Source organism: Blautia argi, from assembly GCF_003287895.1.
GTDB lineage: Bacteria > Bacillota > Clostridia > Lachnospirales > Lachnospiraceae > Blautia > Blautia argi.
This window is the reverse complement of sequence record NZ_CP030280.1, coordinates 1,204,215-1,434,900: the sequence shown is the minus strand read 5'-3', so window position 1 is coordinate 1,434,900 and position 230,686 is coordinate 1,204,215. Positions and strand designations below refer to the sequence as shown.

At 42.2% G+C, this 230,686-nt stretch carries 207 protein-coding genes, 1 other RNA gene, 16 pseudogenes and 1 other annotated feature (1 of these 225 running past the window's edge); of the genes and pseudogenes, 37 read left to right on the top strand and 187 right to left on the bottom strand.

Going from position 1 to position 230,686, the window contains the following annotated elements; genetic code table 11:
• Positions 1 to 316: 316 nt before the first annotated feature.
• Positions 317 to 1,426 carry a restriction endonuclease, SacI family gene (locus DQQ01_RS07000; protein ID WP_111919453.1) on the top strand — a complete coding sequence of 370 codons (1,110 nt, stop codon included), beginning with the start codon at positions 317 to 319 and terminating at the stop codon, positions 1,424 to 1,426.
• Positions 1,427 to 1,525: 99 nt separating this feature from the next.
• On the opposite strand, the gene DQQ01_RS16030 is transcribed toward DQQ01_RS07000, so the two are convergent.
• The 9 genes and pseudogenes from DQQ01_RS16030 to DQQ01_RS06955 all read right to left on the bottom strand — a co-directional run.
• Positions 1,526 to 2,080 (bottom strand): DNA cytosine methyltransferase, encoded by a 555-nt coding sequence (locus tag DQQ01_RS16030; RefSeq protein ID WP_199797984.1) that lies wholly within the window; start codon positions 2,078 to 2,080, stop codon positions 1,526 to 1,528.
• A complete protein-coding gene (locus DQQ01_RS16025; RefSeq protein ID WP_199797983.1) occupies positions 2,022 to 2,543 on the bottom strand; it encodes a DNA cytosine methyltransferase in 522 nt (173 codons plus the stop codon). Before DQQ01_RS16025 ends, DQQ01_RS16030 begins: the two co-directional genes overlap by 59 nt.
• A complete protein-coding gene (locus tag DQQ01_RS06990) occupies positions 2,543 to 2,725 on the bottom strand; it encodes a sucrose-6-phosphate hydrolase (protein ID WP_072449519.1) in 183 nt (60 codons plus the stop codon). Before DQQ01_RS06990 ends, DQQ01_RS16025 begins: the two co-directional genes overlap by 1 nt.
• 271 nt (positions 2,726 to 2,996) lie before the next feature.
• Positions 2,997 to 3,893 carry a hypothetical protein gene (locus DQQ01_RS06985; RefSeq protein ID WP_111919452.1) on the bottom strand — a complete coding sequence of 299 codons (897 nt, stop codon included), beginning with the start codon at positions 3,891 to 3,893 and terminating at the stop codon, positions 2,997 to 2,999.
• 552 nt (positions 3,894 to 4,445) lie between these two features.
• Positions 4,446 to 5,636, bottom strand: coding sequence for a site-specific integrase (locus tag DQQ01_RS06980; RefSeq protein WP_111919451.1), 1,191 nt, complete (start codon positions 5,634 to 5,636; stop codon positions 4,446 to 4,448).
• A 77-nt stretch (positions 5,637 to 5,713) separates the two neighbouring features.
• A complete protein-coding gene (locus DQQ01_RS06975) occupies positions 5,714 to 5,917 on the bottom strand; it encodes an excisionase (RefSeq protein ID WP_004613735.1) in 204 nt (67 codons plus the stop codon).
• 295 nt (positions 5,918 to 6,212) lie between these two features.
• A pseudogene (locus DQQ01_RS06965) lies at positions 6,213 to 6,917 on the bottom strand (CD3337/EF1877 family mobilome membrane protein); the annotation flags it as partial.
• Positions 6,918 to 6,920: 3 nt separating this feature from the next.
• Positions 6,921 to 9,966 (bottom strand): annotated as a pseudogene (locus tag DQQ01_RS06960) (SrtB-anchored collagen-binding adhesin).
• Between the two features lie 242 nt (positions 9,967 to 10,208).
• Positions 10,209 to 10,466 (bottom strand): annotated as a pseudogene (locus DQQ01_RS06955) (recombinase family protein); the annotation flags it as partial.
• A 41-nt stretch (positions 10,467 to 10,507) separates the two neighbouring features.
• Here DQQ01_RS06955 and DQQ01_RS18510 point away from each other — a divergent pair.
• Positions 10,508 to 10,939: pseudogene (locus DQQ01_RS18510) on the top strand (IS481 family transposase); the annotation flags it as partial.
• Between the two features lie 144 nt (positions 10,940 to 11,083).
• On the opposite strand, the gene gtfA reads toward DQQ01_RS18510, so the two are convergent.
• The 5 genes from gtfA to DQQ01_RS06925 are packed head-to-tail and all read right to left on the bottom strand — an operon-like array spanning position 11,084 to position 18,393.
• Complete coding sequence (gtfA, locus tag DQQ01_RS06945; protein ID WP_111919450.1) at positions 11,084 to 12,562, bottom strand: sucrose phosphorylase; 1,479 nt, start codon at positions 12,560 to 12,562, stop codon at positions 11,084 to 11,086.
• Positions 12,552 to 15,359: an alpha-galactosidase gene (locus DQQ01_RS06940; RefSeq protein ID WP_111919449.1), complete on the bottom strand. Its 2,808-nt coding sequence runs from the start codon at positions 15,357 to 15,359 to the stop codon at positions 12,552 to 12,554. Before DQQ01_RS06940 ends, gtfA begins: the two co-directional genes overlap by 11 nt.
• 21 nt (positions 15,360 to 15,380) lie before the next feature.
• Complete coding sequence (locus tag DQQ01_RS06935; protein ID WP_111919448.1) at positions 15,381 to 16,223, bottom strand: carbohydrate ABC transporter permease; 843 nt, start codon at positions 16,221 to 16,223, stop codon at positions 15,381 to 15,383.
• Positions 16,220 to 17,095 carry a carbohydrate ABC transporter permease gene (locus tag DQQ01_RS06930; protein WP_009247171.1) on the bottom strand — a complete coding sequence of 292 codons (876 nt, stop codon included), beginning with the start codon at positions 17,093 to 17,095 and terminating at the stop codon, positions 16,220 to 16,222. The genes DQQ01_RS06935 and DQQ01_RS06930 overlap by 4 nt, the downstream gene beginning before the upstream one ends.
• On the bottom strand, positions 17,092 to 18,393 hold the full coding sequence (locus DQQ01_RS06925) for an ABC transporter substrate-binding protein (RefSeq protein ID WP_111919447.1): 1,302 nt from the start codon (positions 18,391 to 18,393) through the stop codon (positions 17,092 to 17,094). Before DQQ01_RS06925 ends, DQQ01_RS06930 begins: the two co-directional genes overlap by 4 nt.
• Positions 18,394 to 18,562: 169 nt before the next feature.
• Between DQQ01_RS06925 and DQQ01_RS06920 the strand changes: the two genes are divergently transcribed.
• Positions 18,563 to 19,405 carry an AraC family transcriptional regulator gene (locus tag DQQ01_RS06920; RefSeq protein WP_111919446.1) on the top strand — a complete coding sequence of 281 codons (843 nt, stop codon included), beginning with the start codon at positions 18,563 to 18,565 and terminating at the stop codon, positions 19,403 to 19,405.
• Positions 19,406 to 19,644: 239 nt separating this feature from the next.
• Here DQQ01_RS06920 and DQQ01_RS06915 read toward each other — a convergent pair.
• Positions 19,645 to 19,947, bottom strand: a pseudogene (locus tag DQQ01_RS06915) (DUF6075 family protein); the annotation flags it as partial.
• Positions 19,948 to 20,223: 276 nt separating this feature from the next.
• Positions 20,224 to 21,909 (bottom strand): recombinase family protein, encoded by a 1,686-nt coding sequence (locus DQQ01_RS06910; RefSeq protein WP_111919445.1) that lies wholly within the window; start codon positions 21,907 to 21,909, stop codon positions 20,224 to 20,226.
• Positions 21,910 to 22,246: 337 nt separating this feature from the next.
• Here DQQ01_RS06910 and DQQ01_RS16420 point away from each other — a divergent pair, with 337 nt between their 5' ends.
• The gene (locus DQQ01_RS16420; RefSeq protein WP_014080774.1) at positions 22,247 to 22,432 is read left to right on the top strand and encodes a hypothetical protein; all 186 of its coding nucleotides are present in this window, start codon (positions 22,247 to 22,249) and stop codon (positions 22,430 to 22,432) included.
• Positions 22,425 to 23,033: a hypothetical protein gene (locus tag DQQ01_RS06900; RefSeq protein WP_005348504.1), complete on the top strand. Its 609-nt coding sequence runs from the start codon at positions 22,425 to 22,427 to the stop codon at positions 23,031 to 23,033. The genes DQQ01_RS16420 and DQQ01_RS06900 overlap by 8 nt, the downstream gene beginning before the upstream one ends.
• Before the next feature lie 47 nt (positions 23,034 to 23,080).
• Here the strand turns inward: DQQ01_RS06900 and DQQ01_RS16890 are convergent, their stop codons facing one another.
• Positions 23,081 to 23,215 carry a hypothetical protein gene (locus DQQ01_RS16890; RefSeq protein WP_014080775.1) on the bottom strand — a complete coding sequence of 45 codons (135 nt, stop codon included), beginning with the start codon at positions 23,213 to 23,215 and terminating at the stop codon, positions 23,081 to 23,083.
• 250 nt (positions 23,216 to 23,465) lie between these two features.
• On the opposite strand from DQQ01_RS16890, the gene DQQ01_RS06895 reads away from it, so the two are divergent.
• A complete protein-coding gene (locus DQQ01_RS06895; RefSeq protein WP_111919444.1) occupies positions 23,466 to 25,712 on the top strand; it encodes a tetratricopeptide repeat protein in 2,247 nt (748 codons plus the stop codon).
• Positions 25,713 to 25,749: 37 nt separating this feature from the next.
• Here the strand turns inward: DQQ01_RS06895 and DQQ01_RS06890 are convergent, their stop codons facing one another.
• The 5 genes from DQQ01_RS06890 to DQQ01_RS06870 form a co-directional block, all read right to left on the bottom strand.
• Positions 25,750 to 26,622, bottom strand: a complete 873-nt coding sequence (locus DQQ01_RS06890; protein WP_111919443.1) for an ATP-binding cassette domain-containing protein — start codon at positions 26,620 to 26,622, stop codon at positions 25,750 to 25,752.
• A gap of 3 nt (positions 26,623 to 26,625) precedes the next feature.
• Positions 26,626 to 27,282, bottom strand: coding sequence for a transporter (locus DQQ01_RS06885; RefSeq protein ID WP_242980659.1), 657 nt, complete (start codon positions 27,280 to 27,282; stop codon positions 26,626 to 26,628).
• Positions 27,279 to 28,349 carry an ABC transporter permease subunit gene (locus DQQ01_RS06880; protein WP_111919442.1) on the bottom strand — a complete coding sequence of 357 codons (1,071 nt, stop codon included), beginning with the start codon at positions 28,347 to 28,349 and terminating at the stop codon, positions 27,279 to 27,281. Before DQQ01_RS06880 ends, DQQ01_RS06885 begins: the two co-directional genes overlap by 4 nt.
• A gap of 116 nt (positions 28,350 to 28,465) precedes the next feature.
• Complete coding sequence (locus DQQ01_RS06875) at positions 28,466 to 29,644, bottom strand: HAMP domain-containing sensor histidine kinase (RefSeq protein ID WP_111919441.1); 1,179 nt, start codon at positions 29,642 to 29,644, stop codon at positions 28,466 to 28,468.
• The gene (locus DQQ01_RS06870) at positions 29,632 to 30,306 is read right to left on the bottom strand and encodes a response regulator transcription factor (protein WP_014080778.1); all 675 of its coding nucleotides are present in this window, start codon (positions 30,304 to 30,306) and stop codon (positions 29,632 to 29,634) included. The genes DQQ01_RS06875 and DQQ01_RS06870 overlap by 13 nt, the downstream gene beginning before the upstream one ends.
• A gap of 220 nt (positions 30,307 to 30,526) precedes the next feature.
• Here DQQ01_RS06870 and DQQ01_RS06865 point away from each other — a divergent pair, with 220 nt between their 5' ends.
• Both DQQ01_RS06865 and DQQ01_RS06860 read left to right on the top strand, forming a co-directional pair.
• Positions 30,527 to 31,444, top strand: coding sequence for a ParM/StbA family protein (locus tag DQQ01_RS06865; protein WP_015560112.1), 918 nt, complete (start codon positions 30,527 to 30,529; stop codon positions 31,442 to 31,444).
• A 3-nt stretch (positions 31,445 to 31,447) separates the two neighbouring features.
• Positions 31,448 to 31,789, top strand: coding sequence for an adenylate cyclase (locus DQQ01_RS06860; RefSeq protein WP_111919440.1), 342 nt, complete (start codon positions 31,448 to 31,450; stop codon positions 31,787 to 31,789).
• 112 nt (positions 31,790 to 31,901) lie between these two features.
• Here the strand turns inward: DQQ01_RS06860 and DQQ01_RS06855 are convergent, their stop codons facing one another.
• Together DQQ01_RS06855 and DQQ01_RS06850 are read right to left on the bottom strand one after the other, a co-directional pair.
• Complete coding sequence (locus DQQ01_RS06855) at positions 31,902 to 33,200, bottom strand: IS4 family transposase (protein ID WP_111919439.1); 1,299 nt, start codon at positions 33,198 to 33,200, stop codon at positions 31,902 to 31,904.
• Positions 33,201 to 33,327: 127 nt separating this feature from the next.
• Complete coding sequence (locus tag DQQ01_RS06850) at positions 33,328 to 34,413, bottom strand: transposase (protein ID WP_111917880.1); 1,086 nt, start codon at positions 34,411 to 34,413, stop codon at positions 33,328 to 33,330.
• A 332-nt stretch (positions 34,414 to 34,745) separates the two neighbouring features.
• On the opposite strand from DQQ01_RS06850, the gene DQQ01_RS06840 reads away from it, so the two are divergent.
• The 4 genes and pseudogenes from DQQ01_RS06840 (at position 34,746) to mobQ (ending at position 38,567) form a co-directional block, all read left to right on the top strand.
• Positions 34,746 to 35,462, top strand: coding sequence for a replication initiator protein A (locus DQQ01_RS06840; RefSeq protein WP_014080781.1), 717 nt, complete (start codon positions 34,746 to 34,748; stop codon positions 35,460 to 35,462).
• Positions 35,459 to 36,341: pseudogene (locus DQQ01_RS06835) on the top strand (ATP-binding protein). The gene DQQ01_RS06840 and the pseudogene DQQ01_RS06835 overlap by 4 nt, the downstream one beginning before the upstream one ends.
• 147 nt (positions 36,342 to 36,488) lie before the next feature.
• Complete coding sequence (locus DQQ01_RS06830) at positions 36,489 to 36,710, top strand: DUF3847 domain-containing protein (protein ID WP_005362330.1); 222 nt, start codon at positions 36,489 to 36,491, stop codon at positions 36,708 to 36,710.
• Between the two features lie 146 nt (positions 36,711 to 36,856).
• Positions 36,857 to 38,567, top strand: a pseudogene (mobQ, locus tag DQQ01_RS06825) (MobQ family relaxase).
• A gap of 201 nt (positions 38,568 to 38,768) precedes the next feature.
• Here the strand turns inward: mobQ and DQQ01_RS06820 are convergent.
• The 7 genes from DQQ01_RS06820 to DQQ01_RS06800 all read right to left on the bottom strand — a co-directional run bounded on the left by DQQ01_RS06820 (position 38,769) and on the right by DQQ01_RS06800 (position 47,301).
• Positions 38,769 to 42,716 carry a P-loop NTPase gene (locus DQQ01_RS06820; protein ID WP_111919438.1) on the bottom strand — a complete coding sequence of 1,316 codons (3,948 nt, stop codon included), beginning with the start codon at positions 42,714 to 42,716 and terminating at the stop codon, positions 38,769 to 38,771.
• 261 nt (positions 42,717 to 42,977) lie between these two features.
• Positions 42,978 to 43,349 carry a TnpV protein gene (locus DQQ01_RS06815; protein ID WP_014080786.1) on the bottom strand — a complete coding sequence of 124 codons (372 nt, stop codon included), beginning with the start codon at positions 43,347 to 43,349 and terminating at the stop codon, positions 42,978 to 42,980.
• 31 nt (positions 43,350 to 43,380) lie between these two features.
• On the bottom strand, positions 43,381 to 43,875 hold the full coding sequence (locus DQQ01_RS17405; protein ID WP_330407700.1) for a hypothetical protein: 495 nt from the start codon (positions 43,873 to 43,875) through the stop codon (positions 43,381 to 43,383).
• Positions 43,787 to 44,695 (bottom strand): 23S rRNA (uracil(1939)-C(5))-methyltransferase RlmD, encoded by a 909-nt coding sequence (rlmD, locus tag DQQ01_RS06810; protein ID WP_330407699.1) that lies wholly within the window; start codon positions 44,693 to 44,695, stop codon positions 43,787 to 43,789. Before rlmD ends, DQQ01_RS17405 begins: the two co-directional genes overlap by 89 nt.
• Before the next feature lie 30 nt (positions 44,696 to 44,725).
• A complete protein-coding gene (locus DQQ01_RS16410) occupies positions 44,726 to 44,887 on the bottom strand; it encodes a hypothetical protein (protein WP_242980743.1) in 162 nt (53 codons plus the stop codon).
• A 27-nt stretch (positions 44,888 to 44,914) separates the two neighbouring features.
• The gene (locus DQQ01_RS06805) at positions 44,915 to 45,961 is read right to left on the bottom strand and encodes an NAD(P)-dependent alcohol dehydrogenase (protein WP_111919437.1); all 1,047 of its coding nucleotides are present in this window, start codon (positions 45,959 to 45,961) and stop codon (positions 44,915 to 44,917) included.
• Positions 45,962 to 46,173: 212 nt separating this feature from the next.
• Positions 46,174 to 47,301, bottom strand: a complete 1,128-nt coding sequence (locus DQQ01_RS06800) for an ROK family transcriptional regulator (protein WP_111920862.1) — start codon at positions 47,299 to 47,301, stop codon at positions 46,174 to 46,176.
• A 219-nt stretch (positions 47,302 to 47,520) separates the two neighbouring features.
• On the opposite strand from DQQ01_RS06800, the pseudogene DQQ01_RS18110 reads away from it, so the two are divergent.
• Positions 47,521 to 48,038: pseudogene (locus tag DQQ01_RS18110) on the top strand (IS110 family transposase); the annotation flags it as partial.
• Here DQQ01_RS18110 and DQQ01_RS16885 read toward each other — a convergent pair.
• The 8 genes from DQQ01_RS16885 to DQQ01_RS06760 all read right to left on the bottom strand — a co-directional run bounded on the left by DQQ01_RS16885 (position 48,007) and on the right by DQQ01_RS06760 (position 57,890).
• Positions 48,007 to 48,135, bottom strand: coding sequence for a hypothetical protein (locus tag DQQ01_RS16885; RefSeq protein ID WP_278278192.1), 129 nt, complete (start codon positions 48,133 to 48,135; stop codon positions 48,007 to 48,009). The pseudogene DQQ01_RS18110 and the gene DQQ01_RS16885 sit on opposite strands and share 32 nt — an antisense overlap.
• A gap of 122 nt (positions 48,136 to 48,257) precedes the next feature.
• On the bottom strand, positions 48,258 to 49,469 hold the full coding sequence (locus DQQ01_RS06790) for an aspartate kinase (RefSeq protein ID WP_111920861.1): 1,212 nt from the start codon (positions 49,467 to 49,469) through the stop codon (positions 48,258 to 48,260).
• Positions 49,470 to 49,541: 72 nt separating this feature from the next.
• Positions 49,542 to 52,082 (bottom strand): ABC transporter permease, encoded by a 2,541-nt coding sequence (locus tag DQQ01_RS06785; protein WP_242980652.1) that lies wholly within the window; start codon positions 52,080 to 52,082, stop codon positions 49,542 to 49,544.
• Between the two features lie 11 nt (positions 52,083 to 52,093).
• Entirely contained in the window at positions 52,094 to 52,765 is a 672-nt protein-coding gene (locus DQQ01_RS06780) for an ABC transporter ATP-binding protein (RefSeq protein WP_111919436.1), read from the bottom strand.
• Positions 52,766 to 52,881: 116 nt separating this feature from the next.
• Positions 52,882 to 55,440 carry an FtsX-like permease family protein gene (locus DQQ01_RS06775; protein ID WP_111919435.1) on the bottom strand — a complete coding sequence of 853 codons (2,559 nt, stop codon included), beginning with the start codon at positions 55,438 to 55,440 and terminating at the stop codon, positions 52,882 to 52,884.
• The gene (locus tag DQQ01_RS06770; protein WP_111919434.1) at positions 55,422 to 56,123 is read right to left on the bottom strand and encodes an ABC transporter ATP-binding protein; all 702 of its coding nucleotides are present in this window, start codon (positions 56,121 to 56,123) and stop codon (positions 55,422 to 55,424) included. The genes DQQ01_RS06775 and DQQ01_RS06770 overlap by 19 nt, the downstream gene beginning before the upstream one ends.
• Before the next feature lie 31 nt (positions 56,124 to 56,154).
• Entirely contained in the window at positions 56,155 to 57,174 is a 1,020-nt protein-coding gene (locus tag DQQ01_RS06765) for a sensor histidine kinase (protein WP_111920859.1), read from the bottom strand.
• 17 nt (positions 57,175 to 57,191) lie between these two features.
• Entirely contained in the window at positions 57,192 to 57,890 is a 699-nt protein-coding gene (locus DQQ01_RS06760) for a response regulator transcription factor (protein WP_111919433.1), read from the bottom strand.
• Between the two features lie 235 nt (positions 57,891 to 58,125).
• On the opposite strand from DQQ01_RS06760, the gene DQQ01_RS06755 reads away from it, so the two are divergent.
• Together DQQ01_RS06755 and DQQ01_RS06750 are read left to right on the top strand one after the other, a co-directional pair.
• On the top strand, positions 58,126 to 58,632 hold the full coding sequence (locus DQQ01_RS06755; RefSeq protein ID WP_111919432.1) for a nitroreductase family protein: 507 nt from the start codon (positions 58,126 to 58,128) through the stop codon (positions 58,630 to 58,632).
• Between the two features lie 16 nt (positions 58,633 to 58,648).
• On the top strand, positions 58,649 to 59,677 hold the full coding sequence (locus DQQ01_RS06750; protein WP_111919431.1) for an XdhC family protein: 1,029 nt from the start codon (positions 58,649 to 58,651) through the stop codon (positions 59,675 to 59,677).
• Between the two features lie 141 nt (positions 59,678 to 59,818).
• On the opposite strand, the gene hutG is transcribed toward DQQ01_RS06750, so the two are convergent.
• The 35 genes and pseudogenes from hutG to DQQ01_RS06575 form a co-directional block, all read right to left on the bottom strand.
• Positions 59,819 to 60,841, bottom strand: a complete 1,023-nt coding sequence (gene hutG / locus DQQ01_RS06745) for a formimidoylglutamase (protein ID WP_111920858.1) — start codon at positions 60,839 to 60,841, stop codon at positions 59,819 to 59,821.
• A gap of 17 nt (positions 60,842 to 60,858) precedes the next feature.
• Positions 60,859 to 61,515, bottom strand: a complete 657-nt coding sequence (locus DQQ01_RS06740) for an endonuclease III domain-containing protein (RefSeq protein ID WP_111919430.1) — start codon at positions 61,513 to 61,515, stop codon at positions 60,859 to 60,861.
• Between the two features lie 68 nt (positions 61,516 to 61,583).
• Positions 61,584 to 63,170 (bottom strand): DEAD/DEAH box helicase, encoded by a 1,587-nt coding sequence (locus DQQ01_RS06735; protein WP_111919429.1) that lies wholly within the window; start codon positions 63,168 to 63,170, stop codon positions 61,584 to 61,586.
• 135 nt (positions 63,171 to 63,305) lie between these two features.
• Positions 63,306 to 64,199, bottom strand: a complete 894-nt coding sequence (gene larC, locus DQQ01_RS06730; protein WP_111919428.1) for a nickel pincer cofactor biosynthesis protein LarC — start codon at positions 64,197 to 64,199, stop codon at positions 63,306 to 63,308.
• Entirely contained in the window at positions 64,196 to 64,957 is a 762-nt protein-coding gene (gene larB, locus DQQ01_RS06725; RefSeq protein WP_111920857.1) for a nickel pincer cofactor biosynthesis protein LarB, read from the bottom strand. Before larB ends, larC begins: the two co-directional genes overlap by 4 nt.
• Positions 64,958 to 65,135: 178 nt before the next feature.
• A complete protein-coding gene (locus tag DQQ01_RS06720; protein ID WP_111919427.1) occupies positions 65,136 to 66,086 on the bottom strand; it encodes a D-alanyl-D-alanine carboxypeptidase family protein in 951 nt (316 codons plus the stop codon).
• Positions 66,087 to 66,195: 109 nt separating this feature from the next.
• Positions 66,196 to 67,338, bottom strand: coding sequence for a sensor histidine kinase (locus DQQ01_RS06715; RefSeq protein ID WP_242980650.1), 1,143 nt, complete (start codon positions 67,336 to 67,338; stop codon positions 66,196 to 66,198).
• On the bottom strand, positions 67,328 to 68,026 hold the full coding sequence (gene vanR, locus DQQ01_RS06710; protein ID WP_111919425.1) for a VanR-ABDEGLN family response regulator transcription factor: 699 nt from the start codon (positions 68,024 to 68,026) through the stop codon (positions 67,328 to 67,330). The genes DQQ01_RS06715 and vanR overlap by 11 nt, the downstream gene beginning before the upstream one ends.
• Positions 68,019 to 68,864 carry a 2-amino-4-hydroxy-6-hydroxymethyldihydropteridine diphosphokinase gene (gene folK / locus DQQ01_RS06705; RefSeq protein ID WP_111919424.1) on the bottom strand — a complete coding sequence of 282 codons (846 nt, stop codon included), beginning with the start codon at positions 68,862 to 68,864 and terminating at the stop codon, positions 68,019 to 68,021. Before folK ends, vanR begins: the two co-directional genes overlap by 8 nt.
• 3 nt (positions 68,865 to 68,867) lie before the next feature.
• Positions 68,868 to 69,680 (bottom strand): dihydropteroate synthase, encoded by an 813-nt coding sequence (gene folP, locus DQQ01_RS06700; protein ID WP_199798000.1) that lies wholly within the window; start codon positions 69,678 to 69,680, stop codon positions 68,868 to 68,870.
• A 21-nt stretch (positions 69,681 to 69,701) separates the two neighbouring features.
• Entirely contained in the window at positions 69,702 to 70,184 is a 483-nt protein-coding gene (locus DQQ01_RS06695) for an HD domain-containing protein (protein WP_111919422.1), read from the bottom strand.
• Between the two features lie 2 nt (positions 70,185 to 70,186).
• The gene (gene folE / locus DQQ01_RS06690; protein ID WP_207657644.1) at positions 70,187 to 70,744 is read right to left on the bottom strand and encodes a GTP cyclohydrolase I FolE; all 558 of its coding nucleotides are present in this window, start codon (positions 70,742 to 70,744) and stop codon (positions 70,187 to 70,189) included.
• A 7-nt stretch (positions 70,745 to 70,751) separates the two neighbouring features.
• The gene (locus tag DQQ01_RS06685; protein WP_111919420.1) at positions 70,752 to 72,050 is read right to left on the bottom strand and encodes a bifunctional folylpolyglutamate synthase/dihydrofolate synthase; all 1,299 of its coding nucleotides are present in this window, start codon (positions 72,048 to 72,050) and stop codon (positions 70,752 to 70,754) included.
• 75 nt (positions 72,051 to 72,125) lie between these two features.
• Positions 72,126 to 73,490, bottom strand: a complete 1,365-nt coding sequence (locus DQQ01_RS06680; protein ID WP_111919419.1) for an MATE family efflux transporter — start codon at positions 73,488 to 73,490, stop codon at positions 72,126 to 72,128.
• Positions 73,480 to 73,929, bottom strand: a complete 450-nt coding sequence (locus DQQ01_RS06675; RefSeq protein WP_242980649.1) for a MarR family winged helix-turn-helix transcriptional regulator — start codon at positions 73,927 to 73,929, stop codon at positions 73,480 to 73,482. Before DQQ01_RS06675 ends, DQQ01_RS06680 begins: the two co-directional genes overlap by 11 nt.
• A 129-nt stretch (positions 73,930 to 74,058) precedes the next feature.
• Positions 74,059 to 76,272, bottom strand: coding sequence for an FtsX-like permease family protein (locus DQQ01_RS06670; protein WP_111919418.1), 2,214 nt, complete (start codon positions 76,270 to 76,272; stop codon positions 74,059 to 74,061).
• Positions 76,259 to 77,026 carry an ABC transporter ATP-binding protein gene (locus tag DQQ01_RS06665; protein ID WP_111920855.1) on the bottom strand — a complete coding sequence of 256 codons (768 nt, stop codon included), beginning with the start codon at positions 77,024 to 77,026 and terminating at the stop codon, positions 76,259 to 76,261. The genes DQQ01_RS06670 and DQQ01_RS06665 overlap by 14 nt, the downstream gene beginning before the upstream one ends.
• 69 nt (positions 77,027 to 77,095) lie before the next feature.
• Complete coding sequence (locus tag DQQ01_RS06660) at positions 77,096 to 78,133, bottom strand: sensor histidine kinase (protein WP_111919417.1); 1,038 nt, start codon at positions 78,131 to 78,133, stop codon at positions 77,096 to 77,098.
• Positions 78,130 to 78,798, bottom strand: coding sequence for a response regulator transcription factor (locus DQQ01_RS06655; protein ID WP_111919416.1), 669 nt, complete (start codon positions 78,796 to 78,798; stop codon positions 78,130 to 78,132). The genes DQQ01_RS06660 and DQQ01_RS06655 overlap by 4 nt, the downstream gene beginning before the upstream one ends.
• A gap of 160 nt (positions 78,799 to 78,958) precedes the next feature.
• Positions 78,959 to 79,990, bottom strand: coding sequence for a bile acid:sodium symporter family protein (locus DQQ01_RS06650; protein WP_111919415.1), 1,032 nt, complete (start codon positions 79,988 to 79,990; stop codon positions 78,959 to 78,961).
• Positions 79,991 to 80,064: 74 nt separating this feature from the next.
• Positions 80,065 to 80,295 (bottom strand) — a binding site (T-box leader).
• Positions 80,296 to 80,387: 92 nt separating this feature from the next.
• Positions 80,388 to 81,047, bottom strand: coding sequence for an ABC-2 transporter permease (locus DQQ01_RS06645; protein ID WP_111919414.1), 660 nt, complete (start codon positions 81,045 to 81,047; stop codon positions 80,388 to 80,390).
• Entirely contained in the window at positions 81,044 to 81,895 is an 852-nt protein-coding gene (locus tag DQQ01_RS06640) for an ABC transporter ATP-binding protein (protein WP_111919413.1), read from the bottom strand. Before DQQ01_RS06640 ends, DQQ01_RS06645 begins: the two co-directional genes overlap by 4 nt.
• A gap of 3 nt (positions 81,896 to 81,898) precedes the next feature.
• Entirely contained in the window at positions 81,899 to 82,270 is a 372-nt protein-coding gene (locus tag DQQ01_RS06635) for a GntR family transcriptional regulator (protein WP_111919412.1), read from the bottom strand.
• A gap of 166 nt (positions 82,271 to 82,436) precedes the next feature.
• Positions 82,437 to 84,899: an ABC transporter permease gene (locus DQQ01_RS06630; RefSeq protein WP_111919411.1), complete on the bottom strand. Its 2,463-nt coding sequence runs from the start codon at positions 84,897 to 84,899 to the stop codon at positions 82,437 to 82,439.
• Positions 84,896 to 85,571, bottom strand: a pseudogene (locus DQQ01_RS06625) (ABC transporter ATP-binding protein). Before DQQ01_RS06625 ends, DQQ01_RS06630 begins: the two are co-directional and overlap by 4 nt.
• Before the next feature lie 100 nt (positions 85,572 to 85,671).
• Positions 85,672 to 86,238 (bottom strand): flavodoxin family protein, encoded by a 567-nt coding sequence (locus tag DQQ01_RS06620; RefSeq protein WP_111919410.1) that lies wholly within the window; start codon positions 86,236 to 86,238, stop codon positions 85,672 to 85,674.
• A 68-nt stretch (positions 86,239 to 86,306) separates the two neighbouring features.
• Entirely contained in the window at positions 86,307 to 88,349 is a 2,043-nt protein-coding gene (locus DQQ01_RS06615) for a HelD family protein (RefSeq protein WP_111919409.1), read from the bottom strand.
• Positions 88,350 to 88,540: 191 nt separating this feature from the next.
• Complete coding sequence (locus DQQ01_RS06610; RefSeq protein ID WP_111919408.1) at positions 88,541 to 89,773, bottom strand: sensor histidine kinase; 1,233 nt, start codon at positions 89,771 to 89,773, stop codon at positions 88,541 to 88,543.
• Positions 89,746 to 90,006, bottom strand: coding sequence for a winged helix-turn-helix domain-containing protein (locus DQQ01_RS17395; protein ID WP_330407695.1), 261 nt, complete (start codon positions 90,004 to 90,006; stop codon positions 89,746 to 89,748). Before DQQ01_RS17395 ends, DQQ01_RS06610 begins: the two co-directional genes overlap by 28 nt.
• Positions 89,966 to 90,421, bottom strand: coding sequence for a response regulator (locus tag DQQ01_RS06605; RefSeq protein ID WP_330407694.1), 456 nt, complete (start codon positions 90,419 to 90,421; stop codon positions 89,966 to 89,968). The genes DQQ01_RS17395 and DQQ01_RS06605 overlap by 41 nt, the downstream gene beginning before the upstream one ends.
• Before the next feature lie 677 nt (positions 90,422 to 91,098).
• Entirely contained in the window at positions 91,099 to 92,490 is a 1,392-nt protein-coding gene (locus DQQ01_RS06595) for a TrpB-like pyridoxal phosphate-dependent enzyme (protein ID WP_111919406.1), read from the bottom strand.
• A gap of 14 nt (positions 92,491 to 92,504) precedes the next feature.
• Complete coding sequence (locus DQQ01_RS06590) at positions 92,505 to 93,401, bottom strand: aldose 1-epimerase family protein (protein WP_111919405.1); 897 nt, start codon at positions 93,399 to 93,401, stop codon at positions 92,505 to 92,507.
• A gap of 120 nt (positions 93,402 to 93,521) precedes the next feature.
• Positions 93,522 to 94,862 (bottom strand): sn-glycerol-1-phosphate dehydrogenase, encoded by a 1,341-nt coding sequence (locus DQQ01_RS06585; RefSeq protein WP_111919404.1) that lies wholly within the window; start codon positions 94,860 to 94,862, stop codon positions 93,522 to 93,524.
• A 148-nt stretch (positions 94,863 to 95,010) separates the two neighbouring features.
• On the bottom strand, positions 95,011 to 96,090 hold the full coding sequence (locus DQQ01_RS06580; RefSeq protein WP_111919403.1) for a LacI family DNA-binding transcriptional regulator: 1,080 nt from the start codon (positions 96,088 to 96,090) through the stop codon (positions 95,011 to 95,013).
• 79 nt (positions 96,091 to 96,169) lie between these two features.
• Positions 96,170 to 96,493, bottom strand: coding sequence for a LysM peptidoglycan-binding domain-containing protein (locus DQQ01_RS06575; protein WP_111919402.1), 324 nt, complete (start codon positions 96,491 to 96,493; stop codon positions 96,170 to 96,172).
• A 211-nt stretch (positions 96,494 to 96,704) separates the two neighbouring features.
• On the opposite strand from DQQ01_RS06575, the gene lexA reads away from it, so the two are divergent.
• Positions 96,705 to 97,331, top strand: a complete 627-nt coding sequence (lexA, locus tag DQQ01_RS06570) for a transcriptional repressor LexA (RefSeq protein WP_111919401.1) — start codon at positions 96,705 to 96,707, stop codon at positions 97,329 to 97,331.
• Between the two features lie 105 nt (positions 97,332 to 97,436).
• Here the strand turns inward: lexA and rsfS are convergent, their stop codons facing one another.
• The 13 genes and pseudogenes from rsfS to DQQ01_RS06505 form a co-directional block, all read right to left on the bottom strand.
• Positions 97,437 to 97,790, bottom strand: coding sequence for a ribosome silencing factor (gene rsfS / locus DQQ01_RS06565; protein ID WP_111919400.1), 354 nt, complete (start codon positions 97,788 to 97,790; stop codon positions 97,437 to 97,439).
• Entirely contained in the window at positions 97,780 to 98,388 is a 609-nt protein-coding gene (gene yqeK, locus DQQ01_RS06560; protein WP_111919399.1) for a bis(5'-nucleosyl)-tetraphosphatase (symmetrical) YqeK, read from the bottom strand. Before yqeK ends, rsfS begins: the two co-directional genes overlap by 11 nt.
• Complete coding sequence (gene nadD, locus DQQ01_RS06555; protein WP_111919398.1) at positions 98,378 to 99,016, bottom strand: nicotinate-nucleotide adenylyltransferase; 639 nt, start codon at positions 99,014 to 99,016, stop codon at positions 98,378 to 98,380. The genes yqeK and nadD overlap by 11 nt, the downstream gene beginning before the upstream one ends.
• A 33-nt stretch (positions 99,017 to 99,049) precedes the next feature.
• On the bottom strand, positions 99,050 to 99,340 hold the full coding sequence (gene yhbY, locus DQQ01_RS06550; protein WP_111919397.1) for a ribosome assembly RNA-binding protein YhbY: 291 nt from the start codon (positions 99,338 to 99,340) through the stop codon (positions 99,050 to 99,052).
• Between the two features lie 18 nt (positions 99,341 to 99,358).
• Entirely contained in the window at positions 99,359 to 100,651 is a 1,293-nt protein-coding gene (gene obgE / locus DQQ01_RS06545) for a GTPase ObgE (protein WP_111919396.1), read from the bottom strand.
• 74 nt (positions 100,652 to 100,725) lie between these two features.
• Positions 100,726 to 101,016 carry a 50S ribosomal protein L27 gene (rpmA, locus tag DQQ01_RS06540; protein WP_072449350.1) on the bottom strand — a complete coding sequence of 97 codons (291 nt, stop codon included), beginning with the start codon at positions 101,014 to 101,016 and terminating at the stop codon, positions 100,726 to 100,728.
• A gap of 4 nt (positions 101,017 to 101,020) precedes the next feature.
• Entirely contained in the window at positions 101,021 to 101,347 is a 327-nt protein-coding gene (locus DQQ01_RS06535; protein WP_111919395.1) for a ribosomal-processing cysteine protease Prp, read from the bottom strand.
• Between the two features lie 6 nt (positions 101,348 to 101,353).
• Positions 101,354 to 101,659 (bottom strand): 50S ribosomal protein L21, encoded by a 306-nt coding sequence (gene rplU / locus DQQ01_RS06530; protein ID WP_072449352.1) that lies wholly within the window; start codon positions 101,657 to 101,659, stop codon positions 101,354 to 101,356.
• 108 nt (positions 101,660 to 101,767) lie between these two features.
• Complete coding sequence (locus DQQ01_RS06525; RefSeq protein WP_111919394.1) at positions 101,768 to 102,721, bottom strand: CPBP family intramembrane glutamic endopeptidase; 954 nt, start codon at positions 102,719 to 102,721, stop codon at positions 101,768 to 101,770.
• Positions 102,702 to 103,196 (bottom strand): annotated as a pseudogene (locus DQQ01_RS06520) (NUDIX hydrolase); the annotation flags it as partial. The gene DQQ01_RS06525 and the pseudogene DQQ01_RS06520, both read right to left, overlap by 20 nt.
• On the bottom strand, positions 103,193 to 104,401 hold the full coding sequence (locus DQQ01_RS06515) for a ribonuclease E/G (protein WP_242980647.1): 1,209 nt from the start codon (positions 104,399 to 104,401) through the stop codon (positions 103,193 to 103,195). The gene DQQ01_RS06515 and the pseudogene DQQ01_RS06520, both read right to left, overlap by 4 nt.
• Entirely contained in the window at positions 104,394 to 105,101 is a 708-nt protein-coding gene (locus DQQ01_RS06510; protein ID WP_111919391.1) for a TIGR03936 family radical SAM-associated protein, read from the bottom strand. The genes DQQ01_RS06515 and DQQ01_RS06510 overlap by 8 nt, the downstream gene beginning before the upstream one ends.
• Positions 105,091 to 106,950: a TIGR03960 family B12-binding radical SAM protein gene (locus tag DQQ01_RS06505; protein WP_111919390.1), complete on the bottom strand. Its 1,860-nt coding sequence runs from the start codon at positions 106,948 to 106,950 to the stop codon at positions 105,091 to 105,093. The genes DQQ01_RS06510 and DQQ01_RS06505 overlap by 11 nt, the downstream gene beginning before the upstream one ends.
• Positions 106,951 to 107,534: 584 nt before the next feature.
• Here DQQ01_RS06505 and DQQ01_RS06500 point away from each other — a divergent pair.
• From DQQ01_RS06500 to DQQ01_RS17390, 5 genes are all read left to right on the top strand, one after another.
• Positions 107,535 to 109,283, top strand: coding sequence for an IS1634 family transposase (locus tag DQQ01_RS06500; protein ID WP_111919389.1), 1,749 nt, complete (start codon positions 107,535 to 107,537; stop codon positions 109,281 to 109,283).
• A gap of 204 nt (positions 109,284 to 109,487) precedes the next feature.
• The gene (locus tag DQQ01_RS06495; RefSeq protein ID WP_111919388.1) at positions 109,488 to 109,910 is read left to right on the top strand and encodes a plasmid mobilization protein; all 423 of its coding nucleotides are present in this window, start codon (positions 109,488 to 109,490) and stop codon (positions 109,908 to 109,910) included.
• Positions 109,897 to 111,528 carry a relaxase/mobilization nuclease domain-containing protein gene (locus DQQ01_RS06490; protein ID WP_111919386.1) on the top strand — a complete coding sequence of 544 codons (1,632 nt, stop codon included), beginning with the start codon at positions 109,897 to 109,899 and terminating at the stop codon, positions 111,526 to 111,528. Before DQQ01_RS06495 ends, DQQ01_RS06490 begins: the two co-directional genes overlap by 14 nt.
• A 90-nt stretch (positions 111,529 to 111,618) precedes the next feature.
• The gene (locus DQQ01_RS06485; protein ID WP_330407692.1) at positions 111,619 to 112,344 is read left to right on the top strand and encodes a hypothetical protein; all 726 of its coding nucleotides are present in this window, start codon (positions 111,619 to 111,621) and stop codon (positions 112,342 to 112,344) included.
• 49 nt (positions 112,345 to 112,393) lie between these two features.
• On the top strand, positions 112,394 to 112,564 hold the full coding sequence (locus DQQ01_RS17390; protein WP_330407691.1) for a hypothetical protein: 171 nt from the start codon (positions 112,394 to 112,396) through the stop codon (positions 112,562 to 112,564).
• Between the two features lie 69 nt (positions 112,565 to 112,633).
• Here the strand turns inward: DQQ01_RS17390 and DQQ01_RS06480 are convergent, their stop codons facing one another.
• From DQQ01_RS06480 to DQQ01_RS06455, 6 genes and pseudogenes are all read right to left on the bottom strand, one after another.
• The gene (locus tag DQQ01_RS06480; RefSeq protein ID WP_242980646.1) at positions 112,634 to 113,476 is read right to left on the bottom strand and encodes a YodL domain-containing protein; all 843 of its coding nucleotides are present in this window, start codon (positions 113,474 to 113,476) and stop codon (positions 112,634 to 112,636) included.
• Positions 113,476 to 113,883 carry a hypothetical protein gene (locus DQQ01_RS06475; protein WP_242980642.1) on the bottom strand — a complete coding sequence of 136 codons (408 nt, stop codon included), beginning with the start codon at positions 113,881 to 113,883 and terminating at the stop codon, positions 113,476 to 113,478. The genes DQQ01_RS06480 and DQQ01_RS06475 overlap by 1 nt, the downstream gene beginning before the upstream one ends.
• A gap of 274 nt (positions 113,884 to 114,157) precedes the next feature.
• The gene (gene tsf / locus DQQ01_RS06470; protein WP_111919384.1) at positions 114,158 to 115,096 is read right to left on the bottom strand and encodes a translation elongation factor Ts; all 939 of its coding nucleotides are present in this window, start codon (positions 115,094 to 115,096) and stop codon (positions 114,158 to 114,160) included.
• A gap of 29 nt (positions 115,097 to 115,125) precedes the next feature.
• Complete coding sequence (rpsB, locus tag DQQ01_RS06465) at positions 115,126 to 115,866, bottom strand: 30S ribosomal protein S2 (RefSeq protein WP_111919382.1); 741 nt, start codon at positions 115,864 to 115,866, stop codon at positions 115,126 to 115,128.
• Between the two features lie 162 nt (positions 115,867 to 116,028).
• Positions 116,029 to 116,853, bottom strand: a complete 825-nt coding sequence (locus DQQ01_RS18105; protein ID WP_111919380.1) for an alpha/beta hydrolase — start codon at positions 116,851 to 116,853, stop codon at positions 116,029 to 116,031.
• A pseudogene (locus tag DQQ01_RS06455) lies at positions 116,850 to 118,803 on the bottom strand (fructose-1,6-bisphosphatase). Before DQQ01_RS06455 ends, DQQ01_RS18105 begins: the two are co-directional and overlap by 4 nt.
• A gap of 155 nt (positions 118,804 to 118,958) precedes the next feature.
• Between DQQ01_RS06455 and DQQ01_RS06450 the strand changes: the two are divergent.
• From DQQ01_RS06450 to DQQ01_RS06430, 5 genes are all read left to right on the top strand, one after another.
• Positions 118,959 to 119,708, top strand: a complete 750-nt coding sequence (locus DQQ01_RS06450) for an ABC transporter ATP-binding protein (protein WP_111919378.1) — start codon at positions 118,959 to 118,961, stop codon at positions 119,706 to 119,708.
• Complete coding sequence (locus DQQ01_RS06445) at positions 119,701 to 120,441, top strand: ABC transporter permease (protein WP_242980635.1); 741 nt, start codon at positions 119,701 to 119,703, stop codon at positions 120,439 to 120,441. The genes DQQ01_RS06450 and DQQ01_RS06445 overlap by 8 nt, the downstream gene beginning before the upstream one ends.
• Positions 120,442 to 120,450: 9 nt before the next feature.
• Positions 120,451 to 121,188: an ABC transporter permease gene (locus DQQ01_RS06440; RefSeq protein WP_111919374.1), complete on the top strand. Its 738-nt coding sequence runs from the start codon at positions 120,451 to 120,453 to the stop codon at positions 121,186 to 121,188.
• Positions 121,189 to 121,272: 84 nt separating this feature from the next.
• Positions 121,273 to 121,947, top strand: a complete 675-nt coding sequence (locus DQQ01_RS06435) for a response regulator transcription factor (protein WP_111919372.1) — start codon at positions 121,273 to 121,275, stop codon at positions 121,945 to 121,947.
• The gene (locus DQQ01_RS06430) at positions 121,923 to 123,266 is read left to right on the top strand and encodes a sensor histidine kinase (protein WP_111919370.1); all 1,344 of its coding nucleotides are present in this window, start codon (positions 121,923 to 121,925) and stop codon (positions 123,264 to 123,266) included. Before DQQ01_RS06435 ends, DQQ01_RS06430 begins: the two co-directional genes overlap by 25 nt.
• A 122-nt stretch (positions 123,267 to 123,388) precedes the next feature.
• Here the strand turns inward: DQQ01_RS06430 and DQQ01_RS06425 are convergent, their stop codons facing one another.
• From DQQ01_RS06425 to glgB, 4 genes are all read right to left on the bottom strand, one after another.
• Complete coding sequence (locus DQQ01_RS06425; protein WP_111920854.1) at positions 123,389 to 123,805, bottom strand: zinc ribbon domain-containing protein; 417 nt, start codon at positions 123,803 to 123,805, stop codon at positions 123,389 to 123,391.
• The gene (gene bilS / locus DQQ01_RS06420; protein ID WP_242980634.1) at positions 123,798 to 124,337 is read right to left on the bottom strand and encodes a flavodoxin family protein BilS; all 540 of its coding nucleotides are present in this window, start codon (positions 124,335 to 124,337) and stop codon (positions 123,798 to 123,800) included. The genes DQQ01_RS06425 and bilS overlap by 8 nt, the downstream gene beginning before the upstream one ends.
• A 93-nt stretch (positions 124,338 to 124,430) precedes the next feature.
• Complete coding sequence (locus DQQ01_RS06415; RefSeq protein WP_111919368.1) at positions 124,431 to 125,321, bottom strand: mechanosensitive ion channel family protein; 891 nt, start codon at positions 125,319 to 125,321, stop codon at positions 124,431 to 124,433.
• A 105-nt stretch (positions 125,322 to 125,426) separates the two neighbouring features.
• Positions 125,427 to 128,084, bottom strand: a complete 2,658-nt coding sequence (gene glgB, locus DQQ01_RS06410) for a 1,4-alpha-glucan branching protein GlgB (RefSeq protein ID WP_111919366.1) — start codon at positions 128,082 to 128,084, stop codon at positions 125,427 to 125,429.
• Positions 128,085 to 128,268: 184 nt separating this feature from the next.
• Between glgB and DQQ01_RS06405 the strand changes: the two genes are divergently transcribed.
• The 3 genes and pseudogenes from DQQ01_RS06405 to DQQ01_RS06395 all read left to right on the top strand — a co-directional run bounded on the left by DQQ01_RS06405 (position 128,269) and on the right by DQQ01_RS06395 (position 132,321).
• Positions 128,269 to 128,748, top strand: coding sequence for a complex I 24 kDa subunit family protein (locus DQQ01_RS06405; RefSeq protein WP_111919364.1), 480 nt, complete (start codon positions 128,269 to 128,271; stop codon positions 128,746 to 128,748).
• Positions 128,745 to 130,621, top strand: a pseudogene (locus tag DQQ01_RS18100) (NADH-ubiquinone oxidoreductase-F iron-sulfur binding region domain-containing protein). The gene DQQ01_RS06405 and the pseudogene DQQ01_RS18100 overlap by 4 nt, the downstream one beginning before the upstream one ends.
• An 11-nt stretch (positions 130,622 to 130,632) precedes the next feature.
• Complete coding sequence (locus DQQ01_RS06395; RefSeq protein WP_111919362.1) at positions 130,633 to 132,321, top strand: [FeFe] hydrogenase, group A; 1,689 nt, start codon at positions 130,633 to 130,635, stop codon at positions 132,319 to 132,321.
• A gap of 117 nt (positions 132,322 to 132,438) precedes the next feature.
• On the opposite strand, the gene DQQ01_RS06390 is transcribed toward DQQ01_RS06395, so the two are convergent.
• The 15 genes from DQQ01_RS06390 to tgt all read right to left on the bottom strand — a co-directional run bounded on the left by DQQ01_RS06390 (position 132,439) and on the right by tgt (position 146,121).
• The gene (locus DQQ01_RS06390; protein WP_111920852.1) at positions 132,439 to 133,026 is read right to left on the bottom strand and encodes an ATP-binding cassette domain-containing protein; all 588 of its coding nucleotides are present in this window, start codon (positions 133,024 to 133,026) and stop codon (positions 132,439 to 132,441) included.
• A 5-nt stretch (positions 133,027 to 133,031) separates the two neighbouring features.
• Positions 133,032 to 133,490, bottom strand: coding sequence for an ABC transporter permease (locus DQQ01_RS17370; RefSeq protein WP_330407686.1), 459 nt, complete (start codon positions 133,488 to 133,490; stop codon positions 133,032 to 133,034).
• Positions 133,432 to 133,797: an ABC transporter permease family protein gene (locus DQQ01_RS17365; protein WP_330407685.1), complete on the bottom strand. Its 366-nt coding sequence runs from the start codon at positions 133,795 to 133,797 to the stop codon at positions 133,432 to 133,434. The genes DQQ01_RS17370 and DQQ01_RS17365 overlap by 59 nt, the downstream gene beginning before the upstream one ends.
• Complete coding sequence (locus tag DQQ01_RS06380; RefSeq protein ID WP_111919360.1) at positions 133,775 to 134,845, bottom strand: ABC transporter substrate-binding protein; 1,071 nt, start codon at positions 134,843 to 134,845, stop codon at positions 133,775 to 133,777. Before DQQ01_RS06380 ends, DQQ01_RS17365 begins: the two co-directional genes overlap by 23 nt.
• Positions 134,846 to 134,861: 16 nt before the next feature.
• Positions 134,862 to 135,002: a hypothetical protein gene (locus DQQ01_RS15835; protein WP_162624258.1), complete on the bottom strand. Its 141-nt coding sequence runs from the start codon at positions 135,000 to 135,002 to the stop codon at positions 134,862 to 134,864.
• Positions 135,003 to 135,015: 13 nt separating this feature from the next.
• Positions 135,016 to 136,179, bottom strand: coding sequence for a phosphoglycerate dehydrogenase (locus DQQ01_RS06375; protein ID WP_111919358.1), 1,164 nt, complete (start codon positions 136,177 to 136,179; stop codon positions 135,016 to 135,018).
• 1 nt (position 136,180) lies between these two features.
• The gene (gene serC, locus DQQ01_RS06370) at positions 136,181 to 137,263 is read right to left on the bottom strand and encodes a 3-phosphoserine/phosphohydroxythreonine transaminase (RefSeq protein ID WP_111919356.1); all 1,083 of its coding nucleotides are present in this window, start codon (positions 137,261 to 137,263) and stop codon (positions 136,181 to 136,183) included.
• A gap of 22 nt (positions 137,264 to 137,285) precedes the next feature.
• Entirely contained in the window at positions 137,286 to 138,971 is a 1,686-nt protein-coding gene (ilvB, locus tag DQQ01_RS06365) for a biosynthetic-type acetolactate synthase large subunit (RefSeq protein WP_111919354.1), read from the bottom strand.
• A gap of 18 nt (positions 138,972 to 138,989) precedes the next feature.
• A complete protein-coding gene (ilvD, locus tag DQQ01_RS06360; RefSeq protein ID WP_111919352.1) occupies positions 138,990 to 140,657 on the bottom strand; it encodes a dihydroxy-acid dehydratase in 1,668 nt (555 codons plus the stop codon).
• 38 nt (positions 140,658 to 140,695) lie between these two features.
• Entirely contained in the window at positions 140,696 to 141,781 is a 1,086-nt protein-coding gene (leuB, locus tag DQQ01_RS06355; protein ID WP_111919350.1) for a 3-isopropylmalate dehydrogenase, read from the bottom strand.
• Positions 141,782 to 141,995: 214 nt separating this feature from the next.
• Entirely contained in the window at positions 141,996 to 142,868 is an 873-nt protein-coding gene (locus DQQ01_RS06350; RefSeq protein ID WP_111919348.1) for a YitT family protein, read from the bottom strand.
• Positions 142,865 to 143,749 carry an L-serine ammonia-lyase, iron-sulfur-dependent, subunit alpha gene (gene sdaAA, locus DQQ01_RS06345; RefSeq protein ID WP_111919346.1) on the bottom strand — a complete coding sequence of 295 codons (885 nt, stop codon included), beginning with the start codon at positions 143,747 to 143,749 and terminating at the stop codon, positions 142,865 to 142,867. Before sdaAA ends, DQQ01_RS06350 begins: the two co-directional genes overlap by 4 nt.
• Before the next feature lie 24 nt (positions 143,750 to 143,773).
• A complete protein-coding gene (sdaAB, locus tag DQQ01_RS06340) occupies positions 143,774 to 144,445 on the bottom strand; it encodes an L-serine ammonia-lyase, iron-sulfur-dependent subunit beta (protein WP_111919344.1) in 672 nt (223 codons plus the stop codon).
• A 91-nt stretch (positions 144,446 to 144,536) separates the two neighbouring features.
• A complete protein-coding gene (gene yajC / locus DQQ01_RS06335) occupies positions 144,537 to 144,851 on the bottom strand; it encodes a preprotein translocase subunit YajC (RefSeq protein WP_111919342.1) in 315 nt (104 codons plus the stop codon).
• Between the two features lie 133 nt (positions 144,852 to 144,984).
• Positions 144,985 to 146,121 carry a tRNA guanosine(34) transglycosylase Tgt gene (gene tgt / locus DQQ01_RS06330; protein WP_111919340.1) on the bottom strand — a complete coding sequence of 379 codons (1,137 nt, stop codon included), beginning with the start codon at positions 146,119 to 146,121 and terminating at the stop codon, positions 144,985 to 144,987.
• A 282-nt stretch (positions 146,122 to 146,403) separates the two neighbouring features.
• Between tgt and DQQ01_RS06325 the strand changes: the two genes are divergently transcribed.
• Entirely contained in the window at positions 146,404 to 150,636 is a 4,233-nt protein-coding gene (locus DQQ01_RS06325) for a 2-hydroxyacyl-CoA dehydratase (protein ID WP_111919338.1), read from the top strand.
• A 197-nt stretch (positions 150,637 to 150,833) separates the two neighbouring features.
• Here the strand turns inward: DQQ01_RS06325 and DQQ01_RS16405 are convergent, their stop codons facing one another.
• From DQQ01_RS16405 to DQQ01_RS06220, 22 genes and pseudogenes are all read right to left on the bottom strand, one after another.
• The gene (locus tag DQQ01_RS16405; RefSeq protein WP_242980632.1) at positions 150,834 to 151,397 is read right to left on the bottom strand and encodes a lipid II flippase MurJ; all 564 of its coding nucleotides are present in this window, start codon (positions 151,395 to 151,397) and stop codon (positions 150,834 to 150,836) included.
• Positions 151,357 to 152,352, bottom strand: a complete 996-nt coding sequence (locus tag DQQ01_RS16400) for an oligosaccharide flippase family protein (protein ID WP_242980630.1) — start codon at positions 152,350 to 152,352, stop codon at positions 151,357 to 151,359. Before DQQ01_RS16400 ends, DQQ01_RS16405 begins: the two co-directional genes overlap by 41 nt.
• Complete coding sequence (locus DQQ01_RS06315) at positions 152,349 to 153,041, bottom strand: uracil-DNA glycosylase (protein ID WP_111920851.1); 693 nt, start codon at positions 153,039 to 153,041, stop codon at positions 152,349 to 152,351. The genes DQQ01_RS16400 and DQQ01_RS06315 overlap by 4 nt, the downstream gene beginning before the upstream one ends.
• A gap of 80 nt (positions 153,042 to 153,121) precedes the next feature.
• On the bottom strand, positions 153,122 to 154,609 hold the full coding sequence (locus tag DQQ01_RS06310) for a sensor histidine kinase (protein WP_111919336.1): 1,488 nt from the start codon (positions 154,607 to 154,609) through the stop codon (positions 153,122 to 153,124).
• Positions 154,606 to 155,286 carry a response regulator transcription factor gene (locus DQQ01_RS06305; RefSeq protein ID WP_111919334.1) on the bottom strand — a complete coding sequence of 227 codons (681 nt, stop codon included), beginning with the start codon at positions 155,284 to 155,286 and terminating at the stop codon, positions 154,606 to 154,608. The genes DQQ01_RS06310 and DQQ01_RS06305 overlap by 4 nt, the downstream gene beginning before the upstream one ends.
• 124 nt (positions 155,287 to 155,410) lie before the next feature.
• Positions 155,411 to 155,760, bottom strand: a transfer-messenger RNA (tmRNA) gene (gene ssrA, locus DQQ01_RS06300).
• Positions 155,761 to 155,995: 235 nt separating this feature from the next.
• Positions 155,996 to 156,949: an ABC transporter ATP-binding protein gene (locus DQQ01_RS06295; protein ID WP_111919332.1), complete on the bottom strand. Its 954-nt coding sequence runs from the start codon at positions 156,947 to 156,949 to the stop codon at positions 155,996 to 155,998.
• 4 nt (positions 156,950 to 156,953) lie between these two features.
• The gene (locus DQQ01_RS06290; RefSeq protein WP_111919330.1) at positions 156,954 to 157,949 is read right to left on the bottom strand and encodes an ABC transporter ATP-binding protein; all 996 of its coding nucleotides are present in this window, start codon (positions 157,947 to 157,949) and stop codon (positions 156,954 to 156,956) included.
• Positions 157,950 to 157,956: 7 nt separating this feature from the next.
• Positions 157,957 to 158,955 (bottom strand): ABC transporter permease, encoded by a 999-nt coding sequence (locus DQQ01_RS06285; RefSeq protein ID WP_111919328.1) that lies wholly within the window; start codon positions 158,953 to 158,955, stop codon positions 157,957 to 157,959.
• Between the two features lie 4 nt (positions 158,956 to 158,959).
• On the bottom strand, positions 158,960 to 159,820 hold the full coding sequence (locus DQQ01_RS06280) for an ABC transporter permease (protein WP_242980626.1): 861 nt from the start codon (positions 159,818 to 159,820) through the stop codon (positions 158,960 to 158,962).
• A 305-nt stretch (positions 159,821 to 160,125) separates the two neighbouring features.
• On the bottom strand, positions 160,126 to 161,814 hold the full coding sequence (locus DQQ01_RS06275; protein ID WP_111919324.1) for a peptide ABC transporter substrate-binding protein: 1,689 nt from the start codon (positions 161,812 to 161,814) through the stop codon (positions 160,126 to 160,128).
• Positions 161,815 to 161,993: 179 nt separating this feature from the next.
• Complete coding sequence (locus DQQ01_RS06270; protein WP_111920850.1) at positions 161,994 to 163,667, bottom strand: M3 family oligoendopeptidase; 1,674 nt, start codon at positions 163,665 to 163,667, stop codon at positions 161,994 to 161,996.
• A 29-nt stretch (positions 163,668 to 163,696) separates the two neighbouring features.
• The gene (gene smpB, locus DQQ01_RS06265) at positions 163,697 to 164,167 is read right to left on the bottom strand and encodes an SsrA-binding protein SmpB (protein WP_111919322.1); all 471 of its coding nucleotides are present in this window, start codon (positions 164,165 to 164,167) and stop codon (positions 163,697 to 163,699) included.
• Positions 164,168 to 164,171: 4 nt separating this feature from the next.
• Positions 164,172 to 166,344, bottom strand: a pseudogene (gene rnr / locus DQQ01_RS18095) (ribonuclease R).
• A gap of 118 nt (positions 166,345 to 166,462) precedes the next feature.
• Positions 166,463 to 166,699 (bottom strand): preprotein translocase subunit SecG, encoded by a 237-nt coding sequence (gene secG / locus DQQ01_RS06255; protein WP_111919320.1) that lies wholly within the window; start codon positions 166,697 to 166,699, stop codon positions 166,463 to 166,465.
• A 68-nt stretch (positions 166,700 to 166,767) separates the two neighbouring features.
• Positions 166,768 to 168,096, bottom strand: coding sequence for a phosphopyruvate hydratase (eno, locus tag DQQ01_RS06250; RefSeq protein WP_111920849.1), 1,329 nt, complete (start codon positions 168,094 to 168,096; stop codon positions 166,768 to 166,770).
• A 19-nt stretch (positions 168,097 to 168,115) separates the two neighbouring features.
• On the bottom strand, positions 168,116 to 172,369 hold the full coding sequence (locus DQQ01_RS06245) for a SpaA isopeptide-forming pilin-related protein (RefSeq protein WP_111919318.1): 4,254 nt from the start codon (positions 172,367 to 172,369) through the stop codon (positions 168,116 to 168,118).
• A 244-nt stretch (positions 172,370 to 172,613) separates the two neighbouring features.
• Positions 172,614 to 174,155: a 2,3-bisphosphoglycerate-independent phosphoglycerate mutase gene (gene gpmI, locus DQQ01_RS06240; protein WP_111919316.1), complete on the bottom strand. Its 1,542-nt coding sequence runs from the start codon at positions 174,153 to 174,155 to the stop codon at positions 172,614 to 172,616.
• 181 nt (positions 174,156 to 174,336) lie between these two features.
• The gene (locus DQQ01_RS06235) at positions 174,337 to 175,080 is read right to left on the bottom strand and encodes an amino acid ABC transporter ATP-binding protein (RefSeq protein ID WP_111919314.1); all 744 of its coding nucleotides are present in this window, start codon (positions 175,078 to 175,080) and stop codon (positions 174,337 to 174,339) included.
• A complete protein-coding gene (locus DQQ01_RS06230; protein WP_111919312.1) occupies positions 175,070 to 175,762 on the bottom strand; it encodes an amino acid ABC transporter permease in 693 nt (230 codons plus the stop codon). The genes DQQ01_RS06235 and DQQ01_RS06230 overlap by 11 nt, the downstream gene beginning before the upstream one ends.
• A gap of 14 nt (positions 175,763 to 175,776) precedes the next feature.
• Positions 175,777 to 176,568 (bottom strand): transporter substrate-binding domain-containing protein, encoded by a 792-nt coding sequence (locus tag DQQ01_RS06225; protein ID WP_111919310.1) that lies wholly within the window; start codon positions 176,566 to 176,568, stop codon positions 175,777 to 175,779.
• Between the two features lie 185 nt (positions 176,569 to 176,753).
• Positions 176,754 to 178,253: a L,D-transpeptidase family protein gene (locus DQQ01_RS06220; protein ID WP_111919308.1), complete on the bottom strand. Its 1,500-nt coding sequence runs from the start codon at positions 178,251 to 178,253 to the stop codon at positions 176,754 to 176,756.
• A gap of 176 nt (positions 178,254 to 178,429) precedes the next feature.
• Here DQQ01_RS06220 and DQQ01_RS06215 point away from each other — a divergent pair, with 176 nt between their 5' ends.
• From DQQ01_RS06215 to DQQ01_RS06205, 3 genes are all read left to right on the top strand, one after another.
• Positions 178,430 to 179,347, top strand: coding sequence for a radical SAM protein (locus DQQ01_RS06215; protein ID WP_111919306.1), 918 nt, complete (start codon positions 178,430 to 178,432; stop codon positions 179,345 to 179,347).
• A gap of 86 nt (positions 179,348 to 179,433) precedes the next feature.
• Positions 179,434 to 179,856, top strand: a complete 423-nt coding sequence (locus DQQ01_RS06210; protein ID WP_111919304.1) for a helix-turn-helix domain-containing protein — start codon at positions 179,434 to 179,436, stop codon at positions 179,854 to 179,856.
• Positions 179,844 to 181,247: a helix-turn-helix domain-containing protein gene (locus DQQ01_RS06205; protein WP_242980620.1), complete on the top strand. Its 1,404-nt coding sequence runs from the start codon at positions 179,844 to 179,846 to the stop codon at positions 181,245 to 181,247. Before DQQ01_RS06210 ends, DQQ01_RS06205 begins: the two co-directional genes overlap by 13 nt.
• 136 nt (positions 181,248 to 181,383) lie before the next feature.
• Here the strand turns inward: DQQ01_RS06205 and DQQ01_RS06200 are convergent, their stop codons facing one another.
• The 4 genes from DQQ01_RS06200 to gap form a co-directional block, all read right to left on the bottom strand.
• Positions 181,384 to 182,670 carry an MFS transporter gene (locus DQQ01_RS06200; RefSeq protein WP_111919302.1) on the bottom strand — a complete coding sequence of 429 codons (1,287 nt, stop codon included), beginning with the start codon at positions 182,668 to 182,670 and terminating at the stop codon, positions 181,384 to 181,386.
• A 242-nt stretch (positions 182,671 to 182,912) separates the two neighbouring features.
• Positions 182,913 to 183,659: a triose-phosphate isomerase gene (tpiA, locus tag DQQ01_RS06195; RefSeq protein WP_111919300.1), complete on the bottom strand. Its 747-nt coding sequence runs from the start codon at positions 183,657 to 183,659 to the stop codon at positions 182,913 to 182,915.
• Positions 183,660 to 183,831: 172 nt separating this feature from the next.
• Complete coding sequence (locus DQQ01_RS06190) at positions 183,832 to 185,025, bottom strand: phosphoglycerate kinase (RefSeq protein WP_111919298.1); 1,194 nt, start codon at positions 185,023 to 185,025, stop codon at positions 183,832 to 183,834.
• Between the two features lie 104 nt (positions 185,026 to 185,129).
• Complete coding sequence (gene gap, locus DQQ01_RS06185) at positions 185,130 to 186,149, bottom strand: type I glyceraldehyde-3-phosphate dehydrogenase (RefSeq protein WP_111919296.1); 1,020 nt, start codon at positions 186,147 to 186,149, stop codon at positions 185,130 to 185,132.
• A gap of 237 nt (positions 186,150 to 186,386) precedes the next feature.
• On the opposite strand from gap, the pseudogene DQQ01_RS18090 reads away from it, so the two are divergent.
• A pseudogene (locus DQQ01_RS18090) lies at positions 186,387 to 187,190 on the top strand (histidinol-phosphatase HisJ family protein).
• A 63-nt stretch (positions 187,191 to 187,253) separates the two neighbouring features.
• Here the strand turns inward: DQQ01_RS18090 and mnmA are convergent.
• From mnmA to DQQ01_RS06160, 4 genes are read right to left on the bottom strand one after another with little or no spacing between them, the layout of a single operon-like run.
• Positions 187,254 to 188,339 (bottom strand): tRNA 2-thiouridine(34) synthase MnmA, encoded by a 1,086-nt coding sequence (mnmA, locus tag DQQ01_RS06175; protein ID WP_111919294.1) that lies wholly within the window; start codon positions 188,337 to 188,339, stop codon positions 187,254 to 187,256.
• Complete coding sequence (gene nifU / locus DQQ01_RS06170; RefSeq protein WP_111919292.1) at positions 188,339 to 188,785, bottom strand: Fe-S cluster assembly scaffold protein NifU; 447 nt, start codon at positions 188,783 to 188,785, stop codon at positions 188,339 to 188,341. The genes mnmA and nifU overlap by 1 nt, the downstream gene beginning before the upstream one ends.
• A gap of 50 nt (positions 188,786 to 188,835) precedes the next feature.
• Positions 188,836 to 190,029 carry a cysteine desulfurase NifS gene (gene nifS / locus DQQ01_RS06165; RefSeq protein WP_111919290.1) on the bottom strand — a complete coding sequence of 398 codons (1,194 nt, stop codon included), beginning with the start codon at positions 190,027 to 190,029 and terminating at the stop codon, positions 188,836 to 188,838.
• 19 nt (positions 190,030 to 190,048) lie between these two features.
• Positions 190,049 to 190,501, bottom strand: coding sequence for an RrF2 family transcriptional regulator (locus DQQ01_RS06160; protein WP_111919287.1), 453 nt, complete (start codon positions 190,499 to 190,501; stop codon positions 190,049 to 190,051).
• A gap of 130 nt (positions 190,502 to 190,631) precedes the next feature.
• Here DQQ01_RS06160 and DQQ01_RS16395 point away from each other — a divergent pair, with 130 nt between their 5' ends.
• The 3 genes from DQQ01_RS16395 (at position 190,632) to DQQ01_RS06150 (ending at position 193,094) form a co-directional block, all read left to right on the top strand.
• The gene (locus DQQ01_RS16395) at positions 190,632 to 191,312 is read left to right on the top strand and encodes an oligosaccharide flippase family protein (protein ID WP_242980619.1); all 681 of its coding nucleotides are present in this window, start codon (positions 190,632 to 190,634) and stop codon (positions 191,310 to 191,312) included.
• Positions 191,281 to 191,952, top strand: a complete 672-nt coding sequence (locus tag DQQ01_RS16390; RefSeq protein WP_242980616.1) for an MATE family efflux transporter — start codon at positions 191,281 to 191,283, stop codon at positions 191,950 to 191,952. The genes DQQ01_RS16395 and DQQ01_RS16390 overlap by 32 nt, the downstream gene beginning before the upstream one ends.
• Positions 191,953 to 192,062: 110 nt before the next feature.
• Positions 192,063 to 193,094, top strand: coding sequence for a 3-deoxy-7-phosphoheptulonate synthase (locus tag DQQ01_RS06150; protein ID WP_111919285.1), 1,032 nt, complete (start codon positions 192,063 to 192,065; stop codon positions 193,092 to 193,094).
• 96 nt (positions 193,095 to 193,190) lie between these two features.
• Here the strand turns inward: DQQ01_RS06150 and xerD are convergent, their stop codons facing one another.
• From xerD to DQQ01_RS05925, 45 genes and pseudogenes are all read right to left on the bottom strand, one after another.
• Positions 193,191 to 194,075: a site-specific tyrosine recombinase XerD gene (gene xerD / locus DQQ01_RS06145; RefSeq protein WP_111919283.1), complete on the bottom strand. Its 885-nt coding sequence runs from the start codon at positions 194,073 to 194,075 to the stop codon at positions 193,191 to 193,193.
• Between the two features lie 183 nt (positions 194,076 to 194,258).
• On the bottom strand, positions 194,259 to 194,828 hold the full coding sequence (locus DQQ01_RS06140) for a stage II sporulation protein M (RefSeq protein ID WP_111919281.1): 570 nt from the start codon (positions 194,826 to 194,828) through the stop codon (positions 194,259 to 194,261).
• 95 nt (positions 194,829 to 194,923) lie between these two features.
• Complete coding sequence (gene rny, locus DQQ01_RS06135) at positions 194,924 to 196,426, bottom strand: ribonuclease Y (protein WP_408607857.1); 1,503 nt, start codon at positions 196,424 to 196,426, stop codon at positions 194,924 to 194,926.
• Between the two features lie 172 nt (positions 196,427 to 196,598).
• Entirely contained in the window at positions 196,599 to 197,201 is a 603-nt protein-coding gene (locus tag DQQ01_RS06130) for a regulatory protein RecX (RefSeq protein ID WP_111919277.1), read from the bottom strand.
• A gap of 14 nt (positions 197,202 to 197,215) precedes the next feature.
• Positions 197,216 to 198,304: a recombinase RecA gene (gene recA / locus DQQ01_RS06125; RefSeq protein WP_199797999.1), complete on the bottom strand. Its 1,089-nt coding sequence runs from the start codon at positions 198,302 to 198,304 to the stop codon at positions 197,216 to 197,218.
• A 317-nt stretch (positions 198,305 to 198,621) separates the two neighbouring features.
• A pseudogene (locus tag DQQ01_RS06120) lies at positions 198,622 to 199,052 on the bottom strand (DUF3788 domain-containing protein).
• Complete coding sequence (locus tag DQQ01_RS06115) at positions 199,049 to 199,513, bottom strand: GNAT family N-acetyltransferase (RefSeq protein WP_111919273.1); 465 nt, start codon at positions 199,511 to 199,513, stop codon at positions 199,049 to 199,051. The pseudogene DQQ01_RS06120 and the gene DQQ01_RS06115 overlap by 4 nt, the downstream one beginning before the upstream one ends.
• Before the next feature lie 205 nt (positions 199,514 to 199,718).
• Positions 199,719 to 200,054 (bottom strand): nucleoside triphosphate pyrophosphohydrolase family protein, encoded by a 336-nt coding sequence (locus DQQ01_RS06110; protein ID WP_111919271.1) that lies wholly within the window; start codon positions 200,052 to 200,054, stop codon positions 199,719 to 199,721.
• Positions 200,055 to 200,123: 69 nt separating this feature from the next.
• Positions 200,124 to 200,354 carry a GNAT family N-acetyltransferase gene (locus tag DQQ01_RS06105; protein WP_242980614.1) on the bottom strand — a complete coding sequence of 77 codons (231 nt, stop codon included), beginning with the start codon at positions 200,352 to 200,354 and terminating at the stop codon, positions 200,124 to 200,126.
• Between the two features lie 33 nt (positions 200,355 to 200,387).
• Positions 200,388 to 201,194 (bottom strand): tyrosine-protein phosphatase, encoded by an 807-nt coding sequence (locus DQQ01_RS06100; protein WP_111919269.1) that lies wholly within the window; start codon positions 201,192 to 201,194, stop codon positions 200,388 to 200,390.
• Between the two features lie 51 nt (positions 201,195 to 201,245).
• Entirely contained in the window at positions 201,246 to 201,728 is a 483-nt protein-coding gene (locus DQQ01_RS06095) for a hypothetical protein (RefSeq protein WP_111919267.1), read from the bottom strand.
• Positions 201,729 to 201,785: 57 nt separating this feature from the next.
• Complete coding sequence (locus DQQ01_RS06090) at positions 201,786 to 202,154, bottom strand: nuclear transport factor 2 family protein (RefSeq protein WP_111919265.1); 369 nt, start codon at positions 202,152 to 202,154, stop codon at positions 201,786 to 201,788.
• A 141-nt stretch (positions 202,155 to 202,295) separates the two neighbouring features.
• The gene (locus DQQ01_RS06085) at positions 202,296 to 202,643 is read right to left on the bottom strand and encodes a GNAT family N-acetyltransferase (protein WP_242980612.1); all 348 of its coding nucleotides are present in this window, start codon (positions 202,641 to 202,643) and stop codon (positions 202,296 to 202,298) included.
• Positions 202,644 to 202,929: 286 nt separating this feature from the next.
• A complete protein-coding gene (locus DQQ01_RS06080; protein WP_111919261.1) occupies positions 202,930 to 203,184 on the bottom strand; it encodes a spore coat protein in 255 nt (84 codons plus the stop codon).
• Between the two features lie 15 nt (positions 203,185 to 203,199).
• Positions 203,200 to 203,385 (bottom strand): hypothetical protein, encoded by a 186-nt coding sequence (locus DQQ01_RS06075; protein ID WP_111919259.1) that lies wholly within the window; start codon positions 203,383 to 203,385, stop codon positions 203,200 to 203,202.
• A 59-nt stretch (positions 203,386 to 203,444) separates the two neighbouring features.
• Positions 203,445 to 204,918, bottom strand: a pseudogene (glgA, locus tag DQQ01_RS18085) (glycogen synthase GlgA).
• Positions 204,919 to 205,018: 100 nt separating this feature from the next.
• Positions 205,019 to 205,813 carry a sporulation transcription factor Spo0A gene (gene spo0A, locus DQQ01_RS06065; protein WP_111919257.1) on the bottom strand — a complete coding sequence of 265 codons (795 nt, stop codon included), beginning with the start codon at positions 205,811 to 205,813 and terminating at the stop codon, positions 205,019 to 205,021.
• A gap of 205 nt (positions 205,814 to 206,018) precedes the next feature.
• Positions 206,019 to 207,212 carry a SpoIVB peptidase gene (spoIVB, locus tag DQQ01_RS06060; protein ID WP_111919255.1) on the bottom strand — a complete coding sequence of 398 codons (1,194 nt, stop codon included), beginning with the start codon at positions 207,210 to 207,212 and terminating at the stop codon, positions 206,019 to 206,021.
• Positions 207,213 to 207,340: 128 nt separating this feature from the next.
• Positions 207,341 to 209,026, bottom strand: coding sequence for a DNA repair protein RecN (gene recN / locus DQQ01_RS06055; protein WP_111919253.1), 1,686 nt, complete (start codon positions 209,024 to 209,026; stop codon positions 207,341 to 207,343).
• Positions 209,027 to 209,045: 19 nt separating this feature from the next.
• Positions 209,046 to 209,504, bottom strand: a complete 459-nt coding sequence (argR, locus tag DQQ01_RS06050; RefSeq protein WP_111919251.1) for an arginine repressor — start codon at positions 209,502 to 209,504, stop codon at positions 209,046 to 209,048.
• Between the two features lie 10 nt (positions 209,505 to 209,514).
• Complete coding sequence (locus DQQ01_RS06045; RefSeq protein ID WP_111919249.1) at positions 209,515 to 210,375, bottom strand: NAD(+)/NADH kinase; 861 nt, start codon at positions 210,373 to 210,375, stop codon at positions 209,515 to 209,517.
• 2 nt (positions 210,376 to 210,377) lie between these two features.
• The gene (locus tag DQQ01_RS06040) at positions 210,378 to 211,184 is read right to left on the bottom strand and encodes a TlyA family RNA methyltransferase (protein WP_111919247.1); all 807 of its coding nucleotides are present in this window, start codon (positions 211,182 to 211,184) and stop codon (positions 210,378 to 210,380) included.
• Positions 211,185 to 213,041 carry a 1-deoxy-D-xylulose-5-phosphate synthase gene (gene dxs / locus DQQ01_RS06035; protein ID WP_111920847.1) on the bottom strand — a complete coding sequence of 619 codons (1,857 nt, stop codon included), beginning with the start codon at positions 213,039 to 213,041 and terminating at the stop codon, positions 211,185 to 211,187. It lies immediately after the preceding gene.
• 14 nt (positions 213,042 to 213,055) lie between these two features.
• Positions 213,056 to 213,946 carry a polyprenyl synthetase family protein gene (locus tag DQQ01_RS06030; RefSeq protein ID WP_111919245.1) on the bottom strand — a complete coding sequence of 297 codons (891 nt, stop codon included), beginning with the start codon at positions 213,944 to 213,946 and terminating at the stop codon, positions 213,056 to 213,058.
• Positions 213,936 to 214,160, bottom strand: coding sequence for an exodeoxyribonuclease VII small subunit (xseB, locus tag DQQ01_RS06025; RefSeq protein WP_111919243.1), 225 nt, complete (start codon positions 214,158 to 214,160; stop codon positions 213,936 to 213,938). The genes DQQ01_RS06030 and xseB overlap by 11 nt, the downstream gene beginning before the upstream one ends.
• 1 nt (position 214,161) lies before the next feature.
• Complete coding sequence (gene xseA, locus DQQ01_RS06020; RefSeq protein ID WP_111919241.1) at positions 214,162 to 215,373, bottom strand: exodeoxyribonuclease VII large subunit; 1,212 nt, start codon at positions 215,371 to 215,373, stop codon at positions 214,162 to 214,164.
• Positions 215,370 to 215,777 carry a transcription antitermination factor NusB gene (gene nusB / locus DQQ01_RS06015; protein ID WP_111920846.1) on the bottom strand — a complete coding sequence of 136 codons (408 nt, stop codon included), beginning with the start codon at positions 215,775 to 215,777 and terminating at the stop codon, positions 215,370 to 215,372. The genes xseA and nusB overlap by 4 nt, the downstream gene beginning before the upstream one ends.
• A 98-nt stretch (positions 215,778 to 215,875) precedes the next feature.
• The gene (locus tag DQQ01_RS06010) at positions 215,876 to 216,256 is read right to left on the bottom strand and encodes an Asp23/Gls24 family envelope stress response protein (protein ID WP_111919239.1); all 381 of its coding nucleotides are present in this window, start codon (positions 216,254 to 216,256) and stop codon (positions 215,876 to 215,878) included.
• A 114-nt stretch (positions 216,257 to 216,370) separates the two neighbouring features.
• The gene (locus DQQ01_RS06005) at positions 216,371 to 217,963 is read right to left on the bottom strand and encodes a peptide chain release factor 3 (RefSeq protein WP_111919237.1); all 1,593 of its coding nucleotides are present in this window, start codon (positions 217,961 to 217,963) and stop codon (positions 216,371 to 216,373) included.
• A gap of 82 nt (positions 217,964 to 218,045) precedes the next feature.
• On the bottom strand, positions 218,046 to 218,765 hold the full coding sequence (locus DQQ01_RS06000) for a SpoIIIAH-like family protein (protein ID WP_111919235.1): 720 nt from the start codon (positions 218,763 to 218,765) through the stop codon (positions 218,046 to 218,048).
• Positions 218,766 to 218,777: 12 nt separating this feature from the next.
• Positions 218,778 to 219,251 (bottom strand): SpoIIIAG-related protein, encoded by a 474-nt coding sequence (locus tag DQQ01_RS05995; RefSeq protein ID WP_111919233.1) that lies wholly within the window; start codon positions 219,249 to 219,251, stop codon positions 218,778 to 218,780.
• Complete coding sequence (locus DQQ01_RS05990; RefSeq protein ID WP_111919231.1) at positions 219,248 to 219,547, bottom strand: stage III sporulation protein AF; 300 nt, start codon at positions 219,545 to 219,547, stop codon at positions 219,248 to 219,250. Before DQQ01_RS05990 ends, DQQ01_RS05995 begins: the two co-directional genes overlap by 4 nt.
• A gap of 32 nt (positions 219,548 to 219,579) precedes the next feature.
• Complete coding sequence (locus DQQ01_RS05985) at positions 219,580 to 220,740, bottom strand: stage III sporulation protein AE (RefSeq protein WP_242980610.1); 1,161 nt, start codon at positions 220,738 to 220,740, stop codon at positions 219,580 to 219,582.
• Between the two features lie 59 nt (positions 220,741 to 220,799).
• Positions 220,800 to 221,186 (bottom strand): SpoIIIAC/SpoIIIAD family protein, encoded by a 387-nt coding sequence (locus tag DQQ01_RS05980; RefSeq protein WP_111919227.1) that lies wholly within the window; start codon positions 221,184 to 221,186, stop codon positions 220,800 to 220,802.
• Positions 221,187 to 221,196: 10 nt separating this feature from the next.
• Complete coding sequence (gene spoIIIAC, locus DQQ01_RS05975) at positions 221,197 to 221,391, bottom strand: stage III sporulation protein AC (protein WP_111919225.1); 195 nt, start codon at positions 221,389 to 221,391, stop codon at positions 221,197 to 221,199.
• 22 nt (positions 221,392 to 221,413) lie between these two features.
• Entirely contained in the window at positions 221,414 to 221,932 is a 519-nt protein-coding gene (locus DQQ01_RS05970) for a stage III sporulation protein AB (RefSeq protein ID WP_111919223.1), read from the bottom strand.
• Positions 221,926 to 222,897 carry a stage III sporulation protein AA gene (spoIIIAA, locus tag DQQ01_RS05965; protein WP_111919221.1) on the bottom strand — a complete coding sequence of 324 codons (972 nt, stop codon included), beginning with the start codon at positions 222,895 to 222,897 and terminating at the stop codon, positions 221,926 to 221,928. The genes DQQ01_RS05970 and spoIIIAA overlap by 7 nt, the downstream gene beginning before the upstream one ends.
• An 80-nt stretch (positions 222,898 to 222,977) precedes the next feature.
• The gene (locus DQQ01_RS05960) at positions 222,978 to 223,628 is read right to left on the bottom strand and encodes a DUF2238 domain-containing protein (RefSeq protein ID WP_111920845.1); all 651 of its coding nucleotides are present in this window, start codon (positions 223,626 to 223,628) and stop codon (positions 222,978 to 222,980) included.
• A gap of 123 nt (positions 223,629 to 223,751) precedes the next feature.
• Complete coding sequence (locus DQQ01_RS05955) at positions 223,752 to 224,396, bottom strand: 4'-phosphopantetheinyl transferase family protein (RefSeq protein ID WP_162624257.1); 645 nt, start codon at positions 224,394 to 224,396, stop codon at positions 223,752 to 223,754.
• Positions 224,383 to 226,257, bottom strand: coding sequence for an ATP-dependent helicase (locus DQQ01_RS05950; protein ID WP_111919217.1), 1,875 nt, complete (start codon positions 226,255 to 226,257; stop codon positions 224,383 to 224,385). The genes DQQ01_RS05955 and DQQ01_RS05950 overlap by 14 nt, the downstream gene beginning before the upstream one ends.
• 1 nt (position 226,258) lies before the next feature.
• Positions 226,259 to 227,707 carry a glutamate--tRNA ligase gene (gene gltX, locus DQQ01_RS05945; RefSeq protein WP_111919215.1) on the bottom strand — a complete coding sequence of 483 codons (1,449 nt, stop codon included), beginning with the start codon at positions 227,705 to 227,707 and terminating at the stop codon, positions 226,259 to 226,261.
• A 140-nt stretch (positions 227,708 to 227,847) separates the two neighbouring features.
• The gene (locus DQQ01_RS05940) at positions 227,848 to 228,204 is read right to left on the bottom strand and encodes a VOC family protein (RefSeq protein ID WP_111919213.1); all 357 of its coding nucleotides are present in this window, start codon (positions 228,202 to 228,204) and stop codon (positions 227,848 to 227,850) included.
• Positions 228,205 to 228,278: 74 nt separating this feature from the next.
• The gene (locus DQQ01_RS05935; RefSeq protein WP_162624256.1) at positions 228,279 to 228,614 is read right to left on the bottom strand and encodes a helix-turn-helix domain-containing protein; all 336 of its coding nucleotides are present in this window, start codon (positions 228,612 to 228,614) and stop codon (positions 228,279 to 228,281) included.
• A 261-nt stretch (positions 228,615 to 228,875) separates the two neighbouring features.
• Positions 228,876 to 229,955 (bottom strand): NAD(P)H-dependent flavin oxidoreductase, encoded by a 1,080-nt coding sequence (locus DQQ01_RS05930; protein WP_111920844.1) that lies wholly within the window; start codon positions 229,953 to 229,955, stop codon positions 228,876 to 228,878.
• 10 nt (positions 229,956 to 229,965) lie between these two features.
• A protein-coding gene (locus tag DQQ01_RS05925; RefSeq protein ID WP_111919209.1) for an acetyl-CoA carboxylase carboxyltransferase subunit alpha crosses the window boundary here: on the bottom strand, positions 229,966 to 230,686 show its end. 1,022 nt of this gene lie beyond the right edge of the window; only the last 721 of its 1,743 coding nucleotides appear in the window; the start codon falls outside the window, past its right edge — the gene reads right to left on this strand; its stop codon occupies positions 229,966 to 229,968.

Below are 230,686 nucleotides of genomic sequence, written 5' to 3'. Positions count from 1 at the left end.
AATCGACTTTAGCGATGATATTCTGCGGATATTTTCACATCAACCGACCTTAGCGGGTATCCCCCCTGTTTAATTCTGCGAAAATTCGCACGAAGGGGGCCATCGGTCTTCAGTAAAAAAGGCTGTAGAGATTTGGATACCCCCAGCTATCCAAAATAATTTTATATTTTATCAACTACCGATTCACTCTATTAAATGTTTTTATTTTCTGATATAATAATATGTGATTTAAATAGATTTATATACTTTATTTCCGCATGTATACTCATGGCTTTATACAGCCAATGATCATTCAAATAACAGGAGGAAACTTATAATGGGATTAAAAGAGAACGCTTCAGCCAAACTTAATGCCGCATATGTCGATGCTCAACGGACTATCAATTCAACATGTGCCCACAAGGATTTTATTGATTTTGTAATTGATAATACCCATCTTACATATAAATATGTGTTATTTACAGCTATACTTGCAAAAGCAACAGATGAAAGTATTAATACTTTATGTTTACAAAAAAAATCCGAATTGCCAGGTGCATATGATGCAAGAACAATTTGCCATAAAGTAATTGTGCCTTTTGAAATGGAGGTACTCGACAAGGCATTAGGTGGCTCAAATGAACCATTTTTAAATAAACCTGCTCGTTTTCCAGAACTTTCAAAAACAAACGCTGTAAGGCGCGGCAATGATCAGACTATCCTTAATTCTCTTTGTGACAACCTTCCTCTTATTACTACATCAACAGATGCTTACGAATGTTTAATATATTTACTTTCGAAGCTAATAAATATAAAAAATTCAAAATCAACTATGACAACTTTCACTATAGAAAAAAATGCAAATCTCCCTGCGCATCTTATGGCATATATGGAAAAAGCCCTAGAGCACAGTTATGAAGGGGAAATCCTTACCCTTCTCGTTGCCGGAACATATCATCTCATGTACAACGAACCAAACGCTACCGTTGAGGTACACCCTGTTAATCAAAGCGGTGCATCAGGTCGTGAAATCAGTGATTTAGATATATATGTTGACGGTTCTTTAGTTGCATCTAATGAGTTAAAAGATAAGGACTATGCCGAAACAGATGTCCGTCACGCGGCAGATAAGGTTCTTTCTGCTGGCGGTACAAAAATGCTTTTTATAGAAGGGCCAAGAGCCAATGCTCAAGGGGATTTCATAAATAATATTGAACATGAATATCTTAATAAAAATTTTTTACTTCGAGTTATATCATATGAAAATCTTTTATCTTCAATGATTGGTTCAATTGATAAAATTGATAGCGAAGAATTTATGCATTTTATAATCGAAACTGCCCAAAATACTAAGTTCAAAGATGAAACCATAGCCTATCTTATGAAATTAGCAGATGAATTTTTCGATCTAAATCATTCCAAAAACAAAGATGACTCTACTAAGTAGTTCTACAACAGCGAGCAAATATCAATTTACTCGCTGTTGCGATTTTATACATACTTTTTTTGATATTCAATTACTGCCCTAGCCACAGCTTCTGCTAATTTACATGGTACGGCATTTCCTATTTGTGTGTAGACCTTGCCTTTTATTTCCACAGAAAATATAATTGTCTGGGAAAGTCTGTATCTTTGCTGCTTCCTTTATTGTAATTCTTCGTAATCGACTAGGTGCATCTTTAAATTCCGGCACTATTCTTCCATCAATTAACCCCTGATGGTAATCTACAACCCAATCACATTCTGCATTTCCATACAAATACTCTTCATCCACAAATGGTGTCTTATTTCCACCCATAGATGCTGGTAAAGTATTTGAATACCCATCTACATTAATTGGTCTTCCTTGTCCATTAAAATACATCCCCGCATATGGTGATTTTCTCATCACTGGATGTGCCGCAAATGTTATCTTTGCTGTACAAGTATTGGGATTAATATCTGTTCCAGCTTTTCCTAATGATTGTAACAAATCACGAATGACGGGAGCCTTGTTTTTCTGCTGCTCTATCATACCCATCATATGGTGTTCAAAAAAAGGATCAAGACCTGATTTGATTCCTATAAAAAAATACTCTTTCTCTTTTTTGCGATACCCCATACTCTGATGCATTTAAAATAAACGGCATACATTGATATCCCATTTTTGTAGCTCTTTCTAAATATTTCTTTCTAGTTGGTTCCCACTTTTCTAATACACCTAATGCTTTTACATTCTCCATTACAAATGCCTTGGGTTGAACTTTTTCAACTACATCTAAAAAGGTAAATATCAATTTACTTCGTTCATCGTTTGGATCCATTTTGCCAGCAACCGAAAAACCTTGACAAGGTGGTCCCCCAAAAACAAAGTCTGCACCTTCATATTTAGCCATATCATTAATTACATTGTTTATATCATCATTAATCATCACACAATTAGAATGGTTTGTTTTATATGTTTCGGCTGCTTCTTTTACTAATTCATTTGCAACCACGACTTTAACACCCGCATTCTCAAATCCAATATCCATACCGCCAGCACCTGTAAAGAGTGATACTCCTGTTACGGTATCAGCCATCATTACGCACCTCCATTTTCATCGTGAATTCTAAAAACCAACGACTGATTTTCTGAATCCAAATATATATCAAATTTTGTTTCTCCTTTTTTCACATTAAGATTCGACAACACTGCTTTTGGTAAGCGTATTCTCATATCCTGCTGAACAACATATGTATCAAGATAAATACATGAATCTGCCATATTGACGCCTCCTCTTTTTTAGTCTAATTATACCCTGTTTTTAGTCTAACTTCAACCTGAACATAAATTTTCTTGGTACTAATGTTAACATTAATTCTGTCAAATCCCTTTATCCCACAATCGCAATACTCAAATTCTCACAATCACAAAAAGAGCTTGGAGAAAACTTATAATATTTACTCCAAACGCTCGAGTTTCCTTTGCTTTAAAGCAATTTGTAATATTTCTGAAAAATATAATATTAAAATTATCAAATTTTCCCGTTTACTCTCTATTTTTTTTCATTATTTCTTTTCAGGATTTCATCATCGATGAAATCCTGAAATATTGCATAATCTCTTATCCCATTACCGACCTTTTTCATTTTTTCAAGGATTTTATTTTTCTGATTATCAGAGAGGTTAGTCTTGGCATTTTCTGCTTCATTCATCCAATGTTGAATTTCTTGTCCTACTACGCTTTTAATTCCTTGATTCTCGGCAACAATTGTTCCCCTGCCATTCAAAATCTGTGTGTTTGTCCACTCTTCCTGTTCTTCCATTGAATAAAATGTTACAATCATAATTCCTAGCAGATTAGATATCGTGAATGAAGTTTTTCCATTATAAGCAGAATACGAAGTAATACTCCTATGCATAGCTACACTTGGATTTTTTTCAAAATCATAATTACTTGCACTTTCAATTCTATCAAAGAAAAACATATGATTCTGAATATCTGAAACATCTTGTCTCTTACCCAAAAGATAATCTCTCATGATGTTCTCAGCTCTTAACATTGTCAGTAGTATTTCCTTATCAAAAGTCGCATCACAAGAGTACTCTTCCAAATCTAAATATAAACTTCTCCAGCTTAGTGAAACTATAAAATAAGTTAAATTCTCGTCATAACTGAATTCTCGCTGCTTATGATCTTGCCACGGATTAAAAATATTACTTGCAAACCAACGTTCCTTGGCACTAAATAGTTCCTCGCAGTCATGGCACAGCATATAATGTTTTTCTATATCCTGTGCTACTTTATTGGGTTCATTTGTTACTCGAATATTACCAAGTGCTGTCTTTATCATTTTTCGTCCTACAAAACGCGGAACAATATGACTAAGTTGAAGTTCCTTATTTTGCCTACACAAAGCACATTGGCCATATACTATTTTCTCCTTTCCCACCTCAATATTCCTCCATACATTTTTCTATTGCTTCTAAGTAGTCCACTACTACTAAGGATTTCTCCCAACACGTTTGCATTTATCCCGATTCCGCTCATGAGCCTTAGTAGTCGAAACCGTAGTAATTCCAAGGCTTTCTACCATATATTCTGCCCTGTGTTGCCCCAGTCTACGAAGATATGCATTATCATAAAACTGGAGTGCCGTGGCAGATGAATAGTATTTTAATCATGTTCTTATATCTCCTTAAATCGTCGTTTTTCCTTGTATTTAAAGGGTTTTTGCAACTTTCATTTTTCTTGTAGTTTCTGTATCTTCTTATAAATTCTCATGTTTTGGCAGTCAAAAGTTGTAAAATAAATAGTATTTTATTTTATAAAAACTTACTAAATTTCTGATTATCTTTTCATAAGTTGGTAAATGCCGATATATCCCGTATTTTAGGGCTTTATCGGTATTTTCTTTTTGGAAGATACCTTGCATAAGCTGGCATTTACCAGCATGAAAATGCAACCAAAAGTAGTAAATGAGTAGTAAATATAAGCTCCGATATTAACAAGCCAGTCTTTCCAGTTCCGCTTTTGCAGATTGAAATGTACCGTGTGCGTAATAACCAAGTGTCATGGTTATGTTAGCGTGTCCCATGAGATATTGCAGAGTGTTTGGGTTCATTCCTTTGTTTGCCATATTCGTACAATAAGTATGTCGGAATGAATGTGGCGTAATGTTTGGTAACTTATCTGTGTGATACTTGTTATACTTCTTAATCAGTCCTCGCACCATGCCCTCATAGTTTCCTGCAACTTTAGGCAAGCCCTCACGGTTTAAGAATAGGAAATTGCTGTAACCACCTACAATCAACGGTTGTGCTTTTCCTCTGTTCTTTAGTATCCTTTGGATTGCTTGATAAGCCCGTTCTGTCAATGGAAGTTCCCGTTTTCCGTTTTGGGTCTTTGGTGTTTCAATATAGTAGCCGATTTTGCTGTCTTTCAATAGCTGGTGGTCTATATTGAGTATTCTGTTCTGCATATCAATATGTGTCGTCAGTCCGCAAAATTCAGAAATACGAAGTCCCGTTTCCAGCAGAAGCACAACCTCATCATAATACTTACTGTAAATTTTATCTGTTTCCATAAAGGCAAGCAGGCGTTCTTCCTGCTCTGGTGTAAGGATAACTTTCTGCTCCGTATCATCTTCCAGAACATCACTTAGCTTAAATTCAAACGGGTTCTTTCTGATACAGTCGTCTTGTATTGCCATGTAAAATGACGCTTTCAAGGAACGCTTATAGTTATCAATCGTTTTATAGGCATATCCTTTTTCACTCATTCTGATAGCCCATTCTTTAGCGTCCGACTGTTTGACGGTATCAATCGCCCTCATACCCAACGGGTCATTTTTTAGAGCGTTCATAAGATACTGTCGTCCTTTTTCAGTAGCCCTTTTGATGTTCTTTCTTTGGCTGTTCTTCTTGTCGCAGAGCTGGCAGACTGTCATTTTACCGCCTGCTGTGTCGATACCGTCGTTAAGGTCTTTTTTTATCTGTGTTTCTTTTTCCCTCAACGATATATCATCACGTTTTCCAGCAGGTGTCTTGTCTGTCGGTACAAGTTTCCAAGAATAAATAAATTGTGGCTTTCCGTATATATCGGTATATTTATAAACGTATCTTCCGTCTTTTCGCTGGCTCTCTCCATTACGCAAATTGCGATTTTTACTGTCTTTTCGTTTCACATTAGACATAGTGTAAAGCTCCTTTCCGTCATGGAATGAGCCGTGATACGCTACATTTATTATACCATATCTACGGCTCAATGACATTAGATTTCGTCCAATGTATCTATGATTTTTTCAAATTGTTTTCGCTTAATCTGAATACGGTTACCGTTCACGATAACCCAGCCAGCGTCAATGTTTTCTTCGGCTAATTTACGCAATTTCTTTTCGCCAATGCGGAAGTATTTGGACGCTTCTTCAATCGTCAGCGTATATTTTTCCCAGATAGGCACATCAGTATTGTTCATAATCTATGCACCCCCTTTACTGTGTGTCATTTTTTTCAAGCAGGCAGACGGCTTTGGAAAGCTCCGTTAGTATCTCAACTATTCCCATTCTTGTGGGCAGAACCGCACCATGCGGACGTATCATTATTCTGTGAGGATAGGTCGTGGCAAAACGACTTTTCCAACAGTCGCTCTCGGATCACTGCGTGGGTCGCTCGCTTTCTTTTGAAAAGGTCGTGGCGTACAGTCCCCGTGGCTCGCTATCTCACAAACGTATCTGTCTGCTTTATTCAGTTGTCAAAGAGCTGTGGCGAAAACGGTTTACGACCTGTGGTATCGTCAGATTGTTGTTGTCGTTGTCCTCGATTTCTGTTTTCACGACTTCTTCTCTGGTTTTCCCGTCCTCGTCCTCTGGGCTTGCCGATACAAGAGCTTCTACACGGTCTGTCCCGATTTCCTCTGCGTTGCTGTTACCGAATTGAAGTAAGAGCCACGGCTGTTCCACTTGAATAGAAAATAAGCTGTCCCGTATCAAGTCCACGCTGTCCTTGCCCTCACTTTCAGAGTTGGGGAGCATGATTTTTGTTCCCAAGTCAAGTGAAGCGGTACTGATGTCTGATGAAAATTCATTTATCTTCTTGATGTAGTCGGGAGCGTAAGCAATAAATGAAGCGGACAATACGAACACCACAAGAAAATTGATAACCGCTTGAACCGCTTTGCTGGTTTCTCTTTTTATCAGTCCCGTATAGGCAATATAAATACCAATGATTAAAATTATCAGTAATAGAGAACCTACATAAAATCCCGTACTCCCGAAGCCATTCTCGGTAACGCCTGCAAGGGTCTGTATGCTCTTTCCGATACTGTCTGCCATATCGTTAATAAAATCAAGTTTCTTTGTGATAGAAATAGGGACTTTCTCAATCTCACTTGCCCATAAGGGAACAATGCCATAGTTGGAGGCTGCCAAAGGAAATACACCAATCCCATCAAACAAACTCCCTAATGTAATTGCCATAATTTAGTCCTCTTTCTTACGATACTTTTTCCAAAGATATGTACCGCCAAGCATACCGGCAGAAGTAAGCAACATCACAACAAACGCCATCACATTTGTGTTATCTCCGGTTTTCGGACTGTCTGTTGGGTATGTCGGTTTCTCTGGTGTTTTTGGTTCTTCCGGCTTTTCCGGCACCTCTGGAATTTCCTTGATGGTAACCGTCTGTCCATCGTCCTCAATATCCTTGTGTTCCGCTACTTTTTTAGGTTCGTCAGGATTTGACAAGTCATACAATTCTTCAAAAGTTACAAGTTGTTTCCCACCAAGAGTAGACGCGTCAAATGTAAATGCAATTTCTACTGTCATGTTTTCCTTATCTGCGATAAAGGTATAGTCTTTTTCTACACGCTTTCCATCAATGATAAGTTCTGCATTTTCTTCTTTTACCATCTGCCAGCCCTTTAACTGATATTTTGTACCGACTTCCAAGCCCTCTAAAGTAACCGTATCAATAATAGTCACTTCTTTATCTGCCTGAATTTCCTTGTTACCGTCTAGATCAGCAGCCGTTGTATGAATATTGATAATACGCTCTGTAATGAAAACAGTTTGCCCGTCATCATTGATGTCCTTATGTTCAGCAACCTTGACCGGTTCTTTTGGATTGCTTAAATCATACAATTCTTCAAAGGTAACAAGGTTCTTGCCACCTAAAGCAGACGCATTGAATGTATAGGCAATTTCCACTTTCATTTCTTCATCATCAGCAATAAAGGTATAATCGTTTTCAACACGTTTTCCATCAATCACAAGTTCCGCATTTTCTTCTTTTACCATCTGCCAGCCTTTTAACTGATACTTTGTACCTTTCACAAGACCATCTAATTTCACGGTATCTACAATCGTAATTTCTTTACCGGCAAGAATAGTCTTTTCGCCGTCTTTACCTGCTGCACTTGTTTGGATAGTGATTTTTTTTTCGTATTCATCAGTAAGTGTGCCTAAATCAATCACATGGTTATTTCTTGATACGACAATCTCAAATGGAGGAATAAGTTTGAAGCCTTTGTTGCTTTCACATCTTAATTCTTCAATGATGTAAGTATCGTAAGGAAGCGCGCCTTTGCTGTCGTCCGGCTCAGAAGTTCCAAACCACACACCGTCCTCACTTATCTGTCCTTTGTTGGTATTGTGTTTATGGCTAGCCCAATCTGATGAAGTAGAAAACTGTCCGTTATCATCAGTTACAACAACATGACTTTCGCCTGTGGTCTTACTTGTAATTTTGAACGGAAACATCAGCCAAGCGTTTATGTGTACCTGCATCAATCTTGACACCCTCAATATCGCCGCGCTTGATTTGATTGTAGATAGAATGGTCTTTATCTGTTAAATCCACAATTTTACCGTTTTCTGTAATTTCAAATTCAATCTCTTTTGCACCATCAGTCAAATATCCCTCTGGTGATTTCTGTTCAAAAATCTTATATTTTCCATAAGGAAGTAGGTTATCCGAAGTCATGGCAACACCGGAAATATCCGTATGAATGGTTTTTACAACTTCATTTTTCTTATGCAATTTTCCCTCAACCAATACCGCATTTTCATTTAAGGAAATGATGTCAAAAGCAGTATCTTTTAACGTGGCACTTCCTTGTGGTTTGATGTCGCCTGTTTCTAAATCTCGTTTTTGAATTTTTACACCACCGCGAATGACTTTATCCGATACAGAAAACTGGTTCGCACCTGTCAATACGGCAAGGTCGCCGTCCTCTGTAATCTGTGTAAGATAGACACCTTTTATCTGTTCTTCACTACCATTTGCCTGCATATAAGCACCCTCTAATAAATATCCTGTTGGACTTTTCACTTCCTCAACAGTCAGTGTTCCAAGAGGAAGAACAGCCTTTCCATTCTGCATATAGAACGCGTCGCCGGATACTTTGTATGCGTCCGCTAATTTTGTGATGTAATGAACATTTCCTTGCATATCTTTTTCTTCAACCGTTCTTGTTGTCCAAGTGCGTGTTGGCTCTGATGGAAGATTATCTTTTGCATAGAAACCGTCATAATATTTCCACTCAAACTCTGCGCCTGCTAAAGAAGCCGTTCCCTGTGGATTGTCTTTTTGTGTTTCCATATCAATCTTGAAAAGTTCAATCAAGGTATCCGTTACTTTTGGTATATCTGATACTTTCAAAGTCACTGTCTTTCCAGCTTCAACCTTTAAGGAATATACAGTTTTATCCGCTTTATATCCTACTGGTGCAGAAAGTTCCTTGATATAGACAGTTCCAGCCGTTACCTCTACAACATCTGTATTTCCGTTTTCATCAGTCGTAAGGGTGGCAAGTTGTTTTTGGCACTCTTTATCAGCAAAGACACCATAAGTCGCACCGGCAAGAGAATAGTTGGCGTTGCCATCGGTAATACCGGTATTACTGGAAACTTTTTGAAGTTTTGCATTTCCAACATTCAACTTCGCCCAAAACTGTCCAAGTTCCTGACCCTCGCCGGAATAAATATATCCACCACATTCATAGCGCCCTTTATTTTCTTTCACAAAGGCTTTGGCTCCGGCAAACACTTCCTCTTGTGTAGCCTTTGGAATTTCACTATATGCCGCACGCACGTTGTCGCACTGCCAACCCAAATGCACACTCAATCTCTGCCAAACAACAACCTGTTCTAATAGATAGACTTGTTTGTAATTTAATTCCTTATGTGTTTCTGCATACTGTTTCACATATTCAATAGATAAAGCCACATCAGAAATTTTGTCTGCACTCATACGCGTACTTGCGTCTGCTCGTGTCTTGTAGCCATTTTTGAAAGCCGTGTTGATGTCGATACAATAGGCAGTTTCTCCCTCGACTTTCATATAGCCCTCATTAAATGTTGCTTTGATAGAACCGTCATTCATTACCTGTTCTATAATGCCGACACGCTCGGCACTTTCAGTCCAGTATTGTTTTTCTGCTGCATGAGCCGTTGTTGCCGGCAAGGTAGTGATTACCGTTGCCAATGCGAGAAATCCCGTGCAAACTCGTTTTAATATGTTCTTCATTCTTAAATGCTCCTTTCATTTTGGGTAAAAAAATAGACGCTCAATTTTGAACGTCCTACATTGAAAAGGGATACTTTTTTAATAAGTACCCCTCAAATTTAGTATTTAATTGTTTGTGTTCCCACACTCTATATCAACAACTACTGAAACATTGATATAGTTCTTTATCTCTTTATTTCTGATTTTATCGCCCTCGCTCGTAAAGACGATATGCTTGAAAAAGTGCCTAAAATTAAGGATTTCTACATAGTTCTTCGTTGTAGCAACACACAAGTCTCAACGGTACTTTCATTGACCCAACAAAGTTCCTGTGTTTCCCTGTCTCCAAAATACACCGGAAAATGGAACTTTATGTGCTTCAGGAATTTGCCATCTGGCTGCTCCTGCTCATAAATATCCACCTGTTCTACAAAACTGTTAAGAAATTCTTTCTTCTCCACACCTTCAATCTCATCATACAAACGGTATAACCTTGTCTACATATCCTGATATTTCTTCTGTATCTATTCTTGAACCGATTTTATTCAGAATTGTCTATTTTCAGTTGGAACTGCGGCAGACACCGAACAAGGATATGCGCCGATATGAACGCCCTCATATCAACGAAGTCTGGTGTGGAGACAGCAGTACCGATCCCCGCCTTACAGATTCGGATGGAAAAAACACCGGGACTATATCATTGCCCTGATCGATGATGCCAGCCGGTTCATTACCGGGATCGATGTGTTCTACAATGATAACTTTATCAATCTGATGTCCGTTATGAGAGCAGCCATAGCAAAGTATGCCCGCCCTTGATATGCGGGATTTCCATTCACTGGAAGAGCTGAGGAGAAGTCTGTACGCTTTTGTCCAACAATACAACCAATCCCCCCATTCTTCCCTCCGTGGACTGTCCCCACAGGACCGTTTCTTTTCAGAACCGGAGCAGATACGCCGACTTTCTGAGGAAGACATCCGTCAAAATTTCCTGAGAAGACGAAATCCGAAGTTATAAGATTTAAATTATCCATTTTCAAAACAAGCCACCGGGCATTATCCCTATGTGGCTTGTTTCATCTATGATTATTTCCATTATAAAGTTTAGGTTTCATGTACAATCGACAGCCCAACTTAACTATCTGCTTTCTACTATTGTATATGTTCCTGATTCAAAATTTACATATAATGTTGCAAATGCACTATTATATTCCCAGCGGATTTCCAGAGACCTCTCCCCTCCGGAGATTGCTACCTCTGCGCCTTCCGAAAATGCCTTATGGGTATTTCGCATGCGGATTAACGCAAGCTGTTTTTGAACCACATCTTTTTTCAACCCTTCCGTGATCTGATCAGTAGAAAGATTTGTCCGGTTGATTTCCTTATGTCCGGATTCTCCCGCGCGCCGCACCGCTTCATGGTCATTTTTTCCGGCAAACAAATCCAGATACCAGACCTGCGGTTTGCCCGGCATAAACATCTGTATAGCACGCGCCAGAAGCATTTTTTCGTCCGACGCCCCCAATGCACTGTAATATGTGGCATTTACCTGATAATACAGATTCTTTTGTCCATGTAAATTTTTGACCATGCCTCCGCGGGATACGATCCGTTCAATTAACGACTGGATTTCCTCTTCCGGAAGCAGCCCCTTTAAGTCCAGAAGCGGGATGCCATCATGACAGCCGAGCATGTTGACCGTGGAGATCTTCTTTTCCACAATCTCCTTCGCCCATGCCGCAAGGTACGTTCCCCGCCGGTTCTCGATCGCATCAATGACCAGTCCCGGCAGGAAAAAGTCATAGGTTGCATAGCCTTTTTCTGCAAGTGTCTCATATATTTTTTCATCATACGCTGCGTGTATCTCCGGCAAAAGCGTAAGTCCCAAAGGTTCTGCCAGCGCATGGATCTTCTGTAAAAGTTCCCACGTTTCCGGATCATTGAGAAAGTTTTTCTTTCCCGGTGCTTTCGGCGCATAGGCAAAGGCATCCAGTCGCACAATCGCCGCGCCGTAAGAGGCTATTTTTTCCAGGGTTTCACGATAAAACTCCCACACTTTTGGTGACTGGATGTTTACATCCATCTGTCCGAGATACTGTCTGCCATGCACTTCCTGATAAAAGGTATTCCAGTACGGCACTTTTTTTCCATTCGGAAATTCCACCATCAGGATCGGCAGCCCGGGTTTGCGGAAAAACATCTGCTTCAGGCAGCTTTCATCCGGCTGGATATAGCCTTCCTCCGTCATGGTTCCATGCCCTTCCCAGAAATGGTTCCAATCGATGAAAAAATCGCGGTACACAGAAGCCTCCCCTTTTTCCACAAGATCCTGAAACTGCGGGGACTGTGCGGAAGCATGGTTTAAAATAAAATCGAGTTTCAGATCGATTCCCATATTCTTTAACTGGTCAAGGCCTTCCCGGTCGGCAAGCTGCTCATTCAGGTCATAGTCGATCACGGAAAATCCCCGGTCGAGATCGGAATGGTACAGGCTCGGCAGAATGTAAAAAGAAGAAAATACATTCTGCAAAGCCTCCGTTTTCAGCAATGTTACGATATCCCCAAGATTTCTTCCAAGACTGTCTGGATATGCATTGAGCATCGGTTTACTGTTCATAAATACTTCCGTCCTTTCCCACGATCAATCCTGCATTTTTGCGCTGCACTTCGAGTTTTTCCTGTTCCAGTTCCACCACACGACAGATAAACGGGCTTGCGGCATTCTCGTCGCGGTTTCTGCGGATGCGCCGCTCCTTTGTCTCCTCCGGGGAACTTTCCAGAAAGACGGATAGATCCACACCATGTAAATCGTCACTGCCTCCGTGCGTCCACTCCAGAAGCAATACAGATATTCCGGAAAAATCGGTTTCTTCTGATGAAATCTCGCCATCTTCCCGTCCCAAATGCCGCAACGTGATCGTATCTTTTCCCTCATGAAATGCCGCAAGCACTTCATTGATCCGGGCGAAATCAATCTCTTTCTTTGTTCCGAGATATCCACGCAGTCCGTCTTCCCCTGCTTCTTTATACACACGCAGCCGTTCTTCGTCGTTGCGTTTTGGAATCCGGTGTGGATAATCATCGCCCGAGAGCAGATAACATCCGGTTCCGTCATTTAAAAAGTACTGCTGCAATGCCGTTGCAAGCGTTGTTTTTCCGGAACCGGAGCCACCGTAAATGCTGATGACCACCCGGTTTTCGGCATTCCCGTCACACCATTTCTGCACTTTTTCATATAATCTTCCCGCCTCTTTCAGTTCGGTAAAGGCAAACTGATACGCCTCATATTCCTCGGTAAACGGCGGAAGCGGAATTCCCGCATGCATCAGTGCCGCACCGGAATACTGTCTGCCGCTTTGTTCTTCCAGATACACAGCATCCGGTTTTAACCCACGCAGGCGGACATAAACGGTCGCCTGATTTGCCTCAGCCATAAGACGCACCACACTTACCAGTGCATGATCCTGTTCCTCTGATACCGACATCCATGCCGCAATTTCATCTGTAAACGGATCAGACAGCCGCCAGTAGGTTCCCTCGTTAATGAGCATTTCGTACTTCTTATACGTTTTGATCTGCTCCCGGATCTGCTGCTTTTCCTCATCGGATAAAAGCGCTGGGTTTAATTCGTAACCGAAGGTTCCCGCCATCGCCGTCACCCCGCGGGTGTGGAAACTTGTCACCCGTCCGGTCTGGTGGTTCGGCACCGCCGAAACGTGCGCTCCCATCGCGGAAACCGGATAGAAAAACGACGTTCCGTACTGGATTCTTGTGCGGTTGATCGCATCGGTATTGTCACTGCACCAGATCTGTTGGGAATAATAAAGTATTCCTGCGTCAAATCTGCCGCCGCCACCGCTGCATCCTTCCAGCAAAAGATCCGGATACCGGCTGCACAAACGCTCCATAAAATCATAGACACCAAGGACGTAATCATGGGAAAGATTTCCGGCATAGACATCTGCCATACTGCGGTTCATATCCCACTTGACATAATCAATTTTTCCCTGATCCAGCACGGCACAAATCTGATCAAATACACAGTCGCGCACTTCTTTTCTGGAAAAATCAAGCAGTAACTGGTTTCTCGAGCGCACCGGCTTTTTCCCCGGAATCTGAATTGCCCAGTCTGGATGTGCCCGGTAAAGGTCGCTGTCTTCATTGACCATCTCCGGCTCAATCCAAATACCAAATTTCACCCCCTGATTATGCACACGGGTAATAAGCTCTGCCAGGCTTCCCCCCAGTTTCTTTTCATTGACCTGCCAGTCCCCAAGGGAAGAATTATCATCGTTTCTTTTCCCAAACCAGCCGTCATCCATCACTACCATATCAATTCCAAGGGAAGCAGCTTCTTTTGCCAGATCCACGATCGTATCTCCCGTAAAATCGAAATATGCTGCCTCCCAGCTGTTAATCAGCACCGGACGCTGCATATGGACATATTTGCTGCGGCACACATGGTTGCGGATGCAGTTATGATATTGCTGCGACAGTGCAGACAATCCGTCTGCCGAATAAGACAAAATAACTTCCGGCACCGTAAAGGTTTCTCCCGACGCAAGCGGATAGGAAAACAGTTCTTCATTTAATCCGAGAAGCAGGCGCGTCTGGTTGAACTGGTCTTTTTCTGCCTCACAGGAGAAATTCCCGCTGTATACAAACAGCATTCCATAGCAGCTGCCTGCGGTCTCCGTTGTCCCTTTTTCTGCCAGAATCACGGCAGGATTATACTGATGGCTGGATGTTCCCCTGCGGCTACCAAACGCAATGGTTCCATGTCCCAGCGGCGTACGCTCCAGATTGCGCTCCATGGCATGTTTTCCATAAAACCGCAGGACATCAAACTCTCCCTGTACAAAATCCAGACAGGCTGCCGCTGCCTTTTCGATCGTAATCTGCCCGGTTCCTGTATTTTTAATCCGGACACTTCTTGTAATGACATCGTTTTCTTCCAAAACACCGTACAGCAGATGTACTTCAACCTGTGCGTTTTCATCTGCGAGGACAATTTCCAGTGTCTGCGCTTCCTTTTCGTCTGCCCAGACAGCCGGAAGTCCCTGCAACCGGTATTTACCGTTTCGGATTTCATAGCTTTTAAAAAGCAGATCCGCACTTTCCACCCCTTTTTCATTTTTGATATTCAGTGCAATATTGCGGTAATCTCCGGTGCCAAGGGACGGATATTCCTGTGGTAGCGCATCCAGCGAATAGGTGCGGTCCATACCGGCTGCATAAGGATTTCCGGAAAATCCGCGGTCTGCATAGGTTAGGACATAGTCCATGGAACTGTTTGTTTTTTCTCCGTAGTACAAATGCAACAGATATCCCAGTGGATCAACCTGCATCTGATAAGTTGTATGCGCCGTATGCAGGGTAAATATTTTTTTATTTGGATTGTATATAATTGCCATAGAAGTCACCTCGTTTTATTTTTATCCTTTGACTGCACCGTTTGCCACACCGTTTAAAATCTGTTTCTGACAAATCACATAGAAAATAAGGATTGGAATCAGTGCCATAATATAGGAAGCAAATGCCAGATTGTAATTGGTTCCAAACTGTGTCTGGAAATTAAGCTGTGCAAGCGGCAACGTATTCTGTCCGGTTCCAGACATAATCACAAGCGGTGTCATAACATCATTCCACGTTCCAAGAGCTGTCAGGATTGCAACTGTTGCATGCATTGGCATCATCATTGGAAAGACCACTTTCCAGTAAGTAGTCCATGTGCTTGCTCCGTCAATATCTGCCGCCTCTTCCAGCGCTATCGGAATATTTTTTAAGTACCCACTGTAAAGAAGGATGTTCATTGGCATATAAAATACCAGATACAACAGAATGACACCCGCGCGGTTTCCAAGTCCCATATGCGCCGTCTGCTTTACCAGAGGCATCATTAAGATGGAAAACGGAACAAACATTCCGCTGACAATATACAGATAGATAAATCGGAAACTTTTTCTTCTTGCCATGCCGCGTCCGATCACGTAGCCTGCAATTGAGTGGATCAGGATTGCCAGTACGATTGTTACCAGTGTGATCAGTAAACTGTTTCCAAGAGAGTGCCAGAAATCGGTCACTTCCATTGCCTGACGGAAATTTTCAAAACTCCACTGTTTCGGGAAAGAAAGTGCACCCGCCACATCGTTTGTCATCTCACTCGGTTTCTTAAACGCAATAATCACTGCCATATACAGCGGAAAAAATACCGTAACCGTCCCCAAAATCAGAACAATCGTAAGTACCCAGTTTGTTTTCTTTTTTTCTTTCATCATAGCTGCTCCTCCTTCCTATTCATGACTGTCATCTGGAAAAGTGAAATCGCCACGATCACAATAAAGAAAATGACTGCATTTGCACTCTGGAATCCAAACTGTCCGCCATCCATACCATTTTTATAAATCAGATAAGAGATGGATTCGGTGCTCTGTGCCGGACCTCCCTTGGTCAATGACATGATCTGGTCGAATACCATGAGGAAATTCTTTGTGCTCAGTACCAGATTAATCGTCACAAACGGCATTACCAGTGGAAATGTTACTTTCCAGAACTGCTTCCATTTACTGGCTCCGTCAAGCATGCTCGCCTCGTAGACTTCCTCCGGTACAGTCTGCAGACCGGAAATATAGATGATGGTATTCATGGCAACTGCCTGCCATACACCAACAATCAGCACACCAATCCATGCGTATTTTTCACTTGCAAGAATACTGTTCTGTAAAAATCCAATATGGAACACATTTCCCACAGTTGGAAGAATGTAAGTAAAAATAAAACTGAAAATATAGCCGATGACAAGTCCTCCTAAAATATTCGGTACAAAATAAATACCGCGCAGTGCACTTTTAAAACGGATTGCACTGTTTAATCCAACTGCCATGATCAGACTTAGCACATTTACCAGTATCGTTCCTGCCAGTGCATATTTAAACGTAAACAAATAGCTTTTTCCCACGCGGGAATCCGTAAACAGATCTGCATAGTTCCGGAACCCGACATAATCGTAAGTTCCGTATCCTTTATAATTGGTAAAACTGTAAATCACACCTTTGATCATTGGAAGTGTATTGAATGCAAAAAATAGGATTACAACCGGTATGATAACCGCCCAGAATGTTTTGTCCCTGTTTGACATTTTCTTTTTCATTGTGCATCCCCCTGTTCTTTCTGATAATCCTGTACTTTCCGAATCAGATCCCGGTTGTAGCGCTTCCAGTCGGAATCAAATTTTTTCAAAAACTTTTCCTGTGCATTGTCGCTTGTATCCAGCAGGAACGTCTGGATCATGGCATCCACACTCATCTCACTCGGATAATGGTGATCCTGATAATCTGCCATGCGGTTGTTTTCAATGTAAGGACGCATATCCTCGAGTGTTTCCGGAATTGCGAAATCCCCATCCTTGCAGGCAATTCCGCCCTGATCATCCAGATAAATCTGAATGGTTTCATCTTCATACAGATATTTTAAAACTTCATATGCTGCTTCTTTGTTTTTGCATGCTTTCATCACAGAAAACTGTAAATCAATTCCTGAATTTAATACATTGTCTGATTCCTCATCATTTGCAGGAAATGTAAAAGAGCCGATATTCATATCCGGATTGACCGATTTGATCTGCGGGATTGCATAGCTTCCGATTGGATACATGGCAGATTCCCCGCGGGCAAATGCTGTACAGGCATCGTTATAACCATATGCATACGGATTTTTTTCGGCGTAATCCAAAAGCGCACGCATCTTTTCTGCTACCGGTCCATACGTATCGGAAAATGTGGTATTTCCCATATTTACCTGATTGCAGGTATCCGAATCGGTAAGTCCGACTGCCAGCGCATTCCACGGAGCCAGACAGGTCCAGGTATCTTTAAAGCCCAGATACAGCGGAAGTGTTCCGCTCTGTTTTATTTCATCACACAGTGCCGTAAATTCCTGCCAGGTAGTCGGAACTTTCCAGCCATTTTCCTCAAACAGATCTTTGTTATATAAAATTCCTGCCGCGTTTGCCACATATGGAAGTGCATACGTGCCATCCTTTGGAATAAACTCCAGTTCCTTATCCATATCCAGATATGCCTGTTTTACGGTCTGGACTTCATCCAGATCGGAAATATCATCAAACAAATCTGCATCTAAAAAGTTGGAATAGTTGATGTCTCCTCCGATTGCGATGATATCCGGATAATCCTCCCGGATAAAACGTGTCTTTAAAATGGTCATTGCTTCGTTTGGAGATGAAATCGTCAGATGGATGTCATCATGTGTTTCATTGAACCGCTTTTCAATCTTTTCAAATGCCTTAACTGCTTCCGGTTTGTAGGAAACCACTTCGATTTCTGTTTTCCCGTCTGCCCTTTTTTCACTTCCGCATCCAGCAAGACCCGTCATACACATGCCAAATGCAAGCACCGCCGCAACACTGCGGAAAATATTTCTTTTTGCCATATTCCTCTCTCCTTTTTTGCAATATATCCGTTTACCTTTTTGATAATCTGATTATAACATACCTTTATGCATCCTTAAATATCTACATTTTTTCAGTTTTATACCGAAATGCAATATTTTATGCTATAATAGATATTGATGTCGCATTTTGATATATAAGGAGTATTTTATGAGCAATACATTTTTTAATATTTTTCCAAATGAAAATTTTATCGATCTGTGCATGTATCAGTTTGGATATGAACAGTGTGATCCCGGCCATTCATTCGGGCCTGCAACACGCAACCACTACCTGTTTCACTACGTTCTTTCCGGAACCGGAACACTCATGGCAAACAATTCCAAAGGAGAAACACGGACCTATTCTGTAAAAAGCGGACAGGGGTTTATGATTTTTCCCGGCCAGATCAACACTTACATTGCCGATGAACAGCTTCCGTGGAAATATATGTGGATTGAATTTGACGGATTACGTGTAAAAGAGGCTTTAAGTGTCACAGATTTGTGCAAAGACGCGCCCGTTTATCATTCCCACTCCAAAGAATTGCGGGAAAAACTTGCCGATGAAATGCTTTATATTGTCAATCATCCACAGGAATCTTCCTTCCATCTCATCGGGCATCTGTATCTGTTTTTAGACTATCTGCTGCAGTCAGCAAAATCGACAAAGCTGGTCTCCAGCGGACGCATGCGTGATTATTACATAAAAGAAGCGATCAATTATATTGAACAGAATTTTCAGAATAATATTTCGATTGAAGATATCGCTGCGGTATGCGGCATCAACCGGAGTTATTTCGGAAAAATCTTCCGCAACTCGATCGGCCGCTCCCCGCAGGAATTTCTTATGAACTACCGCATGGTAAAGGCTACGGAATTATTAAAGCTGACTTCCTTATCCATTGCAGATGTCGGCTCTGCTGTCGGATACGAAAATCAGCTTCATTTTTCCCGTGCTTTTAAAAATATTTATGGTGTTTCTCCGCGGGAATGGAAAAACCAGAACAAGTAACAATAGATAGGATAGAGTAAACGCAAAATAGCGAGTACCTGTTCAAAATCATCCGATGTGAGATAATAGACTCATCACTACAAAGTCCAAATAGTTTAGTACTCAACTTTTTTGACTTTGCTACAGGAGGTGAAGTTTGAAACAAAGAGGTAGTGGTTAGAGAAAAATAAAATTGCATAGCAAACAAACCATCCTTAGGGTGGTTTCAAAAAAAGTAAATATAGACACGACACTTAATTCATGGCAGGTGTGAGATTGCAGTAAAGATTAAATGCCATGCGGACAATCCGTAAACTTCCACTGGTCTGCCATCCTTCTTGCAGGCATTCCGTTTTTACACATCCAGTTTTAAAATTATAGATTTTATTCACATTTTCTCTTGTGTCTCTGTCGATGCCCAGGCAATAAACCAGAGCCTGATGATAGACATCCTGATATCTGCATTTTTCCAGATATTCCTCATAAAATTTTTCGTGTTCCTTGCCCTTGAAAGTAATTGTGCGAGAATTGCTATTCCCTGCTCTTAACGCTGTGTTTGTCATTTTTTGTTTTCCTCCTAAATTTTAATAAAAAAGACACTCCATTTCTGAAATGCCCTATAAAAAATAGGGACACCCGCTTTTAACAAGTATCCCTATAATCTATCAATGATCTGATAGCTCTCTATTCATTTTCATATTCAAGATTCTTTGTGTTCCCCGTCCCGAGGTCTAACGCAACAACAACGGTTACTTTCTTCACAAGGCTCTTTTCTTTGTGATTTTCACCTATTTTTCTGAAACTGAAAAACTCTACAAAGTGCGTAAATTCAAGGATTTCTACATATTCTCCCTTTGTAGCAACACCACAGACTCAACGGTACTTTCGTTGTCCCAACAAAGTTCCTGTGTCTCCCTGTCTCCAAAATACACCGGAAAACGGAACTTTATGTGCTTCAGGAATCTGCCATCTGGCTGCTCCTGCTCGTAAATGTCCACCTGTTCCACAAAGCTGTTAAGAAATTCTTTCTTCTCCAGGTCGGTGAACTTATCATATAGTTTATCAAAATATAAAAGAAATTGATAGACGTTTTCTTCTGATATTTTCTGTTGCTGAATATTCAGCAGGCGGTTCTTGACTTCCTCTATACTGTTCTCCACGCCTTCAATCTCATCATACAAACGGTATAACCTTGTCTCCATATCCTGATATTTCTTCTCATAAAATTTATCCATGATATCCAGATTGTCCATCTGCTGTCCAAGTCTTGCTTTTGCTCCGGTCAACTGCTTGTGCTGCTTTTCCAATCCTTCAATCTCTTTTTCTATTTCTTCTGTATCAATTCTTGAACCGATTTTATTCAGAATTGCTTCTTCAAATTTAGGATTCTTCACCAGCTTCCGGATAACTTCTTCCACTGCATTGTTAATCTTCTCCTCGCTCCATTGTTTACGATATCCACATTTATGACCGTCTACCAGACGACGATGTTTACAGGCATAATAGAAATAATCTTTATATAAGGTTCCGTCTTTCTTTTTCTTTCGGTTCACGTTCCCATACATACCGCTTCCACATAACGGACATCTCAATATTCCAGATAAGATATGCTCATGATCCAGACTATGCGTTTTTTCATATTTCACACCTGTTTTTTCCCGTTTTTGATGTGCCAGCTCCCAATCTGTTTCTGAAATAATCCCTTCGTGGATACCATCATGCAGCATATAATTTTCCTGTTTTACAATGCGATATTCATTTCTTGTACCAGAAACTTTCTCGTTTTTTCTTCGTCCATAAGCCAGCTTTCCACAGTATACCGGATTATCCAGAACGCCTTTTATAAAGGAAGAGGCAAATGCGTCCAGTGTATTATTCTGTCGTTTTTTCTTTTTATATCCATGCTGGTTCAGCCATGCAGCAATCGCAGAGATTCCCATATTTGTATGAATAAATTTGTCATAAATCAGACGAATAATCTCCGCTTCGTCCTCTGCAATCTGTAATTCTCCATTTACCAATTCATAACCATATGGAGCGAATCCTCCGTTCCATTTTCCTTCCCTGGCTTTCTGCTTACGTCCTTCCATTGTCTGAACAAGGATATTCTCTCGTTCAATCTCTGCCACCGCAGACAGAACAGAAATCATCAGCTTTCCACTATCTTTTGAGCTGTCAATTCCATCTTCTACACAAATCAGATTCACTCCAAAATCCTGCATCCTCTGCAAAGAATTTAATACATCTGCCGCATTACGACCGAATCTGGAAAGCTTGAACACCAGTACAAACTGTACCTCATCTGTTCCATTCTCAATATTATCCAACATTCTCTGAAATTCCGGTCTGCCCTCTACGCTCTTTCCAGACTTACCTTCATCGGAATACTCATTTACAATTTCCATATTCTGAAATTCCGCATATCTCTTGAGTTTTTCTTTCTGAGCATCCAGACTGTAGCCATCTACCTGCATGGTTGTGGATACTCTGGTATATATATCGCATTTAATCTTTTTATTCTTCATAATCTTCCTCGCAGTATAACTCTGTTTTATTGTCCCAACCTTATTTTAGTACTTGTTCCAACTATTTTCAATACTTATTTTCCGTATTGACGCATTTCTTCGCCAATCGTATAATTAAGTTAGATACAGAGCATTTCTGTTATCAAAATATTGCCCGCCCACCATTGGCGACTTATAAATGATTGGCTCGAAAATATTGTTCGCTTACCGGAAGCGTCTAATAAATGTCCGGCTTGAAAATTATTTAGAAATAATTTCTGTTTTTGATATTGTGTTTTTATCACACATTGCATATACTATAAATACACAAAAAAGCCAAAAAAGAGGAGGTGTTAGTATGGCTACTTCAAGTATTACTCATAATTTTGTCGTATCCAATCCAAATAGCGTAAAGCGTTTTGTCGCAGCAATTGACGAAGCCGACCGTGACCGCACACCAAAGCAGACACTTCCCGGACGTCAGTTAACGAACCCACAGGAAATCTTAGCTTTAATGTCAAAAAGGAAGAAAAAACATGTCTGATAAATATTTTACCGTTAATATTCGGGCATATTTGGATAAAGACGAACCGACATATATCGGAGAGGAAAGTCTTTACGACTTACTCTCCGATTTTTCTTGTCCCAAAAATCCCGATGTGGAATACTTTTTATTACATAATGCGATTGAGTTTACCAAAAAAGATCAATCTATCACTTATCTGGTATTTGATGCTGAAGATGCTTCACTGGTTGGTTATTTTTCACTTACAATAAAACCAATCTCTGTCCGTGCTTCAAATATCAGCAAGACAATGGCAAAAAAACTGTCCCGTGTCAGTATTTTGGATGAAGAAACACAATCCTATACTACCGCAGCTTACCTGATCGCCCAGTTGGGAAAGAACTATTCTCTTCCAAAGGAAAAACGAATTCCTGGAAATATTCTACTGGGATTTGCACTGGAAACCATATCCAGTCTCAAATATTCCGTAGGTGGCGTTATGGAGTTTCTTGAATGCGAAGATAATGAATTTCTTCTGAGCTTTTATACGCAGAATCATTTCAAGCCATTTGATACGCGTATTACCGCTTCTCAGAATAATGAGCCACACACTCTGCATCAGCTTTTAAAATTTATTTGATTTAAAAATGCATGAAAAAAGCGACAGTCTGATTTACATTTTGTATTTCAGGAAACTGCCGCTTCTTTTTCTTCCTTATTCTGTTTTTTTTCCTCCAACTCCCGGAGGACTTCAGCGCCGTACTTATCAATCATCCGTACCAGAAAATCAATGCACCGCTCAAATTCAATATTCTGTTGCATAAGCTCCTCCCGTTATTGTTTTGATCTGAGCTTATTTTACAGAACCTGCCGGAAAACCACATTGAATAGAAATTGATTGTAAATTGACACAATCAATTTAAAAATATCCGCATTTTCTTGAATCGAATATATGTTCGTGTTATGATAGATATACTTAATCTTAACTACGAAAGGGGAATTTCTATTGAATCGATGCGATTTTTCTTCTATTAGCACTTGCTTAAAAAATCATATCAGCGAAAGTAATCAAATGAGTCAGCCTGATTTTTTATACGAATTATTTGAAGATTTTATGGATGATCCGGTAAATCAGGATTTTTCAATGGACAACGGTCTGGTTTGCCGCTGGATGACTGGTCAGGCTAAAATCAGTCCTAAAATATCCGCTTACTATTCCAAGCCATCCAATCAGGAAAAATTAGCCCATACCATCCACCAAAATCTTCTTCCACTGATGTCTGACTGTAATATGGCTATACAAGATATTTACACTTTATTCATTCAGGATGACAGCATCTCAGATGCAAAAAAGAAAAATCTGACTCCCTTATATAAACCAGCCAGTTCAAGACTGCTGTTTCTTGCAAAACTGATTTCTTTTAGCATGGAACGCCAATTCATCAAACGTAATACCAAAAATCAGAAACTGCTCGCCGGAGGCGCTTTATCCCCCATTGTGCTGGATTATATTATGGACAGTGAGGTTCCGAAACCATGCCGTCATTTTATCGGAAGAGATAAAGAACTGGAAGAATTATATACCGTGCTTGAGGAAAACCGTCATGTTTTCCTTTGCGGAATCGCCGGAATCGGAAAAAGTGAACTTGCCAAAGCCTACGCAAAGCGGTACATAAAGCAATACACCAATATACTTTATATAGAATATACCGGCAATCTTCATCAGGATATTACTGACATGGATTTTATTGACGATCCGCCGGAAAGCACTGACCAGGAACGGTTTCAAAGACATAACCGTTTTCTGCGTTCCCTGAAATCTGATACTCTGCTTATCATAGATAATTTTAATGTCACTGCGACACAGGACAGCTTTCTGTCAGTAGTATTAAAATATCGCTGCCAGATTTTGTTTACAACCCGAAGCAAACTGGATGAATACTGTACTCTGCCATTAAAAGAAATAGAGGATATGAACGCTCTCTTCCAGCTGGCATCAGTATTTTATTCAGAGGCAGACACGTACCGGGCAACAGTTGAAAAGATCATCGAAACTGTTCACTCTCATACTTTTGCCGTGGAACTGGCAGCAAAACTTCTGGAAAATGGAATCTCAACTCCAGACCAGTTATTAACAAGACTTCAGGTGGAAAAAGCATCTTTCCATAACGAAGATAAAATTAAAATAATCAAAGATGGACAAAGCAGCAAAGCCACCTATTACAGTCATATCCATACGCTGTTTTCTTTATACACTTTATCTCTTGAACAGCAGGATATCATGTGTAATATGTGCTTTCTTCCTTCCACCGGTATTTCTGCCCGTATATTTGCCAAATGGCTGGAAATGCCCACACTAAATGAAATCAACGATTTAATTGAGACTGGTTTCGTTCAGACAACAACACGTCGCACCATCTCTCTGCATCCGATGATTCAGGAAATCACCCTTTCAGAGACAAAACCATCTGTAAGTAGCTGTCACATATTACTGGATTCTTTACAGAAAATATGTTTAATGCATGGAATTGAAGTCGATTATTACAAGAAGCTGTTTCAGACAGCAGGAAACATCATAGAATTGATTGAAAAAGATGATATACCAAAATATCTACTTTTTCTGGAAAATGTTTTTCCATATATGGATAATTATAATTACCAGAAAGGTATGAAAGCAATCATTCAGGAATTGAAAAATTTTTTGAAGCGTAAAGACATTGGCACCGATTCTGACCGGGCATTGTTACTGGATTTTCAGGCTACTCTTGAAATCAAGCCAGAAAAAGCAATAAAACTGGAAAAGGATGCACTTGCCCAGATAGAAAATATCACTGCTGACAATGCTCGCCTTGTTTCCAACCTTCATGCCAATCTCGGTGGACTTTACCGCATGAACGGTCATCCCGATCTTGCAAGAGAACACATGGAAAAAAGTATCTCACTGCTTGACCAATTTAACCTGCTTCATATAAATGACAGCATACCTCAGATTGCCAATTATGCAATGTTCCTGACAGAACAGCAGGAACCCGAAAGAGGCATCTCTGAATTGCAAAAATTATCCGGCATCATCAAGGAATACCATTCCGATGACTGTCTGGATTATGCCAAAGTACAGGAAACCCTTGGAACCATTTATCTGATGACTGCCAATCTTCCGCAAGCCAAAACACATTTTAAAAGAGCTTTCAAAATATATGAAAAGATCTGGGCTGATGAACCAGAAATGATTGAAGCAAAATATCAGGAAATTCAGGAGTTATATCCACAGATTGGATTTTGCATTGGAAAAAATCTATCCGGTCTTTTAACAAAATAAGCATAATTTACGGCGGGCAACTTGCCCGCCGTTATATTCAACTATTCGTCAAATAAATATATGCATCTTCCAAAGTGATATCATTATCCAGGACACAATTCTCATTTGGCTTTCCTTTGCTTAATACTTTCATATGAATTCCATTTTCTACATACTGCTTAGATGATATAGAATAATTGGCTTCTAACAAACGGGCTTCTTCTGCGTTTTGTACCGTACAATTCCAAACACAGCCCTTTGCATTTTCCAGCAACCCTCTCACGCTTCCAGAATATAAAAAACTTCCCTTTTTCATAATGGCAAGCTGTGTACAGGTTGCTGCTAAATCTTCTACTACATGAGTGGAAAACAGCACAGTTCTATCCTTTGAAAAATCAACCAAAAGATTGCGGATCCTGATTCTTTCTTCCGGATCTAACCCGGTGGTAGGTTCATCAATAATCAAAAAATCCGGATTATTAAGAAGTGCCTGTATGAGTCCGACACGTCTCTTCATACCACCAGATAATTGCCGCATTTTTTTATTCTGATGCTCTGTAAGAGAAGTCTTTTCCAGATAATAGGTAATTCTTTGTTCGAGGTCATTTCTGGCTACTCCTGACAGTCCCCCCATATATACAAGACATTCTTTCACCGTAAGATTCGGATATAAGTCGATTTCCTGTGGAAGATAACCAATCTTTTTCTGTATTTTCTCATAATTTCCCTCGTTATACAGAATTCCATCAAGGGAAACCATTCCTTCCGTTTGTTTTAAAACAGTTGTAAGAACCCTCATCAAAGTGGTTTTTCCGGCACCATTCTCACCCAAAAGTCCGTAAATTCCCTTAGGTATTTCAAGAGATGCCTTATTTACTGCAACTACACCATTTTTAAATCTAACTGTTAAATCATTTATTCTAATACTCATAATCTATCCTCTTTTCTTTAAAGTCATTGGTAATACTGCAAATAAAAACAGCCCCGCTATAAAAGACACAAGCGTTCCATAAATCCAACTCTCGGACATTAATTGAGTAGGTTCACAAAAGCTGAAAGAAAACAATCCCAGATTTCCGAAAAATGAACTTCCCGCTTTTGATATAAGTCCAATGACAATTCCAAATAAACATCCAATACCTGCCCACATATTTCGAAGCAATGTACACAAAATCAAAGAGCATATACTCCAAAGCCAGATAGTTCCAAACATTGCAATGAAATATAAAAGAAATATCTGAATACCCGAAATGCCTTCGTTTACACTGCCCGGTTTTTGCCAGAAAAACAAAACATATCCAACACAGGAAAGTATTAATAAATATAATATTTGAACGCCCACTCTCTGCGATATTACTTTTAACTGCTTTTTTTGATCATACAAATGAAATACATCGGCACGCTTAGTTTTTACTTCCATCAAATATGTGTCACTACAAAAAATAATTGTTAAAAATGCTATTGGCGACTGAATCGCTGAACCGATTTCTTCATAGTATATAATCGGATGAATAGCACACAATATCAGTATAAATGCACATGAATAAAAAATCTTATATAACGACAGGCAGTTTTTTAGTTCCGTTTTCAATGAACCCTCCTCCTTTTCCAGATTGTAACAGAAATACATACTAATATAACTGATGAAATTACAAGAATAATCTGATTTATGTTTGACATTTTGGCTACATGTGTTTCAAAAAATCTGCCAGGGAATCGCACCATAATAGAGAACGGTCTCATATAATAAATATCATTCTTCATGGTCAGCATATTTGAATATATAATGTGTAAAAACAAGATTGGTGCTGCCGGAAGCGGATTTTTAAATATTAATGTTGTAATTGTATAGACACAACATATCATCAAAAGATTCGGAACAATATAGATCAGAGAATTCACGCAAAAATCAATTGGTGTTACTGGAAAGCCCGATTCTAAAGACGTTTTCAAACACAGCATAAAGAATATAACATTCAAAATCACTAATACTCCCAGCATACTAATGAATCCGCTTATTACTTTCCCACATATATATTGGATTGCCGTAACAGGCTTTGTATGTAATAATTCATAGGTACTTTTTCGTGTATCCTGAATAAATAAAAATGATAGCAAGACTGTTGCAAAAAAGGCCATATGCAATCCTGCAAAATCCGTAAATTTTTTGGCAAAGTACCAGGAAAAAGAATGTTCGGATAATTTCCGCTCGATATAATGATTGATTTCTTCTGCTGTCCCCTTATGAATTTCAAGGTCCTCATAAGCATATATTGCATTATAATAGCCATATTGGGATTCCAAAAACTCAGAAGCAGTCTTTACATCCATATTCTGAATTTCTTTCATTACATGATCTGCTTCCTGCCTGCTAAATCCAAAATCATTTTTGGAGGTGTCCATTAACGTCTCTTTGATCGTATCTTCCCACTCCCTTCTTCTTTCTTTATCATCAGATGTGGGAATGTACCCATCCATGACATCAGCATCTTCCAATGCTACGTCATTTTGTGTGATCTGTTCATTCTGTTTGATATAATGAATTTGCAAATACGATGACAGACATTGATACATACTGGCAACTATAATAATCAAGCCAATCCACAAAACAGGGTTCTTTAAATAATCAAGTATACTTCTTTTTATGATTGTTTTCATTGTATCTCTTCCTTTCTTTATTTCTTTAACAACATCATACAAATCAATTCTCAATAAATTCACAACAAAAAAGACTAAAACCACTTTATTTGTGATTTCAGCCTTATAAAGTATTTTTATTCAGCTTTGAAAAGAGCTTCTACATGAGCACCGCCTTGTCTGGCATTATATATTTTCAAATTTCCTCCATGCTTTTCACAGAAAATACGAGAAATATACATACCAAGGCCAAAATGCTTTAAATTATCTTGTGGATTCTTATGATAAAATGGCTCTGTTACTTTTTCCTCAGTATCCACAAATCCTATTCCATCATCTTCAACAGAAATTATAAGAAAACCATCCTTTTTCTTTATCTGCAAAGCAATACTTTTTTGTGCATATCGAACCGCATTTTCCAGTAAGTTGTCTGTCACTTCCATGACAAGTTCCTCATCCACTTTCACAATGTTTTGTTCCTGCACTCTTTCTACCTTACATAATTTACTTTCCTTCTTGGACAGCATGGCAGCTTCTGCCTCAATCTTTTTTGCCAGTTCCGATAACTCTATCTCTGAGCATTGCAGTTCCCTCTGTTCTAAATGGGACATTTTTCTCATGTTTTCCGTGAAATGCTCTATACGGTCAATCTGATACATGCCTGTTTGTAAGATATCAATAACATCCTCTGTTTTTATACTCTCGGCAGAAACAAACTCTAAGAGCATTTCCTGATACCCACGCAATATGGAAAGTGGAGAACGTATATCATGTGCAATTGCATTCCGCAAAGCCTTCTCGTCATCAATCATTCGCCACATCTTTCTGTTGTTATCTGCTAAATCACTTCGCATCATTTCAAATTCTTTACACAAAGTTCCCATCTCATCTTTATTTTCATAGGACACATGAAAATCCAGTTCATTATCTGCAATCATTTGTGAGGCATCTTTTAGTTCCTGTAGAGGTGTCTTTAACTTATTTTTATAAAAAAAGAATACCGCAACAACACTCCCAACAATCGAAAAAATCAGTACCGAATATGTTTCCATAAAGTCACACATTTCCGAAAGATGATAGTCCAAACGATTCATCTGCGATTGATTAGGTCTTGATATCTCAATCTCGTATTTCTTTCCATATTGCTGAAACACGTCCGTATAATCTGCATAATCAATATATTTTTCCCATATTTTATTCTGCATATTTCCTGCAAAATGAACTGTAAATCCAGATAACAGAAATGCTGCCGTTAAGCTGATCACAAAATAAAGCAGAATTGTTTTTTTCAGTGACAAGTTTCTTATTTTTTCCATCGGTATCCAATCCCCCATACAGTTTCTATGTATTCTTTTTCTGAATAATCCGCTATTTTTTTCCTTATACGCCGTACTAATTCCGTTATCGTTCTACTGTCCCCTTCCGCATCATATCCACAGACTTGTGCATATATACGTTCTTTATCAAACACCTGCCCTGGATGCATGGATAAGAATTCAATAATCTGATATTCAATTTTTGTGAACTCCATCCTGTGTCCGGCTATAGCTACTATTTTTTCAGAATAATCAATCAGCATTTCATCCATGAAACGGTATTCCGTTTTTTGTTGATGCCTTTCTTCTCTCTTTATGTTTGTGACAATCCTTGCTTCCAACTCCCGAAGACTAAATGGTTTCGTAATATAGTCATCCCCACCCGAAAGCAACCCATTAATTTTATCATCTTCATCAACTCTTGCTGTTAGAAACAAAATCGGGCATAACACTTTACTGCGTATCAGACGACATACTTCAATCCCATCCATGCGTGGCATATTGATATCCAACAAAATAATATCCGGTTTCATTTTTATTTTATTTAATGCTTCCATTCCGTCTGTAGCCGTAATGGTTTCATATTGTTTCATATTAAAATAACTACAAAGCATTTTCACCAATTCTTTATCATCATCGACAACTAAAATCTTGTATTTCATCCAAACCACCTCCAGTATCCATATTATACGATAAAAAACAATGAAATCACAACAAGAGTACATGAAGAATGTACGCACAATATATCTTTTTTCTCAATTCCAGCTCAATTTCCACTCAATGTCTTTTACCTCCGATTTTCGTATGCTTATCTCACAGCAAAGCAGTACCACACCGGTATGACCTGCTGAATCAATCAATACGAAAACGGAGGTATTTTTTATGCGAGAACTCAAAAACACAAAAATCATCGCTGTAGATCATGGCTATGGCAATATGAAAACAGCAAACACCGTCACACCAACCGGAATCAAAGCCTATGAAACCGAACCAATCTTCACCGGGAATATTCTGGAATATAACGGCATTTACTACCGGATTGGCGAAGGACACAAAGAATTTATCCCGGATAAAGCTATGGACGAAGAATATTATCTTCTGACGCTAATGGCTATTGCAAGGGAACTGAATGTCTTTTCCATCCGTGAAGCAGATGTTCATCTGGCTGCCGGACTTCCTCTGACATGGATCAGAAATCAAAGAGAAGCTTTTCGTTCCTATCTGCTCCAGAATCCAGAAGTCCATTACCGTTTCAACGGCAAAGAATATCATCTCCACTTTGCGGGATGTAGCCTTTACCCACAGGGATATCCGGCTATTGTAAACCACCTTGGAAATTTCAAGGGAACTAATCTCCTTGCAGATATCGGAAACGGAACCATGAACATTCTGTATATTAACAATAAGAAAGCTCAGGAGAGCCGATGCTGGACAGAAAAACTTGGTGTAAACCAGTGCATGATTGCCGCAAAGAACGCTGTTCTGGACAAATTCGGAGTGAAAATTGAAGAATCCACAGTAGAACAGATTCTGCGGTTTGGAACAGCTGACATTTCAGCACCATATCTGGATTGTATCAGTTCTATTGCCAGACAGTATGTGGCAGAACTTTTTTCCACGCTCCGCAAATATGAATATAATCCTGACCTGATGCGCCTGTATGTGGTTGGCGGCGGTGGATGCCTGATCCGTAACTTCGGAACGTATGACAAATCACGAGTCACAATCATTGATGACATCTGCGCCACTGCCAAAGGTTACGAATCTCTGGCTTATATGAGCCTGAAAAGGAGGGGATAAACCATGCAGAACAATATCCGCAACACAAACCTGCGCTTTAATCTGGACAAAGAACAACAGCGGAGAGCCTGGGAATATTTACAGACGATGGACAGGCAGGATTTTAAATCTTACAGTCAGGTAATCTCTCTTGCACTGGTAGATTATTTTGACCGCTACTACCGCACACAGGCTGATCCTTATCTGGAAACAAGAGAACGGGAAGAACTTTTTGTGAAACAGATTGTAGATGCAGTGGAAAACAGTCTGAAACAGGAATTGCCACTTTTTCTTTCCGGACTGACTGTAGGCATGGCGCAAAGGGAGCCCCAAATCAGTAATGTCATTAACTTAAGAAAATTTTGATTATTGCAATAAGTGTTCAGATTAGCTTTTTTTAAAAATCACAAGATTTAGGCATAACAAATAAACAAACCAAAAGTCTGTTTTTTGCCAGCTATATTCATTTGAATAATTTTTATCCCATACGATATGCAAAACTAACCCATCGTTTCTTTATTACTCGACGCTGATATTGTCGGTGCGGTCTTTGGGGCGATAGTTCTTTCTTGATCAGACCTTCAACATCTATCGTTACAAATGTCTGACGCAGATAATGCCTGCATATTTGAATCGCCATTGTGTAGTTTAATTGGTATGTGTACTTACGGTTTCTTTCTTCCAGTATGACATTTGCTGAAATAATTTCACAAAACTTATACAGGATCAATTTTGCGTAAATTTCCTGACAGATATATTCCACATTTTTAGAGTGAAGATTTGTCAGACCAATCGTATATTTCAGCTCACGGAAAGAAGTTTCGATTCCCCACCGCATATGATAAAGTTCTTTGATCTTTTCAAGTGGAAATTCGTCTCTATCCAGGTTGCTGGCTATACATTCATAAACTCCATTTTCCAGCTGAAACTGTGTGAGTCTGAGATGAAGTGTATAAAACAAATTCTCAGAATCAAGAAAGTCAAATGGCGATGAATTTGAGAGATATTTATAACCTTTCGTTTTATAAAACTTTTGTTTACGTGTCAGAATCAGTTCGATTTCTTCGTCAAATTCACAGGATACCGGCAAGGAAAGGCTTCCGGAAATGCCGCCTTTTTTCGAGGTATCTTTAATCCGGATCAGATAAAAGAGACCACGTTCCTGAACATTTGCAAAAATGTTATAAGTTTCGTATCCACGATCTGCCATAATGATAGTCTTCTGATTTGCAGTCAGTTTTTTAACCATTTCAATCATGGCAGAGGATTCATTTTCTTCATAAGGCTCCTGAATCAGAGCATCGACATATCGCCTGCTTTGGAGGTCATACAAGGCATTAAGATGCAGTTGATTAAAACCAAAAGTTCCTTCTTTACCAGCAAAATACGTGTGTGGATTTAGTGGATCACGAAATATATTCAAGTCAGAACCATCACAGGCAAGTAACTGATAGCCTTGGTATTTTTTGTTACATAATATCTGCTCATGAAATTTGTGAAATAAATGTTCCATGGTATCTGGCTTCAATTTGTTCCTTTGCTTTATGAAACCAGAACGGGTTATTTGATTCAGATCATAATTAAAATATTTATGTAATTCTGAGTTAAGTGAACCACCTTCCATAGTAAGTAGAAAGTTTATTGTCGAGGTAAAGTTCATCTTCCGATTTCTGGTAAAATCATGCCCGGGATTTTTGACGTAATCTTCTATCTGACTGGACATGCTGGAAATGGCAGCGTTGAGTTTGTTGCGGACATAATCAGCGTAAAAGTTCATTAGCAATTCCTCCTAAAATGTATTCATTCAAGGAGGCTTCGCCACATTTTTTCTGACATTTGTCAAGACCTTTTTCTGTTTTATTTTTATAAACTATAAATGAGCAAATATTGAAATTTGCACAAAACTACCCTACCAGTTTCAAAACAGCTTCAAGTGACGCGCCATTTTTTATGAACTGGTGCAGATTACCGATTCGCTCTGTTTTGACTTGATCTTGAAAATACCGGTATCCTTCCTCGAAGGTATTGTATTTCCCAGAATGCATACAGCACATGTAATGAACCAATGACATGATCAGCCAATACCGCTCGATTCCCTGCCGTGAGCGGATCTGACATTTGTCCAGCGCAAGTTTGTTTTTGCTCTGACGGAAAAATAATTCGATTGGCCACCGTTCTGTATATGTGTCAAGGATTTCCTGTGTGGATATTCCGGCATTTGTGGATATAAATACCCTCAGCGATTTCGGATTTCCAAAAGCTTCCCGGGGATAGCTGATAATAACCACCGCGTTTGGAATATCATTGAGTTCTCCTTCGTAGCGATACACATAGAATTCACGGCCGCCAACGGTCACAAGGCTGACAGCACGGTCTGTTTTTCTCAAATGAAGGGCAAACTCACTGACTTTCTGGCGGATTCCGCATGGATAGATGACCCGGTTGGTCTTCAGCGCTCCAATCGTATAAAATCCTTTCCGGATAAAACTCTCCATTACCTTTACGGAGGTATACCAGCTGTCGCATAGGAAATAGGAAATCACCGGTGCCACAGGAAGTTCATCCGCAATCTCCTGGACAATCTGTATCTTTGACTTTGATTTGTCATACAGGATGTCGGCATAATTCAGTATGAGCCCATTACAGGAAAGCATGACAGAAACAATCTGATGCCCATAATCCTGACAGCCCTTTAAATGGGATTGATGAAAGTACGCCGCTTCAATTGGATGCCCGGCCTGTAACGAAGGCCTGGTATGCGAAGCAATCGTATCATCCACAATACAGAAAACAGGCTGTCCTGAGCGTTGCGCTTCCAGATAAATAACCTGTATGACGGCATTTTTCAAAGTATCCTGGAGAGCGGAATCATTCCACTTGCCGTGGTTCAGGAAATAGGCGGTTGTGGTTCTATGCTGGTTACTTACTTCGGCGAAATCTACAGTTTTCCCCCTGTAACCACGGAGGAAAACGGAAACAATGATAGTCATCAGATGGTTTAGGTACACATCGGATAAAAATAAGCCGAGTTTTAAGGTTTTAAAGTAATTGTAAATACTGTTAGAATGATGTATACTGTTTGCAACGGGCACCCCCTTGTTGTTTGAGTATGTTGTTTGTTGGTACTTCAATTATACATCATTCAACAGCGGGTGTCTTTATTTTGTGCAATATTTGGTATTTACTCATTTATAGTTATAAATTTTCTTAAGTTAATGACATTACCCAAATCAGGGCGTCCTTTCCAACACCTGAAAATTCACAGCCGGATAATGATGTAGACTGGGATTTTCTTGGAGAATAACTGATTGGAGGTGAACACATGACGGACTTTCTGACAGCAGACACCAACCTGCCATCTTATATGATGTTTCCCCGTTTCCTTCTGGACATGGAAATAAACGAAACTGCCAAAATGCTTTATATTATCCTGCTCGACCGGGCAAGGCTTTCCCAGAAAAATGAGGGCTGGTCAGATATCGATGGTCATGTGTTCATTTACTTTACAATTGAAGCACTGGCAGAAGTTCTCCACAAAAGCCAGATGACGATTAAAACTGCTCTGGCAGTACTGGAAAAACAGGAGCTTATCTTCCGAAAACGGCAGGGACCCGGACAGCCCAATCGAATTTATGTAAAACTCCCAAAAGAAACCATCCACTATACAGACAGATTTCTTTCCCTAAGACAGACAGAAAACTGTCCTATTGACAGACAGGATTCTTTCCCTGATACAGACAGAAAACTGTCTGGTAATAAGAAAGAGATAAAAAAGAACAATTTAGCAATAAGAGGGAGTAAGGAGCCACTCTCACCCTATGGAAAATTTCAAAATGTTTTTCTGTCAGAAAAAGAGCTTGAAGATATCCGGCAGACAATCCCTGACTGGAAGGATTATATTGAACGCTTATCCGGTTATATGGCTTCTACCGGAAAACAATATCAGAACCATGCAGCTACCATCATCAGTTGGGCAAGACAGGATCATCCTGCTTCCCGGCAAAGAAATTACGAAAGTGAGGAATACGAAACACTATGACAAGATTTACAGGAAAAGCAACCGCTATAACACCAAACAGGAGAGCTTCAGCCTGATGAATATTTTAACGAAACAGACCACCTGATCTACTGTTCCAAATGCAATACGCCAAGACAATGCCGGCATGAATTACAGGGAAAGGTGCTTATTCCTTCCATTCGCTGTAAATGCCAGCAGGAAATCTTTGAGCAGGAAGAAACCCAGAGAAAACTTCATGAAAAACAAATGGAAATAGAGCATCTTAAAACCAGCGGCTTACAGGACAAAGCACTCTATGACTACACTTTTTCCAAGGATAACGGCATCAATCCGGAAATAAAACTGGCACACAATTATGTAAGCAACTGGGAAGAGATGAAAGCAAACGCCTCCGGACTTCTCATCTGGGGTGATGTCGGTACTGGAAAATCTTTTTTTGCAGGCTGCATTGCCAATGCCCTGCTGGAAAAAGGCGTTCCTGTACTGATGACCAACTTTTCCCAGATTCTGAATACCCTTACCGGAATGCATTTTGAAGACAGAAACCAGTTCATCAACAGCTTAAACCGCTACAGTCTTCTGATTATTGATGATCTCGGAATTGAGCGGAACTCTGACTTTGCACTGGAACAGGTATTCAATGTGATCGACAGTCGTTACCGCAGTAAAAAGCCCCTGATCATAACGACCAATCTCACTTTATCAGAGCTGAATAATGCCGCTGATATCGCACACAAACGAATTTATGACCGTATTCTGGAGAGATGTATTCCTGTCCGTATCAATAACCGGAATATCCGTCAGGACAATGCAACAGATAATTTAAAACGGGCGAAAAAAATCCTGTTGAACAATCATGCTCCGAACCAGAATTTGACTCAAAGAAGTATAACGCAATGATTATTTTTCACTGACAGTGGTACTACTATCTTTCCTTATTTTTCACCAAGAACATGCCACTGTCAGTTATCTAAAACCATAGTACCAAACCAAAAGATTTTAAAACCAAAACTGCCCGGATACGGGCATAAAAAGGAGGTGCCAGGTATGGCAGATAAAAGAATCATGACACCGGAAGAAAAAGCACTTTTACAGGCAAGACACCGCCAGGAAGAAGCTGAAGCAAGAAATCGCAAAAAAGAACGTGATGCCAGAACACACCGATTAGTCCAGGAAGGAGCCATTCTGGAAAGTATTGTTCCCCATATTAAAGAAATGGATTTAGATTCCCTAAAACGGGAGCTGATGATCCGGCTACGGGGAATGTAAACGCACAAGTTCTACTCCCGAAGGGCCCGAAGGGCGCACTTACTCACCACCTGATAAATCAGGCAGTGGTATCCCCTTCGGGGCTCGTGCGCTCTGCCGAGGGCTTTATCCGCTGTTGCAGGCAACATCGAAAGGAGGTGCCAGATATGGCAATTTATCATATGCAAGCCAAAGTCGTCAGCCGTGGTTCCGGTCGGTCTGCCGTTGCTGCTTCTGCTTATATGAGCTGTAGCCGCATGTACAATGATTATGACGGCATCCAGCATGACTATACCAGAAAGCAGGGGCTGATCTATCAGGAGGTGATGCTTCCTCCAATGGCTCCATTGGAATGGAATGACCGGGAACAACTCTGGAATGCTGTGGAAGAAACCGAAAAGACCAAAGACAGCCGACTTGCAAGAGAATTTGTTGTCGCACTCCCCGTTGAGTTGGATAAAGACAGCAATATTTCTCTTCTTCAAGATTTTATTAAAAAGAATTTTGTAGATATGGGGATGTGTGCTGATTTTGCCATTCACGATACAGATGGTCACAATCCCCATGCACACATTCTTCTTACTGTCCGACCATTAAATGAAAATGGAACATGGCAGTATAAAACAGAAAAAGAATATCTCTGTATCAAAGATGGGGAAGAAAAAGGGGTTTACTGCTTCTGAATTTAAAACTGCTCAGAAACAGGGATGGGAAAAGCAATATCGCTATAAAGTTGGAAAAAAGAAAGAATATCTGACTTCCTCTGTTGCACAGGAAAAAGGATATGAACGGATTGATAAACACCCCAAGAGCAGCCGATATGGCAGACAGAATCCTATTTCCCAACAATGGAACAGTGATGAACAACTTTGTATCTGGCGGGCAAACTGGGCAGATGCCGTAAATAAAATGCTTGCACGTAATCAGATAAATGCTACCATTGATCACCGCAGCTTTGCAGATCAGGGAATCACCGAACAGCCAACCATCCATGAAGGCTACATTGCCCAGAATATGGAAAAGAAAGGCATGATAGCAGACCACTGTGAAATCAACCGTCAGATTCGTGCGGATAACAAAATGCTCCGAGAATTAAAAGCAAAGGTAGCAAAACTGGCTGAAGCTGTAGAAAAGTCTATTCCAATAATAGCTGAAACGTTAGAAGCGATCCGCAATCATATGATTTTTACACAGTATCATTTGCTCCACAATGAGATGCAAAAAGAAGTGATCCATGACTGGATGAATCATTTTAATCCAATACTGAATAAATACAACACCATTAAAAAGAAACTCAAAGCTAAAGTTACAGAGCGGAAAGAACTGAATGTGAAAAAAGAGAAAACCAGTATTTTGAATCCCATCCAGCATATAAAATTGAATCAGCAGCTTACCACTGTTACCGAAGAAATTGAAGAACTGAAATCAAGGAAAGAGCAGCTAATCTTCCAGGCACAATGCTCTACCGATAAAGATATGACAAATCTATCCAAGAAATATGACCAAATGAATAACAATCTTGATATCCTAGATTCTCAGGACATCTCGCTCAAAAAACAGCTTGAAAAAGATGCCGCCGCTTTCCGGGAAGAAAAATTTCATCCTGAACCAGAACAATATACCGAGTTACTGGATACCAGAATCCAGATACGTCCTGATTTCCGGGATAAGCTGATCGAGCAGCTCAAAGGTACTTTTGGTAAGTATTATGACTATCACCGTCGTGATATTGCAGCCGATGAGGTGGATTATCTCAATGTGGAAGACCCTGATGTTTTCTCCCATCGTGCATGGGAACTTAAATATCAGAGAGAACAGGAAATGCGGCGAAATCAGTCTGCTCGGACTAAGAAAAGGTCACATGATATGGAATTGTAATCATCTAAAGTATTGTCCTGGCACCATAAATGGTGCCGAGACAATGAATAATATTCACACATTATTATTTTAATATTCCAACTATTTACTTTTATTTGAAATCTAAGTCATAGTCTAGCATTTTCAATGCCTATACTATCAACATTCTTTTTCTTCGATTAAATAGACACTGTCTGCTAAAACAATCAAGCTACAACGATTTTACTGTTCAATCTTTTTCTGTATGAAATGTTCAATAACATTATTGAACATAATGTCATCAAATTTTTCTCCTGAAAATACGTTATCACAAATTTCTATTAACCAATCGACATCTTTGACCGGAAGCTTGTTCTTCAATAAACAAAGCATTTCCGTAATGTTGAGCTGAATATCTTGCGTTTGAGCTGCAAGATAACACGCATCTTCTGGTTCCGTCAACAACTCCACAGATTTAGAATATATCCATAGTTCTTCTGCAATATATCCTATTGGAAGTTCATCGACATCGGTGACTTTTTTTTCAGGCAAATCATATTTTTCACTAAAGCAGTCAAGCATTTGTGCTGTCACATTCACAGGATATGGAGGCACCAGTTTATCAAGCAATGAATGATTTTCTGATTCGATTGCCTTCTTGACGTCAACGAGCATCCGTCGAGGGAACTGTAAAGCAGTAGAATCTATTTCTTTGGACTCGTTTGCAGATAATATGACTAGGTAATCAAAGGGAGCATCAGCAAATGCGATACAGCCCAGAAGCCATTCGGTTAAATTGCTTTCCGATGCCATATCAAAATTACCAACTATGATGGGATAATAGCTCAACATGTCAATGGTGTAAATCTGATCAGGAAAATGAATCGAATACTTTGATTCTAATTCCGACAATCCGTCTTCTACTATCTTTCTCTCATCCCGACAATGCCCGTCATACCAATTGCTAATTTGATATTTATTAAAATACTTATTTGGCGAATGTGTCTGGTAGTAGCTACAGCACATTATTAGTCGCTCTATGTTTTGTGTTTCCATAACACAAAGAGTCAACTGTCTTTCCTGAAAGCTAAAATCAATTGCAATTTCTGCAAAGTAATTCTGCATTGTCACAAGAGCACTTTGAGCTATTGTGAGGTTAACCATAGCCAATCTTTGTTTTTGTTCATTCTTAATGAGGAACCCTGCAAACTGATTCATAAAGTTTTGTATGCTTTGAAAGTATTTACTCTTTATTTTTCCTAACCTCTCGGGCACTGTAGCTTTTTCTTCAAAAGGACGATCTTCTTTAGGATATCGCTTTTCACCAGTAGTAATTAGGGCAAATTCTTCACGAAGTTGATCTACCTCCCCGGCCAAACTCCCTAATGGTTTTCCGCCAAGGAGTTTGTAAATACAGGCACAGCACTTATCTGCAAGCAAACATATATGTTCTCTCACATCAAACCAGTAATTTAACCATTCTGTCGCGGTATCAAATTCGTAATTGCTCATAATGGTCTTGTTCCATAGCGACGTAAGATTCTGATGGAACATGATTACAATATTTTTAATGGGCATTTCTTTATGTGCATCGTCGGGAACAGGATAAGCCGAGAGCAAATCAACTGTCGGCTTGAGAGCATCCGCGCAATACAAATCAAAAATAGGCAAGGCTTTACAAAGGAATTTCAGCCTTGAGACGCTCTGCTCATTTCCCGTTTTAATATTGTGCAATCGAAGGATATATTCAATGTGAATCGCTTTTTTTTCGGAATCAATAAATACCCTATGTGATCTGGTCCACTGCTTAAGGTACGTAAGAATACTCTTAAGATTTCGTTCCACAAATTCCATATATTTCTCTCTGTTCCCGCAGTAGGAGAGATACATCAGCGTAGAAACGCACTCCAGCGTCAATTTTTCTGGCTTGCTCCAAAGATCGTCCAGAGAAAATCCGGCAGATACATTCCACTCTGGATTGATGTTATAGATCCACTCAGAAATGGAGGTATAGGACGTGATGTCCTTTATTCCGTCAAAACGAAAGGTACGCATTTTCCTATATAAACAATCGCAGAAAATATAGACATACGTTTCCTGCAAACAGCAGGTGGGAATACGCTCCCGTAATCGGCAAAGATATTCTATATTCTTATTATCCGGAAATGTTTCCCGCATTTTGTCCAGCGTATCCATCGACACACCGAAATCCTCGAATACAGCAAAGGGGCACATTTCGGTCGATAGAAGAAAAAGACCGCCGTGGGCATCTGCATCGTCAAACGCAGCCCGGTTAGAAAGGAAATACTGCATCACACTCCCTGAAAAAAGCCCCTGTATTGCAGAAGTATAGTTTGAAAGGTCTTTTTCATCCCATAGACTCTCGACCGCATCGCGGAAAAACGTTTCTTTGTTCAGGGTAAACTCCGGCAGATGAGAAAACAGTATCGATAGGTCCGCTTTGTCCGCCATTTTCATAACTGAAATGGCGGTATTGTCAATTGGCAGGAATTCATGCAGCCTCTTAACAACGTGCTTTGACCGAATGGGATGTAGCCCCTCAATATACCCACTCTCTTCATTTACATGCACAAGGAACTCCGATTCCATACCTTTTAAAAGCTCCCCAAAATCCGAGCCAGAGTCTTCTGATTGACTCGCAGAAAGTTTGATAGCAGAAAGCCTGACTCCGCAAAGATCTGCAAAACATACTTTGCGTAAGATTTCACATTTTGCTTTGCCAGAAGATGATTGTCCTATTTCGGATATTTGTGAGGCTATTCTTTCTGATAACATCTCACCATGAGTAAGCAAGTAGACATACTCTATAAGTAGTTGCCTTTCTGCAATCTTATTCCATGCTCTTTGCCAGCTTGTTATGCTTGGGTGAAGTTGCTTAGCCTCTCTGAATAGATTGAATATCTCTATTGCTTCCTTTTCTTCTAAAACCGGCTTAATTACTTTCAAAGACTGGATATTGCTCAAGTCACCACTATAATTATACCAATCCATCTCTCGCGATGTGATGAGCAACTTATAATGACAATGCAATTCGGATTGTAAGAGCTGAACAAGATAATTCCATTTGCTGAGATGGTTATCCAGATTGTCAATTAAGATAAGAATCTTTTCACCAAGCTGCATTCTTGCTTTGAAATATTGGACAATATTCCCAATTTCTTTTATCTCATCACACCATAGTAACTGATATGGTATATATTCATTTTGGAGAATATAAGCTGCCCGCAAAGCCAGCGTGGTTTTTCCTTGCCCACTAGAAGCTTTAATTACAGTAACCATGTTTTCGCAAATAGAATTAATAACATCTTTTTCTAAACTCGGTCGTTTGATTGGAAACCCACTTACTATATCTGCTGGTGTTGCTTTTTTCCCTTCGTAAAAACTACACCCTTCATCAATGCTAGGCTTAGAGTAGTCCAGTTTACGAATCCAACTATGAGCTGGATTTTGAGGACCCTTACTGATATCTATTTTGACAGATTGGATTTTGGAATCTAATTCTGCTTTTGTCACATAGGCCCGCTGCTCCATTTTTTCAAAGCAAAGAATTTTTATGCTATTTGCAAATAATGAAACATTGTCTGTGTTAATCTCATAAATTCTAATTAAGGTTTTTTCAATTTCAGTAGCAAGTATAGATTTTTCAATCTTCTCAAATGACAGATGTGAAATAAATTTATCGAAATCATAAACAGACCAATTCCAAGAAGGATTGTTTTTCTTGATATTTGAAATCACGCCAGCCCAATGGGTGCGTGATTTTTCGTCTAACTTAGATGCAAATATCTTACTTAGATGGCCTTTTGCAACAGGGAAATCGTAAACAAGCTTAAAAAATCTATTTTGATCCAGCAAATATGCTTCAAGAAAATTTTTGAGCACATCAGTTAAAAAGCTGGCATCCTGTTTGTTGACAGAATATTTCAACTGTATATGAGTAATATCATTACTACCATTTTTCTGCATGATACAATCAATATCTTCAATCCCCTCAAGCTGGAAAAAATTGCTTGGATTTGATGACGAAAGAATTAAATAACACGAATACAAAAATTGATATGAATACCCCCTGAGTGCAATTTGTCCGCCATCCCTAGAAATACTTAATTCCTGAATATTTGCTTTTGGAGCTGTAATCTTTTTGTTTTTCTTCTTTGTGCTTTTTCCCATATTTTTCCTTTCGTTCTCTTATTACATCTACACGTGCTCTAATCTGTACTTATCAAATTTTCCAATTCAGAATATCGAACGATTCTATTTCTATTAGGAAGTTTAATGGCATTCATCAATTCCATTTCCTTGTAATGAATAAAACATTTTAGATACTATAATAAAAAAATCCCGTTGCTTTAATAATACCATCTTCTTAACCCATTTTCTATATAATCTCTTCCAAACAGCGAAAAGCTCCCGAAGGAGCTTTCCATTACCTTAAATATACACTAATTCTTTTAACACAATCTCTTCTGCAGCATTCCGGATATTGTTTACCGCTCTGACCCATTCCATCTGATCACGAGCTTTCAATTCTTCCGTAATGCCCTGCTGCTCCATCATCTGACGTACCAGAATATCCATTCTCTCCTGTGCTTCATCGTCCACAAGATTCAGATGTTCCACCAGTCTGTCTTCCAACATATACAGTGAATACATTGCCAGACGATGCTCTTTCAGATATGTTTTCCGCATCATTCCATATTTCCCATAATGCGGTTCTTCATCTGTACTGACAAGATTCGGATAGTAAATTCCGTCTGCGCCAAGTGTGTAGGTTCCACCCATTTTTTCAAATGTGCTTTTCATGTGTTATTCCTCCTTGAAATCAGCGATGTCCTTAGATCATCGCAAAATATTTCAGGGCAGCCTTGATAGCTTCTTCCTTCTCTTTCGGGCATTGTGGAACTCTTGCATTTTCTGATTTTGGAAGATTATAGTTTTCTCCCACTCCAATTCCACATTTGCGTTTTACCTGAGAAATATATAAACTTGAAACCTTCAAGCCAAATTCTTTCAGCACATAATCTTTGATTTCCTGATAGGTTGCTTTCAACTCGGCACTGGTAGCATCCAGCTCGTCCAGGTCTAAGTCGATCTCTATCGTGTCATCCGGCTTCTGTTGGGACAAAAGAACAACTGTCTCCACATGCTCCGTCATCGGAAACAAGTCCACCCCCTGTATCCGTTCCACCTTCCACCTCAGCTTCACCAATATCTCCAAATCTCTCTGCAGAGTTTCCGGATTACAGGAAATATACACCAGCTTTTCCGGCTTCATTCGGCTTACAGCCTGCAAAAATTCCGGGGTGCTGCCGGCTCTGGGCGGATCCATAAATACTACGTTCACCTGCTCTGCTCTTGCCGCCATTTTCTGTATAAAACCTTGTCGCATCTCCGCATAAAAAGCGGGCATTTTTCAAATGGTTTGCTTTTGCATTTTCTATAGCACACTGCACAGCACTTTTGTTTAACTCCACTCCCAGCACATTTTTTGCATGTTTTGCAGCAGTCAGTCCAATGGTTCCTACACCGCAGTAAGCATCAAGCACCGTCTGTTTTCCGTTAAGTCCCGCTGCCTCAATGGCTTTTTTGTATAAAATCTCTGTCTGTTTGGGGTTTACCTGATAAAAACTGGAAGCCGCAATACGGAACCTTACGCCGCAAAGACTGTCTGTAATAAATCCTTTTCCATACAGGATTTTCTCCCTGTCCCCCAACACCGCACTGGTGGAGCGGGCATTTACATTCTGCACAATAGTCGTAATATTCGGACAAAGCTCCCGTACCTTTTTTACAAATGCCTTTGCTCCTGGCAAAACAGGAGAGGCCGTCACCAGCACAGCCATAACCTCATCTGTAGTAAGACTGTGCCTTACCAGTACATGCCGGATAAGCCCTGTTCTCCTATCTTCATCATAAGGCTGATATTTACAGTCTGACACCGCTCTTCGCACAGCTTCCACTGCTTTATCCAGAATCGGCTGATGCAAAAAACAGGTTTTTACAGGAAGAACTCTGTGGCTTCCCTGAGCATAGATTCCGCTCTCCAGATTCTTCCCTTTTCCTTTTGCAAAAGTCGAAATCACCTTTATTTCTGTAATTCCAGGGATTTTCCATACCCAGGATTGGCTGTACCTTCCCGAATTTTCCAAGAAGCTGTTCCAGTCTTTTCTGCTTCTTTTTTAATTGCTTCCTATATGGCATGGACAGCATACTGCAGCCGCCACAGCCTTTTCTCTCCAATTCACAGCTTCTCTTTTGCTCTTCCATGTTTCGTCCTCCCAAAACTGCCTCTTTTTGCAGATAATCTGCTTTATTATATCACCCCTTACTTTTTTCGTCATGTCTTTTTTCTGTTTTTCAGATTTCTTTTAACAAATTTTAATTACCCCTTTTACAATTTCTGCCTTATTATGGATACTGTAATCCATTGCTTTCTGCACCTCGTCCAAATCAAAAATATCCGTTACAATGCCCTTTAAATTAACTTTTCCGGAAGCTACCGCATCAATTGCCATGGGATAAATATGGCGATATCGGAATACAGTTTTAAAGGTCAGTTCCTTATCCAGCGCAAGGCTCATAGGTAGTGTAATTTCTCCGCTCTTGCTGTATCCTACCAGCACAATAGCTGCGCCTTTCTTTGTAATCTGCACAGCCTGTCTTGTGGTAATTTCACTTCCTGCTGTTTCAATAACCAAATCAACGCCTTTTCCCTCTGTCAGCTCTCTGATGCGCTTTACAACATCTTCCTTTGCGCCGTTAATGACTCCTGATGCACCTAATTCCGTAGCTTTTTCCAAACGTTTGTCCATAATATCTACCACATAAACCTCTGTGACCCCTCTTGCCTTTAATGCCATCATAGATACCAGACCAATGCAGCCAGCCCCCATAACCACTGCCTTTTGTCCAAGATGCGCATCACCCTGAATGGCTGCATGGAAACCAACAGCCAGCGGTTCAATTAAAGCTCCTTCCAGGGTGCTTACATTCTCCGGAAGCTTGAAGCAAAGCCCTGCCTCATGTGCCACATATTCCTGAAAAACTCCATCGACAGGGGGTGTGGCAAAGAACTCCACGTCCGGACAGAGATTGTATTTTCCTTCTCTACAGAATTCGCAGTGTCCACAGGTTTTGCCCGGTTCTAAAGCCACCCGATCCCCCACTTTTAAGTGTGTTACATTTTTTCCAACTTCCACAACCGTACCACCCGGTTCATGCCCCAGCACAAATGGCGGCTTTACCACAAAATCTCCGATTGCTCCGGATTCATAATAATGCAAATCGCTGCCACAGATGCCCACATATTCCAACTTTACCAAAACCTCGTTATCCTTTGGTGTGGGAATTTCTCTTTCCTCAAATCCCATTTTTCCAATGTCCAGCATGACAGCTGTTTTCATTTTACCCTTCATGATTTTTCCTCCGCTTCTCTTTGTTTTGCACTTAATTAAATAGTTTTACTATGTGTTTATATTATAACGTTCAGGAAAAAAAGTCAAGAAAAAATGCTGATGCACAAAGCGCTTTTTACGCTTCCATGCATCAGCATCTAAATCGAATACAAAGAAAGGCCAACTTCTCTTGTCCTTACAACGTCTTGTTTCAGATAAAGAACAATACTGGCTTACACAGTTTCCAAAAAATTTTCTATCACTCTCAGACCTGCCCCCAGAGCTGCCGCCCCTTTTTTATAGCGGCATGCTTTTACAAAAGGCATGCTCTCCCCAAAGGTATTCCTCTCATAAATTTTTTTCCAGAGCATATCCAGATAGGGTTCCAGATAGCTGCCCACATAGCCGCCCAGTACAATATCACAATCTAAAATCATATGAAGATTATTCACAGCCAGAGCCAGCTTCTCTGTATAATCTTCCCAGAGCGCTTCGCCTTCCGCCTCTTCCGTCTTTAAAGCGCAGAAAAACTCCTCCAACTTTCCGCCTTTGCTATCAGCCAGACGCTTCGCAGAACAATACGCGTCCAGACACCCTTTCTTTCCGCAATAACATAAATCCCCCTCAGGAACAAGCGTCATATGTCCCGCCTCTCCGCAGCGAAAATTTTTTCCCTGAGAAAGTTCTCCCTTTGCAAACAAAGCGCCTCCCACAGTATTGCTGAGAGAAAGATAAAAAAATTCTTCTCCGTCTTCCGCCTGCAGTCCCTCTGCATAAGCCCCTGCATTGGCATCGTTTAAGAAAAAACAGGGATAGGGAAAACTGCTGCTGACCTCTTCCAGGGGCAGCCACTCTACGCCCAGAACATGGGAATAGGTAATGGCATTTTTCTGAAAATTCACAATCCCCGGGAAAGAAATTCCAAGTCCCAGAAACCGTTCTCTTTCCACATTGTTTTTATCCAGAAATTGTTCCAGCATATCTGCCAGTTCCAGATAATACCCCTTCCCTTTTTCATAGGACTTTGAAAACCGTACAAAATCCAGAATCTTTCCCTGCAAATCCAAAAGAAGCATGCTCACATGATTTCCTGTAATATCCATTCCTGCTGCAAGACGGAAGTCCGCGCAGACTTTTAAACCCTTTGCCCGTCTTCCCCCGGTGGAAGCCAGCTCTCCCACTTCCTGCAAAATTCCCCTTTCCAAAAATTCTTTTGTATTCTGAGTAACTGTAGGAAGACTCATTTGCAGTTGATAGGCAATATCCGGATTGGAAACTATCCCATTTTTCAGAATATAACGAAAAATTCTGTTTCGATTATTCTTTTTTACTTCTATATTCGTTATCTGCTTTTTTGTCATTTTAATCTCCATTCCTCCGCCTTTCAGTCGGCGGCACAAATAGTAATGAAAAATTTTCAACGTCCTTACTCTGTGCGATAATAGTTTCAAGAAGCTATACTACAAAACACGGGAAGGGGTACTACGAGTCCGTACACTAAGAATTGTTTAAGCGCCTTCGTTTAATTGTGTGGCAGTTCAGTCAATGGCTTCTTATCTTTTACGAAAGGAGCCTGACTTATGAAAGTTACTTATCCAACCTGTTGTGGTGTCGATGTCCACAAATCTTTTCTCATCGCCACAATTATTAGAACTACCAATGGTTTTGAACCTTCTTATCAAAAGAAACGCTTCTCTACTTTCAACAACTCTATTTTACAATTCAAGAACTGGCTTCTTGAAAACAACTGTTATGATGTCTGCATGGAATCTACTGGTAAATACTGGATTCCTGTCTTTAATCTTCCGGAAGACGACATCAATCAATCGCTAACCCTAAATGGATAAAAGCTGTCAAAGGTAATAAAGACGATACGAAAGATTCTAAATGGATTGGAGATTTGTTCCGCCTTGGACTTGTTCGCGGCAGTTATATCCCTTGTAAAAAGATTCGTATTCTCTGAGAATACACAAGGTATCGTTATAAACTCGTTTTCTGCCGTTCAAGTGAAAAAAATCAATATCAGAATGCGCTTACTGTTTGCAATCTGCCTTTACAGACGTTATTTATGCACGGATTTTACAAAAAATCACCCAGCCAAACAGCACAGCTCCAAATATCAACAGTAACAAAACACTTATATCCATGCCCTCTTCTCCTTTTTCAAGTATAACATCTACGCGCTTCTGTGTCATGCTTTCTTTCATAAAATAAGGACACAAAAGTAAAAAAAGGACTGCCTTATACCCCGGGAAAGTTTCATTCCCTTCCCGGATTTTATAAAACAGTCCCTCTGTATGTTCCTATTGCCTATCTCTCATTCCCACTCTGCCGCAAATCGATCATGTACGACCCGCATAGCTGCCTCTGCCTCATCTTCTGCAATCACAGCCGTGATGCGGATTTCAGAAGTGGTAATCATATCTGTATTAATCCCCGCATCAGAAAGCGCTTCAAACATTTTTGCCGCCACGCCCGGATTAGAGCTGACGCCTGCGCCTACCACGGAAACCTTTGCCACGTCTTCTTCACAACTGATATCTACCCTGCCCAGCACATCTCCATGCTGCTTTAAAAGCTCTGCTGCCATGAGCATATCCGGTCTTGCAATGGTAAAGGTCAGGGTTTTTGTTCCGTCCTTTTCCAAAGACTGAATCATCACATCAATATTCATTCCATGCTTTGCCAGAAGATTTAAAAGACGGAAGGTGCTTTCCGGATCGTCTTTCATACCTGCCACTGTAATTTTCGCAATATTTTTGTCTGTTGCCACACCGCTTATGAGCATTTTTTCCATTTTTGTACTCTCCTTTACAACTGTTCCCTCTTCCTCACTCATACTGGATTTTACTACCAGTTTCACATTGTACCTTCTTGCCATTTCTACACAGCGGTTATGCAGTACCTTTGCCCCAAGAGAAGCAAACTCCAGCATTTCCTCGTAGGTCACTTCGTCCATTTTTCTGGCATTCGGAACAATTCGGGGGTCTGCGCTGTATACGCCGTCCACATCTGTATAAATCTCACAGACATCTGCGTTCATAGCTGCTGCAAGGGCAACGGCTGTGGTATCTGAACCGCCTCTTCCAAGAGTTGTTACATCATCATATTTATTGATTCCCTGAAAGCCGGTCACCACTACAATTTTATTGGAATCCAGCTCTTTTTGAATACGCTCTGTGTCAATTCTCTTTAATTTTGCATTCTGATAAGCAGATGTTGTATGCATAGCCACCTGCCAGGCATTTAAAGAAATCGCCGGCACACCCATTTTGAGCATGGTCATGGCCATAAGGGACACGGATACCTGTTCTCCTGTGGACAGCAGCATATCCATTTCTCTTCTGGAGGGCATATCTGCAATCTGGTGTGCCTGACCAATCAGCCCGTCTGTGGTCTTTCCCATAGCAGAAAGCACTACGATAACCTGATTTCCTTCCTTCCACTTCTTAATACATCGTTCTGCCACATTTCTGATTTTCTCTAAATCTGCCACAGAACTTCCGCCGAATTTCATTACTGCAAGCATAAGTTCTTCTCCTCTGTCTGTATTTCTGAACTTCATTATAGCACTAAGAAGTGGTAAAGTCACCTGTTTCTTTTACTCATTCCGCAGCCGTTCCACCAGGCTCTGCTTCTCCAGATTTCTGAAACAGAAATACGGCACTGCCACTGCAAAAGCCACCAGAAGAGGGGTACATATTACCAATGGAAACAGGGTAAAATGAAAGCTTGTCATGCCTCCCTGCGTCATGCCGCGAATAACAATTCCAACCACAAGGCTGCTGAAAAGATAGGAAGCGGTTAGCGTCAGTCCTGCATAATAGAGTCCTTCCAAAACCAGCATTTTCCGCAGCTGTTTTTTGCCCATACCCACGCTTTGAATCATGGCAAATTCTTTTCTGCGGCTGACTACAGAGGTTACCATGCTGTTGATAAAGTTCAGAATCCCCACAATAGCAATGATAATACTGATGGCATTTCCCATCACAGCCGAGGATCTGGTTTCTTTTTCATATTGCTGCGCTATGGTATTTTTAGAGGTGAGATTAGAGGAATTTCCGGTTTCCCTCAGATACGCCTGCACCTGTTCTTCTGCTTCCAGTACCTTCTCTGTGTCTACATTTACATAGAATTTTCTCACGGTACTGTCCGGCCAGAGTCCGGAAAATACATCTGCAGGCAGCAGAAATTTCATACTGTATCCGTTTTTATTTCCTTTCTCGCTGGCTCCCTCTGTTACAGATACCAACGGCGCAGTCACAGCCATAACTTCAAAGGTTTCTCCCTGAATTTCTACCTTTTCTCCTACCGAATAAGTCGGCATGGTAACTCCCTTTTCTTCTGTGCCCGGCCCCTCTGCCAGAATATATTTTCCTGTGGCAAATTTGTCTTTGTCAAAAGTTCCGTTTAAAAGATAGGATTCCTTTGTCTGGCTTTCCAGAGGAATCCCCTCAATTCCCCAGATTTCTGCTCTTACTTCTTTTGTTTCCATGGCCTGCTCACAGCCCTCTGCCCCTGCCTTGTCATAGGAAGCCCATTCCTGCAGAACTTCCGCGGTATAATAATTTTTCATGTTTTTTACTGCATTGTCGCTAAGCGTCATGGAAATTTCCCGTGAATAAGCCCGCCCTTCCCCTGTTTTACCGGGAAGCTTCCGCAGCTTTTCCAAAAGCGCTTCATCAACGGTACTTTCAAGCGGGTCATATCCGTTTACCCGCTCCTCACTGTCAGCATCGTCAAACTGAAAATCTGCAATCGCCAGCTCTTCCAGATATATATTCATATCAAAAGCCGCATTTTTGGCATAAAAGGCAGACAGCAGAACCAGCGCCAGGGTCAGCGAAAGCAGTACGGTTACGGTTCGTTTTTTGTTCCTCCAAAGATTCGCCCATGCCATCTGTGCAACTGTTACGGTTTGAGGACGTTTTTTCTTCTTCTTTTTTGTCCTGGTTTCTGCGTCGCAATAACGAAGGGCTTCTACAGGAGAAATTTTACCTGCAATTCTTGCCGGACGCAGACAGGAAATCATAACCGTAAGCCAGGCAAACACAGCGGAGCCAAGGAAAATTAAGGGATTTACAGAAACCACTGCCGTCCCCTCTGCCCAGCTTATCAGAGCCGGTACCAGTTTCTTGCCCAAAAGCCAGCCTAAAAGCAGCCCCAGAGGAATTCCTATCAGACAAAGACGGTTGGCCTGTCCGTAAATCAGCTTCTTAATCTGTTTTTTCGTGGTTCCCAGAGTTTTCAGTTTTCCGTAGAATTGGATATCTGCGGAAACGGAAATTTGGAAAATATTGTAAATAATCAGATATCCTGCCACAAATACCAGAAGCATGCTCGCATACATGGGAAGACTCTCCTGTACCGCCTGTACACCCATTTCCGGAGAATAGGCCAGGTTTACCCCATATTCCAGATTTTCCAGACCTGTATCTCCTAAAATCCTGTTCATGGTATCTTCTATGTTTTTCGTGCTTTTTAAATGCACCTGTGCCATACGCGTTCCCAATATCTGGTCCTTGGGATTCTCCACGCCTTTTATCATTTCCTGTGCAAATTCTTTGCTCACCCAGGCATAGCTGGCATAAGAGGACATATTGTCGTCCCAGAATCCGCAGAGCGTAAAGGTGCTTTCTGTTACCTCAAAGCTTTGAAGGTCCTTACGCCACTGCAGCGTCACCTTTTCTCCCAGTTTATGAGGGATTCCCAGTCTGTCCAGCACCTCCACGCCCACTGCCACCTCGTTTTCCTTTTCCGGCATATGCCCGGTTACTGGCGCAGCAAAAGAATGAGAAGCGTACAACTCATCTGCCCAGCGGATTTCCACCTGACGTCCTGCCAGCTTTTCATTTTCTGCCAGTCCCAGCACAAGACTCTCTCCCACTTCTTTGACCTCTTCATGGTTTTTGATTTTCTTTACTTCCTCTTCTGTAATCTGTTTAAAAGAGGCCTGTGCATCGTACCCGGACTGCCGGAAATTCATAACCACCATATTTTCACTGATGCTTTGTGCCAGCACAAATAGAGTTGTGAACATCAGGGTGGTTAAAAGAATGGCAAAAACCGCTACAAAATTGCGCCCCTTATTTTGACGAAAGACCCGATTGGTCAGGGTTTTCATAAGACTGTTTTTCTTCATAATGCCCTCCTCTACTGCTGTACCAGCTTTCCGTCTTCTATACGGACAATGCAATCCGCCATTTGCGCAATTTCCGGATTGTGGGTAATCATCACAATGGTCTGGTGAAACTCTTTTCCCGTCATTTTCAAAAGTCCGATTACATCGTCACTGGTCTTCGTGTCTAAGTTTCCGGTAGGCTCATCGGCTAAGACAATAGAGGGCTTAGAAGCCAGCGCCCGTGCAATGGCCACTCTCTGCTGCTGTCCTCCGGAAAGCTGATTCGGCATACCGTCCAGCTTTTTTTCCAATCCCAGAAGCTTCACTACCTGCATAATAAATTTTTTGTCCGGTTTTTTTCCGTCTATGGCAACCGGAAAAATAATATTCTCCCACACATTTAACACCGGCACCAGATTGTAATTCTGGAAGACAAAGCCTATCTGCTGACGGCGAAACACGGTGGCTTCCTCGCTGTTTAACTCGGAAAGCTCCGTATGTCCCACTTTAATGCTTCCTGAAGTGGGGCGGTCCAGACCGCCCAGCATATTTAAAAGGGTGCTTTTTCCGCTGCCTGAGCTTCCGATAATTGCGGTAAATTTTCCTGCCTCTATATCCAGATTCACTCCGTCCAAAGCCTTTACCAGAGTATCTCCTTTTCCGTAATATTTTTTCAGATTTCGCACCTGTAAAATAGCTTCCATATGTTTTTCCTCCTTTTTTTGATACTTACAGTCTAACAGACGCAAATCTCAATCAAAGCACAAAAAAGGCACATTTTTGTAACATTTCCCATTACAAAAATATGCCTTTTTTTCTTTTACTCCGGACTTCGCAGCCGCTCTGTGATACTTTCTTTTTCCATTCCTGTAAGACAAGCCTGCGGCAGGAAAACAGAAAGAAACAGCAAAAGTATTCCGATAAAGAGCAGCGGCAGCACTGAAAATTCGTAGCTGACCGCCCAATCTATGGAATGGACATAGGCTGCGTCTGATTCATAATACTTGGGCATGATATACTGCAAAAACAAAGCCACTGCCGGAAAAACGCTGAGCATGGAGCCGATGCTGTAGAAAAGCCCCTCATACAGCACCATGCGTCTTACCCCGGAGGCGCTCATGCCAAGCCCCTGATACAGGGCAAAGGATTTTTTTCGCAGTATCATACGACTGAGCATCACATTCCCATAATTCAGGACAGCAATTAAAAGCAAAAAAAGCCCAATAACCAACTGCACAGAAATTGCCACGAACGTATCTCTTGAAAATTCTCTTACCCTCTCTGTTCTCCGCTCTACAAAAATTTCTCCCTGCTCTTCATAAGGCTTTAACACTTCTTCCACTGCTTTCCGGTATTCTTTTGGCAGGTTAAAATTGATTTGCCGAACGGGAATATCCGGAAATAAGGCTCTAAGCGCCTGAGGCGGCATAAGATAATTCAAAGAAAAGGCTGTATCCTTACTGTTTCTTCCTCTTAAAAACAAACCGGGGTCCTGCACAGTCATCAGCACGGTAAAAGTTTTATCTCCTATGTCAATCCGACTTCCTGCAGGCGCTGCGGAAATCCATGCCTCTGCAGAAGCTCCCACGGCTATAACATAATCCCCGGAAGCATATTTTTCTGCATCAAAGGTTCCGTCCAAAACATAATGGGGCATGGTCATAAAGTCCAGCGCATACCCCTCTGTCCCGTACAGCACACTTGTATATGTCTTTTCTTTTTCAAATTTCTCAAACCCTTCTGTCCAGGCAAAATCTCCTGCCATACTCTCTTTACGGCTCATGGTTTCGTCCCACTCACAGGGGCCATGATAAAACCTTGTAATGGTCTGATACAGGGTTTCATCTGCAGTAAGTTCTACTTCATGGGACAGACTTTCTCCAAAATCTTCCACTCCCGGAAGCCCTTGCAGCTTTTGAGAAAGCTCTTTTTTCAGATCGCCTGCCCCCTCATTATACCTCTGGATTTCCGAAGAACAGGACGGGTCTGCAATGGTATAATCACTGACTGCCATTTCCTCCAGATAATAGTCTGCATCATAACTGATATAACGAATATAGGTCCCGCAAAGCAGCAAAGACGCCAAAAACAGCAAAAGCACCGAAACCAGAAAACCGCCCTTTCCTTCCCGGACAGACACCCATGCCATACGCAAAAGGCTTACCTGTTTCCAGGATTTCCGTTTCCCTCTTCTGCTGCTTCCATGCTCCAGAATCTGTACCGGGGTGAGAAAAAACAGCTTTCGATAATCATAAAGAACAGCAATCCCTGCAGTCAAAATGCCCAGTATACCGCCCTTTAAAACAGAAAAACCAGAAAATCCGGAAAGCTGAGGATTGCTTTTTGTAAGTACCTCCAGCAAAGTATTTCCCACTCCCTGAAACAAAATCCCTCCTGCCAGACACCCCAGAGGAATTCCTGCCGCACAAACCCAGAGCATATGCCCCATACTGAAATACAGGGTCTGTCGGGGCGTCATACCAAGGGACTTCATGGAAGCCAGGTTCTCCTCTCTCTCCTGTCTGGATATAAGGAAAATACTGTGTAACATCAAAAAACCCGCTGCAAAAGCAAAGCAGATAAATATCAGATAAGAACTGAGTTTTTCTTTTATCTTTTCTATGTTTTGTTCATGGTGGTCTGCATTTATCTGCAGCTGTTCCCGGGAAATCCCTGCTGCCTCTGCCATTAAGTCTGCCCTTTTTGACAGGCTGCGGGGATTAAAAATATCCATTCCCACAATCTGATTTCCTGCTTGTGTTTCTCTGTATCCGGGGACAAGTGCTTCTGCCATATCCTCTGAAATCCAGGCATAGGCTTCTCCCTGGATAACCTCCCCTTTCCAAAAGCCGCACAGCGTAAACTCAGTCTTTTGCGTTTCCTCTTCTCCCCACTTTGTCCATTCTGCCGTAAACACAGTTCCGAGTTCATGGGGTAATCCCAGAGAATCCAGAGTTATAGTATCCAGTGCAATTTCCCCCGCCTTTTGCGGCATACGTCCTGTTTCCGGCATGGCAAAAACCGATTCCGCATATCCACTGTCCTCAGCAGCCAGGAAAGGCTGTCTGTATTCCAGTATTTCTCCTCCAAAATACCCGGCAGGCTGCAGCCGGACAAGATTTTTGATGTTTTCCTGCTCTTCCAGCAAATCCGCCTGCTCCTTTGTCAGATTCCGGTATACAATCTGGCTTTTTGAACCAAATTCCTTCTGATATTTTAAATGATAAGCCTGCTCCTCTCCACTCTGAAACTGAAACAGCAGGGTATAGACCATACTAATCAAAAAAACCGTAAGAACCGACAAGATACTGATTTTTTTATGGGTTTTTATCTGGCAGAAAACCAGCTTCCGGCAAATATTTAAATTGTTGTTTTCCATTGCATTCTGCCCGTCCTTTCCAGAATCTGTCCGTCCTCCATGCGAACAACCCGGTCCGCCATCTGAGCAATATCCAGATTGTGGGTAATCATAACCAGAGTCTGACGATACGTCTGCGCCGCGGATTTCAAAAGCCCCAGCACTTCCTGACTGGTGCAGGAATCTAAATTTCCGGTTGGCTCATCAGCCAGGACAATCCCACTTTTTAACATCAGCGCTCGGGCAATACTCACCCGCTGTTGCCCTCCGCCGGAAAGCTGTCCGGGATACGCGTCCAGACGGTTTTCCAGCTTTAAAAATCCCGTAATTTCCCGGAAAAATTCTTTATCTACAGCCTGTTTTCCCAGATTTACCGAAAACAAAATATTCTCTTTTATGGTCAGAGAGGGAATCAGATTATAATTCTGGTAAATAAACCCAATTTTGCTGCGCCGAAAAACAGCCAACTGCTTTTCCTTCATATCCTTTAATTCAATATTATCCACCACTACGCTTCCGCTGTCCGGATAATCCAGACCGCCAATCATGTTGAAAAGCGTGGTCTTTCCACTGCCTGAACTTCCTGTAATAACAGTAAATTTTCCTTTTTCAATATTCAGATTCACACCGTTTAAGGCTTTTACCTGACTTTCTCCTTTTCCATAAAATTTTTTCAAATCTCTTACTTTAATAATGCTTTCCATGTCTTCCTCTTCTGTCCTGTTTCTGTCTTTTCTATGATAATAAATATACAGAGAAGGTGCTTCCCTCTCCCTGCTTTGATTTCACTGTAATATAACCTCTTTGTTTGTTTAAAATCATCTGGGCAAGATACAGACCAAGCCCTACCCCTTCCTTTGCAGCAACCTCTTCTGCCCTGTAAAAGCGCTTGAAAATGTCATTATAATGCTCTTTTGCAATACCGATTCCTGTATCAGAAATATCCACCCTTGTATAAAACTGCCAGGGGTGAACGCTGATTTGAATGTTTCCACCCTCAGGGGTGTATTTTACTGCATTGGTCAGCAGATTTTCCATTGCCTCCAGAGTCCATTTTTCATCATATTTTGCACGGATATCCAGATCGCAGTCCAGGTTTATTTTCAGGTTCTTTTTTTCTGCCTCCTGCCATACGTCCTGCACAGCCTGCACCAGAGTATGATACAGATTTTGCCCCTCCATATGAAGTACAAAGGTTCCGGTTTCCAGCCGGGACATTTTAATCAGGGACTGCAAAAGAAACTCCAGCTTATCTACCTGGAATTCCAGTGTATGGGAAAATTCCTCTCTCTGTCCGCAGCTCAGGTTTTCCTGCTTCAAAATGTTGGAAAACAGCCTGATATTTGCCATTGGCGTCTTAATCTGATGAGAAATATCGGAAATAATTTCCTGTAGTTTCTGCTTTTCTGCCCGGTTTTCCTTTCTGTCCTCCTGCAGAATATTTCCGTACTGCAAAAGCTTTCCCTGTACCTTATCCGCCAGAGAATCATCAAAGGTCTGCTGTCTTTGTACTTCTCTCCCGGAAATCAAATCGTCCAGGCTTTCGCAGATATTATCCGTCAGTTTCCCTGCCCTGTATTTTTCATACCAGATCCGCGCCAGACACACTGCCACAAGGCTGATATCAAGAACCAACATAAGAATCCTTACCTCTTCTATAGGAACAAAAAGCCAAATCAGATATCCCATGCCAGCACCGAAAAATCCCAAAATCCCATATAAAAGTCCAGAAATCCATGTTTCTGCTTTTTTCATTCTTTTCTCTCCCTGCTTCATGACTGCTTTTCGTTCCACGCATAGCCGATTCCACGAATGGTCTGAATATACGCCTTATCCTTTCCTTCCAACTTAGTCCGCAGCCGGTTAATCACCACAGTAAGGGTGTGGTCATTAATAAAGCACCCGTCATTCCCCCAGAGCTGCTCCAACATTCTCTCTCTGGTGAGAATCTGTCCGCTGTTTGCAAGCAAAAGCCTTAAAATTTTATATTCATTTGGTGTAAGGGACAGCTTTTCTCCGTTGCAGACCACCTCCAGGGTTTCCAAATCAATCCGCAGAAAACCATCGTCAAAGCCCTGGAAGTTCTTCTCTGCTTCCAGATCTTTCTCCGAATTTCGCCGCAGCGCAACTTCGATTCTCCGCAAAAGCACAGAGGTGTGAAAAGGCTTTGTCACATAATCTTCTGCTCCCAAATCAAACCCTGTAAGCTCGTCCTCCTCCAGGTCATTGGCAGTAAGAAAAATCACGGGAAGATTCGGACGCAGCCTTTTCGCCTCCTGACATACAGAAAAACCACTGCCGTCCGGCAGATTTACGTCTAAAATTGCCAAATCCAATTTATCATGCTGCAGCACCTGCATTGCTTTTGCACAGTTGTAAGCGCTTATACTACAGTATCCTGCATTATCCAGTTCAAAACAAAGACCTGCATTTAAAGCCAAATCATCTTCCAGTACCAAAATTCGTTTCAACTTCCTGTTCCCCTCTTTTGTCCTTTTTTGCAGACTTATTTTACCATATCCCGTCCATGAAAAAAAGAGGTAAATTCTCCGGCTCTTTTTCCCTTATCGTTTCTAAATATAAGAAGCAGAATACTATCACTGGTACAGCCCAACCCAAACAAAAACCCTTCAGAAAAACAGGACTTTAAACCTGCACTCAAAACGTTTATAATAAGAGAAAAGAAAAAAACAGGAGGTATCTATCATGAATACATCAGAAGTAATTCGAAACCGACACAGTATCCGAAAGTATAAAAAGGGAGTCCAGATTCCCCGAAAAGATATTGAAACCATGCTGGAGGCTGCCATGTTTGCACCCAGCGCATGCAACACCAGACCCTGGGAATTTGTAGTCATAGAAAATGAAGATATACGGAAAAAAATCATGGAAATCAGTTCTCATACCAAAATGCTCCAGACCGCCAGTCTTGCTATTGTTGTCTGTGCCAGACCGGATCTGCAGGAAGGAAAATGCGCCGAATTTTATCCTCAGGACTGCGGCGCTGCCATTCAAAATCTGCTTTTGCAGGCTGCAGAACTGGGATACGGAACCTGCTGGTGCGGCTTTTATCCAGTTATGGAAAGAGTAGAAAAGCTGCAGGATTTACTGAAGGTTTCCAGCCTTCCTCTGGCTGTCATTGCTGTAGGTGAAGCAGATGAAGAACCCAAAACCAGAGGATTTTTTGACAAAGAGCGCGTAACTTATCTCTGATGAGGAGTTTTCATATATGAAAAGTATAAAAGAATTATTTGAAACTGCCAAAGCAGCCATGGAAAACAAAAAAGATTTTGTATTTGTCACTGTGATTGCCAGCTCAGGCTCCACCCCAAGAGGCGCCGGCTCTAAAATGCTGGTACTTCCGGACGGCACCTCTTTTGGAACCATAGGAGGCGGCAATGTGGAACACACTGCCGTTTTAGAATCACAAAATCTTTTAAAAGCCAAAAAATCCGCCTGCCAGGCTTATCGTCTTCAGGAGAATCAGGCAGCGGATTTAGGTATGATCTGCGGCGGAGATGTTTCCCTTTATTTCCAGTATCTTTCCTGGGACAATGATGCCTTTTATAAGCTTTGCTGTCAACTTTTAAAGGACTGGGATAAAAATGAAAATGCCTGGCTGATTCTGGACATTACAGAAGAAGCTGTGTGGCAATGTGGTTATTATCAGGAAAAAAGCGGCCTGATTGGTCTGTCTGTTTCAGAGCCCTCCTCTCTTTTAAAGCAACATGCCGTACAAGCCACCATTTCCGGACGGCGTTATTATAGCGAGCCTCTGATTCGAAAGGGCATGGTCTATATTTTCGGCGGCGGTCATGTGGCTCAGGAACTGGTTCCCCTTCTGGCACATCTGGATTTCTCCTGCACGGTGTTTGATGACCGGAAGCAGTTTAGCAATCCCAAACTCTTTCCTGATGCTTCCAGATGCATCAGGGGAGAGTTTTCGCAGCTTTCTGACTATCTGGAAATCACGGCTGAAGATTATGTCTGCATTATGACAAGAGGACACCAATACGATTATCTGGTGCAGCAGCAGATTTTAAAGACGCCCGCAAAATATATTGGGGTTATGGGAAGCAGAAGAAAAAAAGCCATGATTTGGGACAAACTGTTAAACGACGGATTTACACCGAAAGAACTGAAACGGATTCAAACGCCCATCGGACTGGATATCCGGGCGGAAACCCCTGCGGAAATCGCAGTGAGCATTGCAGGGGAACTGATACAGGTACGCGCTGCAGAGGAAAAACAGCAGTAACAGATTTTTATGTAACGATTTTCATATAAAAAGCAGATGCTGAGGAACTATCGCACAAAGCAGAAATGATATACCTGCTGCGACAGGTTCTTTCAGCACCTGTTTTTCTTTTCACAAAAGTTTTGGATCTGTCCTTTTCTTTTATTCTCCCAGCGTTTCCATAGACAGCCCATTTAACTCACACAGCGTATTTACCACTGCAAAAATAAGGACTGCCCCCAGCTTTGCGGTTGTATTATCCTGGTCAAAACGGGGAGAAATCTCACAGATATCAAACCCACGAATCTTCCGTGTCCGCAAAATATGCTTGATAATCGGAAGCACCACCTCCGGATCCAGCCCAAGAGCCTGTGTTGCACTTACCCCCGGCGCAAAAGCGGCAGAAAACACATCCGTACAAATGGTAAGATAGGCGGAATTACATTTATACAAAAAGGTATCCACCTTTTCCAGAACTGTAGAAAAATTAGAATTTTGAATTTCTTTTGCCAAAATATAGTTTACCCCCAAAGCTCTGGCATATTTAAAAAGACTGACCGTATTGCTGTGTTCCTGGATTCCCAGAGGAAGATAACGGTATTCTGCCCCCTCTTTTTTATAAATGTCCGCAATCTGCCGGAACATAGAGCCTGAAGACGGCCCGTTATCATAAGGACGAAGGTCAAAATGAGCGTCAAAGTTAATGATTCCCATGTCTAAAGGCTTCCCTTTTTTCTGCAAATCTGCTCGATGTCCCTGAAAATGTCCAAATGTTGTTTCATGTCCTCCACCTAATACAATGGGAAACAGATGCAGCTCTAAAAGCCTCTCTACTGCAAGTCCCAGCAATCTCTGCCCTTCTTCCATGGAGATTTCGTCACAGAGGATATTTCCTGCATCGTAAAACTGCACTTCTCTGGAAAAGGTACAGGGAAGATTGGACATCTGACCTCTGATAAAATCCGGCGCCAGAGCCGTTCCTACACGCCCTTTATTCCGTTTGACACCCTGTTCACTGCAAAACCCGATAAAAGCAAACCCCAGTCTGTTTTCCGGCATTTCTTCCTGAATATTTAAGTCCAGAGGTTGCACCCACTGATGCCAGCGAAACGCATCATAATCTGTGGTGCTGTCTATCCGACCGTTCCAGTATTCCATTGCACTTACATAATTTGTCAATAACATGGTTTTACCCTCTCCCTTCATTCTACCCCATTTCTCGCACAGATATCTCTCAGACAGCAGTCCTCACAATGGGGCTTTGTCCTGGCTGTACAGACATCTCTTCCATGATAAACCAGACGATGGCAAAAATCACTGCCTTCCTCAGGGGGAATGATTTTCCAGAGCGCCAGTTCCACTTTTTTCGGATCCTTGATCTGATCCACCAGTCCCATACGGTTTACCAGACGGATACAATGGGTATCTGTAACAATGGCAGGCTTTTGGAAAACATCTCCCATAATCAGATTTGCACTTTTTCTGCCTATCCCTGGTAGGTTTAAAAGTGCGTCAAAATCTTCCGGCACCTTGCCCCCATATTGATCCCAGAGAATTTTCATGCAGGCGCTGATATCCCGCGCCTTGCTTTTACCAAGTCCGCAGGGACGGACAATGGTTTCTATGTCTTCCGGTTCTGCCTGTGCCAGAGCCTGTACATCAGGATATTTTTTATACAAATCCTCCACAACCACATTGACTCTGGCATCTGTGCACTGGGCAGCCAAACGGACACTGACCAACAATTTCCATGCCTGGTCATAATCCAGGGTACACCCTGCGTCTGGATATTCTTCCTTTAACCGCTGAATAATCTCCAGCGCCAGTTCCTGTTTCTTTTCTTCTGTATAAGTTGTCATAATCCATTCCTCTTCTTTCTATACAGCCTATTATAAAATCTCTCCATAGGAAAAGCAATGGATTCTTTCTATTTCTGATTGGCCGGCTCCACAGCAATGGATTTCCCTTTAATTTTTACATTTTTCATAGCATGGAGTACAGATCTTGCATATTCTGTGGGTACTTCCACAAAGGTATATTTATCAAACATATCAATAGTTCCAATAAGTTTTCCCGGCATACCGCTCTCTCCGGCCAAAGCTCCCAGAATATCTCCCGGCTTTGCTTTATGTTTTTTTCCGATATTAATGAACAGGCGCACCATGCCCGGTTCTTCTGCTCCGGTATCCCCGAAATCCTCTCCTTCCTCTTCTGCACTGTCTGCCATTCCTGCCTGCATCTTTAAAAACGCTGCCGCCATATCCATGGCAGTATAATCGGAATAATTCAGCTTATCCTGTATAGCATCAATCATGGAAGTCAGATCCTCCTCTGCAATCATGGTTTCCACATGATCCAGAATATTTTCGATTTTAGTGTTTGCCACATCATTTAAAGATGGCACTTTCTGGGCATAAATCTTAGTCTTGCAGTAACGCTGAATCTCCTTTAACTTATAAACTTCTTTTCCGGAAACAAAGGAAAAGGAACGTCCAATCCGTCCTGCACGTCCGGTTCTGCCAATACGATGTACATAGTATTCATCGTCCTGAGGCAAATCATAGTTAAAGACCGCCTCCACCTCGTCTACATCAATTCCCCTGGCTGCCACATCGGTTGCCACCAGAATGTCTGTCTTTCCGCTTCGGAAGCCCTGCATTACCCGATCTCTCTGCTCCTGCTTCATATCACCGTGAAGTCCCGCGGCAAAATAACCTCTTCCCAGAAGGGCGGTTACCAGCAAATCCACCTGTTTTTTTGTATTGCAGAAAATAACGGAAAGTTTTGGTGTATAAATATCCAGAAGACGGGTCAGTACCTCTTCCTTGTTTTTGGGCTTTACTTCATAGTAAAACTGCTCAATATTGGGAACAGTGAGTTCTTTTTTTGTCACCTTGATAACCTTTGCGTTTTTCTGGAATTTTTTCGTGATTTCCATAATAGCTTTTGGCATGGTGGCAGAAAATAAAATGGTCTGCCTTTCTTCCGGTACTCCCTTTAAAATGGTTTCAATATCGTCCCGGAATCCCATATTCAACATTTCATCTGCCTCGTCCAGAACAACGGTGTGAATCTGATCCATTTTTACTGTTTTTCTCCGCATATGATCCATCACACGCCCGGGTGTTCCTACGATAATCTGCACTCCGCTTTTCAGGGAGCGAATCTGCTTTACAATCTCCTGCCCTCCATATACCGGAAGCACCTTGATTCCATGCATATATTTCGCCAGACTGCGGATTTCCTCTGCAACCTGAATAGCCAGTTCTCTTGTTGGACACAACACAATGCTCTGGGGTTTCTTTTCTTTTGGATTGATTTTCTGCAGAAGGGGAATTCCGAATGCAGCGGTCTTTCCTGTACCGGTCTGCGCCTGCCCGATAATATCTTTCCCTTCTATAATAATAGGAATGGCCTGCGCCTGAATGGGAGAAGCCTCTTCAAAACCCATATATTTCACAGCCTTTAAAATTTCCGGATATAGCTGCAGATTTTCAAATTTTACATTTTCCATATTTTATATTTACCTCTTCTTTCTGGCTGCTCAAAAAAAGAGAGCTGTTGCACCGCACATTTTCGACATGCAATCAATGCAACAACTCCATAAATAAGCAATCGTTTTTTATCATACCAGAACTGTATCTAATTGTCAAACAGCAGGTGCGTCACCGAAAACTGCCCGGACACAGTTGGCTGCCGGAAAATCCTTTTTTCCCATTCCATATCCGATTTTTTCCATCTTCATTTCCTGCATTCTTCCATAAGCAGAAGCATAGTATCTGAGAATCGCCGCACCGGTAGGCGTACACAATTCTCCCTCGATTCTGCCTGCGCTGCATGGAATACCTTCCAGAATTCTGGCAGTAGCTGGCGCAGGCACAGGAAGAATTCCATGGGCGCAGCGAACCTGTCCAAAGCCCGTAGTCACAGGCGATACCAAAACCTGAGTTGCTCCCAGCTTGTGAAACAGCATGGCGCAGCCTGTAATATCAGCCAATGCGTCCGCAGTCCCAACCTCATGAAAATGTATGTCTTTAATCTCACAGCCGTGCACCTGACCTTCTGCCTGGGCTATGATATGATAAATATTTCTGATATCCGCCTTCACCGCCGGGTTCAGGTTCAATGCTTCTATCTGTTCCGCAATATCCTTCATACCTGCATGGTGATGCGTATGGTGGACATGAGAATGAAAAAGCGAATCCCCATGTGCATGCGGCTCATGGGAGTGAATGTGCGCTTGCGTGTGAGCATGCTCACCTCTTTCTCTCTCCTTCTCCTGCTCATAACTGTGAAAAGCTTCTACTTCTTTTTCTATATCCAGACTTTCCTCTTCTTCCCCATGAATGCTCACACGCATATGGGTTCCTGTAATACCACACTTTACTGACGGCTCTGCCGTTACCTTTAGATGGGGAATCCCGGCATGATTCAATTCTTCTAAAAATTCTTCTTTTTCTTTTGGGGAAAGCAATTCCAGAAGCGCACCCATAAGCATATCTCCGGCTGCTCCCATATTACATTCTAAATATAAGGTCTTCATTCCTTCCTGCCCTCCAGATGGTTAATCATACTCGCCAGATATCCTGCTCCAAAACCATTGTCAATATTTACTACACTGACGCCGCTGGCACAGGAATTGAGCATAGACAGAAGTGCAGACAGACCCCCAAAGTTTGCCCCGTATCCCACGCTGGTTGGTACTGCAATCACTGGACAGTCTGCCATGCCGCCAATCACACTGGCAAGCGCCCCTTCCATACCTGCAATAGCCACAATGACTCTGGCGCTCATAATCTCTTCAATATGATCCATAAGCCTGTGCATGCCTGCAACACCTACATCATAGAGGCGTACCACTTCATTACCGTACACCTCTGCAGTCAGGGCTGCTTCCTCTGCTACAGCCATGTCGCTGGTTCCTCCGGTTGCCACGACGATTTTTCCCACGCCGTCCGGCTTGGGAATCTGCCCTACCATACCGGTTCTGGAAATTTCATCATAATGCAAGTCCAAAAATTCCCCTACATAGTCTGCCGCCTCTTTGCTCATTCTGGTAATCAACACGGTCTTTTCTTTTTCTTCTACCATAGCCTGGGCAATTTTTACAATCTGTTCCTTGGTCTTTCCTGCACCATAAATAACCTCTGCCATACCCTGACGGATACCCCGGTGTGTGTCCAGCTTGGCAAATCCCATATCTTTATAAGGTTCTGTCTTTATCTGCAGCAGGGCAGCCTCTGGTTTTACCTGTCCCTCAGCTACCTGCTCCAGCAAATTTTGCAACTCTTTTTTGTCCATGTAATTCAGGCTCCTTTTCTGTTTGCTTACTCTTATCATACTCCCAACCCCCTACCCCAGGGCAAGCATTTTTTGCTCAAAGGTTTGCGTCAAACGTTTGAGTTCTACACTGTCTTCTATTGTACTGGAACCTGTATTTCCTGTCAATGTAAACCTGCTGGTCTGTAACTCTGGGTTTTTATAAACAGGTATTTCTTAACTGTTCGCAGACTTCTGCTGCATCCAGAATATGTTTTGGCTCTGTGTCATGAGTGCCCGACGCCCCTGCTGTTATCAGGATATACTTCTTTCCATTTATACTTATAAGACTTCCAAGACAAAGACCTGCCTGTGAGGTATATCCTGTTTTACCTCCCAAAATCCCCTCCTCTGTTATCTGATTTCTTTCCATTTCCTGTCCCATGGTACTGTACACAGTGAATCCTCCCGGCTGTGAGGTTGTTGGCGCCATGGTATGGCTCTTTGAGGTGAAAATTTCGTAAAACTCCGGATTTTTCAGTGCATAAGATAAGAGCCGGGACAAATCCTCTGCTGTTGTATAATGATTTTTATTATGCAACCCTGTGGCATTGGTAAAATGCGTGTGCTTCATTTCCAATTCCTCTGCCTTCTCATTCATGCTTTCTGCAAATGCTGCCTCAGTTCCTTCGCAAACCCTTGCCAGAGCTTCACAGCACTCTGCTCCTGAGGGCAGCATTGCACCATAAAACAAATCCCTGTAGGACACCTGGTCCCCAGGGGCAAACCCTGCCATAGAAGCGCCCTCTGCATATAATTCAGGAAATATATCACTCTCAAGAACTGTTGTATGTTCCAGATTTCCCAGCTTTTCCATAGCCAGAACAACAGTCATTATTTTCGTGAGAGATGCGGGATAAATCCTTTTGTCTTCTTCTTTTCTTCCCAAAACTTTTCCGCTGTCCAGTTCCCTCAAAATTGCTGCTTTGCTGTTCAGCTTATTTAGCTCTATTTCCGGTTTTCCTATGGAAGTTTCCAGACTGCTAAATTTCTTTCCAAAATATCCGCCTACCCAGGTAACTCCTGCAAGCAGCCCATAAGCAATGGTCAAAAATAGGAGAAATCCCCATAAAATATGTTTTCTTCTTTTTCTTCTTCGTTTTTTCTGCATAAAAATACCTTCCTTTTCTTTTGCCTGTACAGCTTTTATGTGTACTTAAATATAGCAAATCAAAAAGAAAGGTCTTTTAAAATTCTCTTTTTTATTTCCTAATTTTATCTTAAGATTTTCCCGGAAGTATAACCTGAAAAACCGTTTTCTCCTGTTGGCTTTCTGCTGTAATCGTTCCTCCATGAAGCTCGGCAATTTCCTTTGCAATGGCAAGACCAAGACCTGCTCCCCCGGTATTGCTTTTCCGCGCCTCGTCCATGCGGAAAAACTTCTGAAAAATCAAATCCAACTTTTGTCTGGGAATGGTTTTTCCGTAATCTTCAAAGGAGATCACCACCTGATTTTCCTGCTGTTCTCCCCTTACTACAATCTCTGTATCTGGATAACTGTAGGCAATGGCATTTTTTAACAGGTTATTAAACACACGCGCCAGCTTTTGAGGGTCTGCATACACGGTAAGCTCCTGAGGGAGTTCCAGACGAACCGTATTGTTTTTCGCTGACAAAAGGGGATAAAATTCTTCTGTCATCTGCATCATCATATAGGATACGTCCAGCTCCTCCTTTTCCAGTATCATTTCCTGCAGATTATAGCGGGTAATTTCAAAAAATTCTTCAATCAGACTGTCCAGACGCTCTGCCTTATCACAGGCAATGTGAACATACTTCTCTCTTTGTACCGCAGACATATCCGGCGCTTCCTTCAGAAGGGTCAGATATCCAAGCACAGAGGTCAGCGGCGTCTTCAAATCATGAGCCAGATAGGCGATCAAATCACTTTTCTTCCGTGCTTCGTCTTTCAGGCTTTGCTCTTTTTTTTCGATATCTGCCTTTATCTGCACCATTCTGGTACTGATTTGTGCATACTCCGGCGGAAAAATCTCTTCTGCCTCAAGCTCGCTGTGCATATACTGATGCAACTTTTCTCCTGCCTCTTTAATAACCTTCTGCGCCCTTCTTTTTCCGCCCAAATGAAAAGCTCCTATCAGAGAAAATACAAAAATCCACGCGAAAAGCAGACTGGCCTTTCCGAGAAACGCCTTCAAAGCCTTCCAGTCAATAGACTGTTCCACATAGGCCAGTCCTCCCTCTTCATTGTAAATCGTCTGTTCATAAACAAACTGATGAGAAAACCAGTCTACAAAAACGCCATTTAAAAATACATCTGCAAAATAGTTCAAAGCATAACAAACCAAAGGCACCAAAATACCTGCCAACAACAACTTCAGATAGAAAACACGTTTAGCTTTCAAGCTTATATCCACACCCCCAGACTGTTTTGATATACTTGGGTTTTTCAAAGGAATCCTGCATCTTTTCTCTCAAATGCCGAATATGAACCGTAATGGTATTATTATTTTTACTGTAATATTCGTCCTTCCAGATATGATGAAACAATTCCTCAGAACTGACAACTTCCCCTTTTTTCTCGCAGAGAAACGCCAGAATTTCAAATTCTGTAGGTGTTAGCGATAAGGGACGTTCATTTAAAATGCATTCCCTGGTTTTCTTATTCAGTACCAGTCCCTTGTGGGTCAGCACCTCCTCAGTTTCCTGAACGGACGGGCTGTTATAGCGCTTGTATCTGCGAAGCTGCGCTTTAATCCTCGCCACCAGTTCCAGCGGCAGAAAGGGCTTTGTCATATAATCATCAGCCCCCAACGCCAGCCCATTGATTTTATCCATTTCCTCTCCCTTTGCTGTAAGCATAATAATGGGATAATGGTACTTTTCCCGTATTTTCCGGCACAGAGTCAGACCGCTGATTCCCGGCATCATAATGTCCAGAACTGCCAAGTCCACAGGCTCTTTTTCAATACAGGAAAGAGCTTCCTGAGCATCATAAAATTTCAGCACCCGAAAGCCCTCATTCTGTAAATATACCTCTATTAAATCTGCAATTTCCTGTTCATCATCTGCAATTAATATTCTGTCATTCATAGCAATCCTTTTGTTCCAGTTCCTTTAAAAGCTGCATCATAGTTTTTCCAAGCAGCGGGTGCCTCTTATAAGGAGCAATGTCACACATAGGTTTTAAAACAAAATCCCGAAGAGGCATCTCTACATGAGGAATAACCAAATCCTCTGTTTCCAGAATTTCATCATCATACAGAAGAATATCCAGATCCAGAGTTCTGGGACCCCAGTGAATCAACCGTTCTCTGTGTGCATGCTGCTCAATCTCATGAAGTCTGTCCAGCAGTTCATGGGGAGAAAGCAGGGTTTTCAGCCGCAGACAAGCATTTAAGAAATCGTCCTGCTCTACGCCGCCGTATGGCTCTGTCACCAGATAAGGAGAAACTTTTTCCACCTGACAGTCCCTTCCGTTATCCAATTCTTTGATTGCCTGATTCAGATAGCCCTCTTTATCTCCCAGATTGGATCCAAGTCCCAAGTAAGCTGTGTGCCAGAAGCGGGTTACCTTTACGGAAACCGTTTCCAGAGGAAGTCCCACCGGCGCCCACGGCTTTTTCAGTTCCAGAGTCACGCCTTTTAAAAGGGGATAATGAAGCAAAACCTCTTCCGCCAAATCCTCTGCTGCCGCCTCAATCAACTTACGGGGGTGTTCCTTTGTATAGGCAGTCATAAAACTGCTGACTTCTCCGTAATGTACGGATTCTTCCAGGCAGTCGCTTTTTCCTGCTTTTCTGGTATTGGTATACATGGTAAGGGAAATCACAAATTTCTGTCCCAGACTGGTTTCTTCCGGAAATACGCCATGATTGGCGAAGACCTCCAGATTTTCAACGTGAATTTCATCGTATGGCAGATTTCTCATGGCTTACTTCCCTTCTCTTAAAATGGCCTGCGTCATGCGAATGGCTCTCAGATTTTCTTTTACATCATGTACACGGACAAACGCCGCCTTTTTCTGAACACCCAAAACCGTAGTCACTATTGTTCCTTCCACTCTCTCATCAGAAGGCAAATCCAGTGCGGTTCCAATTACAGATTTTCTGGAAGTAGCCAGTAAAACAGGATATCCCAGTTCTGCCAGGCGCTCCAGATGATGAATGATTATGAGATTATGCTCGTAAGTTTTTCCAAAGCCCACACCCGGGTCTAAAATAATTTTGTCATCTGCAATCCCTGCTTTTTTTGCAATGGCAAGAGAATCCCGCATATCCTGACACAAATCATCTAAGAAATTATCGTATTCGGCTTTTTCCCTATTGTGCATCAGACAACAAGGCACCTGATACCGGGCAATCAGTTCTGCCACTCTCTCGTCATATTTCAGCCCCCAGATATCATTTACAAGGTCTGCTCCCGCTTTCAGGGCTGCCTCTACCACATCGCCCTTGTAGCTGTCAATGGACACCGGAATATCAAACTCCCTTTTCACCATTTCAATCATTGGAACAACCCGGTCGATTTCCTCCTGAATGGAAATCTGGACATGTCCGGGACGGGTAGATTCTCCGCCGATATCAATAATAGACGCGCCCTCTGCAATCATATCTGCTGTATGTTTTTTTGCCTTTTCTATATCATTCCATTTTCCGCCGTCTGAGAAAGAATCCGGGGTTACATTGAGAATCCCCATAACAGAACAGTCATGCTCCACGTCAAACATACGGTTTCCGATTTTCATCATACAAACTTCCTCCTGTGCTTACACCTCTAAGGTAAGATTTTTCTTTTCTGTACTCCACTTGCACGTTCCCTGCGCTTTGCAAAAAAGACAGGCTCTGGACTTTTTATCTGCACGATATAAAAGCCCGGATAAAGAATTTTCTGACAGAATATCGGCTTTTCTGTGGCTGGAAATCGCTGCCAGAATTTCTCTCTCCTCTTCCTTGGTAAAGCCGCATTCCGGCAAAATTTTTTCAGCCAGAAGCACACTGCCCTTATCATGTGGAATCTGCTCGGTATATTCCAAAACTCTGCCAATATCATGCAAAAGCGCTGCTGCATAGAGAAGTTCTTTCTCTATTCCCAGCCCTTTTTCCAGATTTTCAATATAGGCAAGTCGCGCCACGTCCAGAAAATGCTCTGTATTGTGTCTGCAGAACACCCGCTTTTCCTCTAACTGAGAAATCTCTTCTACAGCCTGTTTCCAAAGCTTATGTTCGCAGATTTTATTGACCCGTTCCATACTTACCGTCTTTCCAGCATACGATAAAAGGTGTTCTGCAAGCTCTCGTTGTCATCAAACACACCTCTTGTCACAACAGTTACCGTCTTTGTCCCCGGCTTTTTAATGCCACGCATGGTCATACACATATGTTCTGCCTCAATCAGCACCATAACACCCTGGGGATTTAACTCCTCCATAAAAGCATCTGCCACCTGAGCAGTCAGACGCTCCTGAAGCTGAAAACGCTTTGCAAAAACCTCTACCGTTCTCGCCATTTTACTCAATCCCACAACCTCACCGTTTGGAATATAGGCAATGGCTGCTGTACCATAGAAAGGCAGCATATGATGTTCACAGAAGGAATAAAAGTGAATATCCTTTTCCAGAACCATATCATTATTATCTACATGAAACCTTTTTTTCAGATGCTTTGCCGCATCATCGGTATAGCCTGCTGCCAGTTCTTTATACATTCTGGCAATCCGATCCGGAGTTTCCAGAAGCCCCTCCCTGTTAATATCCTCTCCGATTCCCTCCAGAATCAGTCTTACACCCTGTTCAATTTTTTCTTTATCCATTTTATTCTTATTCATTTTCTTTACCCTCACCTGAAATTGCATTTACTGCGTCCTTTAAGAAGGACAGAGAACCAAAAATAATCACTGCATCGTCTTTCCCTGCATACTCCAGACTCTTTTTTACCGCTGCTGTAACACTGTCTGCCGCCTCTGCTGACGGATTGACTTTTTTCACGGCTGCACACAGCTCCTTTGCCGGCAACGCTCTTGGATTTCCCGGTGTTTCCACGGTTATAATGTGTTTTGCATAAGGCGCTGTCAGTTCAATAATCTTCTGATAATCCTTATCCCTAAACACACCAAAAACATAATACAAATTTTTCCCTTTAAAATATAACTCTATGGAACGCTGCAATTCCAGGGCTGCCGCAGGATTATGGGCGCCGTCAATAATCACGTCCGGTTCCTTTGCAACCCACGTAAATCTGCCTCTCCAGCAGGCCTTTTTCATTCCCGCATAGACCTGCGCATCAGAAAGGGAAAAGCCCAGTTTCCGTAAAGCCTCCACTGCCTCAAGAGCCAGCGCTGCGTTTTTCACCTGATAGCTTCCGGAAAGCGAAATTACCACCTCTTTCCATTTTCCATAGGTAAATCGCTGTTCTCCCAGTCCGTAGGAAACCTCTGTAATTCGATTTTCCCTGACGGTTCGCAAAGAACATTCCCGTGCCTTGCAGGCTTCTTCAATCACTCTTGCTGCCTCTTCCTTCTGACAGGCACTGACCACCTGGGTATGAGGTTTGATAATACCGGCTTTCTGGACAGCAATTTCTCCCAGTGTATTTCCCAGAAATTCCATATGATCCATACTAATGGAAGCAATGACCTCCAAAAGCGTGGTGGTAATCACATTGGTTGCATCTAAGGCTCCTCCAAGCCCGGTTTCCAACACTACCACATCACAATTTTTCTCTCTAAAATAGAGAAAAGCCAACGCAGTTTCCACTTCAAAAAGCGTAGGGGTTCCTGCATGGCGCTCTTCCATGTCCTTTACAGCCTGTGAAATTGCTGTAACATGACGGGCAAGCGCATCTTTTTCAATTTCTTTCTCATCGACCTGAATCCTCTCTCGATAAGAAAACAGTGTAGGGGATATGTATCTTCCTGTGCGATATCCCGCGCCGGACAGTATTGTTGAAAGATATGCCAGCACAGACCCTTTCCCATTTGTTCCGGAAATGTGAATAAACTTTAAATCCTCCTGGGGATTGCCGAGTCTGACCAGCAGCTCTCTCATATTCTCCAAGCCAAGTACACTTCCGTATTTGGAAATCTCGTCCAAATATACTCTTGCTTCTTCGTAATTCATATTACTCCTATCCGAGAAGGTTTCCCACCTCTTACTCTATTACATTCCCTATTATATCTCTTTTTTCCCCATATCTCAACGGGATATTTCAGCAAGTGCCTTTTTAAACTGATGGGCAAACAAAATCACAGTAAAGGTCACGGCAAGAATATCAGCAACCGGCTCTGCCATGTACACAGCTTTTGTCTTATCTGCGGTAAAAATCTGAGGCATCAGATAAATCAGAGGGATAAGAAGGACAAATTTTCTCATAACAGCTACAATGATAGAAGCTTTGGCATTTCCAATGGACATAAAAGTCATCTGACATGCCATTTGGATACCGAAGATAAACAGAGCAGCTACATAAATCCGCAGTGCGCTCTCTGTGAAATCCATAAGCGCTGTATCAGAGGTAAACAAACCGGCAAAGGCTCGCGGAAATAGCATAACCATTGCCCACAAAAGCACAGAATAGAGCAGGCTGACCTTCAAAAGCAATCCATATGCAGACTTCACACGTTTTTTATTCCGGGCGCCATAGTTGTAGCTAATAATGGGTTGCGCTCCCTGGCCAAGTCCCTGCAACGGCAACATGGCAAACTGCATAACACTGGTGAGAATGGTCATAGCGCCTACGGCAATATCTCCTCCGTAACCCTGCAAGGAAGAGTTAAAGCAGATAGAAATAATACTTTCACTTGCCTGCATAACAAAAACAGAAGAACCCAGGGCAATACATGGGAAAATAATGCTGCCCTTCAGCTTCAGATTCTTTGTCTGAATCCGCAGAAAGGTTTTTTTCCCAAAAAGGAAATGTAAAACCCAAACACAGGATAAACTCTGAGAAATAATGGTTGCAAGAGCTGCGCCTCTTACTCCCATGTTCATGCCAAAAATAAAAATCGGGTCTAATACAATATTTGCAACTGCACCAATCAGAACAGAAAGCATACCGGTTTTCGCAAACCCCTGTGCGGTAATAAAGGCATTCATCCCAAGGGTCAGCTGTACGAAAATCGTACCCACTGCGTAAATATTCATATAGCTGACTCCGTACTCAATGGTATCCTCACTCGCACCAAAGGCCATGAGAAAATCCCGGTTCCAAATCAGCAGCACGGCTGTCAGAATTACAGAAATAACAATTTGCAAAGTAAAACAGTTGCCCAGAATTTTTTCTGCAGATTCATTATCTCCTTTTCCCATAGCAATAGAAGCTCTTGGAGAACCGCCGTTTCCCACAAGGGCTGCAAAAGCCGCCACAATCATAATCAGGGGCATACACACACCCACCCCGGTCAGCGCCATGGCCCCTGCTTTTGGAATGTGTCCGATGTAAATACGGTCTACAATATTATACAGCATGTTAATAAGCTGTGCGGTAACGGTAGGAAGCGCCAGATTCAAAAGCAGCTTTCCCACCGGCTGCGTTCCCAGAAAATCCTTATCATTTTTCATCAAAATTCATTCCTTTCTCTATGTTCTTCATAAGCTGTCTGTTGATTTTTTCGTAAGTTTCTTTTTCCTGTTGGGTAAGACCCTGCAAAAGCTGTTCTTTAAAACTTTGATTTACTTTTTCAATCTCATTGCAGAGAGGAATTGCTGTTTCCTCCAGGGATAAATGAACCTTCCTGCGGTCTGTCCTGTCCGTATTTCGCCTCAGAAATCCCTTTTTCACCAGAAGCTCTACTCCCTGGGATACATTTCCCTTTGGGAGCATACGAAGTTCTACAATCTCAGCCGCTGTGTCTTTTCCCGGATTGTTGTACAGAAACCCGATAATCGTAATCTCTATCTGGGACAGTCCGTATTTTCCCCGAATACGCTCCAGATACTGCTCATACAGCTTTGTGATACCGCGCATAAGCAGACGCATATCCGTCGCTTCCAATTCCATTTTTTCATCTCCTTTCTCATTTTAATAGTTCTAAAAAAAACTGTTCTCCAAAGAACCATTATAGGCAATTTTCCTCCTTTGTCAAGAGGGGGACCGTCACATACAACAGCCCCCCTCTTTCAATAATTTTTATTCTTTTACAGTACGTTTAAATAAAATCCATGTAGCCACAAAATAGCACAGAAAAATCAATGCCATAACCGCAAAAACGGCTGCCACTTGTCCAAACAAAGTCAAAAAACCGATATAAGCCCGGATTTCTGTCTGATATGCCAGAAAAAGATAAGCGGAAAAAATCCCGGATACCAAAACAGCCATCCCTACCGGCAGTCCAAACCAAAGGCCCAACTGCTTTAAAATCAGGCTGTGTATACGCTTCCTTTCCACTCCCAGATTCCGCAGCACCTGAAAGCGAAAAGCATACTGTCCTGCATCGGAAAGCTGTAAAAGAGAGAGTATGGTAAAACAAATAACCAACAGCACCACGGCTCCATAAGTCATACCTGCCTGCAGTACGAAATTATAGCCTGTGATAACACCCGCCTCTTTTGTATTGGAATCCAGGTCAAAATGCATGCTCTCCTCTGCTTCCGGATACTGGTGATAAAACATCTTTTCCAGCTCCACCGCCACATCAAAGGGCAGAGGCTTTTCTGTCTGTATGACCCGAAATCCACTGACTTCTAATAATTGCCCGCAGATTTTATCCGGCAAAACATAAAGATAATCTGTATAGAGATTATAGACAGCTTCCCCCATGGAACGATGATAAATTCCTCCTGGTTTTAAGGAAAGAGTACCTCCATCTGTTTCAAGACGGGTCTGGTTTTTCAAAACTTCCGGCAGATTTTCTTCTCTGGAATTTTCCTGATACTGCACGGCAAACTCTCCCTCTTTTAAAGAAATTTCCTCTGCTCCCAGAATCCTACACAAATGATTGTAATCGGAAAGAGAAATCGCCGTTTCCGGAAACCCATATTTATTTCGATTGGAAAAATCTCCTCTTCTCGGCAAATAGGTGGAGAAGATGCAGTCATCTTTCACGAAAACGTCATGTTCCTTAAGAAAAGAGTCCACACAATCATACTCTTCTATCTGGAGTTCCGAAACCTCTGCGATGTCATGGTAGGTACTTGAAATTTCAATATCATAGACAGAACGCATGTGTAAATATCCTTCTGCCCAGCCCACCAGAAACGGAACCAGCAAAAACAAAATTACAGACGCCATCAAGGTAATAGAAATCAGGGTCAATGTAGCCGTTGTGCTTTTTAATCTGGATAATACCTGCCCAAAATAAAAAAGATTTTCTCCCTTATAACGAAGTTTCATAGATTTTTCTTTCAAAGCTGCAATGGCTCTGCCTATAAGATAAAAAAAGCTACCGATAAAGAAAATCAAATCCCAAATCAGAGAAAGCATATAAAAATTAAAGGCTTCTGCAGCTATGGGCATCAAAAATTTCATCTTCATCACAGGTAGACTGGCATACAAAACTACGCTTAAAAAAGTCAGAAACATCTGCAGCCCAAGAGTCTTCAGGAAATTCCTTTTCTTCCTTTGGAAAAACCACACCATCCACAAAAGGACACAGGCTCCCGGAACAAGGATACCGCTCCAGTAAACCACATGCAAAACCCAGGAATACCGACGGTCAAAATAATAATACATCTGTCGGATTCCATGTGTGGTAAGCCCTGTCTGCACCGCAAAATTGATTCCTGCCAAAACGTAAATCCATCTGCTTTTCGTCACCTTCTCCTCGTTTTTCCGCTGCGCTTTCAACATATCAATAATCTTAATTTTCCGTATAATCCGCACTTGAAAAAAACCGGTTAAGACAAAACAGAGAAGGAAAAAAACCACCGTAATTCCAATGGTATCGGGAAACAAAAGCCATGTGAACCGATATTCTTTCCCAAAAGCATTCATCAACATGGCGGTGATAAACTGGGAACACACTGCGCCTGCCAAAATTCCAAGTACCAGAGAACACAGTCCCATAATCAACGTTTCTCCGAAAAATAACCATGCAGTCACCCTCTGCTCCATGCCCATAATGGTCTGTACTGCAAATTCCTTCTGCCTGCGGCGTATCATAAAACGATTTACATACTGTATCAGTACCAAAAGCAACAAGGTGAGGGTAAAAACTGCCAGCTTCATTCCGTCGCTGACAATATCCAGATTATATTCTACACCTATATCCGGTTGATAATACTGACTACTTATGGAAAGAAAAGAGTAAAACATAGTGACACATAAGGTCAGGGTTACCATATAGATAAGATAGTCCTTAAAAGATCGTCTGGCGTTTCTCCAAATCAGCTTAATATACATCATGGTGACCGCCTCCCATCATGGTAAGTACACTTAAAATCTTCTCAAAAAAGTTCTGTCTGCCCACCTCTCCTCTGCGGATTTCTGTAAAGATTTCTCCGTCCCGCAAAAATAAAATCCTCTGTGCATAGCTGGCAGAAAAAGCGTCATGAGTTACCATAAGCACGGTAGTCTGAAGCTGTGTATGAATTCTTTCTATGGTTGCCAGAAGCATCTGCGCGGAGTGACTGTCAAGGCTCCCCGTAGGCTCATCGGCAAGAAGCAACTTGGGATTATTGACAATGGCTCTGGCACAGGCACAGCGCTGCTGCTGTCCTCCCGATACCTCATAGGGATACTTTGTCAGGATATCCTGAATGTTCAAAGCTTCTGCAATCTGTTGTACCTTCCCGTCTACCTTTAAGGCAGGAATCCGATTAATGGTAAGGGCAAGGGCAATATTTTCCCCAATGGTTAAGGTATCTAACAGGTTAAAATCCTGAAAAATAAAGCCCAGATTTTCCCTTCTGAAACGGGCAATTTCCTTTTCCTTAAGCTCTGTCACATCTGTTTTGTCCAGATAAATATGCCCTGCACTGACGGTATCTACTGTAGAAATGCAGTTTAAAAGTGTGGTTTTCCCGGAACCGCTGGCACCCATAATTCCTACAAACTCTCCCACCTCCACGGTAAAACTGATATCCCGGATTGCCTTTGTCAGATTTCCCTGATTTCCGTAGTATTTCTGGATATGATCCAATTTTAACAATTCTCTCATCATTCATCACCTCTCCTGTATTCTTTCCTTATTGTAGAGAAAAGTCCTTCTTTTTTGTATGTACTTCTCTTACAAAGTTCTAACAGAATTGTAAGAATTCTGAGGAATATAATCGTTTTTATGAAATCCGAAACTGATGTCTGTCCCCTCCTTATTGGAAGCCACAGACAGGGAAATATCCAGCTTTTCACACAGTCTTTTGCACAAATACAATCCGATTCCGGTGGCGTTTTGCCGCTCCCGCCCGTTTTTTCCTGTAAAACCTTTTTGAAAAATCCTGGGCAAATCCTCCGGCAAAATTCCGATTCCGTTATCCCTGATGTGCAAACTGACTCCGTCCTTTTCCGGTATGGTATAAAAAGAAATGATACAGGTTCTCTCCCTGCTTTTATATTTTACGGCATTGATAAGCAGTTGGCTTAGCATAAAACAGAGCCACTTCTCATCAGAAAAGACAAGACAAGATTCTCCCTCTACCTGTATCTGTACACGATTTTCCAATAGCAGATATTTGTTGTCCCCCACAGCCTTATGTACCACATCAAACACATTGATTTCCCGTATGGAATAATCCTGCTGTGTATACTCGCTTCTGGCATAATAAAGCGCCTCCTCCGTATAGCCCTGTACCCTCTCCAACTCCTTTAGAAGCTCCCGTTCTACCCTGGAACGATTGTTTTCACAGAGAAGCTTCATGGCAGTAATGGGAGTTTTCACCTCATGAATCCACTGTTCAATATACTCCCTGTATTCCCTTCTCTCTCTTTTTACCAGCCCAATCTCTTCCAACATAGACTTTTCCGCCAGCTTTAAAATCCGGTAATAGACAGCCTCCTCTGCCTTCTGGGGTCTGTCCATTATCTCCGGAAGCAAATACCGCTCTTTCATCTTTTCCGCCATGGAAAGAAGTCGGTCTGCCCTTCTCTTTTTCTGACAAAAGGTAAGAAGACTGCCTCCCAAAAGCATAAAACTCCAGACAAAAAGAATGAAAAAGATGGTATCATCTGTATTTCGATTGATCTTCAAAAAGAGTGCCAAAGCCGTCATGCCCACTGCATTTACAAGAAAAAAAGGAATTCTGTTTTTCCAGTATTGTATGGTATTCATATCTTATATCCCTGCCTGTGTCTGGTAACGATAAAATCCCGGAGTCCAAGCCCGGAGAGTTTTTCCCGGATACGGTTAATATTGACGCTTAAGGCATTGTCGTCCACATACAAACGGTTATCCCAAAGATATTCCACAATATCTGCTCTGGAACAGATTGCCCCTGCATGCTGAAACAGATAGTATAGAATTTTCAGTTCATTTTTTGTAAGTTCTGTCTTTTCTCCCTGCCAGGAAATACTGCTGTCCTCCAGATGAAGTGTAACTCCCTTATGGGTAAAGCAGGTTTCCTTCTCTCCTGCGTACGACCTTTTTAAAAGAGAATCTATCTTTGCCAGCAATATGGCTGTATTATACGGCTTTGTAAGAAAAGCATCCCCACCCAGAAGAATACTGTTGAGCTCGTCCATATCCGTACTGCAGCTTGTGACAAACACAATAGGAACCGATGAAAAACTGCGGATTTTTGCACAAATGGAAAATCCTCCTTCTGTCGGCAATTTAATATCCAGAAGGATTAAATGAGGCGAAAAATCCTTTACCAAATCCAGAGTGTGTCCAAAGTCTTCCACTGCCTGCACCTCATAGCCGTGCCCTGTTAAAAGCGCCTTTAATTCCTTTTGTATCACAGCGTCGTCTTCCACAATTAAAATTTTATACTTCATGCTTCTTCTCCTTTAAATTCTGATTTTTATTTTATCATTATGTCCCGGAAAATTGAAGCGTCTTTTTCCTGCCGGAATCCAAAAACACACAGGAAGCAGCCCTGTTTTTTGCATTTCCTGTGTGTTTTTTATATCATATCTTCTGTTTTTATTTTTCGCTTTAATTTTCCGGAAGCACAGCCTCCTGTGCTTCCCCTGCTTTTTCTCTCTTTTTATCAAGGCTTGCAAAAAATCCGGCAATTAAGGTTCCTGAAATAGAATGCCATACACAGGACACTGCACAAATAACTGCAGACTGCGGCGCACTGGCAAACTGGGCGGTTGTAGTTGCAAGGTTTGTGGCAAGACCTGCATTCTGCATACCTACTTCAATCGAAATGGTTCTCTTCTTGGCAGTGTTCATACCGGTCAGCTTTCCTGCACCATATCCCAACAGATAGCCCAATCCGTTATGAAGGAGTACTGCTGCAAAAATCACAACGCCTGAAGTAAAGAAATTTGCACCCTGAGAAGAAATCACACCGCCAACTACACAGGCCAGACCTAAAACCGCCACGCCCGGCATAATCTTCTGTATATTCTGAAAGGTCTTTTTCTTTCCCCAGAGATAATTAAGGAAAAATCCCACTGCAATGGGCAGAATCACTGTTTCGATAATGGATACAAACATAGGCAACCCTTTGATGCTGATTTTTGTTCCACTTGCTAAAAAAGAAACCAGAAGCGGGGTCATAATCGGAGAAAGCAGGGTAGATACTGTGGTCATTCCCACGGAAAATGCCACATCACCTCCGCACAGGTAGGACATAATATTTGAGGAAACTCCTCCCGGGCAGCAGCCTACTAAAATCAAGCCAAGGGCAATGGCATCCGGCAGATTTAAAACCCGGCTGATTCCAAATGCCAAAAACGGCATAATCAGATACTGTGCAACCGCACCAATGCAGATATCCAGTGGACGCTGCGCCAGGATTTTAAAATCCTGAGTGGTAAGGGTCAGTCCCATGCTGAACATAATGATTCCGATAATCATAGACTGACTGGTAAACTTATTTCCCACCATGTCCGTGAACAGCTGGTAATTCACCCAGCCCATAAGTCCGGGCAAAAGAAAGGTGACCACTGCAATGGCAATGACTACTGCCGAGGTGTAATCTGACAAAAATTTGCTGGCTTTTTGTAATGCTTTCATAAAGCTCCTCCTTCTTCTGTGCAAACACCTGAAAAAGTCTGTTCTACGACAAAAAGCCCCTTCCGGCTCTTGCCGAAAGGGACGAATAAAATCCGCGGTACCACCCTGATTCTGCAAATCTCTCTGCAGCGCTCACATACTTCATATGTTTTCCCTTTAACGGAGGATTCCGGCTGGACTTACTGTTGTTTCAGTCAGCTCCTTTGGGAGGATATTCACATTTCCCGCTATATCTGCTTTCACCAAACGCAGACTCTCTGAAATACCGTTCTGAAATATGACCTTGTTCCCTTCATTGGATTTTGGTGTTTTATCACATTAATTTGTTGTAATTGATTTAATTAATATTATAATCATGATTTTTCAAAAGTCAAGCACTTCTTACATTTTTTCTCTTTTAAAATTCTTTTTTCTCCATAATTTTTACGCTGATGCCATAGGAGATTCCGAGAAGCAGCAAAGAAACCAGGACACCGCCCAGAATATAGCCCCAAAGAGGAATTTGCGCCAATATGCCCAAAATACTTTTGATTATTTTGGAATCTACCGAAAGTCCGGTCAAACGGCTGACCAGAACTGCCAGCCCCATAATCGCTATAAACACCACAAAAGTAAAAATCCTGCCTTTTTCGGTTCCAAATTTCAGTTGTATGGGAAGAATGACAGAAAGAAACAAAACAATCACCCCGGCAATGGCCGCTCCCTGTAAAAAATAGACTTCCGCTATAAAATCTGACATAAAAAATCCTGCTGCCAGACCCAAAAGCTGACAAAGCACCAGAGTTCCCAGTCCCAAAAGCAAACCGCAGACATATTTTTCTTTGGCATAGTCTTTTCTGCTAACCGGCAATGTCATTAAAAAAGAAATACTGTTGTCAATTTCATCGTAGCTTACGGTAGAAATGGTAAAAAAGCAGATAACAAAAGGCAGGTAGGTAGTTAAAAACCCAATGTTTCCTGAAGTCAAAACAGGAACTGCCGCAATCAGAATCACCAGCAGCAAAAATTTCTTCTGACCCTTCATAAGCGCCAAATCCTTTAATAACAATCCTCTCATATTTTTTCTCCTTTCACAAGCATGGTAATCACCTCGTCTACACTGCCTTTTTCCAGAGTCAGTTCCGGATAATTTTCCAGATAAAACTGCTTTTCCTTTGTCAGGCAGCGATATCCGTAGTTTTCCTCTATTTTCCCCAAAAGATACTGCTTTTCCATGGCATCAAACTGGCTTTTTGTCACCTTTAAAATTCCATACTGTCCAAGCAGGATATCCATTTCTTCATGCAGCACAATGTGCCCTTTTTCTATCATATATAAATCGTCACACAGTCCTTCTAAATCTGTAGAAATATGAGAACTGATTAAAATACTTCTCTCCTCGTTTTCTTCCATATAGGAGCGAAGCATATCCAGAAGTTCCTCTCTGGCAAGCACATCAAGCCCTGTGGTCGGTTCGTCCAAAAGCAGCAAATCCGCTTTATGAGTAATGGCAGCCAGAATCTTTGTCTTTGCCAGCATACCTGTGGAAAATTCCTTCAGTTTTTTATCCAAAGGCAGATGATAGCGGCTGCAGTATTCCCGGAACATCTCTCTGTCAAACCGGGTATACATACGGGAAAGGACCCCTTCCATATCCCGGAGGGTCAAATAAGTGTTAAAGCCTGCATTTGCCAGAACAACTCCCAGCTTCTCCCTGTCTTTTGCCTCCCATGTGCAAATGTCCTTTCCACAGACTTCTACAGAGCCTTTCTCTGTGGTAATCAGACCTAAAATGGCTTTAAAGGTCGTGCTTTTCCCTGCTCCATTGGAACCAACCAGGCCGGTAATACAGCCTGCCGGAACTTCCAGGGACAGATTCAGTTCAAAATTGCCATAGGATTTTCTTAAATCTTTGATTTTCAGCATGTATTATTCCTCCATAATCAAGTCAAAAACAACCCGGATATCTTCCTCTGCCATACCGTATCTCCTTGCTTTGCCAATGACACGCTCAAACTCTGCTTCTATCTCCTTTTGCTGTTCCTGCAGCTTGGCGTCACGATTGGCTTCTGCCACATATGTGCCTTTTCCATGTACAGTAATGGTGAAACCTTCTGCTTCCAGAGCATCGTATGCTTTTTTTACAGTCAGTGCGCTGATTTTCAATTCCTTTGCCAGAACGCGTACAGAGGGAAGTCCTTCTCCCGGTTTTAACTCTTCATTTAAAATCATTGTTTTTATCTGGTCCACGAGCTGCTCATAAATGGGAACCATAGATGAGTGGTTGATTATAATCTGCATGGTTTTCCTCCTCTTGCAAACAGTATATAACAGCATAAAACTGTTGTCAACTGTTTTATGCTGTTATATACTGTTTTTTCAACAACCTAAAAAGAAAACCGCTGCAAGACAGCTTCCTGTCTGTACAGCGGTTTTCCCTGCAAAGTCTGCAGTTCTGTTTTATTCGTCATTCGCTGAAGCGGATTCTTTCAATCAGAGATTCCTTTTTCATGGACTTTCCAATAACTGTGCTGAGAATCACCTGGAAGAGTACCATAACTGTAATCAACACCAGAACAGCCGGTGTGGGATAGTGAAAATACTGGATTCCCATAATATGATTTTCCCTTGCATAAAGGAAGAATGCATATCCTCCCAGACTTCCCAGGCTGACGGAGCAAAACAGAGTTCCCAGAGTATAAAACATACCCTCCAGATTCAGCATTTTTACAAGCTGCCGTTCTGACAGACCGATTGCCTGCATCATACCAAGCTCCTTTTTTCGCACATGGATACTGTTTATCATGGTATTTACCATATTCATCATACAGATAATACCTAAGATTCCCAGAAAGAGATAAACTGCGATATACATAAAAGAAATCGCTGTCACATATTCCTCATAACCCTTCTGCCAGGTATCGCTGACTTCCATGCCGCCTGCCTTCTGACAGATTGCTTCCAGTGCTTTTTCCAGTGTTTCATCATAATCCTTTTCTGCAAAAACACTTACGATATCGTATACATTGTACTGACTCATCTTCTGTACAGCTTCATCTGCGGTCAGAAATGTACTGTAATCCTGGATTCCTTCTGAATAGTTTCCAATTGCAGCAATTTCCAGGGTCTTTTCCCTCACAACATCTCCGTCCTTATAGGAAAACAGAATTTTATCTCCCACCTTTAACTCAGGATACCAGTGAAGAGCAGTTTTACTTAATATCACCTTGTCGCCTTTTTTCAATTCTTCATAGGTTACTTTCCCCTCTACCAGTCCTTTCTCCAAAATTTCTGCATAGTTCTCGGAATATCCTACTACCTGCATAAAATCCTCATATTCCTCTGCCTTAAGGGAAATCGAAGATTTCACCTCTACTTTCGCAACACCGTCCAGCTTTTCTATCTCCTTTACAACTTCCGGAGTCAGAGGATTGTGCTGCTGTACCTGATTCCATTCCAACTCTGGGTGCTCCTTATTCCCAGATTCTGTAATAACTCTCAAAAGATACTGCCCGTCTATGCTGGCATTTGCAGATTCTCTGGGTGCGGAACAGGACAGCCCGGCAGATACTGTTACAAAAAGGATTCCAGTAAAGGCCATAGAAACAATGGTAATCACCGTTCTCTTTTTATTCCTTGCCAGGTTTGAACAGGTCAGACGGAACAGATTCAGACTTTCGTAGCCCTTTCTCGTTCCCTTTCCATGATTTTCTTCTCCGTTATAACGAAGCGCTTCTATAGGGGAAATTCTGGAAGCAATTCTCATGGGCTTCAAAAGAGAGAGATATACGGTAAGCAAAGCAACTCCTGCTGCCAGAAGATACAGCCAGATATGCAGATACTGCACCTCATGGCCTTCCACTAACTCTTTAATTGCCATATTCATGGTATTTTCTGTATCAATATCCAGAAAATGATAGATTATCGGGAAAGCAGCCTCTACAATCCCTGTACCGGCCAAAAGCCCTACCGGAATGGCAAATACTGCCACAAAAAAGCCTTCCTTTAAGACAATTTGGCGAATCTGATGTCTGGTAGCTCCGATTGCCTTTAATCTTCCATATTCCTGTACCCTGTGAATCATAGATACATAGTAAATACTGTATATGGTAATAACACCTGCCAACACCACTACCAGCATAATCATGACAATAGCGGGAACGACAGAGGGATCCACATAATTTGCAGCCAGATATTCTGTATTTTCCCGATAATTATCCTCGTCAATGCCAAAATCTGCCGCAATATCCTTCATCTCTTCTTCCATGCCATCTGTGGTTCCTGCTGTCTGTGCCGGAATACGGAAATACACGCGATAAAACAACTCCTCGGCCGGAAGAATCTGTTTGGCAAATGCTTTGGAGACAAGAGCCGTGTAGTTTTTCCTTTCCTCGTTCGCTTTGGTATCCTCCATCATACCGCAGATAACAAAATCCTTTTCACTGCCAAAATCCAGTCCATCCTTTGTCATGCGCTGATAGGGAATATGAATGGTATCTCCGATTTTTCCTTCCAGACCCATGACCTTTAAAATGCCTTTAGATACCACAATTTCGTTTTCCCGCTCCGGGAAATTGCCCTCAGCAAGTTCAAACTTATTCAGATCGGCGCAAACCTTATCTACAAACAGCATGCTAATGGAATATTCATCATTCATCATAACTGCTGGATCACAGCGAAGCCCTATAGTTTCCAGACGGTTAGAGGCCTGTAATTCCTGTACGGTTTCCGGCTTTACATCACGGTACAATCCATGAAAGGTGGGATATGCCTTATTCACGGCTGCAAATTCCAAATTTACAATTCCAAAGCCAATCCCCGGTATCACAAACAGCAAAAGTGTGGTCAAAAATATAGCAATGCCTATAAGAATATTTCTGTTCTTATTTGTCCTGATATTGGAAAAGGCAGTTCTTGTTACTATTTTCATCCTTCTGTCACCACCTTACCGTCTTCAATGACAATGACCTCATCTGCCATCTGGGCAATGGTTTCATCATGGGTAATCATAACTAATGTCTGTCCGTATTTGGTGACACAGGCTTTTAAAAGGGCAATGACCTCCAGTTCTGTCTTGGAATCCAAATTTCCGGTCGGCTCATCTGCAAGAATAATAGCAGGCCGGGAAGCCAAGGCTCTTGCAATGGCTACCCGCTGCTTCTGACCTCCTGACAGAGCATTGGGAAGATTTTTCAGCTTATCTTCAATCCCAATATTTTTTACAATTTCCATAATATAAGCATGGTCGACTCTCTGATTATCCAGCCCTATGGGAAGCACAATATTTTCCCATACATTCAGAGAGGGAATCAGATTATAATCCTGAAAAATAAATCCGATTTTCTTTCTCCGAAAGACAGCCAGGGCTTCGTCCTTCAGCTTAAAAATATTCTCTCCGTCTATGCGTACGCTTCCCTTATCCGGTCTGTCCAGACCGCCGATTAAATGGAGAAGAGTACTTTTTCCGGAACCGGAACGCCCCACAATTGCCGTAAACTTTTCCTCTTTCTATATCCAAGTCTGTATGGTCTACCGCTTTTACCAGATTTTCCCCTTTTCCGTAATATTTCTTTAGATTTCTCACTTCTACCATTGGTTTCATTTCTCCTGCTCCCTTCTGTTTTAAATGTTCTGCTCTTTACTATGCATGATACAACAGAAGGCTTGCAATTTCCTGACAGAAACCTTACAGTTTTGTAATTTTAACGGATAAAGTTGGTTTTTATCTTTTCTTCCGGTGTCGGCATCTGTACCCCTGCCTTTTTTCCGGCTTCCATACACTTTAACACCCATGCCATGTTTTTTCCCAGAACTCGCATAATCTGCAGCCCTTCCTCGTCCTGCAATACTTCTTCCGGTGTATTGCCATGTACCATATTCCAATAATTAGAGGAAATCACCGGCATCTGATGAAATGCAAAATATTTTGTCAGTACATCCAAGGTTGCTGTCGTTCCCGCTCTTCTTGCAGAAGCAACTGCTGCTGCCGGCTTATAAAGCATATCTTTTCCTGCAAGGGAACAGAGCTTATCCATAAATTCAATAATCTGTCCTGTAGGAGATGCCCAATATACCGGAGAGCCTACAATTAAGCCGTCTGCTTCCTTCAGCTTTAATGCAGCCTCTTTTATGCTCTCTTTTTCCGGATTTCCTGCCTGAAAAATCTCTGTTTCAATACCGTTTTCTTCCAACGCTTTGGCTACTGTGCTAAGAGCGGTAAAAGTACAACCTGCTTTTCTTGGACTTCCATTTAATAACAATACTTTCATGATGTTCCTGCCTTTCTCTCTTCATTTATTTTTACACTCTTTATTATACTCCGGTAATTTCTGTTTTTCTATTTTATTTTTTCGTTTAAAAGACCTGTCAGTTCATGCTCGCCTAACAAATACAGTTCATGTAAGGCTCTGGTAATCGCTACATACAAAAGCTTGGCTTCCTTTATATTCTCTCCGTAGCGTTCTTTATCCGGCTGCCACAACACTACGGCATCAAATTCCAGTCCTTTGGTAAGCGCCACCGGAAGTACCATAATGCCATTGCAAAAGCCCTCCTGTTTTTCTATTCCCAGAATTCTTCGTACTTCCTCTGTATCTCTCTCATCTCGACAGATTACGGCAATGGTTTCAAACCTCTTCTGTATTTTGCTGATAAGGGTCGTTAGCTGCTCTGCCAGATGTTCCTTTTCTCCCCTCTTCACACAGACCGGACTTCCATGGCGGATAACAGGTTGAATCTTATAGCCTCCCAGGGACGCCTTCTCCAATACACGGCCTGCATACTCGGAAATTTCAATGGTATTTCGATAGCTTTTTGCCAGAAGATAGAAACTGTCCTTCCCCTCTCTTAAAAGAATTTTCTTTAAAATCTCCCAGTTATTCAGTCCTGTTTCATAACGGATATTCTGGGATACATCGCCCATAATGGTGAAATAACATTTGGGAAGTACCTGCTTTAACACATAATATACAGACTCTCCAAAGTCCTGTGCTTCGTCCAGAATTATCTGACTGAATTCGTCAGTTTCTTTTTTCAGAAAAATTCTCTTTCGAATCAGACACAGGGCTGCTGCATCATACAGGTCAAATTCTCCTTTTCCCACGCGAATTATGGTATCCTCATAACTGTTGCCCAGCACCTTTCTCTCTTCCAGAAAGGACAGATACACCCCGGCCTCTGTCCACTTGTTTTTAGAAGAACAGAACCAGTTTTTGTATTCCTGTAATTTTTCCCTGCAAAAGCTTTCTTCTCTTTCTGTACATAAAAACTGTATCCTCTTTCGAATTCTCTGATGAAATAGCTTTTCCAACTGAAAAAGGGAAAGCTCCGGATTTCTCATCTTCGTATCCTGCATATTATCCTCAGACAGAATAAGCCCCAGGTCTTTATCCCGGATATCCTTGAGTTGTAAATATCTGTCTATCCACGCTTTTAGAAAGTCTTCCAAGGCAGAGATAAATTCTAATCTGCTTTTCCCCTGTGCATCCTGGTTTCCTTCCACGATTTTATATTTCTTTTTCCAGGATTTTTCTAAAAGATAGGGCAAAAACATATCCATACGCATTTGCCGCACATGATTCACGTCCAACTCTGGCAGTCCGCTGCTGATATAATTTAAAAGCATATCACTGCTGCCTATGATACAAAATTCCGAGGGCTTATACACTTCCCCATAATTATACAGGATATAAGAAATCCTGTGCAGCGCCACCGTAGTTTTTCCACTGCCTGCCACTCCCTGTACAATCATATTTTTATAGGGTGTGGTACGAATAATCTCATTCTGTTCCTTCTGAATCGTAGCGATAATATCGCCTAAGACCGCTTCTTTATGCTGGGACAGATACTTTACCAGAAGGTCATCGTTCGCTGCCGTATCATTGTCATAAAATCCCTGCAGCTTTTCTCCCTGCAAATCATAGGTTCTCTTTTTAAAAAGAGAAATTTCCACCGGCTCGCTTCCCGGCACCTCATAGCTGCCTTCTCCCAGTTCATTTTCATAATACACGCTGGAAACCGGCGCTCTCCAGTCTACAATAACCACTTCATTGGAATTTCGTGTAACTCCGTTTTTTCCGATATAACGGCTTTCTGTTACACCATAAGATTTGTCTTCATAGTCAATTCTCCCGAAATATGCCTTTTTCAAAGCCGCCCTGTTTTTCCGCAGGGAATTCTGTATATGCTCCAGAATATTTTTCTCTGCTTCCAGCAAACCAAAGGAATCGCCTTCTCCCTTTTTTACAGCCTGAAAAAGCTGCGTAACTTCTTTTTTACTGGCTTTCTCTTTTTCCTCATATTCCCGGATATTTTTCTGAATAATTTCCAGACACGACAACAAATGCTGCCTTTCTGACAGCATATCCTGATTTTTTTTCATTCTTCTTTCCCTCACTATTTGCAAATTTCACTCTAAAATCTGACTCGGACACTGTTTTCTCTTTGTTTTACAGCACCCTCCAGTTTAGGCGGTCTATCATTATATCATAAGTATGAAAAAAGCACCAGAATTTTTTGATATATTTTATCTCATATTTTATCTCATATTTTATCTCATATTTTTATTTATCATCAATGGCAAAGAGGTAGCATCATACAAAAACAGCTTCCTGTTTTGCAGCTTTGCTCTTTTACACAAATGGTTCCTCCCTGCTGTTCCAAAATCTGTCTTGCAAGATAAAGCCCCACGCCTGCGCCGTCCCGTTCCATTTCTTTTGCCTGCTCTCCCCGGTAAAATCTCTGAAAAATTTTATTTTTCTCTTTTGAAGAAATACCAATTCCCTGGTCTGAAATTTCAAGCATGACATAGGAGGTCAACTGATTCAGATGTATTTCTATCCTGCTTCCCGGCATAGAATACTTCACAGCATTGTCCAACACATTAATAACCGCTTCCTGCGTCCATCTGAAATCATGCTTTGTCATACAATCCTTCATATCCGCAGAAATCTCTATATTTTTATCCACAGCCTTCATAATTACTGTATTTACAGCCCCTAAAACAGTTTCTTTCAAATTTCGCATCTGAGGCTTTAAGCGAATCATATTTCCTTCTAACCTGGACATATTCAGCAAAAGCTGGATAAGCTTTTCCAGGTTGCCCAACTCCTGAAGTCCCTGTGCATAAAATTCCTCTCGTTCCTCTTTTGTAAGCGTATCCTCCTGCAGCATTTCATAAGACAGTTTAAAAGCCGCAAAAGGTGTTTTTAGCTGATGGGATATATCTGTAATCAGCGCCTTTGTACTGTTTTCCTCCTGTTCCAGACGCTCCTTCATATTCTCTATAAAGTTTCCCAACTTTTGCACCTTATCTCCCAATCCCTGAAGTTCCAAAGCTTCCAGGTTACGCAATCTGTCTGTATCAAAATCCCCCTCTATAAAACACTCCATACAGCGCTCCAGCTTTCGTATCTGTTCTTTTGTTTTCTCCTCTTCTTCCTTTTCCCTTTTTCTGAGAAAATATAAAAATAAACTCAGTATCACTCCGCTTAACAACAGTTCTGCTGCCAAAAGAAGAAGGATTTCCCGGCTCTCTCTTGCAGACCAAACAGAATATCCGTATTTTTCCCGAAGTTCCTTTTCTTTTGCATGTTCTTCTTCTGAGAAAAACGTTCTGTCCCTTTCCCGAATCTCTATCCAAATACTTTCAGCAGAAGGTACCTGCAAAGCCAGCTCTGCTGCCATCTCATTACTTCTGTTGTATCCATATCCCAGATAAGAAACCATCAGTAGAACCATTCCTGCCAGCACACAGAGGACTGCCATGATAATTCTTTTTATTTCTTTGTTACCGTACCTGTCCATATATATCCCAATCCCCTTATATTTTCGATTGCATTGGTATCCAACTTGTTTTTTAACCGGCTGATATTTACGGTCACAGTATTGTCATCTACAAACTGCCCGTCTTTATCCCATACCCTTTCCAGAATCTGTTCCTTTGTCAAAACCGTTCCCGCGTGTTCCATAAGACAGATTAAAAGCTGAATCTCTTTTTTACTCAACACAATGGCATCTCTGTTTCTGTATACCTGCATAGTATGACAATGTACCTCCAAATCTCCGGAAATCAAAATCTGTCCACTCTGCTTCTCTGTTCTTCGCATACATGCATTTACTTTGGAAATCAGCACCAGAAGGCTGAAGGGCTTTGTTAATATAATCATCTGCACCACAATCATATCCGTTCACAATGTCTACCTCCTGGTCTAAAGCAGTAAGAAAAATAATGTATACATCACTCCTTTTTCGCACTTCTCTGCAAAAATCCATACCATTGCCGTCAGGAAGCGTAATATCACTGATAATCAAATCCAGTTTTCCCTTCTGGAACTGTTCTTCGGCTTCTTTTACGGAAAAAGCAGATAAGACCTCATAGCCCTCCTTTTCCAGCTTTAAAGAAATACCTCTGTTCAATGCCCTGTCATCTTCCAGTAATAATATCCGTTTCATCGTCCACACTCCTAATCTTTACTTCCATAACAGTCTACCACTGGCTTTTCTGTTCAACAAGAAGATATTTTTAAAATTTTTCTTTACTTTTGGAAAAAATCTGATATACTGAGTTTCTGTAGTTAGTCTTCGCTAATTTCCGGAATATTGTGATAATAACATAATGCAAAACAATAAGACAATTATAGAAATGAGGTATCTGACATATGATTCTTTTCAGTCAAGTAACTGCTGTGTTTTCCTGCTTCCTCTTCATACTGTGTATGCTGCAGATGGTGCGAAAAAGCAAAAGGATAAACCACTATATTCTGATTCAAAAAATATTTGCACACCACAAACTTTGGGCAATTCTGCTTCTCCTATGCTCTCTTTTACATGGCATTCCTGTAGTAAGAGAAACCGGAAGTATCAGCGGAAAGATATCCTGGATTTTCCTTTTGATTTTCTCTTTTAACTGCAGTGCCTGGAAGAAAAAGAAATCAAAAATGGCTGAGATTCCACAGAGGAATCAGTTTTGTTTTCTGCATTCTTCTCAGCATTCATATTTTAGCAGCGCTTTGTCTGTAAAACCGTAGAAAGGATTATGGAAGAGATTGTTCTTACAAAGAGGCTCCGCGCCATTCGTACAGCAATCTCTTTCCCACCTTCCTTTTCCTGTTCTTATTTTTGATTTCTATTTATATTTCATTACCGGGGAATCTGGGAATTCCTGCAAACCCCTGTTGTAATTCTTCATTTGTAGGAATGTAATCCGTCATTTCACCATTATTAAATTTCTCATAGGCATACATATCAAAATATCCCGTGCCTGTAAGTCCAAATACAATCGTTTTCTCTTCCCCTGTTTCTCTGCACTTTATAGCTTCATCTAAGGCCACACGAATGGCATGAGCACTTTCCGGAGCAGGAAGAATACCTTCCACTCTTGCAAACTGCTCTGCTGCTTCAAAAACAGATGTCTGTTCTACAGAACGCGCTTCCATATAGCCGTCATGGTAAAGCTGAGAAAGAATAGAACTCATTCCATGATAGCGCAATCCTCCTGCATGGTTCGCAGAAGGTATAAAGTTACTTCCCAATGTATACATTTTCTGTAAAGGAGTCACCATTCCCGTATCACAGAAGTCATAGACAAACTTCCCTCTGGTAAGGCTTGGACAGGAAGCCGGTTCTACTGCAATAATCTGGTAGTCCCGCTCACCACGCAGTTTTTCACCTACAAAAGGAGAAATTAATCCCCCCAGATTTGAACCGCCTCCGGCACAACCAATAATCATATCTGCTTGAATTCCATATTTATCCAGAGCTGTTTTTGTTTCCAGACCGATTACCGTCTGATGCAATAACACCTGATTCAAAACACTCCCGAGGACATAGCGGTATCCTTCCTGCTCTACGGCTCTCTCCACGGCTTCCGAAATTGCACATCCAAGACTTCCTGATGTTCCTGGGTGTTCCTCTAAAATCTTTCGTCCTACCCTTGTTGTATCAGAAGGAGAAGGTGTCACCGCTGCTCCATAGGTTCTCATAACCTCTCTTCTAAAGGGCTTCTGTTCATAGGAACATTTCACCATATATACCTGACAATCCAGGTCAAAATAGGCACATGCCATAGAAAGGGCGGTTCCCCACTGTCCTGCTCCTGTTTCTGTTGTTACACCTTTTAATCCCTGCTTCTTTGCATAATAAGCCTGCGCAATAGCAGAATTTAATTTGTGGCTTCCGCTGGTATTATTCCCCTCAAATTTATAATAAATTTTTGCCGGAGTCTGCAGTTTTTCTTCCAAACAATAAGCTCTTACCAAAGGAGATGGACGGTACATTTTATAGAAATTTCTGATTTCCTCTGGAATCTCAATATATGGTGTTGTAGTATCCAGCTCCTGCTGCACCAGTTCTTCGCAAAAAACCTCTCCAAGCTCTACTGCTGTCATAGGCTTTAAGGTTTTAGGGTTTAAAAGAGGCGCAGGCTTATTTTTCATATCTGCCCGGACATTATACCATTCCTTTGGCATTTCACTTTCTTCCAGATAAATTTTATATGGTATCTCTTTTTTTACGCTTGGCATAGGCTTATTTCCTTTCATTGCTTTTTATGTACAGTTACTGTATAGCTCTGATGAAAGCTTTTTCCTGCTTCCAGAGAAACAACATCTGGTTTTTCTGAAATATCCCCCTCAAATCCATAATCATCACAGCGTCCCTGCCATGGCTCCAGGCAGATATAAGGTGCTCCCGGAAGACTCCATATACCAAAGTTTGTAAACCCCTCACAATCCATAGTAATATAGGGTGTACTGTCCGGATAGGCAATCCCCGCGCAGGTAACCTGACTACCATCAAAAATCAAAGCGTCATGATCAAACATATGCTCTGTAATCGCACAACCGCTATATGTTCCAAAAGGTTCAAGTGGCAACTCATAGCTTTTTTCCATATCTGTATTTCCGCTATTTTCATGCACCAAATGATATTCCAAAGAATCTTGTTTATTAAACAGCAGCTTATAATCTGTCTGCTCTGTTCCTTCCAGAATGGGAACATTAAAGCCCGGATGTCCTCCTATTGTGAAATACATTTTTTCTGCATTATTGTTTTCTACTTCCCATAAAACCTCCAGACTTCTGCTCTGCAATCTGTAAGAAACCGTTAAAACAAAGGTATATGGAAAATACGCTCTGGTTTCTTCCGTATCCTTCAGACAAAAACTCAGGAAATTTTCCTCCTGTTTGATACATACAAATTCAGAACTTCTGGCAAATCCATGTAAATCTGTGTCAAAACACTTCCCATTATAATAACAACGGTTTTTGTAATGACGTCCTACGTTGGGAAATAAGAGAGGAGAGCGCCTTGCCCAGAATTTTTCATCTCCATACCATAAAATCTCTTTATCCATCTCTTTGTCATAAATGCTCTGCAACTCTGCTCCCATAGAATCCACACAAACTTTTAAATACTGATTTTCTATTGTATACATTTGGTAAAAACTCCCTTTCCGACCTGTATCCGGTCTTTTTATTTTCTTATAGTTTATCACAGCAAAGCATCGGACACAAGAAAGTCTTTCCAAAATATTGTTATTTTAACCAAAGACGCTTTATCTGTAAAGCTCTTCTTCCAGCTTTTTGCCAAACTTCTCCTGAAGCTGAAAATCAAACAGTATCTGAAGAAGTCCGAAACGATTTCTCAAATCCTTGGCGTAATATATCCCTTTTTTGAAAATTTCCGGTGAAACACCTATCTCTTTCGGTAAAACCGGTGCTTTCATGGATTTTAAAACATCCGCAACTGTATCTGTTTTTGGAAGATGTTCCAAAATCTTTCCGATTTCTTCCTGCTTTTCTTCCCATGCCTTTTGTCTTCTTAAAACCTCTTTATCCGAATTTTTCTCTACTTCCTGTTCCAATTGCAGTACACCAGACGCGGCCGATCCATATGCTGCCTCTATTTCTTTTGCCCACACATCATAAGAAAATGCTTTTGCCTTTACTGCTTCGCTTTTCAGTTCTGTTTCCTTCAACATTTCATACAAACGGAGAGCTGCTATGGTCGCTACTCCTACCTTTGTTCCATGCAACGGATCCGGTTCCTGATTCAACAGAAACATCATCTCCCAATAATGGGACATATGATGTTCACTTCCGGAAGCCGGACGGGAATTTCCTATATAACTCATCGCAATTCCGCTCAATACCAGCCCTTCCATAATGGCCGCAATAGCTTCTTTTTCTCTTCCTGCTGCTGCCTGGGCATGTTCTGTAACCTTTTGTATAGATTCCTGCACCATCTTTACTACCTCAGGACAGAGATACTCACCGTTTATCTGATGCGCCAACTGCCAATCAGCCAGACATACATATTTCCCGATGATATCTCCTACTCCGGCTGCAATCATATGCATGGGTGCTTTGCAAAGTACATCTAAATCACCAATAATCACTCTTGCCGTCTTTGCTGTATACGTTGTTTTTAAATGTCGTATAATCAAAGGAGATACATTCGATGCATAACCATCCATGGAGGGCGCTGTTCCCACAATATAATAATCTATTTTCATCTTATAGCTGACATAGCGACACAAATCGTTAATGGTTCCGCTTCCCACTCCTATAATTAAATCACAATCCTGAGGTACCTGAGTAAAAAGATAGATTAAGGCATCTTCGTTTGGAATCAGCTCCGGCTCATGATAAAGTACCTTTGAAAACTCATAGCCATGTCCGGCAAGCGCTTCATAGACCTGAAAGCCGGCTGCTACTTCTGTATGCTCATCACACACAACACAAAGTTTTTTGTATGTATGACGTCCTAAAATTTCTGGCAAACGTCTGATTCCATGTTCTTCGAGCACAATTTCCTCAATATCACAAAAATGACTCTTCCCACAGGAGCAGGCTCTCTCCTTCTGCAGATACCTCTTCCAATCTGTTTTTTCCATAATACTTCCGTCCTTTCCTCTACAATCTCGACTTTGAAAACCCTTTATGAAATCACAGTAACACGAGAATAAGAATGCAGTCAAACCCACTTTCAAACTATTAATTCATGCAATTACTAATAATTTAAAATATTAGTAATTGCATGAATCAAAGCTTCTTTGGATAGGATGTGCTTCCTCTTACAATCAGACAGGGTTCATACTCTATGTGATGAATCATCCCTTTCTCTTTCGCCCGTTTTTCCCTTTTTTCTTCTATCTTTTCTAATAACAAAAGACAGGCATCTTCTCCTTTCCTGGGTGCAAAATGCTCTACCGTAGTCAAATCAATTCCTCTCATACCAGAAATTAATAAATTGTCACAACCTGCCACAGAAATTTCCTCCGGGATTTTATAGTGAAAATCTATAAGTGCATCATGAATGCCCAGCGCTACCATATCGCTGCTTCCTGCCATGGCAGTCAAATCAGGAATTTCCCGAATCACTTCTGACGCCAATTCATAACCGGTTCTGTATTCCATATCTATCTCCTGAAAAAGAGTATCCATCTGTTCCGGAAGACTTCTGACATATACACTGTCTTGGTATCCTGCCCTTTGAAAGGTTTCGTAAAACCCCTTCATTCTGGCTCTTCTGGCAGACTGCCGCTGCGTCAGGGGAGTGGAGAGATAAGCAGCTTTTCTGTGTCCCAAATCCAGTAAATGCTGCGCCACAAGTTCTCCCGTTTTTTTACTATTTAATTCCACAGTATCCAAACCTTTTAAAGTATCCTTTTCTCCAATCAGCACAACCGGTATTTTTTCAGCAATTTTTTGAATAAGTTCTGTAAAAACAGGAGTAAATGTACAGATAATACCGGAAGGATTCAGTTTTTCTATTTTTTTCAGATATTTTTCTTCTGTGTGATCATCTCTTCTTGTATTACACAAAAATACATCATATTTGTTTTTCTGCGCAGTTTTTTCAATTCCCTGCAAAAGAGAACAATAGTAGGGATTAGACAAATTGGGATACATCACAAAAATAGTTCCCCTCATGGATACTCCTGTTTTCGTATTTTTCTTCTCATTGGTATATCCCAGAATCCGGGCAGCTTCTTCTACCCGCTCTATGGTTTCTCTGGAAAAAGAAACATTATACTTTTTATTTAAAATCATGGATACAGCAGACTGAGATACTCCTGCTTTTTTTGCTACATCTGTAGATGTTACTTTCTTACGGTTCATGAAAGCTTTTCCTTTCGTAATAAAAACTGTCCTTTCTTATTTTAGCACAGAGAAAATGCTTTGCAAGAACCTGTCCTGCTTATTTACTCTCTGAAGAATAATAGGGAATGCATAAATAAGAACCTGCATAAATCACATCACCTGTCATATGATTAATTTCTTTCACCTCTTTGATATAATCCTCAACAGACGTATATTCCACTGTCTGATATTCTCTGGCAATATCCCAAAGGCTGGTTCCTTCCTGTATTTCTATACTGGTAAAATATTTCGTTCGTACAGAGTCTTTTGTCCCTGCACTGGCAATATCTGAAGTGGCAAAGATTACGCCGATCAGTACAACAGCCAATACTGCTACAAAATAAAAAATACGCTTTCCATTACTTTTTTTCTTAGTTCTCATCTCTTATATCCTCCATAAATCCGCAAAAATATGTTCGCGAACATCTGTTTGTCTAACTAGATTCAGCATACTACAGGAACACATGTTTGTCAATAGCTTTTTCGAACATATTTTCGTTTTGCGAACAAATTTTCCGAATATTTGTTTGCATTCTTTTCAAAGCTGTGGTATGATAAACACATAGAATTCGTCGATTCGGAGGTACCTGATTATGTCATATGGAAAAATAAGCAAAAAACAATCTGAGATTTTAGAATATATGAAAAATGAAATTTTAAACAGAGGATTCCCCCCTTCTGTACGGGAAATCTGTGAGGCCGTAAATTTAAAATCCACCTCTTCCGTCCACTCTCACCTGGAAACCCTGGAGAAAAATGGTTATATCCGCAGGGATCCTACAAAGCCTCGGGCAATTGAAATTGTTGATGACAATTTTAATCTGGTCAGAAGAGAAACTGTAAATGTTCCGATTGTGGGAAAAGTAGCTGCCGGTCAACCTCTTCTCGCTGTAGAAAACATTGAAGGCTATTTCCCCATTCCTTCTGAATTTATGCCAAATAACAAAACTTTTATGCTGGTCGTGGAAGGGGACAGCATGATAAACGCGGGAATTTTTAATGGGGATTACGTTATCGTGGAACAGCAGAATACTGCTGAAAATGGACAGAAGGTGGTTGCACTGGTAGACGATTCTGCCACAGTAAAAACCTTTTATAAAGAAAAAGACCACATTCGTCTTCAGCCTGAGAATGATTCCATGGCGCCTATTCTCGTAGGTGCCGATCAGTTTTTTCAGATTCTCGGAAAGGTAATCGGTGTTTTTCGCCTCATGCGTTAAGCCCAATCCCTATCAAAAGAAAAAAGCCTCACAGAAAATGTCTGTAAAAGGACACTTTCTGTCCTTCAGCATTTCCTGTGAAGCTCTTTTTTATATATCTAAATTTTATACATCTAAATCGGTTCTTTCCACCAATGTTCCATCTCTCCAGATACGCTCTAAATCATAAAATAAGCGGTTTTCTTCATCAAAAATATGAATTACCACATCTCTGTAATCCATCAGAATCCAGTTTGCATTCTGATATCCTTCCATTTGCTTTGGCTCTATACCGGCTCTTCCCAGTGTTTCATTTACATTATCCGCCATAGCCTGTACCTGACTGCGGTTTGTACCGCTGGCAATAATAAAATAATCTGCCAAGGTGGAAATATTTCCAATCTCAATAATTTTAATATCCTGAGCTTTTTTATCTTCCATGGCCTCGCATGCCATACGTGCGATTTCTTTACTGTTCATGGTCTATCTTCTCCTTTCTTTTTTTCTGGTGCAGGGCTTCATAATAATGAAAAGCCTTTTCTGTAGCAGGGTCTATCAGCTTTGCGCTGGTATCCAGATAAGAAAGACTGTCCTTTAATATATAGTACATACCTTCATCTAAATCCATGAAAGCCACTTTTCTTATCCAGGACAGATTAGGTGCTTTATCCCTGCCCGGTTCAATATAATCTGCAATATAGATAATTTTTTCCAAATTTGTCATATTCTCTTTTCCGGTTGTATGCCAGCGGATAGCAGACAAAACTCCCAGGTCATGAATATCATATTTTTCTTTTGCAATATGAACGCCCAGTTTTGCATGAATCAAATAAGGATTCTGTTTCTCAAAAGTACTTAGTTCAATCCCGTGTTTTCTGCAGATTTTCAATTTCTTCTTGTTTGAAATGCACTTTGCACAATCATGAAGCAAACCGGCAAGACGAGCCTGTTCCACATCACTGTCATGTGCCATAGCAAGCGCTGCTGCTGTATACATAACACCCTGTGTATGAACAAAACGGTCTTTATCCAGATATTTTTTCAGTTTTTTTTCGATTTCTGAGAAATCATATTTCATCTTTATCACAACCCCTGTATATGTTATTCTCTCTGATATAAGCAATGACTTCTTCCGGCACATAATATGCCAGAGAACGCTGCTGCTGTATCCAGCAGCGGATTTGCTTTGAAGAAATATCAATATTTAATGAATTCAACTTTTCTATTTTTCCCTGGTACTTTTCCTCCAATTCAGCGATTTTTTCATCTAAACGCTGACTGCTGGTGTGATTTCTGGTTGCCACTAAAACTGTACATGCACCCAGAATCCGGGAGGGTTCCTTCCAGGTTTCAAGATCATACAGGGAATCTGCACCCAGAATAAAGAAATATTCCGTATCCGGATTCTGACTTTTCAGATTTTCCAGCGTTCTGTAAGTATAGGTATAACCATGCTGTCCCATCTCCTCCATAGATAATTCAAAGTGGGGATTGGAGGCTATTGCCTTTCTTACCATTTCTGTACGCTGCTCATCGCTGGCACGGTCTTTTCTCTCTTTCTTATGCGGAGGATTTCCAGCAGGCATAAACAATACCTTATCCAGTTGAAACTGTTCATATGCTGTTTCTCCCAGAATCAGATGCCCTATATGAACAGGGTCAAACGTACCTCCCATGATACCGATTCTTTTTTTTCTTTCCCGCATAACACGTTCCTCTTTTACCGCTTTTATTTTTCTTTATGGCAGAAATATTTTCTTTTTATTCTCTTTTCCCTCTTTATACAGGACAATTTTTTTACCGATAACCTGTACTACCTGAGAATGTGTACGCTCTGCAAGTACTGCCGCAATCTCTCTTGGGTCGTCCATGCAATTTTGAAGCACACTGATTTTTATCAGTTCTCTTGCCGCCAGAGCCTCTGCAACAGCCGCTGTATTTTCCGGTGTCAGGCTGGATTTTCCAATCTGAAAAATCGGTTCCATGGTCATTGCAAGCCCTTTTAAATAAGCTCTCTGTTTGCTTGTCATGCTTTATCTCCTGTTTTTTTACTTATAATAATCAAAATCAAAGCCATACATGCGAACCGTATCCCCTTCCTGAATACCTGCTTTTTCTAAATCCTCCAAAATACCGCTCTCTTTTAAGAATTTCTGGAAGAACAAGAAACCCTTTTCGGAATCCAGATTGGTATAACCCAGCATTTTCTCGATTTTCGGTCCTTCGATCATAAAGATATGCTCGTCTTCTTCGTCCTGTGCAACTGTGTATGGCAAGTTTTCTGTAATCAACGCATCTTCCGGGAAAAATTCCTGTTCAAAAATCACAGGCTCTTTATCTATGGTGTCCAAAAGCTGCTTTACATAGTATAAAAGTTCTTTTAAACCTTTTCCGCTTACCGCTGAAATAGCAAAGACCTTCATGCCCTGAGGTTCAAACTCTTCCCGGATTTTCTGCACCGGATCCTCGTCCCCTTCATATACTGCATCAATTTTATTGGCAGCAATCACCTGAGGTCGTTTCATAAGCTCCGGATCATAAGCTTCCAGTTCCTTATTGATTTTATAAATATCCTCAATAGGATCTCGCCCCTCTGTAGAAGCAGCGTCCACCAGATGAATCAGAACGCGGGTTCTCTCAATATGACGTAAAAACTGATGTCCAAGTCCCACACCTTCTGATGCCCCTTCGATCAGTCCCGGAATATCTGCAATGACAAATCCATTGCATTCATCTAAATCTACCACACCCAAATGAGGATTTAAAGTTGTAAAATGGTAATTGGCAATCTGAGGTCTGGCATTGCTGACTCTGGAAAGAAGAGTTGATTTTCCGACATTTGGAAAACCGATAAGTCCCACATCTGCAATCACCTTTAATTCTAACTGTACCTCTAATTCCTGAGCCGGCTGCCCTGGCTGTGCGTATTTAGGTACCTGCATGGTCGCTGTTGCATAATGCTGATTTCCTTTTCCGCCTCTGCCGCCTTTTAAGACAATCTGTCTTGTATTGCCGCCGGACATATCTGCAATCACCTTTCCACTTACCGCTTCCTTAATAACGGTTCCCTCCGGCACTTTTAAGACAATATCTTTTCCATTGGCGCCATGGCAGCGTTTCTTACCGCCCTCTTCTCCGTTTCCTGCGGCATATTTACTTTTATGACGGTAATCGGTCAATGCATTCAGACCTTTATCCACTTCAAAGATCACATCTCCGCCTTTTCCTCCGTCACCCCCGTCAGGGCCGCCGTTGGGAACGTAGAGTTCTCTTCTGAAGCTGACATGTCCGTCACCGCCTTTTCCTGAACGGATATATATTTTTGCTCTGTCTGCGAACATATTAACCTCTTTCTTTATTGAAAAAAAGTGGCTTCAAACCCCTGAAAGATTTGAAGCCGCCTTGTTATCGTGAATTACTCTTCAGTAGCCACTGGAACTACAGAAACCTGTTTTTTGTCCCTGCCTTTTCTTTCGAAACGAACAACACCGTCCACTAATGCGAATAAAGTGTCATCTCCGCCTCTGCCTACATTAACACCTGGGTGAATTTTTGTTCCACGCTGTCTGTAAAGGATATTTCCAGCTTTTACAAACTGTCCGTCAGCTCTTTTAGCACCAAGTCTTTTAGACTCAGAGTCACGACCGTTCTTTGTAGAACCAACACCTTTTTTATGAGCAAATAACTGAAGGTTCATTTTTAACATGTCTTTACACCTCCTCGAATATTACATCGATATATTCCATGTATTCTTCTTCTATCCCCTGTAAACCAAGGATAAGCGAATCCAACAGCAAAGCCGTTTCTTTGGAATACCCCGGCTCCAACTTCAGCTTCAGTTCTCCCACCTCTTCGTCTACGTCCACAGTAAAACTGTCCTCTGTAAAGCGTTCAATGGAATTTACTGTATTCTGTGCCAGTACCGATACAGCCGCACATACAACATCACTGCCGTTCTCGGCATAACCTGCATGTCCCTGTAGGGTAAAACCCGAAATTTCCTGCTTTGAATTCTGATAAATCGTCACCTTAATCATATGAAATTAAGCATTGATTTTTTCAATTTTAACTTTTGTAAACTGCTGTCTGTGACCGTTTTTCTTGTGGTATCCGGTTTTTCTCTTATATTTGTAAACGATAACTTTTTTTGCTTTACCGTTTTCAACTACAGATGCAGTTACACTTGCGTTCGCTACGTCTTCGCCAACTTTTAAACCATCGTTGCTTACAGCAAGTACCTGGTCAAATGTAACAGTTTCACCAGCTTCTGCTCCAAGCTTTTCTACTCTGATAACATCGCCTTCGGCTACTTTGTACTGTTTACCACCTGTTGCAATAATTGCGTACATATGGCACCTCCTATTATCATTACTCGCCAAATATGGTGACCGTTTCCACGGTACTTCTACCTCTTTGTGCGGCATACGCTAATATATTAACAGCAATCCTTCTATTCGTCAAGATAAAATTGAAAAATTCTCAAAAAAGATTCCGTAAAAAAACACAAACATACCGAGAAGAATGGGAAGCACTGTCAAGACCACCAAAAACACCAGCGCTTTATCCGAAGTCAGATACTTCTGTATCTTCCCTTCCTCTCCTTTTCTCAAGAGATAAGCGCCCGTATAAAATCCAAAGGGAACCACACACGCCATGGCAATATAAATTCCCAGAAATACCAAAGGAAAACCATTTTGCATCAGGACTGCCGTTACTTGTTCTGTCTGGGCAGAAGTTCCGGAAGAACCTGCCAACAAACCAGGCATAAAATTATTAATAAAATGAAACAGCGCCGGATAAATCATATTTTCAGTTTTTACCATAAGATAAGTCAACACACCGCCCAACAGCGCTGTTGGCAAAAATCTCCAGATACTGCCGTGAAACAAACCAAAAAGAATTCCCATTGCTCCACATAAAATCCAGGGATTTTTCCACTTGGTCTGGAAACTCTTCAAAATAAATCCTCTGTGCATTGCCTCCTCACAAACTGCCGGCATTACACAACTGATGAATACAGACACAAGAGGCGGCACACTGGTAATAAAGCTGTTTAAATCCCCGCTGACAGAAAACATCTGCTTTGGAAAAAGCCATGCCATCATCATCGTAATGGGAATCAGCAAAGCATAAGAAGAACCCCACATCAGAAATACGGCAAAAATTTTCTTCCATTGCGGACGTTTCACAGGAAAAATCTCACGCAAAGAAGAACCGGTAAACTTTGCCGCCAGAACACTCAGCGCCAGAAGGTATAACTCCGTCAGCGCCAGTCCGTACATGCCCCATTTCATCTGCGCCCAGGCAATAATGGTATAGAAAGATACCATTACTGCCAGAAACAGTAAAATTCCATGAAAAGGCTTTAAGCGCCTTTTTTCACCGTCTTCATAAATCCAATGCTCTTCCATCTAAAACCGCCTCTTTCAGTTCGTCCTCTACATAAGAAAGCTTTAAGGAAAAGAAGGGGCGATTCTCCTCTAAAAGGCGAAAGAAGATTTTATCCCCTTCCCAAAGCTTCAGGTTGGACAGTTCTTTTTTATCCACCCATTCCAGCACACCCTCATTACACTCCGTCAGCTCTCCTTCATAGCCATCGGCTGTGTACAGGCACATATACTCTGTTTCCGAAAAACTTTTGTCTGCCTTTTCAAAATGAAAGGTTACAAGCCCTCGGAAGCGGTAGGAGATAAGCTTCAGCCCCGTTTCCTCCCACACTTCTCTCAAAAGACAGTCCTCCGGACTTTCATTTTCTTCAAAATGTCCTCCTACACCAATCCACTTATCCTTGTTTACATCATTTTTCTTTGAAACTCTGTGCAGCATCAGGTATTTTTCCGAGGTTTCAATATAACACAGAGTTGTAAGCTGTGATTTTTCTCTCAAAGGAACGCCTCCTTTATCAGTTCCCGCATTTCCTCCTGCAAGGGCCTGCGTACCTTTTTTCTGGTTACTTCTACAATATTTAAAGAAGTCATATCCACCACGGTTCCTTTTACCGGATCCCGGTTTAAATAAGCCTGCAGATTTTCCAGAAGTTCCTTTTTATGATTCTGGTCTTTCATATTGATAAAATCAATCAGTATGATACCGGAGAGATTCCGAAGTCTTAGCTGCACTGCAATTTCTGCTGCTGCCTCCTGGTTCATCTTCCGGAAAGTTTCCTCCATTTCTTTATTGGAGGTATATTTTCCCGTATTGACATCAATGCACACAAAAGCCTCTGTCTGCTGAATCACCAGAAAACCTCCTGATTTCAGCCAGACCCGCTCATGCAGAGCATGCTCAAGGACACTTTCCAGACTGTACAGCTTATACAACGGGAGCAGCTTATCTTCATACAGACGAATGGCTGTATTCTCAGGGAAAGCTGTTCTGGCGTACTGAGAAATCCGTTCATACAGATTTCTGTCATCTGTAACAATTTCTTCCAAATTCTGAGTATAAACATTTTGAAGAATCTGCATATATTCCGGTATGCTCTCTTCTAAAAGAGAAAAGCAAACCCGGGAACTTCCCTTTTGCAGAACCATTTCATAGCGCTCCTTCAATTCCTCCAGTTCTTTTAAAATCTCTTCCGCTTTTGCTCCTCTGCAGTTTGTCCGTACAATAATCCCCGCATTCAAAGGCATATATTCTTCCAGAAGCTGACGAAACTGCTGCTTCTCTGCTTTTGTCAGCTTACCGGAAAAGCCAAGTTCCCTTCTGTGAGAAGTTAAAACCAGGTAATGTCCGGTAAAATTCAGATTTCCCGTAACATAAGGGAGTTTTGTCTTCATTCCTTCTCTGGCAACCTGTACTACCAGCTCATCTCCCGGTTTTACTTTCTCATGTTTTCCGGGACTGGCAAAAACAGGCAGTTCTTTTTCGTCCATGGAATAATAACACATCTGACCGTCTGCAATTTCTACAAAGGCAGCGTGGATATTTTTGACAATATTTTTCACTTTTCCAATATAGATATTTCCCAGAATACACTTTCCAGACATTCCCATAGGATTTATCTGGCAAATACGTCCATTTTCTTCCAGCGCAGCAGTCAGCATAGACACTCCCTTATATTCCATGGACGTCAATATCAGCCTACTCAAGCTCTTCTCCCAGGTTTTCCAGAGAAATCAGATGGCGCGTATTTTCCTCCCCTTTATCTGCATAAACCTCCAGACGGTGGATTTTAAGAGCAAAACTGTCAAAAGGCTTTTTGCAGAACCCATAGAACGCCTCTAATACCAGTTCCGGCTTGGTATTTTTCACACTTCCGGCTGCAAGCTGAAGAAAAATCCCCTCTTCACTGACATGCATATCATAAATATACGGCTTAATATCTACTTCTTTTTCATTCTTTTTTGTCTTTTTTACAATACGGATTTCCGGCTGTTCCATAAATGTCCGTACAAGTTCTTTCCAATTCCCCACTGGCTCCATATTTTCCCGGAAAGTCACCTGATAATCCGCTGCTGCTACCAGAGCCATGGCTGCGTTTGCCTTTCCATCCGGTATTTTTCGAAAGCTCAGCACTTCCATGCCCTCTGCCATGGTATCATTCAGACGCTTCACTGCTTCTTTTGAAGACATGGGAGTCTGAATTTCCATATCAAAATATTCTGCTGTGCTGGTAACACCTACGCCTAAAGGCGCTGCAAAGGACATAATCATATGAGGACTGAATCCCTCTGAATATGCTACGTCAATACCGGCTCTGCGGACAGCCTTTTGAAAATACCGCATAATATCCAGATGTCCGATAAATTTCATGGCGCCCTGTTTTGCAAATTTTACTCTAACCTTCAATGCAGACACCTCCTTTGTAAGCTGCTGCTCCACAGCCGGAGCATTTCATTCTGCAGTTTGGCGTAATCTCTCCCTTGTGCGCACGTTCCCATTCTTTTTCCAGGAATTTTCTGCTCACGCCAATGGAAATAAAATCCCATGGAAAAATTTCGTCCAGCGGACGTTCTCTCAATGTATAAAATTCCGGATCCAGTCCCGCTTCTTCAAAAGCTTCCAGCCACAAATCATAGCGGAAATATTCTGACCATGCATCAAAAATGGCACCTTTTTTGTAAACAGTTTCCAAAGCCTCAGCTACCCGTCTGTCGCCTCGTGCTAAAATTCCTTCCAGAACTGTTACATCTGCTTCGTGATAATTATACTTAATACTCTTCTGGTTTAACTGTGCCTTAATCTCTTCTTTTACAATTTTTGCCTTTTCCAGATAATCCTCTTTTCTGAACATTCCTGCCCACTGGAAAGGAGTAAATGGCTTTGGCACAAAGAAAGAAGTGCTGACTACAATCTGACATTTTCCATGTCTTTGATCCTTTGGAATTTCATAATATCTCTTAGCAATAGCCTCTGCCAAATGGGCTATTCCCTTCATATCTTCTTCCGTTTCTGTAGGCAGCCCCAGCATAAAATACAGCTTGACTCTGCTCCAGCCTCCTTCAAAGGCCTTTCCTGCTCCCTCTAAAATCACTTCCTCTGTCAGCCCTTTGTTAATAACATCGCGCATTCTCTGAGTACCTGCCTCCGGAGCAAAGGTCAAACTGCTCTTCTTAATATCCTGTACCTTACTCATAACGTCCAGAGAGAAGGAATCAATACGCAGGGACGGAAGAGAAATATTTACTTTTCTTTCCGAACAGTCCTCTATAAGGTATTCCAGTAGTTCCTTTAATTTAGAATAGTCACTGGTGCTTAAAGAACTGAGAGAAATTTCCTCATATCCTGTACTGTCCAGCATGGATTTTGCCGTATTCTTCAGAAATTCCACATCTCTTTCTCTGGTTGGACGATACAGCATACCTGCCTGACAAAAACGACAGCCGCGAATACAGCCCCTTTGTACTTCCAGGGTTACTCTGTCCTGGGTCGCCTTAATAAAAGGCACCACCGGTTTGTCCGGATAATAGGTGTTTGTCACGTCCATGACAACCTGCTTTTCAATTTTTTCTTTTGCATGAGGATTATTGGGTCTAAAAGAGGCAATGGTGCCATCTTCTTTATATGCAGTATCATAAAAACACGGCACATAAATTCCCGGAATCTCTGCTGCTCTTTCCAAAAATTCTTTTTTACTCTTTCCGGCTTTTTTGTATTCTTTATAAGCGTCCAGAAGCTCATAAAAGACTGTTTCTCCCTCTCCGATGTAAAACAGGTCAAAAAACGGTGCCAGAGGCTCTGGATTATAAGTACATGGACCGCCGCCCATAACCAACGGAAAGCTCTCGCCACGATCTGCTGCCCTTAAAGGGATTCCGCTTAAATCTAACACCTGCAGAATATTGGTGTAGCACATTTCATACTGAATGGTAATGCCCAGAAAATCAAAATCCCGGATAGGATCCTGAGATTCCAGTGCAAACAGGGGCAGGTTTTTCTCCCTCATCACCTTGTCCAAATCTGGCCAGGGAGAGTATACTCTTTCACACCAGGTATCCTTTCTGCGGTTAAACATATCATAAAGAATCTGGATTCCCAGATGGGACATACCGATTTCATACACATCGGGAAAGCACATGGCGAACCTAATATCCACTTTTTCCGGGTCTTTCATGACACTATTGACTTCATTCCCGATATACCGGGCGGGTTTCTCGATTTTTAGTAATATTTCATCATTTAATGCAAGTTTTCTCATATATTTCCTTTCTGTTTTTGTATATATTTCACAAATTCTTTCGAACCTGTTTTTGACTTTCCAAGGTGAAAAATCGATATTTTTTATGTTGTTTTTCGTATGTAAATTTTACTGATTTTACGTGTTTTTCGCTCAAAAATCCGGTTTGGTCATTTTTCTCATATTTCCCTTACTATTTATCACTGGAAAACACCATGTATAATTATACAACATGATACAACATTACAGAAGCATCTGCTATGTGATTGACTCATCCAATCTACACTATTATATACATTTTAGGGAAGAACTTCAAGCAAATATCTTTCGTCAAGCGGAATCAATTGTGCGGCGTTATTCTTAGGCAAAACTTCTAGAGCAAAGGCGATTATTTCGCAGTCGGCATTGTATACAACTCTTTCCGTATTAACATATATTTCTTGGGTAAAATCGGCTGAATAATGCCCGGGAGTTTGACAGTTGAATAATCAAAAATCACCTTGCATGCCTTATAAAACCTGCATTTTTTATGTCAAATTTTATGTTTTGATATGTACTTGTTTGTAATAGTGTGGTATACTAGAAGAAAAAAGGATTTTTTTATCATGTACATAGCAATCACAGGCAGCAAAAATAATAAAGATGTATATATTTATCGTTCCTTCCGCAAAGAAAACGGAAAAGCCTCTTCATGTATTTACAAAAAACTTGGGAAGTACAATGCTCTTTTGGAACAGTTCGATGGAAATGAAGACAAACTGATGACATGGGCAAAAGAACAGGCTGCTAAGGAAACCGAACTTTATAAGCAGCATACCGGAAAAGTTTCTGTAGAGTTTTCCAAAGCTGCAGCTATCCCTATGAATGAACGCCGTTCTTTCAATGTAGGTTATCTGTTCCTTCAGAAACTATGCACGCAGCTCCGTTTAGATAAAGTCTGCCGGACAATTAAAAGCAGGCATAAATTTAAATATGATCTCAATGCAATACTCACAGATCTTGTCTATGCGAGGATTCTTTCCCCTGCCAGCAAACTGGCCAGCTACGAGTACTGCCAGTCTTTGTTGGAACCGCCTAAATACAGTCTCCAGGACGTTTATCGCTCTCTTTCTGTGATTGCAGGGGAGTCTGATTTCATACAAAGTGAGCTATATAAAAACTCAAACTTCATTCATCCACGAAATAATAGAATCCTTTATTATGACTGTACGAATTATTACTTTGAAATTGAAGAGGAAGATGATTTCCGGCGTTACGGAAAAAGCAAAGAAAACCGTCCTAATCCAATCGTAACTATGGGATTATTTATGGACGCAGACGGTCTTCCCCTTGCCTTTGATATTTTCCCTGGAAACCAGAATGAACAGACAACTCTGAAGCCGTTAGAATCCAAAATTCTTCAGGATTTTAACTGCAGTGAATTCATATACTGTTCTGATTCCGGACTTGGCAGTTCAAGTAACCGAAGATTCAATTCTTTAGGAAATGGGGCTTATATCATCACGCATTCTCTGAAAAAAATGAAAAAGGAAGATCGTGAGATTGCTCTGAACCCGACTCAGTTCCGCAGAATTGGATCCGATCAATTTATAGATATCCGTACACTGGACGAATCGGATGAAGAGATCTATAACACAATCTACTACAAGGAAGTGCCTGTTGTTACAGGTGACATGGATGAGACTTTAGTTGTCACCTATTCCCCTAAGTACAAAGCCTACCAGAGAAAAATCCGTGCCCGGCAGATTGAACGGGCTGAAAGGATAATCACAGCACCTGGACGCAAAAGAAAAGGGAAAAATCAAAACGATCCTATGCGCTTCGTAAAAAAGACTTCCGTTACTACTGATGGTGAGATTGCCGAAAAACAAGTTTATGATCTTGATGAAGAACAAATCCAAAAAGAAGAATTGTATGATGGTTTTTATGCAGTTATCACAAACCTGGAAGGAGATATTTCAGAGATCATAAGGATCAACAGACAACGTTGGGAAATCGAAGAAAACTTTCGGATCATGAAAACAGAATTCGAAGCAAGACCTATATATGTCAGAAGAGAAGACCGGATAAAAGCCCATTTCATGACCTGCTATATCAGCCTTCTGCTCTATCGTTTACTGGAAAAGGAACTTGGAAATATTTATACAGCAGATCAGATATTGGAAACATTACGCTCAATGCAAATGACACTGCTGAACACAGCGAGTGGATATATCCCCTCTTATACAAGAACCGAATTAACCGATACATTACATAAAACATTTGATTTTAGAACGGATTATGAATTCATTACCAAAACAGATATGCGAACTCTTATCAAAGATACAAAGCAAATAAAATCAAAACTGAAATAATATAGTACATATCGCTGCAAAAAGGAAAACGGCTACAGTGCCCATATTTACTGGGTTTGTAGCCATTTTGTCACCTTATAACTGTCAAAGATGGGAGTTTATCATGTTTTCAAACTATTTTCACAGTGATTTTGTATTTTCCAATACAGTTCCCTCTATCGGCTTATATATAAATAGAATTTTTATAAAAGGAGATTTTATACTATGGCAAGACCAAAAAAAGAAAAATCATTACGGCATACACATCAAATTATGCTGCGTCTTACTGATACAGAACACGAAATTATATCTTCTCAGGCAAAAGCCGCAAATCTGCCTTTGGCGGAATTTGCCCGTAGACAAATTATGAACAAAAGAACAATTCTAAAATATGAACTGGTGGCTGATCTGCCGGAATTAAAAAAATTGATTGCCGAGTTTGGAAAAATAGGAAGCAATCTAAATCAGATTGCCCGGTACTTCAATAGCGGCGGTATTCATTCACAGGAAGTACAAAAATCACTCCAGCAGAGTCTTTCTAAAATCTATGAAATGAAATACGAAGTCTTAAAACTTGCCGGAAACTTTTCTGCCCAAAATACATCCGCTCCCACTCATTCAAGAGGTAATGAATATGGCAATTCTTAAGCATATTGCAATTAAAAATACGGACTACGGAGAAGCACAACGTTATCTTCTGTTTCAACATGATGAACATACGAAAAAGCCAATTCTTGATGAAAATGGAGAACTCATTCCAAGAAAGGAATATTACATTGACGGTATCAACTGCGATCCCTTCTCTTTTGATTTGGAATGTAAAGAGTTAAACGCACAATATCATAAAAACCAAAATTTTGATGAAATCAAATCTCATCACTATATTCTAAGCTTTGATCCGAAAGATACCGAAGATCATGGATTAACCGGAGAAAAGGCACAACGACTCGGATTAGAGTATGCTCAAAAAAATTTTCCGGGACATCAGGCTCTTGTATGTACCCATACAGACGGAAATAATGAAAGTGGAAACATTCATGTACATATTGTAATCAACAGCCTAAGAAAATATGATGTAGAGCGCCAGACATTTATGGAACGTCCCTGCGATGCCCGTGCCGGATACAAGCATCATCTAACACCGACTTATCTTATTTATTTAAAACGCTCACTTATGGATATTTGCCATAGAGAACATTTACATCAGGTGGATTTACTTTCTCCGGCAGAGAAAAAAATCACAGACAGAGAGTATCGTGCAAAGCACACCGGACAGAAAAAACTGGATGCTCTGAATAAAGAAATGTTATCCAAAGGAATTGCCCCACGCAAAACTGTTTTTCAAACGCAAAAGGAATATCTGAGAACCGCTATTGAATACGCCGCTGCTTCTTCCTGCAATATCGAAGAATTTCAAGCGACGCTTTTGAAAAACTATCAGATTACTTTAAAAGTAAGCAGAGGACGTTTCAGCTATCTGCACCCGGAACGAAGCAAGTTCATTACTGGAAGAACACTAGGTTCCCATTACACAGAAGATTATCTGCTTTCCATTTGGGAAAAGAGGAAAGAACCCCAAATGCAATCTCACACTGGCTCAGAACTTTTCACTACTCATTCTGCTTCTACTGTTACGGAAGAAAAAGAAACTCCAGACTTCTGTTTTATAAAATCAGACCTGCGGCTTGTCATAGATCTGCAGCAACGTGTCAAAGCGCAGAATAATCCGGTTTATGCCAGAAAAGTAAAGCTTTCCAATTTACAGCAAATGGCAAAAACCATTGCTTATGTACAGGAACGTGGCTATTCTACGGAAAAAGATTTGATGACTGCACTGACCACATCACAGTCGGAAACTGCCAACTGCCGAAAGAACCTCCGTTCCACACAGCAGGAATTGAAAAGGATCAATGAACAAATTCATTACACCGGACAATATCTTGCAAATAAATCTGTTTATAGGGAATTTTTACACGCAAAAAATAAGAAACAATTCCGACAAGAACATCTGTCAGAAATTACGCTTTATGAAACTGCCCGGAATTTCTTAAAGCAACACTCAGAAAATGAAACATTGCTTTCTATGAAATCATTAAAATCTGAAAAAGAAAAACTGCTTTCCATAAAAAATATGCAGCGTCAGGAATATCAAAAAAGAAAACAATACGAAAAAGAATTGCAGACTGTATGTAAAAATGTCGAGATGATTCTTCATGGAAAGTCTGATTTTGAAAAGAATTCTGAAAAGGATATACCACCACGCTAACCCTTCTGCTCCAAAATTTCTTTCTATTTTTGTTGTATTCTTTTGTTATCTGTTTTATACTAAAGGCAAGATAGAAAAGGTGGTGATTTAGTGGAACTGGAAACAACGCTATCGCAAACAATTCGTACTGCAGGAAGCAATTCGGATTATGACTCTGCTTGTAAACGGCTACTTTCTGAAAAAATCATTCTTGCTTGGATTATGAAGAATTGTTTAGAAGAATATCGGGAATGCAGCATTTCAGAAATCATTGAAAAATATATTGAAGGTGAACCGCAAGTCGCAGAAGTTCCGGTTCTGCCTGATCAGACCAATCCCTCTTTAATCAAGGGAGAACGCACAGAAGATAAAACCATTACGGAGGGAACGATTACCTACGATATTCGTTTCACAGCAACTGCACCAAAGTCTGGTGAGTTCATCCGTTTAATTATCAATGTAGAAGCACAAAACAATTTTTATCCCGGTTATCCGTTGCTTAAACGCAGCATATACTATTGCAGTCGTATGATTTCTGCTCAATATGGTACTGTATTTTCATCTGCACAGTACGATAAAATTCGCAAAGTCTACTCCATCTGGATTTGTATGAACCCACCAAAATCCAGAGAAAATACTATTACCCAATATTACATTGCAGAAAAATCGCTTGTGGGGCATGTTACCGAAAAAGTGGAAAATTATGATTTGATGTCTGCTGTTATAATTTGCCTCGGCAAACCGGACAGTGAGAATTATCACGGAGTTTTAAAATTATTAAATGTTCTGCTTTCTTCAGAAACAACGCCGAAGGAAAAAAGAAAGAATTCTCCATGATGATTTTGATATTGCAATGACGCAGAATTTGAAAAGGGAGGTGTCGCTGATGTGTAACTTAAGTCAGGGAATTGTTGAAAGCACTACTGAACGAAATACTTTAGACAGTATCCGCAATCTAATGGAAACACTAAACTTGACTACCGAAGAGGCTATGGCAGCTCTGAAAATTCCAGAAGCAGAGCGCCCAAAATATGCCTCCATATTAAAAGAACTATAAAAAGAACAAGGGGAGCCTGAATACACAAATTCAAGTTTCCCTTCTTTTTATTTCCTTTTCCGCTCTCTCTCATTCTCCATAACCGATTGTGGCAAGTTCTTCGCATTTAAAGCTGCCTGTTTTAAATGCAGACGGTCTAACAGAAGTTCGTGTTCCGATCTTACGGGGCTTTGTTGGCAGATTATTCATTCTTCCATCAATCATATTATAATTTTGTTCTTCTGTAATCTCTGCACTTCTTAAATATTCTCCATTTTCATAGGATTTCTGCCAGCTTTCCAACACAGGTTTCCCTCTTTTTTCCTGTGTTTCTTGCGGGTGCAGATAGGAAACAATCTGTTCTTTGACGGTTTCGTCAAATCCCGCCGTAACCTGATCCACGATTAACTTTCCAGTTCCATCTACCACTACCCAAGCAGCATTTTTTCCGTATGTCGTATGCTCCATTAGAAAAAATTCTTTTCCTTCCACCACCAGATTATCGAAAGCAAGCCATCTTCCTTCTTTCCCTTCAAGCTGAAAATTAGTAGTGGCAAGAGAAATCAACGTATTGGAAGAACCATTCCAAATAAAATCATCTAAAACAGTAAAGCCCTCTTTTTCCAAATAATAGGCTGCCGCTTCCCCATTCTTATCTAAAATCAGCACATCCCCAATACTTAGGGCATGTCCGGAAAATTTTTTCGGTAACTGCTTTTCCAAACGGTTTCGGATATTATCCGGTATTTCATCGTACCGCATCCAGCTTCTATATACTTGTTTATAATCTGTATAGCGTATCTGGATATGTTCTTTTTGTAATTCTGCATAAGAGCGAAAACGCTTTTTTCTGTTTTCGGGGATTTCTCTAAGCTGATACACTGCAAATTGATTACCTGCCATAACCGTTTCTCTGTATTTCCATTTTTTCATTACAATTCTGCTTCTTTCTTACGAGTATGGGACGTTTCTTCTTTTTTCTCCTGTTTCTTTAACAGTTCCTTACGCTCCTTTAAGGCTTTTAGCACAGAAACTTTTCTTCCCATTGTTCCCTCTGTTTTTGTCTGCTCCGCTGTATTTTCCCGTTGTTTTTCTGCCAAGATTCTTTCTAAATCTTGCATTGCTTTTTTTACCAACGGGCTTTCTTTATAATGGGGGACTAAGTCAATCAAGTCTTTGGAAATTTTCCCTCCAGACATCAATTCGTATTCTCCATCATAAATGCTGCCGTCTTTCAGGCAAAATCCAATTCCTTTTATCCCATGAATGCGGTCTGCCGGAATCGTTTTGTATTTTTCTACGGCTTCTTCCAATGTCAGATTTTCATAATATTCCCCCATAGCTTTAACTTTTAGGGTGCTTTTAAATATTCCAGTAATTTGTGTAAACTTCGCTGAAGATTGTGGATATATATTTTACTCGATTTGCATGTTGTGCAATACTCAATTTGATGTGATTTTAGACGGTTTTAGACGGTCTTTAATGATATATTGCCCTTTTTCTCTTTGGCAATAAAAAAAGCCCTGAAAACCTTATAAACACTTGGAAATAGTGTGTTTACAAGGCTCTCAGAGCCTATAAAACTCTAATTAAATTTCAGATTGAAAACTTTGCTTAATTGCCCATCTGTTTTGCAACTTCAGCAGCGAAGTCTTCTTCTTTCTTTTCGATACCTTCGCCTGTTTCGAAACGAACAAAACCTTTGATTGTAATGTTAGCGCCGGTTGCTTTTGCAACTTCTTCTACATACTTCGCTACGTTCTGTTTTCCGTCTTCTGCTTTTACATAAACCTGATCCAACAGACAGATTTCTTTTAATTCTTTATTGATACGTCCGTTAATCATACCCTGAATAACCTTTTCCGGTTTCTGAGATTCTTTCGGGTCGTTCATAATCTGAGCAAGCAGAATTTCTTTTTCATGTGCAATATATTCTGCACTTACTTCAGAGCTGTTTGTGTACTGTGGTTTTAAAGCCGCAATCTGCATAGCTACGTTTCTAGCCATTTCTTTTACAGCATCGTTTACAACATCTGTTTCAACGTCTACCAGAACACCTATTTTTCCGCCCATATGTGTGTAAGAAGCAACGAATCCGTTTTCTTCTGCCACTTTAGCGAATCTTCTGATGTTCATGTTCTCGCCGATAACAGCAATCTGAGCAGCCAGTGCTTCGTTTACTGTTTTTGTTGTGTCGAATTTCCATGTAGAAGCCAGGAATTCTTCTGTTGTAGCAGCTTCTGTTTCCATAGCAGCTTCAGCAACCTGAGCAACATAACCCTGGAAAGTATCGTTCTTTGCAACAAAGTCTGTTTCTGCATTTACTTCAACAACAACTGCGTATTTTTCATCTGCAGATACTAAAGTCTGGCAAAGACCTTCTGCTGCAATACGTCCAGCTTTTTTCTGAGCAGTTGCGAGACCTTTTTCTCTTAAGAATTCAACTGCTTTATCCATATCGCCTTCTGTAGCTGTAAGAGCTTTCTTACAGTCCATCATACCAGCGCCTGTCATTTCTCTTAATTCTTTTACCATTCCTGCTGTAATAGCCATTTTCATTTCCTCCTGTATAATAGAAAAAATTATTCTTCTACAGCCTCTTCTGCTTCTTCTGTGAAGATTTCTTCAGCGTCAGCAGCTTCGCCCTGATTTGCTTCGATAACAGCATCTGCCATTTTAGAAACAATTAATTTTACGGCTCTGATTGCATCGTCGTTTCCTGGAATTACATAATCTAATTCTTCCGGATCACAGTTTGTATCAGCAATACCGATAAGTGGAATACCTAATGTATGAGCTTCCTGTACGCAAATTCTTTCTTTTTTCGGATCTACAATAAAGATAGCGTCCGGAAGTTTTTTCATTTCTTTGATTCCGCCAAGGTTTTTCTGTAATTTAGCCAGTTCTTTCTTCAGGTTGATAACTTCTTTCTTAGGAAGAACATCAAATGTTCCATCAGCTTCCATAGCTTCGATTTCTTTTAATCTTGCGATTCTGCTCTGGATTGTCTTGAAGTTTGTCAGCATACCGCCTAACCATCTTTCATTTACATAGAACATACCGCATCTTTCAGCTTCTGTCTGGATAGCGTCCTGAGCCTGTTTCTTTGTACCTACGAACAGAATTGTACCGCCATCAGCAGCGATGTCAGCGATTGCTTTGTAAGCATCGTCAACCATACCTACAGATTTCTGTAAATCGATGATGTAGATACCATTTCTTTCTGTGTAGATGTACGGAGCCATTTTAGGGTTCCATCTTCTTGTCTGATGTCCGAAATGAACACCTGCTTCCAGTAACTGTTTCATTGAAATAACGCTCATTTTTTTCTCTCCTTTTGGTTTACACTTCCACCTGCTTCTTCACCTCCGGGACTTTTTAAGCACCGTCCATTGGTATTCACAGGCGTGGTTATTTTCTTCATTGCGCTCGGCAATGCCTGTATTATAGCATATCTATTCTGCATATTGCAAGGATTTTTTTTCTTATAAGCCATAATTTTCCAGAATCCAGTCCCGTAAAAGAGAAAACCAGCTTTTGCAGCTTTTTTCTGTGCCGCTTCCATCTTTTCTTTTTATGCTTTCCGTTGCCAGAGATAAGCCGTGGATTCCTTTGGGATAAAGATGATATTCCAGCGAAATTCCTGCTTTCCCAAGCGCCTGTGCAAAGCGAAAAGAATTCCAGAAGGGCACGGTTTCGTCCTCCACGGTATGCCACATAAAGGTTCGCGGTACCTGTTCTCCCACCTGGTTTTCCAGAGATACCTGTTCTCTTTTTTCATCATAGGAAACGCCCAAAAGGTTTTGGATACTGGGAATGTGGGAAATTTTTTCATCTGTACTGATAACAGGATAGCAGAGAATCAACCCATTTGGACGAAGAAGCTCCGTGGAACACCCCACTGCCTCTTTTACAAAATTCCTATTCCAAAATACACCATAGCTGGCTGCCAGATGTCCTCCTGCGGAAAATCCCATAATGAGAATTTTATCCACATCTACGCCCCATTCTTCCCCATGCTCCCGGATAAGTTTTACACTTTCTGCCACCTCCAGAAGAGCGGCGGGGTACACGGCCGGAGCACAGGAATACCGCAAAATCGCTGCGTGATACCCCATGGCATTAAACTGCAGCGCCACAGGTTCCGCCTCCCGGTTGGAAGTCATGGCATAAGCCCCACCGGGGCAGATGAGCACCAAAGGCCGCCTGTCATTCTCTGCCTGATCAAGATAATTTCCTAAAATATAGGTAGTCAGATGTGTACCCGGCACAGAACCCTGTACCTGTATTTTTATTTCTTCGTGTTTCATAGTTTTTCTATCAGCAAACCTGCCCTGTATGCCTCTAAAAGCTCCTCCAGTTCTGCTATCCTTTCTTTTTAATTTCATGCCAATATCGGTTTCTCCCACGGTTTTTCGCTTCACCACCCGTTTTACCAGAATACTGTCTGAAAGAATATCACTTTCCTTTGTAATGGCGTCTGTGGCAGAAGTAAATGGCTCGTGAGCCGCCAGAATCATGCCCCAGGAATTATAAATCAGTGTATACCCGGCAATTCCCGTTTCCTTTTGATATGCCCTGGAAAATCCGCCGTCAATAATCAACAGCTTTCCCCTGCATTTTATGGGGCTTTCCCCTTCTCCATGATGTACAGGAACATGACCGTTTACAATATGCGCTTCTTCACCGGTTACATGAAATTCCTGTAAGATTTTCTCTACAATCTCCTGATTTTCCAAAAACCTATAATAGGCGTTCTTTGTTTCTTCATGGGTTTCCTTCTCTGCCAGAAAATACCGCTCAAAGGTTGCCATTTTGTTTTTACCGAACAACGGCGAGGAGGGACTGCTCCAGATAAACCACAAAATATCTTTTCCCCTTTCTCTCTCCTGTCCGTCCATTGCCACAAAAGCCTTTCTCACATAGGTTTCCAGCACATCATACAAGGCTTTCCCCTTATATACCTTGTCATATACCTGTACTTCTTTAAAAGTACCGTCCTCATTTAAAGGGATACAGCCATGGTATAAAAGATTTTGATTGTATATTTTATACATACTGCCCTTTTTCAGCAAAAGCTTCATATGCCTTTGCAGCTTTTCACAGTTTACAAAAGCAAAAACAAGCCGGTCTATCACTTCCTTTTCTTCTCTGGAAAGTTCATAGGGATTTTCCGGATCAATAGTAGGAAAAGAACAATCCAGAAGCGGATAGGTTTTACGGTTTAGCGTAATCGTTCCTTCCGTATAATCAATATCGTCCAGAAGCGCCCTGTCTGCCATGCCAAATTCCCTTCGCTTCATAAGAAGCTGCCCCTCCAGTTTGAACTGAATCATGGAAATCGCTTTATGCATTTTCATGTTTAAATCCTGCTCTACCGGATTCAACGTATTATGTCCCTTAATTTTAAAACAGGAGCAGGGGTCATCTTTGTAATAAGTAAGGGCAAAGGTTGCCAGGGGCAAAAGATTAATACCATATCCGTCTTCCAAAATATCCAGATTGGCATAACGGGCACAAATCCGAACTACCGTTGCCACACAACACGCCTGTCCTGCCGCTGCCCCCAGCCAGAGAATATCGTGATTTCCCCACTGGATATCCAGAGAATGATAGTGTTCCAGACGGTCCATAATCTGGTGCGGCCCCGGTCCCCGGTCATAAATATCTCCCAGAATGTGCAGATGATCTACCACCAGTCTTTGAATCAGCTCCGCCAATGCCACAATAAACTCCTCTGCTCTCCCAATTTCAATGATGGTTTGAATAATCTGCTCATAGTAGGACTCCTTGTCCACAATATCAGGACGCTCTGTAATCAGCTCTTCTATCACATAGGCAAAATCCTCCGGCAGAGCTTTGTGCACCTTAGATCTGGTATATTTGGACGCTGTTTTTTTACACACCTCAATCAGGCGGTACAAGGTAATTTTATACCATTCCCTCTGGTCACTTTCCTGCATTTTCATCAGATTCATCTTTTCCCTTGGATAATAAATCAGCGTAGCAAGGCTTCTCTTTTCCTTTTTGCTCATGGTATGCCCAAATACGGTGTCGATTTTTCTCCTCACAGAACCGGAGCCATTCTTTAACACATGAGAAAATGCTTCATATTCCCCGTGTATGTCTGTGAGAAAATGCTCTGTACCTTTTGGCAGATTCAAAATTGCCTGAAGATTGATAATCTCGGTAGACGCTTTAGCTATAGTGGGATAAAGTTCTGCCATTTTTTCCAGGTATTTCAGTTTCATATTTTCCATTTGGCTTTCCTCTTTGATACCTTCCGCTTATTTTTATAATTTTATTCTAACATAGTTTCTATGGAACGAAAACCGAATTCTTTTCCTTTTCCTTATAATTTCCTTAAAAATCTCTGCTACGGTAAGTTTATCAAAAAGAAAGAGAGGCGTTTCTCATGTATGATTTTGTCATAGAAACCAATCGGCTTACCAAAGCCTATTCAAATCAGCTTGCCGTAAACAACGTAAATCTCCATTTAAAAGAAAGACAGATTTATGGACTAATCGGAAGAAACGGAGCAGGAAAAACTACCCTTATGAAATTGCTTTTGGGGCTGCTTCCCGCCACAAAAGGAGAGGTCCGTGTATTTGGAAAATCTATAAAAGGAAATGAAAAACTGCTTTATCCCCATATCGGCGCCATGATTGAGAATCCGGGCTTTTATCCCAATCTCACCGGAAAGGAAAATCTGGAGATTTTCGCCAAACTCCGGGGGCTTACTGACAAAACTGCAGTAAAAAAGGCTCTGGAAAAAGCAGAACTGCCCTATGAAAGCAAAAAAATTTTTGCCAACTATTCTCTGGGCATGAAACAGCGCCTTGGAATTGCCAACGCACTTTTGCACAATCCCGCCCTGCTGATTCTGGACGAGCCTACCAATGGGCTTGACCCTGTGGGGATTTCAAAGCTGCGAACCTTTTTAAAAACCTTAAGCACAGACTGCCGCACCACTATACTGGTGTCCAGCCACATTCTGTCTGAAGTTTCTCTGCTGGCAGACCATATCGGGATTCTTCATCAGGGAAACCTTGTAGAAGAATGCTCTATGGCAGCTTTAAAGGAAAAGCACAAGGACCTGTGGCTTAAGGAAAATGCTTTGGAACAATATTTTAAAACACTTACCGGAGGATCTGAAATTGTTTAACTTTCTTTTGCTTCTTCAAACAGAATTTCAAAAACTGCGCAGAAAGCCTGTTATCTGGCTTATGCTTTTGGCAGCCTTTGTCATGCCCTTTTTTGCTGCTGTCTATTTTCGTGCTTTGGGAAACCTTCCTGTTTCTCCCCCGCTGTTTTACCGATGGGCAGCCTTTGGATTTACCCTGTTTCTTCTTCTGCCCTTTATCCTCGGACTCCTCTGCACCATACTGGTACACGATGAAAGACAGTCCCGTATCCTTCTGCAGCTCTGGCTTGTACCAATCAGCAAAAAAAGCTATTTTCTGGGAAAATTTTTCATAGTTTTGCTCTATTCCCTGTGCTTCATGCTGCTTACAGCCATAGCCACCTTTGGATTTGGCATCAGCTCTGGCTGTATTTCTTTTCAGTGGAACAGTTTTTTCTTTCTCTTGGAGAAATCCATGGAACTTGCTGTCCTTGCTGCTTTTGCCATACTTCCCATTCTGGCTGTTTCCGGACTGCAAAAAGGCTATCTGTTTCCTGTGTCCCTGAATCTGCTCTATCTCTTTCTCGGATTTTTTCTTACACCGGTAAATCCGTATCTGCACCCTTTGTCTGCAGCTTCAGTTCTCCTTGCCGGAAATGGAGAGATTCCGGGATTTCCGGTGCAGGAATTTTCTGTTTTCCCGGCTGTTTTGTGTATTTGCCTCTGGGATACTCTGGCTCTCCTTGTGGCAGCACGCTCTCTTAAGAAAGGATAAGGTGATTCTATGAAAACATTACTTTGGGCAGAATGCAGGAAGCTTCGCCGCTGCCGCTTTCTCCTCCTTGCTCTGCTTTGTACCACCGGTGTCACAGCCATTGTGTTCCTGGGAGGAAACCCTGCCCGTAGCAGCCTTTCCTCCCAGCCCCTTTCCTGCTGGTATCTTAATATAGCCCAGCCCTGGGCAACACTTTTTGTTCTCCCCGCCATGATTGCTCTCTTCGGAAGCTATCTGATTTGCCGGGAAGAGGAAGAGGGTACTTTAAACGCTCTGCTGCTGATTCCTGTGCGTAAAATAAAACTGATTTCCGCCAAAATGCTCCTGACTTTTATACTGAGTCTGCTGCTTTACCTCCTTTTATTTCTTCAAAACCTGTTTTTAGAGCTTTTTTCTGCTTCCGAGCTGTCGGCAGGACTGGCGGCAGAATTTCTCAAGACCTATCTTTTAGAAGGAATCGGCGTGTTTCTGGCTGTATCTCCTATGATTGTTCTGGTGTCCTGCTGCAAAAAGAACTATTGGCTGGCTCTGGCGCTTACAGAACTGTACTCCTTCGCCGGCCTATTTATGAGCATCTCGGATACCCTTCGCTCTTTTTATCCCATAACTGCAGTTCTGGGCATTGCCGGATACTATGAAACCACCCCGCAAAACCGGCTGCAAAGCTGTTTTATCTTGGTTCTCTGTGCCTGTGTAACCATTTTTGTTTTAAAAATCATGGATTCAAAAAAGAGAGCAGGGATTTGAAAAATATGCTATGATGAAAAGAGAGCTATCTAAAAAATATGCAGGCAGTTTTTTATGCTGTCAGGAAACAGGAGGAACTTTAAAATGGCAAAAATTTTAGTGGTGGACGATGATGCAGATATGCGAAATCTGGTCTATACAGCCCTAACAAGGGACGGACACCAGGTGGACCGGGAAGAAAACAGCACACAGCTTTCTCCTGCCTGCTGCCGCCAGTATGATTTGCTTCTGCTGGACGTAATGATGCCCGGGGAAGACGGTTTTTCTCTGTGCAGACGGATTCGCCGGGAAGTGGACTGCCCCATTTTATTTTTAACGGCAAAGACAGAGGAAACTGCTCTGGTACAGGGGTTTGGCCTGGGCGCAGATGACTATATCAAAAAGCCTTTCAGCCTTGCAGAGCTTCGAGCAAGGGTGAACGCCCATCTGCGGCGGGAAATGCGGCAGCCGATACACACTTTACATCGAGGCGGCGTCTGCTTTGACTTACAGGCAAAAACAGCTTCTGTAAAAGACCAGCCCCTGTCCTTTACCAAAGGAGAATATGCCATCTGTGAATACCTGGCGCTTCATGCAGGACAGGTATTTACCAAAGAACTGCTTTACGAAGCTGTTTTCGGCTTTGATGCAGAAGGAAATGCCTCTGCCATTGCCGAACACATAAAAAATATACGCGCAAAGTTAAAAATCAGGGACTTAAATCCCATTGAAACCGTCTGGGGGGTGGGTTATAAATGGCAAAAAGAAAATCTGATATAAGCCTGTCCTTTGTCCTGCTGCGCTTTGCCTTTGTCCTGCTGGGCAGTATGCTTCTGTGCCTGGTGGCTTTTCTTGCCTTGCAAACCGGACTGGAGCGGGCCGGTCTGATTTACCATGGCTCTGTGTCTAATCAGCAGGCTGAAGCCTTTCTGGCAGAAAAGCCCCAAGAGTTTCTTACGCCGGGAGAGGATTTCCTCCCTTTTTATGCACTTTTTGATTCCGAGGGACAGATACTGGAAACCAATGCCTCTTTGAAAGAACAAAAACAGTTAAAAACCGTTTTCTCTCAGGGCTCTGAGGACGTAGATTTTCTTTCCTACGTTTATCCTGACAGCGATACTCTAATTCTCCACTGGTATTACCGAAGAGAATTTATAAATCCTGCTCTGCGCCATCTTCCTTTTTCCTTTGAAGCCCTTTGGTGGACAGCGCTTTGCATTTCCTGGATTTTATGTCTTTTTCTCCATACGCTGCATCTGAAACGCTATCTGACCGACCGTCTTAGGCTCTTTGCCCAAGTCAGCCGTAAAATCAGTGTCAGAGAACTGGACTTTCCCATTCCTCATGCAGGAATCCGGGAATATGACCAGGCGCTTCTTGCCATGGAACACATGAGAGATGCCTTATACACCTCTTTGTCCTCCCAGTGGAGCGCTCAACAGGAACGGGAAACAGAAATGGCTGCCCTTGCCCATGATTTAAAAACCCCTCTTACCCTTATCGGAGGCAATGCTGAGCTGTTATTAGAAGAAAATCTTTCTCAGACAGAACGCAACATGGCAGAAACCATTCTTTCTGCCAATACCCGCGCTGTGCAATATGTAACCAGTCTTTTAGAACTTTCCAAAGGCGCGGAGGAATCCTTTTCTCCTGTAGAGCTTTCCGCCCTTTTTGAGGAGCTTTGCCAAAATGCCCGCACACTGGCAGAATCCAAAGGTGTCTATCTAAAAACAGAAAGCAATCTGAAGGGACAGGCGGTAATCCAAAAAGAGCGTTTGCTCAGAGCCTTTCTAAACACAGTTTTAAATGCTGTGGAACACACGCCCAGAGGAAAAACCGTATCCCTGACAGGCTGCATGACAGGCGAAGGCTGGGAGTTGTGTATTTATGACCAGGGAAAGGGCTTCAGTCAGGAAGCGCTTCTTCACGGGACGGAACGGCTCTGGCAGGGGGATTCCTCCAGAAGCAGCGCTTCTCATCATGGTCTTGGACTCTGGTTTGCTGCGCAGGCAGCAAAAAATCACGGCGGAACCGTTCTCCTTAGAAACGGAAACCTGGGAGGCATTGTAACCTTCTCCTTTTGCCAACATCAGATTTAAAAATCAAAAAAGGGCATGCCGCAGCACCGATAAGCCTGCTGTACAAAAAGCTTGTACAACGGCTGATTTTTCGGTTTAAGCGACAGCCCTTTTCTTTTCACGACTGTTTTATCCTTTGTTTTTTAACTGTTTTTCACAAACTCAGCACCACACTTCGGACAGCGGACACTGATTTTCCCCTTTCCTTTTGGAATTCGAATCTTCTGTTTGCACTGAGGACAGGTATAAATATGAAAATCTTTTCTCTGCTCCTGTATGTATTTCCTTTTCCCGAAAAAACGTTTTACTTTATTTTCCAGATTCAGGTATTTCTGATTCTCTGCATAACGCTTCTGAATATTTCTGGAAAACATACGGTAATAAATCAGAATAATCAGAAGTAACTCCCAGGAACTTAACAGCATGCTGAAATAGCCGTTTCGCAAAAAAAGATTGATTCCCGCACATACCAGCAATATCACCAGCAAAAACATATTCAGCTTATCGCTTCCATATCTGCCATACATAAATTTTGCCAGCTTTTCTCTTAATTTATTCATCATCTTGCGCTTCCCTCTCCAGTCTTTCATAAATTTCTTTCACAAAGCTTTTGGCTCCCTGCAAATCCTCATTGTCCGGGTGCAGCATTGCCATATCAAAATTTCGTATCATGGCATTTACCATTTTTTCATTCTCTGCATTTTTCATACGACTGTATTTATCTCTTACAGATATGGGCATCTTTCCCTGGCACAGATAAGCACCCAGGTATTCATTATCATCTTCAATAAAAACTTTGATATTTTCTTCAATTTTCCTGTAATATTCAGGGTTATTTCCCATACCGCAGGTTCCAAAAAGAGCAATTTTCTTTCCCTGCAGACTTCCCAGATAATCTAGAACCTCCACACTGGCGCTGCCCCTGTCTGTCCAGAAGCCAATAAAATAAACATCTCCCATATCATAGTCCGTTTGCCCGTCTAAAGGGGTAATATCCTTACACTGTCCGGGAATGGCTTCAAAAATCGCTTTTGCCAGCTTTTCCGTATTTCCGGTTCTGCTTTTGTACAACACCTGGGTTTTCATCTCCATCAGTCCTTCCATTTCTGTTATAGTGTTATTGTAGCACTAAACCAATGGAAAAAATATTTCTTGATTCTTAAATTTTCTAAAGACTCTATAAAATCATTGCTCTTTAATATGCACGTCCAGCTGTGGAAAGGGAATTTCCACGCCCGCCTCATCAAATGCCAGCTTGATTTCTTCGTTCAGACGCCACTTTGTTGCCCAGTATTCCTCGGTCTTCACCCAGGCGCGCAACCCCAGAATCACGCTGTCTGCTGCCAGCTCATCTACAAATACCTGCATCTCCTCATCAGACATAATGCTTTTATCCTCATGGAGCAAATCCTGTAAAATCTGCTTTGCCCTCTTCAAATCTGCCTGATAGGAAATTCCTACTTTAATTTCCAGTTTTCTGTTGTCCTTTGCTGTTACATTTACAATACTGGAATTGGTAAGCGTTCCGTTCGGGACTGTAATTCTCCGGTTATCCACTGTGGACAGCGTTGTGTAAAACAAGTCAATTTTTACAACCGTACCTTCCTGATTTCCTGAATTTTCAATAATATAATCTCCAATGGTAAAGGGACGCAGAATCAAAATAATCACGCCGCCTGCCAGGTTGGAAAGACCGCCCTGCAATGCAAGACCAATGGCAACACCACTGGAAGCCAAAAGTGCGGCAATGGACGATTCTTTCACCCCAAAGCTGGTGGCGATACTGACAATTAAAAGAAAATACAACGCCGCCTTTACAAAGGAAGACACAAACTGTATGACGCCGGTGTCCGCATTGGCACGGTTCATAGACGCTACAATCAGCCTGCATATTTTATGAATCAGCTTACTTGCAATAATATAGACCAGAATTGCCAAAAGTACCCGCCCTGCAAAGTTTCCAATCAGGGGCAGCTTTTTCTCCCAGTAATCCCAGGTCAGATATTGCTTAAAAAAAGCTTCCAGACTTTGAATTTCCAGAGGCTCTGTCAATGCATCTGCTAAAAATATTTTCATACATTCCACCTTTTTTGTATATTGCAGCAGGGCTGCCCCATGAAAACCTTGGAAAACCGGAAATCCTCTGCTTCCAATACTCGCTTCATGTGGCAGCTCTGCCTTTTATTTTTTCGTTTTCTTCTTTCTTTTAGAAGCTGGTTTTGCCAAGTCCCTATCTGCTGTTTCCAGCTTTGGCACCTCTGTCTTTGTCGTTTCCAGCTTTAGAGCTTCCGTTTTGTCTGTCTTTAGTTTTAACGGCTCTGTCTTTGCAGTTTCTAATTTTAGGGCTTCCTTTTTCTCTGTATTCAGCTTTAACGGCTCCGTCTTTGCAGTTTCCAGTTTTAGGGATTCTTTCTTATCTGTTTCCAGCTTTAACGGTTCCTTCTTTGTGGTTTCTAATTTGGGGGCTTCTGCACTTTTCTTTGTTGCATCAGGCTTCACCTCTTCTGTTATCTGCTTTCCGGCTGCGTCGGCTTTCTCCCATTCCTCCTCCATTACCTTCTGGAGCTTTTTCTGCACCTTGGACACCGGTACTTTTTTCACAGCTTCTGTCTTTTTCCCTGCTTTTTTCGGTTCCGGCTTTGTATAGGAGAAAATCTGTACTGCCAGAGGCGCTACATGAATCACAATGGAGTGTTCCCGTTCATCACATTCTGCCTTTTTTGCAGTTTTTACTCTTGAATTGCGTACATCGCTGCCTCCGTAAGCTTCTGCGTCACTGTTAAAAATTTCCTTGTATTTGCCCGGATACGGTACACCCATTTGATATTTATCATAATCCAGTGCAGAAAAATTGCATACAACTACCAGCGTATCCTCCTTTTTCTTTCCTTTTCGGATAAGGGTCAGCATATTTCTCTCAGAGTCCATATGATTAATCCAGGAAAATCCTTCTGGTTCATAATCCTCTTCATACAAAGCAGGCTGTTCTTTATACAATTTCCAAAGGGCTTTTACATAATCCTGCATCTGCTTATGCTCTTTTTCCTCCAACAGGCTCCAATCCAGTTCTCTTTGCTCCGACCATTCTCTCTCCTGTGCAAATTCCTGTCCCATAAAGAGGAGTTTTTTGCCTGGATGTACCAGCATAAAGCCATAGGCTGCCCGGAGATTTGCCAGCTTCTTTTCCTTATCTCCTGGCATTTTATTTAGGAGAGAACCTTTTCCATGCACCACCTCGTCATGAGAAAGGCTTAACAGAAATTTCTCGCTGTAAGCATAAACCATACTAAATGTCAGCTCATCATGGACTCCGGCTCTGAAAATCGGATCCTTCTGCATATAATCGATAAAGTCGTTCATCCAGCCCATGTTCCATTTGTAATCAAATCCCAGTCCGTCCGCTTCTACCTTTCCAGTGATCTGCGGCCAGGCAGTAGATTCCTCTGCAATCAGCAGTACGTCCGGGTGTTTTTTCTTAAAAATGGAATTCAAGTGCTTCAAAAATTCCACAGCTTCCAGATTTTCATTGCCGCCGTATATATTTGCAATCCATTCCCCGTCATTCTTTCCATAATCCAGATACAACATGGAAGCCACTGCATCCATGCGGATTCCGTCTGCATGATATTTTTCTGCCCAAAACAGCGCATTTGCAATCAGGAAATTCTTCACCTGAGGCCGTCCGTAGTTGTAGATAAGGGTTCCCCAGTGTGGGTGCATACCCTGTCTTGGATCCAGATGCTCATAAAGGCAGGTTCCATCAAAATTAGACATTCCAAAGGTATCCTTGGGAAAATGAGCCGGCACCCAGTCCAAAATCACACCAATCCCCTGCTGATGCAAATAATCTACAAAATACATGAAGTCCTCACAGCTTCCATATCGGCTGGTAGGCGCATAATATCCGGTTACCTGATAACCCCAGGATTCATCTAAAGGGTGTTCCATCACCGGCATCAGTTCCACATGAGTATAACCCATCTCTTTTACATACTCTGCCACCATGGGTGCCAGTTCTCTGTAGCTGTAAAACAGTCTGCCCTCTTCCTCAGGCTTTCTCCAGGATCCCAGATGCATTTCATAGACAGCAAGAGGTCTGTCCTGCCTGTTTATCTGCTTTCTCTCCTTTAACCACTGGCTGTCCTGCCAGGTGTACTGGCTTAAATCCGCCACAACAGAAGCCGTTTTCGGGCGCAGCTCTGCCTGATTCCCATAAGGATCTGCCTTTAAATATACCAGAGAGCCTTTTGCCTTGATTTCGTATTTATATAATGCCCCTGGCTTCAGTCCCGGAATAAAGAGTTCAAAGATTCCAGATACATTCAAACGGTTCATCTGATGTACTCTGCCATCCCATTTATTGAAATCTCCCACAACACTGACGCGCATGGCATTTGGCGCCCATACGGCAAAATATACGCCCTCTACACCGTGAAGTGTCATGGGGTGTGCTCCCAGCTTTTCGTAAATATCATAGCAAATTCCTGCTGCAAACTGCTGCTCCTGCTCTACACTAATCTGTTTTTCAAAAGCGTACGGGTCATAAAATTTTTTCCTTTTTCCGTCCCCATACACAGCTTCATACTTATATTTTGGTATCTTGCTGCCCGGAATCAGCACAGAAAAAAATCCTGCCTCGTCCTGCAGTTCCATTTCATACTCCGGCTTTCCTCTTCCCAGAAGCACCTTCACCTGTTTTGCTCCAGGCAAAAAGCACTGGATCAGAATTCCTTCCTCTGTTTTTCTGGGTCCTAAAATATTCTTTGGTTCACTTTCTTCTGAATATACTACAGCCTCTATTTCCGGCCAATCCATCATATCATATAATTTTTCAGACATATGCCGCCCTCCTTTTTTTTATTTTATCATCAAACCATTCCCTTGTAAAGTTTAAGAATAGTGCATAATTTTTTATTTTTTGCCGAAAAATGATTGTACATTTTTCACATATAAGATATAATACAAATAACTTCGCTTATATATTTTGGCGGTGTATTGACTATGTGTGAGGAGGTATGTAATCATGCTCGACCAAAGCTACTATGAAAAAACTGACGAGATCATTGAATTCTATGGCCGAAAAGCAAGTTCTTTAATTCCCATTATGCAGGATATCCAGGCAGAATACCGTTATCTTCCCGGTGAATTACTGACTTATGTGGCAAAAGAAATCGGGGTTCGTGAGGCTAAGGCTTACAGCGTAGCCACTTTTTATGAAAACTTTTCTTTTGAACCAAAGGGAAAATATATCATAAAGGTCTGCGATGGAACTGCCTGTCATGTCCGCAAATCCATTCCTATTCTGGAAGCGCTCCAGAAAGAACTGGGACTCAGCAAGAAAAAACACACCACTGACGACATGCTCTTTACCGTGGAAACGGTATCCTGTCTTGGCGCCTGTGGACTTGCGCCTACCATGACAGTCAACAACGAAGTCTACCCATCTATGACGCCGGAAAAGGCGCTGGAATTAATTGCCAAGCTGCGAGGTGATAATGTATGATGATTGAAAACAGAGATGCCTTATTAAAAGAACGAGAAATTGCCAAAAAAGAAATCGACTCTTACAAATGCAGGATTCTCGTATGTGCCGGAACCGGCTGCGTTGCCTCCGGCTCTGAAAAAATATACAACAAAATGTTGGAACTGTGCCATGATTTAGAGGGTGTAACCGTAGAATTTCAAAAAGACGTTCCTCATGTGGGCACTGTCAAAACCGGGTGTCAGGGTATCTGCGAACTGGGACCTCTGGTAAGAATCGAGCCTTACCATTATCAGTATGTAAAGGTTCAGGAGGAGGACTGTCAGGAAATTTTCCAGCGTACCGTTTTAAATGCCGAACCTGTAGAACGGCTGTTCTATAAGAAAAGCGGTGAATCCTACGCAACTCCCGATGAAATTCCTTTTATTGCAAAACAAACCAGAATCGTCTTGGAAAAACTGCGGAAAATTCGATGCGGAATCCCTGGATGAATACATAGCTTCCGGAGGCTACGATGCCCTTGCCAAGGCTCTTTTTGACATGACACCGGAAGATGTATTAGAAGAAGTAGACCAGTCCAAGCTTCGCGGAAGAGGAGGCGGCGGCTTCCCTGCCGGAAGAAAGTGGAAACAGGTGGCTGCACACAAAGAAGTGCCGGAACATTTTGTAGTATGTAACGGTGATGAAGGCGACCCGGGTGCATTTATGGACGGCAGTGTGATGGAAGGTGACCCTTATCGTCTGATTGAAGGTATGACCATTGCCGCTTATGCAACCGGCGCACAGAACGGTTATATCTATGTTCGTGCAGAGTACCCTCTCTCTGTTGCCCGTCTGCGCCACGCAATCCGCCAGGCAGAGGAAAAGGGACTTTTAGGCGAACACATTCTGGGGACGGATTTCTCCTTCCATATGCACATTAACCGGGGCGCAGGCGCATTTGTATGCGGTGAAGGTTCTGCCCTGACTGCTTCTATTGAAGGGGACAGAGGTATGCCAAGAACCAAACCTCCGAGAACTGTTGACCAGGGTCTGTGGGCAAAACCTACGGTATTAAACAATGTAGAAACCTTTGCCAACGTTCCCGGCATTATTTTAAAGGGTGCTCAGTGGTTTAAAACCATTGGCACAGAGGGAAGCCCTGGAACAAAAACCTTTTCCATCACCGGCGCGATTGAAAATACCGGCCTGATTGAAGTTCCAATGGGAACAACTTTAAGGGAAATCATCTACGATATCGGCGGCGGGCATTAAGGGCGGCGGAGATTTTAAAGCTATTCAGATCGGTGGTCCCTCCGGCGGCTGTCTGACCAGTGAACAATTAGACGTTGGACTGGATTTTGACAGTGTAAAAAAATACAATGCCATTATGGGCTCCGGGGGTCTGGTTGTTATGGACGAAAATACCTGTATGGTAGAGGTTGCCCGTTTCTTTATGAGCTTTACACAGAGAGAATCCTGCGGAAAGTGTGTTCCCTGTCGGGAAGGTACCAAGCGTATGCTGGAAATTCTGGAACGCATTGTAAACGGAGAAGGCAAACTGGAGGATTTGGATACTCTGGAAGAGCTGGCTGCCATGGTAAAAAGCATGGCACTTTGCGGTCTTGGAAAGAGTGCACCTCTGCCTGTAATCAGTACTTTAAAGACCTTCCGCAAGGAATATGAGGAACATATTACAGAGCATAAATGCGTTGCGAAAAACTGTACCGCTATGCGACGCTATGTCATCAACCCTGAATTCTGTAAGGGCTGCGGAAAATGTGCGAAAAACTGTCCTGTGGGTGCTATTACCGGTGTCCGTAAGGAAGCCTACAGCATTAATCCGGATCTTTGTATCAAGTGTGATTCCTGTCGGGAAAACTGTGCATTTGATGCAGTTTATGTTGAATATTAGGAGGGACAATTATGGGATTTATGACAATAGACGGCAGAAAGGTAGAATTTACCGATGAAAAAAATGTCCTTTCTGTTATCCGCAATGCTGGTATTGATTTGCCAACACTTTGCTACCATTCGGAATTATCTGTTTTCGGTGCCTGTCGTTTGTGTACCGTGGAAGATGACCGGGGCCGCACTTTTGCCTCCTGCTCTGAGGAACCAAGGGACGGCATGGTGATTTACACCAATTCCGGGAAAATTAAAAAATACCGAAAAATGATTGTAGAGCTTCTGCTCTCTGCTCACTGCCGCGACTGTACCACCTGCGTGAAGAGCGGCGAATGTGTACTGCAGGATTTAGCGCACCGCATGAATATTACTTCTGTGCGCTTCCAGAACACCAGAGAAGAAAGACCTCTGGATACCAGTTCTCCTGCTCTTGTCCGCGACCCGAACAAATGCATTCTCTGTGGCGATTGTGTCCGCGCCTGCAGTGAGCTTCAGGGGCTTGGTGTACTGGGCTTTGCTCACAGAGGTACTGACGCTATGGTTATGCCTGCCTTTGACAAGCCTTTATCTGCTACAGACTGCGTAAGCTGCGGTCAGTGCCGTGTCTTCTGCCCAACAGGCGCAATCAGCATCAAAACTCATATGGACGAGGTATGGGACGCCATTGCAGACCCAAATACCCGCGTTGTAGCACAAGTAGCTCCTGCTGTCCGGGTTGCAGTAGGCGATGCCTTTGGTCTGACAAAGGGACACAGCGTAATGGGCAAATTAGTTGCCGTTCTGCATCGCATGGGCTTTGATGAGGTATATGATACCGCCTTTGCCGCAGACCTTACCATTATGGAAGAATCCAAAGAATTTTTAGACCGGGTAGAAAAAGGCGAAAAGCTGCCGCTCTTTACCTCTTGCTGTCCTGCATGGGTAAAATATCTCTGCGACCAGTATCCTGAATATAAAGATAATCTTTCTACCTGCCGTTCTCCTCAGGGTATGTTCTCTGCTGTTATGAAGGAATATTACCGTGACCCGGAGAAAAACCAGGGTAAAAAAACTTTTGTGGTATCTATTATGCCATGTACGGCAAAGAAAATGGAAATTCTCCGCCCCAACAGCTTTACCAAAGGAGAACAGGATACGGACGTGGTTATCACCACCACAGAGCTTATCCGTATGATTCGTAACTCCGGTATTGAATTTTCCACTCTGGCTACAGAGGCCTGTGACATGCCCTTTGGCTTTGGTTCAGGTGCCGGCGTTATCTTTGGCGTAACCGGCGGTGTAACAGAGGCTATGCTGCGCCGCTTTGCAGACCGCCATGACAAGGCAACCATGGACAGTGTTGCAGAAGCCGGCGCAAGAGGCGAGGCGGGCATTAAAGAATTTACTGTTACTTATAAGGGGACTCCATTAAACGTCTGTGTTGTCAGTGGACTTGCCAATGCACATACGGTTATGGAAAATATCAAGAGAGGAAAAAAACAATACCACATTGTAGAAGTTATGGCATGCCGCAGAGGCTGCATCATGGGAGGAGGACAGCCGCCAAGAGCAGGCAACCGTACCAAGACAGCCAGAACAGAAGGACTTTACCAGGCAGACAGTGTAACCAGTATCCGGAAGGCTGATGAAAATCCATTGATTGTATCTCTTTATGACGGACTTCTGAAGGGAAAAGTACATGAGCTGCTGCATGTAGATGAATATTAAGCCAGGCAGAAAATGGTATAACGTATAATGGATAAAAGAAAATGGATACATTTCCATAGCAGTTAAAACCACTGTTGTGGAGAAATGTATCCATTTCCTATCTTTTAGACGCTTTTATCACAATGCTATAATTTTTGCCCCAAGGGCTTCTGCTTCTTCTCTTTCGTGGGTAATGCAAAGCACAGTCTTTTCCCTGAATCTTTCCTGCACAAAGGCCAGCACACACTCCCTGGTTTCCCTGTCCAATCCCTTAAAGGGTTCATCTAAAAGCAGCACGTCCCAGTCTGCATATATGGCTCTCAAAAGTGCCACCCGCCGCTTCATACCTCCAGACAGCTCCTTTACCTGACGCTTCCCACAGTCCTTAAGTCCCACTGCCAAAAGTCCTTCTTCTACCTGTTGTAAAAACTCCTGACTTTTACCCTTTTTTCCCTTCTGAACAAGACGGATATTGGCTTCTGCAGTGAGATTTTCGCACAACCTATCCTCTTGAAAAACAGCCCGAAGCTGACGGTTTTCAAGTCCTTTTATTACTCCGCTGTCTGCTTCTTCCAAGCCCAGAAGGATTCTGAAAAGCGTGGTTTTTCCTTTTCCCGAAGGAGCCATAATACAGGTTGTCACCCCTTCCGGAATTTCTGCGCAAAAGTGATCCAGCACCTTCTGTCCGTTGTATGTCTTGCATAAATTTCTTATTTGAATTCCCATATCTGTCACCTCTCCAGCCTCTTCACAACCCAATCTATGACACTTAAAAAGATTTTTTCAAAAAACAGGCTGATAACAATAATCACTACTGTCCAGGCAAATAAATCTGGAGTTTCCAAATACACTTTTGACTGGTACAAATGCTCTCCAATAGAACCTTTTGGTATTCCGATAACTTCTGCCGCCACCCCTGCCTTCCAGCAAAGTCCCAATGCCACAGAACAGCCGGAGCGGAAAAAAGGCAGCACCTGAGATAAATAAATATACCGAATCCTTCTGATTCCTGTCACCTGAAACACCTGTGCCATTTCCAGTAGATTTTGGTCCACACGCTCCATACCTTGTTGTACATTGGTATAAACCACAGGAAACACCATAAAAAAGGAAATAAAAACGGACAGATTCTCAGAAGGTATCCAAATAAGCGCCAAAATGACAAAAGACGCTACCGGAATGGATTTCATAGTCAACACCAGAGGTGCAAAAAGTTCTTTTTATTCTGTCAAAACCTGCTGAAATTCCACCCAAAAGAACGCCGAATCCCATACCTAATAAAAAACCGCCGGCTATGCGGGAAAGAGAAAATCCCACTGAAGCCCAAAATTCCTTTTTCCAAATCAATTCCCCCAGCCTTTGTAAAACAGCAACAGGAGATACCAGAAGTATCTCCTGCCCGATTGCCATACTTGCCACCTGCCATACCAGGAGCCAGAAGGCTACTGCCCAAAACCTGATTTTTCTTTTCTTTTTATTCTGTGTAATAGAAATCATCTTGCGGCACTACGCCTCCTACTGCCTGTGGATTCTGATTTTTCAGCACCTCCAGATAACCGGAAAGTTGTTCTTTCATATCTTCTCCATCTATGTATACAATGTTACATTCCGGCAGCGCTTTTTGTGCAATCTGCGGTGGTACAATGTCATACTTTCCTACCAACTGAGCTGCCTCCTCTGTATTTCCGTTTACATACTCTACTGAGTCCTCATAATGCTCCAAAAAATGCTCCACCGCCTCAGGATTTTCCTTTACAAAATCTGTACGAGCTACCACTACACCGGTAATCATACTGCTTTTTTTCTCTTCCTTTTCCTGTACCTTTTCCCACTCCTCTGTCAAATCCAGAGCTATACGAATAGATGGATTTTTTGTCTGAACTGTGGTAACAAAAGGCTGCGGCAACATGGCAATACTATTTTCCCCTGTCAGAATTGCTGCTACACATTCTGAATGTTCACTCTTCCATTCAATAGTCACATCTTTTTCCGGGTCAATGTTGTTTTGCCGAAGAATATAATCCAGCGCATATTCCGGGGTAGAACCTTTGCCGCTGGCATAAATAGTTTTTCCCTTTAAGTCTGCCGCTGACTGTACACTGTTCCCGTTTTCCACCAGATACAACACGCCTAGCGTATTAACTGCCAGAACCTGTACCTGACCATTGGTTTTATTGTACAGCACAGAGGCCAAATTTGCCGGAACTGCTGCAACGTCTGTTTTTCCCTGCACCAGCTTTGGCGTCACCTCATCGGCAGAGGCAGAAATGGAAAAATGATAGTTTTCATCTGTGAGTGCACCCTGCTCTGCCTGATCCATGAACTGCACCATACCCATAGCAGTTGGGCCCTTTAAAGCTGTAATATTCATATCTACAGGCTCTGAATTCTCCTCAGATTCGCTTTTTGCTTTCTCAGCTGTTTCCTGTTCTTCCTGAATAACCTCTTTTTGCCCTTTCTTTGCCTCTTCCCTGCTACCACATCCGGCTATAGATACAACTGCCATAGTCACTGCCAGAAACAGCGCTGCTGCTTTCCTCTTCATGTCTGTCTTTCCTTTCTCATGAGAATTTCCTGCTTATCTGCTGTGCAAGCCCGAAAATCCTTCTGCGGTTTCTTTTCAATGAAGAAGCCAGCCTCCTTATCTTTCGGACTGCATACAGCCTCTTCTTCCAGATTCTTGCTTTTCTTTTCCTGCTCATATGCTTCTTCCTGTTATTTTACAACCCGGACTCTGTAAACATGCTCAATATTTCTTAACGCCTCTGCCACCTGGCTGTCAATAGGAGAGGTTACGTCCAGCATGGTATAGGCATAATCTCCCTTACTTTTGTTGGTCATGTTTGCAATGTTCACCCCTGCATCACCCAGCGTTTTGGTAAACTGAGAAATCATATTGGGCACATTTTTATGGTTAATGGTAATTCTGCCTGCGTCCACACATTTGCCTGCATCACAATCCGGATAATTCACAGAATTTTTAATGTTTCCATTCTCCAGATAATCCATAATCTGCTTTACTGCCATAACAGCACAGTTATCTTCAGATTCCTCTGTAGATGCTCCCAGATGGGGCGTTACCAGTGTATTCGGCGCTTTTGCTACTACGGGATTGGCAAAATCTGTCACATACTTCTTCACCTTGCCTGTTTCCAGGGCTTCACACAGAGCTTCCTCATCTACCAGCAAATCTCTGGCAAAGTTTAAAAGCACCACGCCGTCCTTCATGTGAGAGATTTCTTCTTTTCCAATCATCTTTTTCGTAGTTTTCAGAAGCGGCACGTGAATCGTAATATAATCACAGTCCCGATAAATTTCTGCAATATCATTGATATGATGAATGCTTCTGGAGAGATTCCATGCAGCATCTACGGAAATAAAGGGATCATATCCATAAACTTCCATACCCAGATGCACAGCAGCATTTGCTACCTTAACCCCAATGGCTCCAAGACCGATAATTCCCAGCTTTTTACCGCTGATTTCACAGCCTGCAAATTTTTTCTTTTCCTTTTCTGCCTTTTTCGCAAGATCCTCTGCCGGCTCCTGGCTCTTCAGCCATTCAATGCCTCCCACAATATCTCTGGAAGCAAGCAGCATACCAGCCAGCACCATTTCCTTTACGCCATTGGCATTGGCACCCGGCGTATTAAACACCACTACACCTTTTTTCGCCAGTTGTTCCAGGGGAATGTTATTTACCCCGGCTCCGGCTCTTGCCACTGCTGCTACCCCCGGCGCCAGCTCTGTCTGATGCATATCTGCGCTTCTTACCAGTATGGCATCTGCTTTCTCCGCCAGCTCCGCTTGTTCATATTTCTTTGAAAACTCTTTCAATCCCACCTGAGAAATAGGATTCAGACAATAATAACCATACATATCAGACATTCTCCTTCTCAAATTTCTTCATAAATGCCACCAGCGCCTCCACGCCCTCTACCGGCATGGCATTGTAAATGCTGGCTCTCATACCGCCTACACTTCTGTGTCCCTTCAGATTTTCAAGTCCTGCTTCTTTTGCCTCTTTCACAAATTTAGCGTCCAGTTCCGGATTTCCGGTGACAAAAGGCACATTCATAAGAGAACGGTCTTTTGGCACAACCGTGCCTTTAAACAAATGGCTTTTGTCAAGAAAATCATATAAAAGGGCTGCCTTTTTCTCATTTCTTTCCTTCATCACAGACAAACCGCCCATGTTCTTCAGCCACTTAAACACCTTGCCGCACATATAAATACAGTAGCTGTTCGGAGTGTTATAAAGTGAACCGGCGTCTGCATGGGTTTTAAAATTCAGCATGGTAGGTGTTCCCTCCAGCACGTCACCGGTAATCAAATCCTCCCGGATAATGGAAATTACCATACCTGCAGGTCCGATGTTTTTCTGCACACCGCCGTAAAGGACTCCGTATTTGCTTACATCCACAGGTTCAGACAGAAAACAGGAGGATACGTCTGCCACCAGAGTCTTTCCCTTGGTGTTTGGCAGTTCCCTGAATTTCGTTCCGTAAATCGTATTATTTTCGCAAATATATACATAATCCGCATTTGGACTGATATCCAAATCTGAGCAATCCGGTATATAGGAAAAGGTCTTATCCTCAGAAGAGGCTATCTTATTTGCTTTTCCATATTTCTGTGCTTCCTGCCATGCTTTTTTTGCCCACTGCCCAGTAACAATATAGTCTGCCTCCCGGTTTTTCATCAGATTCATAGGAATCATGGCAAACTGCTGACTGGCGCCGCCCTGAAGAAAAAGCACCTTATAGTTTTCAGGTATCTGCAGCAAATCCCGCAAATCCTCCTCTGCCTCGTTTATAATTGTTTCGAACATACCGGATCGGTGACTCATCTCCATAACGGACATTCCACAGCCTCTGTAATCTAACATTTCTTCTGCTGCTTCTTTTAACACTTCCTCCGGCAGCACTGCCGGACCTGCTGAAAAATTGTAAACTCTGCTCATGATGCTTCCTCCTCTGATTTTGTTATTTTTGCTTTTTTGCCAAATCTGCCTCGTCAAAGGCGTCCTCAATATTGGCTCCTGCCGGAACCATTGGGAATACCTTATCGTCGCTGTCAATGATACAGTCCAGAACCACTGTGGTATTTAAACGAATGGCCTCCTGAATGGCTCCCGGCAAGTCTTCCTTTTTTGTAACCCGAATTCCCACAGCGCCCATGGCCTCTGCCAGCTTTACGAAATCCACCTTATCTCTTAACACTGTATTAGAATACCTGCTTTCGTAGAACAAAGTCTGCCACTGCCGAACCATTCCCAGCACCTGATTATTTACCACCACCTGAATCAGAGGCAGATTGTTTCTGGTAGCTGTGGCAATCTCATTCATATTCATGCGGAAACAGCCATCCCCTGCCACATTGATAACTACCTTGTCAGGATTTCCCATTTTTGCCCCAATGGCAGCCCCAAGTCCATATCCCATGGTTCCAAGACCACCAGAGGACAAAAAGGTACGGGGCATAGTATATTTATAATACTGAGCCGCCCACATCTGATGCTGTCCTACCTCTGTTACAATAATCGCCTCTCCGTCCGTCTGTCTGTACAGTTCTTCAATAATAGCAGGTCCTGTAAGCCCTTCCTGATGGTACGCCAGCGGATATTTGGCTTTCAGTTCTTCTATGGTTTCCATCCATTCCCTGTGTTCTGTTTCTGGTATCATCTGATTCAGCTTCTTTAACACTTCTTTAGCATCCCCGATTATACTACAGTCCACCAGCACATTTTTATTAATCTCTGCTGCATCTACATCTATATGAAGAATCCTTGCATTTCTTGCAAAATTTCTGGCATTTCCAATGACACGGTCAGAAAATCTGGATCCAATGGCAATCAAAAGGTCGCACTTTGTCACCCCAAGATTAGAGGCCTTTGTTCCGTGCATACCCAACATACCTGTATAGTAAGGGTCTGTGCCGGAAAATACACCTTTTCCCATAAGGGAATCCGTCACCGGACTCTGAATCTTATGTGCCAGTTCCCGCACCTCTTCCCAGGCATTGGCTGCCACAGCGCCGCCACCTACAAAGATAAAAGGACGTTTGGCTTCCTGAATCATCTGCGCCGCCTTTTCCAGACTTTTCTGCTCAATTTCCTCTGTATATGGTTTTACAGGCTTTGGCACATAGGGCGTAAACTCTGTCTTATTGGCAGTTACGTCCTTTGTAATATCCACAAGCACAGGCCCCGGTCTGCCGCTTTTGGCAATCACAAAAGCACGGCGAATGGTTTTCGCCAATTTTGTCACATCTTTCACAATAAAACTGTGCTTTGTAATGGGCATCACCACGCCCGCAATATCCACCTCCTGGAAGCTGTCCTTTCCAAGAAGAGGCAGACCCACGTTACAGGTAATTGCCACAATGGGAATGGAATCCATATGAGCTGTAGCGATTCCTGTGACCAGGTTTGTTGCCCCCGGACCGCTGGTTGCCAGACAGACTCCTACCTTTCCCGTAGAACGGGCATAGCCGTCTGCTGCATGGGCTGCTCCCTGTTCATGGGAAGTCAGCACATGGTGAATTTCCTCCTGATGCTTGTATAACTCATCATATATATTCAGTATTGTACCGCCCGGATAACCGAACACTGTATCAACACCCTGTTCTTTCAGACATTCAATAACAATCTGCGCGCCTGTCAGTTCCATAGACCAATCCCCCTCTGTTTATTTTTGGATTTCCAGTACAGCTCCTCTGTTTCCGCTGGTTACCATAGACGCATATCTTGCCAGATATCCGGTAGTCACTTTTGCCTCTCTGGGCTGCCACTTTGCTCTTCTCTTTTCCAGCTCTTCCTCAGATACTGCCAGCTCCAGCTTTGTTTCCGGAATGTTAATGCGAATGATATCTCCTTCTTCTACCAGGGCAATGGGACCGCCTACTGCAGCCTCCGGTGAAATATGTCCAATGGAAGCCCCTCTGGAAGCGCCTGAGAAACGTCCGTCCGTAATCAGCGCCACACTGGAACCAAGACCCATACCTGCAATGGCAGAAGTCGGGTTTAACATCTCTCTCATACCCGGACCGCCTTTTGGTCCTTCGTAACGAATTACTACCACATCGCCTGCCACGATTTTGCCGCCTTTAATAGCTGCAATGGCGTCCTCCTCGCAGTCAAAGACTCTTGCCGGGCCTTCATGCACCATCATTTCCTCACACACAGCGCTTCTCTTTACCACGCCGCCGTCCGGTGCCAGATTTCCGGTAAGCACTGCAAGCCCTCCTGTCTGGCTGTATGGATTCTCCAGCGGACGGATAACTTCAGGATTTTTATTGACGCAGTTTGCAATGTTCTCTCCCACGGTCTTTCCGGTAACGGTCATGCAGTCCAGATTCAGAAGGTCTTTCTTTGTCAGCTCCTTCATCACTGCCCACACGCCGCCTGCCTCATTTAAGTCCTCCATATAAGTTGGACCTGCCGGCGCCAGATGACACAGATTGGGAGTTCTTGCACTGATTTCATTTGCAAAAGTAATATCAAAGTCCCAGCCGATTTCATGTGCAATGGCAGGAAGATGAAGCATACTGTTGGTAGAGCAGCCAAGAGCCATGTCCACAGTCAGAGCATTCATTAAAGCGTCCTTTGTCATAATATCTCTTGGACGGATATTTCTTCTGTACATTTCCATAACCTGCATGCCCGCATGTTTTGCCAGCTTAATACGCTCAGAATATACCGCAGGAATGGTTCCGTTGCCTCTTAATCCCATACCCAGCACCTCGGTCAGGCAGTTCATGCTGTTTGCTGTATACATACCGGAACAGGAACCGCAGGTAGGACATACATTGTTTTCAAATTCTTCCACGTCTTCTTCTGTCATGGTTCCGGCACTGTAGGAGCCCACTGCCTCAAACATGGAAGACAGACTTCTTTTCTGTCCGTGCACCTTTCCCGCCAGCATGGGGCCGCCGCTGACAAAAACTGTGGGGACATTGATTCTGGCTGCTGCCATTAAAAGTCCCGGTACATTTTTATCACAGTTTGGCACCATAACCAGAGCGTCAAACTGATGTGCCATAGCCATAGCCTCTGTGGAATCTGCAATCAAATCTCTGGTAACAAGGGAATATTTCATACCTACATGTCCCATGGCAATACCGTCGCAGACTGCGATAGCCGGAAATACCACCGGAGTTCCTCCTGCCATGGCAACTCCTAATTTTACGGCATTTACGATTTTATCCAGGTTCATATGCCCCGGCACAATTTCATTATAAGAGCTGACAATTCCCACCAGCGGTTTATCCATTTCTTCCTTTGTCATACCAAGGGCATGAAACAGGGAGCGGTGAGGCGCCTGTTGCATTCCTTTTTTTACTGCATCACTTTTCATGTATTTTTACCTTTGACCTTTCGTTTTCTATAAACCTTTTATCTGATTTTTTCCGCAATAAGGGTTCCCATTTCTTCAGTTCCTGCCTTTTTCATACCATCTGAGAAAATATCCGGGGTACGGAAGCCCTCTTTTAACACCTCTGCTACAGCTTTTTCCACTGCGTCTGCCTCTTTGTCCAGATCCAGAGAGAATCTCAGAAGCATGGCAGCGGACAAAATGGTGGCAATGGGATTTGCAATGCCCTTTCCCGCAATATCCGGGGCAGAGCCGTGACTTGGCTCATACAACCCGAAACCTGTTTCGTTTAAACTGGCAGAGGACAACATGCCAATAGAACCGGTCACCATGCTTGCCTCATCAGACAAGATATCTCCAAACATGTTTTCCGTAAGAATTACATCAAACTGTCCCGGATTATGTACCAGCTGCATGGCGCAGTTGTCTACCAACATATGCTCCAAAATAATATCCGGATAGTCTGCTGCCACCTCTTCCACCACGCTTCTCCAGAGTCTGGAAGAATCCAGCACATTTGCCTTATCTACACTGGTAACCTTTTTCCTTCTCTTTTTTGCAATCTCAAAAGCCTGAATGGCAATTCTGCGAATCTCCTCTTCATTATAAGAAAGGGTGTCCACAGCTGTCCGAATCCCGTTTTCCTCTGTGGTTCTGCGTTCTCCGAAGTACAGACCTCCTGTTAATTCTCTGACAATAATCAGATCAAAGCCGTCCCCAATGACCTCTTCCTTTAAAGGACAGGCAGCCTTTAATTCCTCATACAAATAAGCAGGTCTTAAATTGGCAAAAAGGTTCAGAGCCTTTCGGATACCCAGAAGACCTGCTTCCGGTCTTTTGGACGGCTCCAGCTGATACCACGAAGAGGTCTTTGCATCTCCTCCGATAGAGCCCATCAGCACTGCATCAGAAGACTTTGCCTTTTCTATGGTTTCCTGCGTCAGCGGAACGCCGTGTGCGTCAATAGAAGCGCCCCCTAAAAGCAGCTCTTCATATACAAATTCATGTCCGTATACCTCACAGACCTTATCCAGAACCTTTTTTGCCTCTTTTACAATTTCCGGACCGATTCCGTCGCCGGGAATTAATGCTATTTTTCTTTTCATACTGTCACCCTTTCCCCAGTCTTTTTATTTTGTCATTCTTTTATCATTCATGGAATGTAATTAGTAATATGATAATCCTTTTCCTTCCATAATTCAAGCAATAATCCCTCCCGTACTATATCTTTTCGTTATGGTTTCCATTCCCTGAAATCTTTCCTTTAAAAAGAGGCTGTTGCATTTCCTGATATACACCAGAATACAACAGCCTCTTTTCCTATACCTTTTCTCTTGTAAACCCTTTTCCCAGCACTTCCCTTACGTCCGTCACAATAACAAATGCTTCCGGGTCTGTTTCCTCCACAAGCTCTTTCAGCTTCACAATCTCCTTTTTTCCAACCACGCAGAACAGCATTTTTCTGTCCTTTTGGGAATAAATACCCTGAGAATAGATTCCCGTAAGTCCCCGGTTCAATTCCTGCATAATCTTTTTGGAAACCAGGTCCTCTTTATCTGTAATCACATATGCACCCTTTGCAAAATGCAGACCCTCCATAAAGCGGTCCGCTGTCCAGGAAGTAATAAAAATTGCGACCACAGCGTACAATGCCTTATGGATTCCAAAGACTAATACACCCAAAAGCACAATGCTGCCGTCTATAAACTGCAGAATCTGAGGAATGGAATAACACCGCAGCTTATGCTGAATCAGGGCAGCCGCCATATCCGTACCTCCGGTGGTTCCCTGTCCCAGAAAAATACAGCCAATGCCCACGCCCATAATCACGCCGGCAGCAAGAGCTGCCAGCAGCATGTCGTCCTGAATCAATGGCACCGGCGGAATCAGATAAAGCCAAAAGGAAAGGCACAGTGCGCCAAACACAGATTTTTTTGTAAATTCCCAGCCCTTTATCCAGATTCCCAGCAAAAACAGCGGAATATTCAATACCATATTGGTGATCCAAAGAGGAATTCCGCCCTCTATCCAGACCTGACTCAGACTTTTTATCACAATGCCCAGACCGGAAAATCCTCCGGTCACCATCTGCATGGCATCGTAAATAGAATTAATGGCAAGGGACATAATGCCCGTTCCCAGTATAATCAGTAAATAAGAACGATATCTTTTCTCTCGTTGTGTCTTTCTCACGCTTCTTTTCCTCCGAAAATTTCACAGGTTCGTTTACACGCAGACGCAGTCCCCGCACAGCCGCCAAGGGCACTTTCTCTAAGTTCAAAGGGAAGGCTTCTTCCCACATGGTACATGGCGCCCGCCATTTCATCAAAGGGAATCATGTGGACAATCCCTGCAAGGGCCTGCTCTGCACACACAAGAGCATTGGCTGCTCCCATGGAATTTCTGGTCTGACAGGGCGCTTCCACCAGCCCTGCCACCGGGTCGCACACCAGCCCCAGGAGGTTGGAAAGCGCTGTTGCCGCTGCGTTTAAACACATATCCGGAGTTCCGCCCATCACTTCCACAGCTGCTGCTGCCGCCATAGCGGAAGCTGCCCCTACCTCTGCCTGGCAGCCCGCTTCCGCCCCTGCCACAGAAGCGTTTCGCATAAGCAGATAGCCCACTGCCCCTGCTGTATAGAGCCCGTTTAAAATACGCCCGTCGTCCAGTTCGTATTCCTCCTGCAGTGCCAGCAACACGCCGGGAACCACACCGGAGGAGCCGGCAGTAGGCGCTGCCACAATGACCCCCATAGAGGCATTGACTTCTAAAACCGCCATAGCATAGGTCATTGCCTTTGAAAGCATGGTTCCGCATATAGATTTTCCCATACGGCGATGTTCTTCCAGTTTTTTTGCCTCTCCTCCGATTAAACCGCCTACAGATTTCACAGGCTGGATTAAAGGCTCTTTCACGGAATTTTTCATAATTTTCAGAGCCTTTTTCATCTTATCCTCTACTTCCTGTTCTGTTGTTTGAAAAAGTTCTGCTTCCCGCTTTTTCATCACCTGGGATATGGAAAGTTCCTGTTCCTTACACAGCTTTAAAAGCTCTGCTGCGTGATTAAAATCCATCTTTTCGTCCTCCTGTACCTGTATTTAAAGCTGTACCAGCATAATATCTGATACCAGCGGGTTTTCTCTGATTTTTCCCAGTACCTTTTGAGGGATTTTTTCATCAGACTCTACAATGGTATACGCTGCCGCGCCTTTCTCTTCCCGGAACAGCCGCATAAAAGCAATGTTTACCCCTTCTTCACTTAAAATTCTGGTAATATGCGCCACTACGCCGGGCTTATCGGTCTGACTGACAATCAAGGTGCTGTATTCTCCCGTAAAGTCTACCTCTATCTGATTCAGCTTCACAATCTTAACCTTACCTCCCCCTAAAGAAACGCCCCGGACAAAAAGATGCTCTCCTTTTGTCCCGTAAATATCCATGTCCGCTGTATTAGGGTGTATATCGTCCGGCTCTTTTTCCGCTGTTGAAAAGCGATATGAAATCCCTTCCTCCTTTGCCAAAGTAAGGGAATCCCGAATGCGTAAATCATCGGTTTCAAAGCCCATAATCCCGCCCAGAAGCGCCCTGTCGGTGCCATGTCCCCGATAAGTTCTGGCAAAGGAGCCGTACAACGTAAAATCCACTCTCTGAATTCTGCCGGGAAACAGCCTTCTTGCCAGCAATGCCATAGACGCTGCGCCTGCCGTATGAGAACTGGAGGGTCCCACCATATTCGGTCCGATTACTTCAAATAAACTGATACCTGCCATCTCTATCTCCTTATCTTATTCTTTTATTCCATATTTTTTATAAAAGAGAAGAAAAGGGACTGTCGCACTAACAGTCCCTTTTATCCTCATCTTATTCTGCAGCTCCGTCACTTGCTTTTTCTACTTCAGCAATGGCGCTTTTTCTCATAGGAATTCTGCAGTTTCTGTTGTTTCCAAATTCTACAATGACATCTTCTTCTGTAATATCAATTAAGATACCGTAGAAACCGCTTGTTGTAACAACGCTGTCCCCAACCTCCATGGCTGCCAGCATCGCTTTTACTCTCTGCTGCTCTTTTTTCTGCGGACGCATAATCATAAAATACATTAACAGAAAAAATACGACCAGCGGTAAAAATAAAGTAATCATACTTCCTGCACCGCTTGCTGCTGTTGATAATAACATCTTGCTTCCTCCTGAAACTTAAACTTTGTCTGTCAGACAGATAGACATTATTGTCATAATACACAATTTTTCCGGTTTCTTCAAGTATTTTCTCCGGTTTTTTCAAATTTAATAGATTTTTTATGAGTATTTTCTACTTCTGCGCGCCTGATGCCATGCTCTCCAGCTTCTTTGCCTTATATTCCTCATAGCAACCCTTGTCCAGAGCATCTCTGATTTCTTCCATCATAGTGTTGTAGAAATACAGGTTGTGCAGCACACAGAGGCGCATACCCAGCATTTCTTTTGCCTTTAAAAGATGGCGGATATAAGCTCTGCTGTAATGACGGCACGCCGGACACTGACAGCCCTCTTCAATTGGTCTGGAATCCAGCTCATATTTTGCATTGAAAAGATTTATTTTTCCAAAATTGGTGTATACATGTCCATGGCGTCCGTTTCGGCTTGGATATACACAGTCAAAGAAATCCACGCCTCTTGACACTGCCTCCAGAATATTGGCAGGAGTTCCTACCCCCATAAGATACGTTGGCTTATTCACCGGCAGGTGAGGTACTACGCTGTCTAAAATGCGATACATCTCTTCATGGGTTTCCCCCACAGCCAGACCGCCCACTGCATATCCGTCCAGATCCATTTTGGAAATGGTTTCTGCATGAGCAATGCGGATATCGTCATAAATAGCGCCCTGATTAATGCCAAACAAAAGCTGATGGGGATTTACGGTATCGGGAAGACTGTTCAGTCTTGCCATTTCATCTTTACATCTCTGGAGCCATCTGGTGGTACGGTCTACAGAGTTCTGTACATATTCCCTGCTGGCTACACTGGACGGACATTCATCAAAAGCCATGGCAATGGTGGAGCCCAGATTGGACTGAATCTGCATACTCTCTTCCGGTCCCATGAAAATTTTTCTTCCGTCCACATGAGAGTTAAAATACACGCCCTCTTCTTTTATTTTTCTCAGCTTTGACAGAGAAAATACCTGAAAGCCGCCGGAATCTGTTAAAATCGGACGGTCCCAGTTCATAAATTTGTGCAGTCCTCCCAGTTGTTTCACAATGTGGTCGCCGGGGCGCACATGGAGATGATAGGTATTGGATAATTCCACCTGGGTTTTAATTTCATGCAAATCCGTGGTCGCTACAGCCCCTTTAATAGCGGCTGCTGTACCTACGTTCATAAACACGGGAGTTTCAATGGTTCCGTGTACGGTTTCCAGACGGGCTCTCTTCGCCCTGCCTTCCTGCTTCAGTACGGTATACATAAATTTATTTTCCTCTTCTTCCTGTCTTTTCTCTATGTTTTACATGATACAAGAGAATGTTGTTTCTCTTTTTATGGAATCTGACCAAAAATAGTCATATTTCTTTTTGGCTACGAAGATTATTTTATCATATTGCCTGTTTAAACGCAATCCACAAAAATATTAGTAATTGTTTTTTTCGATTTTTTGTCGTATAATGTAGCTTGATTTTTTATGAACATATAATAAATAAGTAGAGATACCTATAAAGAAGGAGGTTTCTGACTATGTCAGAGCAAAAAAATATTACAGACACCCCAATACCTTCTGGGCATTGACATTGGCTCTACCACTGTCAAAATTGCCATTTTAGACCGGGAACATCACTTACTGTTTTCGGATTATAAGCGTCATTTTGCAGATATTCAGAATACGCTGGCAGACCTTTTAGATGAGGCGTCCCACTCCCTTGGGAAAATTTCTGTACTTCCTGTGATTACCGGTTCCGGAGGACTGACCCTTGCCAACCACCTGGAGATTCCTTTTGTCCAGGAGGTCATTGCTGTTTCCACATCTCTTGAAGAGCTGGCTCCCAAAACAGACGTTGCCATTGAGCTGGGTGGAGAAGATGCGAAAATCATTTACTTTGAGGGGGGAAATGTCGAACAGCGTATGAATGGCATTTGTGCCGGAGGAACCGGTTCTTTTATTGACCAGATGGCTTCTCTTTTGCAGACCGATGCGCCGGGTCTAAATGAATATGCAAAAAACTACAAGGCGCTCTATCCCATTGCTGCCAGATGCGGTGTATTTGCCAAAACTGATATTCAGCCCCTGATTAATGAAGGCGCCACAAAGGAAGACCTGTCCGCTTCTATTTTTCAGGCAGTAGTAAACCAAACCATCAGCGGTCTTGCCTGCGGAAAACCCATTCGCGGACATGTAGCCTTTTTGGGCGGTCCTTTGCACTTTCTGTCCGAATTAAAGGCAGCCTTTATCCGTACCCTGAAGCTGGACGAGGAACACACCATTGTTCCTGAAAATTCTCATCTTTTTGCAGCTATTGGTTCTGCCTTAAATGCAAAAAAAGAGGCAGAGCCTGTGGACTTAATCTCCATGCGCGACCGGCTTCGCGCTGCTATCCAGATGGAATTTGAAGTAGACCGTATGGAACCCCTCTTTGCATCGAAAAAAGATTATCGTGCCTTTCACGAACGTCAAAGCCAATATAATGTAAGAACAGGAGAGCTTTCCTCCTACCGTGGCAACTGCTATCTGGGCATTGACGCAGGCTCAACCACCACAAAAGCTGCGCTGGTAGGGGAAGACGGTTCTCTTTTGTATTCGTTTTACAGCAACAACAACGGAAATCCCCTTGCCACCTCTATCCGGGCAATCCAGGAAATTTATGAACAGCTTCCAAAGGGAGCCAGAATTGCCTATTCCTGTTCCACCGGATACGGCGAGGCTCTGATAAAGGCTGCCCTGCTGCTGGACGATGGCGAGGTAGAAACTGTTTCCCATTACTATGCGGCAGCCTTCTTTGACCCTGAGGTAGACTGTATCCTGGACATCGGCGGTCAGGATATGAAATGTATTAAAATCAAAGACCAGACCGTGGACAGCGTACAGTTAAATGAAGCCTGCTCTTCCGGCTGCGGATCCTTTATTGAAACTTTTGCAAAATCCTTAAATTACAGTGTGCAGGACTTTGCAAAAGCCGCGCTGTTTGCCGAACACCCTATTGACCTTGGCACCCGCTGTACCGTGTTTATGAACTCCAAGGTAAAACAGGCGCAAAAGGAAGGCGCTTCTGTGGCAGACATTTCCGCCGGACTGGCTTACTCTGTTATTAAAAACGCCCTTTACAAGGTTATTAAGGTTTCTGACGCCTCTGAACTTGGAAAACACATTGTGGTACAGGGTGGTACCTTTTACAATGACGCGGTTTTGCGCAGCTTTGAAAAAATTGCAGACTGTGAAGCAATCCGTCCGGATATTGCCGGCATTATGGGGGCTTTCGGCGCTGCCTTGATTGCAAGGGAACGGTATGATAAGGATAAAACCTCTACCATGCTGCCCATTGAGAAAATCAATACCCTGGAATACAAAACCACTATGGCAAACTGTAAGGGCTGTACCAACAACTGCCGTCTGACCATTAATAAATTTTCCGGCGGACGCCAGTATATTTCCGGCAATCGCTGCGAAAGGGGCATTGGAAAGGAGAAAAACAAGGACCATATCCCCAATTTATACGAATACAAGTATAAAAAGCTGTTTTCCTATGTGCCCCTTACCCCTGACAAAGCTCCCAGAGGACAGGTGGGAATCCCCCGTGTCCTGAACATGTTTGAAAACTATCCTTTCTGGTATACCTTTTTTACCAATTTAGGGTATCAGGTTGTCCTGTCCCCCACCTCTACCAGAAAGATTTATGAACTGGGCATTGAGTCCATTCCCAGCGAATCCGAATGTTATCCTGCAAAGCTGGCTCACGGACACGTTTCCTGGCTGTTAAAGCAGGGCGTGAAATACATTTTTTATCCCTGTATTCCTTATGAAAGACAGGAGTTCCCGGATTCCGTAAACCATTTCAACTGCCCGATTGTAACCTCTTATGCAGAGAATATTAAAAACAATGTAGATGAGCTAAAAGACCCGTCTGTCCGGTTTCACAATCCTTTCCTATCTCTTACCAGTGAGGAAATTGTAACCGAAAGACTGGTGCAAGAATTCCCGGACATTCCTTCCGCAGAAGTGCAGAAAGCAGCTCACCTTGCCTGGGAAGAGCTGAACGCATGCCGGGAAGATATCAAACGAAAAGGAGAGGAAACTCTGGCGTATCTGGAAAACACCGGACGCCGTGGAATTGTCCTGGCAGGTCGGCCTTATCACATTGACCCGGAAATCCACCACGGTATCCCGGATTTGATTACTTCCTACGGACTTGCGGTACTGACAGAGGATTCTGTTTCCCATCTGGCGCCTATTGAGCGGCCTCTCCGGGTAAATGACCAGTGGACTTATCATACACGGCTTTATGCTGCTGCCAACTTTGTAAAAAAACAGGAGAATCTGGATCTGATTCAACTAAATTCCTTTGGCTGCGGTCTGGACGCGGTAACCACAGACCAGGTAAATGAAATTCTTTCCCACAGCGGAAAAATCTATACTTGTCTGAAAATCGACGAAGTAAACAACCTGGGGGCTGCCCGTATCCGTGTACGCTCTCTCATTGCTGCAATTAAGGTAAAGGAACAGCAGAACATACAGAGAAACATTGTTCCTTCCTCTATACAGAGAGTTGTCTTTACAGAGGAAATGCGGAAAAATTACACAATTTTATGTCCACAGCTCTCTCCGATTCATTTTAACATTCTTCAGGCAGCCTTTGGCGCCAGCGGATACAATCTGGAAGTGCTGCCAAATGACAACAAAGAAGCCGTGGACGTAGGGCTGAAATATGTAAATAACGATGCCTGCTACCCTTCTCTTATGGTGGTAGGACAGATTATGCAGGCGCTTTTATCCGGAAAATACGACTTACATAAGGTGGCAATCATTATGTCACAGACAGGCGGCGGCTGCCGGGCTTCTAATTATATCGGCTTTATCCGCCGGGCGCTTGCCAAGGCAGATATGTCCTATATTCCGGTTATCTCCATTAACCTGAGCGGTCTGGAGAGTAATCCGGGCTTTAAGATTACACCAAAACTTGCCACACGCCTGGCATATGGCGCGGTATTCGGGGATATCCTGATGAAATGTATTTACCGTATGCGTCCCTATGAGGTTGTGAAAGGCTCTGCCAATGCTCTGCACCGCAAATGGGAAAAACGCTGCATTTCCTTCCTGACAGGCAGACACACCGGGTTCGCTTCCTTTAACCGCATCTGCCGGGAAATGATTCAGGAGTTTGACGCTCTGCCTATTACCGATGAAAAGAAGCCGCGTGTTGGAATTGTAGGAGAAATTCTGGTGAAATTCCTGCCTGCTGCCAACAATCATCTGGCAGAACTTCTGGAGGCAGAGGGTGCTGAACCGGTATGCCCGGATTTGATTGACTTTATGTGCTACTGCTTTTACAACCTGAATTTCAAATCCGACTACCTGGGCTTTAAAAAGTCCCTGGCCAAAAAAGGAAACCTGGGGATTTCCGCCATTGAGTTTATCCGCAGCGCTGCCAATAGGGAATTTGAAAAGAGCCGGCACTTTACCCCTTCTGCCAAAATTGAAGATTTGGCAAAAATGGCAGAACCTATTGTTTCCCTTGGAAACCAGACAGGTGAGGGCTGGTTTTTAACCGGAGAAATGATGGAACTGATTCACGGGAATGTTCCGAACATTGTATGCATTCAGCCCTTCGGCTGTTTGCCAAACCACATTGTAGGAAAAGGTGTCATCAAGGCCATTCGTAAGGATTATCCGGATGCCAATATTGTAGCAGTGGACTATGACCCCGGCGCCAGCGAAGTCAACCAGTTAAACCGTATTAAGCTTATGCTTTCTACTGCGTTTAAAAAACTTTCGTAAATATAAAACAAAGCTTCCTATTATATACAAAAAGCTGCTGGGACATGAAACATACATCATTTCATGCCCCAGCAGCTTTTTCTTTCTTCTATTTCATCAAATGCAGCTTTCGGCTGACCTTTACCAGATGACTTCCTCCCGGTAAGCCTGCCAAAGTCTGCGCTTTTGGCTTTGCCGCTATAAGATATACCATAAAATTACACCCCTGCTGCCAATACAATGGCTGGAATCAACGCAAGGAAATTGGACTTCAGCACTGCGTACAGCATCCGGTACACTATAAATGCCACCATTCCCATAGGAATAGAAGCCAGAAGCGGCGGCAAATATGCATCTCTCCAGGGATTTTTATACCCCAATTCCCGCTTCATGGCACGATGATTCAGCACACACATAACCAGGGCATAGACAATCATAGCGATTACCACATTGTAGATACCGAAATCGGTTGCAAACATCAGCACCGTCACAGTGATAATATCAACTATCAGTGCAATGGCTGCGTGAAGCATGGGCAAGTTTGCCTTTCCAATACTCTGCAGCACGCCATTGGAAATGTTGGACATACCATTCATAATTACAGTAATAACACCCAACATCATCAAATACCCTGCGGTTCCGTCTGTTGTGGAAAACAGCAACCTTGTAATCGGACCTGCCAGAGCAAAAAGTCCCACACTACAGGGAATGGAAATAAACATACTGAGCCAGGTTGCCTTGTTAATTTTCTCCTTTACCCACAGCAATATTTCCCATTGCATAGGCTCCGGATACCTCCGGCATCATGGATGTAGGCGCTGTACTGGAAAGAGTCAGAGGGATATTGATAATGGTGAGGAAAAAACCACATTCTGCATAAAGCCCTTCCACCACACTATTTTTTATTCCCTTTACTCCGGAAACTGTGGTGTAAATCATACTGTTGATATACCCATTTACATTGTATAAAAATGCGCTGAGCAGAATAGGCGCTACAATCAAAATAATAATTTTCATTACATGGCGGTAACTTTCGTTTACAGACACTTTATCCCTGGCAATCTTCTTCTGAATCCGCTTCCGGTTCACCTGATAGACAAACACCATAAATAAAAGAGCGGTAAACACACCTGCTCCGGTACCAATCGTAGCTCCTGCCGCACTCCAACTGCGCAGTGTATCTTCCGGCGCATCAGCAAAGTGATGTACCATAAAATTGGCCATAACGAGCGCTACCACCGCAACAGCTATCTGCTCTACAATCTGGGAAATAGAGGTTGGCAACATGTTTCGATATGCCTGAAAATATCCTCTGAACACACCCAAAATTCCTGAAAGAAAAATGGTAGGCGCCAGAAACTGCAGAGCAAGCCTTGCATTTGACATACGCTCCGGCACCAGAATCGGCGCACCTGCAACACAGAAAATTGAAATCGCCCCTCCTACTACGACTGCATACAAAAGAGCGCCTTTAAAAATTCTCTGGGCATCTCGATATCTTTTAAATGCCAAACGCTCTGCCATAATCTTGGACACTGCCTGGGGAATGCTGAAAGAAGCTATCATCAATAAAATAAAATATACATTCTGTGCAAACTGAAAGCAGCCAAAGCTCTCCTTTCCCATGGTATTGGAAAGAGGACTTTTGTAAATCAGTCCGATAATCTTGGAAATCAGGGCTGCAATCATCAGAAAGGAAGCATTTTTTACTAAAGTATTATCATTCTTTTTGCTCATCTGTTCTCTGTCCCCTGCCTGTTTTCTATTTGCCAGTCAATGGGTTCTAAGCCTTTGCTGACTAAAAATTCATTGGTTTTGCTGAAATGTCTGCACCCGAAAAAGCCTCTGTAGGCTGACAAAGGACTGGGGTGCGGCGCTTCCAAAATCAGGTGTGCCGGATTTGTGAGCATACTGCGCTTCATCTGTGCCGGACGTCCCCACAAAAGAAAAACAATAGGTCTGTCCTGCTCATTCAACACCCGAATAGCAGCATCTGTAAACTCCTCCCAGCCAATCCCTCTATGCGAATTTGCCTGGTGGGCGCGAACCGTAAGAACCGTATTTAAAAGCAGCACACCCTGGCGCGCCCATTTTTCCAGATATCCATTGTCCGGAATAAAACACCCACAGTCCTCATGAAGCTCCTGATAAATATTTACCAGAGAGGGGGGGATATCCACCTCCGGCTTTACGGAAAAGCAAAGACCGTGTGCCTGTCCGTCGTTGTGATAAGGATCCTGTCCTAAAATCACAACTTTCACCTGGTCCAGCGGTGTAAAATGAAAGGCATTGAAAATATCATCTGGTGCAGGAAAAATTTTTCTTGTCTTATACTCCTGCCCTACTTTGTCAAATAATTCTTTATAATAGGCTTTCTTAAATTCCGGCTTTAAAGCCTCAAGCCATTGTCCCTGTAAAGGCGGCATCTGTATTCCTCCTTTGTTTTTTCTACATCTTTTTAGTTTATCAGAATACTTTTTAAAATGCAAATCTATGTCAGCAATTTTTACATTTTCTGACATTCTGTTTTCTTCCCCTCTGCCAGGGAAAGCTCAAACCAGAACTCCACACCATTGCTGTAGTTTTTCACTCCACATTTCTGATGCATGCTGTCCATAATCGCCTTGACAATGGAAAGACCAATGCCACTGCCGCCATATTCTCTGGTTCTGGCCTTGTCCACCTTGTAAAACTTCACCCACACTTTATCCAAATCAGCCTCTGGTATAGTATCTCCTGTATTAAAGACCGAAATTCTTACCACATCATTACGGATTTCTGTCTTAATTTCAATTTTTTTTTCATAATCCACATGATTTAAGGCATTGGACACATAATTGGTCACCACTTCCTCAATTTTAAACTCATCTCCCCATACATAAACTGGTTCTGTGAGAGCAAAATGAAGCTTTGCCTCCTTCTGGTCTGCCAGAAGCTGCACAGACTGCACCACGCCTCTGACCAGCTCTGTCAAATCAAAGCGTTCCATGGTTATGGTATCATTGCCGAATTCCAATTGGTTTAAAGTCAGTAGCTTTTTCACCATGTTGTTCATTTTTCCCGCCTCGTCTATAATAACGTCACAGTAAAACTCCCGGCTCTGGGCATCGTCATTAATGCATTCCTGCAGCCCTTCTGCATATCCCTGAATCAATGCAATCGGGGTCTTCAGTTCATGAGACACATTTGCCAGAAATTCCTTACGCATTTCATCAATTTCCTCTTTTTTGGCAATATCCTGCTGCAGCTCATTGTTAGCTGTCTTTAATTCTGAAATGGTCTTTTCCAAATCCTCAGAAAGTTTATTCAGATTATTCCCTAAAACGCTGATTTCGTCCTGTCCCGCACTTTCATATTTTACATCAAAATTTAAATCTGCCATTTCCCTGGAAATATTGCTGAGAGTCTGTAACGGCTTTGTAATACGTCGGGACATAATCCAGATAAGAATTGAACTTATCAAAATTGTGGCAAGTCCGATATAAAGATAAAAAAGATTGGAAATCTGTGCGCTGTCCCGAATACTCTGAATAGGCGTACGAACCATAAAGCTACTTCTGTCATCCAGCGTTCCATACATGCACACCACGTCCATGGTGTTGGCATCACCTGTGATTTTTGTCACTACATAATTGTCTTTTTCCTCCATAATCTCCCGCTGTCCTCTGGAGAACTGAGCTTCAAACTGCATATATGCCAGCATTTCTCCTTCGTCCTTTGTGGTACTGTAACGGTTTCCAAAGGGGTCTACTACAATCAAGAGGAAATTTTTCTCTGCCAGATATTTCTTAAAGCCACTGTCTTCATTCAAGGCACTGTATTGATATCCGTCTACATTATTTAATGCCTCATATACTTTTTTCAAACTTTCTTTCTTTCTTTCCACATAATATTTTTCCAGAAACAGGGAATTCATTGCCAGCATGGCAGCCAGAGAAATACACATAATCCCAATATAAGTCACTGCCAGTCTGATTTTAATTGATTTTTTCATTCAGACACCTCAAATTTATATCCCATACCCCAGATAGTTTTAATATACTCTCCCTTTTTTCCCATTTTGCTCCTCAGCTTTTTCACATGGGTGTCAATGGTTCTGGCGTCCCCAAAATAATCATAATTCCAAACCGAATTGAGAATCTTTTCTCTGGAAAGGGCAATGCCCTGATTTTCCAGAAAATAGCTGAGCAGCTCAAACTCCTTATAGCTCAGTTCCATGAGTTCCCCATCAATAGTAGCAATATGGGCGGTTTTGTTGATTTCAATTCCTCCGGCGCTTAAAAGCTCATCTACGCCAATGGAACTGGTACGCCGTAAAATTGCCTCCACTCTGGCAACCAGAATTTTGGGACTGAAAGGCTTGGAAATATATTCGTCCACTCCCAGCTCAAAGCCCAAAAGCTCATCTCTCTCGTCCCCTCTGGCTGTCAGCATAATAATCGGTACCTTAGAATCCTTCCGAATGGCCCGGCAGACTTCCCAGCCGTCCATCTTGGGCATCATAACGTCCAGAATCAACAGGGAAATATCCCTGTTTGCATAAAATATATCAAGAGCCTCTTCCCCGTCCTGTGCTTCCAGCACCTCAAAATTCTGCTTTACGAGGAAGTCCCGTACCAGCTTTCTCATTCTGCTCTCATCATCTACAACCAGTATTCTGCATTTTTCCATTTTGTTCTCCTCCTTTTGTTGTGTATCTAATATAGCAAATAAATTTGTCAAAAATGTGAATTTATCAGTTTCCTATAAAGTAAAAAAGGAATTCGCACTAATCACTTAGAACGAACTCCTTTCTCTATGGACCTGAGGGGAATCGAACCCCTGTCCGAAAGTCTATCCCTTGCGGCATCTCCCATCACAGTTATTCTTTTGACATTCCCTTACACAGACGCCGAATAACAGGCTTCTGTACTTAGTAGCTTCATAAAATCTTCCATTTTCTCAAAGCTTTGAAAACGAAGTGCCCCGCAAGGTCGATGCCAGATTCTCAGGCAGCGGGTGACCTGAGGCTGACAAGCTGCAATTAGGCAGCTAACGCTACGTTATCGTTTGCGTTTATATTTAGTTTCCAGGTTGGTATGCAGTCCCGGAGTCTGCAGATGGCTTCCTCAACTTCAAAACCCCCGTCGAAACCAGTACAAGCCCTTATACACATAAGTTCTGCATGGTGCACAAACGAACGAGTTTCACGTTTCCCGGGTTTTACTAAAACAGTGAAATCCGGAAACTTTCTTTATCTTATACGCTCCTGTCATTTTTGTCAAGGGCTTCTTTAAAAATTGCAGGGAAAAGACGGCAATGCTGTCTTTTCTCAGGGAAACAGGACTTCCCCGCAAAACAGTTCTGCCGTCTTTTTTATCTTTTGTTTTCCTATATAAAATTATTTATGCAAATGACAGGCAACAAAATGTCCCGGACGAACCTCTTTAAGCTTTGGAGATTCTGTTTTGCATCGCTCTGTTGCATGCTTGCAGCGATTTGCAAACGGACAGCCTGGTTTTGGATTAATCGGGCTTGGCACATCTCCTGAAAGTACACTTGCTTCTTTCTGGGCTTCCTTATCCGGATCCGGAATCGGCACAGATGCCAGAAGTGCCTGGCTGTATGGGTGCAGAGTATGTGCATAAATTTCATCACTGTCTGCCAACTCAACCAGATTTCCCAGATACATAACTGCAATACGATCTGAAATATATTTGACAATATTTAAGTCATGAGCAATGAACATATAGGTAAATCCATGTTCTGCCTGCAAATCTTTTAACAGATTGATAATCTGGCTCTGAATGGATACATCAAGAGCAGAAATCGGCTCATCACACACAATAAATTCCGGTTCTACTGCCAGAGCACGGGCGATTCCGATACGCTGACGCTGTCCGCCGGAAAACTCATGAGGAAAACGGTTCGCATGCTCTTTGTTCAATCCAACTGTTTCCAGAAGCTCGTATACACGCTGCATACGTTTTTCCTTGTCATACATATTATGAATTTCCATACCCTCTGCAATAATGCTTCCCACAGTCATACGGGGATTCAAAGATGCATACGGATCCTGGAAAATAATCTGTGCTTTTCTGGAATATTCATAACGGTCTTTGGTGTGCTTTAAGCTCACAACCTTGCCGTTATATTTCATAGTTCCCTTGGTGGTATTGTAAATACCCATAACCATACGTCCCAATGTAGACTTTCCACAGCCGGACTCTCCAACCACACCTAATGTTTCACCTTTGTATATATCTAATGTTACATCATTTACTGCTACCAGTGTCTGGTTTTTTCCCACATGGAAATGTTTTGACACATGATCCAAAGTAATCAGTTTATCCATCTGCCTAGTCCTCCTTCTTTCCCGGGAAATCAGGGTGTAATCTCCAACAGGAAGCTGTATGTCCTTCGCCCACTTCAAATACCGGCGGCTGATTTACCTGACAGATTTTCATACAATGCTCACATCTGCTGGCAAAACCACAGCCCTGAGGCGGAGCATACAAATCCGGAGGAGTACCTGGAATAGACACAAGCTGTTCTTCCTTCTTTGTATCAATAGTAGGCAGACTCTTTAAGAGCGCCTTTGTATATGGGTGTCCCGGTTTGTAGAAAATATCTCTTGCAGTACCTTTTTCCACAACTTTGCCGGCATACATAACAGCTACCTTATCCGCCAGATTTGCCACTACGCCCAGATCATGGGTAATCAGGATAATAGCTGTCTTTGTTTCGTCCTTGATTTTTCCCATAAGCTGAATAATCTGTGCCTGAATAGTTACATCAAGGGCAGTAGTCGGCTCGTCGGCAATCAAAAGCTTTGGATTGCAGGCCAAAGCCATGGCAATCATGGCTCTCTGACGCATACCACCGGAAAACTCATGAGGATACTGCTTTGCCCTCTGTTCTGCATTTGGAATCTGAACCATTTTCAAAAGGCGGACAGCTTCCTTTTCAGCCTCTGCTCTGCTAATTTTTTTCTTCTTTACCAGAGTTTCTGTAAGCTGTTTACCCACACGCATGGTAGGGTTCATACAGGTCATAGGATCCTGGAAAATCATGCTGACTTCCTGTCCACGGATATCCTGCATTTCCTTTTCGCTTGCAGCTACAATATCTCTTCCGCAAAGAGTGATGCTTCCTTCTTTAATTCTTGCAGGCGGCATGGGATTCAACTTCATAATCGTCTGAGCGGTAACACTCTTTCCGCAGCCGGATTCTCCTACAATGGCAAGAACCTCGCCCTCTTTTACATCTAATGTAACACCACGAACTGCATGTACCTCTCCTGCATAGCTGTCGAAGGAAACATGGAGATTTTCAATTTTTAAAACTTCTTCCATCGCTTTCTTACCTCCTTAATTTCGGGTCAAACGCATCACGGAGCTGGTCACCTAACAGGTTAAAGGACAACATAGTGATACAGATAAACAATGCCGGAATAACAAGTTCTGTTGGATAACTCTGGAACACGGCAATACCGGAGTTTGCCAGAATACCCCAGGACGCCTTTGGCGGCGCAATACCAAGTCCTAACATGGATAAGAACGCTTCTGTAAAAATAACGTTTGGAATATCCAGTGTAATGTTGACAATAATAACACTTAATACATTTGGTACAAGATGCAGTCCGATAATGCGGGATGGCTTTGCACCCATGGATTTTGCAGCAATAACGAATTCCTGTTCATTTAAAGCCACAACCTGTCCGCGGACAAGACGCGCCATACCGGTCCATCCGGTGAGGGAATAAGCCACGATAATGGTACCGATACCTCTCTCTAATACAGTCATCAGAAGGATAACGATAATCAGGTATGGAATACCGCTGATGATTTCTACAATACGCATCATGATATTGTCCACAATACCGCCGAAGTATCCGGAAATACCACCGTAAACAACACCTACCAGACAATCAATGAGCGCAACCACAATGGCTACGGTCAGAGAAACTCTGGCGCCACACCACATACGGACAAAAATGTCACGTCCCAGTTCGTCCGTACCGAAAATATGAACGGCTCCGCTTACCGGGTCTTTAAAGAACATAGGCTGATGTGTATAAGCCACGTTCTGATCGGAATAATTAAAAGGGCTGAACATCGGAATAAAGATTGCACCGATGACCAAAAGTCCCAGAAAAATCATACAGATTACTGCTACTTTACTTTTTTTGATACGATTAAATGCGTCCCTTCCGAAGCTGATGGAAGGACGTACAATAGATTCCATGCTGGACTCATCTGTACCTACTATTTCAAATGCGTCTGCACTGATATGTCCGCTTACGTCATATGCAGGCTTCTTTTCTCTTACTGCACTTTTCTTTGCTTTCTTACTGAACATTTTTCTACTCCTTTCCACCAGTCAGTTTTACTCTTGGGTCAATCAAGCCGTAAATCAGGTCTACAACCAGGTTGGCAAGAATTAAAAAGGTACCATAGAAAATGGTAGTTCCGGCGATAACAGAGTAGTTATTAGCCTGTACAGACTGTACAAAGTATTTACCCATACCAGGAATAGAGAAAATATTTTCTACTACGAAAGCGCCTGTAAGAACAGCGGCAACCAAAGGTCCCATAACGGTAACAACCGGCATAATGGCATTTCTTACTGCATGCTTCCAGATAATGGCTTTCTGACTTAAGCCTTTTGCTTTTGCTGTCTTAATGTAATCCTGTCCCAAAACGTCCAGCATACTGGTTCTCATCAAACGGCTGATGGTTGCCATGGAACCAAAAGCAAGAGCGAATGCCGGTAAAATTTTTGCATTTGCGCCGTTCCAGCCCATAATAGCAAAAACCTGTGTACCGGTCGCCTGATACAACTTCAGTCCCAGAAAATACTGCAAAAGGGAACCAATGATAAAGGAAGGTACGGATACACCGATTAATGCAAAGAACATAGCTGCACTGTCCCATACAGTTCCTCTCTTAATAGCAGCCAGAACCCCCAAAAGAATACCCATAATAAAGGCAAAAATAAGAGCTCTGACACCTAATTCCAGAGAAACAGGAAATGCCTGGGCAATAATATCGGTAATCTGACGTCCGTCCGGTACAGATACACCCAAGTCACCTCTTAATACGTTTCCGATATAGATGAAGAACTGTTCCATAATCGGCTTGTCCAGACCGTATTTGGCATTTAATGCCTCCATAGTTGCTTCCGGAATTGCCTTACCGCCTGAGAAAGGGTTACCCGGCAGCATGTGCATCAGTGTAAAAGTGATGGCAATTAACAGAAAAATTGTAATGACAGAATATATACGATTCGTTTCAGAATGTATTTCAATTGATTAGACAATTTTTTCACTCCTTTGTATTTTTATTTCTTTCTCTTTTCCATTGCTTATGTAAAGCGCAAAATTAGAAACCTGCACTTTTATGTGTAATAACTTTACAGTTTTAACTTTGCGATTTACATCAGCAAACAAAAGAAGTCTCTGCCGGTATAAACCGACAGAGGCTGCTTTCTGCTCCTGTCTTATCGCAAATAACAGGTATTGTTACAACATTATTTTACGATTTCAGCTCCGTCTGTGAAGTCGAATTCCTGGAAACCAGTACGAGTCATGCCCTGAAGTTTTCCAGACGCAACATATGCCTTTGCACTGAAGTACAGCGGGAATACCGGTGCATCTGTTTTAACCAGAAGTGTTTCTGCCTGAATCAGTAAGTCCTGACGTTTTGCAGGGTCTACTTCTTTCATAGCATCTGCAATCAGTTTGTCGTATTCTGCACTTTCATATTTACCGTAGTTGTTTCCATTTGTGGAAGTAAATAAGTCAAGATAGGTCATTGCATCGTTGTAGTCTGGTGACCAGCCTGCAAATACAATGTCAAAGTTTCCGTCCTGCATTGCCTGCAGACGAGCTTTAAATGGCATTGGTGTAATTTCTACCTGGATACCTAAAGCCTGTTTCCACTGTTCCTGATAGAACGCTGCTTCTTTCTGAGCCGCTGTTGTATCGTCCATAAGCAGAGTCCATTTTACATCGCTTGCTTTTAATCCAGATTCTTTTAATCCTTCGTCGAAAAGCTTCTTTGCTTCTTCTACGTTGTACTCTACCAATTCGCCCGCTGCATCACGATATTTTGCATCGTTTGCACCGCTGATTCCTGTCGGAACAACGCCAGTTGCCGGAACAGAACCATCTTTACGAACGTTTTCACATAAGCTGTTCAGGTCAATTGCCATACCTAAAGCACGGCGGATTTTTGCGTTGTCAAGACCTTTTGTCTTTGTGTTGTACTGGAAGTACCAGTTTCCATTATCCACATAAGAGCTTGTTTTTACGCCTTCTGCTTCTAACTGTTTGACCTGATCTCCGTCTAATTCGATACAGTCAACTTCGCCGCCTTTGAATGCGTTCATACGAGCGTTTGTATCTTTCATCATGACATATTTGATTTTTTCAATCTTAATATCATCTGCATTGTAGTAGTCCGGATTCTTTTCCAGTGTGATGTGATCATCATGTACCCATTCGGAAATTGTGTAAGGACCGTTTACTACAATCTTATCTGCGTCTTTTGCATAGCTGTCAGCACCGATTTCTTCGTATGCTTTCTGGTTTACCGGATAGTAAGATGCAAAAGAGAATAAGTGTTTTGCATATGGAATCGGGTTGATGAAGGTAACTTCCAGAGTATAATCATCAATTGCCTTTACACCCAATTCAGACGGATCTTTTGTTCCATCATATACTTCTTTACCATTTACCAGGTTATCATATACAATAAATGCATAAGTAGATGCTGTTTCAGGGTTACAGATCATCTGATAGGAATATACGAAGTCTTTTGCTGTTACAGGTTCTCCGTTAGACCACTTTGCATCCTGACGAAGTTTTAAAGTATAAGTACGTCCATCTTCGCTTACCTGTGTATCCTCTGCCAGATCCGGCTGTGGAACATCGTTTTCATCCAGCTTGTAAAGACCTGAAATCACCTCACGAAGAATATCTCCTGAAGCAACGTCTGTTGTCTTCATAGAGTTTAATTCAGGCGGTTCCGCTCTCAAGTCTACAGTTACCATGTTGTCATCAGGAGTTCCCGGATAACTTGTTCCTGTTGCTTCTGTTTTAGTGCCGTCATCAGAAGTACCTTTTGCAGTGTCTGCATTACCGGAACCTCCACACGCGCCTAAAGACAGAACCATTGCTCCGGCAAGCGCCAGTGCCAATACTTTCTTCATCTTCATATTGATTTCCTTCCTCTCGTTAGAATTTCATCTCGAAAACTTTAATGCTTTGTTTTCTTAATGTTGTGAATCAATCTTCTTTATTATAATAAATTATGAAGTTTTGTCAACTGTTTCTGGCAAAATTCTCGCATTTGTGTTTTTTTCACAAAGACAAATATCTTTCTGCCTGAAACTTTTTAAGCTATTTTTTTGAGATTTTCCACAATTTTACTGATAACTCCGTCCTTAAAGGGAGACTCTATGCCACTTTGCTGTAACAAATCAGTATGAAACTCAGAAGCGGAAATCCTGCATAATTTTAAATAGCTTTCCCATGCAGATTGACGGTCTTTATCCATCCAGATCTTATATTCAAAGGCACAGAGCTGGGCAATGACATAATCAATATAGTACAGTGGGAAACTGTAAATATGATGCTGCTTTTGCCAAAAACAGCCGCGTTCAAAGAAATCCAGGCCTGCATAATCCATGTGCGGCTTATATTCTTTCTCCAACTTTTTCCACATCTCTTTTCGCTCCATAGGAGTCATATCCGGACGGTCATAAACCTCATGCTGAAATTCGTCCACCATACAGCCATATGGTACGAAAATCACAGCGTCTTCCAGATGCATATCCGTATAAGCTGCTGTCTTTTCTTCGCCAAAGAACAGCCCATACCAGGGTTCTGTAAAAAATTCCATTGACATAGAATGGATTTCTGCTGTTTCCATCCCTATATCCGCATGTTCCCGAATGGGGTCCTCGGCTGCCAGATATCCCTGAAATGCATGTCCACACTCATGAGTCATAACGTCCACATCTCCGCTGGTACCGTTAAAGTTGGCAAAAATAAACGGCGCCTTATAGTCCGGCAAATAAGTCATATAGCCCCCTACTGCCTTTGTCTTTCTTCCAAATACGTCCAAAAGCTCATTTTCCATCATAAAGTCAAAAAACTCTTTCGTTTCCGGGGAGAGTTCTTCATACATTTTCTGTCCCGCTGCCAGGATTTCTTCCGGGGTTCCTTCCGGCTGGGGATTTCCCTCCGATCCGTACACCTGCTCATCTGTATAGGTGAGGGTTTCAAGTCCCAGACGCTCTTTTCTCTTTTCAAAGATGCTCTCTGCAAAGGGTACCCACACTTCTTTGACCTGACGTCTTAAATTTTCTATTTCCTTCCTGCCATAACAGTTTCTCTGCATACGCAGATAGCCCAGAGGCGTATAGGTTTCAAATCCCAGCTTTTTCGCCTGTTCCGTCCGATTCTTTACCAGCTTGTCATACAACTCGTCTAACTGGTCTGCAATACTGTCAAAAAATGCATTCTGCTTCTCGGCAGCTTTTCTTCTCACTTCCGGGTCTTTGCTCTTTAAATAAGGAGTCAGAAGGGACAGATTCAAAATTTCCCCTTCCCAGTCAATCTTTGCGCTGGCGAGAAGTTTTTCGTATTCTGTCACCAGAGCGTTTTCCTCCTGCATCAGAGGAATTACTTCTTCAGATACTGCTTTCATGGCAATTTCCATGTTTTTAAAAGCCACTGATCCGATTTTTTCTTCCAGTACCTTTCTGTAGGGAGATGCAAACAGCAGCTTCTGGTATTCCACACACAGATTGGAATATTCCGGCACCTGCTCATCATAATAATTCTGTTCTTTTTCATAAAATCCATCTGTAGTATCAATGGTATGACGAATGGAACAAAGAGTAACCTGGGTCTGTACCCGATCGTTCAGTTTGTAAAACTTTCTGTGAATCTCAAACTGCTCCTCTCCGCTTTTTGCCTCTGAAAGCTCTGTCATTAATCCTTTTAGCTGTTCCTTTACCTGTACAAAGTCAATTCTTTCATACGGCATGTCTTTGAATTTCATCATATGGCTTTTCTCCTTTTCTCCCTGCTCTAATACAGGTTTTTTACTTTAAATTCCCTCTCTGTTTCTCTTCTCTGGTCCTTTTTGGCAATATCCTGCCGTTTGTCATAGAGCTTTTTCCCTTTTGCCACGCCCATTTCTACCTTTACCAGGCTACCTTTGAAATAGACCTTTAACGGCACCAACGTATATCCCTTTTCCCTGATTTTTCCCTCTATTTTCCGAATTTCGTAGGTATGCAGCAAAAGTTTCCGCACTCTTAAAGGGTCTTTGTTAAAAATATTTCCTCTCTCATAAGGACTGATGTGCATACCATAGATGAACACCTCTCCTCTCTCGATTTGAATAAAAGACTCCTTAATGCTGCACTTTCCCATACGCAGAGATTTTACCTCTGTTCCCGCCAGTTCAATTCCTGCCTCATAGGTATCTTCAATAAAATAATCATGGTATGCTTTTTTGTTGTTCGCAATCAGACGAATCCCTGATTCTTTTGCCATGAACTTAATCCTCCTTTTCCAAACTGAAATCCACGGTCTTTGCAGCAATATCTGCCTGCTCTACTCTGACTCTTACCTTCTGCCCCATAGCATAGACCTTTTTGGTCATATCGCCCACAAACCGGTAATGTTCTCTGTCATAGGTATAGTAATCGTCCCGCATGGAATTCACATGTACCAGACCCTCCACGGTATTGGGAAGCTCCACATAAAGTCCCCACTCCGTCACACCGGAAATGGTTCCTTCCATCACCTCCACCAATGTGCTGTTTCATAAATTCTGCTTTTTTCATTTTTACGGTTTCCCGCTCCACCTCTTCGGCTCTTCGTTCCATGGTGCTGGACTGCCCTGCTACTTCTTCCAGTATTTCTGTATAATGGCGGATTTTTGCCTCTGTCATTCTGCCCCGCAGATGTTCCTTGATAATTCTGTGAATCTGCAAATCCGGATATCTGCGGATAGGGGAGGTAAAATGGCAGTAGTATTTTGCTGCAAGACCAAAATGCCCACTGCACTGGGTCGTATATTTTGCCTGCTTCATGGAACGCAGAATCAGACGGGCAAAGAAAGGCTCACATTCCATGCCCTCCAGCTCTTTTAAGATTTTCTGCACTTCCTTTGGACTGATTTCTTGTTTTGCTTTTTTCACTTTTATGCCTGCCTGATGTACCAGCTCCAGTACACCCTCCATTTTTTCCATATCCGGAGTATCATGGGTTCGATACACAAAAGGCAGCCCCATAAGGGCATATTCTTCAGCCACGGTTTCATTGGCAGCCAGCATAAAGTCTTCAATGAGCCGGGTTGCCACATTCTGCTCATAAGGATAAATATCCACCGGCTTCCCATTTTCGTCCAGACGGATTTTACTTTCCGGAAAGTCAAAGTCAATGGCTCCTCTTTTCTTTCTTCGTTTGCGAAGCAGTACAGAAAGCTCTCCCATTTCCAGAAACATAGGAAACCAGTTCTTTATATCTTTCCAGCACCTCTTCGTCCTCTTTTAAAAGAATTTTCTTCACGTCTGTGTAGGTCATTCTTTCATTTACGCAGATAACCGATTCTGTAATGCGATGAGAAATAATCTTTCCTTTCTCATTGATATCCATAAGACAGCTCAATGCCAATCTGTCCTCTTTTGCATTCAAAGAGCAGACTCCATTGGAAAGCTTTTTGGGCAACATGGGAATTACCCGGTCTACCAGATAAACACTGGTGCCTCTTTTTAATGCCTCCTTATCCAAAGCACTGCTGTACTGTACATAGTTGCTTACATCTGCAATGTGTACGCCCAGATGATAGATGCCATTTTCCTTTATGAGAGAAACTGCATCGTCCAAATCCTTGGCGTCCTCTCCATCAATAGTCACCATCACCACATCTCTTAAATCCTCTCTTCCGTAAAAATCCCCTTCATTCAAGGTTTCCTTTACACGCTCTGCCTGATTTGCCACCTTTTCTGGAAATTCCATTGGCAGGTCATAGCTTTTTGCCACACAGAGGACGTCCACACCCCTTTCTCCCGGTTTTCCCAGAATTTCAGTTATCTTTCCTTCCGGAGATTTTCCGCCTCGTCCGTAATCTTTAATCTTAACCAGTACCTTATCCCCGTCTTCCGCGTCCATGGCTTTTCCCTGAGGTATAAAAATATCTCTGGAAAACCGCTGATTATCCGGCACCACAAACCAAAGCCGGCAGACTGCTCATAAGTACCTACCATTTCTTCAATGCCGTGTTCCAAAACTCTGGTAATCATTCCCTCGCAACGGCGGCCTTCTTTTTCCTCTCTCTGCACCGTGACCTGCACAGTATCTCCATGAAGCGCCCTGCCGACCTGATCCTCAGGAATAAAAATATCCTGTTTCTCCTCTTCTCCCGGTATTTCCACAAAGCCGAAGCCTCTGGGGTGGCTGATAAAAGTGCCTGTATAGCTATGTCCCTTTTTATAGCCCTTATAACCTTTTTCCTTAAGCTCCTTCTCTCTCTTTTCGTGACTTCTCTCCTGCTTTTTCTCAGGATTTCTCACTGCCTCATATTTTCCGCGTTTGCTGATGGTGATTTTTCCTTCTGCAAGAAGCAAATCCAGAATTTTGTGCAGTTCCTCCCTCTTTCCCGAAGGAATCTGCAAAAGCACTGCCAGATCCCTGGCTCTCATGGGTTCATATTCTTTACAGCACATCAGTTCGTATAAAATTTTCTTTCTTTTTTTAAGCTGCTGATTTTTCTTCAAAGTTTCTCCTTTTCCTGTGATTCATTGATTAAAAAGATGACACCCTTGCAAAGCAAGAGTGTCATAATTAAAAGTTCAGATTTAATACCAATGCCAGCACAAAAAATAAAACACCCATTATCTTGGTTGCTCTTACCAATGCGCCTTCCATGGAGCGTCCCTTATTTTTTCCCCAGTAAGTATCTGCCATTCCGGCAATACTTCCCAGTCCCTGGGACTTTCCCTCCTGCATCAGAATAATAACAGATAATCCTATACAATCTATAACGAAAAGTACGGTTAATACAGTTCTTAAAATTTCCACCTTCACACCTCCTAATTGCTAAACAACTAAAGTTTAACACAGGAGTGCCTTGATTTCAACTGTTATTTTTAGAGATTGCCATTTATTCCCTGCCACCTGTAGACAGCTGTTTCTCCCAACTGGTCTTCAATAGCAAGAAGCCTGTTATACTTTGCCGTACGTTCTCCTCTGCAGGGAGCGCCTGCCTTTATCTGTCCGCTGCCTGATGCCACTGCCAGGTCTGCCAGAAACGTATCCTCACTCTCTCCTGAACGATGAGAAAGAATGGTTCGATATCCTGCCCTGTGCGCCAGTTCCACTGCCTGACGCGCTTCTGTCAGACTTCCTATCTGATTTACTTTTATCAACACTGCATTGCCGGCTTTTTCTTCTATTCCCTTTGCTATCCGTTCGGTATTCGTTACAAACAAATCATCTCCCACCAGTTGTACCTTATTTCCCAGCCTCTTTGTCAGAAGACTCCAGCCTGTCCAATCCTCCTGATCCAACCCGTCCTCAATGGATACCACAGGAAATTCTTTTACCAGTTCTTCATAATAAGAAATCATCTCCTCTGCTGTACGCAGTACCTCTGTCCCTGTCATAAAGGATTCCCCCGGAAAATAATATCCCTGTTTTTCTTCCTGATACAATTCGCTTGCTGCCGCATCAATGGCAAAGCAGATATCTTTCCCGGGCTGCAGACCTGCTGCCTGAACTGCCTCTGTCATCATGGCAAGAACCTCTCCTGCACTTTTCAGATTCGGTGCAAAACCGCCTTCATCTCCCACTGCCACAGACAATTTTCTGTCCTTTAAAATCTTTCTTAAACAATGGTAAACCTCTGTTCCCATACGAAGCCCTTCTTTAAAGCAGCAGGCGCCTACCGGCAAAATCATAAATTCCTGGAAATCCACTGTATTCTCCGCATGCTTTCCGCCATTTAAAATATTCATCATGGGAACCGGCATGGTCACTGCATTACAGCCGCCCAGATACTGATAGAGAGGCAGACGCATTGCCTTTGCCGCTGCATCTGCTACTGCCAGAGATACTGCCAGTATGGCATTGGCGCCCATACGCTCCTTTGTTTCTGTACCGTCTGCTTCCAGAAGAAGTCTGTCAATCCGGTTCTGGCAAAGGGCATTTTCTCCCAGCACTGCGTCTGCCAGGTGAGTGTTTACATGTTCTACTGCCTTTTTTACTCCCATTCCCTGATAGCGTTCTTCTTTGTCCCGCAACTCCAGCGCTTCAAATTTTCCGGTAGAGGCACCGGAAGGCACAATCGCCCTTCCGGTATATCCCTCTTTTCCCACAATTCCTTCTCCCACAGTAACCTCTGCTTCCACAGTTGGATTGCCTCTGGAATCCAACACTTCTCTTGCGTAAACCTTTCTGACAGGCAAATAACGGTTCATAGTAAATACCTCCTGACTTTTAATGCTTTCTGTTACTACTGTCCTTCTTTTTTCTGCCCTTGGCTGCCGCCAGAAATACACCTGCGCCTCCTGCACCCAAAAGCAAAAACAGCACACTTCTGCTTTCGTCTTCGGTTTTTACAGTTTTCGTTTTTTCCGGTTTTGGTTTCTCTGTCTTTGGCTGTTCCTTTGCCACTGCAGGCTTATTCTCCAGCTTCAGAACTTTTCTTTTTTCTTTGTTAATAAGTCCCTGTTCATCTACTTCTGCCCGATATACGGTTTTATCCAGTATATAGCCTTCTCTTGTTTTTACCTCTGTCAGAAAATAAGCTTTCCCATGCTTTAATTTTGACAAACAAATCTTTCCTTCCTTGTCTGTTGTCCTTCGGATTCCTTTTTCCAGTACCTCTTCCCTGCTCATTTCTTTTTGGGTTCTATCTGCCTCCGCAAAGGCAAATTCCACCTGTTCCATGGGCGCTTTTTTCACAGAATCCGTCTTTTCCAGCATCAGCTTTGTCTTTTCATTATAAATTGTAAGCGCACAGTCTTTCCCTGTATTTTCTTTGGTTATTTGTATAACAGCATCGTATTTTTCCTGTTCTACTGCATAATATTCCCCGGATATCTTTTCATAAACCTGATATTTTCCTGGAAATAAATCTCTTGCACAGGCAATTCCTGATTCATCTGTAGAAAATTCCTGCACGAAATCCCCCTTTTTCCATACGGTTTTTCCCTCCGGTGTACAAATATCCTCTGCCGCTGTCAGGACAAACACAAATCCTGCGCCTAATGTTTCCTTATTTTCTTTGTCTTTTTTGGTAATCTGCAGATTTCCCTTTAAATATTCATCTTTCATTTCTTCTTTCTGAATCTCAGGAGTATCTTTTATTTCCAGCCGCATCTCTGCTGCCGTTTTATATCCCTTCGGCGCTTTTTCTTCCCTTAATATATAGTTGCCCGGCTTTAAATATTTTATGACATGAGGCTTTTCTTTTGTTGTCCAGGATTCTTTTTTCGTACCGTCTTCTTCTGTAAGAACCAATTCTGCACCCTGCAGTTCTGTGTTTTCCTTCTGTCCTTTTTTGGATATCTCTAAAGTAATAGGATAATTTTCCAATTCCACTCTGAAAGTATCCTGTCCTTCTATATATCCTTTTTCGTCCACTGCAAACTTGTACAATTCTTTACTTCTTGCATATCCCTCCGGCGCCTTTGTTTCTGCCAGATAATAAACGGTATTGTGCTTTAAATTCACAGCATCACACAATCCCTTCTCATCTGTAATTAAAACCTGTTCCCCTTCCTGTGGCAACTCTTGGCTTCCTGTAATCTGTTCCTTTGTCAACTGTTCTTCTCTGTACAAGGTAAACTCTGTGCCTTTTAAAAATTTTTCCTTTTCTCCTGCCTCTGTCTTGACTATTTCTACTCTGGTCTTTTTATTGTCTGCCTCAAGTTCTGTCAGAAAAATCTCTTCCTTGCTCTCTGCCTCTACTTTTGCCTCATATATCTTCCGACTTTCTGCATAATACTCCCCAGCCTGTTCTTCCTTCACCAGATATTTCCCCGGATATAAAAGTCCCGTTTCTGCTGTTCCGTCCTCTCCTGTGGTAATCCGCGCGGCTTCTTCCCCTTTTTTCATGCGCAATGTTTTATCTCCTGTATAAATATCCTCCCCGGCTATCACAGAAAATACAAAACCTGCCCCCAGAACTTCTCCTGTATCCCCGTCCCTTTTTACAAGGCGGATTTTTCCCTGCTGAGGCTTATCTGCAAACAGTATCTCCAGATTTTTCCCCTGATCCATACCGTTTTTTATAGTAAATTCCACAGGAACCGGATTCAACGCATAACCCTTTGGCGGCTCTACCTCGACTACCCGGTACTGTCCTGCTTTCAGCTTCTGAGGCAAATGGAAACTGCCGCTTTCATCTGTTTCAAAAATTGTCTGTCTGGTTTCCTGCGGATACATGGAAACCAAAAATTCCTGGTCTTCCCAGCCCTTTTCTGTTTTTTTCTGAATTTTAAATCTGGCTCCTTGCTTTGCAATGACCTTTCCTGTATCTGCCGCTGTTTTTACAACTTTTACCGGACACAGAATCGCATCATTTTCCAGAATATAATACAAGGTTTGATGCTTTTCCTTAATCGTAATCTCAAAAGGCGCCACCGGCGTGTAGCCTTCCGGAACATTGGACTCTTTTACCTCATACGTCCCATAAAGCAGTCTTCCCTCCGTATATTTTTTATCCTTTGTAGAAGCATATCCGTTTTTATCTGTTGTAATTGTCACCTGATTCTTTTCATTCCCCTTTTCCGTAAATGTAAAGGAAATTCCCTCTCCCGGTTTTTTAAAACTACTGTCCTCCTGTTCTTCTTTTAAAAACTTTGTAATAGACACATCACCCCGAATGGGCTTTTCCTTACTGTTAATGAGGATTTTCAGCTGTGTACTGCCCTCCTCTGCCTCAGGGATTACTACCTTATATTCTTTTTCATCTGTCAGATACCCCTCCGGGGCAGACAATTCTTTTACCAGATAAGCGCCGCAGAAAAGATTTTCCGCTTTTCCGTATCCTTTGCTGTCTGTTACAATTTCTGTAACCTTTTCGCCTTTTTTCATATTTCCGATATCTTCCTGTGCATAAACACCGTAAACAGCACCTTTAAAAACCGCACCAGTCACCTGTGGTTTCTTTTCCCCTGTTTCTGCGTCCTGCTTCTGCAGCTCAACCAGACCCCTTACCGGTTTTTCTCTGCTGGTGATCAGTTCTTCTTTTTTCTCTCCGTCTAGAGGAAAACTCACTTCATATCTGGTATCATCTAAAAAATATTTCTCAGATGCCTTTGTTTCCTTAATATAATATTTTCCTGGAAGAAGATTTTCCAGAGTTCCCTTTCCCTGCTCATCTGTTACAATTATTCCCACAGCGCTGTCCTTTTTCATGCTGCCAATGTTTTCGGCTGCATAAACCGTATATTCTGCGCCTTTTAACACCCCGTTCCCCTGAGGCAGGGGCTTTCCTGTTTCATCATCAATTTTCTGCAGCTTTATCCGCACCTTTATGGGCTGCTCTTTAGAAAGAATTTTCACAGAGGTGCTTCCGTCTTTCCCCGGCACAGTTACAGTATAGGTTTCTGTATCCAATTCATAACCTGCCGGCGCTTTTGTTTCTTTTATGGTGTATGTTCCCGCCTTTACCTTCTCTAATCTTCCGTATCCCTTTTCATCTGTTTCTATGGTTCCCGCTTCCTGTCCGTCGCAGAAGACACTGTAAACAGCGCCTTTTAAACTTCCATTCCCCTGAGGCGCCGCCTCCTGGGTTTCTGCATCGGTTTTCTGTATTTCTAAATCTCCCAGGGTTGTCCACTGTACCTGGAATTCTACAGGCTCTGTATTTTCAGCACTAAAGCAGCCATATCCTGATGTCTGAGCATCTCCTTTGGACGGCAACACCACGGCTTCCCATCTTCCGTCTTTTTCCCCCTGTAATTTTCCGGATTTCCAGATTTCTCCTGCCTTTACACTGATATCAAGAGGTGCGGAAAAATAAAAGCTCTCTCCTGCCCTTACACTGACAATTCCTGCCTTTTCCTCTCCTGTTGTTTCGTTATGCAATATCACACCTTCCGGACAGGTAAAGGAAATTCTGTTTTCCTGATTTTCAGAAAGATATTGTATACTTTCCGTTCTCTGATAATCTGCTCCTTTTTCGTAATACGCGGTCAGAACATCTTTTGAAAACCGGGAGGAAACCGTTGGAATTTCTCTCCCCTGCAGCCATTCAATAAATTCCCATACACCGGAATTTTGCACATCTCCTTCGTCCATATTGTGAAAAGCATTTTCCTTATCAAAAAAATAAGAAACAGCCAAATGCGTCCGTACATACTTTGCGTCCTCTAAAGGACATTCTCCCAGATTTTCATAGGCAGAATTATCAATGTACTCCCCCTGTCCCGGACCTCCATAACCATAGTAAAGCGCTGCCCGCAGACCATCGTTATCCGGCTGCAATTCAGGCTCATACTCTCCCGGCGGCACAAAATTTTTATCAGGTTCCAGACAATAGGCAGTATAATCCCCCTGGTTCGTATGCGCTGTGTAAAAATAAGTTCCGTGAGCGCCCCAAAAACGAGGATATTCCACCCACCTTCCTCTCTCCATGGTTACCTTTCCAAGTTCTGCTGCCTGTATAAGACCACACATACATAAAAATACGGCAAATACTGCTCCCCATAGGCGCACTTTTTGTTTTCGGTTTTTACTCATAATGTCCCCTTTCCGGGAAATCCAGAAGGGACAAATACATCAATTCAGACACTACAAAACCACTGTCCCTGTCCGTTTCCCCATATTCAATTTTGTTGTTTTGGATTGTCTGACCGACCGGTCATGATGATTTAGATTTCTTTTGAAATGTGACTTTATCATAGCACCCGGGTTGTAAAAATACAACCCGGAATACTATACAAAATCTTCTCGATTCTCTCGGAGAAAATTTTGGTTACTTTTTTTATTTTTTAATAAGCAGAGATTTACCTGTCATTTCTTCAGGCTGCTCCATTCCCATTAATTCAATGAGTGTCGGCGCAATATCTGCCAGGCAGCCTCCCTCTCTTAAACCATAAGAAGGATCTGCATTTACCAGGATAAACGGAACCGGATTTGTGGTATGTGCAGTAAACGGTGCGCCTGTTTCATAATCTACTAACTGCTCTGCATTTCCGTGGTCTGCACAGATAAACATCTGTCCGTCTACTTCTTTTAAAGCTTCTACTGCTTTTCCCACACATTCGTCAACAGCTTCAATTGCCTTGATAGCGGCTGCTTCCACACCTGTATGTCCGACCATATCCGGGTTTGCAAAGTTAATGATAATCACATCGTATTTATCAGATTTGATTGCCTCTACCAGCTTGTCGCATACTTCGTAAGCACTCATTTCCGGTTTTAAATCATAGGTTGCAACCTTTGGTGATTTAACCAAAATTCTGTCTTCTCCTTCGTTTGGCTCTTCCACACCACCGTTAAAGAAAAATGTAACGTGTGCATATTTTTCTGTTTCTGCAATACGAGCCTGTTTCAGGCCGTTTGCTGCTAAAAATTCCCCAAAAGTATTTGTAATGGATACTTTATGGAAAGCAACCTCTTTGTTTGGAATGGTTGGGTCGTATTCTGTAAAGCATACATAGGTCAAATCCAGTCTTTTTTCTCTTGCAAAGCCTGTAAATTCATCATCACAGAAAGCTCTTGTAATCTCTCTTGCACGGTCCGGACGGAAGTTAAAGAAGATAACTGAGTCCTTATCTTTGATGGCTCCCACCGGAGCGCCGTCTTTTACAATCACTGTAGGAAGAACAAACTCATCAGTCTTTTCTTCATCATAGGAAGCCTGAATGGCATCTACAGCAGATTCTGCCTGTACGCCTTCACCCTTTGTCATAGCATTGAAAGCCAGCTCTACACGATCCCAACGGTTATCACGATCCATAGCATAGTAGCGACCCATAACAGATGCAACCTGTCCTACTCCTAATTCTTCCATTTTTGCAGTAAGCTGCTCTACATAGCCCTTTCCGCCAGTAGGAGGAGTATCTCTTCCGTCTAAGAAGCAGTGAACAAACACCTTGGAAAGCCCTTCTCTTTTTGCCAGCTCCAGAAGACCGAATACATGAGTCAGATGACTGTGTACACCGCCGTCTGACATTAAGCCAAACAGGTGCAGTGCGCTGTCCTGTTCTTTTGCGTTTCTTACTGCCTTTAACAACGCCTCGTTTTTAAAGAAATCTCCGTCTTCAATTTCTTTTGTGATTCTTGTCAGTTCCTGATATACAATACGACCTGCACCCATATTCAGATGTCCCACTTCTGAGTTTCCCATCTGTCCTTCCGGAAGTCCTACTGCCATACCGCTGGCATTACCTTTTACAAATGGGCACTGTGCTTTTAACTGATCCATAACCGGTGTTTTGCCTTCGCATACAGCGTTTGCTTCACACTTGTCATTTAATCCATATCCGTCCAGAATCATTAATACGGTTGGTTTTTTACTCATGGTATTTTCTCCTTTATATAAAAATTTAATGAATTAACTCTTTACTCGTTTATATTTTAACAGAAATCCCAGATTTTTCAATCCCAAGATTTCCATTTTTACAAAAGGATAAAACTCTATGTAAAACAAAAAATCTGCTGCATGAAACACATATTACTTCAGATGCAGCAGATTCCTTTTCTTACAACACTTTTGATAAAAATTCCTTTAAACGCGGGTTTTTCGGATTACTGAAAAACTCCTGGGGTTCCGCGTCTTCCTGTATATTTCCGCCGTCCACAAACAGAACTCTATTGGCCACCTCTCTTGCAAATCCCATTTCATGGGTAACAACCACCATAGTCATGCCTGTATGTGCCAGTTCCTTCATAATCTCCAGAACTTCTCCTACCATCTCCGGGTCAAGAGCTGAGGTGGGCTCGTCAAACAGCATCACGTCCGGATTCATTGCCAGAGCCCTTGCAATAGCAATACGCTGCTTCTGTCCACCGGAAAGACGACCCGGATATGCATTTGCTTTATCCGGCAGTCCCACTCTCTCCAAAAGCTCGTCAGCCTTTTGGGACGCCTCTTCCCGGCTCATCAGCTTTAAGGTCACCGGCGCCAGCATAATGTTTTCCTTTACAGTCTTGTGTGGAAACAGGTTAAACTGCTGAAATACCATACCAATTTTCTGTCGGTGACGGTTAATGTCTATCTTGGGATCTGTAATATCTACATTTTCAAACAAAATTTTTCCGTCTGTGGGTTCTTCCATCAAATTCAGAGAACGCAGAAATGTAGATTTACCGGAACCAGAAGGACCGATAACAGCAACAACTTCTCCTTTGTGAATTTCTGTGGAAATCCCGTCCAAAACCACATGTCCGTCAAAGGATTTCTGAAGATTCTGTACCTGAATCAAAACCTCTCCTTTAGTGTTCACTCTTACGCAGCCTCCTTTCCAGCTTACCCATAAAGTGGGTCAGCAGCATAACCAGCACCAGATAGAAAACTGCCGCTGAAATCAGAGGCACAAAGGCACTGTAGGTACGGCTCTGTACCAGCGTTGCTGCTTTTGTAATATCTGTTGTACCGATATAACCGATAATCGCTGTTTCTTTTAATAATACAATCAATTCATTAATTAAAGCAGGCAGCACATTTTTAAATGCCTGGGGCATAATAATCAGCCACAGTGTCTGTACTGCGGAAAGTCCCAGACTTCTTCCGGCCTCTGTCTGCCCCTTATCAATGGACATAATACCGGAACGGACAATTTCTGCCACATATGCGCCGGAATTAATACCAAAGGCAATCCCGCCGATAATAATATTATTCAGGTTCACACTGGCAAAAACCACGGAGTAAAAAATCAAAATCTGAATCATGGACGGTGTACCGCGAATCACTGTCAGGTAAACCTTTGCAATCAGGTTTAATACTTTCAGTTTTCCGGTCTGTTCATGGGTTGTACGGATAATTGCAACAAGAAATCCCAACACCACACCAATGCAGAGAGCCAGAAGCGTAACCAGTACCGTTGTCTTCAAGCCCTCCAGCCACCAGGAGGTTGCGCCGTTATCCACGAAATACCGTTCAAACCATGCCTGTAAATTTTCCAACATTTTTTCTCTCCTTATTATTTCTTAACAATCACGACCTGAGTTGCTTCTGCGTATGTATCTGTAAAATCTACACTCTTTTCACGCTCTGCGTTTACTGTCATGCCTGCTGCTCCGAAATCTGCCTTTCCGGTATCTACCGTAGCCAGAATCATCTCAAAAGCCATATCCTCGATTTTCAATTCATATCCCATTTTGTCGCAAACTGCCTTTGCAATATCGGCATCAATTCCAACCACTTCGTCGCCTTCCTTATATTCCCATGGTTCAAACTCCGCATTGGTTGCCATAGTCAGAGTTCCTTTAGAGTGGTCTGCATCTTCCGGAGATTCGTAGGGGTGCTTGCCAATTTCATCTCCAATGTAATTGCTCTGAATCTGGTCTAAGGTTCCGTCCTCTTTTAACTCTTTAAGCGCCTGATTCATTTCTTCCTTTAATTCTGTATTTCCTTTTTTCAGACAAATCGCATACTCTTCCTTATCAAAAATACCGTCCACGATTTTCAAGTCATCGTTTGCTTCTACAAACTTTTCAGCAGGAAGGGAATCAATGACAACGCAGTCAATCTTACCGTTTTTTAATGCCTGAATGGCATCAGCACCTTTGTTAAAACGGTTTACCTGCTTATCCTCTTTTACCGCTTCACTTGCCTGACTGTCCCCTGTAGTTCCAATCTGCACACCGATTTTTAAATCTGCTAAATCCTCTTTGGAAGAAATTTCTACCGGTTCTGCTGCTTTTTTCTCTCCACAGCCTGCTGCTGCCAAAACAGATGCCATAAGTGCCATTACTAAAATTTTCTTTTTCATAATCCGCTCTCCTTTATTCATACATTATTCATTTATTCTGTATATAATGTATATTTATTCAACTGTTATGCATTATATCAGCTTTTCTTTCATTTTGCAAGGAAAAAATACAACAAAAACTGCTGTACATTTCCAATCTGTAATATGAAATATATACATATCAGTTGTACAGCAGTTCTTTAAAATTAGTACACCACCACAGGCGTATTGACTTCTATATTTTCGTAAATCACACGCACCTGGTCAAGGGGTGTATTAATACAGCCGTGAGAACCATTGTATAGATAAATATCCCCGCCAAATGCAGTTCTTTTGGTCAGGTCGTGAATCCCGACACCGCCGTTAAATGGCAGCCAGTAATTGACCGGTTCTTCATAATCAATGCTTCCGTCTGGCTTTTTACCCACTAGGGTAAAGGGACTTGCCTTATCCTTTAATCTCCACACGCCTCCTGCCGGAGTTCCGTTCCCCTTGTTGGGATTTCCTGTAACTACAGGGGTATCCACCAGACAGGCATGGTCTTTATAAAACCACATACGCTGTTCACTGATAGAAATTTCCACATAAGTTCCGTCAATATCATTTCCACCATGGCTCTGTCCCTTATACAGCCAGGTCGCTTCCAGTTCCTGGCTCTTTCCTTCATTTAAAATTGGCATAAGGGCTTCTGTGGTTTTATCCTGCCAAACTCTCCAGCCATAATCCCCTCCGGTCAGATGCACAGTCGCACCTCCTGAAGTCTGAAAATCTCTTGGCTTTCCATAGGTGTTGTACTTTTCAGACCACCCAATCACCGTGGCTTTTACCAGTCCTTCATCAAAGCTATAGTTCCCGTCCTCTCCTTTTTTCAGCCAGGATTTCATCATATCTCTGGTAATGGTTTCTTTTCCGCTTCCAAAATTCACGCTGATTTGCGCGCCAGTCAAAGCATTTAACCTGTCTGCTTCCTTCTTTAAAGCCTCGTCTGTCTGCACTACCGTAGGCTTCAGATAGCAGTCTGCCTCCTCCAGGGAAAGCGTTTCCTTTCTGGTATCCACAGCCTCTTTAATAGCTGCCTTTGTTTTCTCCTTATCTAAAGCCGTTCCCAATACTTCCGGGACAATTACATAAGAAGTTCCGTTATCCTGAATCTGGGCGTTCTGAGGCTGTGTCGTATTGGCGTCCTGCATACAGGCAAGCTGTCCTACCACCTGCTCCAGACTTGCCTCGTCATAAGAACTGTTCATACTGACCTCATATTCCTTATCCTGAAATATCTGCACCGGCCAAAGCCAGGAGTTTTGCCTTTCTTTCGTCTTCTCCAGACTTTTATCATCTTGATACGTCAGACCAATGGCATCTCCGCTAATGGTTTCCTGTTTGTTTTCCTTTCCCTGCAAGGTAAGGGTATAGGTTTCTGAAGTTTTTTTAATGTCTTCTTTCATCTCTGCAACTGTTTTTCCACTACAGGATATCCCGTTAATTTTTGTACCGGGATAAAATTTATTTTGATAGTAGATGGCTCCCGCCACATAGCCCACTGCCAGGATACCGGCAACTGCTGCCGCTGCTCCTATGGCAATCCTCTTGCCAGACCCCTTTTTCTTCTTTCTCTTTCCTCCGAGTTTCCTCTCTTTTTTTAATCTCTCATCTGCTTTTTTCAGGTTTTTCAGTTTTTCTTTCTTACTGTCTTTTTTTTCTGACATGAATTTAAGCTTCCTTTTCCCTACGTTTCAAATCTTCAAGTTACACACATGCTATTTTACCCCAAAAAAAGGCAAAAAGAAAGCCTTTTCCAGCTTTTTCTTGAAATCTCGCTAAAATTTTTATATGATAGGAGCAAATTCCACACATTTTTCTATGGAAAGGAGTATCTGCATTTATGACAAATCATTCTGAATACGCGCTTCCTGATACTGCGTCCTGTCAGCTTTGTCCCAGAAACTGCAAAGTAAACCGCAACCTCACTGCAGGCTATTGCGGCTGTTTCTCCACAATCCGGGCTGCCAGGGCTGCACTGCACTTTTGGGAAGAACCTTGCATCAGCGGCACCAGAGGAAGCGGCGCCATCTTTTTCTCCGGTTGTACTTTAAAATGCTGCTTTTGCCAGAATCATACCATCAGCAGAGGTGGCGTTGGAAAAGAACTCTCTTCTCAGCAGCTCGGTGAAATTTTCCTTTCTCTTCAGGAGCGGGGCGCACACAATCTGAATCTGGTAACTGCCACCCAGTTTCTCCCTCAGATTCTTCCTGCCCTGGACGCTGTAAAAAATCGTCTGACTATACCTGTGGTATACAATAGCAGCGGATACGAAAAACCGGAAACCATTGCTTTATTAAAAGACTATGTAGATATCTGGCTGCCGGATTTAAAATATTACGACTCAGACCTCTCTCTTCGCTATTCCAAAGCCAGAGATTACTTTACCTTTGCCAGCCGGGCGATTCAGACCATGGTACAGCAATGCCCTGCTCCTGTCTTTGACAAAGAAGGCATGCTGCAAAGGGGAGTGCTGATACGTCATATGGTGCTTCCAGGCTGCAAGGAAGATTCTTTTAAGCTTTTAACCTGGCTAAAAGAATCCCTTCCCAAAAACAGCTTTCTTCTCAGCCTGCTAAGCCAGTATACGCCCTCCTATAAAAGCAGCGATTATCCTGAAATCAACCGCCGCGTTACTACCTATGAATACCGGAAAGTGGTGGACAAAGCCATTGCTCTTGGACTTACCAACGGGTTTATGCAGGAACGAACCAGCGCAAAATCCAGCTATACGCCCTCCTTTCATCTGGAGGGATTATAAAGAACTGTATCGGACTTATCGGCTTAACAAACCATCTAATATTCAAACCATTGACAATTAACTTATTTTCCAGGGGGAACAAATTCATGTTAGAACTTTCAATAGGAGAACTTTTATATCAATTAAGAACTACAAAACATTATACCAAAAAAAGAGTGGCAAACGGACTGTGTAGTATTACGGCACTCTCAAGATATGAAGACGGTTTAAGAATTCCTGATAAGTTTTTATTAACATACTTATTACAAAGACTTGGGTGTGATTCAAACCAATATGAAATGATTATCAACAATGATGAATATACACTATCTCAGCTACAGGCAACTATTACATCTTCTATTGAAAACAAAAAATACGATGACGCTCTGAATGCTATATCTGACTATAAAAAATTAAAATCTTCTAAATCCCCTAAAATACATGAACAATTCTGTCTATATAGCCACGGTTTAATTATGAAAAATATGGGGAATCATGAACAGGCAATAGCCTTTTTTTGCAATCATTAGAAAAAACAAAAATATATATTGACGATAAAGGATTCCACCATAATTTGCTGTCATTAACTGAATTGCAAATAATATATTACCTGGCAGTTTCCTATGAAGAAAAAGCTGAACTGAAAAATGCACATGTTCTTTATACAAAACTGGACTCTTCCATAAGGAACGAATCTTCAAATTGTTTAGGCATTCGATATATCTATTTAAATGTATTATATAAACTAGCTTTAATAAACTATACACAAAATAATTTTGGTATAGCATATTCTTATATTCAACAATCCTTTGACGGGCTTATAGCAAATTATTTCTTTTATCCTTTGCAAGAAGTAATTACTTTAAAAAAGCAGCTGGAAGAAAAACTATTTTCTATTACTCCTGAACAACAATCAGAATATGAAAATCAAATTTCTATTTTAGATTTTTTGAAGAAAAAATATGCTCATTGTCTTTATATTAATGCAGTAAGTATGTCTGATTATAATAAAGCCTCATTAATCACTTATTATCGTATTAAAAAAAATATGACTCAAGAAGAATTATCTGAAAATATATGTGATTCTTATACCTTAACTCGATATGAAAATGGCTCTCTAAATCCTTCTGAAGAAAACTATAGTAAAATCATGAAAAAGCTGGGAATACCAGAAGATACTATTATCTTTCATTATCAAACAGAAGATATTGGAACCTTAGCACTACACGATAAGTTACTCTATTATTTCGAAAATCGACTATACGATAAAGCTCAAGCCGAAATAAACAATATAATCAGCAAAAATCTTTTACCCTTGACATATGCTGAAAACTGCCAATTTATAAATCGAGTTCAATACACAATAGATTATGAAAATGGTTGTCTTAGTTTATCGGAATATATTTTAAAACTGGAAACTTTATTAAAATTATCATTCAAAGAATACTCTCCAGAAAGTTTTCATTCAAAACCTTTTTTTACAGAAAATGAATTACTTATTTTAAATAATCTCGCTATTGCTTATGAAGAAACAGGTGACTTCGAAACTTCAAATAGATTGTTTTACAATATGTATGAATACTTTGAAAACGATATCCATAATTACACAAAATCCTATCATTTATTTTTACTAAATTATTCTAATCTATTGGGAAAATCGGGAAAATATGAAGAAAGTATTAACATAAGCCGCCAAGGTATCTCTTGGCTTATGAATCATAACAAGGGAAATTATCTTTACTACTTTGTATATAATATAGGTTGGAATTATATTGAAAAACACAAAATCACTCACTGCACAGAAGAAAAAAATCATGGTATCAAGTATATCCAAATTGCTTACAATTTATGTTGCCTCTATCCCGAGAGCAAAGAAAACTTAGAAATTATCAGCAATTATTATGACAAAATAAACTCCTAAAAGGATTACCCCAGCAGCCTTTTGAACATCTCTCTATTCATTGACATCGTTCCAGGTATTACTGAAGAACAATGTCAATGAATGAACCTTTAAAATTTCAGTAAGCGCTTACTATCTAGCTTTGCTCCTTTTGAACTCAAAAATATTTATTTTTCATTTTTTTAATTGTTGGTAGATGAAAAGCAATCATACTCCCTACTGCCCCCAAGATACCTGTACATAAAAACATTACTGCCATTCCACTTCCCTGTTCATTCCCTACCAAACTTCCTAATACAGAAGCAATCATGCCTTTTTGAAGCATAAATGGTTCAAAAATATAATCTGCTAACAAACCGCCAAGTAAAATCCCAATCGGAATACTACTAAATTGAATGGCATTTCTGACAGCAAAAATTCTTCCTTGAATATTCCGGGGAACCACCCTATATAGTATTATACGTTGACCTGCAAAAATAAATGGAATAGGGAAACTTGCGGCGATACCTGCTATACACCATATTATTGTATTATTTCCAATCCCCATTAATAAATCTCCGCAAAAAAAAGAAAAAATCATGGGAATATAAATCATAGAAACAGCATCTATCTTTTTTGTGAGTGCCGTAACAAATATTCCCCCTATGATACCAGCTCCTCCTATAGCTGCATTAACAATTCCCAGGCTTATTTCTGAACCTCCACTTCGCGCTAATATCATAGGGGACAAAATATTTTCGTATGTCAGTCTTGAGAAAAAATTTATAAATGACATCGTTATAATAATACACCAAATTTCTTTATGCTTTTGTAAAAAGGAAAGTCCTTCTTTAAACCCTCGAAATGCTCCGCTTTCTTCTGTAACTTCTATATCCTCTGTTACATGAACCATAAAAATCAAAGAAAAAATAGCAAAAGCAAATGTAAGTAAATCAAACACAACTACAATGCCAATGTTCCAAATACTAACTAAAGCTGTTGCCAACATAGGAGATACAATTGTGATTAGATTAGACGAAAAAGAATCTAAGCCACTGGCTTGTTTAAGTTTATCTTTTGGTATTAGAAGTCCTATCACTACAGATTCTGCCGGAGATTGAAATGCGTTCATAAATCCAATAATCATGTTGAGTATATATACATATTCAATCTTTAGCATATGACAACTAAACAATACAAAAATAATTACCGAACAACATGCTGCACATGTATCTGCAATAGCTAATATTCTCTTTTTATTTGCTCTGTCAATAAAAGTACCGGCAAATATACTAACTATAATATATGGAACATATGTAAACAAGGATAATAAAGAAACACTCAGGGCTGCTCCTGTTTGTTCATATGTCCATATAATAAGGGCAAAACTTGTCATTGCGCTTCCAAGTTGCGAAAAAGATTGTGTTGCCCAAAATATGATATAATTCTTAAATATTGTATTCATGATAACCGCCTCACTTACTGAATTTTTTTTACAACAATCATAATAGATACTATTCCAGTATCTCTACTCATGTAAATATATATCATTTCTTTTCTTTTTTTAATGGAGAAATCAGTAAATATATGTTAACCGAATACGTTGTATGATTATGACATTTTTTGCAAACAAAAACGGCTGCCGCTTTACGATTTTTTCAATCGCCAAAACGGTAGCCGCTTTTTCCGCTACGACATATTTAAAAATTAGTAATTTACAATAGAACCGAAATCCGGTTTCAGGGCAGCGCCGCCAACCAGTCCGCCGTCAATATCCGGCTGAACAAATAAGTCCGGAGCTGTCTTTGCATTTACAGAACCGCCGTACTGAATACGGATTGCTTCTGCAGTTGCTTCATCGTAAACTTCTGCAATACATTCACGAATCGCTTTGCATACTTCCTGAGCCTGTTCAGTAGTAGCTGTTTTGCCGGTTCCGATAGCCCAGATTGGCTCGTAAGCAATAACTGCTTCTTTTGCCTGCTCTGCAGTAATTCCCTGGAAACCAACCTTTACCTGCTGACGGATAAAGTCCATTGTCACGCCCTGTTCTCTCTGTTCCAGAGTTTCGCCACAGCACATAATTGGAGTTAAGCCGTGTTCAAATGCCTTGTGCATTTTTTTGTTGATATCTTCGTTTGTTTCTCCGAAATATTCTCTTCTTTCAGAATGTCCTAAGATAACATATTTTACTCCGGCATCAACTAACATATTTGGAGAAATTTCGCCTGTGTAAGCGCCCTTTTCTTCAAAATACATGTTTTCTGCACCAACCTGAATGTTGCTGCCTTTTACAGCTTCTACAACAGGTACAATATCAATTGCAGGAACACAGAATACTACATCTACATTTTCATTTGCCACCAGTGGCTTTAATGTGTTTACTAATTCAACTGCTTCACTTGGAGTCATGTTCATCTTCCAGTTACCAGCAATAATTTTTCTTCTTGCCATGGATTTATCCTTCTTTCTACAATTTTCTTCGCCGTTGGCTCGCTTTCGCTAAGTTGCTTTACGGGTATCTTCTCTCAACTAAGCTCGCACACATGCTCGCTAAGGTTCGAGAAGGGCCTCGCACTAACCTCAAGCTTCGCCGTTGGCTCGCTTTCGCTAAGTTGCTTTCGGCCTACTTATCGTTTGCTGCTGCAACACCTGGGAGTTCTTTGCCTTCCAGGAATTCTAAGGAAGCGCCGCCGCCTGTGGAAATGTGAGTCATTTTGTCACCATATCCCAGAATATTAACTGCCGCTGCAGAATCACCACCGCCAATAATGGTAGTAGCATCTGTATCAGCCAGTGCTTTTGCAACGGCTGCTGTACCATGTGCAAAGTTAGGCATTTCGAAGCAGCCCATTGGTCCGTTCCATACAACTGTTTTTGCATCTTTTACAGCTTCGCTGAAGATTTTCTCTGTTTCAGGTCCGATGTCCATACCTTCCCAGCCTTCCGGAATTTCACCGCTCTTTACAATCTGGATATTGCAGTCATTGGAGAATGCGTCACCGATTCTGTGGTCTACAGGAAGAAGAAGTTTTACGCCTTTTTCTGCTGCTTTCTTTTTCATTTCCAATGCATATTCCAGATAATCATCTTCGCATAAGGAAATACCGATATTTCCGCCTGCTGCTTTAGAGAAGGTATAAGCCATTCCACCGCCGATGATTAAAGTATCTACTTTGTCAAGGAGGTTATTGATAACGGAAATTTTGCTGGATACCTTTGCTCCGCCAAGGATAGCAACAAATGGTCTTTCCGGGTTGTTTACTGCATTTCCCAGGAAGTCGATTTCTTTCTGCATTAAGTATCCTACAACTGCTGTGTCTACGAACTGTGTAACACCTACGTTAGAGCAGTGTGCACGGTGTGCGGTACCGAATGCATCGTTTACGAATACATCACAAAGAGAAGCCAGTTCTTTGGAGAACGCTTCGCCGTTCTTTGTTTCTTCGGCTCTGTAACGTGTATTTTCCAGTAAAATAACTTCGCCGTCCTTCATAGCTTCTACTGCTGCTTTTGCATTTGGTCCTACAACTTCCGGATCTGCTGCAAATTTTACTTCCTGTCCTAATAATTCAGACAGACGTACCGCAACAGGTGCAAGAGATAATTCCGGTTTTGCTTCTCCCTTTGGCTTGCCAAGGTGAGAACAGAGAATTACTTTTCCGCCGTCAGCAATTAATTTTTTGATAGTAGGAAGCGCTGCAACCAGACGGTTTTCGTCTGTAATCTTACCTTCCTGTAATGGTACGTTAAAATCACAGCGAACCAGTACTTTTTTTCCGTTTACATTAATATCATCTACTGATTTTTTATTGAGCATTGTAAAATGCCTCCTTTACATTATTTTACGGCTCTGAAAAGACGAAAAGAGCCCGGTCCACAATAGACCGGACCCCTTTCTGAGCCTTTATAAATACCTTAAAATTATTTGTTTAATAATTTTCCGAAGTATTTGATTGTTCTAACCATCTGGCTTGTGTAAGAGTTTTCGTTGTCATACCATGATACAACCTGAACTTCTGTTGTGCCGTTGTCTAATGGAAGAACCATTGTCTGTGTAGCATCGAACAGAGAACCATATCTCATACCAACGATATCGCTGGATACGATTTCATCTGTGTTGTATCCGAAAGATTCTGTAGCTGCTGCTTTCATAGCATCGTTAATCTGTTCTTTTGTAACGTTTCCTTTTACAACTGCTGTTAAGATTGTTGTAGAACCTGTAGGTGTTGGTACACGCTGAGCAGCTCCGATTAATTTTCCGTTTAATTCAGGAATAACTAATCCGATAGCTTTTGCAGCACCTGTACTGTTTGGAACAATGTTTACTGCTGCTGCACGAGATCTTCTTAAATCACCTTTTCTCTGTGGTCCGTCCAGTGTCATCTGATCGCCTGTGTAAGCGTGGATTGTACACATAATACCGGACTGGATTTCAGCTAAGTCATTTAATGCTTTTGCCATAGGAGCTAAGCAGTTTGTTGTACAGGAAGCTGCAGAAATGATGTTGTCATTTTCTGTTAATGTTTCGTGGTTTACATTGTAAACGATTGTAGGAAGGTCGTTTCCAGCCGGAGCGGAAATAACAACTTTCTTAGCACCAGCATCGATATGAGCCTGTGCTTTTTCTTTTGATGTGTAGAATCCTGTACATTCCAGAACTACGTCTACACCGATTTCTCCCCAAGGAAGTTCTGCTGCATTAGCTTTTGCGTAAATTTTGATTTCTTTTCCGTCAACTGTGATGGAATCTTCACCTGCTGTTACTTTATCAGCTAATTCATATCTACCCTGAGTAGAATCATATTTCAGTAAGTGAGCTAACATAGCTGGAGATGTTAAATCGTTGATTGCTACGATTTCAAATCCTTCTGCTCCGAACATCTGTCTGAATGCAAGACGTCCAATACGTCCAAAACCATTAATTGCTACTTTTACTGCCATGATTTTCATTCCTCCTAAAAGTGATTGATTTATATGGGAGTTCTTCAACAAACGTAAAACTTTGTTAAAGAAACATCAACCTTGTCCATATTGTACCTGTTTTTATCCAAAAATTCAAGCCCATTTTCAAAATTCCTGTTTATTTAAATAGCAATTTCCTGTAATAATACTTGAAACCCCTGCTCATAAGCATTTATAATGAAAAAAAATCTTTTTTTACAGCAAAGGAGTTTTGCCATGTATTACGACTTTCATTTACATACCTCCTTTTCCAGTGACAGCAATGCGCCCATGGAACGTATGATTTTGCAGGGTATTTCTCTGGGGCTTCCCGGAATCTGCTTTACTGAACACATGGATTTGGATTTTCCCCCGGGGAATTTTTCTTTTCTTGTGAATTTGCCTGCTTATAAGAAAACCTGCCTGGAATTAAAAGAAAAATATGCCGGTTTGATTTCTGTTTTCTTTGGTCTGGAAATGGGTCTGCAGCCACATTTAAAGAAAGAAATTCCTGCACTCGCCGATTCAGAGAATTTTGATTTTCTCATAGGCTCTACTCACATTGTGGACAGACTTGACCCATACAATCCTGAATTTTACGAAAACAGGACTCAAAAAAGAAGCCTATCAGCGATATTTTGAAGTTGTTCTGGAAAACCTGAGAACCTTTTCCTGCTTTGATACCTGCGGACATATCGACTATGTGGTTCGCTACGGTCCCGAGAAAAACAAAGGCTATTCCTATCAGACTTATGCAGATATTCTGGACGAGATTTTAAAAACTCTGATTGAGAAGGGAATCGGGCTGGAGTGCAACAGCGCCGGCTTTAAATACGGACTGGGGCACCCCAACCCACCACAGAAGATATCCTTCTGCGATACCGGGAATTGGGAGGCGAACTTTTAACACTGGGATCTGACGGCCATGCACCGGAACATATGGCTTATGACTTTCTAAAGACAGGCGAACTTTTAAAGGCATGTGGATTCCGCTATTATACGATTTTCCGAAAAAGAAAACCGGAATTTATAAAACTCTAAGGATACAGCTTGATAAGACAAAAGACTGCAGTATCAGACTTTTCCTGACACTACAGTCTTTTTCTATGCCCTCCCGAGAATAATGCCGCCGCCTGCCACATATTCTCCCTGATAGAACACCACGGCCTGTCCCGGCGTAATGGCTCTTTGGGGTTCTGTAAAGGTTACCTTCACTTTTCCATTTCCCGCGTCCTCCAGGGTACAGGGGGCTCCTGCATGATTATAACGGATTTTTGCCATGAGATTCATACCGTCCTCCAGCTTCTCAATAGCCATAAAATTCACTCTGTCGCAAAGGAGGCTATGCACAAACAAATCCTCATTTTCCCCGATGACTACCTCATTGCTTTCCGGTCGGATTTCCGTCACAAATACCGGGCGTCCCATAGCCAGATTCAATCCCTTTCTCTGCCCGATGGTATAGTGGATAATCCCCTCATGCTGCCCGATAACCGTACCGTCCTTTTGCACATAATTACCCTTTTCTATGTGCTTTCCTGTATGCTCTTCAATAAATCCCGCATAATCGTTATCCGGCACAAAACAGATTTCCTGACTGTCCTTTTTATGCGCCACAGGAAGTCCTGCTTCTTCCGCCATACAACGAATCTCGTCTTTTGTATAATCTCCTACCGGCATCAGGGTTCTGGAAAGTTGCTCCTGAGTAAGATTATACAACGCATAAGTCTGGTCTTTTCTGGCTGTGACGGAATTGCGGATAGCATATCTGCCGTTTGGAAGCTGTTCCACTCTGGCATAATGCCCGGTGGCAATATAATCTGCGCCAATATCCAGGCTTCTCTTTAAAAGAGATTCCCATTTTACATACCGATTACAGGCAATACACGGGTTCGGCGTTCTGCCTTCCAGGTATTCCCGGGTAAAATAATCAATGACATTCTCCTGAAATTCTTTTCTGAAATTCATTACATAGTAGGGAATGTCCAGCATCTGCGCCACTCTTCTGGCGTCGTCTACTGCGCTTAATCCGCAGCAGCCGCCATTCTCTTCCTGAAATTCCCGGTTTTCTTCCTGCCAAATCTGCATGGTAACGCCGATAACTTCATATCCCTGCTGTTTCAAAAGTAAAGCAGCTACCGAAGAATCCACGCCTCCGGATAGCCCTACTACTACCTTTTTCTTTGCCATTAATACTCTTCCTCCTCTTCTTCCTCTTCACCCTCGTGAATGTCAGATTTTGGTTTCGTCAGTCCTTCGATTTTAATACCATGTTTTTCTGCATAGTCCCACAGCGCTGCATGAATAGCTTCTTCTGCTAAAAGAGAGCAGTGTACTTTCACTGGTGGAAGTCCGTCCAGGGCTTCCATAACTGCCTTATTGGTTACCTGCAGGGCTTCCTGAATGGTTTTCCCTTTGACCAGCTCTGTTGCCATACTGCTGGTTGCCACTGCTGCGCCGCAGCCAAAGGTTTTAAATTTACAGTCTTTGATAATCTGGTTTTCATCAATATCCAGATAAATACGCATAATATCTCCACACTTTGCATTGCCTACAGTTCCCACACCACTGGCATTCTCAATTTCTCCTACGTTTCTTGGATTCTGAAAATGATCCATAACTTTTTCGCTGTACATAACAAATTCCTCCGTTCATTTCAAGTTTTTTCTTGTTTTCAATTTTCCCATTAATTTTTACTGTTTTTCTGTTTTCTCACAAAATCTTCGTATAAAGGAGAAAGCTCGCGCAGCCTTCCCACAATTTCCTTAATCTGTTCCAGTGTGTAATCCAAATCCTCTTTTGTAATGTCTTCTCCAAGCGTCAGGCGCAGAGAACCATGTGCAATCTCATGAGGAAGTCCAATAGACAGAAGCACATGAGAAGGGTCTAAGGAACCTGATGTACAGGCAGAACCGCTGGAGCCTGCAATTCCCTTCATATCCAGCATAATCAGCAGGGACTCACCTTCAATAAAGCGGAAGCTGAAATTCATATTGTTTGGAAGACGTTTTACAGGGTCCCCGTTTAATTTTGTATAAGGAACTTCCTCCAAAACTCTCTGAATAAAGTAATCTCTTAATTCTCTCTCTTTTTTTGTTCTCTCTTCCATGGTTTCTGCCGCTCTTTTGGCAGCTACGCCATATCCCACGATTCCCGGTACGTTTTCTGTTCCTGCTCTTCTCTTTCTCTCCTGTGCACCACCGTGTACAAAGGAACGGATTTTCACGCCCTTACGGATATAGAGGAAACCAATTCCCTTTGGTCCGTTGATTTTGTGAGCGCTGGAACTTAACATATCAATGTTCATATCGTCCACGTCAATGGGTACCTGTCCGAAGGCCTGTACCGCATCTGTATGGAACAGCACGCCATGCTCTTTCGCAATCATACCGATTTCTTTTATTGGCTCAATGGTTCCGATTTCGTTATTGGCAAACATAATAGAAATCAGGATAGTTTCCGGACAAATCGCCTTCTGAAGTTCTTCCAAATCCACCAGACCGTTTTCATCTACGTCCAGATAAGTAATTCTGGCACCTTTTTTCTCCAGATATTCACAAGTGTGTAAAATGGCGTGATGCTCGATTTTGGTTGTAATAATATGATTTCCTTTTCCTTCATATGCCTCAAAAGTAGCCTTTAACGCCCAGTTGTCTGCCTCGCTTCCGCCTGCCGTAAAGTAAATCTCTTCTGTCTTGGCGCCAATTACCTGAGCAATCTGTTCACGCGCCTTGGTAATCGCTTCCCTGCTTCTCTGACCAATTTCATAAATACTGGAAGCATTTCCATAATCCTCCGTAAAATAAGGAAGCATTGCGTCTACAACCTCCTGAGAGGTTTTTGTAGTTGCTGCATTATCCAGATAAATTCTTGTTTTCATACTCTTCATCTCCTATTGATTAATCACATTTTTGCACTTTGATCTGTCCTTTATCCCGCGCTTTGCGGCTTTCTTCTACCAGTTGATTTATCATAATAGAGTCTACGGTTTCCTGTATACTCCGGTTAATTCTCTGCCACACATATCGGGTAACGCATAAATCCTCACCCTGACAGTGCTCATTATTGCCTGCTCCGCAGGAAACAGCCTCCAGACTGCCTTCCAGCGCCCTCAGCACATCTCCCACCGAGATTTCCTCTGCAGGTCTTGCCAGCTTATAACCGCCCTGGGCTCCCCGGACACTGACCACCAGACCTTCTTTTTTCAGCTTGCGTACAAGCTGTTCCAGATAATTATCTGAAATATTCTGTCTGGCAGAAATGCTTTGTATGGATACCGCTTCTTCATCACTATAAAGCGCCAGGTCAATCATTGCCCGCAAACCATACCTGCCTTTTGTGGAAAGCTTCAATTTATCGCCTCTTTTCAATTCCTACTATTTTAGTCGGATTTCTAATCTGGAAGTAGAATATCATCTTTCCCCTGTTCTGTCAAGCATCTTTGCGGAATATATTTAGGAAAAAGAAAAATTCGGTGAAACTATGAACAATAGGCAGCTTCTTTTAAAAGGAACCCTTGTTTTAACACTCTCAGGTTTTCTGACGAAAATTATGGGATTTATTTATAGAATATTCCTCTCACAGGCAATCGGTGCCAGAGGCATGGGAATCTATCAGCTTATTTTTCCAATTCAAACCCTGTGTTTTGCTCTGTCTGTAGGCGGTATCCAGACAGCCATTTCCAGATTTACCGCAGCCCGGGCAGCTTTAAAAGACGAGCAGGGCGCCAGAGATGTTTTTTTAATTTCCACGATCCTTTCTGTCTGCACTGCCATTCTGGTTTCTTTTTTCCTGTACCGTCACGCAGCCTGGTTTGCTCTGCATATTTTATTGGAGGAAAGCTGTACTCCGCTTTTAAAGATTATGGCGCTTTCCATTCCTTTAGGTACTTTCCACGCCTGTGTAAGCGGCTACTGCTTTGCCCGAAAAAAAATGGCTGTACCTGCCCTTGCACAGCTTCTGGAGCAAACTTCTCGCATTGGCACCTCTTATCTTTTGTTCCTTATCCAAACCGAGCAGGGTATTTCTCCCACGCCATCTTTGGCCGTCAGCGGACTTTTGGGTGGAGAGCTGGTTTCCATGCTCTTCTCCGGTTTTTTTATTCTTCTGGATTATAAAAAAAAATCACTATATGCTGCGACATATGAAGGCTCCTCTGGCTGATTTAAAAGCAATTCTGAGCCTTTCCCTTCCTCTGACCTGCAACCGCCTTCTGGTGAATCTTCTCCACAGCATTGAAACCGTACTCATACCGGGACACCTGCGGCTTTACGGACTGGACAATGCCTCTGCTCTTTCCATATACGGAATTTTGACTGGAATGGCTCTTCCCCTTATTCTCTTTCCCTCTGCCATTACCAACGCTGTATCCACGGTTTTGCTGCCTTCTGTGGCAGAACATCAGGCAGTGGGCAACCGCAGGCATATCCGGCACAGCATTTTCCTGTCCATGAAATACGGTCTGCTTCTGGGGCTTCTGTCTACCGCTTTCTTCTATTTTGCCGGTGATTTTCTAGGTCTTGTGTTATTTAAAAATGAATTTGCCGGAACCTTTATTAAAACACTGTCCTTTATCTGTCCCTGTCTTTATGTATCTGGGACTCTTAGCGGCATCTTAAACGGACTTGGACTGGCAAACCAGAGCTTTCTCTTAAACACCTCCGGACTGGGGCTTCGTCTTCTCTTTGTCTGTCTGGTTATTCCCAGATATGGTATTGTGGGATATCTTTGGGGTCTAATTGCCAGCGAGCTGTTATCCACCCTTTTGTCCGTTTACTTTCTTCGTGATTATTTTCGCACATAGTCACTTTAAAGTTCTGAAGTGTTTTCATGAAAAACTATCGACAAGGTACTTTTCTTGTATTATAATTTGTTTTTGAACAATACTGATTACGAAATACAAAGGAGATTGCCATGAGTTTTAAATTCGTCAAACAACTTCCCACCCCAGATGAAGTGAAGGAACAAATCCCTGTTTCCGAAAAACTGAAAAAAGTAAAGGCTGCCAGGGATATCATGATTCAGGATATATTTACCGGAAAATCAGATAAATTTCTGGTTATTGTAGGTCCCTGCTCTGCTGATAATGAAGAATCTGTCTGTGAATACACCAACCGTCTTGCCCGTCTTCAGGAAAAGGTAGAAGAGCGCCTGGTTCTGGTTCCCCGTATTTATACCAACAAGCCCCGTACCACAGGTGAGGGATATAAGGGTATGCTGCACCAGCCAGACCCGGAAGCGAAGCCGGACGTTTTGGCAGGTATCCTGGCTATCCGCAACATGCACCTGCGCTCCCTTGCCGAAACAGGCTTAAGTTCTGCTGATGAAATGCTCTACCCGGACAACTGGCACTATCTTTCTGATTTGCTCTCCTATGTTGCCATTGGCGCCCGTTCTGTGGAAAACCAGGAGCATCGGCTTATGGTCAGCGGTCTGGAGATTCCCGCAGGTATGAAAAATCCCACCAGCGGAGATTTCTCTGTCATGATGAACTCTGTAATTGCAGCCCAGGCGGGACACGATTTTATTTCCAGGGGCTGGGAAGTAGCCACTACCGGAAATCCTCTGACCCATACGATTCTGAGGGGTGCAGTAAGTAAACATGGAAACACCATTCCTAACTATCACTACGAAGATTTACAGCGTCTTTTAGATATGTACAATGAAAAGAATCTGGCAAATCCGGCTGCCATTATTGATGCCAATCACTCCAACTCCGGCAAAAAATATAAAGAGCAGATTCGTATTGTAAAGGAAGTGCTGCACAGCCGCCTGGTTTCTCCTGATATCCGCAACCTGGTAAAGGGTGTAATGATTGAAAGCTATCTTGTGGAAGGGAACCAGAAAATCGGCCCGAATCATATATACGGCAAATCCATTACAGACCCTTGTCTTGGCTGGGAGGATACTGAAAAACTGATTTATACCATTGCCGAACTGTGCTGATTGTTCCGTTAGGAGCCAACAGAAAAGAAAGCAGACAAAACATTTATACTATGTTTTGTGCTGCTTCCTTTTGTTTTAAAAATTCTTTTTTCATTCTTATCGTCTGGGGTGTGCTTTCATATACACATCTCGGATTTTATTTATGTTCATATTCATGTAAATCTGCGTAGTGGAAATATCTGCATGTCCCATCATTTCCTGTACGCTTTTTAAATCCGCACCATTCTGCACCAGATGCGCTGCAAAGGAATGGCGCAAAGTATGGGGAGTGATATCCTGCTGGATCCCCGCTGCTTCTGCATAGCTTTTTAAAACCTTCCAGAATCCCTGGCGGCTCATGGATTTTCCGGAGCAATTCAAAAACAACATTTCACTCTCCTGCCCTCCCAAAAGCTCTGTTCTGGCGCCTTCCATATAATGTTCGACCCATCTTTTTGCAGCGCTTCCAAAAGGTATCACGCGTTCTTTTTCTTTGTGACTGCAGGTAATATATCCCAGTTTTAAATTAATATCTTTTATAGTAAGACTGATTAACTCGCTTACTCTGATACCAGTGGCATACAAAAGCTCCAGCATAGCTCTGTCCCGGATTCCTTTTGCCGTGTTTTCCTTGGGCTGCTTTAACAGCAAATCCACCTCTTCTATGGTCAGAACCCCAGGCAGCCTTTTTTCGATTTTAGGTGCTTTTAAGTTTTCTGCCGGATTTTCCTTCCAGCCTCTTTCTCTGCACAAAAAATAAAAAAAAGCTCTTATAGAGGCAATGCTTCTGGATATGGAAGAGGCAGCAAAATTCTGCCGCTCCATATGCATGACATAAGAATTTAAAAGTGTGGCATTTATCTGCTCCACATTTTTAATTCCTTCCTCGGTCAAAAACTTCTCCAATTTTTTCAAATCACGTTCATATGAAACTTCTGTATTTCTGGAAGTGCCTCTGGTATTATGTAAATAACCGATAAACTCTTCTATTTCGCACTTCATATTTCATTCCCCTTCTGTAGGCATAATTCGATTATATATCATTTATTATACAAAAATCAAACCCAAATTTAACAGGAATTCCTGCTTTTTCAAGGCTTTTCGTATTTTCCACAAGATATCGAAACAACATTTCCAGAGCAATACCACATCTGGTAAATTATAAAATATTAATTTTTTATGAACTCAGTTCCATTTCCCCCATATCGCATTTAAAAAGGTTTGATTAACATAACTTTCCTGCCAGATACCCAGAAGAATACACACGGCTGCACCGGAGAGAAAGAAAAAATAGGCACGGTAATCTGCTTTTTCCTTCTTTTTGCTTCCCCAGGCTTTCTGCGCCATCTGCATGACAGAAAAGAAAAACAACAGCCAACCTGGAAGGTAAAAAAAGAACTGCGGCAGAAAAGACAGCATCCCCAGAAAAATCCCCTTTATTCCATAATCCAACAAAAACACTGTCATCAGACTCCCTGCCAGAAACCCAAACCAGACAAGACTGACAGAAACCATTGGAACGCCTAAAGGCGTCAGACCACAGACTGCCCCAAATAAAAAGAAACCGCCCCTCTTCACCAGCAATTCCCCAAATAGCCCAGGTTTTCCCTTTTCCCTCTGCACAGCGTCTGCCAGATATAAGGACAAAAGACTGGTCTGATAACCTGTTTCTTTAATAAACAGATTGGTACAAAAAATTCCGCCTGTAAAACCAACTAAAAATAATATGGAAAACATTCTGCTATATTTTTTCATTCTCTCACCCTTTACAGTCTATGTTTTTCCAAAAGAAAAAAGACCCCTTCCTGCTTTCGCATAGGGTCTTTTTATTCTCTTTTCAGTCGATTTTATTACTTGGCATAATCCACAACTCTTGATTCGCGGATTACATTTACTTTAATCTGTCCCGGATATTCCAGTTCTGCTTCAATCTGTTTGGAAATATCTCTTGCCAGCAGTACCATATCTGCATCTGTAACATGCTCCGGCACTACCATGACACGAATTTCCCTTCCTGCCTGAATAGCAAAAGATTTATCTACTCCCTTAAAGGAGTTTGTAATATCTTCTAATTGTTTTAATCTGTTGGTATAGGTTTCTAAGGTTTCTCTTCTTGCGCCTGGCCTTGCTGCTGAAATCGCATCAGCTGCCTGTACAATACAAGCTACCAGGGAGGTAGGCTCCACATCACCGTGATGAGATTCTACCGCATTAATCACAATCTGTGATTCTTTATATTTTCTACATAAGTCAGCACCAATCTGAATATGGGAGCCCTCCACCTCGTGGTCAATAGACTTACCTATATCATGGAGCAGACCTGCTCTTTTCGCCATTCGTATATCTGTTCCCACTTCACCTGCCAGCAGACCTGCCAGTTGAGCTACTTCAATGGAATGCTTCAGTGCATTCTGTCCGTAACTTGAGCGGAACTTCATGCGGCCCAGAAGACGAATCAGTTCAGGATGAATACCATGTACGCCAACCTCCAGCGCAGCAGCTTCTCCTTCTTCCCTCATCATGGATTCCACTTCTCTTTGAGCCTTTTCAACCATTTCCTCAATTCTTGCCGGGTGAATACGCCCGTCTACAATCAATTTCTCCAAAGCAATTCTGGCGACTTCTCTTCGGATAGGGTCAAATCCTGATAAAACAACTGCTTCCGGAGTGTCATCAATAATCAAATCCACGCCTGTCAGTGTTTCCAACGTACGGATATTACGTCCCTCACGTCCGATAATACGTCCTTTCATTTCATCGCTTGGAAGCTGTACAACAGAGATCGTAGCTTCTGCTACATGGTCTGCTGCACATTTCTGAATAGCAGTTACCACATATTCTTTTGCCTTTTTGTCAGCTTCTTCTTTTGCCTTACTCTCCAATTCTTTGTAAAGTTTGGCAGTGTCAATTTTCACTTCATCTTCAACAGTTTTCAACAGATAATCTTTTGCCTGTTCGGAGGTCAGACCTGAAATTCTCTCCAGTTCCTGTACTCTCTGTCCTTGTAATTCATCGACTTTCTTTTCTTTCTTCTTTAATTCTGCTTCCTTTGCTGTGTACTCGGCTTCTCTTCTTTCCAAAGCATCTGCTTTTTTATCAAGAGCCTCTTCTTTTGACAAAACACGTTTTTCATACTTCTGAAGTTCGTTTCTTCTCTCTTTTGTTTCCTTCTCCAATTCATTTTTGGTTCGGAGATTTTCTTCTTTTGCCTCTAAGAGAGCTTCACGTTTCTTTGTTTCAGCAGTCTTCAATGCTTCATCTATAATGCTTCTTGCTTTCACTTCTGCTGTTCCGATAGTTTCTGCATCTTTTTCCATTTTTTTCTTCACAGAAAGATTGGCAGTCACAGGAATTGCTACCAGCAGGGTAACAGCTACAGCAACAATTGCAATTATTACATAGATTGCCACAGGAGCACCTCCTTATTTAGTTTTCATTGTACGGATACAACAGTATAATTTTATACTGAATTTTGAAAAAAGTCAACAGAAAACCAACAAGTAGCAACCGTATTTCTGTGTAATTTCACAGTTCCCGAAAAACTGCCAGAATATCTGAGGAAGAGAATCCCCTCCGCATAAAAAAGCCGTATAAACGCTGTTTTTCCTTCTCCTCCAATGGTCCCTGAATCTTTCTTTTTTTCTCCAGCATCTCCCGTATAACATCTCTGGAATCTGTCTTTTCCTCAGTTTCTTCAAGCACCTGCTGCAGAATCTCCGGTGCTATCCCCTTTTGTATCAGTTCCATGCGAATCCTTGCCATTCCTTTTTTATTCTTCTGATTTTCCATATACATGGCAGCATATCTGGCATCATCAATATAATGAAAGGATTCTACATAAGAAAGAGCAGTTTCGATTGCCTGTGCTGGATAGCCATTCTGCTGTAATTTTCTCTCCAGCTCTGCTCTTGTTCGATCCATCTTCTGAAGGAGGTGCATGGCGCGCAGTTTTGCCCGCTTTGTCAGTACCTCCTCTACCAACTCTGTATAAACTTCATCTGATATTTCTCTGTCTTTTTCAATCCCGTAACGACTCAGCTCTCCTTTGTACAAAACAAAGGCAAACTGTCCGTCAATTTCCACCTGATATTTCTGCTTTGTTACAGCTTTTATTTCTGTAACGGTCATGGAGAAGTTCCCCCTTAATCTTCTTTTTCACCGTCTGCTGCACCTGCAGACTCTGCTGCTTTCTTCTCTTCTTTTCCTGCTTCCTGTGTGTCTGCACCTTCTTCTTTTGAAACCAGACCGTAAAATTCCCGTACTTTTTTCTCGATTTCCTCTGAAATTTCCGGATTTTCCTTCAGATATTTTTTGGCATTTTCACGACCCTGTCCGATTTTGCCGTCCTTATATGCATACCATGCGCCGCTTTTATTCACAATGCCAATATTGGCTGCCAGATCCAAAATATCTCCTTCTCTGGAAATTCCTTCACCGAACATAATATCAAACTCTGCCTCTTTAAACGGAGGAGCAATCTTATTTTTCACCACTTTAATTCTGGTACGGTTTCCTACCATTTCTCCGCCCTGCTTTAAGGTTTCGATTCTGCGGACGTCCATACGAATAGAAGAATAGAATTTCAAAGCGCGTCCGCCTGTTGTTACCTCCGGATTTCCAAACATTACACCAACCTTTTCACGAAGCTGGTTAATAAAAATCACCACACAATTGGATTTGCTGATGTGTGCGGTCAGCTTTCTAAGCGCCTGTGACATAAGACGAGCCTGAAGACCCACATGAGAATCTCCCATATCTCCTTCAATTTCTGCCTTTGGAACCAAAGCAGCTACAGAGTCCACAATAATAATGTCCACAGCCCCGGAGCGCACCATGGTTTCTGTAATTTCCAGAGCCTGCTCTCCATTATCCGGCTGTGAAATATACAGATTGTCAATATCCACACCTATCTTCTTTGCATATGCAGGGTCCAGAGCATGCTCTGCATCAATGAAGCCGGCAATTCCGCCTCTCTTCTGCACTTCTGCCACCATATGAAGAGCTACAGTTGTTTTACCACTGGATTCCGGTCCATACACCTCTATAATTCTTCCTTTTGGGATACCGCCCAATCCAAGGGCAATATCCAGACTCAAGGCACCTGTAGGAACGGTTTCTACATTCATATTGGCAGTGGAATCTCCCAATTTCATAACAGAACCCTTTCCAAACTGCTTCTCAATCTGTGCCAATGCTCCGTCCAGAGCCTTTAATTTATCTTCTTTGACCATCTGCGCCATATTTTATTCTCCTTTTTATCACTGCCATTTTACGAACTTATGTTCGTTCATGTATTTCATAATAGTACACTTTCCCATAGTTGTCAACTGTTTTTCATGGAAATCACCCGCCATTTTTTTATTTTACTGTGTGAATTTTGCAGTGAACACTGCCCGGAATCAAGATATGGAACTGCCGCAAGCACCTATGCTTCCTATGTACTGCAGGGCGGCTGCACAATACGGCAAAACCACAAAATATTTAAGATGTTTTCAGTATGAACTTTTTTCCTGTATCTGTCAAGAAAAATACGCGAAAAGGAAACATTTTATTTTGCAAATGACCTTCCGCTTCGAATCCGAATCAACCAAAGAACATTTTGAAAAATGTCCTCCCTGTCTTCCAAATCAATCATAAGCCAACGCTGTCCATTCCCTTCTTTTGTCCGGTAATAAAGTTCCTGTATTGCGGGCGTCATTTCACCCAAACAGGACTCCACTTCTTCTTTTTCTTTTTTCCCAATTACCACTAACACCGTAAAAAAACCATTCTTGGATAGATGGTACAAAGGGTCTTTCCCGCCTTTTTAAACTTTATATTCCAGCCTTTTTCCCAACTGCAGGAACTGAACTCTATCTTTTCCCTGCACCCATATTCCCTTTTTATCTCTTCGCAAAATTCCCCGAAAACGGGATTTCTTACATACTCTTCGATTTCTTCTAATGTAGGGCAATACGTTTTCTCTTCTAAAGATATCATAACTCCTCCTCTTCTTTTCGTATTCTTCTCATATAAAGTAAAGGATACGGCTGCCCCTGCTCATCACATTCTGTTCTCTTATATACCTGAAATCCCATATGTTCATAAAAACCCACTGCAAGAGGATTCTGCTCGTTCACAGCGACTTCCCAAATTTGTTCCTTACGGATTCCATAAGTAATCAATTCTTTGCCTGTTCCTTTTCCCCGTTCTTTGTCCGATACAAAAAGCATTTCCAGCTTCTGTCCTTCAATTCCCATAAATGCCATGGGGGATTTTTCTTCGTTTAGGGCAATGAACAAATAAGATACGGCTTTTAACGCCTGCGGAACATACTTTTTGATATGTATAATCTCCTCTTCTGATAAAAACAAATGTGTCGCTCTCACAGAAGACTCCCATACCTCCAATAATTTCTGTATCAATGCATCATTTCGTTCTTTTACTTCTACTATTTTCATTTCTTTTGTCTATTCCTTTCCGGTGAATTTACACTTGAACCTTTACCATTTTCCTGATTTATTCATTGCAAAATAAGCTATCACCATATTGATTCATAAGCATGGGCGCAGACTAAGCACAAATGTTATTGATAAAGCGATTTTCTTTTTCAGAGCCTTACGCTCCGTCAACTTCAAACTTATCCTTTGATATACAAATTTAAAGTTATATATCCCCTTTTAATCGAATCAATGATTTTTTTGTTTCAAATCCGTCTGGATATCTTTTCTTTAACTTATCAATATTCGCTTGAAAAATATCCTCAAGTGACATATCCAATGCTGTAGCAGCTTCAGCTAAATACCATGCAATATCTCCAAATTCTTTTGCTAAATGTTCCTTGTCTAACTCGTGCCCTTGTGCCAGCCATTTTTTCACAATATCGATTGCCTCTCCCGATTCACCACACAATCCCATTACACTATTGATTAAAACCTCCTTCTTATTGAGTTCCGGGTTCAATGTTGTCATTGCTAATTCTTGATATTCATTCACTTTCATTTTCAACATACCTCATTATCTTATAAATTCTATCGTTTCCTTCTAAACTGATATGCATATACCTACCTGTTACAGTTCCTTTACCATTTGCATTTCTTTCATTTGCATATCTAAAAATGTGTACTCAATCTCTTTGATTTCTTTAAAACCAATAGAAGCATACATTTTGCGTGCAACTGTATTTTCCAAGGAAACACTGATATACAGTCTGTCAGCATTGTGTTTGTTTTTAAAATAATCAATAAAATCCAACACCGCTTGTTTCCCATAACCTTTTCCCTGAAATTGCTTTCCAATCATAAAACGGCTCATAGACCAGCCTGGAAAAGTATCTCACTGTTCGACATACAAACCAGAATTTTTCAAAAGCACGCTCTTTTGAAATTTCTCAATCAGATTATGTGGAATATTCAATCCATCGCACAGAAATGTGTCTATATCTCTATATTGCTCATGTATCGCTAAAAAGACCTCATTTAAATATTCCTCTTTTGCCAAAAAAATATCCCGTATCTTTTCAGCTTCTGTTTCGGTTTTACCTGCCAGAAGAATCATCTGATAATACTTTTCCACTTTTACCTTATTTATCTCATTTGTCAGCATATAGTCTTCCATAATCGTGCCGTACTCTATGCCAAGTGCAGAAAGCAAGACTGCCGACAGCAATCCGCACCGGTCTTTTCCTTCTGTGCAATGCCATAATACACCACCTTTTGAAAAATCATGTTCCATTACATTCCGTACTGCTTCCCCTAAATTTTTCCTGCACAATTCATTTGTTACCATTTGACGATACAGATATTCCAATTTAGGTACAGAACCAAGAACCTGTTCTTCGTTTAGACCCTTTTCGTGTGAAATACCTGCCATGCTTTCATCAAAAATTGGATTGGACTGATAGTCTGCATTTGGTATGATTACGTCTGGTTTTTCTTTTCTCTCAGTTTCTGTACGCAAATCAATAATCTTTACAATATGATACTGTTTCTGCAAAATTCTCTTATCTGTTTCCGTTGCATCTGCCAGGCTTGCGGAACGGAGCAAAAGCCCCGGAGAAATGGTATCTCCATGAACCGTCCGTAATCCGCCCATATCTCTGGCATTAAATATTTTCTCAAATTTAATACTTCTACTACCCATTTTTATCACCCTTATCAATTCAAATCCGGAAGTTGCGAATCAGCATAGCATTTACTGAAACTTAATAGTAATCAAAATATTATCAAGATTTTCTTCACCCTTGTCATAGGGCCTATCCAGTTTTAAGTCCTGAAAGATTATCCCATAATCATTACTAATTGGATATAATCGGTAAAACTGTTCCTCATGAATATCTTTTACTTCAAAGGTTTGGAACGAATGAATCTGCCCATCAAATCCATCAACCATAAAGTCATATGTATCTATATCCTCAGTATAATAAGATTCCGTATTCTCTGTTTTCTCAACACGATTCTCTTCTGAAGTAATCGTTATATGATTTTTTGTACCTTCCACTCTCACATCAACGAAATGTTTTTTCTCCGGTGAGCATGAAAATGTTTTCAAGTGTTCCCATTTATGGTTTTCCGTATTCGAATGATAAACATTAAACTCAACGCTCTCATTATCTGAACAACCTGAAAAAGTAAAAATCAATGCAAAGGTCAAAACAATTGCTATACCTTTTTTCATGCAACCATCTCCGTTAATTCTAAGTCATTGTTCCACATACAAGGTGGATTTTGCAGATTACTCATAAGGACAATTATGCTCAGATTTTGATTGAAATTCTTTTAGGTTAACAATTTTCATATTTTCATCAAATTCAATAATAGATACTCCGTCAAACCCGCCAATTTCATTGTTATAATCACATTCAAAATACCATTCTACAGCTGTAAACATACCTTGGTGAATAAATCTTTTTATTTTCCACTTCAAAACTGTGCCATTTATATTCCAGTCTGAAAACCATTTTAAGATTTGAGGTAATCCATGATATTCCGAACCATAGCACTCACTATAAATAACATCATCAGAAAAAATGTTTTCTAATGGTTCGATGTTTTTATCAAGCCATGATTGGAAATAACTTTTAACAATATCTTCTCTTTGCATTTAATCACCTCCCCAATTCCCAAATTGCACCTATTTCTTCATATCCATATTATAACAATTCCATATACCTGTCACAATAAAATTTATGATGACCTTGTTATTTTTTAGATAATATAAGTAGACATTATATATGAATTTGCATCACACTTTTATTTCATATCCAAATTCATGTAATACAAAGCCATCATCGAACACCTCATCATAAATGCCTTTAGCCTTTAAAAAATTATTTTTATGATAAAGTTGAATAGCCGGTTCATTGATATCTACTACAAAAAGCCTTAGATATTTTACATCTAATGCTCTTGCAATTTCCTTTGCCTTAGCAAGCATCAGGCTGCCTATTCCTTTTTTGGAATATTTAATATTTACGGCCAATCGGTCAATATATATGGCTTTGGCATGGTTATCGTTCCACTCAACTGCATTTTCACCTATATTTGTATCGCACAAAGCAAACGCTGCCACAATTTCTCTATTATCTGTCAAAATATAAAGCTGACTATTTTTTATATCTTCCTCAAAAAACTCGCAAGGATAAATATTATCCCAAATCTGAATACCATTTTATTACCTTCCCTTTACGGCAATTCAATCTCATAATCCTCGTCTATCCAGACATACGGATACCCATATTCTTTACACAACCAAAATATTTTACCCCAACTATTGACATAAAGCCAAAAAACAGGGCTTTGCCAAAACTTCGCCTCAGAAATTTTCCTGACTGCTGTTTTGCCAAAGCCCTGCTCTGTTTTCTTATCTTCTTATTTTCTTACATACCCGGCTGTGTCAGTACGGAACGTACATGAGCCACCTCTTCCGGTTTGGCGCATGCTGCCGGAACATAATAACTTTTCGCTCTGGCAATCTGATAAATCTCCTCCTGGGACATTTCACACTGATTCCGCATCTGCTTTAACGTCTGTTTTAACTGCTGGTTTTCTGTCTGGGTAATCATTTCCCCATAACGAACCAGTTCTCCGTTAATTCCTGCCAGGGTATCTGCCACCATTGTCTTATCTGTCATTTTCTTTCCCTCCTGCTACTGTAAAAACTGCATTAACTGTTGCTTGCTTTCCATTGCGCTCTGCGCAGACTTCTGGAAAAACTGTTTTACCTGCACGTCCTGTGCCTCGCGGGCATATTCCTGCATTTTGCAGTGGGTAGTTTCGAAACCGCCGATTAAATGGCGCAGATTCTGTAAATCAAGTACCGAGATTTCTGTCATGGCTTTTTCCTCCTGAATGTTTTTTGTTCACACTCTTAGTATGGCAGAATTCTCATTTTCTATAACAGGATTCTTTTTCTATTCTCAATATATCCGATTAACCAGTTGTACATTTCTTCGTACTGCTTTGCTGAATTTGCCCAGGAGAAATCCTTTGCCATGGCTCTGTCTACCAGTTTGTTCCACTCACGTTTTTTGTCATAGTAAACAGATTCTGCATAGCGAATCGTAGCCAGCATTTCATGGGCATTGTAATTAGTAAAGCTGAATCCTGTTCCTGTGCTTTCGTATTCATTGTATGGTTCCACGGTATCCTTTAAGCCGCCGGTTTCTCTGACAATGGGAAGCGTTCCATAACGAAGGCTCATAAGCTGGCTCAATCCGCACGGTTCAAATAAGGAAGGCATGAGGAAGGCATCGCAGGAAGCATAAATCCGGTGTGACAGTCCGTTGTCATAGAAGATATTTGCAGATACCTTGCCCTGGTATTTCCATGCAAAATGGCGGAACATGTTCTCATAGCGTTCCTCGCCGGTTCCCAGTACAACAAGCTGAATACTGTCCTGACACAGCTCGTCCATCACATAATTGACTAAATCAAAGCCCTTCTGGTCTGTAAGACGGGAAACCACACCTATCATCATAACCTTGGGATCCTCTGCCAGTCCCAGCTCTCTTTGCAGCGCCAGTTTGTTTTTCACTTTTTCTTTTCGGAAGTTCTTTGCATTGTAATTCTTGGCAATCAGCTTATCTGTATCCGGGTCATATTCCCCGTAGTCAATACCGTTTACAATTCCTCTTAAATCATGGGATCTGGCTCTTAAAAGGCCCTCCAAATGCTCTCCGTAAAATTCTGTTTTTAATCTCTTCTGCATAAGTGTTACTCACTGTGGTAATGGCATCAGCATAAACCAACCCTCCCTTTAACAGATTGGCGTCTTTATAAGCTTCCAGTTTATCCGGGGTAAAATAATACGCCGGCAATCCGGTAAGTTCACGAATGGTCTTAATATCCCAGGTTCCCTGGAATTTCAGATTATGTATGGTCATAACCGTCTTGATACCCTGATAGAAGGGTCCTCCCTGAAAGCTGTCCTTTAAATATACCGGAATCAGACCTGTCTGCCAGTCATGACAGTGAATTAAATCCGGACGGAAATCAATAACCGGAAGAATGGACAGCGCTGCCTTTGAGAAAAAGGCAAACTTTTCAATATCAAAACGAATATCTCCGTATGGCTGATAACCGGAAAAATAATACTCATTGTCAATAAAATAATACTGGATTCCTTCATACACCAACTGCATAATTCCTACATATTCCCGTCTGTAACCAATATCCATATAAAAATGGGTTACATACTGCAGTTGGTTTTTGTACTCTTCCTTCATACACAAATATTTGGGAATAATTACACGCACATCATACTGATTTTTATCAAAGCATTTTGGCAGCGCACCTACTACGTCCGCTAATCCCCCTGTTTTAATAAAAGGCACTGCCTCTGATGCTACAAACAATATTTTTTTCACTATTACACCCTCCTTGCAAATCAAAAGCTTTATTGACATTATACCCCATTTTTCATGCAAAGAAAAGTTATTTTTCCCTTCTGTTCCAACTAATTTTCCCCTATTTTTTGTATTCCAGACGTATCTTATCTGCAATCAATGCAATAAATTCTGAATTGGTGGGTTTTCCCTTTCCCGTGCTTACTGTATAACCAAACAGCTCGTCAATGGTATCCATTTTTCCTCTGCTCCAGGCAACCTCAATGGCATGGCGTATAGCTCTCTCTACCCGGCTGGGCGTGGTCTGATGCTTTTTGGCAATAGTGGGATAGAGAATTTTGGTAATTGAATTTAACATTTCCATATCATTGACAGACAGAATAATAGCATCTCTTAAATACTGGTAACCTTTAATGTGCGCCGGCACACCGATTTCATGAATGATATTAGTTACATCTGCTTCCAGATTTCTCTCATAATAGCTGCTGTCGCTTTCGTATGCATTAATTTTCCGAAAATCTCTTCTGCGTCTGTCCCTTGCCTGTCTTACATGCTTGATTCTGGACAGCAGCATGTCGTTGTCAAAGGGTTTTAAGATATAGTAATTTGCTCCCAGTTGAAATGCGTCCTCTGTTATCTGTTCCTGTCCTACAGCAGATACAATAATAAATGCGGGGTGTTTTTTCAGATTGGTGTCTTTGCTGACCTTTTCCATAACGGTTAATCCGTCAACCTTTGGCATAATAATGTCCAAAAGTACAACGTCCGGTTCTTTTTCTTTTATAATATCGTAAATTTCGGCGCCGTTATTAGCGTGTCCTACTAATTCCAGCTCTTTGTCCTCGTTAATAAGATTCCCCAATAAGTCCAACATTTTTTCATTGTCATCTGCTATAGCGACATTTAACTTCTCCATTACTTATCCTCCATCTGTTTTGTTCCAACTCTATTCTCCAGCATATGACGGGCGCCCTTTTGAATCGCCACACCTGAAGACTATTAGTATTATATTATCACTTCTTTTCAGAATCAAGCTAAATCATCTTACAACTTATGTTGTATTCTGATACTTTTCATACTTATTCGACATTTTTTCATTTTTTCCCATTATTTTCAACAGTTTACCACAGCATATTCTCGATGAAAATTCCGTATCCTTTGGTAGAATCCTGTACAAAAACATGGGTTACTGCGCCTATAAGCTTTCCGTCCTGTAAAATGGGACTGCCACTCATTCCCTGAACAATCCCTCCTGTGCCTGCCAAAAGCTCCGGATCTGTGACACGAAGAGCAAATGCCTTGTTGGTATCTGCCCGTTCCTTATAAATATCAGTTATCTCAATTTCATAAGATTTTACCTCATTTTCCAGGCAGGTCAGAAGCTCTGCTTTTCCCTTCCTTACTTCCTGCTTATACCCAATTTCCGCCTCCTGCAACTGCAGCCTTTGAGGCTGATCCACTCTTCCGAAAATCCCGATATCTGTGTTCTTTTCTATGGTACCGATTTTCTTATCCTTCTGATATTCAATATATCCGGACAGCTCTCCCGGTGTCCCTTTCACCCCTTTTACAATGGATAAAATCTGCGCCTGATACAGCTCACCCTCCTCAATCTTCAAAAGTTCTCCTGTGTCCGTATCGCTGATGCCGTGTCCCAAGGCACCGAATTTTCCTTTTTTATCCATATAAGTCATGGTGCCAATTCCCTGGGTATTATCTCGCACCCAGATGCCCAACTTATAGCTGTCATCCTCTGCCAGCACAGGAGTCAGGGATAGGGGTATCTTCTCGCCCTCCCGGTTTACCAAAAGTTCCATAGGCTTTCCTTCGCTTTTATGAATCTGCTCAATCAACTCTTTTTTTCCGGATACAGCGCTTCCGTTTACCTTTAAAATATAATCCCCCGCCTTTGCAATATTAGCGGCTGGCTGGCAGGAAATGCCGTCTTTTTTTACAATTTCTCCGGTATCTACCACCAGAACTCCCTCTGTTTCCATGTATAGGCCTACAGGCACACCACAGACTGCCACGGTTTTCTCTTCCACGGTCTGCACCTGGACTTCTTTTACCGGAAGAATTCCCAGAAGTGAGCAGGAAATCCGATAGGTGCTGGCTTCTGAGGCGCCAATAGTATCTGTCCAGGTCAAAAGGGGATTATCCAGAACTTTGGAAAGCTCTTCCTCCTCTCCCGGGCGGATATAAATGGTATCCGGCACAGTATCCTTCAGATGTCCAAAGCTCAGAATACCTGCCGAAAAAATATCCGCTACTAATAATACGATAAGAAACCGCCGATAATTACGTTTCCTTGACAAAAAATCACAACCTTTCTGTTTTTCGGGAAGTAAAACTCCTTGCGGAGCGTTTTTTCACAGAATGGATTTTCCTGTGAAAAGAAAAAAAGATACACCGCAGTGTACCTTTTTAGTATGTGACCTTTCGTCTATTTCACTCTTGTATTTTTTTGTTGCTGTGCCAAATCTTTCATTTCCGCTGCGTTTTGCAAAACAGCTTCTGTGATTTTTACGCCGCCCAGCATACGCGCCAGCTCTTCCACAGATTCTTCATAGGAAAGGCTGCGAATTTTTGTGCTGGTTCCTTTTTCTTCCACATTTTTTTCAATAAGATAATGGGCATTTGCCTGAGCTGCAATCTGAGGCAAATGGGTAATGCAGATAATCTGGTGCTGTCTGCTGATCACCGCCATTTTTTCTGCCACCTTCTGAGCCGTACGGCCGCTGATTCCGGTGTCAATCTCATCAAAAATCAGGGTTTCTGTACGATCCTTGTCTGCCAGAAGGGTTTTGATTGCCAGCATGATTCTGGAAAGCTCACCGCCGGAAACTACTTTAGAAAGCTCCCGCACCGGTTCTCCTGGATTGGTAGAAATCATAAAGCAGATGCTGTCCTTTCCCTGGGGCGAAAACTTCTCTTTTTCTGTAAACCGGATTTCAAACTCCACATTCAGAAAATTCAAATCCTCCAGCGCCTGTTTAATCTCTTCCTTCAGCTTCATTGCCCAGCTTTTTCGCACTTCTGTCAACTCCCGGCAGGCATGGGTCAAAGCAGCCTCTTTTTCTTCCAGCTCTCTTTTCAGCGCTTCTTTTCGCTCCTCGAAGTTCCGCAGGCGCTCTAACTCCTGTTCTTTCTCCTCTTTATAAACCTGAATCTCTGAAATGGTGTGTCCGTATTTTGCCTTTAAAGTATTAATCAAATCCAGTCTACTCTCGGTTTCCTGAAACTCCTCCTCTGAAAAGACAAATTCAGAAAGATAGCCTGACACCTCACGGTTAAAATCATTGAGCAGACTGTCAATATCCTCTAAAGAACGATAGAGATTTTCCAGATTTTCATCAAAATCTGAAACCTGTCCCAGCCTTTGCAGCGCCCGCCCGGTCTGAGTTCCACTGCCCTCTTCTTCATATCCGGTGAGCTGATAGACACTGTTTAAACTTTCTGTAATTTTCCGACTGTTTGTCAGCTTCCGATACAGCTCTTCCAACTCCTCATCTTCCCCGTCCCGTAACTCTGCATTTTGGATTTCCTGAATTTCATATTCCAGAAAGCTGATTTCTCTGCGCCTTTGCTCCTCATCAATCTCATAAGCCTCCAGTTCCTTGCGAATACGGCTGTAAGCACTGTAAAGAACTTTGACTGCTTCTTTTTTTTCTGCGGACCGACTCTGGGAATACTCGTCTAGAATCTCCATCTGTCTATCCGGATATAAAAGGGACTGGTGCTCATGCTGCCCGTGAATATCCAGAAGCAGAGATGCCGCCTTTTTTATGGCTGCTGCTGTACAGATTTCCCCGTTGACCTTAATCATGCTTCTGCTTTCTGTAATTCTTCTGGTAATAATCACCTGTCCGTCCTCCGGGTATACAGACAGTTCCCGCAGCTTCTCTTCTGTGTCAGGACTCACCTGAAATACCAGCTCTACCAAAGCATAGGACGCGCCCTCCCTGATAATTTCCCTGGTCATTTTCTGTCCCAGAGCCAGGTTTACTGCGCCCATGAGAATGGATTTTCCGGCACCGGTTTCTCCTGTGAGAATATTTAAACCTTCCTCAAAATCCACCTCTGCCTCTTCAATTAAAGCCAGGTTTTTAACATGTAAATGCACTAACATCTTTCACTACTCCGTTTTCTTATTCGTACACATGAATCAGCTTTCTGATTTTACTCATAAGGCTCATGGTTTCTGATGCACTTTTGCAGAAGCAGGCAATGGTATCATCTCCTGCCAGACTGCCTACAATCTCCTGAAACTCTATGTGGTCAAGAGCTGCTGCCGCTGCATTTGCCATACCAGAGGTAGTCTTAATCACCAGAATATTCTGTGCAATATCCATGGACAGAAAAGCGTCCCGAAGCACTCGGATATACTTCTCACTGTCAGAGCTTTCTCTGGAAGTCATCACCTTATACCTGGAACCGCCGCCGGGTTTTGCAATTTTCATCAGTTTCAGTTCCCGGATATCTCTGGAAACCGTTGCCTGAGTGACCTGAAAACCTGCTGCCTGCAGACGTGCAGCCAGATCCTCCTGGGTTTCTATATCATATTGATTAATCAATTCCAGAATCTTGGAATGTCTGGCAATTTTCATTTCCTTCCTCCTAATTCTTCATCTTGGTACGCAGCACCTCTAAAAAGCTGATGTTGCTGATTTTTATAATTCTGGTGTCACTGACAGAACGACGGATTACAATTCGATCTCCTGTGGTCATGGAAATATTGGTATCCCCGTCAAAGGAAGCCACTGCCTTTCCCTGTCCTTCCTTTGCACCCTGGGTAATCTCTACTGCAATCTCGTCTTCCGCCGGAAAAATAATACTTCTGGTATTCAGGGTATGAGGCGCCACCGGTGTCATAATCATAATATTTGTTTCCGGGGAAACAATGGGACCGCCTGCGGAAAGGCTGTAGCCGGTGGAACCTGTTGCCGTGGAAATAATAATTCCATCTGCTGTATAGGAATTTAAAAATTCTCCATTTACATAATTATTAAAGCGAATAACCCGAAGCGGTCCTTCTCTTCCAATAACAATGTCGTTTAGCGCCACGTCCTCTGCCACTGCTTTTCCTCTGTGATAAACCTGTCCGTGAAGCATCATACGACGCTCAATGGTATATTCATCTGCCATAAGATGACAAAGCGCAGGTTCAATGGATTCCCGGTCAATTTCTGCCAGATAACCTAAAGTCCCCAGATTCACCCCCAAAAGAGGGAGTTGACGACTTACCACATCTCTGGCTGCCTGCAGAAGCGTACCATCTCCGCCCAGTACAAGGACACATTCTGTATCCTCAGGAATTTCACTGATATCTGTATAATGGGTAAAAGGCTCGCGAACAGAAAAACTGGAAGGCTGAAGCACACACTGCTTGCCGTTACTTTCCAGATATTCCGCCACACGTTTTGAAACCTTTAATCCCTCATCTTTTTCACTGTTGGCAATAATATAAAACTTATCCATAGCTATTTATCCAATTCCCTGTGGGCTGCTGCCACAATGCCTTTTACATCTGCCTCTTCACTTTCCGGAAGCTTATCCACCTGCTTTTGTATGTGCAGCAGATACTCAATATTTCCCTCCGGTCCCTTGATAGGAGAAAATTCCAGATGACGTACTGCATATCCGATGCCGGTTGCATAGGCAATGACCTTTTCAATGACTTCTTCATGTACTGCCGGGTCACGAACCACACCTTTTTTCCCTACTTTTTCTCTTCCTGCTTCAAACTGAGGTTTAATCAGGCAAACCACCTCTCCGCTTTCCTTTAACAGGTGATAGACCGGAAGCAGAACCTTGGTGAGAGAAATGAAAGATACGTCAATGGAAGAAAAATCAGCCAATTCCTGCAAATCTTCAGGCACTACATAACGAATGTTCGTCTTTTCCATACATACTACACGCTCATCATTACGAAGCTTCCAGTCCAGCTGTCCGTGTCCCACATCAATGGCATAGACCTTTACTGCCCCGTTCTGCAGCATACAGTCTGTAAAACCTCCTGTGGAGGAACCCACGTCCATACATACCTTTTCCTTTAAGGTTACGCCAAAGTGAGTCATAGCTTTTTCCAGCTTTAATCCGCCCCGGCTTACATATTTCAGGGTATTTCCCCGAACCTCTATCTGAACGGTATCCTGAAACATGGTGCCTGCTTTATCTTCTTTCTGATTGTCCACATATACGTTTCCTGCCATAATCACAGCTTTCGCTTTTTCACGGGAAACTGCCAGTCCCCGCTTTACCAGCAGAACGTCCAGACGCTCTTTCATTTATTCTGCCTCCTTTATCCGATTGTAAATAGAATCCGCATCAATTCCGGCTTTTTGTTTTAATTTTTCCGGATTTCCATGCCCTATAAAACTGTCCGGAAGTGCGCAGACCTGCACCCGTACGGTGGGGTGGGTTATCTGCATATATTCCGCAACCGCGCTGCCAAAGCCGCCGCTTTTTACATTCTCTTCCATGGTAACAATTACATCATGTTTTTTTGCCAAAGTGTCCAGCATTTTTTTATCCAGAGGTTTTACAAACCTGGCATTGACAAGGGTAGGATTTTCTCCGTCTGAAATTAAAAGTTCCCGCACACGCTCTGCGGTTTTTACCATACTTCCCACTGCCAAAAGGGCAATGTCCTTCCCCTGATAAATCAGTTCGCTGCGGCCCCTTACAATCGGTTCCCGAAATTCCTCAAGCCCGTCATAAGCCTCTCCTCTGGGATAGCGCACAGCAATGGGGCCGTCATATTTTACTGCAAATTTCAGCATGTCGGAAAGTTCCCATTTATTCTTTGGGGCCATGACTGTCATATTGGGAATCATGGACAAATAGCTTAAATCAAAACAGCCCTGATGGGTTTCTCCATCGCTGCCTACAAGTCCTGCCCGATCCACAGCAAAGATTACATGAAGATTCTGCAGACACACATCTTCAATAATCTGATCAATGGCTCTTTGCAAGAAAGAAGAATACACGGCAACCACAGGAATCATACCTCCTAGAGCCAGACCTGCAGCAAAAGTAACGGCATGTTCCTCTGCAATTCCCACATCAAAAAAACGTTCCGGGAACATGTTGCGGAAACGCTTCAGTCCGGTTCCGTCCGGCATGGCTGCTGTCACTGCCACTACCTGTTTCTCCCTGTCCCCGAATTTTCGCATAACCGTGGAAAAAATATCCGTATAATTGGCTTTTCCATTGTTGCTTAAGGGGATTCCGTGTTCCAAATCAAAAGCTGCCGTACCGTGGAATCTGGCAGGGTGGCGCATGGCAGGCTCATATCCTCTGCCTTTTTCTGTTTTTACATGAATGAGCACAGAACCCTGTACCTTTTTTGCCTCCTGGAAAATCTGCACCAGACGGCTACAGTCATGTCCGTCCACAGGGCCTAAATATGTCAGTCCCATATCCTCAAAAAACATGCCCGGAATCATCAAACGCTTAATGCTGTCTTTTGTTTTGTGAATCTGCTTAATGGCAGCAGGACCGATTCCCGGAATTTTATTCAGGCTGTTCTTGACCCCTGTTTTAAACTCATGATAGCCTTCTGTGGTTCTCATGTTGCTTAAATAGCTGGAAATTCCACCCACATTCTGAGAAATGGACATCTCATTGTCATTTAATACAATCATAAAATTCTTTTTCAAAGAAGCCGCATTATTAATTGCCTCATAAGCCATACCTCCTGTGAGGGCTCCATCCCCAATTACGGAAACCACAGAGTAATCCTCTCCCTTTAAATCTCTGGCACACACATAACCCACTCCCGCTGAAATGGAGGTCGAGCTGTGCCCTGTGTCATAGGCATCGCAGGGGCTTTCGCTTCTCTTTGGAAAACCGCTCATTCCCCCAAAGGTCCGCAGGGTGTCAAATCCTTCCTGTCTGCCTGTGAGGATTTTGTGTGTATAAGACTGATGTCCCACGTCCCATATAATCTTATCCTCAGGCAGGCAGAAAACATAGTGCAGCGCCATGGTAAGTTCCACTGCGCCCAGATTAGAGGCAAGATGTCCCCCGGTGCGGCTTACATGCTCCAGAAGAAATGCCCGGATTTCCTCTGCCAGCTCCGGAAATTTTTCCGGCGGTATTTTCTTTATATCATTTGCCTTTTTTATGGTTTCTAATAGCATCTTATCCTGCACCTCTATTTTCTGCGGGTACAAAGAGAAAGAAACAGTTCCCTTAAAAACTCCTTATCTCCCGGAAGTCCTTCCAGAAGCTCCACTGCAAGATCCGTCCGGCGCTTTACTTCCTCTCCCGCTTTTTCAATTCCTTCCAGGGTCACATATGTGGTCTTATGATTTTTGTCATCGCTGCCTACCGGTTTTCCTAATTCTTCCTGATTGCTTGTCACATCTAAGATATCGTCCTGAATCTGAAAGGCAATCCCCACACAGCTTCCCATCTGCTCTATTTTATCCAAATCCTCTGCCCCTGCCAGTACCGCTCCTATCATAAGAGAGGCTTCTATCAAAGCAGCGGTCTTATTTTCATAAATATAGTCCAGCATGTCTTTTTCCAAAGGCTTTCCGTCATTTTCCACGTCAGCCCCCTGACCGCCTAACATGCCCCGGATACCGGTTTTTTCTCCCAGAAGCTTTAACGCCTCTGCCACACGGCGAAGCTCTTTTTCGTCCTTTGCCAGTTCAAATGCCTGAAAGGCTGTTTCATAAGCATAATTTAAAAGAGCGTCCCCTGCCAGAATAGCGGCTGACTCGCCAAATACCACATGGGTTGTTTTCTTTCCTCTGCGGTACTCATCATTGTCCAGTGCAGGAAGGTCATCATGTATCAGAGAATGGGTATGAATCATTTCCATTGCCGCCATAAAAGGGCAGACAAGTTCTCCTTTTCCTCCCAGCAGACTGTACATTTCTGCCATAAATACAGGGCGCAGCCGCTTGCCCCCTGCCTGCATACTGTAATTCATTGCCTCTGCCATATGTGATGCAAAGCCCTGCTCCTTTGGCAAAAAAGAAACAATAACCTGCTCTGCACAGGCTGTCTTTTCTTTTAATTTTTCTTTAAAATTCACTTAACTCACCGTCTTCATTCAGTTTGAGCATTTTTTTCTCAACTGTGTCAATCTTGCTTCCGCACTCTTTTAACAGTTCCATTCCCTTCTGGTACAGAGCAAAAGAGTCCTCCAGAGAAATCTCTCTGCCCTCCAGTCTTTCTACAATGCCGTCCAATTCCTTCAGAGCATCTTCCATGGTGGTTTCCTGCATATTCTTTTCTGTTTCTGCCATTTCAAGCTCCTCTCTCTTCTCTTTTTGTGTTAAGAACCTTTGCCACAATTTTACCGTCTGTGACCTGAATGTTTAACATTTCTCCCTCTTCTACCTGAGAGATGGAAGTCACTGCATGAGCCTCTTTGTTTTCTACATAGGAAAAGCCCTGATTCAGCTTATCAAGAGGAGATAAGCCCTTCATTCGTTCAATATAAATTCCCAGCTGCTGTCTGGCAGCAAATATTCTGTTTTCCATTGCGCTACAAAGCCGATCCTCTATCTGCATAAGCCGGGTTCTCTTTTCCTGTACCTGTCTTGCAGGACTTAAATACTTCAGCTTGCTCTCATACTGCTCCACTTTCTGGCGAAGACCGAAAACATGATTCTCCATGGCTCTGGAAAGCCTTTGCCTTGCGCCTAAAAGCTGATTTAACAATACCCTTATGTCTGCCACTGCCAGCTCTGCTGCTGCAGAAGGCGTAGGCGCCCGCAAATCTGCCGCAAAATCTGCAATGGTGGTGTCTGTTTCATGTCCTACAGCAGAAATAATGGGAGTGTGGCAGTTAAAAATGGCTCTTGCCACCTCTTCTTCATTAAATGCCCACAAATCTTCAATGGAACCTCCACCTCGTCCTACAATGATCACGTCCACACCGTAGGCGTCCAGGGCTTCAATTCCCCTGACAATGCTCTCCTTTGCGCCCTCCCCCTGTACCAGTGCAGGATAGAGAATCAACTGAACATAAGGATTTCTCCTGCCAGCCACTGTTCGGATATCCTGTATGGCTGCTCCCGTAGGCGCAGTTACCACACCTACAGTTTTTGCCCAGACAGGAATGGACTGCTTGTATTCCGGGGCAAACATACCCATTTCTTCCAGCTCCTTTTTCAGCGCCAGAAACCGCTCATAGAGAAGACCTGCGCCCTCCAATGTGATTTCTCTTGCATAAAGCTGGTATTTGCCGTCCCGCTCATACACGCTGACGCTTCCTCCTGCAACCACCTTATCTCCGTTTTTCATGGCAAAGCCCAGCCCTTTTCGCTGTCCTGCAAACATCACGCAGGAAATACTTCCGCTTTCGTCCTTTAAGGAAAAATAAATATGCCCGGAGGTATGGTATTTACAGTTGGACACCTCACCCTTTATATAGATTTTATTCAACATAAAATCCTGGTCAAACATGGTTCTGATATAAGTATTTACCTGTCCTACGGAATAAATACTGTTCATAAGCTCTCTCTGGCGATTTTTCCCAGTATGCCGTTTACAAAGGAAGCGGAATCCTCTCCGCCAAAGCTTTTGCTGATTTCTACAGCCTCGTTAATGGCTACCTTAACCGGAACGTCCTCATCATATTTCATTTCATATACAGCCAGACGCAGGATATTCAAATCCACCTTACTCATACGTTTTGTTTTCCAGCCTGCACTCTTTTCGTTGAGAATGCTGTCCAGTTCTTCCAGCTTTTCTGTGATTTTGGCGTACTTATTTTCCATATACGTCTGTTCCATGGGACTTAAATCCTCCAGCCCGTCAAAATACAACTGTATCTGCTGAGGCATTTCCTCACTTCCGTTAAATTCGTTCAAAAAAAGCAGCTTAAAAATATGCTCGCGCATTTCTCGTCTTCCCATATATTCCTCCATATTGTCTTTTTGCCGCAGTTTAAAATAAGGTGCCTCTGAAAAAGACACCTTATCTCCTGCTTTTCGCTTTTTCACTTGTCAATGAACTATTTAGTCTTGTCAATTTCAACGCTTGCAATCCGCACGTTGACATCGGAAACAGTCAGCCCTGTCATGTTTTCAATGGCTGCCTTTACTCTTTCCTGTACTTTCTTGCTGGTTTCCAGAATATTAAATCCATATTCAATATTCAAAGCCAGGTCTACACAGACTACATCTTCCAGAACGTCTACCTTCACACCTCTGGAAAGGTTTTTCATACCCAGTTTTCCAACCAGTTCGTTTGTAATATTTCCAGCCATGGAACCGACACCCTCTACTTCTGTAGCTGCCAGTCCTGCAATAATAGCCACTACCTCATCTGCAATCTGTACTTCCCCAAGAGAACCATTATCATGTATTTTATATCTGTTTCTGTCTTCCGCCATTTTTCAAACCTCCTATAGGAAATATCCTGCTTTTTATTATACCAAATCCCTTTAAAAATGAAAAGCGGTTTTTTACTTTTCCCGTAAAAAACCGCTTTTTCCTGTTTTCTTTCTTTAATTTCTGGAAAATTCTGCCAGCACCAGACCTTCATTTCTGTCCAGTGTCATGCCAATGCTCCAACTGTTGATAAACAGCAAAAGCGGATTTCCCTTCATATCCATAACCTTCTTCATATCGGAAGTTCCGGTAAGGGCTTTTACGTCTACCTCTTCCTTATTTTCAATCCAACGGATATGTTCATAAGGCAGGTTTTCCAGACGGATATCCACGTTGTACTCATTTTCCAGACGGTATTTCAGCACGTCAAACTGCAGAACGCCTACCACGCCTACAATGATTTCCTCCATGCCGCCCATGATTTCCTGGAATATCTGAATAGCGCCTTCCTGGGCAATCTGGTTAATCCCCTTTACAAACTGCTTTCTCTTCATACTGTCCAAAAGACGGACTCTGGCAAAATGCTCAGGGGCAAAGGTAGGAATCCCCTCATATTCGAACTTTTTCCCAGGCGCACACACCGTATCCCCTATAGAGAAAATACCCGGGTCAAACACGCCGATAATATCTCCTGCATAGGCCTCTTCTACCACATGACGATCCTGTGCCATCATCTGTTGTGGCTGGGAAAGGCGCATTTTCTTATTGCCCTGTACATGGAACACTTCTCTTGCAGCTTCAAATTTACCGGAGCAGATACGCATAAAAGCAATTCTGTCCCTGTGATTTTTATTCATGTTTGCCTGAATCTTAAACACAAAGGCAGAAAAATCCTCTTTCATAGGATCAATTTCCCCGATATCTGCTTTTCTTGGAAGCGGACTGGAAGTCATTTTCAGGAAATGCTTTAAAAAGGTTTCCACACCAAAATTGGTAAGTGCAGAACCAAAACATACCGGGGAAAGCTTTCCTTCGTCTACCAGCTTCTGATCAAACTCCGCGCTGGCGCCGTCTAAAAGCTCAATTTCCTCTAAAAGCTGTTCTTTTTGTTCCGGGTCTAAAATCTCATCAAGACGGGCTTCGTCAATGCCGATTTCTTCTTCAATCCCCTCCTTAGTACCCTTCATGGTATCGGAAAAAGTGAGGACTTTCCCGGTTTTCCTGTCGTATACGCCGCGGAATTTCTTGCCTGAACCAATGGGCCAGTTTATCGGGCAGGTAGGGATTCCCAGCTCCTTCTCAATGTCATCTAGCAGATCAAAAGTGTCGTTGGCATCTCTGTCCAGCTTGTTAATAAATGTAAAAATAGGAATATGGCGCATGGCACAAACCTTAAACAGCTTTCTGGTCTGTGCCTCCACCCCCTTTGATGCATCAATGACCATGACCGCAGAGTCTGCTGCCATGAGGGTACGGTAGGTATCCTCTGAGAAGTCCTGATGTCCGGGAGTATCCAATATGTTGATGCAATAGCCATCATAATTAAACTGCAATACAGAAGAGGTTACGGAAATACCTCTTTCCTTTTCTATTTCCATCCAGTCAGAAACCGCATGGCGGGCAGTTGCCTTGCCTTTTACACTACCCGCAAGATTAATGGCTCCTCCGTAAAGAAGAAATTTCTCGGTAAGGGTTGTTTTACCGGCATCTGGGTGGGAAATAATTGCAAATGTACGTCTTTTTGTAATTTCTTTGGTATAGTCAGCCACGTTTGGCCCTCCTTCTCTCATATAGCACACTGACGATATTTTAGTATACGTTGAAATATGTGTCAAGGGGATTTATGCACAACTATTCATTTTCCTCGTTTCCCCCGTCCAAAGGTGTAATCACAATTTTTTCTGCTGCTACACTGGTTTTCCGCTTTACAATATCCTCTATCTGCGCCCGTTTTGCGTCCTCCATATATTCTTTTGGCACAACGACATCTGCACTGTCCCCTGTAAGATTTACCACCACGTCCCGAAATCCCTGAGCGTCTAAAAGAAGCTCTGCAGCTGCCTCCTGCTCTGCCAGATTGGTCATGTTCACCATGGAATTCACTGCCTCCTGCTTCTGTTCATCTCCCAGGTTTTCATTGTTGATAATGCCCAGAAGGGTTTCCTTATTGGCTGATCGCACCTGCTCTCTGCTGACCTTTGCCTCTGCCACAAAACCGGAAGCCCCTGTCAGAACTGCTTCCCCTGGTGTTTCTGTCTGCAGGTTTTCCTCTCCATCTGCGCTGGCGGTTTCTTTCTCCTTTCCTCCTTCCGACTCCACAGCCTCGCTCTCTGCAGCCTTACTGTTTTCTTTCAAAAGAGCGCTCTCGTCTGTGATATCATAGTCCAGGCTTTCAATTTCTTCTGTAATGGCATCGGTATCACTGGCTGACGTTTCCGCAGTATCTGCGTCCTTCTTCAGTGTTTTGTCAATACCCAGATGATTATCTGAATAATTGATGTACCCTGCCACTGCAATCATAATGGCAAGAGCAGTAATGATAACCTGATTTTTTTTGAAGATTTTTTTCATGCACATTCTCCTCTAATTCATTTTCATTACTTTAATTTTATGGGGTTCTACCTGAAATAATACCTCTACTGCCGCCTGAATCTTTTCCACAGTCACCGGATTTCCGCCTCCCTTTGCCACAACCAGCACACCTGCAATCCGCGGGTATTCCTCTGCTGTGATATAAGGTTGCTCATTGCCTTTTGCGTCCTTTTCATAAACCGTTTTTGCCTCGTCCTTTTCCACCACCTTCCGGCCACTGCTTTCACAGGTCAAAAACACCTGAACCTCTCCCACTCCTTCCGCCCTGGAAAGCACTGCCTCCAGCCGACTCTCCATTTTTTCCTGCCAGTCCTTTTCCTTCTCAGTCTGTATGTGCTCCGCCTTTCCTTCCATGTCCCGGTTTTCTTTTTTTTCTGTCGGAATCGCCAGAACCAGCAAAAGCAGCCCTACCAAAAGCAGTACCACCAGATTTTCTTTTTTCATTATATCCTTCCACTGCTTCACGGCTCTACCTCCACTCCCTCAATGATTCCTGTTTTTTCCTGCCAGTCTTTTTCCCATGCCTCTGCTTTTTCCTCCCATTGTTCCTCTTCTGCCTGAAAGCTTTCTATAGAAGCCCTGATTGTCCCTTCTACACCGGAAAACTCAAGAAGGGGCGAAAATACCGTCAGTATCAGCAGAAGTCCCATGTAAAACTGAATATATTTTTTATAGCTGCTGTCCGGAAGAAAATTCATCACTGCAAAAAGCAGAATAAAATAACACACCAACCCTTCCAGCCAATGAGAAAAGCCTGTCATACCCTCACTCTCCTTTTGTCCCAGAGTCCCCTCTAATGACCTCCAAAAGAAACGGTTAGAACGGCTATGGTAATAAAAAGCATCAATTCTGCTGTAAAAAGTGTCCGCAAAAGCAACCTGCAGCCATCTCCCACTGCCTGCAGACACCCGGTTATACGCCTGTCCGATACCGGTTGCACTACAGCTGCCAAAAGCTTATACAGAAGGGTGGAAAGCCCCAGACGCAAAAGAGGAGCAAGGCCTAAAAGCAAAAGTATGGAAATTCCCAGCACTCCCAGAGCATTGCGGATTAAAACTGCAGTTCCAAGGGCTACCTCTGTCACACCGTCTATGGCATTTCCGATACCCGGAAGAGCTGCCGCCGCCTTTCCCAGCATATCTCGCTTTAAAGTATCCACAGCCGGGCTTATCATGTTTTGTATTACCTGCATACCGATTACCACAGCCGTACAGGCATTCAGTCCCCATTCCAGCAGGGTTTTAAAAAGCTCTGCCATACGGGAAAGCAAGTCCTCTTTCTGCAGAAAATTAACCATGGAAATCAGTACATACGCCTCAATCCCCGGTAAAATCACCTTTAAAAGCACTGTCTGCACCAAATAGATTACCAAAAAGACCATTTCATAAAAAACCATGGCGCTCACCGAACCTGTGGCTGCTGTCACTGCCAGAAAATAGGAAGGAATCAGCGCCTTTGTAAAAAATACCAGTCCCTTCAGGCTCTCGGTCAGCTCTGTCCCCATATTTCCAAAGCTGCGAAGCAAAAGCACCAGCAAAAACAGATACACCACATAAAAACTCACTTCCCCGGTCTGTCCTTTTCCGAATGCACTGGAAAAATTGGCAAACAAGGCTGCCAGAAGCACCAGGAGCAAAATCTCTACCAATGTTTTTTTTTGCAGGGATAAATGACTGCTTAAAGAAGCCGAAATAATCTCCTTTGCCCCTTCTTTCGTAAAAAGTCTGCCTTCTCTGATAACCGAAACCAGAATTTCCCGAACCTGAAAGCTCTCCTCTCCCAAAAGTTCATTGACTGCCTCCTGCATCTGTCCAAGCTCCAAATCCTCCAAAAGCGCAGTCTGGGTTTTCTGCTGCTCCTCTTCCAATGATATCTCCTGCTCATTTTGCTTTTCCTGCTCCTCTTCCTCTGCACTTCTGTCTGATGCAGCGGAAACCTCTGTGACTGTACCCAAAAAAGAAAAGCCACTCAGAAAACATACCGTGAAAAAAAGCAGGATTTTTTTTCCTCTTCTCATGACAGAAAACCATGAATGGTTTCTATCAAAGCCAGAAGCACAGGCATGGACAGCACCATAATATACAACTTTGCAAACACTTCAATCTGGGAGGCAATGGCGCTGTAGCCTGCGTCCTTACAAATTCCTGAGGCAAATTCGCTGATATAAGTAATTCCCGTCATTTTCAGCAACGCAGTCAGGTAAGCCGCATCAATGGGAAAATACTCCTGAAATTTAAGCACAGAGGAAAAAAGATAGGAAAGTTTTCCTGTCATATAAGAAAAAATACAGATTCCTGCTGCCAGACTTAAATATACGGAATATTCCGCCCTTATCCCTTTTAAGAAAAGCCCTAAAAGCATGCCTGTCATTCCCAGCATCACTATTTTCAAAATCTCCATAGCTTCCTCCTTACAGCGCAAACAGATTTTCTATGGTGTGAAACAGGTCATAAATATAAGGCAGCACCCAAAAAAGCACCAATAAAAGCCCGGTAAGACTGGTAAGAAATGCCAGTTCTTCTCTCTGGCTGTGCTTCAGTATCTGACACAGAACAGATACCAGAATCCCCACTGCGCCGATTTTAAACAATAAACTTACTTCCATGGTATCTCCCCTCTATATGGTCTTAAAGCAGCATAATAGCCAGAAAAATCCCTCCCAGCGTTCCCATACTCTGGTATAGCTTTTGCTTTGTGGGAAGCTCTCTTTGAAGGTCTTCTATTTCTTTTTTCAGTTGCTCCAAATACAAAGAAACTGTATTTTTCTGCAGGGTAATATCCAGATATCCCAGATATTCCCCTAACTGTACAAATTCCTCCAGGTCTTTTTTCGTAAGTGCACAATGACCCAGATAGGTTTCTGCTCTTTCTCTGAAAATCTCCTGAAAACAGGCACCCTGATAAGCCCCTGCTGCCTTAGACACCTCCTCTAAAAAACAGGAAAAGGGATCCTGAAGTTTCACAGCAACTCCGTACAGCGCCTCCGGAAGAGCCTCTCTTTTATATGTAATTTCCCCCAGAATGAGAAACACCATTTTTTCTATTTCCCGAAGCTGCCGAAGCCGTCCTGATAAGACCAGACTTTTGCTATATCCAAAAGCAGAACAGGAAAAAATCACCAGTATTGCTCCTGCTGCTTTCAGCATAAAATACCCTGCCTTCTCTTATAGTCATACAAGCTGGTTCCCCTTTCGTCAAAGATTGCTTTCACCTCTCCTGCCCTTTTTTCATAATGAAGGATAATATACCGCTCAAAAATTTTCTCCTGCATCAGACGCTGAAGAAGAGGCTTTCTCTTAATATCCTCAATGGAACTGCCATGAACTGTGGCAAAGAGCCTGCATCCACAGTGAATCACGGATTCAATGGCATGGATATCCTCATAATCCCCCAGCTCGTCTACAGCCACCACCTCCGGGGACATGGAGCGGATAAGCATCATCATACCCTCAGCTTTTGGACAGCAGTCCAAAACATCGGTACGGATTCCCAAATCATTCTGGGGAATCCCCTGATAAGAGCCACCGATTTCTGAGCGCTCATCTACCACGCCTACGCAAACCCCGTCCAGATAGCTGCTTCCATTGCTGACCTGGCGGATTAAATCTCGCAAAAGCGTAGTTTTTCCACACCTGGGCGGTGAAATAATCAATGTATGGCAGATTCTTTTGTTTTTTATAATATAGGGAAGTATGGGTGCTGCACACCCTTTTATCTGATGTGATAATCTGAGATTAATATAAGATATGTATTTTACACTTTTAATTTTGTTTCCTTCCAGAATGGTTTTCCCTGCAATTCCCACTCTGTGTCCTCCCTGAATAGTCAGAAATCCCTGGCGGATTTCTTCCTCAAAGGCATACATGGAATAACTGCTGATATATTCCATAGTTTCTTTTAAATCCCCTGCGCCGGCAAAACAGGCTTCTGTTTCCCTGGGGGAAAGTCTGCCGTCCTCTGTCAGGAAAAATTCTTTTCCCTGATAAATCAAGATGACGGGTGCATTGACACGAAGCCGGATTTCATAAAGCTGCTTCATATCCGGGCAGGCCTTTGCGAGCGCCCGCCGGATACGCACAGGAAAAAGCCGTGTAATCTCTGTCTGATTCATCTTTCCTCACCTCTTTAAAATAATATATGAGGACAATCCTTATTTATGACTGATAAACCACTGTATTCTGCGGTATTCTCTTAAAACTCTGTTCTTATATTTCTTTCACAAAATTTTTCACAAATGCGTATAAGAAAATTGGATTTTCCTGTTTTTTCATATCTCACAAAACAAAGAGTCATCAAAAGCCCTGCTGTTGTGGCACAGAGCATATCGTTCATGCTGTCATGGACTCCCTGGGTATAATGATTGATACAGTCATTTTGAAAAAACACCAGCATGGCATATTCAAAAAACTCCCAGATTTCCGCTGCCGCCATATTCCCTGCGTTTAAGAAGATAAGAAAAATCCGGTACTCCCTTTTATCCTTCCACTGGCAACTCTGTTTTACAACAAAATAAAGTAATGCTGTTGCTGTACAAAGCAGCCAGCCACTGGCAAAATGCAGAAGTTTATCATACCCCCAAAAGCGGTACGCATTTAAAGAACCTCCCCAGATGCTGGCAAAATAGGTAAAACCATTGGAAAGGAGATAAATTTCATAAACTGGTTTCCACCGAAACAATCGAAACAGAGCCGGGACAATACAGGGCGTCAGCATTGCCACAAACGCCATACCGACGCTATGCCAGTCCTCTGTCTGCATATTTTTCCAAAAACTGTACAATAGCGTAATACCGTAAATGACAATACTGGCATACCAGACTGCTTTTATTTTTTTCTCTTCCATTTTTTCCTCCTGTGTGTCAAAAGTGTTTCTTTCTATCAGATATAATAAAAAATTTTTTCTAAGAAACAGAAGTAAAAAAACGAAAGTTTTTCTAAATAATTTTCTCAAAATAATGCTGAGTACTTACAGGGATCCCAGTTCTGCCAGAAGTTTCTCTCTGTATACTTCTCCTGTCACCTTTTTGTACACACAACTGCTGAGGCTGTCTGCACTGATGCACCCCTCTACCTGCTCAAAGGGAGTGAATGGTTCGTACCAGACAGGCTTTTCAAGAGTCCTTAAATCCCTGGTAAGCCCTTCTCCCGTAAGCTTTAAAAAACTTTCCTTCTGTGTCCACAGACAGCAAAACGTTCTATCCCGGTCTTCGGACTTCAAAACCAATCTGTACTCTGCTTCTGAAAGTGTTCTTTGTAACAGGCGCTCCCGTTTTATGGGCTGCACTCTTTGTATGTCAAGCCCGCACTCTGCTTCTGCTACTGCACAGGCTGCATATTCCCCAGTATGGCTGATATTAAAAAAAACAGAGGAGTATGCAGGAAAATAGGGCTTTCCCTGCGCTCTTCTCTTTATTCTGCCTGTAAGATATTCTGCTACCTCTTCCTCCGGGTTTTTCTCACAGAAAACTTCTTTATGCCCTGTGTCCAGCAAGGCGTATGCCAGAAGCCGGAGGCCGCAGATACTCTGCCGTTTATTTTCCTTTACACAGTCCTCTGTTAGCTCCTGTACTCTTCCTGTGTAAATATGTATCACAGCTCTATCCTGCTTCATAGCGGTTTCCTCTTTCCTCCGAAATTCCAGTTTCTGTAAGAAATCTGGAAGGCTCCAGCTTTTTCTCATGGCGCTCCTTTGCGTAGAGCATGCTCAGTTCCTTCCTGGCGCGAGTTATACCCACATAAAACAGCCGCCGCTCTTCCTCAATCGCACTTTCTGTTACTGCCTTGTGATAAGGTATGGTGCCCTCATTCACGTCCATTAAAAACACCCGGTCAAATTCCAGTCCCTTAATGCTGTGCAGAGTGGATATTACCACGCCGCTTTTTCCTGAAACCCGGGTCTTTGCCTGCTCTTTCAGCTTTTGAGTATACTCTGTAATATGGCGAAACCAATCCTCATAGGTTTTATAACCCCTGGCGCTTTCTGCCAGTTCCTCCATAACCTCGTACAAATCCTCCATATTCAACTTTCTGTATGCTGCATAGCCCTTTAAATATTCCTCATATCCGATGCCGTGCCGAATATAGTTGATAGCCGCGTATGGAGTCATGACCTTCATTTTTTTCAAATCCTCTTCAAACTTGTCAATCCTGTCGCACAGCCATTCCTTGCCCTCATAAAACCACCGCAGGGCTTCAAAAGACACCTGGGAGTCTTCCAGGGCATTACGGGAAATATACCGATTAGGGCGGTTCATTACCTTCAAAAACTCCTGACGGCTTCTGTCCCCCATGGCAAGCTTCATATAAGAAATAAAATTTCCTGCAATCCAATGCTCATAAAGATTAGGAAGCGTATCCCGCATCTGAAATGGTATCTGATATTCCAAAAGGGTATCCAACAGAGAGCCTGCTCCGGAATTGGTACGATAAAGCACTGCAATCTCCTCTAAAGGACAGCCTTCCTCTTTTGCCTTTAAAATGCAGTCCTTTACATAGAGTTCCTCTTCCTTTCCTGTAGCAAATCCCCTGATAAGAGGCGTCCGTCCGTCCTCATTTTCTGTATGGATTTTCTTTTTAAATCTCCGTTTATTATGGGCAATCACTTTTTCCGCTGCCTGCACAATCTCCTTTGTAGAACGGTAATTGCATGCCAGAAGTTCTGTTTGCACCTTGGGAAAATCCTTTGGAAAGTGCATCATAATCTCCGGTTTTGCCCCACGGAATGCATAAATGGACTGGTCGTCATCTCCCACAATAAACAGATTATTGTCCGGGGCTGCCAGCATTTTCACAATATCATACTGCAGTTTATTGATATCCTGAAACTCGTCCACCAGAATATAGCGGAATTTCTTCTGCCATCCTGCAAGAATATCCGGTCTTTTGTCCAGCAAATCATAGCAATACAGAAGCATATCGTCAAAATCCAGAAGTCTTGACCTTTTACACCCGGATACATACTGGGTATAAATCTGGCGGAACACCTCATCCGGACAGTTTCTGGAATAATAATGCCCCAGAGGAATCCGACTGTTTTTCACCTCGCTGATTTCCCCTGCCAGCCCTTCAAGCAATTCCTTTTCGTCCTCCAGTTCCATTTTCTGGGCATAGACAATTTCTCTCAGCATGTCGTATTTCTGTTCTTCGCTGAGAATGTTTTTTCTGGTCAGCCCGTAAGCATGTCTTAAAATTCCGTAAAAGATGCCGTGAAAAGTGCCAAAAGTCACCTGCCTGTAATTCTGCTGTTCCTCTTCCTTTTCACAAAGCCGTTCAAACCGCTCCTTCATTTCTCTGGCAGCCGCCTTGGTAAAGGTGACCACCAGAATATTTGCAGGATTTACCTTCTGCTCTGCCAAAAGGACGCGGATTCTTCTTATCATGGTTGTGGTCTTTCCGGAACCCGGCCCTGCCAGAAGCATCATAGGGCCCTTACTATGATGAATGGCCTTTTCCTGTGCTGTGTTTCTCTCCATCTCAGCTTAACTTTTCAATGGCAGCATGGATACGCTTCAGACTTTCCTCTTTTCCCAGCACCTCCAGAATCTCTGTGGCTCCTGCCGGTGTCATCTGTTTACCGGAAAGAGCGGTGCGGATTGGCCACAGAATCTGTCCGTTTTTGTATCCGTTTTCCTTAGCAAAGCCACAAAGCAGTTCATACAGTGCATCATTGGTATAATCTTCCTGATTCTCCAGAACAGGCAGTATCTTTGTAAGCACTTCCAAAGAAATTTCCGGGTTTGTCTTCATCTTTTTGTGGGTGTACATGGAAATATCGTATTCCGGTACTGCTTCAAAGAAATCAATTAAATCCGGGATATCCGGGAATACTTCGATTCTGGTTTTTACCATGGAGGCAATTTTCTTTAAATCCAGGTCTTTTGTTATCACCTGTTTTAAATACGGCAGAGCCATTTCATAGAATTTCTCATCGTCCATGGCTTTCATATATTCCCCGTTTAACCATTTCAGCTTCTGGATATCAAATACCGCCGGAGATTTGCTCATATGATGATAGTCAAACACCTTCACCAATTCCTCTAAAGAGAATATTTCTCGGTTATCCTCCGGACACCAGCCTAAAAGCGCCACATAGTTTACAATGGCCTCTGTCAAAAATCCCTGCTCCAGCAAATCCTCGTAAGAAGAATGGCCGGAACGCTTGCTGAGCTTTTTATGTTCCTCGTTGGTAATCAGCGGGCAGTGCACATAGGTAGGAATTTCCCAGCCAAATGCCTCGTAAATGCGGTTGTATTTCGGAGAAGAGGACAGATACTCATTGCCCCTCACCACATGAGTAATGCCCATTAAATGGTCATCAATGACGTTTGCAAAGTTGTACGTTGGATATCCATCGGATTTAATTAGAATCAAATCGTCCAGCTCGTTGTTGGGAACTGTAATGTCTCCGTAAATTTCATCACTGAAAGTAGTCGTTCCTTCTGTGGGCATATTAAAACGGATAACATAAGGCTCTCCTGCTGCCAGCTTTGCCTCTACCTCTTCCTTGCTCAGATGCAGACAGTGCTTGTCATACATGGCAATTTCTTTTTCTCCCACCTGGGATTTCAGAGATTCCAGACGCTCCTTGGTACAGAAACAGTAATAAGCATCTCCCTGGTCAATCAACTGTTTTGCATATTTCAAATAAATTCCCTGTGCATTTCTTTCACTCTGCACATAAGGACCATAGCCTCCGTCCTTATCCGGGCCTTCATCGTGAACCAGACCTGTTTTTGCAAGTGTGCGGTAAATAATATCCAAAGCGCCTTCCACAAAACGCTCCTGGTCTGTATCCTCAATACGCAGCATAAAGCTTCCACCTTCATGCTTTGCAATCAGGTAGGCATAAAGAGCGGTTCTTAAGTTTCCCACATGCATTCTTCCTGTAGGACTTGGTGCAAATCTTGTTCTTACTGTGCTCATTTTCTATATCTCTCCTTTATGTTTACAAAAAGCAGGGGCAGCCGCATGGAAGTTTTGTGCGACAGCCCCGTCACTATGAAAATTATACTCAAACCCTTTCCTATTTTCAAGTGGTAATTCGGGTTTCTTTTGATTCTCTCTTATTTCTGTACCAGATGCACGGCAAAACCGCCGATTTCTTCTTTCATATAAACAGCAATCATTTTCTCATTTTTGTATTTGGCAGTTTCCATGTCAAACTCCACACCCTGACTTTCCAGATAGGCAACTGCCTCTTTTACATCTGTAGTTCCAATGGCAATGTGTCCGTTTTTTCCAAGATATGGTTTTTTCATGGCTTCCACGGCTGTACCTGCAAATACAGAACTGTTTCCTATCTTTTTTGTAAAGCCGAAAATCGTGTCAAAACGGTCTGCTACTGTACAGGCTTCTTCTTCGTTTGCACAGTTAATGCCCACATGGCGCAGTTCAAATCCCAATTCTTCTAATTTACTCATATATAACGTCCTCCTCTATGTCTGTGTATTTTTCTATATATAAGCATACAAAAAAACAGACAAAATGGCAAGGCTTATGCCTCTTTATCTGAAAAAGAAATTCCCATTGCCTGAATAATGTTTTTTGCCATTTTCAGCTCCGCAGGCGTGAATTTTGAAATACTTTCTATAATTTCCTCCTTATCGCAGGAGCGCTCCCCAAGCCTTAGCTCGTCCTGCAAAAAATATTCCGGTGACATTTCCAGCGCATTGCAAATACGGACAAACACCGGGAGGCTGGGCGTTCTGGTACCGCCTTCAATCTGACGGATAAAAACAGGATTCACACCGCAGATTCCCGCCAGCGCCTCCGAGGTAATTCCCTGTTCCTTCCTGATTTTGTTAATTCTTCTGCCAAAACTCTTTTGCACAGTCATTTCTCCTTTGTAAACTTGCAGTTATTATTTTCTGCTCTTAGTATACGAAACATCAATTTCTTCCAATAGTTTCCATAAGACTACATTTAGTGTCTGCAAGTTTGCAAGAGAAGCTTTTCTGCACAATACAGAAAAAAACGATAACATAAAAACAGTATTTTTTTAACAATGAGGGGTGTACTGTGAATCCAAGACTCAAAGTGCACCCCGTATAAGATATCTTCTATGAATTGTAAAACATTTTACAGACACGACCTATGAAAACTCCCCTTTTTCATATGCCGCCTGTGCAAACTCCTCCATAATATCTTTCACTTTTTCTATTTTTTTACATTTCCATGCATTCTCCCCGCAAAACACGAGAGCATGCTCCATATCCCCCTTCGCTGCGTTTACCAGAGCTTCTGTAATACAGTAGGGAATATCTCTTTGTTTACAGGTGGAAATACATTGATAGCAATGTCCAAGTTTCACAGGCTTTTCTTCTGTATCCTTCAAAAACCTGTTTTTCACCGCCCTTGCCGGCATACCCACCGGGCTTTTCACAATGCAAATGTCCTTTTTTTCTGCCTGAATATAGGCCTCTTTATAAGCCCCTGCCGCGTCACACTCTTCTGTAGTTACAAAACGGGTTCCCACCTGTACCCCGTCTGCCCCAAGCTCCATGGCATGCCGCATATCTTCTCTGTCAAAAATTCCTCCGGCAGCAATTACCGGTATTTTTATTCCCGCTTTTTCTCCATACTCCCTGGCTTTTTCTATAATGGATTTTATAACACTGTCATAAGAATTTTTTTCATACGTTTCCAGCTCTTCTTCTGAAAATCCCAGATGTCCCCCTGCCTTTGGACCTTCCACTACCACAAAGTCTGGGAAGCGCCTGTATTTTCGCTCCCACAGCCTGCACAACACGGTAAAGGATTTCAGAGAAGACACAACAGGGGCAATTTTCACCCCACTCCCCTGCGTATATGCAGGCAGGTCTACCGGAAGCCCTGCCCCGGATACAATCAAGTCAATTCCTGCCTTTACCGCGGTTCTTACATACTGCTCATAATTTCTGGTGACGGTCATAATATTAACACCTAAAATTCCGTTTCCCGCTATCTTTCGTGCCTTTTTGATTTCCTTTTCCATGGCTCTGTAATTGGCTGCAAAGGGATTTGTATCAAAGTCCGGCTCCCGAAAACCAATCTGCGCCGTAGAAATCATACCAATGCCGCCTTCTCCTGCCACAGCACCTGCCAGGGAGGAAAGGCTGATTCCTACTCCCATACCGCCCTGTATCACAGGAATCCGGGCTTCCAGTTCTCCGATTTTCAATGTCTTTCCCATGGCTGCTCCTTTACATTCTGCGAAATCGCTCATAGCGCTGCTGCACCAGTTCCTCCGGTGTCAGCCTGCTGCAATCTTCGAGAAATTTCTTCATTCTTTTTTTCATATCCTCTGCCAGTTCTTTTTTGTTTTCCGGACAGGCAGGAATCTCTTCCGGAATGATCTGCTCAATCACGCCAAGCTCAAGCAAATCTTTGGCAGTGACCTTCATCACCTCTGCCGCCTCCTTTGCCCGCTTGCTGTCTTTCCATAAAATAGAGGCAAAACCCTCCGGGGACAAAATCGAATAGGTGGCATTTTCCATAAGCCAGACCTCATTTCCCATACCAAGGGCAAGGGCGCCTCCACTGCCTCCTTCTCCTGTGACAATAGAAAGAATGGGCGTCTTTAAATCTGACATTTCCAACAGATTTCTGGCAATAGCCTCTCCCTGTCCCCTCTCCTCTGCTTCCATACCGCAGAAGGCGCCGGGTGTATCAATAAAGGTAATCACCGGTCTTTTAAACTTTTCTGCCTGCTTCATAAGACGCAACGCCTTCCGATACCCTTCCGGAGAAGGCATACCAAAGTTTCTGGAAATGTTTTCTTTCGTGGTTCTCCCCTTCTGCACACCGATAACCGTTACCGGCTGTCCGTCTAAAAGAGCCAGCCCGCCTGCCACTGCACTGTCATCGCCGAAAAGCCGATCCCCATGCAGTTCCAAAAAGCCGTCAAACACAGTTTCTATATAA

Bases quoted from the DNA above. Each gene is read 5' to 3' on its own strand.
- xseB (WP_111919243.1), bottom strand. From the start codon at position 214,160: ATGGCAGAAACAGAAAAGAATATGCAGGAAACCACCATGGAAGATGCT.
- DQQ01_RS06435 (WP_111919372.1), top strand. From the start codon at position 121,273: ATGGCAAAAATTTTAGTGGTGGACGATGATGCAGATATGCGAAATCTG.
- argR (WP_111919251.1), bottom strand. From the start codon at position 209,504: ATGAAAATTGCCAGACATTCCAAGATTCTGGAATTGATTAATCAATAT.
- DQQ01_RS06890 (WP_111919443.1), bottom strand. From the start codon at position 26,622: ATGAGTATTAGAATAAATGATTTAACAGTTAGATTTAAAAATGGTGTA.
- DQQ01_RS06830 (WP_005362330.1), top strand. From the start codon at position 36,489: ATGGCAGATAAAAGAATCATGACACCGGAAGAAAAAGCACTTTTACAG.
- tsf (WP_111919384.1), bottom strand. From the start codon at position 115,096: ATGGCTATTACAGCAGGAATGGTAAAAGAATTAAGAGAAATGACAGGC.
- folE (WP_207657644.1), bottom strand. From the start codon at position 70,744: ATGGATAAAGAAAAAATTGAACAGGGTGTAAGACTGATTCTGGAGGGA.
- DQQ01_RS16390 (WP_242980616.1), top strand. From the start codon at position 191,281: ATGCTGCGACATATGAAGGCTCCTCTGGCTGATTTAAAAGCAATTCTG.
- ilvB (WP_111919354.1), bottom strand. From the start codon at position 138,971: ATGGAACTGACAGGCGCGCAGATTGTTATTGAATGTCTGAAAGAACAG.
- DQQ01_RS06375 (WP_111919358.1), bottom strand. From the start codon at position 136,179: ATGTATGGTTATTATTGTCTGAATCCTATTTCTCAGGTGGGATTGAAA.
- DQQ01_RS06080 (WP_111919261.1), bottom strand. From the start codon at position 203,184: ATGACAGATAAGACAATGGTGGCAGATACCCTGGCAGGAATTAACGGA.
- DQQ01_RS06495 (WP_111919388.1), top strand. From the start codon at position 109,488: ATGGCAAGACCAAAAAAAGAAAAATCATTACGGCATACACATCAAATT.
- DQQ01_RS06615 (WP_111919409.1), bottom strand. From the start codon at position 88,349: ATGAAAAAAAATCAGGATATGCTGTCAGAAAGGCAGCATTTGTTGTCG.
- DQQ01_RS06815 (WP_014080786.1), bottom strand. From the start codon at position 43,349: ATGAAAAGCACATTTGAAAAAATGGGTGGAACCTACACACTTGGCGCA.
- DQQ01_RS06800 (WP_111920862.1), bottom strand. From the start codon at position 47,301: ATGACAAAAAAGCAGATAACGAATATAGAAGTAAAAAAGAATAATCGA.
- DQQ01_RS06275 (WP_111919324.1), bottom strand. From the start codon at position 161,814: ATGAAGATGAAGAAAGTATTGGCACTGGCGCTTGCCGGAGCAATGGTT.
- DQQ01_RS06315 (WP_111920851.1), bottom strand. From the start codon at position 153,041: ATGCCGCCTTTACAGGGACAATGGCTTGAGGCTTTAAAGCCGGAATTT.
- vanR (WP_111919425.1), bottom strand. From the start codon at position 68,026: ATGAATGACAGAATATTAATTGCAGATGATGAACAGGAAATTGCAGAT.
- DQQ01_RS06935 (WP_111919448.1), bottom strand. From the start codon at position 16,223: ATGATGAAAGAAAAAAAGAAAACAAACTGGGTACTTACGATTGTTCTG.
- DQQ01_RS06670 (WP_111919418.1), bottom strand. From the start codon at position 76,272: ATGATGTATATTAAGCTGATTTGGAGAAACGCCAGACGATCTTTTAAG.
- DQQ01_RS06270 (WP_111920850.1), bottom strand. From the start codon at position 163,667: ATGAAATTCAAAGACATGCCGTATGAAAGAATTGACTTTGTACAGGTA.
- DQQ01_RS06720 (WP_111919427.1), bottom strand. From the start codon at position 66,086: ATGCAGAAAAAACGAAGAAGAAAAAGAAGAAAACATATTTTATGGGGA.
- nifS (WP_111919290.1), bottom strand. From the start codon at position 190,029: ATGAAAACAAGAATTTATCTGGATAATGCAGCAACTACAAAAACCTCT.
- gtfA (WP_111919450.1), bottom strand. From the start codon at position 12,562: ATGAACAGTAAACCGATGCTCAATGCATATCCAGACAGTCTTGGAAGA.
- DQQ01_RS06390 (WP_111920852.1), bottom strand. From the start codon at position 133,026: ATGGGAATTCAAATAAGAAATTTATGCAAGACATACAACGGACAGAAG.
- DQQ01_RS06925 (WP_111919447.1), bottom strand. From the start codon at position 18,393: ATGGCAAAAAGAAATATTTTCCGCAGTGTTGCGGCGGTGCTTGCATTT.
- DQQ01_RS06430 (WP_111919370.1), top strand. From the start codon at position 121,923: ATGGCAAAAAGAAAATCTGATATAAGCCTGTCCTTTGTCCTGCTGCGC.
- xseA (WP_111919241.1), bottom strand. From the start codon at position 215,373: ATGAACAGTATTTATTCCGTAGGACAGGTAAATACTTATATCAGAACC.
- DQQ01_RS06095 (WP_111919267.1), bottom strand. From the start codon at position 201,728: ATGAAAAAAGGTATAGCAATTGTTTTGACCTTTGCATTGATTTTTACT.
- DQQ01_RS06290 (WP_111919330.1), bottom strand. From the start codon at position 157,949: ATGGAAGAAGTTTTAAAAATTGAAAATCTCCATGTTTCCTTCGACAGC.
- DQQ01_RS06805 (WP_111919437.1), bottom strand. From the start codon at position 45,961: ATGAAGGGTAAAATGAAAACAGCTGTCATGCTGGACATTGGAAAAATG.
- yqeK (WP_111919399.1), bottom strand. From the start codon at position 98,388: ATGAAATATGATTTCTCAGAAATCGAAAAAAAACTGAAAAAATATCTG.
- DQQ01_RS06695 (WP_111919422.1), bottom strand. From the start codon at position 70,184: ATGGAACGGGTCAATAAAATCTGCGAACATAAGCTTTGGAAACAGGCT.
- larB (WP_111920857.1), bottom strand. From the start codon at position 64,957: ATGGACAAAAAAGAGTTGCAAAATTTGCTGGAGCAGGTAGCTGAGGGA.
- DQQ01_RS06775 (WP_111919435.1), bottom strand. From the start codon at position 55,440: ATGGAAAACAACAATTTAAATATTTGCCGGAAGCTGGTTTTCTGCCAG.
- mnmA (WP_111919294.1), bottom strand. From the start codon at position 188,339: ATGGCAAAGAAAAAGGTAGTAGTAGGGCTATCCGGAGGCGTGGATTCT.
- DQQ01_RS06280 (WP_242980626.1), bottom strand. From the start codon at position 159,820: ATGCTGCCGGGTAACCCTTTCTCAGGCGGTAAGGCAATTCCGGAAGCA.
- folP (WP_199798000.1), bottom strand. From the start codon at position 69,680: ATGAAAATCGGAAACCGTATGTTTGACGTGGAGCATGACTGTTCTGTT.
- DQQ01_RS06295 (WP_111919332.1), bottom strand. From the start codon at position 156,949: ATGGATAAACTGATTACTTTGGATCATGTGTCAAAACATTTCCATGTG.
- DQQ01_RS06765 (WP_111920859.1), bottom strand. From the start codon at position 57,174: ATGAAAAAAGCAGAAACATGGATTTCTGGACTTTTATATGGGATTTTG.
- DQQ01_RS06755 (WP_111919432.1), top strand. From the start codon at position 58,126: ATGAATACATCAGAAGTAATTCGAAACCGACACAGTATCCGAAAGTAT.
- DQQ01_RS06380 (WP_111919360.1), bottom strand. From the start codon at position 134,845: ATGAAGAGGAAAGCAGCAGCGCTGTTTCTGGCAGTGACTATGGCAGTT.
- DQQ01_RS06200 (WP_111919302.1), bottom strand. From the start codon at position 182,670: ATGAATACAATATTTAAGAATTATATCATATTTTGGGCAACACAATCT.
- DQQ01_RS06750 (WP_111919431.1), top strand. From the start codon at position 58,649: ATGAAAAGTATAAAAGAATTATTTGAAACTGCCAAAGCAGCCATGGAA.
- DQQ01_RS06685 (WP_111919420.1), bottom strand. From the start codon at position 72,050: ATGAATTACGAAGAAGCAAGAGTATATTTGGACGAGATTTCCAAATAC.
- sdaAA (WP_111919346.1), bottom strand. From the start codon at position 143,749: ATGGATTTTAATCACGCAGCAGAGCTTTTAAAGCTGTGTAAGGAACAG.
- DQQ01_RS06895 (WP_111919444.1), top strand. From the start codon at position 23,466: ATGAGTCAGCCTGATTTTTTATACGAATTATTTGAAGATTTTATGGAT.
- DQQ01_RS06475 (WP_242980642.1), bottom strand. From the start codon at position 113,883: ATGGGGGAATATTATGAAAATCTGACATTGGAAGAAGCCGTAGAAAAA.
- DQQ01_RS06285 (WP_111919328.1), bottom strand. From the start codon at position 158,955: ATGTTCAGTAAGAAAGCAAAGAAAAGTGCAGTAAGAGAAAAGAAGCCT.
- DQQ01_RS17395 (WP_330407695.1), bottom strand. From the start codon at position 90,006: ATGCAGGTATACAGAAACAGAGATGCCATTGTGTTGAGTAAAAAAGAG.
- DQQ01_RS06115 (WP_111919273.1), bottom strand. From the start codon at position 199,513: ATGAAAATAGTAGAAGTAAAAGAACGAAATGATGCATTGATACAGAAA.
- DQQ01_RS06130 (WP_111919277.1), bottom strand. From the start codon at position 197,201: ATGACCGTTACAGAAATAAAAGCTGTAACAAAGCAGAAATATCAGGTG.
- rsfS (WP_111919400.1), bottom strand. From the start codon at position 97,790: ATGAACAGTAAAGAAATCGCACGTATGGCATGCGAGGCCATGGAAGAT.
- DQQ01_RS06140 (WP_111919281.1), bottom strand. From the start codon at position 194,828: ATGAAAAAATATAGCAGAATGTTTTCCATATTATTTTTAGTTGGTTTT.
- DQQ01_RS06980 (WP_111919451.1), bottom strand. From the start codon at position 5,636: ATGTCTAATGTGAAACGAAAAGACAGTAAAAATCGCAATTTGCGTAAT.
- DQQ01_RS07000 (WP_111919453.1), top strand. From the start codon at position 317: ATGGGATTAAAAGAGAACGCTTCAGCCAAACTTAATGCCGCATATGTC.
- glgB (WP_111919366.1), bottom strand. From the start codon at position 128,084: ATGTCTGAAAAATTATATGATATGATGGATTGGCCGGAAATAGAGGCT.
- eno (WP_111920849.1), bottom strand. From the start codon at position 168,096: ATGAACCGTTATTTGCCTGTCAGAAAGGTTTACGCAAGAGAAGTGTTG.
- DQQ01_RS17390 (WP_330407691.1), top strand. From the start codon at position 112,394: ATGTGTAACTTAAGTCAGGGAATTGTTGAAAGCACTACTGAACGAAAT.
- DQQ01_RS06310 (WP_111919336.1), bottom strand. From the start codon at position 154,609: ATGAAAAAATCAATTAAAATCAGACTGGCAGTGACTTATATTGGGATT.
- DQQ01_RS06090 (WP_111919265.1), bottom strand. From the start codon at position 202,154: ATGCAAAGAGAAGATATTGTTAAAAGTTATTTCCAATCATGGCTTGAT.
- DQQ01_RS06535 (WP_111919395.1), bottom strand. From the start codon at position 101,347: ATGATTAAGGTGACGATTTATCAGAATTCAAAGCAGGAAATTTCGGGT.
- gltX (WP_111919215.1), bottom strand. From the start codon at position 227,707: ATGAGCACAGTAAGAACAAGATTTGCACCAAGTCCTACAGGAAGAATG.
- tpiA (WP_111919300.1), bottom strand. From the start codon at position 183,659: ATGGCAAGAAGAAAAATTATTGCTGGTAACTGGAAGATGAACATGACT.
- DQQ01_RS06595 (WP_111919406.1), bottom strand. From the start codon at position 92,490: ATGCCAAGCGTAAAAAAAGAGATACCATATAAAATTTATCTGGAAGAA.
- DQQ01_RS17370 (WP_330407686.1), bottom strand. From the start codon at position 133,490: ATGAAATCCATTCCGGTAGCGTCTTTTGTCATTTTGGCGCTTATTTGG.
- DQQ01_RS06675 (WP_242980649.1), bottom strand. From the start codon at position 73,929: ATGGAATTGGAAGCGACGGATATGCGTCTGCTTATGCGCGGTATCACA.
- DQQ01_RS06820 (WP_111919438.1), bottom strand. From the start codon at position 42,716: ATGGGAAAAAGCACAAAGAAGAAAAACAAAAAGATTACAGCTCCAAAA.
- DQQ01_RS06880 (WP_111919442.1), bottom strand. From the start codon at position 28,349: ATGAAAACAATCATAAAAAGAAGTATACTTGATTATTTAAAGAACCCT.
- DQQ01_RS06040 (WP_111919247.1), bottom strand. From the start codon at position 211,184: ATGAAAGAGCGTCTGGACGTTCTGCTGGTAAAGCGGGGACTGGCAGTT.
- rpmA (WP_072449350.1), bottom strand. From the start codon at position 101,016: ATGTTAAAAATGAACCTTCAGTTATTTGCTCATAAAAAAGGTGTTGGT.
- recA (WP_199797999.1), bottom strand. From the start codon at position 198,304: ATGGTCAAAGAAGATAAATTAAAGGCTCTGGACGGAGCATTGGCACAG.
- DQQ01_RS06425 (WP_111920854.1), bottom strand. From the start codon at position 123,805: ATGAATAAATTAAGAGAAAAGCTGGCAAAATTTATGTATGGCAGATAT.
- DQQ01_RS06210 (WP_111919304.1), top strand. From the start codon at position 179,434: ATGTTAGAACTTTCAATAGGAGAACTTTTATATCAATTAAGAACTACA.
- DQQ01_RS06865 (WP_015560112.1), top strand. From the start codon at position 30,527: ATGCGAGAACTCAAAAACACAAAAATCATCGCTGTAGATCATGGCTAT.
- DQQ01_RS06405 (WP_111919364.1), top strand. From the start codon at position 128,269: ATGCTCGACCAAAGCTACTATGAAAAAACTGACGAGATCATTGAATTC.
- DQQ01_RS06305 (WP_111919334.1), bottom strand. From the start codon at position 155,286: ATGGAAAAATGCAGAATACTGGTTGTAGATGATGAGAGCAGAATGAGA.
- DQQ01_RS16420 (WP_014080774.1), top strand. From the start codon at position 22,247: ATGGCTACTTCAAGTATTACTCATAATTTTGTCGTATCCAATCCAAAT.
- DQQ01_RS06940 (WP_111919449.1), bottom strand. From the start codon at position 15,359: ATGGCAATTATATACAATCCAAATAAAAAAATATTTACCCTGCATACG.
- DQQ01_RS06630 (WP_111919411.1), bottom strand. From the start codon at position 84,899: ATGAAAATAGTAACAAGAACTGCCTTTTCCAATATCAGGACAAATAAG.
- DQQ01_RS06045 (WP_111919249.1), bottom strand. From the start codon at position 210,375: ATGGATAAGTTTTATATTATTGCCAACAGTGAAAAAGATGAGGGATTA.
- gap (WP_111919296.1), bottom strand. From the start codon at position 186,149: ATGGCAGTAAAAGTAGCAATTAATGGTTTTGGACGTATTGGACGTCTT.
- DQQ01_RS16885 (WP_278278192.1), bottom strand. From the start codon at position 48,135: ATGACACAGAAGCGCGTAGATGTTATACTTGAAAAAGGAGAAGAGGGC.
- DQQ01_RS06990 (WP_072449519.1), bottom strand. From the start codon at position 2,725: ATGGCAGATTCATGTATTTATCTTGATACATATGTTGTTCAGCAGGAT.
- DQQ01_RS05950 (WP_111919217.1), bottom strand. From the start codon at position 226,257: ATGGAGAGAAACACAGCACAGGAAAAGGCCATTCATCATAGTAAGGGC.
- xerD (WP_111919283.1), bottom strand. From the start codon at position 194,075: ATGAAGTGCGAAATAGAAGAGTTTATCGGTTATTTACATAATACCAGA.
- DQQ01_RS06450 (WP_111919378.1), top strand. From the start codon at position 118,959: ATGTATGATTTTGTCATAGAAACCAATCGGCTTACCAAAGCCTATTCA.
- DQQ01_RS06875 (WP_111919441.1), bottom strand. From the start codon at position 29,644: ATGGAAAAAATAAGAAACTTGTCACTGAAAAAAACAATTCTGCTTTAT.
- DQQ01_RS06640 (WP_111919413.1), bottom strand. From the start codon at position 81,895: ATGCTGAAAATCAAAGATTTAAGAAAATCCTATGGCAATTTTGAACTG.
- DQQ01_RS06585 (WP_111919404.1), bottom strand. From the start codon at position 94,862: ATGGAAAAAACAGATTGGAAGAGGTATCTGCAGAAGGAGAGAGCCTGC.
- DQQ01_RS16400 (WP_242980630.1), bottom strand. From the start codon at position 152,352: ATGAGCAAAAAGAATGATAATACTTTAGTAAAAAATGCTTCCTTTCTG.
- DQQ01_RS06860 (WP_111919440.1), top strand. From the start codon at position 31,448: ATGCAGAACAATATCCGCAACACAAACCTGCGCTTTAATCTGGACAAA.
- DQQ01_RS06590 (WP_111919405.1), bottom strand. From the start codon at position 93,401: ATGTATACAATAGAAAATCAGTATTTAAAAGTTTGTGTGGATTCTATG.
- DQQ01_RS15835 (WP_162624258.1), bottom strand. From the start codon at position 135,002: ATGAGCAGGAAAAGAAAAGCAAGAATCTGGAAGAAGAGGCTGTATGCA.
- DQQ01_RS06225 (WP_111919310.1), bottom strand. From the start codon at position 176,568: ATGAAAAAGAAAATTTTAGTAATGGCACTTATGGCATCTGTTTTGGCA.
- DQQ01_RS05940 (WP_111919213.1), bottom strand. From the start codon at position 228,204: ATGAGTAAATTAGAAGAATTGGGATTTGAACTGCGCCATGTGGGCATT.
- DQQ01_RS06505 (WP_111919390.1), bottom strand. From the start codon at position 106,950: ATGAGAAAACTTGCATTAAATGATGAAATATTACTAAAAATCGAGAAA.
- DQQ01_RS06770 (WP_111919434.1), bottom strand. From the start codon at position 56,123: ATGGAAAGCATTATTAAAGTAAGAGATTTGAAAAAATTTTATGGAAAA.
- DQQ01_RS06215 (WP_111919306.1), top strand. From the start codon at position 178,430: ATGACAAATCATTCTGAATACGCGCTTCCTGATACTGCGTCCTGTCAG.
- bilS (WP_242980634.1), bottom strand. From the start codon at position 124,337: ATGGAGATGAAAACCCAGGTGTTGTACAAAAGCAGAACCGGAAATACG.
- rpsB (WP_111919382.1), bottom strand. From the start codon at position 115,866: ATGAGCGTTATTTCAATGAAACAGTTACTGGAAGCAGGTGTTCATTTC.
- DQQ01_RS06230 (WP_111919312.1), bottom strand. From the start codon at position 175,762: ATGTTGGAAAATTTACAGGCATGGTTTGAACGGTATTTCGTGGATAAC.
- DQQ01_RS06780 (WP_111919436.1), bottom strand. From the start codon at position 52,765: ATGGAAGCTATTTTACAGGTGCGAAATCTGAAAAAATATTACGGAAAA.
- DQQ01_RS06395 (WP_111919362.1), top strand. From the start codon at position 130,633: ATGGGATTTATGACAATAGACGGCAGAAAGGTAGAATTTACCGATGAA.
- DQQ01_RS06245 (WP_111919318.1), bottom strand. From the start codon at position 172,369: ATGAGTAAAAACCGAAAACAAAAAGTGCGCCTATGGGGAGCAGTATTT.
- DQQ01_RS06075 (WP_111919259.1), bottom strand. From the start codon at position 203,385: ATGACAGAAATCTCGGTACTTGATTTACAGAATCTGCGCCATTTAATC.
- DQQ01_RS06635 (WP_111919412.1), bottom strand. From the start codon at position 82,270: ATGCAGATTATAATCAACCACTCATCTATGGTTCCCATTTATGAGCAG.
- leuB (WP_111919350.1), bottom strand. From the start codon at position 141,781: ATGAAAAGAAAAATAGCATTAATTCCCGGCGACGGAATCGGTCCGGAA.
- DQQ01_RS18105 (WP_111919380.1), bottom strand. From the start codon at position 116,853: ATGAAACACGAAGAAATAAAAATACAGGTACAGGGTTCTGTGCCGGGT.
- DQQ01_RS06580 (WP_111919403.1), bottom strand. From the start codon at position 96,090: ATGAACCGTAAGAAAGTAACATCTACAGATGTAGCAAAAAAAGCAGGA.
- larC (WP_111919428.1), bottom strand. From the start codon at position 64,199: ATGAAGACCTTATATTTAGAATGTAATATGGGAGCAGCCGGAGATATG.
- DQQ01_RS06190 (WP_111919298.1), bottom strand. From the start codon at position 185,025: ATGCTCAATAAAAAATCAGTAGATGATATTAATGTAAACGGAAAAAAA.
- DQQ01_RS06220 (WP_111919308.1), bottom strand. From the start codon at position 178,253: ATGTCAGAAAAAAAAGACAGTAAGAAAGAAAAACTGAAAAACCTGAAA.
- ilvD (WP_111919352.1), bottom strand. From the start codon at position 140,657: ATGAAAAGTGATGCAGTAAAAAAAGGAATGCAACAGGCGCCTCACCGC.
- yajC (WP_111919342.1), bottom strand. From the start codon at position 144,851: ATGTTATTATCAACAGCAGCAAGCGGTGCAGGAAGTATGATTACTTTA.
- DQQ01_RS06650 (WP_111919415.1), bottom strand. From the start codon at position 79,990: ATGAAAGCATTACAAAAAGCCAGCAAATTTTTGTCAGATTACACCTCG.
- DQQ01_RS06975 (WP_004613735.1), bottom strand. From the start codon at position 5,917: ATGAACAATACTGATGTGCCTATCTGGGAAAAATATACGCTGACGATT.
- smpB (WP_111919322.1), bottom strand. From the start codon at position 164,167: ATGGCAAAAGAATCAGGGATTCGTCTGATTGCGAACAACAAAAAAGCA.
- DQQ01_RS06645 (WP_111919414.1), bottom strand. From the start codon at position 81,047: ATGAGAGGATTGTTATTAAAGGATTTGGCGCTTATGAAGGGTCAGAAG.
- DQQ01_RS06105 (WP_242980614.1), bottom strand. From the start codon at position 200,354: ATGATTGGAAAGCAATTTCAGGGAAAAGGTTATGGGAAACAAGCGGTG.
- DQQ01_RS06785 (WP_242980652.1), bottom strand. From the start codon at position 52,082: ATGAAGAAAAACAGTCTTATGAAAACCCTGACCAATCGGGTCTTTCGT.
- DQQ01_RS06920 (WP_111919446.1), top strand. From the start codon at position 18,563: ATGAGCAATACATTTTTTAATATTTTTCCAAATGAAAATTTTATCGAT.
- DQQ01_RS16410 (WP_242980743.1), bottom strand. From the start codon at position 44,887: ATGACGAAAAAAGTAAGGGGTGATATAATAAAGCAGATTATCTGCAAA.
- DQQ01_RS06110 (WP_111919271.1), bottom strand. From the start codon at position 200,054: ATGAAAGTGAATGAATATCAAGAATTAGCAATGACAACATTGAACCCG.
- DQQ01_RS06740 (WP_111919430.1), bottom strand. From the start codon at position 61,515: ATGACAACTTATACAGAAGAAAAGAAACAGGAACTGGCGCTGGAGATT.
- DQQ01_RS06850 (WP_111917880.1), bottom strand. From the start codon at position 34,413: ATGACTATCATTGTTTCCGTTTTCCTCCGTGGTTACAGGGGGAAAACT.
- DQQ01_RS06900 (WP_005348504.1), top strand. From the start codon at position 22,425: ATGTCTGATAAATATTTTACCGTTAATATTCGGGCATATTTGGATAAA.
- yhbY (WP_111919397.1), bottom strand. From the start codon at position 99,340: ATGACAAGCAAACAGAGAGCTTATTTAAAAGGGCTTGCAATGACCATG.
- DQQ01_RS06660 (WP_111919417.1), bottom strand. From the start codon at position 78,133: ATGAATACCATACAATACTGGAAAAACAGAATTCCTTTTTTTCTTGTA.
- DQQ01_RS06735 (WP_111919429.1), bottom strand. From the start codon at position 63,170: ATGGAAAATGTAAAATTTGAAAATCTGCAGCTATATCCGGAAATTTTA.
- dxs (WP_111920847.1), bottom strand. From the start codon at position 213,041: ATGCTATTAGAAACCATAAAAAAGGCAAATGATATAAAGAAAATACCG.
- tgt (WP_111919340.1), bottom strand. From the start codon at position 146,121: ATGTATACCGTACTGAAGCAGGAAGGCAGGGCGAAGAGAGCCCGTCTG.
- lexA (WP_111919401.1), top strand. From the start codon at position 96,705: ATGTCATATGGAAAAATAAGCAAAAAACAATCTGAGATTTTAGAATAT.
- DQQ01_RS06440 (WP_111919374.1), top strand. From the start codon at position 120,451: ATGAAAACATTACTTTGGGCAGAATGCAGGAAGCTTCGCCGCTGCCGC.
- nadD (WP_111919398.1), bottom strand. From the start codon at position 99,016: ATGCGGGAAAGAAAAAAAAGAATCGGTATCATGGGAGGTACGTTTGAC.
- nifU (WP_111919292.1), bottom strand. From the start codon at position 188,785: ATGTACAGCGAAAAAGTTATGGATCATTTTCAGAATCCAAGAAACGTA.
- DQQ01_RS06910 (WP_111919445.1), bottom strand. From the start codon at position 21,909: ATGAAGAATAAAAAGATTAAATGCGATATATATACCAGAGTATCCACA.
- DQQ01_RS06605 (WP_330407694.1), bottom strand. From the start codon at position 90,421: ATGAAACGGATATTATTACTGGAAGATGACAGGGCATTGAACAGAGGT.
- obgE (WP_111919396.1), bottom strand. From the start codon at position 100,651: ATGTTCGCAGACAGAGCAAAAATATATATCCGTTCAGGAAAAGGCGGT.
- rplU (WP_072449352.1), bottom strand. From the start codon at position 101,659: ATGTACGCAATTATTGCAACAGGTGGTAAACAGTACAAAGTAGCCGAA.
- folK (WP_111919424.1), bottom strand. From the start codon at position 68,864: ATGAGAAATCTGCCATACGATGAAATTCACGTTGAAAATCTGGAGGTC.
- DQQ01_RS06655 (WP_111919416.1), bottom strand. From the start codon at position 78,798: ATGAAGTATAAAATTTTAATTGTGGAAGACGACGCTGTGATACAAAAG.
- DQQ01_RS16395 (WP_242980619.1), top strand. From the start codon at position 190,632: ATGAACAATAGGCAGCTTCTTTTAAAAGGAACCCTTGTTTTAACACTC.
- DQQ01_RS06525 (WP_111919394.1), bottom strand. From the start codon at position 102,721: ATGGAAGAGCATTGGATTTATGAAGACGGTGAAAAAAGGCGCTTAAAG.
- DQQ01_RS17405 (WP_330407700.1), bottom strand. From the start codon at position 43,875: ATGGATCCGCCCAGAGCCGGCAGCACCCCGGAATTTTTGCAGGCTGTA.
- DQQ01_RS06790 (WP_111920861.1), bottom strand. From the start codon at position 49,469: ATGCTTGCAGTAATGAAATTCGGCGGAAGTTCTGTGGCAGATTTAGAG.
- DQQ01_RS06930 (WP_009247171.1), bottom strand. From the start codon at position 17,095: ATGAAAAAGAAAATGTCAAACAGGGACAAAACATTCTGGGCGGTTATC.
- DQQ01_RS06490 (WP_111919386.1), top strand. From the start codon at position 109,897: ATGGCAATTCTTAAGCATATTGCAATTAAAAATACGGACTACGGAGAA.
- DQQ01_RS06610 (WP_111919408.1), bottom strand. From the start codon at position 89,773: ATGGACAGGTACGGTAACAAAGAAATAAAAAGAATTATCATGGCAGTC.
- DQQ01_RS06500 (WP_111919389.1), top strand. From the start codon at position 107,535: ATGTACATAGCAATCACAGGCAGCAAAAATAATAAAGATGTATATATT.
- spoIIIAC (WP_111919225.1), bottom strand. From the start codon at position 221,391: ATGGAAGTAAGTTTATTGTTTAAAATCGGCGCAGTGGGGATTCTGGTA.
- DQQ01_RS06100 (WP_111919269.1), bottom strand. From the start codon at position 201,194: ATGGGTAGTAGAAGTATTAAATTTGAGAAAATATTTAATGCCAGAGAT.
- DQQ01_RS06000 (WP_111919235.1), bottom strand. From the start codon at position 218,765: ATGAAAAAAATCTTCAAAAAAAATCAGGTTATCATTACTGCTCTTGCC.
- DQQ01_RS06150 (WP_111919285.1), top strand. From the start codon at position 192,063: ATGAGTTTTAAATTCGTCAAACAACTTCCCACCCCAGATGAAGTGAAG.
- DQQ01_RS05980 (WP_111919227.1), bottom strand. From the start codon at position 221,186: ATGGAGATTTTGAAAATAGTGATGCTGGGAATGACAGGCATGCTTTTA.
- DQQ01_RS06665 (WP_111920855.1), bottom strand. From the start codon at position 77,026: ATGAGAGAATTGTTAAAATTGGATCATATCCAGAAATACTACGGAAAT.
- DQQ01_RS16890 (WP_014080775.1), bottom strand. From the start codon at position 23,215: ATGCAACAGAATATTGAATTTGAGCGGTGCATTGATTTTCTGGTACGG.
- DQQ01_RS16405 (WP_242980632.1), bottom strand. From the start codon at position 151,397: ATGCAATGGGAAATATTGCTGTGGGTAAAGGAGAAAATTAACAAGGCA.
- DQQ01_RS06855 (WP_111919439.1), bottom strand. From the start codon at position 33,200: ATGAACTTTTACGCTGATTATGTCCGCAACAAACTCAACGCTGCCATT.
- DQQ01_RS05960 (WP_111920845.1), bottom strand. From the start codon at position 223,628: ATGGAAGAGAAAAAAATAAAAGCAGTCTGGTATGCCAGTATTGTCATT.
- DQQ01_RS16030 (WP_199797984.1), bottom strand. From the start codon at position 2,080: ATGGGGTATCGCAAAAAAGAGAAAGAGTATTTTTTTATAGGAATCAAA.
- gpmI (WP_111919316.1), bottom strand. From the start codon at position 174,155: ATGAGTAAAAAACCAACCGTATTAATGATTCTGGACGGATATGGATTA.
- DQQ01_RS06840 (WP_014080781.1), top strand. From the start codon at position 34,746: ATGACGGACTTTCTGACAGCAGACACCAACCTGCCATCTTATATGATG.
- DQQ01_RS06870 (WP_014080778.1), bottom strand. From the start codon at position 30,306: ATGAAATACAAGATTTTAGTTGTCGATGATGATAAAGAATTGGTGAAA.
- DQQ01_RS05930 (WP_111920844.1), bottom strand. From the start codon at position 229,955: ATGGGAAAGACATTGAAAATCGGAGAACTGGAAGCCCGGATTCCTGTG.
- recN (WP_111919253.1), bottom strand. From the start codon at position 209,026: ATGTTAGTGCATTTACATGTTAAAAACCTGGCTTTAATTGAAGAGGCA.
- DQQ01_RS06415 (WP_111919368.1), bottom strand. From the start codon at position 125,321: ATGAAAATATTTTTAGCAGATGCATTGACAGAGCCTCTGGAAATTCAA.
- DQQ01_RS06575 (WP_111919402.1), bottom strand. From the start codon at position 96,493: ATGAGAACTAAGAAAAAAAGTAATGGAAAGCGTATTTTTTATTTTGTA.
- DQQ01_RS06620 (WP_111919410.1), bottom strand. From the start codon at position 86,238: ATGAAAGTATTGTTATTAAATGGAAGTCCAAGAAAAGCAGGTTGTACT.
- DQQ01_RS05990 (WP_111919231.1), bottom strand. From the start codon at position 219,547: ATGACAGGCTTTTCTCATTGGCTGGAAGGGTTGGTGTGTTATTTTATT.
- DQQ01_RS16025 (WP_199797983.1), bottom strand. From the start codon at position 2,543: ATGATGGCTGATACCGTAACAGGAGTATCACTCTTTACAGGTGCTGGC.
- nusB (WP_111920846.1), bottom strand. From the start codon at position 215,777: ATGGGAAGACGAGAAATGCGCGAGCATATTTTTAAGCTGCTTTTTTTG.
- DQQ01_RS17365 (WP_330407685.1), bottom strand. From the start codon at position 133,797: ATGATTTCTATTACACAGAATAAAAAGAAAAGAAAAATCAGGTTTTGG.
- sdaAB (WP_111919344.1), bottom strand. From the start codon at position 144,445: ATGGCAGGTATCAGTTTATTTGAAGTAATCGGACCGAATATGGTGGGA.
- spo0A (WP_111919257.1), bottom strand. From the start codon at position 205,813: ATGGAGAAGTTAAATGTCGCTATAGCAGATGACAATGAAAAAATGTTG.
- hutG (WP_111920858.1), bottom strand. From the start codon at position 60,841: ATGTTATTGACAAATTATGTAAGTGCAATGGAATACTGGAACGGTCGG.
- DQQ01_RS05955 (WP_162624257.1), bottom strand. From the start codon at position 224,396: ATGAAGCAGGATAGAGCTGTGATACATATTTACACAGGAAGAGTACAG.
- DQQ01_RS05970 (WP_111919223.1), bottom strand. From the start codon at position 221,932: ATGCTGAAAGCAGCAGGAGCAATACTGGTGATTTTTTCCTGTTCTGCT.
- DQQ01_RS06480 (WP_242980646.1), bottom strand. From the start codon at position 113,476: ATGAAAAAATGGAAATACAGAGAAACGGTTATGGCAGGTAATCAATTT.
- DQQ01_RS06680 (WP_111919419.1), bottom strand. From the start codon at position 73,490: ATGAAAAATGATAAGGATTTTCTGGGAACGCAGCCGGTGGGAAAGCTG.
- spoIIIAA (WP_111919221.1), bottom strand. From the start codon at position 222,897: ATGAATCAGACAGAGATTACACGGCTTTTTCCTGTGCGTATCCGGCGG.
- serC (WP_111919356.1), bottom strand. From the start codon at position 137,263: ATGAGCAGAGTTTACAATTTTTCAGCAGGTCCGGCAGTGCTGCCGGAG.
- DQQ01_RS06010 (WP_111919239.1), bottom strand. From the start codon at position 216,256: ATGGCGGAAGACAGAAACAGATATAAAATACATGATAATGGTTCTCTT.